Source organism: Stenotrophomonas sp. Steno-Z1, assembly GCF_056393175.1.
In genome coordinates this window covers 56,507-283,093 of the sequence record NZ_JBWJPB010000003.1, presented here as the reverse complement: position 1 = coordinate 283,093, position 226,587 = coordinate 56,507, and the positions used below count along the sequence as shown (strand labels likewise).

The window sequence follows — 226,587 nt, the reverse complement described above, 5'->3', positions numbered from 1 at the left end:
CCCTTGCCTTCCAGGTGGCCGGCCATGCCCAGCAATGCGCCGATGGTGACCACGCCGGTACCGCCGACGCCGGTGATCAGGATGTTCCAGGGCTGCTCGAGCGTGCTGCGGAAGGTCGGCGCCGGCAGGTTGTCCAGCAGCGCGGTCTTCGCACTGCGCTCGCCCTTGCGCGGCTTGCCGCCGTGCACGGTCACAAAGCTGGGGCAGAAGCCGGTGGTGCAGCTGAAATCCTTATTGCAGTTGGACTGGTCGATGTCGCGCTTGCGCCCGAACTCGGTTTCCTTCGGCAGCACCGACACGCAGAAGCTCTTCTGCCCGCAGTCGCCGCAGCCTTCGCAGACCAGCGAGTTGACCACCACCCGCTTGGGCGGATCGACCAGCTTGCCGCGCTTGCGGCGGCGCCGCTTCTCGGTGGCACAGGTCTGTTCGTAGATCAGGATGCTGGTGCCCTTCACCTCGCGCAGCTGCTTCTGCACCGCGTCCAGCTCGGCACGGTCATGGAACTCCACCCCCTCCGGGAACAGCTCGCGCTTGTTCCACTTGCCGATCTCATCGCTCACCAGCACGATCGTCTGCACGCCCTCGGCGCGCATCTGGTGGGCGATCTGCGGCACGCTCAGGGTGCCGTCCACCGGCTGCCCGCCGGTCATCGCCACCGCGTCGTTGTAGAGGATCTTGTAGGTGATGTTGACCCCGGCGGCGATCGCCTGGCGGATCGCCAGCGAACCACTGTGGAAGTAGGTGCCATCGCCGAGGTTCTGGAATACGTGCTCGGTCTCGGTGAAGGCGGCCTGCCCGGCCCAGGTGACACCTTCGCCCCCCATGTGGGTGAAGGTGTCGGTGCTGCGGTCCATCCAGGTGACCATGTAATGGCACCCGATCCCGCCCAGCGCGCGCGAGCCTTCCGGCACGCGGGTGGAGGTGTTGTGCGGGCAGCCGGAGCAGTAATGCGGCACGCGCGGGAAACTGGCGCGCGGCAGGGCCAGCTCGGCTTCCTTCTCATCCATCCAGCGCAGGCGCTGTTCGATGGATTCATTGCTGACGCCGCTGGCGTGAAGCAGGCGCTGGATGCGGCGGCCGATCACCCCGGCGATGGTGGCCGGGGTGAGTTCGTTGGTGGAGGGCAGGATCCACGTGCCCGCCTCGTCGTACTTGCCGACGATCGACGGACGCGGGCCGGCACTGGCTGGCCAGTTGTAGAACTGCTCCTTCATCTGGCGCTCGATGAAGGCGCGCTTCTCCTCGACCACCACGATGTCTTCCAGGCCCTGGGCGAAGCGCGCGATGCCCACCGGCTCCAGCGGCCAGGTCATGCCGACCTTGTACACGCGGATGCCGATGTCGGCGCAGGCCTGCTCGTCCAGGCCCAGGTATTCCAGCGCCTGCAGCACGTCCAGGTAGCTCTTGCCGGTGGTGACGATGCCCAGCCGCGCGCGCGGCGAATCCATCACCACCCGGTCGATGCCGTTGGCGCGCGCGAATGCCTGCGCGGCCTTGACCGCGTAGCGGTGCAGGCGCATCTCCTGGTCCAGCGGCGGGTCCGGCCAGCGGATGTTGAGGCCGCCGGCCGGCATCTCGAAGTCCTCCGGCAGCACGATCTTCCGCGCGAACGGGTCGACCTGCACCGAGGCCGAGGACTCCACGGTCTCGGCAATGGTCTTGAAGCCGATCCAGCGCCCGGTGTACCGGCTCATCGCCCAGCCGAGCAGGCCCATGTCCAGGATGTCCTGCACGCCGGCCGGGTTCAGCACCGGCATCATCGCGCTGACGAACTCGTCTTCGCTGCCGTGTGGCAGGGTCGAGCTGCGGCAGGCGTGGTCGTCGGCGGCCAGCGCCAGCACGCCGCCGTGCACCGAGGTGCCCGCGGCATTGGCATGCTTGAACACGTCGCCGCAGCGGTCCACGCCGGGGCCCTTGCCGTACCACATGCCGTACACGCCCTGGACCTTCGCACCCGGGAACAGGTTGGTCTGCTGGGTGCCCCAGACCATGGTCGCGCCCAGGTCCTCGTTGAGGCCGGGGGTGAACTTCACCCGCGCCGCCTCCAGGTGCTGGCGCGCCCGCCACAGCTCCAGGTCGAAGCCACCCAGCGGGCTGCCACGGTAGCCACTGATGAAGCCGGCGGTGTCCAGCCCGGCGGCCTCGTCGCGCAGCCGCTGCATCAACGGCAGCCGCACCAGCGCCTGCACCCCGCTCAGGTAGATGCGGCCATCGGTACGGGTGTACTTGTGGTCCAGCGTGTAGCTGGCGTCCAGGCCGCCGGCATCGGGCCGGTTGGCGGAGGAGGGCGAGGTGAGTTCGGCGGTACTGGTCATGGCTGGCCCGGGAAGTCGGCTGGCACGGCCGCAGCGAACACGACCGGAAAGGCGCGGATTGTAACAGTGGTGCCGAAATGGCCCCGGGCACTCGCGCCCGGGCGCACGCTGGGGTTAGGATCGGACCGGGAGGTTGTTGTGACAACCCGGGGGAGTTTGCATGGCAGTGGCAAGACACAGGCTGGCCGGCGTGATGCTGGCGGCTGGATTGATGGTGGGGCAGGTGGACATGGGAATGGCGGCGCAACCGCTGCCGGCACTGCAGGAGTTCTACTTCGACCAGGACGCGGCCGCCGTGCCGGTGGTGGTGGTGCCCGGCAACGGCGCCGACCTGGTGGAACAACTGATGAAGCAACGCGAGCGCGGCCGCAAGGCGCTCGATGCCACCGTGCAGCTGGCCGGCGTGGCGATCGCCCAGGGCCGCCCGGAGCTGGGCCGCAGCCTGTACGAGGAAGCCCTCGGCAGTGCCGCGGCCACCACGGCCACCGGGCGCACGGTGCGCTGGAATTACGGCTGGGACCTGTTCCGGCTGGGTGAGGTCGAGCCGGCGCTGGCGCAATGGAACAGCGCCCAGGCCGGGATGCGCGGCAATGCCGCCTGGGTGCCGCCCACCTACGCACTGGCGCTGTGGACGCTCGGCCGCAAGGACGAGGCGGTGCGCTGGTATGCCGCCGCGGTACGCACCGAGCCGCAGCAGTGGAGCGACAGCAGCCACTACGCCGCGCTGCTGCCGAGCTGGCGCGACAGCGAGCGCGCCACCCTGGCCGAGGTGCAGCAGGCCTGGGCGGCGCAGCCGCCGGCTTGGCCCTGATCCGCGGGCGGGCCGTCCAGTGCGGCGCCCACGTGGCGGGTTGCCTCGCGCGGTGGGCACCGGCGTCGACCAAGGTCGCCGCCGGCGCCGCGTGCGCCTGGGCTAGGCCGGTCTGATGGCGGTGGATGCCTTCGCGCTGATCCTGGCCATGCTCGGCCTGGGCATGCTGTTCGCGCGCCTGCGCGCGCTGCCCGACAACAGTGCCGAGGTCCTCAACCGCGTGGTCCTGTACGTGTGCCTGCCCGCGGCGGTGCTCACCTATGTGCCGCGCCTGCAGCTGGACCTGGGCCTGGTCGGGCTGATGGCCACGCCCTGGCTGTTGATGCTGGCCAGTTGGGCGCTGGTAACGCTGGCCACGCGCAGTCTCGGTTTCGCCCGTGACGTTCACGCGGTCCTGTTGATCTGCGTCGCCCTGGCCAACTCCAGCTTCATCGGCTACCCGATGGTGCGCGCGCTGCTTGGCGACGCGGCCCTGCCGTACGCGGTGGTCTACGACCAGTTCGGCACGTTCGTGCTGCTGTCCACCTTCGGCCTGTACGTGATCGCCCGGTACAGCGGTGATCGGCCCCCGTCCGCGCGCCAGGTGCTGGCCCGCATCGCGCGCTTCCCGCCGGTCTGGGCGCTGCTGTTCGCGCTGGTGCTGATGCCGGCCCAGCCGCCGCAGTGGATCGGCACGGCGCTCAGGCAACTGGCCGATGCCATGCTGCCGCTGGTGATGCTGGCGGTGGGCCTGTCGATCCGGCTGCGGCTGTCGCGCGCCGAACTGACCCCGCTGGGCGTCGGCCTGCTGCTCAAGCTGCTGGTCATGCCGGCGCTGGCGTTGCCGCTGGCCTGGCTGTTCGGGCTGAAGGGCACGCTGCTGCAGGTCAATGTGCTCGAATCGGCGATGCCGACCATGATCACCGCCGCCGCGCTGGCGATCTCGCACCAGTTGGCGCCGCGGCTGGCCGCGGCGATGGTGGGCTATGGCATCGTGCTTTCGCTGGTGACGCTGCCAGCGTGGGCGTGGGTGCTGCGGCACCTTGGATAGGCACCGGTAGAGCCGACCGTTGGTCGGCTGCTCTATCCAGGGCCACCGACACCGCACAAGAACCGGTAGAGCCGACCGTTGGTCGGCCGCTCTACCCAGGGCCACCGACACCGCACAAGAACCGGTAGAGCCGACCGTTGGTCGGCTGCTCTACCCAGGGCCACCGACACCGCACAAGAACCGGCAGAGCCGACCGTTGGTCGGCTGCTCTACCCAAGGCCACCGACACCGCACAAGAAACGGTAGAGCCGACCGTTGGTCGGCTGCTCTATCCAGGGCCACCGACACCGCACAAGAACCGGTAGAGCCGACCGTTGGTCGGCTGCTCTATCCAGGGCCACCGACACCGCCGACCCACGAAGCAGCCGACCAACGGTCGGCTCTACGCGCCGGCGATCGGCGTTACTCGTCGGCGCTGACCGTGCGCCCACGGGCCCAGTCGCGCAGCGCGTTGACCTGCTCGGCCATCAGCACGGACAACGGCCGGCTGCTGCGGATCTCGGTCATCAGCAGCTCGGTATCCAGCACCCGCGTCTCGGCGTGCGCCGCGTACAGCCCGGCCACCACCGCCTGTTCGATCTCCGCGCCGGAGAAGCCCTCGCTGGCCGCGGCCAGCGCCGGCAGCGCGAAGTCGTCGGCATTGAGCTGGCGCCGGCCCAGGTGTAGGCGCAGCAGTTCCACCCGGGTATTGGCGTCGGGCAGGTCGATGAAGAAGATCTCGTCGAAACGGCCTTTGCGCAGCAGCTCGGCCGGCAGTTCGTGCACCTGGTTGGCGGTGGCCACGATGAACACCGTGCCCTTGCGCTCGGCCAGCCAGGTCAGCAGGTGGCCCAGCACGCGCCGTGACACCCCGCCGTCCTCGCCCCCGCTGGCCAGGCCCTTCTCGATCTCGTCGATCCACAGCACGCACGGGGCCAGCTGCTCGGCCGACGCCAGGGCCTCGCGCAGGTTCTTCTCGGTCTCGCCGTGGTACTTGTCATACAGGCTGCCGAAGTCCAGCCGCAGCAGCGGCACCCCGAACCCGGCCGCGGTGGCCTTGGCCAGCATCGATTTGCCGCAGCCCTGCACGCCCAGCAGCAGCATGCCCTTGGGCGGGTCCAGCCCGGCCGGGCCCTGGCCGCCGAGGAAGATCGGCCGGCGCTGGTTGACCCAGCGCTTGAGGCGGTTGGCTCCGGCCACGTCGGCAAAGCGGGTGGTGTCGTACTCGTAATGCAGGTGGCCGGCGCGGTTGAGCAGCTCGAACTTGAGCCGGGCCAGCTGCGGCAGGTCGTCCTGGCTGAGCGCGCCATCGGCGAAGATCAGCTGGCGGCCGATCCGCCGTGCGTCGACCATGCTCAGGCCGCGCAGGTTGTGCAGGATCTTCTGGACCGCTTCGTTGTCCACCTCGACCCGGCGCCCGCCGTTCTCGCGCGCGTAGGCCTCGGCCTCCTCGCGCAGCATCTTCAGCAGCGCGTTGAGGTCGGGCAGGCGCGGGTTGAAGCGGGTGGCCAGCGCCTCCAGCTCGGCCGGCAGTTCCACCTTGGCCCCGATCAGCACCAGCACGTGGGCCTGGCAGTGGCGGCGCTGGATCAGGTCGCGCAGCGCGCGCTGGTGGCTGGCATAGCCAAGGTAAGGGTGGAAATCGAGCAGCAGGTAGATCCCGCGCTGCTCGGCCTGGCGGATCATCTGCAGCGCCGCGCTGGCATCGGGCGGGCCGACCGCGTCATCCTCGCGGTCCATGTCGATGCGGCGCAGGCCTTCGGTGATCGACCAGCGGTGCAGGGCGCGCCAGACATGCATCAGGGTCTGCCGGAACAGCTCCACGATGCGACCCTCGTCCTGGGTCTCGATGATGATCAGCGGGGTATTGGCGCGAATCAGCGCACTCAGGTCCTGTAACTCGCTCATGCCGGCTTGCAATCCTTTGGATCGCGCACGATAGCAAAGCGACGGCCCGCACAGGGGTTCAGCCGCGCGACTATCTCCGTCACGGACGGCGGTGTACGCTGCGATGACGTTCCCCGGAAGCGAGGCTGGCATGAAGACGATCCTGGTAGCCGGTTCCAAGGGTGGGGTGGGCAAGACCACCGTCGCCACCCACCTGGCGGCGCATGCCGCATTGGACGGCAAACGGACCGTACTGGCCGACGCCGATCCGCAGGGCTCCAGCACCCGCTGGGCGCAGCGCCGCTCGATGCTGGAAAGCGCCGTGCTGCCGATCGACGTGTACCGCAAGAAAGCCTGGGAGAAGCTGATTCCCGATGGTACCGACGAGGTCATCATCGACGCGCCCGCAGGCGCATTGGCCGACGATCTGGGCCACTTCCTCGATGTTGCCGATGCCGTGGTGGTGCCCGTGCTGCCGTCGGCGCTGGATATCGAAGCCATCGTCGGCTTCCTCAACAGCCTGTCCAAGGTGCCCCGCGTGCACCGCCGCGCGCTGCCGGTCGGGCTGGTGCTCAACCGCACCAAGCCCTGGACCCAGACCTCCCAGCAGGCCATCCAGATGCTGGCCGAATGGCCCTATGACGTTGTCGCCCAACTGCGCGACAGCCAGAGTTACGTGGTGATGGTCGGGCTGGGACGCAGCCTGTTCGATTACCGCTCCGCGCAGGTGCGCGAGCACCAGAGTGACTGGGAGCCACTGTTGAAGTGGCTGAAGAAAGCCTGATCCAGAAGAGAGCCTTTATGCGAGAACTGATCCTGCTGCGCCATGCCCACGCCGAAGCCGCCGGTACCGGCCAGGCTGACCTTGACCGCCCGCTGTCCCCGATCGGCCTGGCCGAAGCGGAAGCGGCCGGCCGCTGGCTGAAGGAGAACAACCTGCTGCCCGACTGCGTGCTGTGTTCGCCGTCGCGGCGGACCCGCGAAACCCTGGAGGCCGTGCTGGGCATCACCGGCTTCGTCGAAAAGCGCCTGGAAGATGGCGTCTACGACGCCACCCCGGGCACCTTGATGGGCCTGATCGAGGCCCGGAGCGATGTCGACCGGCTGCTGGTGGTCGGGCACAACCCGGGCCTGGAACAGCTGGTGGCGCTGCTGAGCGAAGGCACCAGCAGCGACTACCGGGGCATGCCGCCCGGTGGCATCGCCGTGCTGGCCTTTGACCGCGAGGCCAGCATCGAACCCGGCGTGGCCAGCCTGACCGCCTTCTGGTGGCCGTAGCCCATGACGGTAGTGCGCGCGCTGCTGGGCGGCCTGCTGGCGCTGGCGTCCTACGCGGCCTGCGCTGAACCGCCGGTCCCGGCCCCGGCTGGGGTCCCGCGCCAGGTGCTGGAGTTCGATACCGCGCGTTCGCGCTTCGGTTTCGAGATCCGCACCCGGCTCGGGCAACGCATCGAAGGGGTGTTCCCGCGTTTCGAGGGACGCATCGAGGTGCTGTCCGATGGCCGCCACCAGGTCCACCTGCGGATGTTCACCCGCTACGTCGAGATCCCCGGCAAGAACCGCTACACCGGCTGGATGCGCGGGGAGGAATTCTTCGATTCGGCCCGCTACCCGGTGGTCGAGTTCGACTCGGTTCCCTATCTGCCCGAGGTGGTGGACAAGGGCGGCGGGGTCCAGGGCCGGTTGATCCTGCGCGGCGTCAGCCACCCCGAGACCCTGCGGGTGGAGCCGGCGGAGTGCCCCCGGGCCGGGTATGATTGCGATGTCGTCAGCCGCGGTACCGTGCAGCGTGGCCGGTATGGAATGGACAGCTGGCAACTAGCATTGAGTGATCGAGTGACCTTTGTACTGCGAGCGCGTCTGAGCGAGGCGCCCAAACCGTGACCCCATTGATGCGTGTGGTGATGCTGGCAACGCTGTTGCTGGTCGGCGGCTGTGCGTCGCTGTCCAATGCACAGCGCGACCGTGCCGCCGGCATCGCCGTGCAGGCACGCTCGAGCGTGGTCGACTGCACCCAGCCGGACCGCTGCGCCCTGGACTCGCCGCTGCGCGCGCTCGGCGGCAAGGCCTTCTCCGAATCGACCGAGGCCGCCCCGCGCCACTACGCCACCATCATCGATGAGGGCGAGGTGTCGCTGGTCGCCCGGCTCAACCTGATCCGCAGCGCCACCCGCAGCATCGACCTGCAGACCTACATCTTCGACAAGGACGACAGCGCCCGGCTGGTGCTGGACGAACTGCTCGCCGCCGCCCGGCGCGGGGTCAAGGTGCGCGTGCTGATCGACCAGCTCTCGGCCATCTCCGACCTGCAGATCCTCGGCGCGCTGGCCAGCAGCCACCAGAACTTCGAGCTGCGCGTATACAACCCGACCTTCGGCAAGGCGCGGCTGAACTATTTCGATTACGCCGGCAGCGTGCTCTGCTGCTTCCGCCGCTTCAACCAGCGCATGCACAACAAGCTGCTGGTGATCGACGACGCGCTGGGCGTGGTCGGCGGGCGCAACTACCAGGACGACTATTACGACTGGGACAGCGAGTACAACTTCCGCGACCGCGACGTGCTGGTGGCTGGCCCGGAAGTGCGCGAGATGACCACCAACTTCGACGCGTTCTGGCGTGCCCCGCGCAGCGTCCCGGCCGAACGCCTCAACGATGTCGGCCGCACCCTGCTGGACCAGGGCGCCCCGCAGATGCCCGCCACCGCCTACCGCCATCCCGAACGGGTGGAGCGGGTCAGCGCGGAGGCCAGCGATCCGGCCTACATCACCCGCGCCTTCGTCGACACCGCCTTGCCGGTGGCCTCGGTGCGCTACGTGGCCGACCTGCCGCGCAAGCATCGGCGCGAGCGCGCCAGCCAGCCGGCCAATGGCCAGCACGTGACCGAGCCGCAGCTGGATGCGCTGATCGCCAGTGCGCAGAGCGAAGTGTTGCTGCAGACCCCGTATCTGGTGCTGTCCAAGCCGGCGCGAAAGCTGTTCGGCGACCTGCGCAAGCGCGAACAGGCGCCGCGCATCGTGGTGTCCACCAACAGCCTGGCGGCCACCGACAACCCGATCGTCTACGCGCTGTCCTACAAGTACAAGCGCCGCAACATGCGCGAGCTTGGCTTCAACCTGTACGAGTTCAAGCCGTTCCCGCTGGATGCGCCGGTCGACTATCGCAACCTGCTGCCGGCGCCGCTCGGCGACGCACCGCCCCCGGACGGCAAGCGCAACAGCCTGATCGGCGGGAGCGCGGCCGGCAGCAATGCACGCGGCAGCGCCAGTGGCGGCAGCCGTCGCAGTGCCGATGCCGGCGCCGCGATGCGGCCGGCCAGTGTCGATACCGATACCGATACCGCCGCCGACCCGCCCCGGCGCCAGCCCACGCCGGGCCCGGCCGCACGCCGCCGCACCGATGGCAGCGTGGTCGAACGGCGCGTGCTGCGTGCCGAAACCCGGCCCTCGTTCCTGGGCACCAAGGCCGTCAACAAGCCGCTGCCGGTCACCCGCACCGGCGCGCGCATGGGCCTGCACGCCAAGTCGATGGTGGTCGATCGGCGTATCGGCGTGATCGGCACGCACAACTTCGACCCGCGCAGCGAGAACTACAACACCGAAGGCGCGGTGATCATCGACGACCCGGTCTTCGCCGAGGCGCTGGCCCAGAGCATCCTGCGCGACATCCACCCGCAGAACTCCTGGACGGTGGCCCCGCGCACCAAGCCGCCGGTGCTGTCGGGCCTGAACTACAGCGTCGGCAAGGCCTCCGAGGCTTTGCCGGTGCTGGATTTCTGGCCGTGGCGCTACGCCACCGATTACGAGTTCCGGCCCGGGCCGAACTGCCCCGAGCCGTTGCGTCGCCAGGACAAGGACTTCCACACCTGCTACGTCTCGGTCGGTGACTTCCCCGAGGTCAACGTCGGCCCGAAGTGGCTGCTGGTGCGCATGCTCACCGCCTTCGGCGCCGGCCTGGTGCCGATCCTGTAATTCCTTTCGTCGCACGGAGACGCCGCATGGCCCAGGTATTCCGCGAAGCGGTGTCGATCGAGGCACTCAACGCACTCAGCCGCACCACCCTGATCGACCATCTGGGCATCGTCTTCACCGCGGCCGGCGAGGACTGGGTCAGCGCCACCATGCCGGTCGACGAACGCACCCGCCAGCCCTACGGCATCCTGCATGGCGGCGCCTCGGTGGTGCTGGCCGAAACCCTCGGCAGCAGTGCCGGCAACCTGTGCGTGGACACCACCCGGCAGGTCTGCGTGGGCCTGGAAATCAACGCCAACCACATCCGCGCGGTGCGCGGCGGCGTGGTCACCGGCACGGCGCGTGCCATCCACGTGGGCCGCAGCACCCACGTCTGGGACATCCGCATCGAAGATGAGGGTGGCCGCCTGGTGTGCACCTCGCGGCTGACCCTGGCGGTCGTGCCGGCGGTCGCCCCGGCCTGAGCGCACTACGCCGCGGATGCTGTGTTGCGCCGGTCGGCACAGTGCGCCGGCGCACAGTCGGCTGACGCGCTGTGCCAAGGACGGGCAGTGGCTTGACCCCCTGCGGTGGCTGGCCCGCCCGCGCCATCGATTTGTCCGGTTCGCGCTGGCAGACCCCGCGGCGCTCCGGTATCGTTCGCGGATGAATTCCCCCACCCCGGCCTCACGTGGCGGCGTGGCGCGTGTGTGCCGTTATCTGTACCGCGTACCGCTGCTGCTGGTCCACCTGTTGCTGTTCCTGCCGATGCTGCTGATCGCCATGCTCCCGCCATGGGGACGCATGCGCGTGGGCACGCGCCTGTTCGAGCATGCCGCGGTCAACGCATGGTCCGGCGGGCTGATGTGGATCTTCGGCTTCCGCCTGCAGCGGATCGGCACGCCGCTGCCGGGTGCCGTGCTGTTCGTGGCCAATCACGTCAGCTGGGTGGACATCTCGGTGCTGCACAGCCAGCGCATGATGGGCTTCGTCGCCAAGCGCGAAATCGCCGGCTGGCCCGTGGTGGGCTGGTTGGCCGCGCGCGGCCAGACCATCTTCCACCAGCGTGGCAGCACCGAATCGCTCGGTGGGGTGATGCAGGAAATGGTCGTGCGCCTGCGCGAGGGCAAGGCCGTGGGCGTGTTCCCGGAAGGACGCACCCGCGGCGGCCACGACGTCGGCCCGTTCCATGCGCGCATCTTCCAGGCCGCCGTCGAAGCCCAGGTCCCGGTGCAGCCGGTGGCGCTGCGCTACGGCTGGCGCGGTGACGCCCAGACCATCGTCGCCTTTGGTCCGAGGGAGAGTTTCTTCGCCAACTTCCTGCGCCTGCTGGGAGAACCGGCGCGTCGCGCCGAGGTGCATTTCCTGGCGCCGATCGGGACCCATGACCTGGAAGGCCGTCGCCGCATCGCCGAAACCTCGCGCGCGCGCATCCTGGCGGCGATGTCCGCCGAATAGTGCATGGCGGCCCTTCACGCGCCGGCGTCGCCATCGGGAGCAGTCTGCCGCCCATGTTGACCGCTGCCGACTATCAACCCCCGCGTTGGCTGCGCAATCCGCACCTGCAGTCGATGCTCAGCTCCAGCCGCATGCGCATGCAGCGTGGGCTGATGCTGCTTGCCGCCACCGGCGCGGTCACCGAGGAACTGATCCTGGACGGTGGCCAGGGCGTGCGCCTGCAGGGCTGGCACAGCCACGTGGAAGGCCGCGAGCCGATTGGCATGGCGCTGCTGCTGCATGGCTGGGAAGGCAGTGCCGAGTCCAGCTACATGCGCATGACCGCCGCGCGCATGCTTGAGGAAGGCTTCGACGTGGTGCGGCTGAATTTCCGCGACCACGGCAATACCCATCACCTCAATCCCGGCATCTTCCATTCCAATCGCATCGACGAAGTGGTGCACGCCGCCAGCGATATCGCCCTGCGCTGGCCGCAACTGCCGCTGGTGGCGGCCGGTTACTCGCTGGGCGGCAACTTCGTGCTGCGTCTGGCATTGCGGGCGCCCTCGGCCGGGGTGCCGCTGCGCCGGGTCGCGTCGGTGTGCCCGGTGCTCGATCCGGCCATCACGATGGAGAGCATCGAGAACGGTCCGGCGATGTACGACTGGTACTTCCGCCGCAAGTGGGCCGGCTCGCTGCGCCGCAAGCGCGACCTGTTCCCCGAGCTGAGCGACTGGGACGACCGCGTGCTCAAGCTGGACATCCGCGCGCTGACCGCCTGGCTGGTCGAACACCACACCGACTTCGGCTCGCTGCAGGCGTACTTCGACGGCTATTCCATCGCCGGCGACCGCCTGGCCGAGCTGGCCGTGCCGGCGGACATCCTGATGGCCAAGGACGACCCGGTGATTCCCTTCGCGACCTTCAACGGCTGGGGGCTGCCGGCCCACGCCCACCTGGAGATCGCCCCGTGGGGCGGCCATTGCGGCTTCCTGGAAAACTGGCGCGGCGACGGTTTCTCCGAGCGCTGGGTGGCCCAGCGGCTGCGCATCGAAGCCCTGCGCTGAGCCGGCCCGACGGCGGCCCGCCGGGCGCGGCGCGGCGCACGGGTGATCGCCGTAGGCGTGTTCTACAATCGGGGTTTGACCCCACGCTGGACCGTCATGCAAGACAAGATTCTCCAAGCCCTGCGCCGCAACGCGGCCGACGACGCCGCGCAGCTGGCCCGCGAGTGGATCCAGGCCGAGCCGGAGCAGCCGCAGGCGCACCGCTGGCTGGCCCTCTCGCTGCAGCAGCAGGGCCAGTTCGATGCGGCCCTGGACAGCCTCCAGCAGGCGCTGGCACTGGCCCCGGAAAACCCGGACCTGCACCTGCAGCATGCCGGCCTGCTGCTGGCCCTGCGCCAGTTCGACGCCGCCGACTCGGCGCTGGACCGCACCGCCACGCTGAACCCCAACGCGCTGGCCGCTTACCTGATGCAGGCGCACATGGCGCTGGCCCGCAACGACGTGGACGAGGCCGAGCGGGTCACCCGCACCGCCAGCCGGGTCGAGCCGGACCACCCCGAGCTGGCCGCCCTCACCGGCATGATCGCGCTGCGCCGTGGCGAGGGCGACCGTGCGGTGGCGCTGTTGTCGGCGGCCGCACAGGCGCTGCCCAACGACGCGCGCGTGCTGTACGCACTGGGCTTTGCCTACCTGGGCAAGGAGATGCTGGCCTTCGCCGAGCAGGCGTTCCGCCGCGTGCTCGACCTCAATCCGGCGCTCACCTCGCTGTTCGGCCTGCTGGTCCAGTTGCAGGTGCGCCAGGGCAACATCGACGGCGCGGCGGCGACCATGCGCCAGATCCTGGCCTCTGCCGAGGGGGACACCCCGGCGATGCGCCGCCTGGCCGGCGAGCTGGAATTGCAGTCCGGGCAGCCGTTGCAGGCCCTGGAACACCTGCTGCCGCTGCTGGAGCAGAGCCCCGCCGACCGCCAGACCCTGCAGCTGCTGCTGATGGCCTGGCAGCGCCTGGGCCGCGAGCAGCAGGCCCGCGACACCCTCGATGCGGTGCTGGAGACCCACCCGCAGCTGCACGACCTGTGGCTGGCGCGCCTGTCCATCGAAACGGTGGGCAGTGCCGACGCGGTGGCGGTGGCCGAGCGTTGGCTGCAGGCCATGCCCGCGCACCTGCCGGCGATGGAAACCCGCATGCGCCTGCACGACATGGCCGGCGAGAACGACGCCGCCGAAGCCGTGGCACGCCGCATCGTGGCGATCGAGCCGGGCCGCGCCAGTGGCGAGACCCGCATTGTCGATGCCCTGCTGGCGCGTGATCCCGCCGCGGCGGTGGCGCATGTGCAGGCCATCCATGACGCCGCGCATGATGACGCCAAGGGCACCCTGCGTGCGTGGCTGGGCTCGGTGCAGCACGAAGCCGGCCAGCACGCCGACGCGCTGCGCAGCTGGGTCGGCCTGCACGTGGCCGAGGCCGGCCAGCGCCTGCCGCTGCCGCCGCAGGCCAAGGCACCGCTGACCTGGCCGGACCTGGGCAGCATCAGCGAGGCCAATACCGCCCGCCCGATGTTCGTCTGGGGCGCTCCCGGCTCCGGCGTGGAACGGGTGATCGCCGCGATCGCGGCGGCCAGCCCGGTGCTGCGTGGCGACCGCTTCGGCCCCAATCCGCCCGACGATGCGTTCCAGAGCTACCACACCCTGCAGGACCTCTCGACCGGCAAGCTCAGCCCCGAACGGCTGGTGGAGCAGTGGCGCGAGCAGTTGCCGGCGCGTGGCCTGGCCGACGCCAACCTGATCGACTGGCTGCTGTGGTGGGACAACGCGCTGCTGTGGGCGCTGCGCCCGCAGTTGCCCGAAGGGCGCCTGCTGGTGGTGCTGCGCGATCCGCGCGACATGCTGCTGCACTGGCTGGCCAACGGCGCGCCGGCCCCGCTGGCGGTCACCTCCATCGACGAGGCCGCCGAATGGCTGGCACGCTCGCTGGCCCAGGTGGCCACGCTGCACGAACAGGATCTGTACCCGCACGCGCTGGTGCGCATCGATGACATCGGCAACGACCCGGCAGTGATGGCCGCGCACCTCGGCCACCTGTTCGGCACGCGCTTCCCGCCGGCGCCCTCGCTGGGGCCGCCACGCATGCCCAGCGGGGAATGGCGCCAGTATCGCGAGCTGATGGCACCGGCGTTCGCGCTGCTGACCCCCGTCGCCGTCCGTCTTGGCTATCCCGAACAGTAAGGACCCCCCATGCGCCTGAGCAGCACCAGCATCCACGCCGGCCAGCCGATCGCGGCCGAGTTCGCCGCCGGCGACGCCAACGGCTTCGCCGCCAACCGCAACCCGCAGCTGGCCTGGAGCGAGGTGCCCGAGGGCACCCGTTCGTTCGCCCTGCTGTGCGTCGATCCGGACGTGCCGACCGTGCCGGACACGGTCGGTCGCCACGATTGCAGCGTACCGCGCGACCAGCCGCGCGCTGATTTCGTCCACTGGGCGATGGCCGATATCCCGGCCAGCGTCCATGCCATCGCCGCGGGCAGCTGCAGCGATGGCTTCACGGTCAAGGGCAAAACCGCACCGGCCGGACCGGCGGGCGCGCGCCAGGGCCTGAACGACTTCACCGGCTGGTTCGCCGGCAATCCGGACATGGCCGGCCAGTACCTCGGCTATGACGGCCCGTACCCGCCGTTCAACGACGAACGCGTGCACCGCTATTTCTTCCGCGTGTTCGCCCTCGACGTGGCGCAGCTGGACCTGCCCACGCCGTTCACCGCGGCCGACGTGCACCGTGCGATGCACGGCCACGTACTGGCCGAAGCGACGCTGCACGGCACCTACACGCTGAACCCGGCGCTGGCCTGATCGGCGATCCGGCAGATGCCGGTGCAGGCCGGTCTGCCGGCACTACCCGGTCATGAAGAAGGGCGGCCCATGGGCCGCCCTTCGTCGTCTGCGGCGCGTGCGTGCCGCCCCGGCCGCGGACCGGCCAGCGGCCGGTACTCCGCGGTTACTTCTGTTCCGACTCGACCACCATGTCCAGCACGTACGCCAGCGACGAGCCATCGGCCGGCGGGTTGGCGATCGTGTAGCGCTTCACGCGCACCACGTTGCGCACGCCATCTTCGTGGGTGTAGCCCTCGATCGTGCCGTAGAAATTCTCGAACGCGCCCGGCGTGCCCTGCTTGAGGCCCTTGTCGTCGAATTTCACTTCGCGGGTCTGCAGGCACTGCATGTTCGGGATCATCGGGTGCGAGCACGGCTTGGTCTGCGCGGCCACCTCCAGGAATACCGTCTCGCCTTCACCGCCGTAGCGGGTTTCGGCGGTGGGCTCGGGGGTGAACACCAGCACGTCGCCGGTGGCGGTGCGCAGGGTCAGCTGGCCCTGGCCGGCCAGTTCGGCCTTGAGCGCGCCCTCCAGCCGCGAGCCCACGGCCTGGTCCAGCGCCATCAGCGCCTTGTCGGTGCAGGCCATCATGGTCGAGGCCATCGGCGTGACGGTCAGCGTGCCATCGGCCAGCGTGTAGCCGCCGCCCATGCGGTTGCAGGTGTTGCCCACCGACAGGCGGCCGTCCTTGAAGTCCAGCGTGACCGGCTTGTCGGCGCGCGCGAACAGCGCATCCACGCGCTTGCCGCTGGCATCGGTGGCGCTGTCCAGCAGCCAGTGGTTGCCCTGCAGGCGCTGCATGTCCAGCTTCTCCACGGCCTTGGCGTCGGCGGCGGCGGTCGGGGCCGGCGCCAGGTCATCGCCACCGGTACCGGCGGGGGCCGGGGTGGACGGGTTGCTGCAGGCGGCCATCAGGGCCAGCGGCAGGATCAGCATCAGGGTGCGGGTGCGTTTCATGGACATCTCCTTGGGAACCCGTGGAAAAACGGGGTGCAACGTGAAACGGGGTTGGCGCGCGCCGGTCGCGTTCAGTTGCCAGCAGGCAACCACAGCAGCAGGGCCGCACCGAGCGCGATGCGATAGAACGCAAACGCGGTGAACCGGTGCGACTTGATGTAGCCCAGCAGCCACTTCACTACGACGAACCCGGTGATGACCGCGGCAACGAAGGCCACGCCCACGTCGGTCCAGTTCTCGCTGGCCAGCTTGCCGTCCTTGGCCAGTTCCAGGAACGCATAGGCGCTGGCGGCGAACATGGTCGGGATGCCGACCAGGAACACGAACTCGGTGGCCGCCGCGCGCCGGCTCAGGCCGAACAGCATCGCGATGAAGATCGCCGCCGCCGAGCGCGAGGTGCCGGGGAACACGCCCGCCACCACCTGCGCCAGGCCGACCAGGATCGCCACCTTCCAGGTCACTTCCTCGCGGTCGGGCAGGCGCGCGCTGTAGGTCTCCACCAGGATCATCCAGAGGCCGCCGATGATCAGCGCCCACGCCACCGGCGTGACCGTCTCTGGCAGTTCCCAGCCGGCCAGGCGCACCGGCAGGCCGACGACCGCGGTGACCAGGAAGGCGGTGCCCAGCTTCATCACGTAGTCGCGGTTGGCGCGCTCGTGCAGGCCGGTGGCCAATGACCACAGGCGCTGGCGGAACACCAGGGTGATGGCCAGGATCGCGCCGGCCTGGATCACGATGTTGAAGAAGTCCGAGCGCGCGCCCAGCCAGTGCTGGGCGATCAGCAGGTGGCCGGTGCTGGAGATCGGCAGGAATTCGGTGAGGCCTTCGAGGATGCCCAGCAGGAGGGCGGAGAGCAGGTCGGACATCGGCGGTTGGGGCTCGGAATGGGTGAAATCGGCGTAGAGCATAAAACATCAAACGCCGCACCAAATGTGTGCGTGGTGCGGCCGTTGCACCATCGTGGTGCGCACCGTTCAGGCCCCAGTGCAGTGCACGTGCAGTGAAATCAACGACTTGTGAAGCCTCAAAAGTTGGCACGGCGATTGCTCTATCTATTCCACGCAATCATCCATCCGAGGGTTTCACCGATGTCCGTGGAAAACGTTGAGAAGCTGATCAAGGACAACCAGATCGAGTTCATCGACCTGCGTTTCGTCGACATGCGCGGTATCGAACAGCACGTCACCTTCCCGGTGAGCATCGTCGAGCCGTCCCTGTTCGAAGAAGGCAAGATGTTCGATGGCAGCTCCATCGCCGGTTGGAAGGGCATCAACGAATCGGACATGGTCCTGCTCCCGGACCCGGCCAGCGCCTACATCGACCCGTTCTACGCCGACCCGACCCTGGTCATCAGCTGCGACATCCTCGACCCGGCCACCATGCAGCCGTACGGCCGCTGCCCGCGCGGCATCGCCAAGCGCGCCGAGGCCTACCTGAAGTCCTCCGGCATCGCCGAACAGGCCTTCTTCGGTCCGGAGCCGGAGTTCTTCATCTTCGACTCGGTCCGCTTCGCCAACGACATGGGCAACACCTTCTTCAAGATCGATTCCGAAGAAGCGGCCTGGAGCACCGGCGACAAGTTCGACGGCGCCAACAGCGGCTATCGCCCGGCCGTGAAGGGCGGCTACTTCCCGGTCCCGCCGACCGACTCGCTGCACGACCTGCGCGCTGAAATGTGCAAGACCCTGGAACAGGTCGGCATCGAAGTGGAAGTGCAGCACCACGAAGTGGCCACCGCCGGCCAGTGCGAGATCGGCACCAAGTTCAGCACCCTAGTGCAGAAGGCCGACGAACTGCTGCGCATGAAGCACGTCATCAAGAACGTCGCCCACCGCAACGGCAAGACCGCCACCTTCATGCCCAAGCCGATCGTCGGCGACAACGGCAGCGGCATGCACGTGCACCAGTCGCTGTCCAAGGGCGGCACCAACCTGTTCTCCGGCGACGGCTACGGTGGCCTGAGCCAGCTGGCGCTGTGGTACATCGGCGGCATCTTCAAGCACGCCAAGGCCATCAACGCCTTCGCCAACTCCGGCACCAACAGCTACAAGCGCCTGGTCCCGGGCTTTGAAGCCCCGGTCATGCTGGCCTACTCGGCCCGCAACCGCTCGGCCTCGTGCCGCATTCCGTGGGTGTCCAACCCGAAGGCACGCCGCATCGAAATGCGCTTCCCCGATCCGATCCAGTCCGGCTACCTCACCTTCACCGTGCTGATGATGGCCGGCCTGGACGGCATCAAGAACCAGATCGATCCGGGCGCGCCGAGCGACAAGGACCTGTACGACCTGCCGCCGGAAGAAGAGAAGCTGATCCCGCAGGTCTGCTCCTCGCTGGACCAGGCCCTGGAAGCGCTGGACAAGGACCGCGAGTTCCTCAAGGCCGGTGGCGTGATGAGCGACGACTTCATCGATGGCTACATCGCGCTGAAGATGCAGGAAGTGACCCGCTTCCGCGCCGCCACCCACCCGCTCGAGTACCAGATGTACTACGCCAACTGAGCAACAGGCGACGATGACGAAGGACCTCCCTCCCACCTTCGTCATCGTCGCCGCTTTGTCGGCTGGGGAGCCGGCAAGGCAACCATGCGTAGAGCGGACCGTTGGTCCGCTGCGTGGAAAAAAAAGCGGACCGTTGGTCCGCTGCATGTGTAGAGCGGACCGTTGGTCCGCTGCACCACCAGGGGCAAGAGAGACCGGACGCGTGCCATGGGCCCATCCTCCCTCCCGCGTCACCAATGCCACCGCCCCCGGGCCGGCGGCATTGGCGAGGCCCATGCAACGTTCGGCGCACCAGTGGGCGGCCATGTGCAAGTGGCCGCCCGCTGACCTGACACCGGCCAGCAAGCGATCGCCGGTTCCATCCACCATCGGGACATGCGCATGAAATTGATCTCCGCCATCATCCGACCGTTCAAGCTCGACGAGGTCCGCGAGGCCCTCTCCGATGCGGGCGTGTCGGGCATCACCGTGACCGAAGTGAAAGGCTTCGGCCGCCAGAAGGGCCACACCGAGTTGTATCGCGGCGCGGAGTACGTCGTGGATTTCCTGCCGAAGATCAAGATCGAAACCGTGGTCACCGACGACCGCCTGGACGCGGTGGTCGAAGCGATCCAGAACGCGGCCGGCACCGGCAAGATCGGTGACGGCAAGATCTTCGTGACCGCGGTCGAACAGGTCGTTCGCATCCGCACCGGCGAAATCGGCGCTGACGCGCTCTAACCCCACTCGGAGCCCACAATGAAGACCTCTTTGTTCACCGGGTGGCAAGCCCGGTTCCATGCCGTGTGCCTGATGATGCTGATCAGCGCGCTGGCCGTTGGCGCGTTCTCCGGCAGCGCGCACGCCCAGGCCCAGGTCACCCCGGCGCCATCGGAAACCGTCGCCGTCGAGCCGCTGCCCGCCGCGACCCCGGCACCGGCAGCGGCCGTTGAAGCCGCCGCGGCCGCACCCACCTTCGACCACGGCGACGTGGCCTGGATGCTCACCTCCACCCTGCTGGTGCTGCTGATGGTGGTACCGGGCCTGGCCCTGTTCTACGGCGGCCTGGTGCGCTCCAAGAACGTGCTGTCCATCCTCAGCCAGATCCTGGTGGTGTTCTCGCTGATCCTGATCCTGTGGGTGGCCTACGGCTACAGCGCGGTGTTCAGCGAAGGCAACGCCTTCTTCGGTTCATTCACCGAGTTCGCCTTCCTCAAGGGCTTCAGCCCGGATTCGGTCGGCAACACGCCGATCAAGGGCCTGCCCGACTACCTGTTCGTCGCCTTCCAGTCCACCTTCGCCGGCATCACCACCGCGCTGATCGTCGGTGCGTTCGCCGAGCGCATCAAGTTCAAGGCGGTCCTGCTGTTCTCGGCGCTGTGGTTCACCCTGAGCTACATCCCGATGGCCCACATCGTGTGGGGCGGCGGCTACCTGGGTGAGATGGGCGCGATCGATTTCGCCGGTGGCACCGTCGTGCACATCAACGCGGGCGTGGCCGGTCTGGTCGGCGCGTACTTCGTCGGCAAGCGGATTGGTTATGGCCAGACCGCGCTGAAGCCGCACAACGTGCCGTTCACCTACATCGGCGCGATGCTGCTGTGGGTGGGCTGGTTCGGCTTCAACGCCGGCTCGGCCGCCGCCGCCGACACCGTCGCCTCGCTGGCCTTCATCAACACCATCCTCGCCACTGCCGCCGCGGTGCTGGGCTGGACCCTGGTCGAAGCGGTCAGCAAGGGCAAGCCCTCGGCCCTGGGCGCGGCATCCGGCGCCGTCGCCGGCCTGGTCGGCATCACCCCGGCCTGCGGCACCGTCGGCCCGCTCGGCGCGATCGTGATCGGCCTGGTGGCCGGCGTGGTCTGCGTGTGGGGCGTGACCGGCCTCAAGCGCCTGCTGCGCGTGGACGACACCGCCGACGTGTTCGGCGTGCATGGCATCGGCGGCATCGTCGGCGCGCTGCTCACCGGTGTGTTCAGCGCACAGTCGCTGGGCGGCACCAAGGCCGACCTGGACATCGGCCACCAGGTCTGGGTGCAGCTGGTCAGCGTCGGCTTCACCATCGTCTGGTGCGCCGTGGTCACCGCGGTGATCCTGCTGGTGGTGCGCATGGTGTTCGGCCTGCGCGTCACCGAAGAAGCGGAACGCACCGGCCTGGATGTCACCTCGCATGGCGAATCGGCCTACGAGGCCTGATCGCCGCCACCGCTTGGTGCCGGGCGTTGCCCGGCACCGACAGAAACAAGAAACGAGAGAGAGAGACGTTGTACTTTCGCCGGCGGCCTTCGGGTCGCCGGTTTTTTTTTGTTTGGGCGCATCGCCAACAGTCGCCACGTATGGTGTGGCGCCACGGCTGTTGCGCGCCGCCCTCGACGGAGTCGACGCCCGGCAACCTCGCGCCGAATCGCGCACAATGCGCGCATGCGCCAGATCCGACCCCTGCTGTCACTGTTCGCCTGCCTGCTGCTCGCCGCCTGCGCCAGCACCGGCATCCGCAGCCCGCTTGCCACCTGGGTGGCATCGCCCAATCACAACGCGCGTGGCCCGGTCATCATCGTGCTGCACCACACCGACCAGCACTCGGTGCAACAGAGCCTGGACACCCTGCGCAGCGCCAACAGCGGCGGCAAGGTCAGTTCGCATTACCTCGTCGGTGCCGACGGCCATCTCTACCAGCTCGTGGGGGATGACCGCCGCGCGTGGCACGCCGGCCCCGGCCGTTGGGGCGCGATCACCGATCTGAACTCGGCGTCCATCGGCATCGAGATCGACAACGACGGCGACACCCCGTTCGCGCCCGCGCAGATCGACGCGTTGATCCGCCTGCTCGACGACCTGTGCACGCGCCTGCGCATCCCGCGCACGCAGGTGATCGGCCATGCCGACCTCGCCCCTGCGCGCAAACAGGACCCGAGCCGCTTCTTCCCGTGGCAGCAACTGGCCCAGGCCGGTTTCGGCGTATGGCCACGTGACAGCGACGGCCCGGTCCCGCCCGGTTTCGACCCGTGGCTGGCGCTGCAGGCGTTCGGCTATCCGCTGGACGATCGCGATGCCGCCGTCGGCGCGTTCCATCGCCGCTTCCGCAGCCGCGATGACCTGCCCGCCACGCTGGATGCCGACGACGCCCGCATCCTGCACTCGCTACTGCAGCAGTCGCCTTGACCCCAGGCCGCCCCGTAGAGCCGACCGTTGGTCGGCTGCACGTCGCATCGACCCATCGCGCGGTTCCCGCGCCAGCCGACCAACGGTCGGCTCTACCATCTCAGGACCCTCGCTCATGACGACCACGCGCATCTCCGATGCCTGCAAGCGCCCCGCGCTGCTCATCCTGTGGCTGGCCCTGCTCACCAGCTGCGCCGTCGCCCCGCAGCGCCCCAGCGTGCCCGCCAGCCCCTACCTCAAGGCCGACTGGAAGGCCCTGCCGGCCGTCTCCGATGCCGACCTGCAGGCGGGTTTCGCGGCGTGGCGCAGCAGTTGCCCGCGCCTGAAGACCGATGCCACGTGGGCGTCCACCTGTGCTGCGGCCAACCACCTCGACGGCACGCCCGCGGCCATCCGCCAGTTCCTGCAGGAACGCCTGGACGTCTACGCCCTGCGCGCGGCCGGCAACCGCGCCGACGGCCTGATCACCGGCTACTACGAGCCCATCTATCCCGGCAGCCTCGTCCGTACCGCCAAGGCGACGGTGCCGGTGTACGGCGTGCCCACGGACATGGTCAGCGTGCAGCTCGACAGCCTCTACCCCGAACTCAAAGGCAAGCGCCTGCGCGGTCGCGTCGAGGGGCGCGTACTCACGCCCTATGACGATGCCGCCACGATTGCCACCCATGGCGCCAAGGCGCCGGTGCTGGCCTGGCTCACCCACCCGATGGACCTGCAGTTCCTGCAGATCCAGGGTTCGGGCCGTATCGTCCTCCCGGATGGCCGCCACCTGCGCATCGCCTACGCCGACCAGAATGGCCACCCCTACCGGCCGATCGGGCGCTGGCTGGTGGAGCAGGGCGAGCTGAAGAAGGAGGACGTCACCATGGACGCGATCCGCGCCTGGGCGGTTGCCCATCCGGCACGCGTGCCCGAGCTGCTCGCGAGCAACCCCAGCTACGTGTTCTTTACCAAGGGCCCGGACGGCGACGACGGCCCGCGCGGCTCCTTGAACGTGCCGCTCACCGCCGGCTACAGCGTCGCGGTGGACCGCACCGTGGTGCCGCTGGGCAGCCTGCTGTGGCTGTCCACCACCCGCCCGGACGGCACCCCGGTGGTACGCCCGGTGGCCGCGCAGGACACCGGCGGCGCGATCGCCGGCGAAGTGCGCGCCGACCTGTTCTGGGGCACCGGCGACGCCGCCGGTAAGCTGGCCGGGGACATGAAGCAGAAGGGCAGCATCTGGATGCTGTGGCCGAAGGGCGCGGCGTTGCCGAAGGCACCCTAAGCGCTACCCGCCCTCGTGCGGTGGGCGCGTGCGCCGCAGCGTGGCCATGCCGGCGCTGGCGACGGCCCCGGCGTGAGGCCCGCTTCACGCTGCGGTCCTATGCTCGCCGCTGGCATTCCTTCCGGATGCCCTTGGCAAGGTAACCCGGTCCCATGAGCGCACACCCCGAGCTTTTCGACGTCATCATCGTGGGCGGCAGCTACGCTGGCATGTCGGCCGCGCTGCAACTGCTCCGCGCGCGCCGCAGCGTCCTGGTCATCGACGCCGGCACGCCGCGCAATCGCAACGCGTTGGCCGCCCATGGCTTCCTCGGGCGCGAAGGCATGGCGCCGTCGGATATCGCCGCGCAGTCGCGTGCCGAACTGATGCGCTATCCCACCCTGGCCTGGCTCACCGGTCGCGCGGTCCGTGCAGAGCGCGTGGACGGCGGCAAGCGCTTCCAGGTCCAGTGCGAGGCGGGCCAGGGCTTTTCGGCGCGCCGGCTCATCCTGGCCTACGGCGTCACCGACGCACTGCCCGCCATCGACGGCCTCGCCGAGCGCTGGGGCAGGAGCGTGCTGCACTGCCCGTACTGCCATGGCTATGAACTTCAGGAAGGCCGCATCGGCGTGGTCGGCTGCTCCGACGATGGCGGTGCGGGGCAAGCGTTGCTGCTATGCGACTGGGGCAATGTCACCCTGTTCTGCCGCGATGCCGCGCGGATCGATCCGGCGCAGAAGGCGCGGCTGGATGCCTGCGGGGTGATCATCGAAACAACGCCGTTGCTGCGCGTGGACGACACCGCCACTGCCGTGCTTGCCGATGGTCGCCGTATCGTCACCGATGCGTTGTTCGTCGCCCCCGTCTCGCGCCTGTCCTGCGACCTGGCCGAGCAACTGGGCTGCGGGCTGCAGGACGCCGGCTGCATCACCGCCGATTCGGCCAAGCAGACCACCGTGGAGGGCGTGTTCGCCTGCGGCGATGCGGCCCGCATGGCCGGCAACATCGCGCTGTCGGTCGGCGAGGGCGCGCTGGCCGGCGTGGCCGTGCATCATTCGCTGGTGGGCCTGCTGGACTGAGCGAGTAGCGTCGCCCCACGGCGGCTGGCGCGGGTCTGCGCCGCCCGCGTTATTCCTTCACCACCGGTGCGGACCTGTAGAGCGCCGCGATGTCGGGAATGAAACCTTCCGGGCTGGCACCCACCAGGTTGGTCAGCACAATCACCGCCAGGCGCTCCTTCGGGTAGACGATGAACGCAGCGCGCCCCCCACCGATGCCAGCCACCTGCGGGTCTTCCGGCGACGCGCCGAGCACGGGCCACCCGGCCGCCCAGCGCCCGTCGGCCCCGCTGTTGAGCTTTTCCGGTGTCCACATGGCCTGGACACTGGCGGGAGTGATCAGGCGGCCATCGGTGAGTGCGATGATCCAGTCCGCCAGTTGTCCTGCCGTGGTCTGGATCCCTCCACCCGTACGCAGCCCCGGGGGCAGATCGTCGATCCAATGGGCCAGGCGATCATCGTCCCCCTCCACCAGTGGCCGGCGTCGTGAGTAGCTGTAGATGGTCGCCGCGTTGGGAACCAGGTCGTAGCTGTCGCCGAACACCGATGTGCGCATGCCGGCCACCTTGAACTGGTGTTCGGCGACGTACTGCGGGTAAGGCATGCTGGCCTGTCGGGTGATGAGCCTGGCCAACAGCGCGTAGTTGGTCTGGTTGTAGGCGAACGTGTCGCCGGTGGGCGCATCCATCGGCAGCGCCGCTACCGCGGCCCACGCCTGCTGCTCGGTTCCGCCGCCGATCAGGCCCTGCCGGTCGACGATGTTGGGAAGCCCCGAGGTATGGGCCAGCAGCTGACGCACGCGGATGCCACGCCACGTGTCGGGAAGGCCGTCGAGGTAGCGGGAGATGGGCGCATCCAGCGCCACCTGTCCGGCCTCGGCGAGCTGCATCAGCGCGACGCCGGTGAACGATTTGGTGGCGGAATTGATCGGGAACAGCGTGGCCGCGGTCACCGGAATGCGGTTCTCCACGTTGGCCAGGCCATAGTGCTCCAACAGCACGACGTGGCCGTCCTTGACGACGGCGATCTGCAGGCCGGGGATGCGCGCCTCCTTCATCGTCCGCTGTATCGATTGCCGGGCCATCGCGTTGGATGTCTCCCACGTGCTGGCTGCGGTGCAAAGCAGTGGCGTCGACAGCACTATGGCGGTGAACAGGGCACGCAGGCATTGCTGTGCTGACAAGGTGACGCTCCTTGGGTCATGTTGCGAAGGATGGATCGGCATGCATCTGCGCCGATGACACGCTCAGTGCGGTGGCAGGTCGACCTGCAGGGCGGCCAGGGCTTCGCTGGCGCTCCTGCTCGTCGGATCCAGCCGCAACGCGGTCTGGTAGTGCTGGCGGGCATCCGCGCGTCGCCCGGAGGCGCGGTAGGCCTCGCCGAGGCTGCCATGCGCAACCAGCAACAGCACCTTGCCCTCCCGGGCGACCAGCACGGTGCCGTTGAAGCCGCGGCGGTCGGCATAGCTGTCGACCAGGTCGCGCAGCTGCCCGGCGGTGTCGGGGCCCTTGGCCCCGGCCAGGAAACTGCACAGCAACACTGCAACACCGCACACACATGCAACAAGGCGCATACGTCGGGCTACGAAGCGGAGTCGGATGCTGTTGTAACCTTGACTACATTTGTAGTCAAGCGGCGCGCTGCGGGCCGCGTCGAGGACGATCCATCGGCCGGGGACGGGTTGAAAAAGCCAGCGGCTTGCTTGATAAGCATGCTGGGGACGGACGCATGTGCAGACGTCCGATCCGCCTTCAACCGGAATTCTTCCATGCAACCGACAGATGCGTACCTAGAACTTGTCAACGCCCTGGAGGCGCTGCGCTCGGCCTCCGTCGCAGACCTCGTCGCGCGCGTGGACCAGCCACACACCACGCGATCCCTGGTGATCGGTGGTGAGCCCGTCGAACTGGAGACCGTGCTGACCTGGGCGGATCCGGCAAGGACGGCCATACTGGCCACGGCCCACCTGCGCGGCCCCGGTACGTGGCACCACCAGCACATGCAGGAGAGCATCCGCATCGCCATTACCCCCGCTCCGCGATATTTCAGGCACTGGGCAGAATCGGTCCTTGGCGAGGGCGTGGCGATGATGGAGTTGAAAGGGGAATGGGTTGTCCGCCAGGTCGAAATCTATGGCCCGCACCGAATCTGGTGCGACGAGAGCGGCCAGAGCGATGACCGATTCATGCTGGCCGACCAACCGATTTCAGTCCTCGAGCTGGACGCCGTCGATGAGATCAGTGCAGGCGAGTTCGAGGACGCATGGAACTCGGCCAGGGAATCGTCCGGAACGCGTTGATTGCCATGGGCGACGTGGATTGGCTCGCTCGCGCGCAATGTCGCTGGCGGTGCGCGGATCCAGGTCGGGTGGAGGCCGAATCAACCCGCCCACGTCATCCTGATCGGGCCCAGCCCGGGTCGTTTTGCACTACATTGGTGCAATGACCCCGACGCTCCCGCCTCCCGCCCTCGACGTCCTCGGCACTCCGGTCGCCTGGGCCGACGCCGCCGGGCGCGTGGTCGGCTGCAACCCCGCTTTTGCCCGTTGGCTGGGCGTCAGCGTGCGCCGTCTGCTTGGCCAGCCGCTCGCGTCGCTGGAAGTGCAGGGCGAGGCGCTGGCGCACTTCCTGGCCCGCGACGAGCGCGACACCCTGCGCTTGCACCGTCTCGCACTGGCCCTGCCGGGCGACGCCCCGCGCTTTGCCGAAGGCTGGCTGAGCCGCTGGGACGCGGGCGGCTGGTTGCTGGAAGCGCACCCGGTCGATGAATTCCCCGGGCTCGACCCGACCCAGGCCCTGCCCAGCGCACTGAGCGCCGCGCTCAAGGGCCTGGCCCACGAGCTGCGCAACCCGCTGGCCGGGTTGAAGGGCGCGGCCCAGTTGCTGGCCAGGCGCAACGCGCAGCGCGCCGCCGATGAGCGCGACCCCGCCGAGCGCGAGCTGATCGAGCTGATCGGCTCGGAAATCGAGCGCCTCAACGGCCTGCTCGAACAACTGCTGTCGCCGGCACCGGCCGCGCCGCATGCGCCGCTCAACATCCACGCCTCGCTGGAGCGCGTGCTGCGCCTGGCCGAGAGCGAAGGTGGCTGGGCGGTGCGCCTGCAGCGCGACTACGACCCCAGCATTCCCGAGTTCCACGGCGACGCCGACCGCCTCACCCAGGCGGTGTGGAACCTGGTGCGCAATGCGATCCAGGCGGGTGCGGGCAGCGTGACGCTGCGGACCCGCGTCGAACACGGCGTGCGCATCGGCGACCAGCTGCACCCGTTGGCGCTGCGCCTGGAGATTGCCGACGACGGCCGCGGCGTGCCCGAGCAGTTGGCCGAGCACCTGTTCCTGCCGCTGGTCAGCGGCCGTGCCGAAGGCACCGGGCTGGGCCTGGCACTGGCCCAGCAGGTCGCGCGCGAACACCGTGGCACGCTCACCTACCGCTCGCGTCCGGGGCATACCGTATTCACCGTGCTGGTGCCGATCGGGCACGGCACGCCCACCGAGGAGGCCGCCCATGGCGGATGACACCGACCGCGCCGCCCAGCGCGTCTGGGTGGTGGACGACGACCGCGCCGTGCGCTTCGTGCTGTGCACCGCCTTGCGCGATGCCGGCTACCGGGTCGAGGGCTTCGACGGCGCCGCCTCGGCGCTGGCCATGCTCGATACCCAGCCGCCGCCGGACCTGCTGTTCACCGACGTGCGCATGCCCGGCGACGATGGCCTGGTGTTGCTGGACAAGCTCAAGGCCGCGCACCCGCACCTGCCGGTGATCGTGATGTCGGCCTACACCGACGTGGCAAGCACTGCGGGCGCGTTCCGCGGCGGTGCGCAGGAATTCCTGTCCAAGCCGTTCGACCTCGATGACGCGGTCGCGCTGGCGCAGCGCGTGCTGCCCGAGCCGGATGCCCTGGCGTCCGCGCCCCTGCCCACCGCTGCCGCACCCGGCGCCGACCAGCGCCCGCAGCTGGTCGGCGATACCCCGGCCATGCGCGCGCTGTTCCGCGCCATCGGTCGCCTGGCGCAGGCGCCGCTGTCGGTGCTGATCAACGGCGAAACCGGCACCGGCAAGGAACTGGTCGCGCACGCGCTGCACCATGAGTCGCCGCGCGTGCAGGGGCCGTTCGTGGCGCTCAACACCGCCGCCATTCCCGCCGAGCTGCTGGAAAGCGAACTGTTCGGCCACGAGGCCGGTGCGTTCACCGGCGCGCAGCGTCGCCATGTCGGCCGCTTCGAGCAGGCCAACGGCGGCACGCTGTTCCTCGATGAAATCGGCGACATGCCGCTGCCCTTGCAGACGCGCCTGCTGCGCGTGCTGGCCGAAGGCGAGTTCTTCCGCGTCGGCGGGCGCGAACTGATCCGCGTCGACGTGCGGGTGATTGCCGCCACCCACCAGGACCTGGAGTCGCTGGTCGCGCAGGGCCGCTTCCGCGCCGACCTGCTGCACCGCCTGGACGTGGTGCGGCTGCGCCTGCCGCCATTGCGCGAGCGCCGCGACGACATCGCCCAGCTCGCCGATACCTTCCTGGCGGCCGCCGCGCGCAAGCTCGACACCTCCCCCAAGCGGCTCACTGCCGCCGCCCTGCAGGCCATGCGCGAACACGACTGGCCCGGCAACGTGCGCGAGCTGGAAAACGTGTGCTGGCGAATGGCCGCGCTGGCCGCGTCGGACACCATCGGCGTGGCCGACGTGGACAGCGCGCTGCACCGCGGCGGTGGTGCGCGCAGCACGTGCGCTGGCGGCGACCCGGGCCAGTGGGAAACCCTGCTTTCCACCTGGGCGCGGCAGCGCCTGGCCGAGGGCGCCGAAGGCCTGCATGCGCAGGTGCGCGAACGGGTCGACCAGGCCCTGCTCGAAGCGGCCCTGCAGATCACCCACGGGCGTCGTGCCGAGGCGGCCGCCCGCCTGGGCATGGGCCGCAACACACTGACCCGCAAGCTCGGCGCCGGTCGCCGTCGCGGCGGATGAACCCCCTGTCCACACCGCGTGTGCGCGGTGTCCGCGCTGCTTTCATGGTGCGTGGACGCGCACGCCGCTAGTTTGCAACCAAGGAGTTTTCCATGCGCAGTTCCCGTATCGCCCTCGTTGCCCTGGCCACGCTCGGTCTCGCCGCCTGTGGCAGCACGCCGCCGACGCGTCCGACCGCTCCGCCGGCCGTGCCGCTGGTGAGCACCGCGCGCATGGCCGAAGCCAACCTGGCCCCGGCGTCGGCCAGCCTGGTCAGCGGCCGGTTGGCGCTGGTGCCCGATGCGCAGGGCGTGCACATCACCGGCATGATCGGTGGCCTGCAGCCACTGCAGGTGGCCGCCTTCCACGTGCACGAGCGCGGTGACTGCAGCGCCGTGGATGCCAGCAGCGCGGGCGCGCATTTCAATCCGACCCTGCAGCCGCATGGTCGCAACAACGGCGGCATCCACCACGCCGGCGACATGGACAACCTGCGCGCCGATGCGCAGGGCCGGGTCAACGTGGATGTGCGCCTGCCAGCGGTTACCCTGGGCGGCGGCGCAGCCACCGATATCGCAGGACGTGCACTGGTCGTGCACGCCAATGCCGACGATTACCGCAGCCAGCCGGCCGGCAATGCCGGCGCCCGAATCGCCTGCGGCGTCATCCGGGTCATGCGCTGAACGCGCACCCCACCGACGTCGCTTCTTCCATCGCTACCCGCAAGGAGATCCACATGCGTCTTATCCACACCTCGCTGTTCGTCGCCATCGCCGCGCTCGGCCTGACCGCCTGCAACAAGCCGGCCGACACCACCCCGGAGGCCACCCCGGCCGCCGAAGCCACCGCCGCGCAGCCGACCGCCGAAGCCACCACCGATGCCCCGCCGGCCATGACCAGCGAAGCGCACGCCAACCACGGCGCCGTCGCCGAACTGGCCCCGACCAAGGACAGCACCGCCAAGGGCAACGTGACCTTCAGCGTGGTCGACGGCAAGGTCCACGTGAAGGGGCAGGTCAGCGGCCTGAAGCCGAACTCCGAGCATGGCTTCCACATCCACGAGAAGGGCGACTGCAGCGCGCCGGACGGCGCCAGCGCCGGCGGCCACTTCAACCCGTCCAAGGAAGACCACGGCAATGTCAGCGCCACCCCGCACCACGGCGGTGACATTCCCAACATCAAGGCCGACGCCCAGGGTAATGCCGTGGTCGATGCCGACGTGTCCAGCAACGTCAACATCGGCAAGGGCGACGATTTCGACATCATCGGTCGCGGCCTGATCGTCCACGCCGACGCGGACGACTACAAGACCCAGCCGACCGGCAACGCTGGCGCCCGCCTGGCCTGCGCGGTGATCAACGCCGCGCCGTAAACCGACGCAGCGCATGAAGAAAAACGCCGGCGCAAGCCGGCGTTTTTTTTGTGCGGGTGGAGCCGCGCCATGCGTGGCTGCGACGGCCGCCCATCCCCTCCGCGGGGCGCCGGCCAACGGCCGGCAGCACGTCATTTCGTCAACAACGCGCGCGCATCCTGCCCGGCTTCGCAATGCACGAACAGCACCGGCAACCCGTGCGCTTCCAGCACCGCGGCCATCTGCCGCTGACGCATCAGGTACTGCTCGTAGATGCCCTGCAGGCGATCGCAATCGCCGGTGCCGTGGTTGTAGAACGCACACCAGCCGGCCGGATCGAACAGCGCCATACGCACTTCGCCATCGGCGTATCGAAGCAGCGGCTCCGGCGTGCTGTCCAGCCACTGCGCATCCTGCGGCGCCATCAGCGCCGTCTCGATCAGCGGCCACAGCGCGGCCAGGCCCTGGTTGTCGTACTGCATGGACATCATCGCGGCGAGGTCGTTCACCGTGAAGTAGCGCGCATGCTCGATCTGCGCGCCGAAGGCGGTCTGCGCCTGCAGCGCGGTGTCGGGCTGGGCCATGCCCTGGGCCAGCAGCACGTCTTCCAGCGCCTCGGCCACGGCCCGGGTCTGGGCCACCTCGGTGCCGGTCAACAGGAACGGCACCACGCGCAGGCCACCGCCGGTGAGGGCGGCATCGGCCTGGAACGGCAACGGCACGTCGCCGTCGGCACCCGCGCCAAAGGCCAGCATGCGTGGGCCCTGGTTGCGGCCCGGGGCGCGCATCTGCAGTTCTTCCAGGCGGCGGTGCACCGGCCAGCCGGGCCGCAGCACTTCAGCAGGATCGAAATGCGCGCCGGCGAACACGAAGTCCAGCCCGCTCACGCCGGGGACCAGTTTGGCCAGGTCGCGGCCCACGCGTTCGGCCAGTTCGCCAGCCTGTTCGGAGGACAGCGCGGCATGGCGCGGCGCGTCGCCGCCGGCCAGTTCCAATGCCAGTACGCCTAGGGCATTCATGCCGGGGTCGGGTTTGCTCATGGTTTCACGGTTGGCCCATCACAGGGCGGCAGCTACACTTGCCCCCATTATGCCTGCTCCTTCGTGCAGGCCATGTTGCAGACACCCCTCCCATGCCAGGTATCTCCATGCCCAACGCCCGTCCCGTCGCCATCCTCGGTGGCGTCCGCATCCCGTTCTGCCGCCAGAACACGGCCTATTCGGATGTCGGCAACCTCGGCATGTCGGTACGCACGCTGGGTGCGCTGGTCGAGCGCTTCGGCCTGCACGGCCAGCAGCTCGGCGAAGTGGCGATGGGCGCGGTGATCAAGCATTCCAGCGACTGGAACCTCGGCCGCGAGGCCACGCTGTCCTCGGGCCTGTCCCCGCTCACCCCGGGCATCACCATGCAGCGTGCCTGCGGCACCTCGCTGGACACGATCATCGCGGTGGCCAACAAGATCGCGCTGGGCCAGATCGAATCGGGCATCGGTGGCGGTTCGGACACCACCTCCGACGTGCCGATCGTGTACGGCAAGAAGCTGCGCGCGCGCCTGCTGGCGGCCAATCGCGCCAAGTCCACCGGCGACAAGCTCAAGGCGCTCACCCGCGGTTTCAAGCTCAGCGAGCTCAAGCCGGAGTTCCCCGGCGTGGCCGAGCCGCGCACCGGCAAGAGCATGGGCGACCACTGCGAGGACATGGCCAAGGAATGGAACATCTCGCGCGACTCGCAGGACGAGTGGGCGGTGTCTTCGCACAAGAAGCTGGCCGCCGCCTATGAGCGCGGTTTCTTCAACGACCTGATCGCACCGTTCCGTGGGGTGGAGCGCGACAACATCCTGCGCGCGGACACCTCGCTGGAAAAGCTGGCCACGCTCAAGCCGGCCTTCGACAAGGTCTCCGGCCGCGGCACGCTGACCGCCGCCAACTCCACCCCGCTCACCGATGGCGCCTCGGCGGTGCTGCTGGCCAGCGAGGAATGGGCGCGTGCGCACGGCCACGAGCCGCTGGCCTACCTGCGCGATTCGGAGGTGGCCGCGGTCGATTTCGTGCATGGCGAGGGCCTGCTGATGGCCCCCACCATCGCCGTGCCGGAGATGCTCAAGCGCAACGGCCTGACCCTCCAGGACTTCGACATCTACGAGATCCACGAAGCCTTCGCCGCCCAGGTGCTGTGCACCCTGCGCGCGTGGGAAAGCGAAGATTACTGCCGCAACCGTCTTGGCCTCGACGCCCCGCTGGGCCGCATCGATCCGGCCAGGATCAACCCGCTGGGCTCCTCGCTGGCCACCGGTCATCCGTTTGCCGCCACCGGCGCGCGGGTGATCGCCACGGCCGCCAAGCAGCTGGCCGAACGTGGCGGTGGCCGCGCGCTGGTGTCCATCTGCACCGCCGGCGGCATGGGCGTGGTGGCGATCGTCGAACGTTGAACACCCGGCGCGCAATACGCGCCTCCCCATGGAAAGGCGCCAAGGAGCAGGATGGAAAGGCGCCAAGGAGCAGGGAATGCACACACGCCACACGCCGTACCGCGGCCTGATTGTCCTGGCCGCACTGTCGCTGGCCGCACCGGCCAGCGCGTTGACCTTCATGAAACAGGCCTTCGAGTGCCCGATCGGCGGCGAGCGCTTCGAGCAGACCACGCCGAGCTCGGGCACCTCGTTCGGCAGTGAGTTCGATGCCCGCCCCTTCGGACCGATCTCCTCGCCGTGGCGGCTGCCGCAATGCCCCGGCAACGGCATGATCATCTACGATCCGGACCTGGATGCGGCCAGCGTGCGCAAGCTCACCCCGTTCGTGCTCGGCAAGCAGTACCAGCAGTGGCGCACCACCGAGACGCCTTACTTCCTGGTCGCGCAGATGATGCAGTTCCTTGATGCACCGGTGGCCAACCAGGCCTGGGTGATGCTGCAGGCCAGCTGGGAGGCATCCCCGGCCCAGTACCCGCGCTATGCCGGCCGCGCGCTGGCGCTGTACGAGCAGACCTGCCCGGATGCCGCGCCCGGCCCTGGCCCATGGCAGTTCTGTCAGATGATCCGCGGCGAACTGGAACGACGTCTGGGGCGCATGGACGCCGCGCGTGTGCGTTTCCAGCGCCTGGGGCCGCAATTGCGCGCCCAGCCGCTGGACGAGGCCGATGAGCAGCAGATGCGCTTGGACGTGGTCGCCGAGCAGCTGCGCCTGATCGAGGCGGGCAACCGCCGCCCTGCGCGCCTTCCCGACAAGGACCGCTGAGCCGGCGGCGCGACGGCGCCGCGCGCACGAAAAAGGCCGCCTCTGGCGGCCTTTATCGTGGTCCGATGCGGGCCCGGCTGAGCGCGCCGGGATCGCTCCATTTCGCTGTCCTGGCCACGCTGGGCAACCTCGCCTCGGAGGCGCGAGCGCCGAAAGCGGCGTAGCGACGCAACGGACGTGACCCACCACGAGGGGCGCACGGCGGCGCCCCCGTGTCGGCGCGCCTTACGGCAGGCGCGGGTTGCCGAATGCGTCGCGCTCGTCGCCCACGCGGTCGTGCACCACCAGCGGTGCCGGTTCACTCATCAACGACTGTTCCTCCACGGTGGCGCGTTCGGGAATCACCGCATCCAGCGGTGCCGCCAGCGGCGCACTCGCGCGCGCCAGCGCGATGCTGTCATCGCCACGCTGCTGGCGCAGCGCGTTGGCGAAGCACTGCGAGGCCAACGCCGGTTCACCACGATCAAGGAACACCTGCCCCAGCGCTTCCCACGCGGCCGGCCCGGCGCCTGCGGCGATCGCGCGGTGCAGGTAGTCCTCGGCCTGGGTGTGCTGGCGCTGGCGCGCAGCGACGCGGCCCAGCGCCAGCAGCAGCGCCGGGCTGGCCGGTTGGTTGCCCAGCCAGCGCTGCAGGTTGGCCTGGCGGGTGGCCAGCTTGTCCACCGGCATCTGCCCGTACAACGTCACCAGCGATTCGTCCCAGCGCGTGTCCAGCGCCTGTTCCAGGTTGAGCAGCGCCGGCTCGTCCCACTCCAGCGCCACCGCACGCAGCGCGTAGGCCGAGACCACGTCCGGATCGCTGCGCAGTGCCTTCGGCGTGGCTTCCCATTGCGCGGCCAGCGCGTTCACGTCGCCCGCTTCCAGCAGCGACTGCGCGGCCAGGCGGGTTTCCAGTTCGGCCACGGCCTCGTCCGGCAGCACCTTCTGCTTGCGCAGCGCGCCCAACTGGCCGTAGGCCTCGTGCGCACGTTCGGCACGTGCCAGTGCTTCGGTGCGCAGCCACAGGCCGCGCGGCGGCAGCGGCTGGATGGTCGCGGTATCCAGCAGGTTGATCGCGTCCACCGGGCGCTCCTGCTGCAGCAGGCGCTCGGCCTGCAGCAGCGCGTGCAGGGTGGCATCCTCGCCCGCCAGGCGCTGCAGGTACTGGTTGACCGCAGCCTGGTCATCGCGCGCTTCGGCGCTGCGCACGGCGGTCACCATCGCCACCGCGCTCACTTCCTTGTCTTCGGCGGCGGTCGCCAGCAGCTTCTCGGCGCGCTGCCACTGGCCCTGTTCGTGCGCCTGGATGCCTTCGATCAGGCGGGCGCGGCCCTGCTTGCGGCGGTAGCGGCCCCAGGCCCGGAACGGCGAGGCCAGCAGGCTCCACAGCAGCCACAGCACCAGCAGGCCCACCAGCACCATCAATGCCACCTGCGGCACGGTGGAACGGTAGTCGTTGCCGCCGTAGCGGTAGATCACTTCGCCAAACTGGCGCAGTTGCTCGGTGCCCAGGAATTGCGAGGCGATCACGCCCAGGGCCACGGCCAGCAACAGCACTACTAGGGATTGGAAGGGCTTCATCGATCATCTCCATCGCGCATCGAGCGCAGTTGCTGCAGGGTGCTGCCCAGTTCGGGCAGCGCGGGCTGCAGCACGCGCATGCGCAGTTGCTGCAGTTCAGCACGACGCTCGCGCAGGGCGGGTGAATCCGGCCACAGCCGCGGCAGCCACAGGGCGACGCGGTCCACCGCATGGGTGAACCCGGGCTGGTCGCCGCGTTCCACCGCCGCGCGCGCCAGGGTCAGTTCCAGCTGCAGTGCGTCCCAGCCGGTCACCCGTTCGGCGTCGGTCAGCGGGCCCTGCGTGTGGGTGGGGGTAATGGTCACGAACGGCGCCAGCACCTGGTGCCACCACGGCGTGGCCGCCTCCGCGCCGGGCACCGCGTCCACCTGCTGCGGCAGCCGCTCCAGCGCCTTGGAGAACGTGGCCAGCTGTGCGGCGGTGCTGACCCGCACGCCGGGGCCGAGTGCATCCACCGCGTTGCGCTCCTGCATCAACGCCTGGCGCACATTGAGGTAGTCGTTGCCCGGGACGTCGGCCAGGGTGCTGGCGGCCAGTGCATACAGGCGCTTGGCGCCCTCCACGTCATCGGCATAGGCCAGGCGCTGGGCGGCCTGGCCCAGCAGCAGTTCGGTTTCTTCCAGCTGCAATGCCTGCGCGCCATGCCGGGTGCTGTCGGCGAGCTTGGCCAGGTTGTCTTCCAGCAGCGCGCTGCGCTGGCTCAGGCCCAGCATTTCGTCGCGCAGCACGCGGTTGGTGGCGGCGGCATCCTGCACGCGCTGCGAGGTCGAGCGCTGGTCGCGGCGCAGCGCCTCCACGCTGTCCACCAACCCCTGCAGCTGCAGCCCGGTATCGGCCTGGCGCTGCAGCTCGCGGGCCTGCTCGGCCTGCCAGCGGGTCCAGCCCCAGGCCACGCCCGCGCCGATCACCAGCAGCACCGCAAGCGGGGCGATCCAGCGCACGGAGGGGGAGGGGGACGGGGGCGAAACGGGGTCGTTCATGCGGGCGGCATCCTTATCGATCGCGCCGGGGCATCCACAAGCTGGCGAGCGATGTGGTGCACAGCATCGCCCGCCGCCCGCGCGGCCTGCAAGGCCGACTGCGTCGCCTGTTCAGGAAGTTGCGGTAGTGATGATCGCAGCGTGTGCGGCCTGCGCCAGCTGGCGTGGTAGGGGCCCCTCGGCCAGCCGTACCCGTGCGAAGCCGGCGGCCCGGGCCTGCTCGGCCAGGCGTGCGCTGGCGGCCACCACCACCGCCTCCCGCAGCGGCGCCTGCAGGTCCTGCGGCAACGCGACCAGCAGCAGCGCCAACGCCTCGCCACTGCTCAGGGCCAGCACCCACGGCGGCGCGCTGTGCCGCAGCCGTTGCAGGGTGCGCGCCGGCAGTGCCAGCGGCACGCGCTGGTATACGTCGGCGCGATGCAGGTGCGCGCCGCGCTCGACCAGCGTGGTCGCGATGATCCCGCGCCCGCCCGGGGCGGTGACCAGCCCGGCCTCCAGGCCGCGCAGGTCGGCCAGTGCCGGCAGGGCCAGCAGGCCTTCGCTGTCCATCCGTGCGGGGGCCTGTACCTCCTCGGCCCCGTGCATGCGCAGCGCTGCGGCGGTACCGGCGCCCACCGCCAGCCAGGTGCCCGGATGGGCGCCCGCCAGCGGCTGCAGGCGCGCGGCCGCGTGGACCGCCGCCGGGCTGCTGAACACCACCCGCTGCGCGGCCAGCGCACGGCTCAGCTGCGCGCGGGTGGCCGCATCGGCGCGCACCTGCAGTGCCCACGGCGACAACGCCAGCACGCGCGCACCGGCGGCCTGCGCGGCGCGCCGCAACGGCGCGTGCTGGCCGCGCGGGCGCAGTGAAATCAGGGTCCACTCCGGCACATGTGCATCACTGTTCATTGCGGGCATTATGCGAGCCCTTTGCCGTTGTGTTGTCGTGTCGATGTCCACTCCTCTTTCCCTGCCCGCCCAACTGGCCGAACTGCAGCACGTCCTGGACCGGATGCCGCCGGTGGCGGCGATGCAGATCCAGGTCGTCTCCTATGCCGATGGCATGCTGGACCTGCGCGCGCCGCTGGCGGCCAATGTCAACGACAAGGGCAATGCGTTCGGCGGCAGCCTGGCCTCGGCCCTGACCCTGTCCGGCTGGGCGCTGGTGACCTTGCGCCTGCGCCTGGCCGGATTCGATGCCGATGTCTACGTGGCCGACAGCCACGTGCGCTACCTCGCCCCGGTCTACGCGGACCTGCACGCCCAGGCCCAGGCCGCCGACGAGGCCGACTGGGAAGGCTTCCTGGCCACGTTCGCCCAGCGCGGCAAGGCCCGCATCGGCGTGCTCGCCCGCCAGCCGGGCACCGACGGCAAGCCCGCTGCGGAACTGGCCGGCCGTTTCGTTGCCTTCCCAAGGCGGTAGGATGGGCGCCTTGCCGATGGGGGAATTCGCATGCGCCGTACGCTTCAGATCCTGCTGCTGACCACCTTGATGCTGGCCAGCGTGGCGGCGCTTGCCGCCGGGCTGAGCCGCAAGCAGCGCAACCTGCTCGAGGAAGCCCAGAACGCCTACGGCGCCACCATCCGCTGGGGCAGTGCCGAGGATGCCATCGGCTACCTGGACCCGGACTACCGCAAGGCGCACCCGCTGACCGAGCTGGAGCTGCGCCGTTACAGCCAGATCCGGGTTTCCTCCTACCGCGAGCGCAGCACCGGTGCCATGCCCGACGGCAGCGTGGAGCGCCGGGTCGAGATCGGGGTGATCAACGTCAACACCCAGGCCGAGCGCCTGGTGCTGGTGCGGGAAGTGTGGCGCTGGGACGCCGAGGGCAAGCGCTGGTGGCAGGCCAGCGGCCTGCCGGACCTGTGGCCGGAATCCTGAATCCGGGCGCCGGCCGGGGCTGGACGCCGATTCGCCCGCATGTGCGACAATCGGCCCCCGCTTATCGACCCGTGATCTGAGTGAATTACGAAGAGTTGCTGGCCTTTGCCGGCCGAAACCCGATGTTGTCGATGGCCCTGGTCGGCCTGACCGTGGCCATCATCGTCACCGAAGTCCGCCGTCTGTTCCGCGGCTTCAAGTCGCTCAAGCCGGCCGAACTGACCCACCTCATGAATGCCGGTGGCGCGATCGTGGTGGACCTGTCCTCCAGCAGCGATTTCGAAAAGGGCCATATCGCCGGCAGCCGCAACGTGCAGCCGACCGCGTTCGGCCCGGAGCACAAGCTGGTGGCCAACGCCAAGCAGAGCCCGGTGGTGCTGGTATGCCGTACCGGCAATGCGTCCGAAACCGCCGCCAAGGCGTTGAAGAAGGCCGGTTTCGAGCAGGTCCACGTGCTCGACGGCGGCATTCCCGCCTGGCAGCAGGCCGAGCTGCCGCTGGTCAAGGGCCGCAACTGATTTGACCTGGATCGCGCCGCACGCCTTGTGCGCGGCGCCACACGCCCCCATCGCAGGGCATGTAACAATCCGCCTTATTGCACTTAATTTCTGGAGCTACAGGAAATGTCCGAAGAGAACACCAACGGCGCCGTCGCGCCGGCCGACGCCGTCACCGGCCCCGCGTTCACCGTCGAGAAGATCTACGTCAAGGACGTTTCCTTCGAGTCGCCCAACGCGCCGGCCGTGTTCAACGACGCCGTCCAGCCGGAACTGCAGCTCAACCTCAACCAGCGCGTGCAGCGCCTGGGCGAGAACGCCTTTGAAGTCGTGCTGGCCGTCACCCTGACCTGCAAGGCCGGCGAGAAGACCGCCTACGTTGCCGAAGTGCAGCAGGCCGGCGTGTTCGGCCTGGTCGGCCTGGACCCGCAGTCGATCGACGTGCTGCTCGGCACCCAGTGCCCGAACATCCTGTTCCCGTACGTGCGTTCGCTGGTCAGCGAGCTGATCCAGGCCGGCGGCTTCCCGCCGTTCTTCCTGCAGCCGATCAACTTCGAAGGCCTGTACGCCGAAACCCTGCGTCAGCGCCAGGAGCAGGGTGAAACCTCGCTGGCCGACTCCGAGCCGGCCGGCAACGCCTGATCGGCGCTGCGTTCGTTTCGATGAGCACCCACGCAGAAAAGATCGCGGTCCTCGGCGCCGGTTCCTGGGGCACGGCGCTGGCCAGTCTGCTTGCCCGGCACGGTCATTCGACCGTGCTGTGGGGGCGTGACGCGGCCATGGTCGAGGCCATCGAACAGCGCCACGAGAACACCCGTTACCTGCCCGGCATTCCCTTGCCGGACACGCTGCGCGCCACCACCGACCTGGCCGCCGCGGTCCGCGACGCCACCTGGATCCTGGTGGTGGTGCCGTCGCACGCCTTCGGTGAAACCGTGCGCGCGCTGGCGCCGCTGCGTCCCGCCGATGCCGGCGTGGCCTGGGCGACCAAGGGCTTCGAGCCCGGTTCGGGGCGGTTCCTGCACGAAGTGGCGCGCGAGGTCCTCGGACCGGACGTACCGCTGGCGGTGGTGACCGGTCCGTCGTTCGCCAAGGAAGTCACCCAGGGCCTGCCCACCGCCATCACCGTCCACGGTGATGCGCCGGAGTTCGCCCAGCAGGTGGCCGATGCGATGCATGGCCCGGCCTTCCGCGCCTACACCGGCGATGACATGGTGGGCGCCGAACTCGGCGGTGCGATGAAGAACGTGCTGGCCGTGGCCACCGGCGTTGCCGATGGCATGCAGCTCGGCCTCAACGCGCGTGCCGGCCTGATCACCCGTGGCCTCAACGAGATGCTGCGGCTGGCCGCGGCGATCGGGGCCAAGCCGGAAACCCTCATGGGCCTGGCCGGGCTTGGCGACCTGGTGCTCACCTGCACCGGCGACCTGTCGCGCAACCGTCGCCTCGGCCTGGCGCTGGGGCGTGGCCAGACCCTGCAGGACGCGGTGCGTGAGATCGGCCAGGTGGTGGAGTCGGTGCAGACCGCCGACGAAGTCATGCGCCAGGCGCGTCGCCACGGCATCGACCTGCCCATCTCCGATCGGGTGCGCGCCGTGCTGCACGGCGAGCAGACGCCGGAAGAAGGCCTGCGTGCGTTGTTGGCACGCGAACAGAAACCGGAATACCCGGACACGCTGTTCAAGTGATCCACGAAAAACCCCGGCCATCGCCGGGGTTTTTTTGTAGCCGCAAACACTGCCCAAAACACGGCCCCCGAAACGAACACACCCGGCACGAGGCCGGGTGTGTTCGTGGCTTACCGACGAGGTAGCAACTAGGGGTGCCGACCGGTGGTCGGCGGCCATGCGCGTGGAAGACGCGCCGGCCTTGCATAAGTGAAGCCCGGCCAGGCCGGGCTTCATGACGCGCGGGAGAGAGGTCACGCGCCATCCAACAACGTACCGCGGTGTGGCGGTCTTACCAGGTGAAGCGCGGGCCGACGAAGTATTCCTTGTCGCCACCCTTGGCCAGCTTCACTTCGCCGGCCAGGCCCCAGTTCTGGTTGAGCTTGGCCTGGGCGCCGACGCGGCCGTAGAACTCGCCGTCCGGGTTGATGCCGTGCTTCTTGCTGTAGTCCTCGTAACCGGCCATCACGTAGCCTTCGAAGTTCGGGGTGAACGCGCTGCGCACGCCGACTTCGGTCGAGTAGCCGTTGAAGTCCAGGCCGCGCTTCGGATCGAACTTCTGGTAAGCCACGCGGGCGACCAGGTCGGTGGTCGGGGCGATGCCGTAGTTGTAGCCCACACCCACCTTCCACTGGTCCACATCATTGCTGCCGCGCTTGGTTTCCTGCGCGTTGTAGTCACCGAAGACATGGAAGTTCGGCGCCACCGCGACCGAGCCCTTCACGGCCCAACCATCCGCGTCGCCACCCTTGGCATCGGTGTTCACGTAGCCGCCTTCAACATAGTTGTACGACAGACCGTCGGTTGCCGAAGCAGCGAACGGGAGTGCAGCGAGCAGACCCAGGGCAAGCAAAGAAGTCTTCATATCGGGACACACCTTTAATTATTTTGGTTTCGTCGGCCGCCCCCCGGGGGAGGGGAGAGAGGGGCGGTCGACAGGTGTTAATTATTCATTTGCCGTCCCAATCGCTCCTGAATATTGAACTGACCGGTACATGAATGAAGCGCGGGTTCAGGGAACTACGGGGTGACATGTAGCCACGTCCCCATAGTTCCTGCCGATTGCACAAACTATGGGAACAAATCCGCGCTCGGATGAGGGGCCGCTGCACACTGTTCTTTTGCTCACCCTGCTTGGCAGGGGTGAGTGGCGAAGCCCGATGGCCACGCACCGAGCGTACTCCATCTCTGATCCGATGGTCGATTCACTGGAGCTACCTGAAAAAAGACGCGCTCAACTGTTTCAAGCGCGATCTATGACGCTCATTTGCCCATTTCAGCAATGCTGACCGCATACTGCATCTATAGAGCCCGCAGAAGCCCGCCGGTTGCGCCGCAACCGGATCAACGAAAGAGCACATTTCTGCTCGATCAAGAGCTCAGCTAGAGCCGCTGATGTTAGAGCTGGCTGAATTATAGTCCTCTTTCGCTTGAGCTTTACCTCTTGATCAGGATGCCGCGATGGGCCCTTTCGAGTCTTGGACTATCTTTCAGCAAATGAGCCTATTTGCGGGCATCGTTATCTTCTATTGTGTCGCCTTGACGGCTTTTTCTGTTTGGGTTGCTCACCGTCAAAACCGCAGATACGAGGCAGAGCGCCTCCGAAGGCAGCGACGAAAGCGCCGAAGAAAGGCGCAGCCATGAAACTTAGGGCCCTGGGGTCCATTCTCGTGCTATAGAACTCCCTTAGCCGAGTTTGAACCGAAACTGCTTGTCTACGCGCAGCGTCTTGCTGTCCTCGCCAGCCGATCAATAGATGCCAGAGCTTAGAACAGCGCAAGCGCAAGTCGGCTTCTGTCCACCCCCAGTGGGGGCTCTTGGAGTGAAGCGCCGTAACCATCGGAGGAATGGACTGCTATCGCAACGTACTCGGCGTGGTGGCTGCCCCGAAATTCTCGCACTCTGCGCGGTACCATGATTCACCGGAAATGGAGTTACGGCTGAGATGGCTATTGTGCAGGATATACGAAACAAGCTATTGGCAGGGCCGACCACCAGGCAGTTCGATCTCAAGGTATGGTTGAGTAGAGGTACCCAAGATGACTGTACTCTTGATGACCTCGAAGTCGTCACCATTGGTTTGACTATTCATCAATCTCTTGGGGCGCTCCGAGAGAAGCTTGCATTCATTACCCGAAAGGACCTTTCCCCCGGGCTCAGGACACACGCTTTTGTCGCGCTTTGCAATCGCGAGTGTCTTCTCGCGCATGTGATCGCTCTAGAAAGTGCGATTGAGTTGACTGCTGGCACAGGCCTGTCGACCGATCAGATTGCCACTCAGAAGATGGAGCTGCCAGGCGGATCCTACACAGCGGATGAGGTCTGCGAAGTCGCGGTCGACGTGACTGAAGCACTGCTCCGGATGTGCCCCACATTGAACGCCGAGTCACTTCAGCCAATAGCAGATCTGCCGTGGAATTACGTTGCGCGCGACTTCAAGATAGCCAACGCCTACGTTTGTGTCGAAGACCTCTGGTTAGACGTCATCTGGAATGACACTCGACAGCTGAGATCGCAACCCACATACGCCTTTGGCCCGACCGATGTGGAGAGGGAGGCGTCGAAAGTTGTTGCTGATCACCGCCACTTCATGACGACCACTCAAGCTCACAACTTCAACTATCTCTCGCTCAAAGACCTGATCGCTTCAGGGAACATCGCTCTACCGAGCACTCGCCAGCTGGAGGGCAGCGTTGGCCCTGACGGTCGCGTCCAGCTGGATTTTTCTCCGGGAGGATCAGAAACAGCCGCGCACTTCACAGCCGTACGATCGATGGTGCCTAAGTACTATCAGAAGATCGTTGTGGAGCAGGCACCGCAAGGTTTGAAGTTGAACGTAGATCGCATTCTGGAGGCCTATCTTCTATTGGGAACACTGGCAGAGTCCATTGCTCGACCTGCGAAGCAGCAGCTGCAGAAGGAAAGGAGCGAAAGTGTGTTCTGTGCCGATTGGGCCGCCATGGCTCCGCCTGTGTCCAGAGTTGACCTTGTCCTTGCGTTACAGGAGGGCCTTGCGATATCGGGCGATGAAGCAGATGAACTCATTGAGTTCCTGACCTATCGGCGCCCCAAGGGTAATTCGTCCGACTCACAATCAGGAGGCCTCTGGGCTGCGCCGTTGGTCAAAATCGATAGCAACAGTGTTGCCATCTGCTACCACACTCTGATCCATCCGAACTTCCGGTGGCTTATGGACGTTTGGCTTAGGAACATCGGCTTCCCACTGGATGTGCGGGGAACTGCGTTCGAAGAATTTGCTAGGTCATCCATCAACGCGAAGATCGAGGCATCCGTGCTCGCGGAGGTGTCCGCCATCTGCAGCTCTTCTTTCGAATTCTCGCCGCCTCATGGTCGAAAAGAGGAAGTCGATCTGCTTATTGTGGTTGGCAACACACTTCTTATTGGGGAGGCCAAGTGTTTTCTGCAGCCGGTCTCACCGGTGGATCGGCGCAATCATCGAGAAAAGGTACTGGACGCGGTAGCGCAGGTAGCCCGGAAAGCTGATGCTGCCCGCTCAGCGCCGGACGAGCTGAGGCGAAGAGCAAAAGAGCTGGGCGTTATTATTCCGGCCAGCGCCGACATTTTGCCTGTGGTCGTGTTGAACCACGCTATCGGGGCCGGGGAGACCATCGATGGCGTACCCGTTGTGGACCTGCGCATCTTGGAGATGTTCTTTGAAGGATCCATGATGTGGATGGCTGATATTTCACCAACTGGGGCAATTGAGTCGAGCATGTCGGAAAGATTCTATAGCTCATCGGCAGATGCTTCCGCCAAACTCGGTCCATACCTGAAAGAACCACCACAGGTCCGTCATCTCAAAGAAGCAGTCAGGCCGCGCTCGACTGACATGTTGCTGCCGTTGGCGCCACATGACGTCGCTACCCGCCTCCACCTTCAGATTGACGCGGATCTCCTGTCGAGCGCTGCCGAACGGGGCGTGCACGGAGCTACTCGCGAAGTTGATGGCCAATGACTCCACCGGCTGTCCCAGGCGAAACCTATGCCCTCCGAGATTCGCATTCGACCAAGATCCGCAGCGGGCTGCAGCGGTCCCCACCGAGCCTTTGGGAATGGTCAGTACAGATCCGGCGGATCCTGGCCGGGGCCCCCTTGGGTGAGCTGGATTCGCTCACGGCCTGCACATCTGAAGGGAGTACACCCTCACCCATGCCGGATCAAAAAGTACCGCTTGTTTTACAGGCGGCGCCCGCTTCTGGCCGTAGGGCGCTATCGACCTAGAAAGCCCGCCTGGCGGCCTAATCAATCCAAGCCGTTGAAGCTGCAGCGCAGATCGCCATTTTTGGCTCGTGCAATGGTCAATGAACTATGCAAATCCTTTCGTTTGATCCTGGCAGGCCCGAAACTTGGTCCGAACACTTGCGCTCGAAGTTGATCGTTTCGCGCCAGTGGTCTGAGCCTTGGTTCAATGAACGTCCCGGAAGGGCCGGCACCTACGACCGGCTACACGAGTTTTTGACCCCTGAGCTACGACGCTACGCTCTGCGTGGGTGGCACTGCACGCGATTGCTTGACACTGAGGTTCACAAAATCCTTAACGAAGGGCTTCAAGTGCTGTCTGAAGACCTTCTATTAAAACGAATCGACGCTGCGCATGCAGCGGATGAGTTGACAAATGAGGTGGCAACTCGATTGCGAGCCGGCAACGTTGCGGGTCAACGGAATCGTAAGGGACAACTCTGGTTCGGATTCTCGAGTGACTTGCCAGACGAGTCGGCGATTAGTCCTCTTCTGCGAAACTGGGGCGGAGAAGCCATGTACTGGGCGCATGCGAATGACGGGAAAATTGCGCCCGTGTTGCAGAACCTGGGACGGCCCACGGTTATCGATGCTTGGGTGCCAATATCCGGTTTGCGCGCAGTCCAAAGGCTTGTGGATTTGGTTTGCCAAGTGGATCTTCAGACCGCGAGATTGCTTGAGCATCCTGAGATCGGGAACTATGAGGATTATTCGACAGAACCTGTTCCGGCGGAGAACATCATTGCGATCACCCAGTATCCAGGAACAGACTTTGAGCGTCGTACCCGTTGCCTAGCATGGAGAGAGGCGTTGAAGTAGGTGGCAGCCAACGAGCTAGGTGCTAGAAGGAACTGCCGCATCTGCATTGCCCCCAATATCCGTTTCTTGCCGAAAGATGACATCCATCCACATCGAATCCAACGTTGTTACAAAGCGAGTTACTTGGACCCGCGGCGCCAATTCGGAGGCCACAATAACTACAGGTCTCCTTAATCAGCTGATCCGCAGGTGCCGCAAGAAATGAAGTCCAGGCGTATCCTGTGTCCTCCAAAGGGCATCTTGAAGCGGTCACGCCGAGCCCCCGCCGGTGGTAATAGGACAAGCCCACATCAATCCACACGTCCAATTATGCGTATGCCCGAGAGACAGGAGCCATGCTGATGTCTACGATCAATGAGCCTTGGGATATGACGATTGCGCTGCGAGATCTATCGGTCGGTCTGGCAGAACACGTGCACGCCGCCACCGTCCCAACACAGCGTGAGTTGAACGAGTGGCTGCACTACATTAACCGAGCGGCTCCGGTGTATTGGGCACTTGAAAGAGCCTGCGAAGAGATTGTTGAGGATGGCGTTACGGAGTACCGAATTCAGGCGCTAAAGCAAGCCCTGACCTATGCCCAAGGACAGGTTGAGTACTGGCATAGGAAGGATCGATGGTAAATTAAATCGACCTTATTCTTGGGTGCGCAATGTGGTCCTAAAGAGCGTGCTGGGCTGGTGATAGGGGTGCTGCGGCGACTGGTTCTCGCTCACGCTCCGCTCAGCAACGATACTCTGATGAAGGAATGCCCGGTTACCTGAAAACGCGCCAAGCTTCAATTCCGACGGCCATCCCTGCTGCTTTCAAATAAGGGGTGCTCTGGGCCGCATTGCGCCGGGTGCTTCCAGCCCTAAGCAGACGCCTTTAGCGCCAAAGGGCACAAAGTGCGCTTCAACCAGTATCTTGATTGTCGACTCTATACCCGCTGGAGAGCGCAACACAGCTCGCGAGCTATATCAGGACGTGGGGCTTCGTGCCCAAGTATTCGCTCCCGCACCGGAAGTCCGCTATCGGCGCGTTGAAAGCCAAGCCGAATTCTTGACGTTGCTCCCCGAGCTGGCGGCGGCGGCATTGGCTACTGGAGACATTCCTGTGCTCCACATCGAGTGCCATGGGAACGATGACGGCCTAGCATTCTCGGACGGCTCATTCGTCGCTTGGATCGATCTGAAGGGACCGCTGACTACTCTAAACATTGCGACGGCAATGAACTTGCTCGTGGTTGTTGCTGCGTGCGATGGAAGTGCACTCACATCGACGCTCGGATTGGTCGATCGCGCACCTGTTCACGGTCTCATCGGGCCGACGCGCGCGGTCACGCCGGAGGAATTGATGCGTGCGTATCTTGAGCTCTATGGGACGCTCATACGTACTCGATCAGCGCGGGAGGCAGTAGAAGCGATGCTTCGTGCCACGCCTGATACCTTCGTCTATCGCGCAGCGCAATGGCTGTTTCAGCATGTGTGGGATCACTATCAGGCAACATATGAAACGCCAGAGGCTCGTCTGGAGCGCGGCATAAAAATGGCGGCCAATCCCCCCACCGACTACGTCGGTCCACCTCTCCAGCCAGAAATATTTGCCCAGGCCTTGGCGGAACGCAATCGGGAATTCTTCGACGCCTTTCGCCGGAAGTTCTTTCTATGCGATCTATTCCCTGAGCATGAGATGCGCTTCCCTGTTCGATACGACGCTGTTTGAGGACGGCTTTTGGCCGGATTCGGACACTCCATGGCCGCTCATCAGTTGGGCGGGTTCCCCTGGACATCATTCCCTCGAACTAGGTCACAGGGACGGAGGGCACGATCCCTGCGGCTTTTCTGATCTGGGCACCAACCGCCCTTAGGCCACGTTGCAGAGCCGCATTGAGGTCGGCGGGCCCGGTCGAGGCATGACGATCCGAGATCTGGGGCAGCTTCTGCGCCCACAGAACTGAGATTGCTTCGGCGGCAGGATGAGCAGCGACCGTGGCGCGGAACCGTATCCAGGCGCCTTGAAGTAGCCCAGATGGTCGGCAAGTTCTGCTTCAACACAGGCATGGGCGCCGGCAATGGTCTCCCAATGACGCCCGGGTTATGGCGACGGCCTATGCCAAAGGCGACATCGCGCTCCCGGCCAAGGTCCAGCCTTTGGTGGGCGGGGTGGCATTGCTTGGCGAGCCGTTCGAGGGGAGGGCAGACAGCTTCGACCCGGCGGATTTTCTGGACGCGGGCCGGCTGCAGGAGTCTTGGCTCAACGTCTGGGTCGGTAAGAAGGTGGCCGGCTCTTGGCGGCGGGCCTCAAGCATGCACAGGCAGTTGTGCATGACCTAGGGGCAGTGCCGTAGGTGTCAAAACACCGAGCAGTCTTAGTTTTGCAGATCGAACTAGTTTTCCCGCTAGTCACAGGCTCCTGCTCACGATGACTCGCTAGATGCAGTTACGGTTTTGCCTGGATATGCGGGATCAGCAAGTTGGCTGAGGAATCGCCAACGGATCGGCTGGCAGCAGATCTACCAGTGATCTTGCACTCGCAGAGATCAGAAGGTCGCAGTTCTCTGACATCTCTTCTTTCACCCCGTGCGCGAGGGTGAAGAGGTGGAGTTGAGCACCCTCTCGTCTGGCAAATTTCATAGCAGGTACAAAGTCGCTGTCCGCCGTGACCATGGCAATCACGTCGACGTGCTTCTTCAAGGTCAAGGCAGCGATATCCATGCCAATTCGCATGTCCACGCCCTTCTGGCGGATCACCGGTTTCAGGTCTACTGGGCGAACCTGGAGCGTGTTGGTGTCAGCGTCGAACCTTGCTGAGGAGCGCTTCAACTTCTTGAACTGAGCGCTCCAGCCATCGTGGGTGCACTCTCCTTTGCGGAGAGCGAAATGCGGAAGCTTCGCCACTTCTTTCAGAAGTGCTGCATTCTCGTTGAACACGTCGGTGCTGCCGTACTCGATGGACTCACCCGTGAGTGGATGGTCAACTGACCTTCCTAAGGGAGCGGCATCGTAGTAGTAGATGCGGTGAAGCTCAAAGCCTGACACCGCCTCATGCTTACGAATCGAGGCTACCAAGCGCTCAATGTTTGAGGGAGTCACATCGCCAAGATCTCGCTTGATCTTGCGCTTCACGAATCCAGCATCCAAGAGCAGCGCGTACCTCTTACCCACCGCATCCCCTTCCTTTGGGCAAAAAAAAGCCGGTTGCAGGTGGAGGTCGAGCCCCTCTTATATGTCACCTGCAAACGGCCGTGTTTTCTTTGGATGGAGCCTTAGGCTCTTCCGTGGGCGAATTATTCCTATCCAAATCAGGCTCCGCAAGTCTGCACGCCAGAGCGCCACGAACAGGATATCCACAGCCTTGTCCACAGAATTAGTCAACATCTTGTGGTTGCGGTGGGTGACCGCCTACATATTGTGGTCTAAGTGCCTGAGACACCATCCAATGCTATTCATCTTTCATTCAGCATCCGTTAGGAAGTGAATTGGGAAATATCTATCTATGGCAAGCACTTACAGATGTCGGCCTACGATTCAATGCCCGTAGCTCTCAAAATCTCGCGCGCCAACGAGACAGATCGTACGTGACGCCACTCATGGTGCGATAGGTGTGGCTCTTTCCTCGTCGCAGCCAGCGATGACCAAATGAAGTGGTGCTGTCAGCCGGTGCGTAAGCCTCAACAACCGGAGCGGCTATGCGATCACCGGGAGGTCATTTGCTGCTTCGGCTTATGGGCAGTGAAAGCGCGGCCCAGAGCGTTGGAGCGCGCCTTAGCGCGCGACGCGACGCTGCCCATGACCAGGCGTTCAATTGGCTGGGGCCCACAAGCCTTGGGATGTATGCACAGAGATGTCCCGGCGTCTCCCGATGCTGCAATTGGCCCTGGCTGATGAACTCAAGCCCGACACCTAGGGGCCATCCCCAGAAGTTGCAATTCCAGCAGTTCAGGCTCAAGCTCCGCGCGAGATCGAACTCCAAAGGAACGTATGTCTATGGAAGGACTGCCCACCAGCCCATGGCCTAGCCACCTGCCACATCAGTGTCCGCCTTCAGATGCCATACCGCCAGACGGTGAGGTCTTTCGACTCGTCGAAGCGATTCCCGCCACGGCCGAAGACATGAAGTGCGCGATGGAGCAAGGCACTTTCCCTCGAAAGGACTCATGCCTGCGAGCAGCGTTGTCGTGTTCGCGCACTCCTGATTACTTGGAGGACCTTCGAGCGTCTGTTCCGCGGTTGAAAGCTCACCTAATCGCAGTTGCGACGCTAGATCACACCCATGGGCTGATTAAGCAGACGGGAGCTGCGGGACATCATTCTCTGTGGCTCTTTGCGGGAATCCTTCCTACCGCACATCAGCTATTTGGGGCTCACCCATGAAGCACAAATGGGCACTCGGACAAGGTTCTCTAGCCCCGAGCATTCGATTCGAGGTTGTCTCCGTACTTGCAGAGTACGAAGGCCCTCAAATTCTCCTGTCGAAAATTAATGGGCAAGAGTCCCTGGGAGTGGCGGCCGACGAAGACGATGCCGCAGTCAGATGGCTGTTTTCGCCCGTATCGACGGTAGAGTTGCTGGCGCTGGCCGGAGGCCACTGCTCAACTTACTCGGCGATGGTGAAGGACGGGATCTCAGTCCTAGACCTGGATGACAGCTTTGCGGTGAAAGGTGCTTGGGAGCTAACGCTAGACCAGCTCTCTGCAGACATCCTCCCGGATCCTGGGAGCAAATTGCCCAGAGGCGCGAGAGCGTTGCTGTCCGAAATGTACCCTCCAGTAGCTTCGTCTAGGCTTACCTTGGGTAGAGCAAGTAGTCACGAGCCTCTCAGCTTTAGGGTGATGTCCGGCGTTCTGAGCACATTCCAGCGGCTATGGACCACTCTGGCTCAATCTATCGAAGGTGACTCAGTCACCAATCGAGGACGCTGGAGCAGTACGTTGGAGGAGCGCGCAACCCTGCATTTTTCAAGGGCGGTGCCTGGCTCTTTACGGATTGACATGCAAGCTGGCGACCAATCGCTGCATGAAAACGTGTCTGAGCTATTCTCCTTCATGCTCAACGCGTCCGATACCCCTGAAGTACAGGATGTGTCGAATCTGCTCCACGCCGTAGGGCCACGCGCCAATGCTCGTTTGATTGAGCTCCTGAAGCTCGTGCAGAAGTCAGGTATCGAGCTGCTGAATGAGAGCCAATCTGGTGGCGCTTACCTGAGTCCGTCGATAGCAAATCGCGTATTGCAGGCGGGTAGGTTTGAGGAGACTAGGACGTCGGTGATGGAGGCCGCTTCCGGGTTCTTCTTAGCCTTCAGTGAATCGGATGCGGAGTTCGAGTTCTATGATGAGGTGCGCGACGCGGTTCTGGAAGGATCAGTGGATGCTCGAGTCATTAGCGCTCGCGATGCCGTGACGGTTGGCCAAGGCGGATCTTATGCAATCGTAGTTGAGAAAGTTACTCGCCAGCTCTCTGCATCAAGACACGAGGTTAAGTTCATCCTTCGCGAAATCATTGACTCAACTACATTGAGCTGAATTTCTAAGGGATAGGGTAGGCGTGGCCCCAACCGCCCGTTACGCCGCTCCTCAGGGCGCATTGACGCAGGAGGCGTTGAGATCATTGGTGGTCGTTTGCCTGCCAACTCCCCCAGTTCTCCTCTCGGTCGACGCCTGCAGCGCTCCGATCCTCTTGCCGACCCAACCGCAGGAGGCGGATGCTTGGGGCGCTTTGAGCGTTCCAGGCAGCATTAGTCGGCTCGCCCTAAGAACTGCGCAAGCGAGTAAAGGGGCTTGTGGCAAGCCCAGGATCCGAATTTCTATGACGCCAATGGAATTGGAGGTCTCTGCAGCACGCCCTCTCAAGCTAGTTCGCTTGTCCCCATAGTTTGTGCATCTGTTACGAATGGACTGACTATGGGCCAATCCCTTTATGATTCAATGAGATGCGCCTCGTCGAAGCAAGCTATGGGAACATTTCTCTCATAGTTGCAGCGCTTTTCAGTCGACAGGGCTGCAACTTTGGCGCGAATTGGTGTCGAAACTATGGGGACGTGGCTATGTAGCCGCGGCCATGCGCGTACCGACTCCTGCACCGACGAGGCGACTTCCGAACACGGATCTTGAGCGCGACGCCGGGTTTCGACGTGGTCTTGCGTCGGCGTTGGGCCCCCGCAAACCGTACATGTCAGTCGCGTCATCTCACGCTTCCTGCGCCAGTCTGAAGCTGACGGTCAACAGGAAGCATTCGAGGACTGACCTGCCTCCAGCCGGCGCTGGCTGTTTAGTCCGTGCCCTCGTTCCAGGGTTGCCGACGCATGTCGAACGACGGTGCCGATTGCGGTCGGAGCCTGATTCCTCCACTCGTTTTTGAGCGAGGTTCGAAAGGATTTCGACGAGGGAGTGAGAAGAACAAGCAGCGTATTTTTGAAACTGGAAAACACGTGTTTTCTTGAAGCGCTCATGAGGGAAGTCCTGCCCTACACCTCGACGCGGTACCGTCCTGATCCCGCGCATGCAGTGGGCAATACAAGCTGGCGCCGCTCAAGGCATCGCCACTGTCCGTTCCTGGTCGGAAGCAGGCATCACGCTGGAAAGGCGAGCGCAACATCATTGGCGCAGGAGCGCCGATCCAGGCCCGTACCTGTATCACGCCCGTCCATGCACTGGACCGCGGCTGCATGATTCGCCCTGCCGGATGAGGGACAGAAGCGCGTAAGCCCATGCCCAGACGCGGGACCGTCCAGCGTCGTTCGACCTCGCCGGGAATGCATCAACGCCTGTGGAAAAGCCGCGAGCGCCTGCTCTACACTGGCCCGCCGTCCGTCCTCCTCGCGTCCTTGCCCCATTGAATGGGGGCGCGGCAGCGAAGGCGACCGTGACCGCGATCTACCCGCGTTTTCCAGCGATATCCGCAAAGCCGATTCATCCAACGGGGATAAGCGATATGAGTCTGAAGTCGATTGCGGCGGCACTGTCGCTCACCACCATGTGCGCGGTGTCCGCCCATGCAGAAAACGCTGCGCCGCTCGCCTTCGCGGATCGCCTGGCGCAAGCGCGGTCGTCGCTGACCGTCCGGCCGGAGGGCTTCTCGGGTCCGGGCGCTGCGATCCTCGCGGACGCGGTCAACGCCAGCCGGTACGTGCTCATCGGCGAGAGCCATTTCTCGCGGGAGATCCCGGCCTTCACCACCAACGTCTGTCGCTTGATGGCGCCCGGCGGCCTGACCGCCATGGCCGTGGAGACCGGGCCGGAGGCCGCGGTGGCGGTCAATGCACGGCTGAGAGCGCCGGACCGGGAACAGCAGATTGCGGACTTCCTCACCACTCATCCGGACGTCATGGCGTTTCTCAACAGCCGCGCCGAAGGCCAGACGGCGGCCGATTGCGCCGCCGTCGCCGGGCCTGACTTCAGGTTGTGGGGACTGGATCAGGAGTTCCTGGGCGTCAGTGGCTATCTGTTCGAACAGATGCTGGCCGCCAATCCAGGGCCGCTCGCCCGCGCCCAGATCGAGGCGTTGGCCAGACAGGAAAGAACGGCCGTGCAGGCCGCGCTCGCCTCCGGTTCGCCCATGGACCTGTTCCTGTTGACGGCCACCGATGCGACGCTGGACGCCGCGGGGACGGCCATCGACAAGGACGGTGGCGAGCGGGCAAAAGCGCTGTTTGCGGCCTTGCGCGAAACACGCGCCATCTACCAGGCCTCGCAATCTGGCCGTGGCGATCCGAACGGACGCCGGGCGCGGCTGATGAAGCGAACGCTGGCGGCCCATCTCGCCGAGGCGCCGCAGGCGCGCGTGCTGATGAAGTTCGGTGCCTATCACCTCTACAAGGGCTACAACCCCCTCGGCCAGCGCGACGTGGGTAACTTTGTCGCTGAACATGCCGACGGCGAGGGCGTGCAGGCCGTGAACATGATCGTGGTCGGCGCGAAAGGCGTGGAGGCCGGGTACAACGGGGTCAGTCGCCCGATGAAGGTGTACGACTTCGACGCGACCACGGGCAAGGGCAGCGACTGGCGCAAGGATGTGATGTCGGCACGTCCCGCGGACACGGCGCCGGGCGACTGGATCCTGGTGGATCTGCGCCGTTTGCGCAGCAAGGATATGGACGCCCTCACCCCCGAATGGCGCGAGCTCATCCGCGGCTACGACTTCGCCATCGTGGCGCCGACACTGTCGCCGTCCACCAAGCTTGGGGCGGACGCCGCCCCCTAGCGGATCTCCGCGGTCAGCCTCGGCGACCGCGATTGGACGTGGGTAAACTTCATCCGCCAACACGGCATCTCAAAAGGACGCGAGCATGCGAGTACGGATTGCGGCCCTGGCCATCCTGATGGTGGCCGGCTGCGCCACGAGCCCCCGCACGCCCCCGCCGCCGCCGATCACGCGCGTGGGGTTCGACAGCGGCGTGCACGCCGACCGGGTGTCGGCGTGTGCGTTGGATGCCCTGGGCGGCGACTACCGCATGCGCCGCACTGCGCCTTGGCTGTACCAGATCTTCCGACCGCAGACCCCGGGGGGTGGTGACATGGGCTGGTACATCTTCAATGACGGCAATGGCGGCAGCAAGATTCGTTACCCGGACAGCTTCCAGGGCAGCGAGGAAGAAGCGCAGGTGCGCCAGTGCGCGGGCATGGCACCGAACGCGGCGTCATGACGCAGAGTGGTGCACAGGTGAGCGCCCTGCCAGCAGCAGCGCGATCGATGCGGCGCGCACGCCCCTGAATGAAAAAAGCCACCGCCGAGGACATCCTGGTCCTCGGCGATGGCGCCCCTACGCGTGTTGCTGTGGCCTCAGCGCTCGGCGGGCGGCTGGCTCTGAGCAGCCGGCGCCTGCGCCGCCGGTTCGGCCTGGCGTGCGTTCAACTGCTGCTGCAGGTTGTCGCGCATTTCAGTGAAGGCGCGACCCGCCGGGGTCTCGGCCAGCCCGGCCAGCGCGTTGCGCATGCCGTCGGCGTTGCCTTCGCGCGCGGCATTGAACAGCGAAGAGAGCACGCTGTTGCCTTCCTTCTCGGCCTGCGGCGCCTTGGTCTGCTCACGTGCCTGGTCCAGCGCGGCATGGGTCTTGGGACCCACCACGCCATCGGCGCTCAGGCCCTTGTCGCGCTGGAACGCCTTGACCGCTTCTTCGGTGTGCGCGCCGAACTTGCTGTCCACGTCCAGCGGCTTGCCGTTGCGGTCGGTGTAGCCGAGCTTATTGAGCGATTCCTGCAGGGCATGCACGCTGCTGCCGCGGCTGTCTTCGCGCAGGGTCGGGTGCGACTGCGCGGTCGACTCGGCCTTGCCCGGTGCAGCGTTCGCCGCAGGCGCGCGTTCGCCCGCAGTGGCGCGGGCGCCGCCGTCCTTGATCAGGTCGCGGCCATTGGCCAGCGGATCGGTGGCGAACAGCTCTACGCCGCGCGCGTGCTTGCGGTCCAGGTAGCCCTGCAGCGGGATCATCTCCACGCCTTCGCCACTGCGCGACTGGCTCACCTTGAGCTGGCCGTCGGTGGGATCACGCACCACCATGGTGATGTGGTCGATACCGTTGAAGCGGCCCCGGTCCCAGCCCTTGGCGCCGTTGTCCTCGCCGATGATCATGCCCTCGCGCAGCGAGTTGGCGGTGATCTCCTTGCCGGACATCAGGGTGCCCGAACGCTCGGAGGCTTTCTGGATGATCCCGGCCGCATGGTCGAAGCCCGGGCTGAACTGGTCGGCCTTGGTGAACACATCGCGACCGGCCTTTTCGTTGATCTCGGCCATGCTCTGGTTGGCCAGGCGCACCACCCAGCCGGAGCAGTCCACTGCACCGGACTCGGGCTTCTTGTCGCCGAAACCGTACTTGACGTGGTCGAACTGCTTGGTCAGTTCGTAGGCACGGTTGAGCTCGATGCCTTCACCACCGGTGGCCGGTGCGGCCGGCTGCGCGGGCGCGACGGGCTCGGCCGCAGCCTTGGCCGGTGCAGCGGTGGCCGCAACAGCGGCGGTGCCCGCCACGGCAGCAGCGCCTGCAGCCACGGCGGCTGCCGCCGGTGCCTGCGCCGGAGCGGCCTGCGCATGGCCGGGCGCCTGCGAACGCAGCGCCTGCAGGGTGTCACGACCGGCCACGCCGTCCACGGTCAGACCGTGGTCACGCTGGAAGTTCTCCACTGCGTGGCGGGTGTTGTCGCCGTAGGACCCGTCGGTGCCCAGCGCCTTGCCGTTGCGGTCGGTGTAGCCGAGCGCGTTGAGCTGCTGCTGCAGCTGCTCGACCGGTGCACCGCGTTCGTTCGGCGAGAGCATGCCGTCGGCCATCGGATCACGCGCGGCGCGCGAGGGCGCAGCGGCGGTGTGGCTGAGCGTGCCGCTCGGCAGGCCGCGCGTGGCCTCGTCGGCATACCCCTGGTAGCGATCCATGTGGTCGCCCATCTTGGCGTAGGCGCTCTGCAGCGAGATGCTGCCATCGCCGTACAGCGCCGGGTTGCCGGAGATCACTTTGCTGCTCAGCACGCTGTCCACGCGCGCATTGGGGTTGTCGCGCAGCTTGGACAGGAAGCTGACCGCATCGGTCGAGCCCAGGTTGTGCATGGCGTAGACATTGGCGTCCACGTCCTTGCCGCCGTACTGCGAGGCGCGCTCGATGTTCTCGCGGGTGAACTCGGCCAGCATGCCCGCCTGCAGCTTGGTGTTCTCGCGCAGCTTGGGCGAGTTGGTCTGCTCCTTGGTCATGTCGGCGGCATTGGCCACGCCGTACTTCTCGCCGTACTTCTGCACCATGTCGTGCCAGGTGCCATTGAGGAACTGGCCATAGCCATGCGCCGAGGAAATGGCCTTGGTGCCGTCGTACTGCGTGACCGTGTTGAGCTCCGGCTTGGAGGTGGAGATCGGCCGCGCATTCGGATTGAAGCCCGACTCGAAGCCGGCGATCTTCACCATCACGTCCACGTCGATCCCGGCCGTCTTGGCCGCCGCTTCCAGTTCCTGCCGGTGCGCTGCCCAGCGTTCGTCCCGATTTGACATAGTAAGTTTCCTTTTAGTGATTCAGCTGAACATCGAAATGAGGCGTTACGGCGCCCCGGGGTAGACCTGCTGCTTGGGGTCGAAGGCAATCACCGACGTCGCCGCCGCTGCACCATCCCCCTGGCGGGTCGCCTTGATGGGATAGAAACCATCGACCGGCGTGCCGGTCGGGTCGATCTGGATCTGCACGACTTCGCTCGGCGAGTCTTCGCTGCTCTGCGCGATGCGCGAGACATCGCGGAACACACCGGCGACCGGTACCAGCAACGCGTACTGGGTGACGGTCACGCCCTGCCAGGTACCGCCGGCGGTGCCCAGCCAGCCATGCCGATCCGGGCCGACCTGCACCAGCTGCGCGTCGCGGCAGCCGCAGTCGCCGGCCTGGCCCTGGTCGATGGCCGCGGTGGCGGCCAGCGGCGTCCACTTGCCATCGGCGGTGACGGTGGCGGCGAACGCGCCGCGCAGCCCCGGATCCACCAGCGAGTAGGTGTCCGCGTTGGGATCGCTGTAGGTCTGGAAGTACACCTGGGTACCGGAGGCGGCGGCCACGACCTTGGGCGTGTCCGGCTTCATGCAGTAGTCCAGCGTGTCGTTGGCGCCTTCGAAGCTGTGCGACCAGCAGCCGGTGGCGGCGTTGAAGGCCTTTTCGCCGTACGCCTTGCGCAGCATCCCATCGACCACGGCCTGCAGCTGCTCGGCGCTGAGCGCGACCGGTGCGGCGGCGGTGGGCGTGGCCGCGGCGGCAGTAGCCGGTGCGGTGGCCGCCGCCGCGGGCGCGGTCGACGGTTCGCCTGCGGGCGCCTGCGCCTTGCAGGCGGTCAGGCCGGCCACCAGGCAAACGCCCAGCCACAGGGCGTGGCGCGCGGGAAGGGCGCGGGTGGAACGCGCAACGGAAATCACAGCCGGCTGTTCAAGGGCGGTATGCATGGTGTCGTCTCAGGGAAAATCGGCCGCGGCCGATGAGGAAAAGAAGCGCCCCGCGTCGTGCCTGCCTGCCACGGCCGGTCCGCGCACGATGGGCGCGCAGGACAACGGAAACGACAAAACGGCGCCGTCATGATTGACGTTCGCTGGGCGGTGCTGGCCGGGGACGGCCAGACGATCGAAAAGGGTGAGTGCGGAGTGAAGAAATGTCTTCCGCGGACCGACCCGGGTAGTGTCCGTATGCATCGCGATCTCCATGCGTGCCACGCGGCAGCGCAAGCGCTGCCACGTATTGGCCGATCCGGACCACATCCTTGGGTCCGCTACCGGGAGATCGGCCGGTAGGTGTTATGGCCGGGATCGTAACGGTACTCGGTCGCGTTGTCACCCCCCGCCGTCTTCACGCGCAGGGCCGGCAGGTCCGAGCCGTCGACCGGCACCAGCTCCAACGGCGCTGCTGCGGCGGCCGGGACGGTGCCGAGGTAGGTCCACTTGCGCTCCTTGGTGCCCTGCAGTTCGTGCGGGTTGAACACCAGCATCTCGAACGCGGGGCTGGCGGCATCGCTGGTGCCCGCACGGGTGGGCAGTGCCAGCAACACGCGCCCGGATGCAGTGGTGAAGGTCTGCGGCTTGCGTGCCGTGTCGATCGCGTTGCCCTGCTCGGCCTGGCCGAACTCGCCGATGTACGGCTCGCTGCCCTGCAGCGTCCAGGCGTTGTTGCCATCGGCCACGTAGGTGGCATGGGCGAGGGTCACCTTGGCGGCGGGATCGATGCGGCCACTCTGGCGGTCGGCGCCGTACCGAGTGGGGGTGAACCAGGCAAAGCCGGTGTAGTAGCGCTTGCCATCGGCCTGGAATTCCAGGCCATGCCAATAATGGATCTTGCTTCCGTTTTCCACGTTGTAACTCAATGCGCCACCGCCGTCGATATCGCTGATCGCGGTCAACACGCTTTCCGCGCTGGGAGCGGGTGCGGTAGCGGCCTGCGTTGCGGGCTGCTCCGTGGCAGCGGTGGGGGCAGGTGCCGCGGCAGGTGCAGGCGCTGTCGGCGTGGCGGCGGCCGGTGCCGACTCAGTGCCTGCGCCGCAGCCGGCAAGGACCAGCGCAGTGGCCACGGACAGAAGGGAAAGACGAATGCGGCTTGGCATGAACGCACCTTCATGGATGGAAAGCCGGAGTCTAGCGGAGGCGCTTTGAATGCGCTTTGACGTGGCTTCACCTGAGGACGCCCCCGGTGGGGGCCTATAAGACCGCCCGCTGTCGGGAGGGCTTGACGATATTCCTATGGCCTAAACGTGATCGCAGGGGGCGCTCTGGCCAAGAGGGCAGTTGAAGATAGGCGGTTGCCTGGACAGTGGGGGAAGTTGGAATGACGAAAGTTCACTTTGTGATTATTAGCGTGGAAATTTGAGGCGGTGATTTCTGGTGGGGCTCACGACACCGCGCCGGCTGCCAGCGCGGCAGACGAGTGTTTCGGCAGGGGGGCGCTTGGGGACGGTCCTGCCTGCAGGCGGCAGCACATTGCACTGCCATGATCGCTTCGGCCAGGTCACCTGCAAGGTGCAGACCGTGGGCTGGCACCGCGGTTTACTATGATCCGGTGAATAACGTAAAGGTTGTGATGGGAGTCAATGGGGTTGTTACCGCATTCCAGGTACCAGGTCGGATTCACTGCCTACCCAAGCGCTTCTCTTTGGTTCTCTGGTAGTCAAAAATCCTGCGAGGTGATTTGACATGAGGCCGCAGCGCGCACGGGCGAGGCTGGACAATGAGAAGGTTAATCCTGGGAGAAACAGAAGGTTGGTGCTGCCTCTGTTTCGGCGAAAGCATGACTACGGTAATTTCGACCTCGGCGAACTGATGCCGGGGCTCGAGGCGTTCGGGATAACAACGGTCAAGCGTTTAAGGTTGTCTGATGAAGAAACACAGACGATCCATTCTTGATGAGGAGCGGACGAAAGTGTCGCGTGTCGAGACGCTGCATGTATTGCGTCAGTTCGACCGTAGAGGGATCGACGCCCGTTCCAATACCTCATGGTATGCAATCGTCGGCTTGGTAAGGTAGGCGATGGAGAGGGAGTTTGGCTGTGAGGCGATGCTGCCTTTTCACGTAGATGGCGGATCCAATGAGCCACTGGCAGGTGTGCCTGACGCGTAGTCCGGTTGCTTCACGGCGCCTCTATCGATGTCGCAGGTCTCTCCTGAGTTCGCCCGTCCTCGCCGTTTGGATGGCTGCAACGCATGGGTGAGGCAAGGTCTTCCACACGGCGCATGCAACCTCGCCCTTGGGCGCGGGAATACCAACGCAAGCAGAGGAGCGTCATCAATGGGACTGTCGCGTGTTCTGGTGAGCAGTGTGCTCCTGGCCCTGCTGCCGGGGTGCAGCGAAGATTCTGTCGGCGTGAGCTATCCGTTGGGCAGGAATGGAGCGCAATGCCGCTTCTACAAGGGGTTTGATCGCCATCCTCCCGCGGTAGTGGTGGATGGGCTGCGCGCGCGCGGATTGGATAGTCGCAGGCTCATTGGCAGGACGGTCTGTGGTGATGTGGTTGGCTGGCAACTTCTCCCCCTGGGGGCGGACATCAACACTATTCCACCTCCCGATGTTTACAAGGACGTCTGGTTGGAAGGTGATGGCTCCGTGGTGGTCAGTCCTGACGACTTCGCCGGGGACGCGGTGCGCAATAAGGGGGCAAACCGGTAAGTGAGAGGTCGACGATGCTGGTTGCCACCGTGGGGGCCTGTTCCGAATGGGTACGCCATGCTCGCGGCGGTGGAAGGCGCGCCAGGCGCTCAGCCGCCACATGCTCCCGCGCGGAGCGCGGCACGTGACCCTGGCGAGGCGTGTTGATCCACGTGGACGTGGATGCCTGGCACACCCTCCGCCACGCGATGCGGCCTAGTTCCGTCCCATCGACAGGAACACATCCAGCGGGACATCCGACCAACCGCCGGCCTGCAGTGGTTCCATCGGTTCCAGCTGCGGCAGTGCCTTCAGCGGGGTGAGCTGTTGAAGGCCCTTGATGCGCTCCACGCGCGTGCGCCGCCTGATCACGCTTTCAGTGAATCCAACCGCGTAACCGTCATGGTCCACGACCACGCGGTTCTTGAGCCACCCCAGGTGCCTGCCGTTGAAGCCATAGAGGGACTGTCCATCCACGTAGGCCACCGGCTGCCCATCCCACAGGTAGACGGTCATCTGCTGGTCGGTGTCCAGGTAGGCAACGGCGTACCCACGGATGTCGTAGAGCGACAGCTGCAGGGCGTGGCCGATGGAAGGCATCAGCAGCAGGGTGGCGCACACCCAGGCAAGGGGTTTTCTCGGAAACATGGCGGCCTCGGCTAGCGTTGCGGGTCGGCTGCACCGGTCGGCGTGGGCTGAGCCGTCGCGGACGGCGGCGCCGCGGTGGTCGTGTCGCGCAGACGTTGGCGAAGGCGATCGTTGCTGGCCTGGAATGTCTGCACCAGCGTGTCGCAGGCCTGTCTGGATGCGCCGCACTTGATCGACATCCCCATCTCGACCCCGCCATCGCGCTGGACCAGGGTGCGCTTGACCATCGAGGGGTGCATTGCGTTGCCCGGTGCGGTGATCGACCACAGCACGTGCCCCTGGTGATCCTGGAGCGCGAACCAGTCGTTCTCCAGTCGCTCGCTGACATGGGGGGACGCGCGCAGCGCGACGAGCGCGGCCTCCGGGGACGCGTAGGGAATCGCGTCGCCCTCGCCGTCCATGGGTCCGGCGTGCGCACCTGCGCCCACGCTGGCGAACCACACTGCCAGCGCGATCGTCCCGTTCTTCCAGCGCATCCTGCTCTCTCCCTTGGGCGCCAGGCCCTGACCGGCATGGTATTGCCCCGTCCACCCGGTCGCCAGCGCTGGCCGCGGTCGCCTCCTTGCGCGCACCTGCCTAACGCTGTTAGATTCGCGCCCCTAACATCGTTAGGCAAGGGCCAGCAGGTGCGTCAGCCGATCGGGCGGGAAAACATCGTCGAGGCGGCCTTCCGGATCCTGGATGAGGCGGGGCTGGAAGGGGTGACCCTGCGCAAGGTGGCCTGTTCGCTGGGCATCCGTGCGCCCTCGCTGTACTGGCATTTCAAGAGCAAGCAGGCGCTGATCGACGCCATGGCCGACGCGATGATCTGCGACGTCGCCCGTGCGATCCCGGCCGGCCAGCCGTGGCGGCAGACGCTGCTGCAGATCGCCCGTGAATTCCGGCTGGCGTTCAAGGCCCGGCGTGACGGTGCGCGCGTCTACGCCGGTACGTTCCTGGCCACCGAGAACGTGTTGCGGGTAGGCGAGGCGAGCATGGCCGCGCTGGCCGGCGCCGGCGCCCCGATCCGCTTCGCCGCGACCGCCTCGATGGACTTGGTGTACTACACGATGGGCTTTGTGATCGAAGAACAATCGTGGCCGGGCGACGGCAGCATGGAGGCGCTCGGTGAAACGTTCATGGCCCTGGCCGAGGAGCGTTTCCCGAACTGCTGGCAGGCCCGTGATGTCTGGAGCGAGGTCGACTTCGACACGCGCTTCGAGCAGGGGCTGGGCCTGATGCTCGATGGCATCGAACGGCGTCTGGCCGCCACCCCCTGATGTTCCCCTCCCGTTACCGCTGCTCCGACACGGAAGCCCCACCGATGCGTGACCGACTCCTCCGCTGTTCTTCCCTGATCCTGATCGCCGCGCTGTTGTCGGCCTGTGGCGGCAAAGACGAGGCGGCCTCGGCCGAGGCCGCCAGCGCAAGCGCGGCGTTGCCGGTCTCGCTGGCCACCGCGCAGTTGCAGCCGATGGCGCGCACGGTGCTGGTGTCCGGGCCGGTCACCGCCTATGAGGAAATGCAGCTCGGCGTGGAGATCACCGGCCAGCGCGTGACCGCGTTGCCGGTGGACGTGGGCCAGTGGGTGAAGCAGGGCCAGGTGCTGCTGCAGTTGGACCACCGCACCCTGGACAGCGAGCTGGCCCAGGCCGACGCGTCGCTGCGCCAGGCGCAGGCCTCGCAGGAGCTGGCGCGGATGAACTACGAACGCAGCGCCAAGCTGGAGGCCCAGCGACTGATCAGCGCCAGCAGCCTGGACGAACTGCGCGCAGCGCGCATCAATGCGGAAGCGCAGACCTCCACCGCCCGTGCGGCACGTGACGCGGCGAAGCTGCGCCGCGATTTTGCCGACCTGCGCGCGCCGGCCGATGGCCTGATCTCCAAGCGGCTGGTGCAGCCGGGCCAGGTGGTGTCGGCCGGCACCGAGCTGCTGCGCCTGATCCGCGACGGCCGCCTGGAATGGCGCGCGGAGTTGCCGGAGAACCAGTTGGCCGACGTGGCCGTGGGCAACACCGTCGAACTGCCCTACGCCGGCCAGGTGGTCAGCGGACGTATCCGTGCGGTCACCCCCGGGGTGGATGCGCAGACCCGGACCGGCACGATCTACGCCGACCTGCCCACGCCCGACCCGCTCAAGCCGGGCATGTACGTGGAAGGCCGCATCGTCACCGGCGACGGCCAGGCGCTGACCATCCCCACGGCGGCGATCGTGCAGCGCGATGGCCACAGTTATGTGTTCAGCGTCAACGACAAGCAGCAGGCCGCCCGCCACCGCGTGCGTACCGGCCAGGCCGTCAACGGCCAGACCGCGATCCTGGAAGGACTCAAGGCCGGCGACAAGGTGGTGGTGGACGGCGCCGGCTTCCTCGGTGAGGGCGACCGCGTGCGCGTGGTGGCCGCGACCAGGGCTGCCGCGCGATGAACATCTCCGCCTGGGCGATCAAACGCCCGCTGCCTGCGCTGCTGATCTTCTTCGTGCTGTGCGTGGCCGGTCTGTGGGGCTTCCATCAGCTGCCGGTGGCGCGCTTCCCGGACATTGCCTTCCCGATGACCACGGTCACGGTGACCCAGCCCGGCGCGTCGCCGAGCCAGCTCGAAGCCGAGGTCACCCGCAAGGTCGAGGACTCGGTGGCCACGGTCAACAACGTCAAGCGCGTGATCTCCTCGGTCAGCGAGGGCGTGAGCACCACCACCATCGAGTTCCAGCTGGAGGCCGACCTGGCCACCGCGCTGGACGACACCCGCGATGCGGTCACCCGCATCCGCACCGACCTGCCGCAGGACATCCAGGAGCCGGTGATCTCCAAGGTGGATATCGGCGGCTCGCTGATGACCTACGCGCTGGTCGCCCCGCACATGACGCCCGACGAAGCCAGCTGGTTCGTCGACCGCGACATCGCGCGCGCCATGTACGGCGTGCCCGGCGTGGCCCGGGTCACCCGGGTGGGGGGCGTGCAACGCCAGGTCCGCGTGGACCTGGACCCCAACGCGCTGATCGCCATGGGCATCACCGCCGGGGACGTGTCCCAGCAGCTGGCGCGGATCCAGGTCGAGCGTGCCGGTGGCAAGGCCGAGATCGAGGGCGCGCAGCAGACCATCCGCACGCTGGGCACGGTGGGCGATGCCCAATCGTTGCGCGACTACTCCATCGCCCTGCCGGACGGGCGCGCGGTGCGGTTGTCCACCCTGGCCACGGTCACCGATGCCGCCGCCGACCCGACCGAAGCGGCGTTGCTGGACGGCGGCGACGTGGTGGCGTTCTCGATGTCGCGCACGCGTGGTTCCAGCGAGGTCAAGGTGGAAGCCGGCGTGCACGCCGCGCTGGACACGATCAAGGCCGAACATCCGGGTATCGAGTTCCGCCTGGTCACTACCGCCATCGACGAAACCCACCGCTCCTACGACTCGTCGATGACGATGCTGTACGAGGGCGCGCTGCTGGCCTTGCTGGTGGTGTGGCTGTTCCTGCGCGACTGGCGCGCGACCTGGGTGGCGGCGCTGGCCTTGCCGTTGTCGATCATCCCCACCTTCGCGGTGATGTACTTCTTCGGCTTCACGCTGAACATGATCACCCTGCTGGCGCTGTCGGTGGTGGTCGGCATCCTGGTCGACGATGCGATCGTGGAGATCGAGAACATCGTGCGCCACCTGCGCATGGGCAAGCCGCCGCTGGAGGCCGCGCGCGAGGCGGCCGGCGAGATCGGCAACGCGGTGATCGCCACCTCGCTGACCCTGGCGGCGGTGTTCGTGCCGGTCGCCTTCATGCCCGGCATCGCCGGCAAGTTCTTCCGCGAGTTCGGCTGGACCGCGGCCACCGCGGTGCTGTTCTCGCTGCTGGTGGCACGCCTGCTCACGCCGATGATGGCCGCCTACCTGCTCAAGCCGCATGGCGAGGAGAAGCCCGATTCGAGGCTGATGGTCTGGTACCTGGGCTGGGTGGACGCCGCGCTGCGCCACCGCGGGCGCACGCTGTGGCTGGCCACCGGGTTGTTCGTGGCCTCGCTGGCGCTGGTGCCGTTCATCCCGGCCACCTTCATCCCGCAATCCGACCTGGGCCGCAGCAACCTCAGCCTGGAACTGCCGCCAGGCACCCGGCTGCAGGAGACGGTGGGCGTGGCCGAGCAGGCGCGCGCGCTGCTCAAGGACATGCCCGAACTGAAGCAGGTGTACACCGCCGTGGGCAGCGTGCTGGACCTGGGCGACCCCAGTGCCACCGGTGTGGGCGAGGCACGCAAAGCCACGCTGGTACTGGACTGGGGCACCGCCAACACGCGTGAACGCGACCAGCGCGCGCTGGAGCGCGAGGCCCGGCAGAAGCTGGCCAACTTGCCCGGCGTGCGCGTGAGCTATGTCAGCTCCGAGCCCGGCAACCTGCTGCAGCTGGTGCTGTCCGGCGACGATCCGCAACGCCTGCAGGACGCCTCCACGGCGCTGGAGCGCGACCTGCGCGGCATCCAGGGCCTGGGCAGCGTGACGTCGACCGCCTCGCTGCTGCGCCCGGAAGTGCAGATCGTGCCCAACGCCGCACGCGCGGCCGACATGGGCGTGGCCACCGCGGACATCGCCGAGGCGGCGCGCATCGCCACCGCCGGCGACTACGAGCAGCGCCTGGCCAAGCTCAACCTGCCCGATCGCCAGGTGCCGATCCGGGTTGGCTTCGCCGAGGCTACGCTGGCCAACCCGGCACTGATCGGCCAGTTGCGCGTGCCCGGCCGCAACGGTCCGGTGCCGCTGGCCGCGGTGGCCGATATCCAGCAGGGCAGCGGGCCCTCGCAGATCTCGCGCTACCAGCGCCAGCGCAACGTCACGCTCACCGCCGAGCTCAACGGCCGCCCGCTCGGCGATGTGATGACCGAAGTGCAGGCATTGCCCAGCGTCAAACAGCTGCCACCCGGGGTGACCTTCCTCAACACCGGGGATGCCGAAGTGTTCGTCGAGCTGTTCATCGGCTTCCTGTTGGCGATGGCCGCCGGCCTGATCTGCATCTACATGGTGCTGTTGCTGCTGTTCAACCACGCGCTGATGCCGGTGACCATCCTCGCGGCGGTGCCGTTGTGTGCCGGCGGTGCGTTCGGTGCGCTGCTGATCACCCAGAACATGCTCTCGCTGCCGGCGCTGATCGGCCTGTTGATGCTGATCGGCATCGCCACCAAGAACTCCATTCTGTTGGTGGATTACGCGGTGATGGCCGAGGACGAGCACGGCATGAGCCAGCACGACGCGCTAATCGATGCGTGCCGCAAGCGCGCCCAGCCGATCATCATGACCACCCTGGCGATGGGCGCGGGCATGATGCCGATCGCGCTGGGCTTCGCCGGCGATTCCAGCTTCCGCGCGCCGATGGCGATCGCGGTGATCGGTGGCCTGATCACCTCCACGCTGCTGAGCCTGATCGTGATCCCGGCGGCGTTCACCGTGATGGATGACCTGGGCAACTGGCTGTCGCGCAAGTTCCACCGGCGCCCGTCGCACCCGGTGGCTGGCGGCGCGGAGTAAGCGCGCACGCCAGCCACAAGGCAGCCCTGGGCCAGGCATGAAATCCCGTGGCAGGCACAGGGCGCCTGCCACGACCACCCCGATACACTCGGCACACGTCCCGCGAAGCGCCGCCATGCTCGACCATAGCGTCGTCCTGATGTGCCGGTGTGCCCTGTCGACCGCGTGTTCCAGCGCGTCGGCGGCAGAGGAAACCCTGCTCGGCGTCGCGCCGCCGGCTGGCGATGCGGTGGCGGTCGCGCAGCTGGCCAGCCACGTCAGACGCAGCACCACGTGCGCGTAATGCAAGCGCAATGTCATGGGGAAGTCACCGGCGCTGCCAATACTCCGCCGGTCGCCCACTACCCCCACCGACCCGATGCGCGCCTCTGGCCATTGCCCTCGAATCTCGCTGCTCGCCCTGTTGCTTTCTTCCGCCGTGCAGACCATGGCGGCCGAGCCCGCGCCCGCCGATGAGGCCCGCACGCTCGACCAGGTGCAGGTCATCGGCCAGGCCACCAGCTACGCCAAGACCACCGTCAGCCAGGAAACCCTCAACCGCCAGCAGATCCTGAGCAGCGTCAACACTGCGCTCAACGAGCTGCCGGGCGTGGTGGTCAGCGAAGCCGATGCCACCGGCTCGTCGGTGTGGGGCACGCAGATCAGCATGCGCGGCTTCGTCACCAACCGCGACACGCAGCAGATCGGTACCACCATCGATGGCCTGCCCAACGGTGGCTCGGGCTATGGCGGCGGCTCGCTGGCCAACCGCTACATCGACACGCTCGACCTGGAGACCATCGAAGTCAGCCAGGGCACCGCCGACATCTCCTCGCGCTCCAACGAGGCCCTGGGCGGCACGCTCAACTTCCTCACCAGCGATCCGCTGGCCGAGCAGCGCCTGCGCATGGTGGTGGGCGGCGGCGACAACGATGCACGCAAGTACTACGTGCGCTACGACACCGGCCTGCTCGGAGGTCACACCCGCGCCTGGGTCAGTGCGTCGTCTTCGCGCGTCAACGACTGGATCGACGGCAGCGGCCATGTCAGCAACGACCACATCGCGGCCCGGTTCGTCACCGAGCTGGAGCGCTGGACCCTCAGCGGCTACGCCTCCTACAACGATGCCGACGAGCCCGAGTACACCAGCGTCACCCCGGCCGCGTTCGCCACCCACCCGGACCGCGATGGCCTGACCGGCACGCTCACCGGTATTCCCTACCTGGACCAGAACTACCGGTCCGGATCGCGCGCGCTGCGCGAGAACACCTTCGGCTACCTGCGCGGTGCGTTCGACGGCGGCAATGGCGTCAAGGCCACGTTGACCGGCTACGCGCACAGGATGGAAGGCCGCGGCGACTGGTTGCCGCCGTACCTGGTGCAGGCCCGCAACGATGGCGTTGGCCAGCCGGAATCGGAATACCTCGGTGGCGGCACGGTGTATGGCGGCAGCGCGCTGGGCCAGTTCTACTTCGTCAACCCCGATGGAAGCGCCGCGCAGATGCGCGCCGGCTGCGTACCGCGCGCCGGTTTCAGCGCGGAATACGACCCCAACTGTTACGCCGCTGGCGTGCAGGGCGTGCAGTCCTACCGCCACTCGCACTACGACAACGACCGCGCCGGTGCCACCGCCGACGTGGAGTGGAAGCAGACCCTGGGCAGCGTGGACAACACCGTGCGTGGCGGCGTGTGGGTGGAGCAGTACGATCGCAGCGTGCGCCGCGACTGGCACCGCCTGCTCAATGTCGGCACCGACATCGGTTTTGATCACCAGCCGTACTGGGTGCAGTTCGAAGACCGCTACAAGACCAGCGAGCAGATGTACTACGTGGAAGACGTGGCCCGTGTCGGCCCGTTCAGTGCGCGCGTGGGCGTCAAGCAGTTCTTCGTCGACCAGAAGCGCAACCGGGTGATCGGCAACGCCGAGAACGTGCGGTCGGACTCCAGGTCCGATCCGCTGCTCTCCGCCGGTGGCACCTGGACCCTCCCCGTGGAAGGGCTGGAGCTGTTCGGTGGCTACTCGCAGAACTTCGCGGCGATCCCCTCCGGCGTGCTCGGCGAAACCGATGCGCAGCGCTTCGCCCGGGTCGAGCCGGAAACCGCCGACAACATCGAGCTTGGCCTGCGCGTGAGCCGTTGGCCCTTGACCGGTTCGTTGACCCTGTACACCATCAGGTTCGACAACCGCATCGTCTACCTGCCGGCGCGGTTGGCCGATGGCATCGACTACCTGGACGAGACCGATGGCGTCTACGAGAACTTTGGTGGCGTGGAAAGCACCGGCCTGGAAGCCGCGCTCGGCTATGGCTGGGACAGTGGTTGGCGGGTCAATGGGGCCTACACCTATAACCGGTCCAAATACCTGGGCAGCGGCAACCTGGCGCGCGACACCGAACTGGGCATCGTCGATGGTGCGCAGGTGATCGGCCAACCCAAGCACGTGCTGGTGGTCTCGGCCGACTGGCAGGGCGAGCGCTGGAATGCCGGCATCTCCGGTCGCTACCTCGGCGAGCGTTACCTGGATGCCTCCAACATCAACAAGCTGCCGTCGGCCACCGTGTTCAACGCCAACATCGGGTTCGACCTGCAGGGCCTGTCGCCGAAGCTGAAGGGCGTGGGTGCCAGCCTGGTGGTGAGCAACCTCACCGACCGCCGCTACCTGGCCGGCGTGGATGGCAGCGATTCCGCCTTCATCGGTGCCCCGCGCACGGTCGGCGTCTCGGTCCGGGTCGACCTGTGACCCGACGCGACACCCCCGCGCCGGACATCGGTCGCCGCCGCCTGCTGCAGGGCGGCGTCGGCGCCGGGTTGGCGGCCCTGTTGCCCAGCATCGCCCGTGCGGCGGCGATCGCCCCGCATGCGCGCAGCGGCAGCCTGGAGGATGTGCAGCACATCGTGGTGTTCATGCAGGAGAACCGTTCGTTCGACCATTACTTCGGCACCCTTCCGGGGGTGCGCGGGTTCGGCGATCGTTTTGTCATCCCGGCCGCGCCGCTGGCCGCGGGCCAGCCGCCGCGCACTGTTTGGCTGCAGCCCAATGCGGCCGGTACGCGGGCCATCGCACCGTTTCCGCTGGATACCGCCGCGCAGTTCGGGGTGATGCGCGTGGAAGGTACCCCGCACACCTGGCCCGACGCACAGCGTGCATGGGACCACGGGCGCATGGCGCAGTGGCCGGCGGCCAAGCAGGACCATGCGATGGGCTACTTCCAGCGCGCCGACATGCCGTTCCAGTTCGCGCTGGCCGAGGCGTTCACCGTGTGCGATGCCTACCACTGCGCAATGCAGGCCGGCACCAATCCGAATCGCCTGTTCCTGTGGACCGGCCACAACGATCCGCATGCACGCGGCGGTGGCCCGGCCGTGGCCAACTCGCATGACAACTTCCCCGAGCTGGGCGGCAACCCGCAGGCCTACACGTGGACCACCTACGTGGAGCACCTGCAGAACGCAGGCGTGGACTGGCGCATCTACCAGGACATGGCCGACAACTTCACCGACAACCCGCTGGCCGGCTTCGAGACGTTCCGCCAGGCCTGGCGCGGCGCGCCCGGCCACGATGCGGCCCTGCGCGAACGCGGGGTCAGCACGCGCGGGTTGGCCCAGCTGCGCGAAGACGTGCTGAAGGGGCAGCTGCCGCAGGTCAGTTTCATCATCGCCGATGCCGCCGGCAGCGAACATCCCGGCCCCTCCAGCCCCGCCCAGGGCGCGGCGTACACCGCGCGCGTGCTGGATGCGCTCACCGCCGATCCCCAGGTGTGGGGCCGTACCGCGCTGCTGCTGATGTTCGATGAGAACGATGGTTTCTTCGACCACATGCCGCCGCCCGCACCGCCGTCGCCCGATCCCAGCGTGGCCGGTGGCTGGGCAGGCGCGTCGTCGGTCTCGACCGAGGGCGAGTATCACCGGCATCCGTCACCGGGCAACGAGAAGGCCGATCCGCTCGACCTGCGTGGCCGCCCCTATGGCCTCGGCCCGCGCGTGCCGCTGTATGTCATCTCGCCGTGGAGCCGCGGTGGCTGGGTCGATTCGCAGGTCTACGACCATACCTCGGTGATCCGGCTGATCGAGCGCCGCTTCGGCGTGGCTGCACCGGCGCTGTCGCCGTGGCGTCGCGCGGTCTGCGGCGACCTGACCGGCGCATTCGATTTTTCGCGTGGCGACGTGCGGCCCTTCGTCGCGTCGCTGCCGGCCACCGCTGCCACCGCCGCGCGTGCGGCCGCGTTGCCGGGCCGTACCGTGCCGGTCGTGCCCGAGGGCCTCGCGCCGGCGCGGCAGGCGCCCGGGGTGCGCCCGGCGCGCGCGCTGCCGTATCGGCCGCAGGCGAGCATCGTGCTGGCTGACGACCACGTGCGGCTGGACCTGGCCTGCGATGGCGCGGCGGCGGTGCTGCATGTCTACGACCGTCTGCATCTGGGCGCGATCCCGCGCCGCTACACGCTTGCCCCGGGCCTGCCGCAGCAGGCGCGCTGGGCCATCGATGACGCACGCGGCTACGACCTGTGGCTGCTCGGCCCGAACGGTTTCCATCGGCACTATCGCGGCCAGCCAGGCACCCAGGCACCGCTGCAGTCCCGCATCGACCGCGACGCTGGCCGCCTGCGCCTGTGGCTGCACAACCCCGGCGCGATGCCGCTGGCGGTCACCGTGCGCGCCGGTGCCTACGTCGAGGCCGCGCCGCACCGGCAGCTGCGGATCGACCCGGGCGCCACCGTCGACATCGCCTGGGATGTCACGCCCAGCGGCGGCTGGTACGACCTGCACGTCGAGCAGCCGGGTGCGTCCCAGCGTCTGGCCGGGCGGGTGGAAGATGGCCAGCCGGGCAGCACCGATCCGGCGATGGGCGCCGAGCCGATGCGCTGGCTGGCCGACTGAGCAAGGCGGGCAGGCGCGCCCGAAAGGCCGGCCTCAGCCGTGGTGGCTACCGGCGGGCATCGTCTGGCCCGCGCCTGCCGCCGTCCACGCCCGCAGCCCCATCACCGCCAGCCCGACGAACACCAGGTACAGCCCGGCGGTGACGTCCAGCGACTTGACCAGGTACATGCCCACGTAGATCACGTCGACGATGATCCACAACCACCACGTGGCGATGTGCCGGCGTGCCTGCCACCACTGCGCCACCAGGCTCAGCGCGGCCAGCATCGCATCCAGCCACGGGAGCGCGGCGTCGGTCCAGGTATGCATCGCCGCGCCGAGCACGAGCCCGAACGCGATGCCGATGGCCAGGTCACGCAGCAGCGTGCGCCGTGCCAGTGGTGCGATCACGATCGCACCGTCCTCCTGCGCGTGCCGGTGCCAGCTGAGCCAGCCGTACACCAGGAAGCCGCCGAACACGACCTGCAGCAGGGTGTCCGAGTACAACCGGGCCTCGGCGAACACGCCCCCGTACAGGGCCACCGCCACCAGCCCGACCGGCCACGCCAGCATGCGCCGGCGTGCCATCAGCCACACGCCCAGCAGGCTGGCCATGACCGCCGACCATTCCAGGATCGCCGCGGCGTTCATAGCCCGAACGTGACCGACAGCCGTGCCTGGCGCGGCGCACCGGCGAACAGGTAATAGTCACCGGCGCTGCTGCCGGTATCCCGCCAGTAGAAGCGGTCGAACACGTTGTCCACCGACAGGTTCCAGGTGACCGGATGCTCGCCCAGCGCGTGCTTGAAGCGCAGGCCGAGGTCGACCACGTGGTAGGCCGGCGCGCGCACGCTGCCGTCCACCGTGGCCGCGTTCGCCGACGCGTAGCGCCAGCCGCCGGTGACCGCCAGACCGGAGGCGAAGGGCAGCGCGTAGTCGGCATGCACGCTGGCGCGCAGCTTGGGTACGTTGACCAGCTGGTGGCCCTCATACAGCGCGGTGCCGGTGCTGCGCGCGCGCGCCTGCAGCGCGCTGACGCTGGCAGTGAGAACCAGGCCCTTGGCGAGCCGGCCATTGGCGGTCAGCTCCAGGCCGGTGTGGGTCTGCTGGCCTTCGGCGACGAAGGTATAGCCGGCGTCGCTGGCATCGGGCCTGGCGTACTGGAACGGCTGCGAGGTGCGGAACACGGCCGCGCCCAGGGTGAGTGCGTCGGCCGCGGCGTACTTGACGCCGACTTCGGTCTGGCGCGACAGCACCGGGGCCAGGAACGCGCCATCGTTGGAGGTCCAGAACGGGGCTTCCTGGCCGAGCGAAATGCCGCGCACGTAGCTGGCGTACACATTCACCTCGTCGGTGGCGTTCCAGATCAGCGCGGTCTGCGGCAGGAAGCGCGACAGCCGGCTGCGGCGTTCCGGCGCGCCTCGCTTGTCGAAGGCGCGCTCGTCCAGGCGCACGAAGCGGCCACCGGCCAGCCATTGCCAGTCCTCGCCGAACTGCATGCGGTCCATGGCGAACAGCGCGGTCTGCGCGCTGTCCAGGCGCCGCACCGACGGGCCCGGCTGCAGCGGCGACGGCGCGAACACCGGCACCTGCGCATCGCCGATGTTGGCGGTGCCGACGTACTCGTTGACGTTGCGGCGCTTGTCGATGGTGCGCTCGAAACGATCGGCGCCGATGCTGAGGTCGTGGCCCACGCGCCCGGTGTCGATGCGCCCGCGCAGTTCGGCGCGTGCTTCCAGGTTGCGGCGGGTGTCGTCGGGGCTGCGGTAGTCGTAGACGTCGTAGTCGCCATCGGGCGCGAAGTAGTTGCCCGGCACGCTGCCATCGGCGCATTGCGCGGCGTAGTAGCAGCCATAGGCGAAGGCCACGTTGTCATCGATCACCGACCGGCTGTAGCCGGCCGACACCCGCGACTGCCACTGCGCATTGAACTGGTAGGTGTGCAGTGCGGTGATGTTGGTGCTGTCGATGCCTACCGGCCGCTGCCAGGGCTGGTAGCCCAGCATGTGCTCGCGGTCCACGCCGCGCGGCAAGGTGCGGGCGCCGAGCAGCTGGTAGCCGGAGGCCGAGCGCTGCGCGCTGGTCTGGTAGTTGGCATCCACCTCGAGCTTGCTGCGGTCGCTGATCAGCCAGTCGGTGGCCAGCGAGTAGAAATTGCGACGGCCCTCGGCGTGCTCGATATACGATTCGCTGCCATCCCACGCCGCATTCACGCGCACGCCGACGCGCGGGGTCAGCCAATGGCCGGCATCCAGCGCCGCGTAGCGCGAGCCTTCCGAGTCGGTGCCCAGGGTGACCGTGCGCACCTCGGCCGGACGCTTGCCCACGTAGTTGATGATGCCGCCGGGCGCCATCACGCCGGCGGCAAGGCCGGCCTCGCCCTTGAGAATCTCCACCTGCTGGATGTTCTCCAACGCCAGGCGCTGCTCGCCGGTGGTGCTCAGGCCGTTGAAGCGGTAGCCGGTGCCGGTATCCAGCGGGAAGCCGCGGATCGCGATGTTCTGGTAGTAGCCCACCGGCGCGTAGCTGTCGCCCAGCGAAGCATCGTTGCTGGCCAGTTCGGACAGCGTGCGCACCTGGCGGCTGTCCAGCAGCATGCGGTCCAGCACCGTCAGCGACGCCGGCGTGTCCTTCCAGTCGCCGCTGCCGAAGCTGCTGGTCTGGACGGTATCGGCCACCGGTTGCCGGGCCTGCACGCGCACGGCGGCAAGGTCGGTCGGGGAGCGTTCGGCGGCGTCGGGGGCGGCATCGCGGGCGTGCAGCGGCAGGGCGGCACACAGGGCGACGGTCAGCAGGGCAGGGCGGTAGCAGCGGTTCATTCGATTCGTCATCAGCCAGAAGAGACGAAGCGACGGCGCGCACGCACCGACCCATCCGGTCGTTGCGCCCACTGCACAAAGCTCCCTACGCCGGTATCAACCGGATCAGGTTCCAAGGGACTCTCTCAGCCTGGCTTCGCCAGGCACCCCCGCTTCAAGGGCTATTTCACCACAAACGCCGCGGCGCTGCCCGCCGGCGTTCAGGCGGCCGCATGCAGCGCCGCGAGCAGGGCCTGCCCGTCGTGGCCCTGGAACCAGGCCGCATGGCCGAGCAGGAAGGTGTGGTAGGCCACGTCCGCGTTGGCCGGCGACCCGGTGACGCCCTCGAAGTACTCCACTTCGGACAGGGCAAAATCCAGGTGCACGATCGGCAGCAGGTCGGCCAGCAGGTGCACGCGCGCGGCCGACAGGGGCAGCACCTCGCGATAGCCGGCCAGCAGGGCCAGCGCGATCCCCGGCCGCGCGGCCGGGGCCGGCCGGTCGATCTCCAGCCAGGCAATGGCATTGCGCTCGATCGCGGTGGCCAGGTCGAACAGGGCACTGGTGGGCGAGGCCAGCCCGAAGTCGAGCACGCTCGCCACGGCCATCGTCTCGCCGTCGGCGCGCCACAGCAGGTTGGAGACGTGCCAGTCGTTGTGCGCCCACAGGCGCGGTTCGGCCTGCAGGCGGCCGGCCAGGCCGGCATGCCAGGGCAGCACCGCGCGCTGCAGGTCCGCGCGCCAATCGCGCCGGCCGAGATACGCTGCCAGGCCGGGACGCTGGTCGAGGTCGTGGGCGATCATGGCCAGCGGGTCGCGGGCACGGATCAGGTCGTCGCGCGCGACGAGAAGGTGGGTGCCGCGTTGGGGCGCGTGATAATCGGCGGCCGCCTGGTGCAGGCGTGCGAGCATGCGGCCGGCCTCGTGGGCCTGGGCGATCGCGGTCAACGGCGTCCACGACGGCGCATCGCGGTATACATCCTCGCCCCGGCCCAGGGTATGCACTTCGTAGGTCCAGCCGTCGTGCGCCAGCGCGGTGCTGCCGTCGGCCGCGCGCAGCACCTGCACCACCGGCAGGCCCGCTGCACCGAGGTGGGCGATGAAGCGGTGTTCCTCGCCCAGCGTCGCCGCGCTGCGCACGCTGCCGTGGTGGCGCTTGACGAACACCTGCCCCGCGCCGGTGTCCACCAGGGCGGCCGCCGACAGCGGTCGCGGGCTGTGCCAGCGCAGGCGCGCCTGGCCGTGCCACTGCGGGTACTGCCCGGCCAGCCAACCGATCTCGGCCTCGTCGAGCGCCGGCCAGTCGGCGTCCACGGCATCGTTGTTGAGGCCCTGGACGAGGTGGGGAGCGTTGTTCATCGGGACGTGCGACGGGGGCGGTGCTGCTGCCGGGCGCCTAGGGTAGCGCGATACCGCCGGGGCCCGGAACGCAGAACGGGCGGGTCATCGACCCGCCCGCTGCTGCTACGGCTGTGTGGACACCGCTGGCGGTATTACCAGCCGCGGCCGTGTCGGCGATCCCAGTCGCGGTGGCCGCGGTCATGGCGACGGTCGCGGTCGTAGCCATAGCGACGGTCATACCGGTTGTCATGGCGATCGCGGGTGGTCAGGTTGCCGATCGCGCCGCCGGCGACGGCACCGCCCACGGTGGCGGTCGGGTCGCCGTTGGAAATCAGGTGGCCGGCCACGCCGCCCACCACCGCGCCCACCACGGTGCGCTTGTCCTTGCGGGACATGGCGCTGGCGTCGCTGATGGTGGCCAGGCCGGCGGTCAGGGCCAGGGCCATGGCCAGTCCACGAAGGCTGAGTGCGGAAATGTTGAGCATGTTCGGTTCTCCTGTCAGGTGCTTGCCACGGTCGGGAGGTGTGGCGACTGCCTGCCCACCGGCCTTGGCTACCACGCTGGGGGCCGGACATTGCCGGAACATTGCCCCGGTGGACCGCTCAGCGTGCGTATTCATCTAGCGGCAGGACGCATGAAGCGGCGCTGAAAAAAGCCTGACCTGCGCATGAATCCGGCGCTGGTACATGCGCTGACGGGCGTCAGATGTCGCCGTCGCGCAGGTAGTCGAACAACTCGGCATCGCCCTTCAGCCCAAGCTTCAGCATCGCATCGCCCTTCTGGCGGCTGATCGTGCTCACGCTCTTGTGCAGCTGCAGGGCGATCTCCTTCACCGTCTGCCCACTGCCAAGCAGGCGCAGCACTTCCACTTCGCGCGGTGACAGCGGCTTGGTGCCCACGTCACCCACGTTATGAGTGCCAATGGCATTGATGCGTTCCTTCAGGGTGCGGCTCACATACGGCACGCCGCGCTGCACGGTCTGGATGGCCAGGGGCAGCTCTTCCATCGAGGAGGTCTTGTCGACCAGGCCCAGCACGCCGGTGGAGACCACCATGCGCAGGATCGCCAGGTTGTTGGAGACGCTCAGCATCAGGACCGGCAGGTCCGGGAAACGCCGCCGGATCATGCCGATCATGGTGAACCCGTCGGCCTGCTGGCTGCCGGGCATCGAGTAGTCGGTCACCAGTACGTCGCACGGGTGCTGGGCGAGCGCGGCGAACAGTTCGTCGGCGCTGCTGGCTTCGGCCACCACCGTGCCGACCCCGCTGGATTCGATCACGGCCTTGGTGCCGATACGGACCACCGGATGATCGTCGGCGATGATGATGCGCAAGGTCATGGATTAGTATGGTCGCCGAGGCGGACGCCGCATGGGTCGTGCCGTGGTGGAAACATCATTCTACGGAGATCAGACCGCATGCGTACCCCGGTTGTCCGCTGGCTGGTTCTGCTGATCCTTGCATTCATGCCGATGTGGGCGATGGGCGCCGATGTGCCCGCGACCACCGCGTCGCTTTCGCCCCGCCAAAGTGAATGGCTTGGACGGCACCCTACCATCATCCTGGGCATTTACGACAGCGGTTGGCCGCCCTTTGAATCCATCCAGAACGGCCGTCCCCAAGGCCTGGGCTACGACTACCTGAGCCTGCTGGCGACGCGGTTGGGGCTGCGCGTGGAGGTCCGCACCTACCCCAGCTGGACCGCCGTGCTCGACGCGGCCTGTCGGGGCGAGGTGGACGTGGTGATGAACGTCACCCTGACCGCCGACCGTACCCGCTGCATGGTCTACACCCAGCCCTACATCGAGGCACCGTTGGCGGTGGTCGGGCGCCCGGACGACACCCGCACCTCGACCGACCCGGACCTGCAGGGCCTGCGCGTGGTGACCGAGGGGGAGTTCGTCACCAGCGACCAGGTGCGCGCGCGGTTTCCGCGGGCGGTGCGGATCAACGCCGCCGATACCCTGGCAGCGCTGGGCATGGTCGGCCGCGACGAGGCCGATGTGTATATCGGCAATGCCTACGTGGCCAGTACGTTGATCGGTGCCAAGGCGCTGCAGCGGGTCTCCCTGCTGCGGCCCAGCGACCTGCCGCAGGAGCGCCTGCACTTCGGCGTGACCAACGCGAGCCAGCCGCTGGCCGAGGCCCTGGACGGCGCACTGGCCCGGCTCACCCGCGCCGAGCGTGAGGCGATCGCCGATCGCTGGCTGCAGCCGTTGCAGTGGTCGCGCAGGTCGCAGTTGATCCTGGGCAACGCGGAAAAGCGCGTGCTGGCGCAACCGCTTCGCCTCGGCTTCGCGCCACATGCCGCCCCGCTGGCGTTCATCGATGCCGATGGCCAGCCCAGCGGCGTGGCCGGCGACTACCTGCGCCAGTTGAGCCTGGCCGGAGCGCACCTGACGCGGGTGCCCGCACACGACTGGTTCGAGGTGCGCGAGCAGCTGCGCAAGGGCGAGGTCGACGCGATCATGGGCATCCCCAACGACTCCACGTACCTGGGGCCGGGCTGGGTGTTCAGCCAGCCCTTCATCACCGTCCCCAACGTGATCGTGGTCGGCAGCCAGAGCCCGCCGGTACTGAGCCTGGCCGACCTCAATGGGCACAGCATCCTGGTCTCCGATCCCGATCGCCTGCGCGGTTTCATCCTGCAGCACGCGCCCAACGCACGCATCGTGCCGGCGCGCAGCGGCGAGCAGGCGCTGGCACGGCTCGCGCGCGGCGATGCCGACGCCTACGTCGGCAACCTGGCCACGGCCGATCGCATCGTGCGCGAGTCCTACCCCACGCAGTTGCACGTGACCGCGCCCGCCGGCCTCAACGATCGGCTGTCGCTGGCCGTCAAGCGCGAGTACGCCCCGCTGGCGACCACCTTCGACCGCGTGCTGGTCAATCTCGGCACGCGCGAGCACGAAGCCATCCGCGGCGACTGGCTCTCCGCCGAATACCGCAGCGGGCTGGACTGGCGCTCGATCGCGCGGTGGGCCGTGCCGCTGGCGCTGGTGCTGCTGACCGCCTTCCTGGTGCACGGCTGGGGCTATTGGCGGCTGCGCAATGAAGTGTCGATGCGACGACGGTTGGAGCAGCGCCTCGCCGAGGTCACCGACAACCTGCCGGCCACGGTCTACCAGGCGCGCCGCGATGCAAGCGGGCAGTTCTCCTTCCCCTACATCGCCGGCGACATGGAGGCGCTGTTCGGCCTCAGCGCGGCCGAGGCGATGGCCGATGGGGGGCAGGTGATGGAGCGGGTCGAGGCCCAGGACCGCGCGCGCGTGCGCGCGGCACTGGACCAGGCCGCACGCGACTTCGACGTGCTCGACATGGAGTTCCGCACCCGTCCGCACGGCAGCACGCGCTGGGTGCGGTCGCGCGCCACGCCCTATGCGGCCGAGGAGGGCCAGATGCTGTGGAGCGGCTACTGGGTGGATGTCACCGAAGCGCGTGCCCAGGCGGACGCCCTGGTCGCGGCCAAGGCGGCCGCCGAGCAGGCCGCGCAGGCCAAGTCCGCGTTCCTGGCCACGATGAGCCATGAGATCCGCACGCCCATGAGTGGCGTGCTGGGCATGGTCGAGGTGCTGGCGCATACGCCGCTGGACGACGAGCAGCGGCGCATCATCGCGGTGATCGAAGATTCCGCGCAGATGCTGCGGCACATCCTCGATGACATCCTGGACTACTCGCGCATCGACGCCGGCGCGCTGCAGCTGGAACTGCAGCCACTGGCGCTGCGCAGCCTGCTCGACAACGTACAGCAGCTGCTGGCGCCGCAGGCGGCGGCCAAGGGCCTGCAGCTGCAGTTGCAGGTCGACGCGGAGGTGGCGCCGTGGCACCTGGGTGACGGCCTGCGCCTGCGCCAGATCGTGTTCAACCTGCTCAGCAATGCAATCAAGTTCACCGCGCACGGCAGGGTCTCCATCGCGCTGGCGCTGGAACAGGACGACGAGGGCGCGCAACGGCTGCGCCTGAGCGTGGCCGACACCGGCATCGGCATTTCCCCGGAACAACGCGAGCGCCTGTTCATGCCGTTCGCCCAGGCCGATGTGGCCACCTCGCGCCAGTACGGCGGCACTGGCCTGGGCTTGAGCATCTGCCAGCGCCTGGTGGCGCTGATGGGCGGTGCCCTGGACCTGCACAGCGTCCCCGGCGAAGGCACCGAGGTGGTGGTGCGGCTGGTGTTGCCGGTGGTGCCGGCGATGGAGCCCGGGGAGGCGGCGCTGACCGGCGGCGATGGCGTGCCGGCGTTGCCGGAGGCGCTGCAGCGACGTCGCGTGCTGGTGGTGGAGGACCATCCCACCAACCAGGCGCTGATGCGCTGGCGGCTGCAGCAGTTGGGACTGGCCTACGCGCTGGCCGCCGATGGCCAGGAGGCGTTGGAACTGCTCAAGCAGGGAACGTACGACCTGGTCATCACCGATTGCCGCATGCCGGTGCTCGATGGCTACGCGATGACCAAGCGCCTGCGCGAGGACGAGCGCGCGCAGGGGCGGCCGCGCATGCCGGTGATCGCGCTGTCGGCCAGTGCGCTCGCCGAAGACCTGCAGCGCTGCCGCGAGGCCGGCATGGATGACCTGCTGGCCAAACCGGTGGCGCTGGCCACGTTGCGCCAGGCGCTGCTGCGCTGGTTGGATGCCGACGCGGCAGCGCACGACCCGCGCCACGCGGCCGATGCCGCCGTCGCCACGCCTGCGGCCGGGGCGCCAAGCCGCAGCGCGATCGTGCAACGCTTCGGGTCCGAGCATGTCGCCAACGTCATGATCGACAGCATGCGCAGTGCCACCGAGGACGACCTGCGCCACAGCCAGAGCGCCCTGGACGCCGACGACAGCCATGCCGCGGCGGAGGCGCTGCACCGCATGGCGGGGGGGCTGGGCGCGCTCGGGGCCGGCACGCTGGCCGTGCAGGCACGCACGTTGATGGAGCGGGTCGAACGCGAGGGCGTGCCTGCGTGCCGCGACGCCATCGAGGGCTTCGAGCAGGCGCTGCGCGCCTACCTGGCATCGTTGCAGGCCGGCTGAGCAGGCGGGCCGCGGCTCAGCGTGCCTGCTGCAGGTACTCGATCACCTGCCGCCGCCGTTCCGGATCGGCGGTGGCATTGCGCATGCGCGAGCCGGGCACCACGCTGTCGGGCGAGCGCAGGAAGGCGTCCAGCGTCTGTGCATCCCAGGTGATCTGCGCCTGGCGCATCGCCGGCGAATACGGGTAGTCGGCGAGGCTGCCGGCGCGGCGCCCGATCACGCCGTGCAGGTTCGGGCCGAAGCGGTGCACGCCACCGGCGTGGCTTGTGTGGCAGCCGGCACAGATCGCGAACGCGCGCTGCAGCTGCTGCTCATGCCGTTGCGCCGGCGTCTGCGGCGTACGTGCGCACGCCGCCAGCCAGAGGCAGGCCGACACCAGGCAAATCAGGCGCAACGACATGGGCATTCCGGTAGCGGCGGTACAGGCGCAGATGATAGCCAGCCGCGCCGGCCTGCCGCCGGGATCGGCCTGCGACCATTGGCCGCAGGCGCGTGTTTCACATGCCCGTGTAGTTGGGGCCGCCACCGCCCTGCGGGGTTACCCAGACGATGTTCTGGGTGGGATCCTTGATGTCGCAGGTCTTGCAGTGCACGCAGTTCTGCGCGTTGATCTGCAGCTGCTCGCTGCCCTGGGCACCGACGAATTCGTAGACCCCGGCCGGGCAGTAGCGCGCTTCGGGGCCGGCGTATTCGGCCAGGTTGATCCGCACCGGCACGCTGGCATCCTTGAGCGTGAGGTGGCTGGGCTGGTCCTCGGCGTGGTTGGTGCTGCTCAGGAACACCGAGCTGAGCCGGTCGAAGGTGAGCACGCCATCGGGCTTGGGATAGACGATCCTGGCGTGCTTGTCCGCCGGCTCCAGGCAGGCATGGTCCGGCGTGCTGTGGCGCAGGGTCCACGGCGGGTTGCGGATGCCCAGCTTGGGCAGCAGCCACTGCTCGATGCCGGTCATCAGCGTGGCCACGGTCTGGCCCTTCTTGAACCACTGCTTGAAATTCCTGGACTGCTTGAGTTCGTCATGCAGCCAGCTCGCCTCGAACGCGGCCGGGTAGGCGCTCAGCTCGTCGTGCTGACGATCGGCGGCGAGCGCATCGAACGCGGCATCGGCGGCCAGCATGCCGGTCTTGATCGCCGCGTGGCTGCCCTTGATGCGGCTGACGTTGAGGAAGCCGGCTTCGCAGCCGACCAGCGCGCCACCGGGGAACACGGTCTTGGGCAACGACATCAGGCCGCCGGCGGTGATCGCGCGGGCGCCGTAGCCGATGCGCTTGCCGCCTTCCAGGTGCTTGCGGATGGACGGATGGGTCTTGAAGCGCTGGAACTCTTCGAACGGGCTCAGCCACGGATTCTTGTAATCCAGGCCGACCACATAGCCGATCGACACCTTGCCGCCGTCGGCGTGGTACAGGAACGCGCCGCCGTAGGTGGCGTTGTCCAGCGGCCAGCCGGCGGCATGCACCACCAGGCCGGGCTCGTGCTTGGCCGGGTCGATCTGCCACAGCTCCTTGATGCCGATGCCGTAGGCCTGCGGGTCCTTGCCGGCATCGAGCTGGTAGCGCGCGATCAACTGGCGGCCGAGGTGCCCGCGCGAGCCTTCGGCGAAGATCGTGTACTTGGCATGCAGTTCCATGCCGCGTTCGAAATTCGGGCCGGGCTGGCCATTCTTCTCGATGCCCATGTCGCCGGTAGCCACGCCCATCACCGCGCCGTCGGCGCTATAGAGGACTTCGGCGGCGGGGAAGCCGGGGAAGATCGAGACTTCCAGCGCTTCGGCCTGCTGGGCCAGCCAGCGGGTGACCTCGCCGAGGCTGACGATGTAGTTGCCGTCGTTGTGGAAGCACTCCGGCAGCAGCGCATGCGGGGTGCCGCGCGCGCCGGTCTCGCTGAGGAACAGGAACTCGTCGCGGGTGACCTTCTGCTTCAGCGGTGCGCCGCGTTCGGCCCAGTCCGGGAACAGCTCGGTCAGCGCGCGCGGGTCCATAATCGCGCCGGACAGGATGTGCGCGCCGGGTTCGGAACCCTTCTCCAGGATGCACACGGACAGCTCGCGGCCGGCCTCGATCGCGCGCTGGCGCAGACGGATGGCGGTTGCCAGGCCGGCGGGGCCGGCACCGACGATCACCACGTCGAACTCCATGGCTTCACGCGGGGGCAGGGCGGGGGTCTCTTCGCTCATGGGGATGCGTAACTCTTGGGTAGTGCCGTCGGTCGAAGCCGATGGCGGTTGCCTGGGAATCGCGCGCGCGGCAGACGGCGCAACTACTGGATCAGGTATGCAGGGTAGCCGGACGCGGCGTTTCCGCCTAGATCGCCGACGTTGACGTCACGTGAGTGCATGCTTCACGCGCGGCGATGGTGCGGCGCAGCAATGCAGATGCGCGCGTGACCCGAGCGCGGGTAGCGCCACGCCATGCGTGGCTGCTGCGGCTTTTGGCGTTGCTGGTGTCTGCCAGCCACGCATGGCGTGGCGCTACCTGTGCGGGCCGGCGGCATCTGCGGTCGCGTCGCCACCTCGACCGTGCTGCGGCGTGCCTTGGCCGGACACGGTGCAGCGCCCACAATGGCGGCCTGTTTGATCGCCTTCACGCCCGGGTAGCCATGTCACTGAATCCGTACGACCTGTTTGATGTCCGCTCCCTGCTCACCGATGAGGAGCGTGCCGTGCAGGACACGGTGGCGCGCTTCACCGACGCACGCGTGCTGCCGATCATCGGCGATGCGTTCGACCAGGGCCGCTTTCCGGACGAGTTGATCCCGGAAATCGCCGCCCTCGGTCTGCTCGGCTCCAGCCTGCCCGAGCAGTACGGCGGTGGCGGGCTCAACGCGGTCAGCTACGGCCTGATCTGCCAGGAGCTGGAACGCGGCGATTCGGGCCTGCGCAGTTTCGTGTCGGTGCAGAGCTCGCTGTGCATGTACCCGATCTTCGCCTACGGCAGCGAGGAGCAGCGCACGCGCTGGCTGCCGGACATGGCTGCCGGCAAGGTGATCGGCTGCTTCGGCCTGACCGAAGCGCATGGTGGCTCGGACCCGGCGGCAATGAAGACCCGCGCGGTGCGCGACGGCGGCGACTGGGTGGTCAACGGCAGCAAGATGTGGATCACCAGCGGCCCGGTGGCCGACATCGCCATCGTCTGGGCGCACACCGAGGACGGCATCCAGGGGTTCGTGCTGGAAAAAGGCATGCCCGGCTTCACCACCCAGGAAATCAAGCACAAGATGAGCCTGCGGGCATCGCTGACCGGCGCGCTGTTCTTCGACAACGTGCGCGTGCCCGAGCGCAACCGCCTGCCCAACGTGCAGGGCCTGAAGGGGCCGCTGGGCTGCTTGAACCAGGCCCGCTATGGCATCAGTTGGGGCCCGATCGGTGCGGCGGTGGCCTGCCTGGACGAAGCGTTGAACTACACCAAGGAACGGGTGCTGTTCGGTCGCCCGGTGGCGGCCACGCAGAGCGCGCAGATCAAGCTGGCCGACATGGCGCGGCGGATCACCACCGCGCAGTTGCTGGCGCTGCAGCTGGGCCGGTTGAAGGATGCCGGGCAGTTGCAGCCGCAGCAGGTCAGCTTGGCCAAGTGGAACAACTGCCGCATGGCCATCGACATCGCGCGCGAATGCCGCGACCTGCTCGGTGGCGCCGGCATCACCACCGAGCACATGGCGATCCGGCACGCCTTGAACCTGGAATCGGTGATCACCTATGAAGGCACCGAGACCGTGCACCAGCTGGTGATCGGGCGCGAGCTGACCGGGATCAACGCGTTTTGAAGGCCTCCTGAGCATCGGCCAGGGGCTACGCACTCCGGCAGGTACCGACCGCGGGTCGGTACGCGTGCTCAGGCCCCGCCGGCGAAACCGTTCTGGCGCCATGCCTCGTACATCACCACGGCCACCGTGTTGGACAGGTTGAGGCTGCGGTTGTCCGGCTGCATCGGCAGGCGCAGGCGTCGGCCGTCGGGCAAGGCGTCGAGCAGGTCCTGGGGCAGGCCGCGGGTTTCCGGGCCGAACAGGAAGGCATCGCCGTCGTCGAACTGCTGGGTGTCGTAACGCACGCTACCGCGGGTACTGAGGGCGAACAGACGCTTGGGTGCGATGGCCTGCAGGGCGGTGTCCAGGTCGGGATGCACCTGCAGTCGAGCGTATTCGTGATAGTCGAGGCCGGCGCGCTTGAGCTGCTTGTCGCTCAGGTCGAAACCGAGCGGCTCGATCAAATGCAGCCGCGCGCCGGTGTTGGCGCAGAGGCGGATCACATTGCCGGTGTTCGGCGGGATTTCGGGTTGGAACAGGATGACGTGGAACGTGGGCGCGGTCATCGCCGCAGTTTACGCGGCTGCTGCGCGTTACCGCAGCAACCGGTTACGGGCGGACCAGCACCTGGGCAGCGGTGTCGAGCGCCAGGGCCTGCAGGTCGGCAGCCGACGGACGCACCTGCAGGGCCGGCAGGTTGACGATCACGTCGCGGGCGACGGCGGTGGCGGCGGCGGTCAGGGTGGCCACGTAATCGCGGTGGGTCACCTGCTCGGCGGCCAGGGCCTGGTACTGCTCGGCGGTCGGGCGCACTTCGACGGCGGCCAGCGTGGTGACGCGGCGGCTGCCGGCCAGTTCGGCGCGGTAGTCGGCGATCAGGCCGGCAGTCGGCCGGACTTCGACCAGGGCCAGGGTCGGGATGGCGCTGCTGCGCTCGACTTCGGCCTGGGCGATCTGGTCGGCCGAGGGGCGAACCTGCACGGTGTCCAAGGTGACGATGGAGGCGGCCTGCACGTTCGAAGCAAACGCGGTGCCGGCGGCGAGGGCAATGGCAATGGCGAGGGTCTTGGTGTTCATGGCGGGGCCTGTTTAGTGTTGGTGGGCAGTGGTGTGGTAGTAAGGTAGTACACCGATTCTGGGCTTGCAAGAACAATTTGCTTTTTCTTTCTTTTGTTCAGCGTCCAGTCAGTTTCATTCTGTTCGCGAACGTGCCCCGGCCAATACCAAGCAGGTGCCGTGCCAACTTTAATGCGTTGATTTGAAAGGATTTTCCATGGATGGGGCGGTGTCCGCTGTCCGGACACGTGTCCGCGCAGACCGTCAGGGTGTCCGGGTGCTGGTCTTCTGGCGGGCTTGGGGCGGCCCATCACAAAGGGCCGGACGTTGGAAGTTCCCCGATCCAGGCAGTGACTGTTGGCGGATGCCGCAGGCCCTCGCCACGCGATAGCATCGGCCTTCACTTTCATGACCAAGGAACCGGAATGACCGTTCATCTTCGACCGCGTGCCGCGCTGCTGGCTGTAGCGCTTTCCGCCGCCCTGGGCAGCGTGGTGCCGTCCCCGGTGCTGGCCAAGCCCGCCACGCCGGCCAAGGTCGACATTCCGTTCGAGCAGTTCACCCTTCCCAACGGGCTGCGCGTGGTCGTGCATACCGATCGCAAGGCGCCGATCGTGGCGGTCAACGTCTGGTACCACGTCGGCAGCAAGGACGAGCCCGCTGGCCGCACCGGGTTCGCGCACCTGTTCGAACACCTGATGTTCCAGGGCAGCGAAAACCACAACGGCGAGTATTTCGAGCCCTTCAAGCAGGTCGGCGTGACCGGCCAGAACGGCACCACCAATACCGACCGCACCAACTACTTCGAGAACGTGCCGACCACCGCGCTGGACATGGCGCTGTGGATGGAGTCCGACCGCATGGGCCACCTGGTCGGCGCGATCGACCAGGCCGCGCTCGACGAGCAGCGCGGCGTGGTCCAGAACGAAAAGCGCCAGGGCGAGAACCAGCCCTATGGCCAGGTGTGGGACAAGCTGACCCGCGCGATGTACCCGGAAGGCCACCCGTACCACCACGGCGTGATCGGCTCGATGAACGATCTCAACGCCGCCTCGCTGGAGGACGTCAAGACCTGGTTCCGCACCTGGTATGGCCCCAACAACGCGGTGCTGGTGCTGGCCGGCGACATCGACGTGGCCACCGCCAAGGAGAAGGTCGCCCGCTACTTCGGCGACATCCCGGCCGGCCCGAGCATGGCCCAGCCCAAGGTGGACGTGGCCAAGCGTGAGAAGAGCACGCGTGAAGTGATGACCGACAAGGTGCCGCAGGCGCGCATCTACCGCGCCTGGAACGTGGCCGAGGTCGGCACCACCGACATCGACCAGCTGCAGCTGTTCGCCCAGGTCCTCGGCGGCGCCAAGTCCTCGCGCCTGGACCAGCGCCTGCTGCACCAGGACAAGCTGGTGGACAACATCAGCGCCGGCGCCTACAGCTCGCAGCTGGGCTCCAACTTCGTGGTGATGGCCACGGTGAAGCAGGGCGTGGACCCGGCCAAGGTCGAGGCGATCATCGATGAAGAGATCAAGCGCCTGGCCAAGGACGGCCCGACCGCCGACGAACTGAGCCGTGGCAAGACCGCCTTCCGCGCCGGCTTCATCCGCGGCATCGAGCGCATCGGCGGTTTCGGCGGCAAGGCCGACGCGCTGGCCGAGTGCACCGTGTTCGAAGGCGACCCGGGCTGCTTCCGCAAATCGCTGGCCACCATCGATGCGGCCAGCGCCGCCGACGTGCGTGCGGTGGGGGCCAAGTGGCTGGGCGTGGGCGACCACACCATCGTGGTCGAGCCGGGCGCCCGCGTGGCGCTGCCCGAGCTGCCGTCGGCCTCGCCCAAGCCGTTCACCGTGCCGGCCGTGGACGCCAGGTACACCACCCTGCCCAGCCAGGTGGATCGCAGCACCGGGGTGCCGCAGACCAAGAGCTTCCCCGAACTGAAGTTCCCGCAGCTGCACCGCGCGACGCTGAAGAACGGCACCAAGGTGATCCTGGCCGAGCGCCACGACATCCCGGTGGTGCAGTTCAGCTATGAGTTCCCGGGCGGCTTCACCGCCGACCAGGGCCGCAAGCAGGGCACCGCCAACTTCACCATGGACCTGATGGGCGAGGGCGCCGGCAAGCTCGGCGCGCTGCCGTTCGCCAATGCCGCCGACGCGCTCGGCGCCACCCTGGGCGCCTCGGCCTCGCTGGACAGTGCCAGCGTCTACCTGTCCGCCTTGAAGGAAAACCTGGCGCCGTCGCTGGCCCTGTATGCCGACATGCTGCGCCAGCCGCGCTTCGACCAGGCCGAGATTGACCGGGTCAAGGCGACCTGGATCGCCGGCATCCAGCAGGAAAAGGTCAACCCCAGCGCCGCGGCGATGCGGGTCATGCCGACCCTGCTGTACGGCGCCGGCCATCCGTATGCCATTCCGTTCACCGGCAGCGGCAACGAAGCGGATATCCAGTCGCTCACCCGCGAGGACCTGGTGGCCTTCCACCGCGATGCGCTGCGCCCCGAACAGGGCACCCTGATCGTGGTCGGCGACACCACCCTGAAGGACATCGTGCCGCTGCTGGAGCGCCAGTTCGGTGACTGGAAGGGCCAGGGCACCGCACCGCAGGTCAAGGCCCCGGTCGACGTGGCCCGCCCGACCCACACCCGCGTGTACCTGATCGACCAGCCGGGTGCGGTGCAGGCCAACCTGTTCGCCAGCCAGGTGGTGCCCTCGGCGATGGACCCGGGCAGCACCCGCTTCGATATCGCCAACGGCGTGCTCGGCGGCGACTTCACCTCGCGCCTGAACATGAACCTGCGTGAGCAGAAGCACTGGTCCTACGGTGCCGGCAGCAGTGCCAGCAACACCCTGGGCCAGCGCCCGTGGGGCGCCCGCGCGCCGGTGCAGATCGACAAGACCGCCGAGTCGATGCAGGAAATGCAGAAGGAGATCAGCGAGTTCGCCAGCGGGGCCAAGCCGGCGACCGCGGCCGAAGTGGCGCGCATCCGCAACATCCAGACGCTGAGCCTGCCCGGCGCCTATGAAACCGCCAGCGCCGTGCTGGGCACCATCAGCGGCATCGTGCGTTACCAGCGCCCGGACGACTACGTGTTCAAGCGCAAGGCCGAGATCGAGGCGATGACCCCGGAGCAGGTGCAGCAGGCCGCGGCCACGCTGGACCCGAAGACCCTTACCTGGGTGGTGGTGGGTGACCTGAAGCAGACCGAGAAGGAAGTCCGCGCGCTGAACCTGGGCGAGGTCCACGTGATCGACGCCGATGGCAAGCCGGTGGCGCCGTCCCCCGCCGCCCGGTAAGGCCCGCTGCTGGCCGGCGCCACCCGATCCCGGGAGGGTGCCGGCCGCAGCCCCGCATCGGCGCCGAGCCGTCGATGGAACGGTGCCGGGCACACTGCCCGGCACCCATCACCCGCGATTCAGCTGTTGTCCGCACACTCCCCCTCTGTTACCCAGCCAGGTCCAACGCATGCGCCTTCTCCTGCTTTCCCTGCTTACCCTCAGCGCCACTGCCTGCACCTGGGTGCCGATCGAACCGACCGGCAAGACCGTACGCGTGTTGCCCGCCGGCCAGGTGCCGAGCGGCTGCCAGACCAAGGGCGAGGTGGTGGTGACGGTCAAGAGCAAGGTCGCCTTCTACAACCGCAACCCCCTGCGCGTGCAGGAAGAGCTGGAAACCCTGGCGCGCAACGAAGCGCCCAGCGCCGGGGCCAATGCCGTCCAGGCCGCAGGCCAGCCGGCCGATGGCAGCCAGCGTTTCCTGGCCTTCCAGTGCCCGCCGCGCTGAACCCTTCAGGCGCCCGGACCGACCATACGCCCGAGCGTGAATTCGTAAAGGTGCGGTGAAGGCAGCGCCGGCTTACAATAGCGCCCCCTTTGCCTGAGCCTTGGCGCTAACTGATGCTCTTCAAGAATGTCTCTATCGCCGGCCTGGCGCACATCGACGCGCCGCACACGCTGACGTCCAAGGAAATCAACGAACGTCTGCAGCCGACGCTGGATCGTCTGGGCATCCGTACCGACGTGCTCGGCGATATCGCCGGCATCCATGCCCGCCGCCTGTGGGATGCGGACATGCTCGCCTCCGACGCCGCCACCCTGGCCGGGCGCAAGGCACTGGAAGACGCCGGCATCGGCGCCGACAAGATCGGCCTGCTGGTCAATACCTCGGTCAGCCGCGACTACCTGGAACCGTCCACCGCCAGTATCGTCTCGGGCAACCTGGGCGTGGGCGATGAGTGCATGACCTTCGACGTCGCCAATGCCTGCCTGGCCTTCATCAACGGCATGGACATCGCCGCGCGCATGCTCGAGCGCGGTGAGATCGACTACGCGCTGATCGTCGATGGCGAAACCGCCAACCTGGTCTACGAGAAGACCCTCGAGCGCATGGCCCTGCCGGGCGTGACCGCCGATGACTTCCGCAACGAGATGGCCGCGCTGACCCTGGGTTGCGGTGCCGCCGCCATGGTCATGGCGCGGACCGAACTGGTGCCCGACGCGCCGCGTTACCGCGGTGGCGTGACCCGTTCGGCCACCGAGTGGAACCAGCTGTGCCGGGGCAACCTGGACCGCATGGTCACCGATACCCGCATGCTGCTGATCGAAGGCATCAAGCTGGCCCAGAAGACCTTCGTCGCCGCGCGCGAAGCGCTGGGCTGGGCGGTGGACGAGCTGGACCAGTTCGTCATCCACCAGGTCAGCCAGCCGCACACCGCCGCGTTCATCAAGAACTTCGGCATCGACCCGAAGAAGGTCATGACCATCTTCGGCGAGCACGGCAACATCGGCCCGGCCTCGGTGCCGATCGTGCTGAGCAAGCTCAAGGAGTTGGGCCGCCTGAAGAAGGGCGATCGCATCGCGCTGCTCGGCATCGGCTCGGGCCTGAACTGCTCGATGGCTGAAGTGGTCTGGTAAGCAGACCAGTACGTTGAATCCAAGGGCCGGTACTACCGGCCCTTTTTACAGGTGCGATTGCATGCCCCAGCTTCCCGGTTACCCCGCTCATCCGCACCGCTTCGAGGTGCGCCCCGGCCTGTCGATGAACTATCTGGACGAAGGCCCGCGCGATGGCGAGGTGGTGGTGATGGTCCACGGCAACCCGTCGTGGAGCTATTACTGGCGCACGCTGGTGGCCGGGCTGTCGGACAAATACCGCTGCATCGTGCCCGACCACATCGGCATGGGCCTGTCGGACAAGCCCGATGACGCGCACTACGACTACACGCTGCAGTCCCGCGTGGACGACCTGGACGCGCTGCTCGCGCACCTGGGCATCACCGGCCCGGTGACCCTGGCCGTGCACGACTGGGGCGGCATGATCGGCTTTGGCTGGGCGCTGTCGCACCACGCGCAGGTCAAGCGCCTGGTGGTGCTCAATACGGCGGCGTTCCCGATGCCGGCCGCCAAGAAAATGCCGTGGCAGATCGCGCTGGGCCGTCACTGGAAGATCGGCGAGTGGATCATCCGCACCTTCAACGCCTTCTCCGCCGGTGCCTCGTGGCTGGGCGTGGAACGGAAGATGCCGGCCGATGTGCGCCGCGCTTACGTGTCGCCGTACAACAGCTACGCCAACCGCATCAGCACCATCCGCTTCATGCAGGACATCCCGCTGTCGCCGGCCGACAAGGCGTGGTCGCTGCTGGAGCGTTCGGGCCAGACGCTGGCCACCTACGCCGACCGCCCGGCCTTCATTGGCTGGGGCCTGCGCGACTTCGTGTTCGACCATCACTTCCTGGCCGGCTTCCAGGCCGCGCTGCCGCAGGCCGAGGTGCATGCCTTCGAGGATGCCGGGCACTACGTGCTGGAAGACAAGCACGAGGTGCTGGTGCCGAAGATCCGCGCGTTTTTGGACGCAAACCCGATTTGACCGGGGTGACGACCAACGGTCGTCACCTACCCAGCAACCGGTGGGTAGGACGTTGGGTCGGATCGAAGCCGGTCACAGGGCACTGACATTTGATCGGGTCGGGACCCCCACCCGTAGAGCCGACCGTTGGTCGGCTGCCCTTCGCGCCGGGCCATCAACCCCCGGACGCGCACTTTCACGCCGCGATCGGCGCCTGCGGGGCTGGCGAATTGCCGTTGTCATCGGGATGGTCGTCGTCATTGCCCGCCTCGTCCCGCCAGCCCCAATCGGCCAGGGTGAGCGCCGGCATGCCGTGCGCCACGCGCGCCTTGTCGCACTGCGGGCTGGCCTTGCCGTATTCCCACGATGCATCCACCTCGCGGCACACGCTGGGCCGGTTGGGATGGATGCTGCAGCGCGAATACACTCCGATCTCGGCATCCAGCGCCACGCAGTAGACCGGCTTGGACAGGGTGCCGCGCATGCACAGGCGGTGCGGGTCCAGCACCTGGGTCAGTTCGTGCGGCACGCCGCCGGGGGTGACCTCGTCCGATTCCATCCAGTGGAACGCCACACGGTACTGGGTGCAGCAGGCGCCGCAGGTGAGGCAGGGATGGGACATGGGGGACCGGCCTTGGGCGGCAATCGAGCAGGAGGGAAGGCCGCGAATTTTCCATGCCGTGGCCGCCCGCGCAAGATTTTTCTGCAGCGGCGACAATGAACGGATGAACGCCGCCACCAACATTGCCGCGCGCCTGCCCGAGCTGGCCCGTGAGCGCCCCGACCAGATCGCCATCCGCTGCCCCGGAAAGCCCGGTGCGGGCGGCATGGCCGCCTATGACGTGACCCTGGATTACCGCACCCTCAACGCGCGCAGCGACGCCATGGCCGCCGGCCTGGCTGCCCACGGCATCGGCCGCGGGGTGCGCGCGGTGGTGATGGTGCGGCCCTCGCCGGAGTTCTTCCTGCTGATGTTCGCGCTGTTCAAGAACGGCGCGGTGCCGGTGCTGGTCGACCCCGGCATCGACAAGCGCGCACTCAAACAGTGCCTGGACGAGGCGCAGCCGCAGGCCTTCATCGGCATCGGCCTGGCCCACGTGGCGCGGCTGGTGCTGCGCTGGTGCCCGGGGGTAAAGACCCTGGTCACGGTGGGCCGGCGCTGGGGCTGGGGCGGCACCACGCTGGCCCGGGTCGAGGCCGAGGGCGCGCGCACGCCGCAGCCGATGGCCGCCACCGATGGCGAGGACGTCGCCGCGATCCTGTTCACCAGCGGCTCCACCGGCGTGCCCAAGGGAGTGGTCTACCGCCACCGCCACTTCGTGGGCCAGGTCGAGCTGCTGCGTGCGGCCTTCGGCATGGAACCCGGTGGCGTGGACCTGCCCACCTTCCCGCCGTTCGCGCTGTTCGACCCGGCGCTGGGGCTGACCTCGGTGATCCCGGACATGGACCCCACGCGCCCGGCCAAGGCCGATCCGCGCAAGCTGCACGATGCGATCGCCCGCTTCGGCATCACCCAGCTGTTCGGCTCGCCGGCGCTGATGCGGGTGCTGGCCGACCATGGCCAGCCGCTGGCCGGCGTGCGCCGGGTGACCTCGGCCGGTGCGCCGGTGCCGCCGGACGTGGTCGCCCGGATCCGCCGCCTGTTGCCGGCCGATGCTGAGTTCTGGACGCCCTACGGGGCCACCGAGTGCCTGCCGGTGGCGGTGATCGAGGGCCGCGAGCTGGAGAGCACCCGCCAGGCCACCGAGGCCGGCGCCGGGACCTGCGTGGGCCGCGTGGTGGCGCCCAACCAGGTGCGCATCATCGCCATCGATGACGCGCCGCTGGCCGACTGGTCGCAGGTGCGCGAACTGGCCACCGGCGAGGTCGGGGAAATCACCGTGGCCGGCCCGACCGCCACCGACAGCTACTTCAACCGCCCACAGGCCACCGCCGCGGCCAAGGTCCACGAGGTGCTGGCCGACGGCAGCACGCGCGTGGTGCACCGCATGGGCGATGTGGGCTACTTCGACGCGCAGGGCCGGTTGTGGTTCTGCGGGCGCAAGACCCAGCGCCTGCAAACGGCGCATGGGCCGATGTACACCGAGCAGGTGGAGCCCGTGTTCAATGCGCTCGAGGGCATCGCCCGCACCGCGCTGGTGGGTGTCGGCGCGGCCGGCCAGCAGCGACCGGTGCTGTGCGTGGAGCTGCAGCCCGGCTGCAGCGATACCCCGGCACTGCGCGAACGCCTGCGCCGCGAAGCCGACACCCACCCGCACACCTCCCGCATCATGCAGTTCCTGATGCATCCCTCCTTCCCGGTGGATATCCGCCACAACGCCAAGATCGGCCGCGAAAAGCTGGCCGTCTGGGCCGCAACCCAAGTGGACACGCGCGCATGAAGATCCTGGTGACTGGCGGTGGTGGCTTCCTCGGGCAGGCGTTGTGCCGTGGGCTGGTGCAGCGTGGCCACCAGGTGCTCAGCTTCAACCGCGGCGACTACCCGCCTCTGGCCGCGCTCGGCGTGGGCCAGATCCGTGGCGACCTGGCCGACGCCGATGCCGTGCGCCACGCGGTGGCCGGTGTCGATGCGGTGTTCCACAACGGGGCCAAGGCCGGTGCGTGGGGCAGCTACGAGAGCTATCACCAGGCCAACGTGGTCGGCACCGACAACGTCATCGCCGCCTGCCGCGCGCATGGCGTAGGCAGGCTGGTCTACACCTCCACGCCCAGCGTGACCCATCGCGCCACCCATCCGGTGGAAGGCCTCGGCGCGGACGAGGTGCCGTATGGCGAAAACTTCCAGGCCCCGTATGCGGCCACCAAGACCATCGCCGAGCAGCGCGTGCTGGCCGCCAACGACGCCCGCCTCGCCACCGTGGCGCTGCGCCCGCGGTTGATCTGGGGGCCGGGCGACCAGCAACTGGTCCCGCGCCTGGCCGAACGCGCGCGTGCCGGCCGGCTGCGCTTCGTCGGCGACGGCAGCAACCTGGTCGACACCACCTACATCGACAACGCCGCGCTGGCGCATTTCCTGGCCTTCGAGCACCTCGCCCCGGGCGCGGCATGCGCGGGCAAGGCGTACTTCATCTCCAACGGCGAACCGCTGCCGATGCGCGAGCTGCTCAACAAGCTGCTGGCCGCGGTGGGCGCACCGGCGGTGCACCGGTCGATCAGCTTCAAGACCGCCTACCGCGTCGGTGCGGTGGCCGAGCGCCTCTGGCCGCTGCTGCGCCTGCGTGGCGAGCCGCCGATGACCCGCTTCCTCGCCGAACAGCTGTGCACCCCGCACTGGTACAGCATGGAGCCGGCGCGTCGGGACTTCGGCTACGTGCCGCAGGTCAGCATTGACGAAGGCCTCACGAGGCTGAAGTCTTCATCGCATGCACAGGATGCCGTCACTTCCTGAACACCGGCTTCTGGCCACCATGGCAGCACGCCAATCCGGCACGCATTACGCGAGGATCGACATGCTGCATTACGCCGTTATCTTTTTCGTCATCGCCATCATCGCGGCGGTGCTTGGTTTCTCCGGCATCGCCGGTGCCGCCAGCAACATCGCCTGGATCCTGTTCGTGGTCTTCCTGATCCTGGCGGTGGTGTCGATGTTCCGCAAGCGAGGTTAGTCTGCCGGGCAACCCGCGCTACCTCTCTCCAGCGCGGGTTGCCCAGGCAGTGCCTTGCGACGGCCTGGCGTGCGAAAGCGCGTCGGGCCGTCGTCGTATCAGGCCATGATCGAGCTGCGCAATGCGCGTTCGCGCGCATGCCGCTGCAGGGCCAGTTCCAGCAGCCGGGTGATCAGCGCGGTGTAGCTCAGGCCGCTGGCGGCCCACAACTTGGGGTACATGCTGATCCGGGTGAAGCCGGGCAGGGTGTTGATCTCGTTGATCACCACCTCACCGTCGCGGCCGAGGAACACATCCACCCGCGCCAGCCCGGCGCAGTCCAGCGCCTGGTAGGCCCGCACGGCGATGTCGCGGATGCGCTGCTGGTCGGCGTCGCTGATGGCCGCCGGCACCACCACGTCGGCGCCGGTCTCGCTGATGTACTTGGTGGCGTAGGAATAGAACGCGTCGTGCACCACCACCTCGCCGCACACGCTGGCTTCGGGGTGCTCGTTGCCGAGGACGGCGCATTCGATCTCGCGTCCCTCGATCGCCGTTTCCACCAGCGCCTTGTGGTCGTAGGACAGTGCCAGCGCGAGGGCCTCGTGGAATTCCCGCGCGTCGTGCACCTTGCTCACGCCCACCGACGAGCCCTGGTTGGCCGGTTTGACGAACAGCGGCGAGCCCAGTTGCGCCACCAGCGCGGCGTAGTCGGCGTCGGCCGCGCTGGCCCGGTTGAAGCAGGCGAACGGCGCCACGGCCAGGCCGGCGTCGCGCAGCAGGCGCTTGGCCACGTCCTTGTCCATCGCCACCGCCGAGCCGAGCACGCTGGAGCCGACGAAGGGCAGGTTGGCCATGCGCAGCAGGCCCTGCAGGGAACCGTCCTCACCCAGCGTGCCGTGCACGATCGGGAACACCACGTCGATCTGTTCCAGTGCCGTGGCCGGGTCGGTGGGCACCAGTTGCTGGTGCTCCAGCCCGGGGCGCACGGCCAAGGCGTTGCCCGAGGGGTTCAGCGCGATCCGGGCCGGATCCTCGGCGTGCAGCAGGAACGCCTGCGGGTCGCTGACATGCCATTGGCCCTGCTTGTCGATGCCGATCAGGGTCACGTCGAAGCGTGTCGTGTCCAAGGCGTCCACGATGTTCTTCGCCGACTGCAGCGAAACCTCATGCTCGGCCGAACGGCCACCGAAGATGATGCCTACCCGGGTCTTGCCCATGCTGTTGCCGCTCCTGCGCCTGATGTGGGCCGCATAGCATGAACCGGTCAGCGGCCGGCGGCGCAACCGGCCTTCATGATCGCGTCAGCCTCGACGCGCGCTCTGGGTCCGCCGCTGCCATGGGCCGAGTAGAATGCAGCGATGGCCCGTTCCCTCCTCAGTTCCCTCAAGCCGCTGGCCGGCAATGCGCTGCAACTGGCGCTCAACCGCGCGCTGGCACTGGACCCGGACACCCGCGCCGCGCTGGGCGCGCTGGATGGCCGCCACATCGCCCTGACCCTGGAATCGCCCGCGCTGGCGATGCGGATCGGGGTGGACGGCGAGCGGCTGACCGTGGGCCCGGTCGACCCGCAGCAGGAGCCGGACCTGGCCGTACGCAGCACGCTGGGCGGGGTACTGGCGCAGTTGCCGTTCCTGGCCAACGCCCGCCGCGGCGGCGATGCGCCGGCCGGGCGGGTCAAGGTCTCCGGCGATGCCGAGCTGGCCCGGCGCCTGCAGCAGTTGGCCACCCGTTTCGATCCGGACTGGCAGCAGCCGTTCGTGCGCGTGTTCGGCGAGGTGCTGGGGGTGCAGGTCGCCAACAGCCTGCGCTCGGCCCTGCAGCATGCGCGCCGCGGCGCGTCCGACCTGGCGCACAGCGCCGCCGAATATGTCACCGAGGAGTCGCGCGACGTGGTACCGCGAGCAGAACTGGAAGCCTTCCACGACGACGTGGACGTGATGCGCGACGATGTGGAACGCATCGCCGCGCGCGTGCAGCGCCTGCGCCAGGTGCGCGCATGAAGGCGATGTTCCGCGCCACCCGCATCGGCCGCGTGATCCTGCGCTACCGCCTGGACGACCTGCTGCAGGGCACCCCGCTCGAGCGCTGGCTGCGCCTGGCCAAGCCGTTCGTGCCACGCGCCTCGGCCGATATCGCCGCGCAGTCGCGCGGCGCCCGGCTGCGTCTGGCGCTGCAGGACCTCGGCCCGATCTTCGTCAAGTTCGGGCAGATCCTGTCCACCCGCCGCGACCTGATCCCGGCCGACGTGGCCAATGAACTCACCCTGCTGCAGGACCGGGTCAAGCCGTTCGACGGCGCGACCGCCCAGCGCATCGTCGAGCAGGCGCTCGGCCGCCCGGTCAGCGAGGCGTTCGCCAGCTTCGACCTGCAGCCGCTGGCCTCGGCCTCGATCGCCCAGGTGCATGCGGCCACGCTGGCCGACGGCCGCCAGGTAGTGGTCAAGGTGCTGCGCCCGGACATCGAACGGCAGATCGACGCCGACATCGCGCTGCTCACCTCGGCCGCCGCGCTGGTCGAGCGCGCCCATCCGCGCGCCGACAAGATCCGCCCGCGCGAAGTGGTGGCCGAGGTCGAGAACACCCTCGCCGCCGAGCTGGACCTGCAGCGCGAAGGCGCCAATGCCAGCGTACTGCGCCGCAACTGGGTCGATTCTGACGATCTGTATGTGCCGGAAGTGATCTGGAGCCACACCGCCGAACGCGCGCTGACCCTGGAGCGGGTGTGGGGCATTCCGTCCGACGACATCGCTGCGCTGGACAAGGCCGGCATCGATCGCAAGGCGCTGGCCGCCAAGGGCGTGCGGGTGTTCTACACCCAGGTGTTCCGCGACAACTTCTTCCACGCCGATGCGCACGCCGGCAACATCTGGGTCGATATCGATCCGGCGCGCCGCGACAACCCGCGCTTCATCGCGCTGGACTTCGGCATCATGGGCCAGCTCTCGCAGGAAGATCAGTACTACCTGGCCGAGAATTTCATGGCCATCTTCAACAAGGACTACCGGCGCATGGCCGAGCTCCATGTCGAGGCCGGCTGGATGCCCAACAACGTGCGCATCGACGAGCTGGAAGCGGCGGCGCGTTCGGTGTGCGAGCCCTACTTCACCCGGCCGCTGTCGCAGATTTCGCTGGCCGAAGTGCTGATCAAGCTGTTCCGCGTGGCCCAGCGCTACGAGCTGACCCTGCAGCCGCAGCTGATCCTGCTGCAGAAGACCCTGCTCAACATCGAAGGCGTGGGCCGCCAGCTCGATCCGGAACTGGACATCTGGGCGGTGGCGCGGCCGGTGCTCGAGCGCATCCTGCGCGAGCGCTACAGCCCGCGCCGGGTGCTGAAGGAGCTGCGCAAGCGGCTGCCGGAAATCATGACCCACACCCCGGACATGCCGCGCCTGGTGCACGCCTGGCTGAAGCAGCAGGTGGATGGCGGGCACGAGCTGTCGATGCGCTCGCAGGACCTGGTCGCGCTCAATACCAACCTGCAGAAACTGCAGAAGCGCGCGGTGGCGGCGATCGCCGGCGTCGGCCTGCTGATTGTCGCGGCGGTGCTGTACGGCATGCAGCCGGGCGGCTGGTATTTCGGTGATGCGCCGGTGTGGAGCTGGGTGAGCGGCGTGGCCGGCCTGTTCTCGCTGGCCAGCGCCTGGTGGCGCCGCTGACCGGCGCGACTGCCACGGCGCCAGACGGCGCCGCGGCGGTATCGGTTTACCAGTGGTAGCCCAGGCCGAGGTGTGAGGTGAGGCTGGTGAAGCGGTCCACGCGGGTCTTGTGCCAGGTCTTTCCGAGCCCGACGTTCAGCATCAGGTGCTCGCCCAGCGGCTGGTTGCGGCGCAGGAACACGCGGGTGGACTCGTGCTCGCGCACCAGCAGCGGGTCCAGTTCGGCCGAGTAGGCCGAGGTACCGGTACCCACCCACAGTTGGCTGGAGCCCTTGCCCTGTACATCCTTCAGGCGCAATGACAGCGTGCTGCCGTCCCCGCCGGGACCATGCGAGAGATGGTGCTTGCTGTAGCGGTAGGAGGCGGTCACCCGCGGGAAGTAGTACGCCGCACCCACCGACCATGCCGACACGTACGCACTGCCGTGGTACTCGGCGTATTTGCCGCCGGCGCTGAGTACGGTGTTGGGAATGACCTTCAGATGCAGTTCCTGGGCGATTTCGCGGTTGACGAACACCGGGTTGTCATCGGAGTACATCACCGAGGTGCGGGTGGAGAAGGCATCGCTCCAGGTGTGGTGCAGCGAGCCGGACAGGCGCGTGCCGCCGTAGCGGGCCCCGCCGTAATCGCGCTCGCCATGGGCCAGGCCAACGTGCCAGCTGCTGGTGCCGGCGCGTCCGGTCGCCTCCACCCCAGACACATCGCGCTTGCCGTAGCCCTCGCGGTAGTCGGTATGGTCGAACTGCACGGACGCGGTTTCCACGGCGGCATAGGCGCTGGACGCAGCCGCCAGCATCAGCGCACACGACAGCGCGCCTCGGGTGATTGAACGCATTGAATTACTCCAGGGGTGGGTGGCATTGCAACTGCTGCACCAGGCGATAGCGCCCGGCAGGCAGGTTTTTCTCGACGGTGATGCGCGGGCCGAGTTCGGTGCCGGGGGCGATCACGCGCCCCGGCAGGATGATCACGGCCACGCCCAGCGCGGCGCCGGCGCCGATCCAGGCGCCCAGCTTGCTCAGACCGGTGTCACGCAGTTCACCGTGGCGCATCACGCTTACGGTGGTGGCGTCCAGGCGGTGGTTGCTGGTGCGGACCAGGGCGCCCAGATAGGCGCCATCGTCCACGCGGCTGTCCGCCACGAAGCACTGCGGCCCGACGCTGACGTCCTGGCCCAGCACGGCGTTCTTGATCTCGGTGGCAAAGCCGATGCGGGAGCGGTCGCCGATCACGCACGGCCCGCGGATCAGGGCGTTGTTGCCGATCAGGCAGTCGCGGCCGATCCGCACCGGCCCCTCCAGGGTTGCCCCATCGCAGACCCGGCTGCCGGCGCCCACCTGCACCGCACCGCGCAAGGTAGCCTGGGGCGAAATGTCCGCGGCGGGGTCGATGCGGGGCGTCATCGTGGCCATCGCCGCGGCCTGCGCCTGCAGTTCACTCCACCACATGGGCATGCCGGGTAGGTTTGTCACGGTCGGGTTCACGGCCGGTCAGCAGGCCCTTGAAGCCGTGCACCAGCCAGATGGCGTAGGCCAGCACGACGTACAGGATGGAGAACGCCGCAGCCGGCACCAGCCAGGCGTTGCGGTGGTGGATGGCGCTGATGCCGCCGAGCACGGTGGTGATCGCGATCCACATCCAGGGCAGCAGCGCCAGCACCACCCCTGTCACGCCATGCTGCTGTACCGCGCCGAGCCACGTGCCCAGCGACGCGAGCAGGCCGACCGCGGCCAGCAGCACCATGGGCAGAATGCTGAAAATGCCGAAGCGGGTGAGCAGCAGGCGCCGATGCAGGCGCATGCACACCGCGTAGCCGACGATCCATCGTCGCCACCGCCGCCATTCTTCGGTGAGCGTGTTGCACTCCTGCGGGTAGACGAAGCAGCGATTGCACTGGCGCAGTCGGTAACCCCTGGCCACCAGCGACCAGGACATGTCCAGGTCTTCGACCTTGGTGCGGTCGGAGAAGCCGACCGCGCGCAGCACCTCGGTGCGGAACATGCCGCACGACCCGGAAATGATGAAGGGTGCGCCGCCCAGCAACTGCTGGAAGCTACGCTTGATCACGATCATCGGCAGCTTCAGGCTTGCCCGTACATGCGGCAGGAAGCCCGCCCCGCGCAGGCAGGACGAGGGAATGCCCCCGACGGCGTCGGCACCGCCGTGGATCTCGGCCAGCATGTAGCCCAGGCCGTCGCTGCCAGCATCGATGCGGGTGTCGGCATCTGTCAGGAAGACTTCGGCGGTGTTCACGTACTGCAGCCCATGCATGAGCGCGCCACCCTTGCCGGTATTGGCCTGGTGCACCGCCACCAGGCGCCCGTCCCACCGGTCCTGCATCCGCTCCAGCACCTCGGCGGTGTCATCGGTGGAGCCGTCGTTGATGCAGATGACCCGTGCCACGTACGGATTTCGCAGCAGGTCGGTCAGGGATCGCTCCAGGCAGGGCCCTTCGTTGAAGGCCGGCACCAGCACATCCACGCAGCCGCGTGCCGCACTCGGACGTCGCCGCAGGCGATGCAGCAGGTGGCCGACGATGCACGCGCACATGGCCAGGAACAGCAGCGTCTTCATCACAGCACCATCCGGTAGGGAATGAATCCCTCGCTGGGCCCGATGCCGATCTGCTGACCACGGAACTGCGCGTGGCAACGCACGTGGCCCTCCTGCATGTAGAAGCGGTCGCGCTGGCTGGCATGGATGCGCAGCGCCTGGATCTTCAGGTCCAGCTGTTCGGAGATGTCCTCGAATACCTGCGGCAGGAACTCCGGCAGCGTACTGGGCGTCTCGTAGCACAGGATCTGGGGCACGCTGCGGCAGGCCACGATCGAGGCCTCGTACACGGCACGGTGATCCTGGTGGCGGTCATCGCGCGACATCGTGTAGACCCGATCCGGGCGCAGCCGGGCACAGACACCTTCCAGCCGTGCAACGAGTTCGTTGCGTGCGTCTGGGAAGCGTGTGTCGGGGAAGTCCATCTGCAGCACGCCGGCCACGCCGAGGTGGCACAGCGCGGACGCGGATTCGCGGGTCCGGTCCATGCCGTCGCGCAGCCCTTTGTCGCCGGTGCTGAGGGTCAGTGCATGGACGCGGGCGCCATGATGGGCAAGCTTGGCCAAGCTGCCGCCACACCCCAGTTCGATGTCATCGGGATGCGCCCCGATAGCGAGTATGTCCAGTGCCATTCCGATGCCGTTAACGGCCAGGATGCCGTTGAAGGGCGCGGAATATGACAGTGTCGTCGACGCATTCCTCTGCAACAATTACGAAAATTGCCGCGCAGTGGCGTGGAATGCAGTCAATCCCATGCAGACGGTATGATGCAGTTCAGGGAACGTCGAGCCCTGCCTACTGCGGTTGTACCCCGCTGCGATGACGCGGCAGAATGCGTCACTGCGGCCCTTGCCGGAGTTGTCAATGTCGCTGCAATCGCTTAAGGAATCGCTGGCCCGCTTCGGCGCCGACAACGACGCCACCCACCCCGAGCGCGCCCAGCGCATGCTCAACATCACCCCGGACACCGGCGAGTTGCTCGGTGTGCTGGTGCGCGCCACCGGCGCGCGGCGGGTGCTGGAGATCGGCACCTCCAACGGCTATTCCACGCTGTGGCTGGCCGAAGCATGCGCTGCCATCGGCGGGCAGGTCACCACGCTGGAGTACGCCGCCGACAAGATCGCCCTGGCGAGGGACACCTTCGCGCGCAGCGGCCTGGCTGCGCAGATCGAGCTGGTCCACATCGATGCCGGTGCGTGGCTGCGCGCTGCGGCCGAGGCCAGTATCGACCTGCTGTTCCTGGATTCCGAACGCAGCCAGTACCTGGGCTGGTGGCCGGACCTGCGTCGCGTGCTGCGTCCCGGTGGCCTGCTGGTGGTCGACAACGCTGTTTCGCATGCCGACCAGATGGCTGCCTTCGAGGCGCAGGTGCGCGGCGATCCGCAATTCCATTGTGTGCGGGTGCCGATCGGCAACGGCGAACTGATCGCGGTGCGCGACGTCGCCTGAATCGCGCTTGATGGCGCTGCCTGCGGCGGGCGGGGATAATCGGTCGGTGAACGACATCGATACCGACACCGCAACCCTTCCCGCGCCCGCCGTGGCCCCCCTGCAGTTGCTGCACGTGGACGACCGCCTGGCCGTGGTCAACAAGCCCGCCGGGCTGATGGTCCATGACAGCAAGCTGGCGCGTGGCGAAGACGACTTCCTCGCCGATCGCCTGCGCGACCAGCTCGGCAAGCCGATCTTCCTGGTACACCGGCTCGACCGCGCCACCAGCGGCTGCCTGCTGCTGGCCTTCGATCGCGACAGCGCCAGCGTGCTGGGCAAGGCGCTGATGGGCGGCGACGTGACCAAGGACTACCTGGCGATCTGCCGTGGCTGGCCGGCCGAAGAAATCTTCACCGTCGACCATGACCTCGATGGCGGCCCCGGCAAGCCGGTGAAGAAGCAGGCCATCACCCATTTCCAGCGCGTGGCCGTGGGCGAGATCGCCGTCCCGGTGGGCGAGTTCGAAACCTCGCGCTACGCGCTGCTGCGCTGCCAGCCGCAGACCGGCCGCTTCCGCCAGATCCGCCGCCACCTCAAGCACCTGTCCCACCACCTCATCGGCGACACCAGCCACGGCGATGGCCGCCACAACCGCAGTTTCCGCATGCAGGGCATCCACCGCATGCTGCTGCACGCCGAGCGGCTGCGCTTTCCGCACCCGGACGGCACCACGATGGACGTCAGCGCGCCGGTGGACGGCGAGTTCCGCAAGGCGATGGATCTGTTCGGCTGGGACGTGGTGTGACCGCGCCGACCCCGTAGAGCCGACCGTTGGTCGGCTGAAAAGCTGCGCGGCCCGCCGAGAGTGCTCTTACCTGCGCGGTTCGGGCACGTCGACCACCGGCGGGTTCCCGTTGTTGGCCGGGAGCGACCGTTCATTCACGATCGCCTTCATGTCCTTTTCCAGATCAGCCAACAGCGGGTCCATCCGTTGGCGGATGGCCACCATGACGTTCTGCATCAGCACCGGGGTCTTGTCGAGCAGGCTCTGCCCGGCCGCACTCTCGTAGAACTCGGCCATTGCCAGCACGTCTTCCTTGCTGAAGCTCTTCTTGTAGAGGTCCACATACATCGGCCGCAGCTCCTGCCACGACAGCGCCTTGCGGATGGTGGCGTTGGTGCGTTGCTCCATCCGCTTGAGCTGCTCGATCTGGCCGGCATCCAGCGGTCGGCGCTGGGCAATCTGTTCGAACTGCTGGCGCTGCATCGCTTCCAGCTGCGGCAGCATGCCGTCCAGCAGGCTCTGCGCACGCGAGGCGGCCAACAACCGGTTGACGTCGGCATCGGAGGGCGGCGTGGCCAGTGCGGGCGCGGCGGCGGCCAGGCCGAGGGCGAGGATCAGGCCGAGCCGGGCCAGGGGACGAATCGAAAGCATGTGCGGGGCATCCTGCGTTGCATGGAAGCATGAGGATACCCGCGAAGACGTCATCGGACCGCATATGACGGACGTTATCGGCGTCATCGGGGATCTTGCGCTCACCCTCGACAGCGGTCCTGCCTTTACAATGCCGCCCATGGCTCTCGGACCCGTCACCATCAGCGCACACCTGTCCATTCCCGATGCGGAACTGGTCGAACGCTTCGTGCGCGCCAGCGGTGCCGGCGGCCAGAACGTGAACAAGGTGTCCACCGCCGTGGAGCTGCGGTTCGACGTGGCCGGCTCGCCGTCGCTGCCCGAGCCGCTGCGCTCGCGCCTGCTGGCCCGGCGCGACCGGCGCATGACCGGCGACGGCGTGCTGGTGATCGACGCCCAGCGGTTCCGCACCCAGGACCGCAACCGCGACGACGCCCGCGAGCGCCTGGCCGCCTTCATCCAGGAAAGTCTCAGCGTGCCCAAGCCGCGCGTGGCCACGCGGCCATCGTATGGGGCGAAGATGCGTCGCCTGGACGAGAAAAAGGGCCGCGCGCAGATCAAGCGCGGACGCACCACACGCAATTGGGAGTGATTGCTTGAACAACCGAAGTCCGCTGCTGCCGGCCGTGCCGCCCAACATGCCGCAGGTCAAACCCAACCGTTTCCTGCGCTGGCTGGCCCGCTGCACCCTGCGCCTGGGCGGCTGGAAGGTGGTGGGCACCTTCCCGGACGTGCCCAAACTGGTGTTCATCGTTGCCCCGCATTCGTCCAACTGGGACGGGTTCTGGGGCATGGCGGCCAAGATCGCGCTGGGCATGCAGGTCAAGGTGCTGGGCAAGGCCTCGCTGTTCTGGTGGCCGCTGTCGCCGTTGCTGCGCGCGCTGGGGGTGATCCCGCTGGACCGCAGTTCGCCGCAGGGCACCGTGGAACAGGCGGTCAGCCTGATCCGCAATTCCGAGCGCATGTGGTATGCCATCACCCCCGAGGGTACCCGCAAGGCGGTCACCCACTGGAAGGCCGGCTTCCTGAAGATCGCGCGGATGGCCGACGTGCCGGTGCTGGCGGCGTACTTCCACTACCCGGAGAAAACCATCGGGATCGGCCCGCTGTTCCACTCCAGTGGCGATGATGCCGCCGACATGGCCGCCATCCGCGCCTACTACCGGCCGTGGCAGGGCAAGAACCGCGGCACCGTGTGAGCCGGGCCAGGCCCCGCCCGCGCTGGCGCCGGGGCCCGCACAGCCATGCGCCACGTCCGGCACATGCCGCCTGCGGGCAATCGGAGTAGGGTGATCGGCTGCGGTTTTCCGCAGCCGCATCCCATTCCAAGGAGCCTGTTTCATGTCGCGTACCGTAGTTTTGGCCGCTGCCATCAGCCTGGCGCTGGCGGCCTGTTCCGGCAAGGAGTCCACCCCCGTGTCCGACACCCAGACCCCCGCCGCGCAGCAGCCGGCCGATGCCTCCACCAACCCCCTGTTGAGCGCCAGCACGCTGCCGTTCCAGGCACCGCCGTTCGACAAGATCAAGGACAGTGACTACCTGCCGGCCTTCAATGAAGGCATGAAGCAGCACCTGGCCGAAGTCCGCAAGATCGCCGACAACCCCGAGCCGGCCACCTTCGACAACACCATCGAAGCGCTCGAGCGCAGCGGCGAGACCCTGACCCGCGTGTCGCGCATCTTCTTCGGCCTGGTACAGGCCGATACCAACGATGCGCGCCAGAAGATCCAGGAAGAGGTCGCGCCGAAGCTGGCCGACCACCAGGACGAGATCAACCTCGATCCGAAGCTGTTTGCCCGCATCAAGAGTGTGTACGACCAGCGCCAGTCGCTGGGCCTGGACCCGGTGCAGCTGCGCCTGGTCGAGCGTGACTACCAGGAATTCGTGCGCGCCGGCGCGCAGCTCAACGATGCCGACAAGGCCGCGCTGCGCAAGCTCAACGTGGAAGAAACCACGCTGGCCACCCAGTTCCACACCCGCCTGGTCGCTGCCACGGCCGCCGGTGCGGTGGTGGTCGACGACAAGGCCAAGCTGGCCGGCCTGGACGAGGATGCGATCAACACCGCCGCCGCCGACGCCAAGGACCGCAAGCTGGACGGCAAGTACGTGCTGCCGCTGCAGAACACCACCCAGCAGCCGGTGCTGGCTTCGCTGAGCGACCGCGACCAGCGCGCCGCGGTGCTCAAGGCGTCGGAAACCCGCGCCGAGAAGGGCGATGCCAACGACACCCGGCAGACCGTGCAGCGCCTGGCCCAGCTGCGTGCGCAGAAGGCCAAGCTGCTTGGCTTCGACAACTACGCCGCCTACAGCCTGGCCGACCAGATGGCCAAGACCCCGGCCGCCGCGCTCAAGCTGCTGACCGACACCGTGCCGGCGGCCACTGCGAAGGCGCGTGGCGAGATCGGCGAAATGCAGAAGGTGATCGACGCACAGAAGGGCGGTTTCAAGCTCGCCGCGTCCGACTGGGACTTCTACGCCGAGCAGGTGCGCAAGGCGCAGTACGACCTGGACGAGTCGCAGATCAAGCCGTACTTCGAGATGGACAACGTGCTGCAGAACGGCGTCTTCTACGCCGCCACCCAGCTGTACGGCATCACGTTCAAGCCGCGCACCGACATCCCGACCTACCACCCGGACATGAAGGTCTACGAAGTGTTCGACAAGGACGGCACCTCGCTGGCGCTGTTCTACACCGACTACTTCAAGCGTGACAGCAAGTCCGGTGGCGCCTGGATGGACGTGTTCGTCGAGCAGGACGGCCTGACCGGTGCCAAGCCGGTGGTCTACAACGTGTGCAACTTCACCAAGCCCGCCGCCGGCCAGCCCGCGCTGCTCAGCTTCGATGACGTGACCACGATGTTCCATGAGTTCGGCCACGCGCTGCACGGCATGTTCTCCAAGGTGAAGTACCCGTCGATCGCGGGCACGAGCACCTCGCGCGATTTCGTGGAGTTCCCGTCGCAGTTCAACGAGCATTGGGCGCTGGACCCGAAGGTCTTCGCCAACTACGCCAAGAACTACAAGACCGGCGAACCGATGCCGCAGGCACTGGTCGACAAGATCCTCAAGGCACGCACTTTCAACCAGGGGTATGCGACCACCGAGTACCTGTCGGCGGCGCTGCTGGACCTGGCCTGGCACACCCAGCCGGCCGATGCGCGGCTGCAGGACGTGGCGCCGTTTGAGGCGGCTGCGTTGAAGAAGTTCAAGGTGGACCTGGCGCAGGTGCCGCCGCGTTACCGCACCACGTACTTCGACCACATCTGGGGCGGCGGCTATTCGGCCGGTTACTACGCCTACTTCTGGGCCGAAGTGCTCGACCATGATGCCTTCGAGTGGTTCAAGGAACATGGCGGCCTGACGCCGGAGAACGGTCAGGTGTTCCGCGACAAGATCCTCTCGCGCGGCAACAGCGTGGAGCTGGCGGATCTGTACCGCGAGTTCCGCGGCAAGGATCCGTCGGTGGAACCGCTGCTGGTCAATCGCGGGCTGAAGTAACCGCGCGAACCTTGGGGGGCCGACCGCGAGTCGGAGCCTCCACCGGTGCACGCTGAAAACGAAAACGGCAGGGGAAACCCTGCCGTTTTTTTTGGGGTGGCGGCTTCGCCGGGGTCTTCTGCGAGCTCGAGGGCCCCGTAGCGGCCGGTAGGCCCCTGGTGCAAATGTCCCCCGGCCGCAGAGCGGCCTCCTCCTTTATTTTGCCCAGGAGCCTACCGGCCGCTACGGGGCTCGGCTTGCGGGAAGGTGGAAGCCAGGCTCCTGGCGCTGGTCGGTGGATCGGGCGCTGGGGCACTCATCGCCTTGGAGGCGAAATAAAGGGGGAGGGGCGGCGGCAGGCTGAGAACGAAAACAGGAGGGGAAATCCTGCCGTTTTCTTTGGGGTGGCGGTTCCGCTGGGGCCTTGCGCGAGCTCGAGGGCCCCGTAGCGGCCGGTAGGCTCCTGGTGCAAATGTCCCCCGGCCGCGGGGCGGCCTCCTCCTTTATTTTGCCCAGGAGCCTACCGGCCGCTACGGGGCTCGGCTGCGGTAAGCAGGTAGAAGCCAGGTGGGTCGGTGGGTTTGGTGCTGGGCCTTTATGCCGTTGGAGGCGAGATAAAGGGGGAGGGGGCGGCGGCAGGCTGAGAACGGAGGGGAAACCCCGCCGTTTTCTTTGGGGTGGCGGTTCCGCTGGGGCCTTGCGCGAGCGCGAGGGCCCCGTAGCGGTCGGTAGGCCCCTGGTGCAAATGTCCCCCGGCCGCGGGGCGGCCTCCTCCTTTATTTTGCCCAGGAGCCTACCGGCCGCTACGGGGCTCGGCTGCGGTAAGCAGGTAAAAGCCAGGCGGGTCGGTGGGTTTGGTGCTGGGCCCCCATGCCCTTGGAGGCGAAATAAAGGGGGAGGCCGCTCCGCGGCCGGAGGACATTCGCCGGAAAGGGCATGGGGGCCCAGCGCCGAACCCACCGACTCCCGCTTGAGGCGAAATAGAAGAGGGGAGCGGCCGCAGGCGGACACCGGAGGCATCGCCGGAAGGGTAGTGGGCCCAGCGCCAAACCCACCGACCGCCGCGCGCAGACACGCTCCGCGGCGGCAGCGTCCCTCACGTCCCCACGTGCACGCCTTCCACGATCTCGCTGCACCCAAGATGGTCCAGCGCGATCTCCAGTGCATGCATGTAACTCTGCGCGCAGTACCCATGCGCGACCCCGATACGCTGGCCCACATCCGCCGGCAGGCATGCCTCCGGGGCACGGGTATCGTCGTCGTGCACTTCCACGTAGACGTTGTGCAGATGCGGCAGCAACCGCTGCAGGCGCACGCTGTCCACGCAGGCGCCCGGGTCCAGCAGCGTTACCTCGCCGCGACTGTGGTCGGCCACGCGCAGCGCGTCCAGCAGTTCCTGCTCCGAGCCGCAGGCGCGGATTGCCAGCGTGGTGCCGGCGTCGATCGCGCGATGCACCAGCGCCTTCAGCAGGAGAGGCGGCAGCGGCGCGGCGGTACGGATCAGCGCGCCGCTGGCTTCCGGCCCGCGGATGATGAAGATCGACATGGCTCAGGCCCCCTCCGGCACGGCCTGCAGGCGACGCGCGGCGATCGCCAGCGACAGCCGGCAGGCATCGGCGCGGCCGCTGCTGCACACCACCCGCGCCGTCGGCCCGTGTTGCGGGTGCAGGTGCGCGTCCAGCGCGTCGTCATCGTTGCTGGCCATCTCGATGTACGGCGCCGGCAGCGCCTCCAGCGCGCTGCGCAGTGCCTGGCCGTAACGCGCCCACTGCGGTGCGTCGACCGCGGCGGTGGCGATCAGCACCAGCGCCGGCCGGCTGCGCTGGGCGCGCTGCAGGCAGCGCAGCAGGGCCGGCAGCGAGTCGCAGTCGCGACAGGCCAGGCGGTGCCCGGCAACCCGGGCCGGCAGCGGGGCGGCATCCGGCGCCGCGCCAGGCGGCGTGTGCCGGATCATCAGGATGGTCATGGAACACCTCGAACAAGCGCCCTGCGGCGCGGTGACGCCACGATGCGACCGCGGCCCGTAAAACCGCCATGCCGGCGCCTGCCGTGGCGCGTAAACATCGCGTAGCTTCTGTCTGCGCCGCCGGGAACTCGGCCTGCGCCGCCCGGTCACACCGTCACCCCTTGAGAGAGCCCCGCCATGGACCGTCCCGCCGCCACCGCCGCCCCCAACCGGATGCTGCACTGGCTGAAGAAGGAAGCCCTCCCGGTGGCGGTGATGCTGGGCCTGCTCCTGGCCGCGCGTGATTCGCTGGCCAACCACTACCAGGTGCCCAGCGGTTCGATGCAGCACACCGTGATGCCGGGCGACCGGGTGGTGGTGGACATGCGCGCCTATGGCCTGCGCCTGCCGTTCACCTCGGTGCAACTGCTGCACACCGGCCAGCCGCAGCGCGGCGACGTGGCGGTGTTCGATTCACCGGTGGACGGCATCCGCCTGATCAAGCGCATCGCCGCCGTGGGCGGTGACCGGGTGGAGCTGCACCAGGGCCACCTGAGCATCAACGGCCAGCCCCTGGCAGAAGCCGGCGCTGGCGAGATCGAGGACTTTGGCCAGCACCTGGCCCGGCTCGACCTCGGCCAGGGCGGCGGCCCGGACATCAGCGGCCTCACCGTGCCGGCCGGCGAAGTGCTGATGCTCGGCGATCATCGCGGCAACAGCGCCGATGGGCGTTTCTTCGGCCTGGTCCATGCCAGTTCGCTGTACGGCAAGGCGTCGCACGTCTACTACCGGCGCGGCGAGGGCCTGACCTGGCAGGCGCTGTAACCCCGGGCCGGATCTGAATCGATATCCACGGCGTCTCGATTCAGACATTGGAGGTTATGGATCGACTTGTCGGCGCTGCCTATCCTGAGCGCTGACTCTTCGCTCCGGCCCGTCCACGCGGGCCTTACCGGCATGAATGGCGACACCGCAGCGGGCCCCGCCCGCAGCTCCGCACCCCCCACGGCTGCGGGGGCCACAGACCACATCCAGCAGGGCACCCCGGCATTCCGGCGCACGGCGGCGGCGCTGTTCCTGGCCGGCTTCTCCACCTTCGGCCTGCTCTACACGGTGCAGCCGCTGCTGCCCGAGTTCAGCCGCCACTTCGGCGTATCGGCCGCCAACAGCGCGCTGACCCTGTCGCTGAGCACCGGCCTGCTGGCGGTCTCGATGCTGATCGCCGGGCTGATCTCCGACCGCATCGGCCGGCGCGGGGTGATGGTCGCTGCGCTGCTGGCCTCCAGCGTCTTGTCGGTGGCCACCGCGCTGGTCGACGACTGGTCCACCCTGCTGGTGCTGCGCACCCTGCTGGGCATCGCGCTGAGCGGGGTGCCGGCGGTGGGCATGACCTACCTGGCCGAAGAGATGGACAGCCGCGCGCTGGGCCTGGCGATGGGCCTGTACATCGGCGGCAACGCGATCGGGGGCATGAGTGGCCGCCTCATCGCCGGCATCGTGGCCGACCACTGGGGCTGGCGCTGGGGTATTGGCGTGGTCTCGGTGATCGCGCTGCTGAGCACCGTGCTGCTGTGGTTCCAGCTGCCGCCCTCACGCCACTTCCAGAGCCGCTGCGGCGGCCTGCGCGAACTGCCCGCACGCTGGCGCAGCCTGTTCGCCGACCCCGGCCTGCCCTGGTTGTTTGCCACCGCCTTCGTGCTGATGGGCGTGTTCGTCACGCTGTACAACTACCTCGGCTACCACCTGCTGGCCCCGCCCTATGGCCTGAGCCAGACCGTGGTCGGGTTGATCTTCAGCGTGTACCTGGTCGGCACCTTCAGTTCGGCGTGGATGGGGCAGCAGGCCAACCGGCACGGCCGCAGCCGCGTGCTGGCGATCTGCTACGGGCTGATCGCGCTGGGCATCGTGCTGCTGGCGCTACCGTGGCTGGGCTGCATGGCGGCGGGCATCGCGCTGGTCACCTTTGGTTTCTTCGGCGGCCATTCGGTGGCCAGCAGCTGGGTCGGCAGCCGCGCCGGCAGCATGCGCGCCGAAGCGTCGGCGTTGTACCTGTTCGCCTACTACCTGGGCTCCAGCGTGGCCGGGGTGATCGGTGGGGTGTTCTACACGCACTGGGACTGGCTGGGCGTATGCGGCTTCGTCGGCGTGCTGACCGTGGCCGGCGCCGGCATTGCCTGGCGGCTGCGGCGACGCGTGCAACCGGCCGCCGCCGCGGCGCTCGCGCTCAGCCGCTGACGCCCTGCAGCAGCCGGGTGAAGTGCCCGATCAGGGGCGACGCCGCGCCGCGCCGGCAGGCCACGTGCACTTCCGAACTGGCGGCGCGGTCGCTGAGTGCGACGAAGCGCGCCCCATCGACCTGGATATGGCTGCACGAAGCCGGCAGCACGGTGACGCCCAGGCCCGAGGCGGCGAGGCTGATCAGCGTCGAAGCTTCGCCCGCCTCCTGCACGATGCGCGGGGTGAAGCCCGCGCTGCGGCACAGCGCGATGAAATGATCGTGGATGCCTGCGCCCACCTCGCGCAGGAAGCCCACGAACGGCTCATGCGCGAACTGCCGCAGCGCCAGCGGCGCATCGGCGGGCAGGCCCCGCACCAGGGGGTGCTGGTCGTGCACCACCAGCGCCAGCGGATCACTGAACAATTTGCGTGACACCAGCGGCGCCGGGAGCGCACGTTTGCGGATCAGGCCGACGTCCAGCTCGCCGGCCATCAGCGCATCGATCTGCTGCAGGGTGTTCATCTCGCGCAGCTTCAACTGCACGTGCGGGAACTGCTGCCGGTAGGCAAAGATCGCGCGTGGAATCTGCGTGGACAGCGGCGTGGCCCGGGTCAGCCCGATGCGCAGTTCGCCGGTTTCGCCGCGCTGCGCGCGCTGGGTCAGGTCGACTGCGGTATCCACCCGCGCCAGCACCTCGCGCGCCTGCTCCTGCAGCACGCGCCCGGCATCGGTGAGTTCCACCCGGCGGTTGGCGCGCACGAACAGGCGCGCGCCGAGCAGGGTTTCCAGCTGGCGGATCTGTTGGCTGAGCGGGGGCTGGGACATGCCCAGGCGTTCGGCGGCGCGGCCGAAGTGCAGGGTATCGGCGACGGCCAGGAAGTAACGCAGGTGGCGTAGTTCGATCGACATGGAAGATGCCCGGGTCAGCGCTCGGAATGCCCGCTTTCATCATAGCTGCGCGGACTGAACAGGTCCGGTTGGATCAGCTCGATGAAGGCGCGCGCCTGCGGTGACAGGAACCGGCCGCGGCGCACGATCACCCCGTAGCTGCGCTCGGGGAACCACGCACTCATCGAGCGTGTCACCAGCTTCTCGCGGTCGCCATCGTTGAGGCACAGCGCCGGCACGATCGAGATGCCCATGCCCATGGCCACGTACTGCTTGATCACCTCCCAGCCGCCCACTTCCAGCGCCACGGTGTAGGGCAAGCGGTGCCGCTGGAACACCTGGTCGACCAGCCGGTAGGTGATCTGGCGCTTGGGTGGCAGTACCAGCGGATGCTGCGAGATCGCCTCCAGGCTGAGCTCGCCGCGCGCCAGCGGATGCCCCGGCGGCGCGATCAGGACCTGCTCGAAGCGATAGGCGGGCGCGTAGCTGAGGTCGGCCGGTACGTCGGTCATCGAGCCCACGGCCAGGTCGGCCGCGTCGCTGCGCAGCAGGTCGGTGCCATCGGCGCTGATCGCGTTGTGCAGGGTCAGGCGCACGTCCGGGTGGCGCTGGCGGAAGCGCTCCACGATGCGCGGCAGCAGGTACAGGATGGTCGAGCTGTTGGCGGCGATGTTGAGCTCGCCGGCGTCCAGCCCCTTCACCTTGTCGCGGAAGCTGGCTTCCAGCCCGTCCAGGTTCTCCACCAGCGGCTGGGCCATCTCGAACAGCAGCTGGCCCTCGCGGCTGGGCACCAGCCGGCGCCCGCTGCGCTCGAACAGGCTCACCCCCAGCTCGCGTTCCAGCGCCTGCAACTGCTGGCTGATGGCCGGCTGGCTGACGAAAAGCGCCTCAGCTGCCCGTGAGACTGAGCCCAGGCGGACCGTCTGACAGAACGCCCGAAGCGGCTTGAGCCGGTCGGATTTGTAGGAAAACCGGGGGCTTGGCGGGCGCGGTGTGGGCATGGCGTTACGAGTATAAGCACACCTTATGGTGAGCATTGCGATAACTGTTTTGTCAAATACGGTACGGCAGCGCACGGTGGGGCCCTACCGCACTGCAGGAACCCGCCATGTCCGCCGTCGCCGCTTTCGCCACTGCCCAGCCCACCCCCGCCGATGCCCCGGCCACGCCCGGCATCGCCCTCACCACCCAGCTCGCCGGCCAGTCCGCGCTGCTGCCGGCGGGGGTATTGGCGCTGCTGGTGTCGCTGCACCGTGCGGTGGAGCCGGAGCGCCAGCGCCGGCTGCAGGCCCGGGTGGCGCGCCAGGCGTTCTTCGACGGCGGCGGCCTGCCGGACTTCCGCGCCGACACCGCCGAGGTCCGGGACGGCGACTGGCGCGTGGCCCCGCTGCCGGACGCACTGCAGGATCGCCGCGTGGAGATCACCGGCCCGACCGACCCGAAGATGGTCATCAACGCGCTGAACTCCGGGGCCAAGGTGTTCATGGCCGACTTCGAGGATTCCACCGCCCCGGCCTGGCGCAACCTGCTGGCCGGCCAGCAGGCGCTGATCGGCGCGGTGCGTGGCGATCTGACCCACACCGGGCCATCCGTCGATGGGAAGCCGGGCAAGCAATACACCCTGCGCCCGTTCAACGAACAGGCAGTGCTGATCGTGCGCCCGCGCGGCTGGCACCTGGATGAAAAGCACGTGCGCATCGATGGCCAGCCGATCGCCGGCGGCCTGTTCGACGCGGCGGTGTTCGCCTTCCACAACGCGCGCACCCTGATGTGCAAGCAGCGTGGCCCGTACTTCTACCTGCCCAAGCTGCAGAGCATGGAAGAGGCGGCGCTGTGGGAGACCGCGCTGTCGCACATCGAGGGCATGCTCGGCCTGCCGCATGGGCAGATCAAGGTCACGGTGCTGATCGAAACGCTGCCGGCGGTGTTCGAGATGGACGAGATCCTGCATGCGCTGCGCGACCGCATCGTCGGCCTGAACTGCGGGCGCTGGGATTACATTTTTTCCTACATCAAGACCTTCCGCCGCCACGCCGACAAGGTGCTGCCCGAGCGTGGCCAGGTGACCATGACCCAGCCGTTCCTGAAGGCCTATTCGGAACTGCTGATCCGCACCTGCCATCGCCGCGGTGCGCACGCGATGGGGGGCATGGCCGCGCAGATCCCGATCAACCACGATGCCGCCGCCAACGAGCAGGCGATGGCGCGGGTGCGCGCGGACAAGCTGCGCGAAGTGACCGCCGGCCATGACGGCACCTGGGTGGCGCATCCGGCGTTGATCCCGGTGGCCCAGGCGATCTTCGACGCGCACATGCCCGGGCCAAACCAGCACGGCGTGCTGCGCAACGACGTGCAGGTGGGCCGCGACGATCTGATCGCCGCGCCCACCGGCACCATCACCCGCGGCGGTTTCGAGGGCAATGTCGAGGTCTGCGTGCGCTACCTGGCCGCCTGGCTGGACGGCAACGGCTGCGTGCCCATCCACCACCTGATGGAGGACGCGGCCACCGCCGAGATCAGCCGCAGCCAGCTGTGGCAGTGGCTGCACACCCCTGGCCAGCACCTGGACGACGGCACCGCCATCGACCTGGCCCTGCTCGACGCCACCCTGGCGCAGTTGCCGGCGCGCCTGGGCGACCGCGCCGCGCTGCCCGGCGGCGGCCGCATCGACGAGGCCATCGCGCTGCTGGGCGAGCTGAGCCGCCGCGACGCACTCACCGACTTCCTGACCCTGCCCGCTTACGACCGCCTCGACTGACCTGTACTGCCCGCCTTCCGCACCGCTTCATCCATTCACCGTCTTCCCCCCTTGGAGAAACGCCATGAGCACGCTGCCGACCGCCGAACAGATCCAGCACGAATGGAACACCGACCCGCGTTGGGCGGGCATCCAGCGCAACTACACTGCCGCCGACGTGGTGCGCCTGCGCGGCACCGTGCACGTGGAGCATTCGCTGGCCCGGCTGGGTGCGCAGAAGCTGTGGACCTACCTGCAGGAAAAGGACTTCGTCAACGCGCTCGGCGCGCTGACCGGCAACCAGGCCATGCAGCAGGTGAAGGCGGGCTTGAACGCCATCTACCTGTCCGGCTGGCAGGTGGCCGCCGACGCCAACCTGGCCGGCCAGATGTATCCGGACCAGTCGCTGTACCCGGCCGACTCGGTGCCGGCGGTGGTCAAGCGGATCAACAACACCCTGCTGCGCGCCGACCAGCTGCACCATGCCGAAGGCAAGGATGAGATCGACTTCCTGCAGCCGATCGTGGCCGATGCCGAGGCCGGTTTCGGGGGCGTGCTCAATGCCTTCGAGCTGATGAAGGCGATGATCGAGGCCGGCGCCGCCGGCGTGCACTTCGAGGACCAGCTGGCCTCGGTGAAGAAGTGCGGGCACATGGGCGGCAAGGTGCTGGTGCCCACCCGCGAGGCCATCGAGAAGCTCAACGCCGCGCGCCTGGCGGCCGATGTGATGGGCGTGCCGACCCTGCTGGTGGCGCGCACCGACGCCGAGGCCGCCGACCTGCTGACCAGCGACGTGGATGGCAACGACCAGCCGTTCACCACCGGCGAGCGCACCGTGGAAGGCTTCTACAAGACCCGCAACGGCCTGGACCAGGCGATCAGCCGCGGCCTGGCCTATGCGCCCTATGCCGACCTGATCTGGTGCGAGACCGGCAAGCCGGACCTGGAGTTCGCCCGCAAGTTCGCCGAGGCGATCCACGCCCGGTTCCCGGGCAAGCTGCTGGCCTACAACTGCTCGCCCAGCTTCAACTGGAAGAAGAACCTGGACGACGCCACCATCGCCAGCTTCCAGAAGGAAATCGCCAAATACGGGTACAAGTTCCAGTTCATCACCCTGGCCGGCTTCCACGCCCTGAACTACTCCATGTTCAACCTGGCCCACGGCTACGCGCGCCGCCAGATGAGCGCCTTCGTGGAGCTGCAGGAGGCCGAGTTCGCCGCGGCCGACCGGGGCTTCACCGCGGTCAAGCACCAGCGCGAGGTCGGCACCGGCTACTTCGACGCGGTCACCCAGGCCATCCAGCAGGGCCAGTCCTCGACCACGGCCCTGAGCGGGTCGACCGAGGAGGAGCAGTTCAACGCCGAACGCGCGGCCTGACGACCCCCAAGGGCGGCCAGGGAAGGCCGGGGCGACGGGCGGTCGGGGGACCGCCCGTCGCTGCATGGGGCCGCTCGGCGGCCGGTCCGTCCCGTCGGCCGGGTGGCCGCTGGCGGACCCGGGCTGCGTATGAAAGGGGGATGTGCCGCGGCCGCCCGAAAATGGGGCGCCCGGGCACTGAAATGGGATGAGGCGCACACTTTTTAGGGGTGCTATTCTCCTCCGCTCACCGGGGGAACGCTGGGAAGCGGGTGCACGGGATGACCGGCAAGGTTGCGGCGATTGTGTGCGAACAGGAACCAGGCATCGCCCAGACTGCGATGGCTGAGATCGTGCATGCCGTATTGAGCAGCAGCGAGTTCGCGCTGTTCGCCCAGTTCGGCCGGCAGCAGCACCTGGCCAAGGGTGACCAGCTGTTCCACCGCGGTCAAGCCGGCGACACGATGTACGTGGTCGTCAGCGGCGGCATCGAGCTCGATTTTGGCGAAGACCTGCTGGTCAAGTCGCTGGGGCCCAATGAATTCTTCGGCGAGCTCGGCCTGCTGATCGGCGACCACCCGCGCAGCGCGGAGGCGCGCGCGATCACCGACAGCGTCGTGCTGGAACTGGGCAACGCCGACTTCCAGCGCCTGGTCGACCACGATCCGGGGCTGATCGCCTATTTCCTGCGCCGCACGATCATGCGCGTGGTGAGCAACGAACAGGTCCTGATCCGCCAGCTGCGCCGGCGCAACCACGACCTGGAGACCGCGCTCGACAACCTGTACATCACCACCCACCAGCTCACCCACACCCGCGAGCTGGTGCGGACCGACGAGCTGACCGGCCTGCACAACCGGCGCGGCCTGGCCCTGTACCTGCAGGACTGCCGCACCCAGCCCGAAGGCCCGCCGCAGGGGCTGCTGCTGATCGACTGCGACCACTTCAAGAAGGTCAACGACGAGCACGGCCACCAGGCCGGCGACCGCGTGCTGCAGAGCATGGCCAACATCCTGCGTTCGGTCGCGACCGAGACCGACCTGGCCTGCCGGCTCGGCGGTGACGAGTTCTGCCTGCTGCTGCGCACGGCCACCGCCGACAGCCTGCAGCATGCCGCCGAATTCATCCTCAGCGCCGTGCACGGCCTGATGGACCGCGCCCACGGCGTGCCCCACGTCTGCCCGGTCAGCATCGGCGTGCGCCTGCTCGAGCCCCACACCGACTGGAGCGAGTGGTACGCTCGCGCCGACAACGCGCTGTACCAGGCCAAGCGCCTGGGCGGCAACCGGCTGCACTGGTCGCGTGCCGCGACCGCCACACCCTGAGCGGGGGAAGATCGGCATGTACGGCGACATCGGAACGTCGACCCAGGCCCCACAGATGCGGGCGTTGTTGTTCACCGATCTGTGCGATTCGTTGATCCTGGTCGAACGCATCGGTGATACGGCTGCGGCCGAGCTGTTCCAGCAGCACGATCGACTGGTGTTGACGCTGCAGCAGCAATGGAACGGGCACCAGATCGACCGCTCCGATGGCCTGTTCCTGCTGTTCGAACGCGCGATCGACGCGCTGGGTTTCGCACTGGATTACCAGCGCGGGCTGAAGCGGCTGGGCGAGGAGCGCGGCATCGTGCTGCGCGCCCGCGCCGGCCTGCACGTGGGTGAAGTGCTGACCTGGGAGAACAGCCCCGAAGCGATCAGGGTGGGTGCCAAGTCGCTGGAGGTCGAGGGCCTGGCCAAGCCGATGGCCGCCCGGCTGATGGCCCTGGCCCGGCCGGGCCAGATCCTGATGTCGGCGGTGGCCGAATCGCTGACCCATCGCGCCAGCGGAGAGCTCGGCGACCGCGCCACGCGCCTGCTGTGGAAATCGCATGGCCGCTGGCGCTTCAAGGGCGTGCCCACCCGCCAGGAAGTGTTCGAGGTGGGCGAGGTCGGCTTCGCCCCACTGCGCATGCCGAGCGGCAACGCCAAGGCCCGGCGCGATATCCCGCTGTGGCGGCAACCGGCGGCCCTGGTCGCCGAGCTGGCGGTGATGGCGATGCTGATGGCCGGCGGCTGGATGCTGTTGCGGCCGGCGCCGGCGATCGCCTTCGCCGAGCGCGACTGGGTGGTCATCGGCGACCTGCGCAACCTCACCGACAACCCCATCCTGGACGACACGCTCGACCAGGCCTTCCGGATCAGCCTGGAACAGTCCCGGCACGTCAACGTGGTCAGCCAGGACCGCATCGAACGCACCCTGCAGATGATGCGCAAGGGCGTGGGCGGTGGCGCGCTGGACCGCAGCAATGCCGCCGTGGTCGCGCTCCGCACCGGCGCCAACCTGGTGCTGATGCCGGCGGTGACCGATGTGGGCGGACGGGTGCGGTTCTCGGTGGAGGTGATGGACCCGCGCACCCAGCACACGCTGGCGGTGAGCACGTCCTTCGCCGACCGGGGCGCCGTGCTGGCGGCGGTGGACAAGGTCTCGCTGGAGCTGCGCGACGAGCTGGGCGAAGAGGCCGCCATGATCCAGCGCGATGCCATGCCGCTGCCGGAGGTCACCACCGCCAATATGGATGCACTGCGCGCCTTCGCGCTGGGCCAGAAGCGCTACCTCAAGGGCGACTACCGCGCCGCGCTGGGCTTCTACCAGCAGGCCACGGAGATCGACGGCGACTTCGCGCTGGCGTGGCTGGGGCAGGCGCGCTGCCATTTCGCGCAGGTCGACTTCGGCTCGGCCGCCGACGCGCTGCGGCGCGCCCAGGCACTCACCGCGCACCTGCCCACGCGCGAGGCGATGTACGTCAAGAACTGGACGCTGCAGGTGTTCGACCCGGACCGTGCCGGCGACGGCTGGCTGCGCATGTCCGAGTTGTATCCGGACTACGTGCCGGCCGCGAACAACGCGGCGATGAACCTGTACAACGAAAACCGCTTCCTCGACGCGCTGCCACTGGCCAAGCGCGTGGCCGAAAGCACCGTGGACCTGCACAGCATCGGCCTGGACCAGTACGGACGCATCCTGCTCGCGCTGGGCCGTTACGACGACGCCGACGCGGCCCTGGGCAAAGCGGTATCGATCGGCTGGAACGGGGCGCTGATGCGGCAGGCCAGCGTGGCCGCCGCCCGCCGCGATTTCAGCCGCGCCGGCACATTGCTCGACGCGCTGGATGCGGCCAACTACCACGGCGACCTGGTCAAGACCACCGTCGCCCTGGACCGTGGCGACGTGGCCGGCGCGCTCCGGCATGCCGAGCGTGGCCTGGCCGGCAGTCGCGACAAGCCCGGTGCCGACCAGCTCAACTACCACGTGCCGCTGGCCGTGGCCTACATGCAGTCCGGCCAGCGCCAACGCGCGCTGGCGCTCACCCATGACGCGGTCACGCGTGCCTTCGCCGGCATCGACAGCGCGCCGAGCGTGGATGCGATCGATCGGGTGGTGTCGGCGCTGGCTGCCGGCATCGTGGCCAGGCGGCTGGGCGATGGCAGCCTGGCCAAGACACTGCCGGAGCGGATCGCCGCACTGAAGAACCTCCCCAAGAGCCGGGTGGTGGACGAGTTCAGCGCGGTGTTGCAGGCCGAGCAGCAGCGCGTCCAGGGCAAGCCGCGCGAAGCGCTGCAGACGCTGGCGCCGTTCATCAGTCCCGAATCGCGCGTGCAGACGCGCGTGGCGGCCATGCATGCCGCGCGGGACGCCGGCATGGAGAAGATCGCGGCCCAGCATGCCGGCTGGCTGCAGCAGCGCGCCGGCATGGCCTACGCAGAAATCGAGTGCAGCTTCTGCCTGCAGGCGCTCAACATCCTGGATGTGCGCGCGGTCACCGGCCAGCGCCCCACGGGTGCGGGGCCGACGCGGGTGTCGGCCCCGTAGCGCCTGCCCTCAGCGCAGCGTGCGCGGCGCGCCCTTGCCGTGCTCCAGCATCGGCACGTTGTAGCCGGTACCGGAGGTGAGCATGGCGAAGATTTCCTTCTGCGCCTTGGCGATGCTGTCCTTGTCGGCCAGCCTGATGTTGCTGCAGCACTGCTTGACGAAGTCGTGCAGGGCCGCGTCGCTTTCCGGCACGTGGCCGGTATCCAGGATGGCCTGCGCGGTGTCGGTGACGAACCGCTCGCGGAAGGCATCGTCGGTGGACAGCAGCTCGACAAGGCGTTTGGCGGAGGCAGCTTCAAGCTTCAGGGTGGGCATGGCGGGGCTCTCTGTGGATGGACGCAATGAGCTGGTGTCGGCCCGGGCGCAGGGTTCTTGAGGGTCCGGGCGATAACGGGGTCAAGTTGTCGGCATCCGGAACGATATCCTTTCTTGTGCTCATAGACGCGGTGGAGGGGTTGTGCGCCTGAGGCGATGTGCAATGTTGCTGCTTGAGCCGCGGGAAACGGTGGCATTCCAGTTCGAAGCGCTGCTGGACGGCGGCGACGGCCGCGTGCGGTCGCTCGGCTGGGTGGCGCTGGCCCCGCACCTGGAGCAGCCCGTGGCGCTGTCCGCGCAGGCGCAGGCCTGGCTCGGCACGCTCAGCCCGAGCGCCTGGACCGAGCTGGCCGCCGACGCCGCCGAGATGCCGATGGCGCAGGCGCTGCTGGCGGCCGGCCTGTTGATCGCCGAGGACGGGCAGGGCGTCGCGGCCGCGCGCGATGCGCGCCTGCGCGGGGTGCACTGGCATCCGCTGGCTGCCGTGATGCATGCGTTCTCGCGCTGGGACGGCGTGGATGCCGTGTACAACATGCAGGCCTCGGAGACCGAGACCGCCGAGCAGATGCGCCAGACCCTGGGCGAGCCGCCTCGCGAAGCACCGCAGCTGGCCGGCGCCGGCCCCCGCCTGGCGCTGCCGGACGTGGACGGCAACGCGTTCGACCAGCTGCTCGCGCGCCGCGTCACCTGCCGCAACTTCGATCCCGACCGGCCCTTGCCGCTGGCGGTGTTCGCCCAGCTGCTGCAACGCACCTTCGGCAGCCGCTGCCGTTTCCAGGTCGGGCAGGACTTGGTGTTCCTCAAGAAAAGCGTGCCCTCCGGCGGTGGCCTGCATCCGATCGAGGCCTACCTGGTGGTCCAGAACGTGGCCGGGCTCGCGCCGGGGCTGTACCACTATCGCGGCGACTCCCATGAGCTGGAGCGCGTGGCCACCGAGGTCACGGTGGATCGCGCGTTCGTCATGGAGATGGTGGGCCAGCAGCACTGGTTCGCCGACGCCCACGTCCTGGTCGTGCTGGCCCCGCGGTTCGAGCGCACGTTCTGGAAGTACCGACAGCATGCCAAGAGCTATCGCGTGGTGGCGATGGAGGCGGGGCACCTGTCGCAGACGCTCTACCTGGCCGCCACCGATGCCGGGCTGGGCGCGTTCATCACGGGTGCGATCAATGAAAAGCACATCGAGCGCGCGTTGCAGCTCGACACCATCGCCGAGGGGGTGCTGGCGGTCTGCGGCTTCGGCTGGCGCGCTGCGCAGATGACCACGACCGAGCTGGATCCCGCCGGGATGATCTGGCACCCGGCGGCGGTGTAACCGGCGTTGCGATGGGGGCGGGGCTCAGGCCCCGTCCGCCTCGAAGTCCACCAGCACGGCGCCATCGCCCACCTGGTCGCCGGCCTTGACCCGGTACCCCTGCACCACGCCATCGGCCGGGGCCTGCAGGGTGTGCTCCATCTTCATCGCTTCCAGCACCAGCAGCGGCGCGCCGCGCTTGACGGCGGTGCCCGGCGCCACCGAGGTGGCGACGATGCGGCCGGGCATCGGCGCGAGCAGGCTGCCGGCGTCGGCCACGGCCTGGTCCGCTTCGCTGACCGGATCGTGCAGCGTGAAACGTTGCGCGCCTTCGCTGCCGAACAGATACAGCGCATCGCCCTCACGCACCACGCGGGCGCGGTGCAGCGCATCGCCACTCTGCATGCGCAGCGCATCGCCGTCGAGGCCGCCGTGGGCGACCACGCGGGCATCGCCGACGGTCACCAACCATGCCCCGTCCTGCTGCTGCACCGTCACCGGCTGCTGGGTGCCGCGGTGCTCCAGCGTCAGCGTGCGCGGTGCACGCGCGCCCAGCCGCCAGCCGTCCTGCTGCTGCCAGGGCGAGTGCGGGTCGCGTGCGTCGACGCGGGCTGCATCCTGGCTGCCGATGGCGGCCATGGCGGCCATCGCCCACAGGGCAGGATCGCTGTCGTCCGCGTTCGGCGCGAGCGCGGCCTGCTCGCGCTCGATCAGCGCGGTATCCAGGTTGGCGGTGGCGAACGACTCGGTCATCACCAGTCGGCGCAGGAACGCGGCATTGGTGGTCACGCCGACCACTTCGCACTCGGCCAGGGCCTGCTGCATGCGGCGCAGCGCGGCATCGCGGTCCACGTCCCAGACGATCAGCTTGGCGATCATCGGGTCGTAGAACGGGGTGATCGCATCGCCCTGCTCCACGCCGGCGTCCACGCGCACATGCGCGCTGCCCGACGGCAGGCGCAGGTGCTGCAGCGTGCCGGTGGACGGCAGGAAGCCGCGGTCGGCGTCTTCGGCGTACAGGCGCGCTTCCAGCGCATGGCCGCGGATCTGCAACTGGTCCTGCTGAAGCGGCAGCGGTTCACCGCTGGCCACGCGCAGCTGCCATTCGACCAGGTCGGTGCCGGTGATGCACTCGGTGACCGGGTGTTCGACCTGCAGGCGGGTGTTCATTTCCATGAAGAAGAAATCGCCGTTCGGCGCGGCGATGAACTCCACCGTGCCCGCACCAACGTAATCGACCGCGCGCGCCGCATCCACGGCAGCCTTGCCCATCGCGGCGCGGCGCTCGGCGGTCATGCCTGGCGCCGGGGCTTCTTCCAGCACTTTCTGGTGGCGGCGCTGCACCGAGCAGTCGCGCTCGAACAGGTACACCACGTTGCCGTGGCTGTCGCCGAACACCTGGATCTCGATGTGGCGCGGGCGCTCGACGTACTTTTCCACCAGCACGTGGGCATTGGCGAAGGCCGACTGCGCTTCGCGCTGGCAACTGGCCAGCGCGTCGATGAAGTCGGCACCGGCGTCCACGCGGCGCATGCCCTTGCCACCGCCACCGGCGCTGGCCTTGATCAGGACCGGGTAGCCGATCGCATCGGCCTGGGCGCGCAGGAACTCCGGCGCCTGCTCGTCGCCGTGGTAGCCGGGCGTGAGTGGCACGCCGGCCTGCTGCATCAGTGCCTTGGCCGCGCTCTTGTCGCCCATCGCGCGGATCGCCGCGGCGGAGGGGCCGATGAACACGATGCCGGCCTCGGCGCAGGCCTGGGCGAAGCCGGCGTTCTCGGACAGGAAGCCGTAGCCGGGGTGGATCGCCTGCGCGCCGGTGCGGCGGGCCGCGTCCAGGATGGCGTCGGCGCGCAGGTAGCTGTCGCGTGCCGGCGCCGGGCCGATCGCGATGGCCTCGTCGGCCAGGCGCACGTGGCGCGCGTTGCGGTCGGCGTCGGAATACACCGCCACGGTGGCGATGCCCAGGCGCTGGCAGGTGGCGATGACACGGCAGGCGATTTCGCCGCGGTTGGCAATCAGGATCTTGGTGAACATGGAGGTCTCGTGGCGCGGGCCAATGGCGGAGCAGGGGGCGGCACCTCGCGGTGCCGCGCGTGCCTTACATGCGGAACACACCGAACCCGGTTTTCTTCGCCGGCGCGTTGAGGCTGGCCGACAAGGCCAGGGCCAGCACGCGGCGCGTGTCGGCCGGGTCGATCACCCCGTCATCCCACAGGCGCGCGCTGGCGTAGTAGGGATGGCCCTGGGTTTCGAACTGGTCGCGGATCGGCGACTTGAAGCCGTCCTCTTCCTCCGCCGACCACTGCCCGCCCTTGGCCTCGATGCCGTCGCGCTTCACCGTGGCCAGCACGCTGGCGGCCTGTTCGCCGCCCATCACGCCGATACGCGCGTTCGGCCACATCCACAGGAAGTTGGGCGAATAGGCGCGGCCGCACATGCCGTAGTTGCCGGCGCCGAAGGAGCCACCGATTACCACGGTGAACTTGGGCACCTTGGCGCAGGCCACGGCCATCACCAGCTTCGCGCCGTCCTTGGCGATGCCGCCGTGTTCGTACTTGCGGCCGACCATGAAGCCGGTGATGTTCTGCAGGAACACCAGCGGGATGCCGCGCTGGGTGCACAGTTCAATGAAGTGCGCGCCCTTGAGCGCGGACTCGGAGAACAGGATGCCGTTGTTGGCGATGATGCCCACCGGATAACCGTGCAGGTGGGCGAAGCCGGTGACCAGGGTGGCGCCATAGCGCGGCTTGAACTCGTCGAAACGCGAGTCGTCGACGATGCGCATGATCACTTCGCGTACGTCGTAGGGCTTGCGGGTGTCGGCGGGGATCACGCCGTACAGCTCACTGGCCGGGTAGCGCGGCTCGACTGGCGCCTGCACGGCCAGCGCGGGCTCGGGCTTGCGCCAGTTGAGCTGGGCGATGATCGCGCGGACCCGCGCCAGCGCCTGCAGGTCGTTGTCGGCCATGTGGTCGGCAACGCCGGAAATGCGCGTGTGCACGTCGGCACCACCGAGTTCTTCGGCGCTGACCACTTCACCGGTGGCCGCCTTCACCAGCGGCGGGCCGCCGAGGAAGATGGTGCCCTGCTCGCGCACGATCACCGTTTCATCGCTCATCGCCGGCACGTAGGCGCCGCCGGCGGTGCAGCTGCCCATCACGCAGGCGATCTGCGGGATGCCCTGCGCGGACAGGTTGGCCTGGTTGTAGAAGATCCGGCCGAAATGATCGCGGTCCGGGAAGACTTCGTCCTGCAGCGGCAGGAACGCGCCGCCCGAGTCGACCAGGTAGATGCACGGCAGGCGGTTCTGCTCGGCCACTTCCTGCGCACGCAGGTGCTTCTTCACCGTCATCGGGTAGTAGGTACCGCCCTTGACGGTGGCATCGTTGGCCACGATCACGCATTCCACGCCGGAGACCCGGCCGATGCCGGCCACCACGCCGGCACTGGGAATGGGATCGCCATACATGCCGTGCGCGGCCAGCGGCGCGATCTCCAGGAAGGCGCTGCCCGGGTCGAGCAGGGCATCGATGCGGTCGCGCACCAGCAGCTTGCCGCGTGCGGTGTGCTTGGCGCGGGCCGCCTCGCTGCCACCCAGCGCGGTCTGCGCCAGGGTGCTGCGCAGGTCATCGACCACCGCCTGCAGCGCAGCGCGGTTGGCTTCGAAAAGATCGCTGCCCGGTTGCAGCTGGGTGCTCAATACGCTCATGGCCGTCCCTTACTTGGTGCGCTGGAAGAGTTCGCGGCCGATCAGCATGCGGCGGATCTCCGAGGTACCCGCGCCGATCTCATACAGCTTGGCATCGCGCCACAGACGCCCGGTGGGGTAGTCGTTGATGTAGCCGTTGCCGCCCAGCACCTGGATCGCCTGGCCGGTCAGCCAGGTGGCCTTCTCGGCCGAGTACAGGATCGCACCGGCGGCATCCTGGCGGGTGGTGCGGCCATGGTCGCAGGCGCGCGCCACCGCATACACATACGCGCGGCACGCGTTGAGGCCCACGTACATGTCGGCCAGCTTGGCCTGCATCAGCTGGAAGGTGCCGATGGCCTGGCCGAATTGCTTGCGTTCGTGCACGTAGGGCATCACCACGTCCATGGCCGCGGCCATCAGCCCCAGCGGACCGCCGGACAGCACCACGCGTTCGAAGTCCAGCCCGGACATCAGCACGTTGACGCCACCGCCGACCGCGCCCAGCACGTTCTCTTCGGGCACCTCGCAGTCCTCGAACACCAGCTCGCAGGTGTTGGAGCCGCGCATGCCCAGCTTGTCCAGCTTCTGCGCGGTGGAGAAGCCCTTCATGCCCTTCTCGACCAGGAACGCGGTGATGCCCTTGGCGCCCGCGTCCAGGTCGGTCTTGGCGTAGACCACCAGCACGTCCGCGTCGGGGCCGTTGGTGATCCACATCTTGTTGCCGTTGAGCACGTAGCGGTCGCCGCGCTTGTCCGCCCGCAGCTTCATCGAGACCACGTCCGAGCCGGCGCCGGGTTCGCTCATCGCCAGCGCGCCGACCTTCTCGCCGCTGCACAGGCCGGGCAGGAAGCGCTGCTTCTGGTCTTCGGTGCCGTTCTTGCGCAGCTGGTTCACGCACAGGTTGGAGTGCGCGCCGTAGGACAGGCCGATGCCGCCGGAGGCGCGCGAGATTTCTTCCATCGCCACCACGTGGGCCAGGTAGCCCATGCCGCTGCCGCCGTACGCTTCCTCCACGGTCAGGCCGAGCAGGCCCTGCTCGCCGAGCTTGCGCCACAGTGCATTCGGGAACAGGTTCTCCTCATCGGCCTGGGCGGCCAACGGGGCGATCTGCGCGGAGGCAAAATGGGCCACGCTCTCGCGGAGCAGGTCGATTTCCTCGCCGAGGTGGAAGTTCATGGTGGGGACGTGCATGGGGCGGCTCCGCGACAGCTGGAAGGGACGCGCCGGTTGGGGTGGACGGTCAGGGCCGTCCCACGGGCGATTTGGCCCAGCGTAGCGGGGTTCGCAGAAGAAGTGAACACAAATTCAAAAATTGAACATAGAATCAACAAATGGCCTACAAACGCTCCGCACTGATGGAAGAACGCCTCGCCGGCGCCCGCGAACGGATCCTGCTGGCGACCCGCGCGCTGGTGGCCGCCGGCGGCTACCGCAACGCCCCGGTGACCGCCGTGGCGGCCGAGGCGGGGGTCTCCACCGGGCTGATCTACCGCCACTTCCCGTCCAAGGCCGAGTTGTTCGTGGAGGTGCTCACCGCCGCGGTGGAGCACGAGCTGCGCATCTTCGAGGCGATCGCCGCCGAGCCGCTGCCGGCGCCCGAGCGCCTGCGCCGGGCGATCACCGCCTTCGTCCGGCGCGCGCTGGCCGGCCCCGGCCTGGCCTACGCCTTCATCGCCGAGCCGGTCGACCCGGAAGTGGAAGCCGAGCGCATCCGCTGCCGCCGGCTGTTCGGCGAGGTGTTCCGGCGGATCGTCGCCGACGGCATCGAGGCCGGCACCTTCCCGCCGCAGGACACCCACGTGGCGGCGGCCTGCATCGTCGGTGCCTTCACCGAGGCGCTGGTCGGCCCGACCGCCCCCAGCCGCGACGCGCACGGCGACGAAGACCAGCTGGTGGAGTCGATCTGCGTTTTCTGCCTGCGGGCCGCCGGCGCCTGAGCGCCGCTCATGCTGCAATGCGATAGAACGCGGCGGCTTGCAGAGGCCCGCTGACGCTGGTCATACTCGGACGACAAGCCGTGGTCCAACGACTACCAGCCAGGGGTATAGAGAGTGCGGAATTACGACCTCGAGTTCCTGAAACGCTTCTCCATGGTCATCGCGCTGCTGATGGCCATCACGCTCGGCCTGATCCTGTTCGCTGCCTACCTGCACACCAGCATTCCCCCGGAAGTCTCCCCGTTGGCCGCCAAGCGCACTGAACAGCGCATCGCCCCGGCGGGCGCGGTGTATGCCGGTGGCACCGGTGCCGCCGCCCAGGCGGCTGCCAAGGCCGCCGCGCTGGCCAAGGCCGCCTCGCAGGTGGCCTATGGCGGCACCACCGACGGCAAGGTCATCTTCGACAACCTCTGCACCGCCTGCCACACCAACGGCGTGGGCAATGCGCCGACGTTGGACCACGGCCATTGGGACGCGCGCATCGCCCAGGGCAAGGACACCCTCTACAAGCATGCCGTGGAGGGCTACACCGGGCCGGATGGCGGGATCATGCCGCCCAAGGGCGGCAACCCCGCGCTCACCGAGGCGCAGATCCACGCCACCGTCGACTGGATGCTCGCCAACCTAAAGTAGATCCACGCCATGCGTGGATGCTCTTCGTTCCGGCGTCATGAGCCTCCGGACGGGCTTCTTCGGCCTGGGTTGAACGCCAGGCGGTTCGGTAGCGCCGCGGTCGCCGGGCTTCGGCTGGCGTTGCCGCGCTGCGCGCGGTATCCACGCATGGCGTGGATCTACGGTGGAACGTCGCGGGTCATTGGCGGGGCCGTATTGACGCGGATCAATCGTAGATCCACGCCATGCGTGGATGCTCTCCGTTCCGGCGCCATGGACCCGGACGGTCTTCTTCGGCCGGGATTGAACGCCGGGCGGTTCGGTGGTGCCGCGGTCGCCGGGCGTCGGCTAGCATTGCCGCGCTGCGCGCGGTATCCACGCATGGCGTGGATCTACGGGATTTTTTACGTCGCGGGTCATTGGCGGGGCCGTATTGAAGAGGATCAATCGTAGATCCACGCCATGCGTGGATGCTCTCCGTTCCGACGCCATGAACCCGGACGGTCTTCTTCGGCCTGGGTTGAACGCCGGGCGGGTTGATTGCGCCGTGGTCACGCGGCTTCGGCGGGCGTTGCCGCGCTGCGCGCGGTATCCACGCATGGCGTGGATCTACGGGATTTTTTACGTCGCGGGTCATTGCTGGGGCGGTGTGCACACGGATCCGATCATGGATCCACGCCATGCGTGGATGCTCTCCGTTCCGGCGCCATGAACCCGGACGGTCTTCTTCGGCTTGGGGTGAACGTCGGACGGTGTGGTTGCGCCGTGGTCGCCCAGGCTTCGGCGGGCGTTGCCGCGCTGCGCGCGGTATCCACGCATGGCGTGGATCTACGGGGTTTTTTACGTCGCGGGTCATTGCTGGGTCGTGTCCGCGCGTGGCGTGGATCTCCGTGCCTACCGGCCGTTGCCTTGGCATTGCTACCATCTGCAGCGGTCGCTGGCCGCGCCATCGCCGGTCATCTTTCGCCTGCAGGCTTGCCGTACTTTCCCGGAGTCGTCCCACCCATGCGTCGTATCCCCCTCGTGTTCGCCCTCGCGCTGGCGCTGTCCGGCGCGGTCCACGCCCAGGCGGCTGCGCCTGCGTCGGCGCAGCCGCAGCCGCAGCCGCGTACCGCTCCCCCGGCGACCACCGCCGGCACGGCCAGCATCACCCTGGCCGCGCCGCCCGCCGACTGGCGCACCCTGGACGGTCAGCACGTGCGTATCGCCGCGCCGCTGACCCTGGCCGGCACCGATGGGCTGGACCGCTTCGGCGAACTCACCGTGGCCTTCGACGGCCGCCTCTGGCAGCCCAGCGAAGTGGCCGCCCCGCGCAGCGCCGGGCATTCGCAGATCGCCGCCGACAACGCACATCGCCGCCTGCTGCTCGATGACGGCAGCGACGCGCGCGACCCCGGCCCGGTGGCCTACCTGCCCGCCGGCGCCACCCTGCGCACCGGCATGGTCCTGCGCAATGTCGAGGGCATCGTGCGGGTGGATGCCAAGGGCACTCCGCGCCTGCAGGTGACCCGGCCCTTGGTGCTGCCCACGCTGGACCGCCCGGCCGTACCGGTCGTGCCCGGCAAGCTGCACGTGGCGGCCTTCAACCTGGAAAACTTCTTCAACGGCGACGGCCAGGGCGGCGGCTTCCCGACCCTGCGCGGCGCCCGCACCCTGGCCGAACACCAGGCGCAGATGGCCAAGCTGGTGACCACCATCAACGCCCTGGGCGCCGACGTGGCCGCGCTGATGGAACTGGAGAACGACGGCTACGGCCCGCAGTCGGCGATCGCCCAGCTGGTCGACGCGCTCAACACCGCCCGCGGGGCCGGCGCCGACTGGCGCTTCATCGATGCCGGCAAGGGCCCGGGCGAGAACCCGATCCGGGTGGGCATCCTCTACCGCGCCTCGCGGGTCACCCCGGTCGGCGCACCGGCCACCCTCGAGCAGGGCCCCTTCGGCCCGCACAGCCGCGTCCCCCTGGCCCAGGCCTTCCGCGCCGGCAAGGGCGCGCCGTTCGTGGTCGTGGCCAACCACTTCAAGTCCAAGGGATGTTCAGAGGCCACCGGCGCCGACGCCGACCAGAAGGACGACCAGGCCTGCTGGAACGCTACCCGCGTCGAATCGGCCAGGCTGCTGGACCAGTGGCTGCGCACCGACCCGACCGGCATCGGCAGCAGCGACGCGGTGCTGCTGGGCGACTTCAACGCCTATGCGATGGAAGACCCGATCCGCACCCTGCACGACGCCGGCTGGCGCGATGCCTTCGCCGTGGCCAAGGTCGAGCGCCCCTACAGCTATGTCTACAACGGCATGAGCGGCCGCCTCGACCACGCCCTGCTCAGCCCGGGCATGGCCGCGCGCCTGCGCGGTGCTGCCGAGTGGCACACCAATGCCGACGAAGCCGACGACCTGGGCTACCGCGACCGCAACGAACCGGGCCCGTGGCGCAGTTCTGACCACGACCCGCTGCTGCTGGGGTTCGACCGCTGACAGGCTGGCGAGCGGTGCGGCGTTGAATGGCCTGTGCGGTACGGCATGCCTGGCCGCGAGACCATCGTAGCGCCACGCCATGCGTGGCTGCTCTACCCCCGCCGCAATCGCAGTCCGCCGAAGGCAGGATCAGGCCGGCCAGTGCAGGAGCCGCCCTGATCCTGCCCTGCTGGAGAAGTAGGCGCGGCATCCCAACCGCTCAGCCCGCCGTCCCCCACGCAATCAACCCGATCGCCACCACCGCCAGCCCCAGGCCCACCCGGTTCCACACGCTGGTGCGCTCGCCGAAGGCGAACACGCCCACCAGCGCGCCGAGCACCACCACGCCGATGTTCATGCCGGCAAACACCACCGCCGGGCTCTCCGGCAGGTGTTGGTGCGCCCGCACGTAGAAGAGGATGTTGCCGAAGTTGAGCAGGCCCAGCAGCGCGCCGGCACCGAGGTTGCGCCAGTGCAGGCGCGCGGTGCCGCTGGCGTGCCGCCATAGCTGCACGCCCAGCATCAGTACGAATGCCAGCGCGAAGCTCGCCGTCAGCGCCGCCATCGACGGCGTGCCCGACAGCGCCACCTGCTTGAGCATGATGTCCACCGCCGCATAGCCCACCCACACGCCCAGCAGCCAGGGCCACGCGCGCTGACCATCAGGCGCCGCCGCCGCGCCGCGTGGGCGTACGGTGATGCCCACGATCGCCAGCAGGCCCAGCCCCAGCCCGGCCAGCTTCCAGCCGTTGGCGGTTTCGCCGAATACCAGGAACGCGGCCAGCAGCGAGAGCAGCAGTGACAGGCGCTGGGCCACGTCGCTGCGCACGATGCCGGCACGGGTCACCGCCCGCGCCATCACCAGGAAGATCGCCGGCAGTGTCACCGCCAGGCCCAGCAGGGCCAGCCATGGCGCATGCGGGGCGTGCAGCGAGGCCAGCGACGGGCGCAGCAGCACCAGGCTGAGCACGCTGGCCAGCAGGTAGTTCCAGGTCACCACCTGGGCCATGTCCAGGCGCTGGCGCGGTGCCAGCTTCAGCAGCACCGACACCAGCACACTGCAGCACACGCTGAAAACCAGATAGAGCATGACGGACCAGGCAAGCGCGGCGGTGCAGCCCGCAGGGAGCGGTATTATGACGCCATGCACAATCCTCCCTTTCCCCAAGAAAGCGCTGCGCTGACGCTGGACGGCCCGGTCGGGCCGCTGGACGTGGCGGTCGACCTGCCCACGGGCGACGCGCCGGTCCAGCCCATCGTCGCGGTGGTCTGCCACCCCCTGTCCACCGAGGGCGGCACCATGCACAACAAGGTGGTGACCATGGTCGCCACCAGCCTGCGCGCGCTGGGCATCACCACGGTGCGCTTCAACTTCCGCAGCGTGGGCACCTCGGCCGGCAGCTTCGACCACGGCAATGGCGAACAGCACGACCTGGCCGCCGTGGTGGCCTGGGTCCGTGCCCAGCGCCCGGGCCAGCAGCTGTGGCTGGCCGGTTTCAGCTTCGGTGCCTTCGTCTCGCTCAAGGCGGCCGCCGCCCTGCAGCCGGATGCGCAGATCTCGATCGCCCCGCCGGCCGGGCGCTGGGACTTCGACGGCATCCAGCCGCCGGCCCAGTGGCTGGTCGTCCAGGGCGAAGAAGACGAAATCGTCGACCCGCAGGCGGTCTACCACTGGCTCGACGGCCTGGACGCGCCGCACGCGCTGGTGCGCATGCCCGACACCAGCCATTTCTTCCACCGCAAGCTGATCGACCTGCGCGGCGCGCTCACCCACGGCGTCAAGCACTGGCTGCCCGGCGCGGACACCGGCACGGCATGAGCGATTCGGTGATGACCCCGTCGCAGCGCTACGCCGATGGCGTGGCCCGGGGCGAATGGCAGAACGACCCGGCCCAGCACGCCGCCCTGGCCGAGCTGGACCGGATCCACCTGGCGCTGGTCGACAGTGCCCAAGAGGGCTGGCTGGACCGCCTGTCGGCATTCTGGAAGAAGCCCGATCCGGTCAAGGGCCTGTATTTCTGGGGTGGGGTGGGGCGCGGCAAGACCTTCCTGGTCGACCTGTTCTTCGACGGCCTGCCGATCGAGCAGAAGTACCGCACCCATTTCCACCGGTTCATGCGCGGCATCCACGAGCGCCTGCGCGAGCACCAGGGCCAGAGCGACCCGCTGGCGAAGATCGCCCAGGAGTGGCGCAGCAAACTGCGCGTGCTGGTGCTGGACGAGTTCTTCGTCACCGACATCGGCGATGCCATGTTGCTGGCGCGCCTGCTCGAGCGGCTGTTCGCCGAGGGCGTCACCCTGGTGACCACCTCCAATACCGCCGTGGAGAACCTGTACCTCAACGGCCTGCAGCGCGACAGCTTCCTGCCGGCCATCGGCCTGCTGCAGACCTACTGCGTGGAGCTGTACGCCGAGGGCACCGAGGACTACCGGATGCGCGCGCTGACCCGCTCGCCGGTCTACCAGGCCCCACGCGATGCGGGCAGCGATGCCTGGCTGGGCACGCGCTGGGCCGAGTTGAGCGGTGGCCAGCCGGCCAAGGCGGGCAACATCGAGATCGAGGGCCGCAAGATTCCGGTGCGGGCGCGCGGCAAGAGCATCGCCTGGTTCGACTTCACGGCGCTGTGCGAGGGCCCGCGCGGCCCGTCGGACTACATCGAGATCGCGCACGAGTTCAACACCGTGCTGCTCGGCGACATCCCGCACTTCGACAGGCTCAACGAAGATGCCGCGCGCCGCTTCGTCAACCTGATCGACGAGCTCTACGACCGCCACGTCAACCTGGTCTGCACCGCCACCGATGCGCCGGTGACGCTGTACTCGGGCACCCGCCTGCAGGGGGCGTTCGAACGCACCGCCTCGCGCCTGATCGAGATGCAGAGCGCCGAGTACCTGGGCACGCCGCACCGGGCGTAGATCCACGCCCGGACAGGCCGTGCACTGTCGATGCGTGGATGCGTTCCTACGAAGGGGGCAGCACCAGCGCATCCGCGCGCGGCTGTTCGTGCGCGATCGGCGCCGCGGCGGCCTCGTCGCGGTCGATCACCATCATCGCCAGCGGCTTGCCCTGGTAGCGCACCTCCAACGATTGCTGGATCGCATCCAGCGCCAGCACCTGGGTGCACAGCGACTGGGCCTGCGCCTCCAGGGCCTGCCCTCGCGCGTCCATGCGGCGCTCCAGGTCGGCCTCCATCTTCTCGGCGCGGGCCTCTATCCGGTCCGAGCCGCCGGTCAGCATCGTCCACAGCACGCCGCGGGCGAGCGCGCCGGACAAGCGCTCGGCCGCGTCCTGCACATGCCGGTCGAAGCCCGCCTCAAACACCGCCTGCTCCCAGATCCCGCGTCCCAGGGTGCGAGCCACGTAGGCGTGTGCATCGCGCCGCAGTCGCTCCACCCGTCGCTGCGTGCCGCCGCTGCCGGTCATGATCTCCACCGTGGCGCCCAGCGTATCGAAGGCGATGTCCGTGGCCTCGCCGGCGACCCCGGCCACCGCGGGCACCAACTGGCGCGTGCCCCACTCGAGCTGGCGCAGGCGCTGGGCATCCGCGTCGCTGACGGGGATGGGCTGGCGGTCGATGTTCAGCTCGCCATCGTGGAAGAAGATCTCCGCCGGCACCTGGTCGCGGTTGCGCAGCCAGATCCCGCCGCTGTCCACCAGCACGTTGTACGGCGTGCTCACCCCGCACTGGCGGGAGGAGAGCTGCGGCGCCTTGCTCTCGCCCGCAGCGGCGGTGCTGGCCGCGGCGAGGCCCAACAGCAGACATCCGGTCAGGGGCAGGCGCATGGTCGCGTTCATTCAAAGGAGGCAACCGGAGCGTGGCACCCCGTGGGTCCCCCGGCGCGGGTCGGAAGTCACCCTGACCGGCGGCCATTCGTTAGGGCTGTGTGAGCGGCGTCGTTCTGTTTTCGAGCAGGACAATCCGGCCATTTGCCCTTGACTGCGCACTCGCTTTCGACGGGGCCGGACCGTTCGTCGGACACCTTTCCGGCCCGGTCCTTGCGCCCCAAGGGATTGGCCAATTTCACTACATTTGGCGTTGACGGCACCTGGTACCCCCACTATCTTGTGGCCGTCGGTACCAGCGACCACAAGTCGCCGGGCGTATCGCCTTCACGCCGATGGCCTGAAGACCTACTGACAACCGCACGAAAGTACAGCGTGCGGTGCCGGTCGCACCACTCCCGGGGGAGAGGACCTGTAACGCACGGAAACCGCCACGCAGGCCTGCCTGCGCAGTCGCGGCCCATGCGACACCACAGGGCCACTCTGGGAACCCCGTGCACCGGTCCGGCGCCTGCAAGCCAGGTGACGCTGTACGACCCCAAATCACGCCAAGAGGAAAACGCCGTGAGCACCGAAACCAGCGCAGCCACCGAGCAGGAAAGCGAGTTCCTTCTGACCTCGCCGCCCACGGCCAACGCCATGAGCGTCACCAAGCGCAACGGCACTACCGAACTGGTGGACCTGAACAAGATCGTGCGCGCGGTGCAGCGTTCGGCTGAAGGCCTGCACGCCGTCGATCCGATGCGCGTGGCCACCCGCACCATCTCCGGCCTGTACAACGGCGCCACCACCCAGGAGCTGGACGAGCTGTCCATCCGCACCGCCGCCCTGCTGATCGGTGAAGAACCCGAGTACGGCCGCCTGGCCGCGCGCCTGCTGGCCAACTTCATCGCCAAGGAAGTGTCCGGCCAGGAAATCTACGCCTTCTCGCAGTCGGTCGGCCGTGGCCATGAAGTAGGCCTGATCAACGACCGCCTGCTGAACTTCGTGCAGACCAACGCACGCAAGCTCAACGACGCGATCGACATCGGGCTGGACCTGAACTTCGATTACTTCGGCCTGCGTACCCTGTACGACCGCTACCTGCTGCGCCATCCGCACACCCGCAAGGTGATCGAGACCCCGCAGCAGTTCTTCCTGCGCATCGCCAGCGCGCTGAGCGAAGACGTGCCGGAAACCCTGGCCCTGTACAAGCGCATGGGCAGCCTGGACTACCTGCCGTCCAGCCCGACCCTGTTCAACTCCGGCACCACCCACGAGCAGCTGTCCTCGTGCTTCCTGCTGGACTCCCCGCAGGACTCGCTGGAGTCGATCTACGCCAAGTACGGCGATATCGCCCAGCTCTCCAAGTTCAGCGGCGGCATCGGCGTCAGCTACACCCGCGTGCGTTCGCGCGGCTCGCTGATCAAGTCGACCAACGGCCATTCCAACGGCATCGTGCCGTGGCTGAAGACCATGGATTCGTCCGTGGCCGCGGTCAACCAGGGGGGCAAGCGCAAGGGCGCGGCCTGCGTGTACCTGGAAACCTGGCACGCCGACATCGAGGACTTCCTCGAACTGCGTGACAACACCGGCGACGAGTCGCGCCGTGCGCACAACCTGAACCTGGCCAACTGGATCCCGGACCTGTTCATGCAGCGCGTCGAGTCGGACCAGGAATGGTCGCTGTTCGATCCGCGCGTGGTGCCCGAGTTCACCGACCTGTTCGGCGAAGCCTTCGAGCAGGCCTACCTGCAGGCCGAAGCCCAGGGCAAGGCCCAGCGCACCATCTCCGCGCGCAAGCTGTACTCGCGGATGATGCGCACGCTGGCCGAGACCGGCAACGGCTGGATGACCTTCAAGGACAAGTGCAACCGCGCCAGCAACCAGACCCTGCGTCCGGGCAACGTGATCCACCTGTCCAACCTGTGCACCGAAATCCTGGAAATCACCTCGGCCGAAGAGACCGCGGTGTGCAACCTGGGCTCGATCAACCTGGGCAACCATTTCGATGCCCACGGCGAGTTCGATTTCGACAAGCTGGCCGACACCGTGCGCCTGGCCGTGCGCCAGCTCGACCGCGTGATCGACCTGAACTTCTACCCGATCGAAACCGCGCGCCGTGGCAACCTGCGCTGGCGTCCGGTCGGCCTGGGCTGCATGGGCCTGCAGGACGTGTTCTTCCGCAAGCGCCTGGCCTTCGACAGTGCAGAAGCCCGCGCGCTGTCGAAGAAGATCGCCGAAGCGATCTACTTCCACGCGCTGGAAACCTCGGTCGAGCTGGCCCAGGAACGCGGCAAGCACCCGTCCTTCGCCGACACCCGCGCGGCCAGCGGCGAGCTGCAGTTCGACGCCTGGAACGTGGTGCCCGAAGACACCGCGCGTTGGGATGCCCTGCGTGAGCGCATCAAGGAACATGGCCTGCGCAACTCGCTGCTGATCGCCATCGCCCCGACCGCGACGATCGCCTCGATCGCCGGTTGCTACGAGTGCGTCGAGCCGCAGGTGTCCAACCTGTTCAAGCGCGAGACCCTGTCCGGCGACTTCCTGCAGGTCAACCGTTACCTGGTGAACGAGCTGAAGAAGCTCGGCCACTGGACGCCGGAAATGCGCGATGCGATCAAGCTGGCCGAAGGTTCCATCCAGGGCATCGCCCAGATCCCGGAAACCCTGCGCCAGGTCTACCGCACCGCCTGGGAACTGCCGATGCGCTCGCTGATCGACATGGCCGCCGACCGCGGCGCGTTCATCGACCAGTCCGCCTCGCTCAACCTGTTCATGGAAAGCCCGAACATCGGCGCGATGTCCTCCATGTACATGTACGCCTGGAAGCAGGGCATCAAGACCACCTACTACCTGCGTTCGCGCCCGGCGACCAAGATCGCCAAGACGACCGTCAGCAGCTACACCCCGGTGGAAGCCGTCGCCTGCTCGCTGGAAAACCCGGAAAGCTGCGAGGCGTGCCAGTAAGAAGGCGTGCCGGCCCAACCGGCCGGCATTCCAACGGGTAGGTACCTACCGCTGGTGGGTACAAGAGAATTGACACCGCCGGGCCATGCCCGGCCGCTTCACCCCAGACACCGCTGTCACCGCAGGGCGCTTGCAGGGCCCACGGTGCCGGAAGCCCGCCGCGCACCCGCGCGGGTCTTTCGACGCGTCCCCGATCGGGGCGCCGCCACTGAACCAAGGAATTCCCATGGCCGACAAGCCCACCCAGATGTTGCTCGATCCAGGTTTCGAACTGACGTTGCGCCCGATGCGCTACCCGCAGTTCTATGACATGTATCGCAACGCGATCAAGAACACCTGGACCGTGGAAGAGATCAACTTCCAGATCGACATCAGCGACCTGCACGGCAAGATGTCGCCGGGCGAGCGCCACCTGATCCACCGCCTGGTCGCGTTCTTCGCCACCGGCGATTCGATCGTGTCCAACAACCTGGTGCTGAACCTGTACCAGCACTTGAACGCGCCGGAAGCGCGCATGTACCTGTCGCGCCAGCTGTACGAAGAAGCGCTGCACGTGCAGTTCTACCTGACCCTGCTCGACAACTACCTGCCCGATCCGGACGAGCGCGCCAAGGCGTTCGACGCGGTGGAGAACATCGACTCGATCAAGAAGAAGGCCGACTTCTGCTTCAAGTGGATCGACTCGATCCAGAACCTCAAGCGCATCGAAACGCGCGACGAGCGCCGCCAGTTCCTGCTCAACCAGATCTGCTTCGCCGCGTGCATCGAAGGTCTGTTCTTCTTCGCCGCCTTCGCCTACGTGTACTACTTCCGTTCGCGTGGCCTGCTCAACGGGCTGGCCTCGGGCACCAACTGGGTGTTCCGCGACGAGAGCGCGCACATGGAGTTCGCCTTCGAGTGCGTGGACGTGATCCGCGAGGAAGAGCCGGACCTGTTCGACGATGCGATGAAGCAGCAGGTGTATGACATGCTGGCCGAGGCGATCGAATGCGAAGTGCAGTTCGCCGAGGACGTGCTGTCCGGCGGCGTGGCCGGCATTTCCACCCGCGACATGCGCCAGTACCTGCAGCACTGCGCCGACAACCATTTCCACCGCCTCGGCATGGAAAAGAAGTACAACGTGCGCAACCCGTTGAGCTTCATGGAACTGCAGGACGTGCAGGAGCTGACCAACTTCTTCGAGCGCCGCTCCTCGGCCTACCAGGTCGGCGTGAAGGGCGAAGTCTCGTTCGACATGTCGTTCTGAGTCCAGCGCCATACGCGTCAACGAAAACCCCGGCCCAGTGCCGGGGTTTTCCGTTTCAGAGCGGTGGTACCCGGACGCAAACCCCGGTGGCGCCGAGCCACGCTCGGCCGCTCTTCCCCCCCATTTGTGTGCCACCCGCCAACCTGCTCTCCCATCCGCGCGTACGCAAACTGTCCGGAGAAGGTTGGGCCCTCCCATTGCAGGACCGTCATGCGCCATGGATGGCGCATGCGGGCCGACAGGGAGGTACGTGCGGCGTGTCCTGCAATGGGGGCCCAACCTTCGCCACGCGACAGCAGACAAAACGACATCCACGCGACACATCCACCCCCTGCCGTATCATCCGCGCCGACTCCCCCCACATCGGCCACCGCCATGTCCCCGACCCCCGACACCGTCCCGCCCACTGAAATCAGCATGGCCGAGATCGTCTTCCCCAACCACACCAACCATCTCGGCACCCTGTTCGGTGGCCAGGCCCTGGCGTGGATGGACAAGGCCGCCTTCCTCGCCGCCGCCCGCTACTCGCGGCGCACCGTGGTCACCGCGCGCTCGGACCAGGTCGACTTCAAGCTGCCCATCCGCATCGGCCAGATGGTCGAGACCATCGGCCGCATCGTCGAGGTCGGCCGCAGCTCGATGAAGGTGGAAGTGGAACTGATCGCCGAAGACCTGCACACCGGCGAGCGCAAGCTCTGCACCCGTGGCCATTTCGTCATGATCGCCCTGGACCCCGAGGGCCACCCCATCGCCGTGCCGCCGCTGCCCGACGCCATCCCCGGCCCGTAAGCCGATTGGGTTCGCCGCCGCGCGCCCCCACCTCAGCCCCATGTCCAGCCCACTCGCCGACTTCATCGACCGTGCCCAGCGCCTGTTCGTCCTCACCGGCGCCGGCTGCAGCACCGATTCGGGCATCCCCGATTACCGCGATGCCGACGGCCAGTGGAAGCGCACCCCGCCGGTGACCTACCAGGCCTTCATGGGCGAGCTGGCCACGCGCCAGCGCTACTGGGCGCGCAGCCTGCTCGGCTGGCCGCGCGTCGGCCAGGCCAGGCCCAACGGCACCCACGCCGCCCTGGCCGCATTGGAAGCGCGCGGCCAGCTCGAGGTGCTGCTCACCCAGAACGTGGACCGCCTGCACCAGCGGGCCGGCAGCCGTGCGGTCATCGACCTGCACGGCCGCCTGGACCAGGTGCGCTGCATGGGCTGCGAGGCGCGCATCGCGCGCGAAGATGTCCAGCACCTGCTGCTGGCCTGCAACCCCGGCTGGGACCAGCTCGACGCGGCCCAGGCCCCGGACGGCGATGCCGACCTGGACGAGGTGGATTTCAGCCGCTTCCAGGTGCCGGCATGCCCGCAGTGTGGCGGCATCCTCAAGCCGGATGTCGTCTTCTTCGGCGAAAATGTCCCCCGCGACCGGGTCGCCACCGTCCAGGCCCATCTGGCGCAGGCCGATGCCGTGCTGGTGGTCGGATCCTCGCTGATGGTCTATTCCGGCTTCCGCTTCGTCCAGGCCGCCGCCAGTGCCGGGCTGCCGGTGGCCGCGCTCAACCTCGGCCGGACCCGCGCCGATGACCTGCTCAGCCTCAAGGTCGAGCAATCCTGCGCGTCGGCCCTGGCCTTCCTGCTGCCCAGCGCTGCCAACGCCTGAGGCGCGCGCAACGGGCCGGGCGTGTACCGCCGCGAAACTGTGATCCACCGGCACGGTTGCCTGATCGGCACGGCAGGAGTGCAATAGCGTCCGGTTTTCCGCATTCGCCAGAGTCCCCCACTTGAGCCAGCTTTTCTCCCCCGTGTCCTTTGGCCCGCTGTCGCTGGCCAACCGCATCGTCATCGCACCGATGTGCCAGTACTCCTCCACCGATGGCCTGGCCAACGACTGGCACCAGATCCACCTGGGCCAGCTGTCCCAGTCCGGCGCCGGCCTGCTGATCCTCGAAGCCACCGCCGTGCTGCCCGAAGGCCGCATCAGCTGGGCCGACCTGGGCCTGTGGGACGATGCCACCGAAGCCGCGCTCAAGCACGTGATCGAGGCGGTCAAGCGCTGGTCGCCGATGCCGATCGGCGTGCAGCTTGCCCATGCCGGCCGCAAGGCCTCCTCGGCCCGGCCGTGGGACGGCGGCGGTGCATTGCCCGCGACCGACCCGCGCGCCTGGACCACCCATGCGCCCTCGGCCATTCCCTTCAGCCCGACCGACCCGGCCCCGCAGGCGCTGGACCTGGCCGGCATCGATGCGGTGGTGGAGGCCTTCGTCGCCGCGGCCCAGCGCGCCGAGCGCATCGGCCTGGACCTGATCGAGCTGCACGCCGCGCACGGCTACCTGCTGCACCAGTTCCTGTCGCCGCTGAGCAACCAGCGCGACGACGAATACGGCGGCTCGCTGCAGAACCGCATGCGCCTGCTGGTGCGCGTGTTCGACGCGGTGCGCGAGGCGGTCTCCGATCGCATCGCCGTCGGCGTGCGCATCTCGGCCAGCGACTGGGTGGCCGGCGGCTGGGACATCGAGCAGACCACCACCCTGGCGCATGTGCTGGACGGCCGTGGCTGCCAGTTCCTGCATGTGTCCAGCGGCGGCAACGATCCGCGCCAGCAGATCCCGCTGTCGCCGGGTTACCAGGTGCCGTTCGCGCAGGCGATCAAGGCGCAGAAGCTGCGCATGCCGGTCATCGCGGTCGGCCTGATCACCGACCCGGCGCAGGCCGAATCGATCCTGCGCCACGGCCATGCCGATGCCATCGCACTGGCCCGCGGCATCCTCTACGACCCGCGCTGGCCGTGGCATGCCGCCGCCGCACTCGGCGATTCGCTGGAACCGGCGCCGCAATACCTGCGCTGCGAACCACGGGAGGCGCGCGGCGTGTTCATCGCCCCGCCACGCTGACCGGGCCTGCAGGCGATGGCCGCCCGCCATCGCCTGCACCGGCACACCTCAGCCCACGTCCACCCGCCACTCGGGCGGCAGCCCATCGACGATGTGCTGCATCAACGCGCGCACCTTCGGGGTGAGGTCGCGGCGGTCGCTCACGCACAGGTACAGCCGCATCGGCTCGGGCAACGCCTGTGCATCGCCGGCCTCGTTGCCGTCGAACAGTGCCTGCAACTCCCCGCGCGCCAGGTACGGTGCCGCGACGAAGGCCGCCAGCCGGGTGATGCCACCGCCGGCCAGGGCCATCGCGGCCAAGGCATCGATGTCGTCGCTGACCAGCGCCGGGCTCACCTCCGCGTCGAAGCGCAGCCCGTCGCGCACGAAGCCCCAGCGCAGGTGGCGGCCATCCTTGGGATGCCGGAACAACAGGCAACGATGCTCGCGCAGCGCTTCGGGCGTGCGCGGTACGCCGGTCCGCGCCAGGTAGGACGGCGCCGCGCAGAACACGAACGGCACCTGCGCGATCGGCCGCGCGACCAGCCCTTCTTCCAGCTGCGGTTCAATGCGGATGCTCACATCCACGTCCTCGCGTGCGTGGTCCACCGCACGGTCGGCCAGCAGCAGCTCGATCGCCAGGCGCGGGTAACGCGCCTTCAGCGAGGGCAGCAGCGGGGCCAGCTTGTGCCGGCCGAAGGAGGTGCTGCAGGCGATGCGCAGGCGGCCTTCGGGCGTGGCGTCCAGGTCGGTCACCGCGGCCTGCGCACGCTGCAGGTCGCGCTCGATGTAGCGCACCTGCGCCAGGTACAGCGCGCCGCGCTCGGTCAGCGCCAACTGGCGGGTGGTGCGGTTGAACAGGCGCACGCCCAGGTGGGCCTCGAGCCGGGCGATGTTCTGCCCCACCGCCGCCGCGCTGATGCCCAGGGTGCGGGCCGCCGCGGCCAGGCTGCCGGCGTCGGCGGTGCGGATAAAGCTGCGGATTGACTGGAGAATATTCATGGTGACCGCCATTCTCGCCTGTGATTGCAAAGTTTGTCTTTATAAAGAGCCAAGAGCGCTGCATCTACCGGCCACCCGGACCGGCTCCTATGGTGGTGCTCCCCGCCCATCCGCGCTGACCGCCTGCCTCCGCCGCGAGTGCACGCCGCGCCCGGAGGGGCCGCCTTTGCCGGAGATGGACCATGGACCCAGCGCTCGCCCCCCTCGATACCGACCCCCAGGAAACCCAGGAATGGCGTGAAGCGCTGCAGGCGGTCACCGACGTGGCCGGGCGCCCGCGCGCGCACTACCTGATCGACCAGCTCAGCGACCTCGACGTGGCCCGGCATGGCGACCTGCATGCGCGCGCCTGGACCGCCTACGTCAACAGCATCCCGGTCGAGCGCCAGCCGGCCTACCCGGGCGACCTGGCGATCGAGCGCCGGCTCAACGCGATGATCCGCTGGAACGCGATGGTGATGGTGCTGCGCGCCGGCAAGCACTCCAACGTGGGCGGCCACATCGCCACCTACCAGTCGGCCGCGGTGCTGTACGACGTCGGCTTCGATCACTTCTTCCGTGGCCGCACCGATACCTTCGACGGCGACATGATCTACATCCAAGGCCACTCCGCCCCGGGTATCTATGGCCGCGCGTTCGTCGAAGGCCGCATCACCCCCGAGCGCATGGACAACTTCCGCCGCGAGTCCGACCGCGATGGATTGTCTTCCTACCCGCACCCGCGGCTGATGCCGGACTTCTGGCAGTTCCCCACCGTGTCGATGGGCCTGGGCCCGCTCACCGCGGCCTACCAGGCGCGCTACATGCGCTACCTGGAATACCGCGGCCTGAAGGAGCACCAGGGTCGCAAGGTCTGGGCGTTCCTCGGCGATGGCGAAATGGACCAGCCCGAATCGCTGGCGGCCATCTCGGTGGCCGGGCGCGAGCGCCTGGACAACCTGGTCTTCGTGGTCAACTGCAACCTGCAGCGGCTGGACGGCCCGGTGCGCGGCAATGCCAAGGTCATCCAGGAACTGGAAGGCACCTTCCGCGCCGCTGGCTGGAACGTCATCAAGGTGATCTGGGGCGGCGGCTGGGACGCGCTGCTGGCCAAGGACCACAGCGGCCTGCTGCGCCAGCGCATGATGGAATGCGTGGACGGCGACTACCAGACCTTCAAGTCGCAGAGTGGCGCCTACGTGCGCGAGCATTTCTTCGGCAAGTATCCGCCGCTGCTGGACCTGGTCGCGGACAAGAGCGACGACGACATCTGGGCGTTGGCCCGTGGCGGTCACGATCCGCAGAAGGTGTATGCCGCCTACGCCCAGGCCGTGGCTGGCAACGGCCGCCCGAGCGTGATCCTGGCCAAGACCGTCAAGGGCTTCGGCATGGGCGAGGCCGGGGAAGGGCAGAACATCAACCACCAGCTCAAGAAGATGAGCCTGGACGCGGTGCGCGCCTTCCGCGACCGCTTCGACCTGCCGGTCAGCGACGACCAGCTCGAGGACATGCCGTACCTGCGCCCTGTGCCGGGCAGCGTGGAGGAACGCTACTTCGCCCAGCGCCGCCAGGCGCAGGGCGGCCAGCTGCCCGCGCGCCTGACCCACGTCGATCCGCTGCCGGTGCCGCCGCTGTCGGCCTTCGCCACCCAGCTGCAGGGCAGCGGTGAGCGCGGCCAGTCCACCACCATGGGCTTCGTGCGCATCCTCGGCACGCTGCTCAAGGACCCGGCGCTGGGCAAGCTGGTCATCCCGATCGTGCCCGATGAATCGCGCACCTTCGGCATGGAAGGCCTGTTCCGCCAGATCGGCATCCACTCCTACCTCGGCCAGCTCTACACGCCGCAGGACGCCGGCCAGCTGAGCTATTACAAGGAAGCCAAGGACGGCCAGATCCTGCAGGAAGGCATCAACGAATCCGGCGCGATCTGCTCGTGGATCGCCGCCGGCACCGCCTACAGCAACCACGGCCTGGCCACGATTCCGTTCTACATTTTCTACTCGATGTTCGGCCTGCAGCGCGTGGGCGACCTGGCCTGGGCCGCCGCCGATGCGCGCACGCGCGGCTTCCTGCTGGGGGCCACCTCCGGGCGCACCACGCTGATGGGCGAGGGCCTGCAGCACGACGACGGCCACAGCCACGTGCTGTCCTCGGTGATCCCCAGCTGCGTATCGTTTGACCCCACCTACAACTTCGAGCTGGCGGTGATCATCCAGGACGGGCTGCGCCGCATGTACGTGGACCAGGAAGACATCTACTACTACATCACCGTGCTCAACGAGAACTACCCGCACCCGGCGATGCCCGACGGTGCCGAGGAAGGCATCCTCAAGGGCATGTACCTGCTGCACCCGGCCGCCGCCGACAGCGACCCGGCACTGCGCGTGCAGCTGATGGGCAGCGGCGCGATCCTGCGCGAGGTGGAAGCCGCCGCCACGCTGCTGCAGCAGGACTTCGGCATCGCCAGCGATGTGTGGAGCGCCACCAGCCTGACCGAGCTGCGCCGCGATGGCCTGGCCATCGAGCGCTGGAACCTGCTGCACCCGCTGCAGCAGCCGCGCGTGCCCTACGTGCAGCAGTGCCTGGCCGCGCACGCCGGCCCGCTGGTGGTGGCCACCGACTACATGAAGATCGTCGCCGACCAGATCCGCCCGTTCGTCGACGGCCGCCGCTTCACCGCGCTGGGTACCGATGGGTTTGGCCGCTCGGATACGCGTGAGTCGCTGCGTACGTTCTTCGAGGTGGACCGGCACTTCATCGTGCTGGCCGCGTTGAAGGCACTGGCCGATGACGGGCGGATCGAGCGCGGCCAGTTGCAGGTGGCGATCGAGACGTACGGGATCGATGTGGAGAAGGTGGACCCGGCGGCGGTGTAGGCACGGATGCATTCGCGCCATTGATAGCGCGACTCCGGTCTCTGCCGCACGGCAGGAACGCTGGCATGCTGGATGCCTCGTATCCAGCTGACAGCAGGGAGGCCGTGATGAAGTGCGATCGACAGCCGGGCACGGCCGTCGTCCTGTTCCTCGCGGTGCTGCTGTGCTGCGGGCTGCTGCCGTCGGCGGCCGTCGCCCGCACCGAGCCGGTTCCGGGCAGCCTGCATGCCCGGCTGGTGGCACTGGATGCCGCCCCGGCACAGCCCGCGGCCGAGCGCCTGGCGGCAATGCGCAGGGCGTATGCGCAGGCCGCACCGGTGGCGATGCAGTCCGGTGATTGCGTGGCATTGCCGGATGCGCGGTTGCAGGACCTGTTCCAGTCCACCGCCCTGATCGCCTTCTACGCGCGTGAACCGGCCACCTTGCTGCGCCTGCAGTGCCTGTACGAGGCGCTGGTCGCGCGCGGTCTCGCCGTGGATGACCACCACCGCAGCATGCGCGGTTCGCTGATCGCGCTGCAGCGGTTCGATGAGGCCAATGCGCTGAACAGCCGCCTGCAGACGCCGCCCACCGCCTTGCCGACGATTGGCGGCAAGACGCTGGCGGGCCGGCCGTTGCTGCGGCTGGAGGACATCGGCCAGGTCCAGCGCACGGTGCTGGCCGAGGATGGCCTGCAGGTGGTGGCGATGGTGCACCCGCACTGCGGCTTCTCGCGGCGCGCGCTGCAGGCGATCACCTCGCAGCCTGACTACGCCTGGCTACGCGCGCGCCTACAACTGGTGGTGCCGATCAGCCAGGCCTGGCCCGGCCAGGAAATGCTGGACTGGAACCGCGCGCATCCGGACCTGCCCATGCAGCCGATGGTGAGCGATCCGTCGTGGCACGCGCTGGACACTGGCCAGTCACCGGTGTTCCACCTGCTCCGCGATGGCGAGGTGGTCGCGACCGTGGCCGGCTGGCCGCCAGAGGGCGCCGACCTGCGCGTCATCCGTGCGGCACTGGACGCGCAAACACGCTGAGTCCGCGTGCTTGGTTGCATCTGAGAGCATCGTCCGCGCCGCGGCGGTGCTCGCTTACACTCGAACGATGCGCCCCGATTCCATCCTCACCCTCTCATGCCCGGACCGTACCGGGATCGTCTATCGCGTCTCCGGCCTGCTGTTCGAGCTCGGCTGCAACATCCTCGATGCCCAGCAGTTCGGCGATGAGGAGAGCGGCCGTTTCTTCCTGCGCGTGCACTTCGATCGGGCTGCCAGCCAGGCGCTGGCAGATATCGAAGCGCGGATGGGGACGCTGGCGGCGGAGTTCCAGATGGACTGGCAATTGCACGACGCGCGCCGCCGTGCGCGTCTGCTGGTCCTGGTGAGCAAGCAGGGGCATTGCCTGAACGACCTGCTGTTCCGCGCGCACAGCCGCCAGCTGCAGGTCGAGATCGCCGCAGTGGCCTCCAACCATGACGACTTCGCGGCGCTGGCAGGTTCCTACAGCGTGCCGTTCCATCACCTGCCGGTCAACGCCGACAACCGTGACACGCAGGAGCAGCAGATCATCGACCTGGTCGAGCGCGAGCGCATCGACCTGGTGGTGCTGGCGCGCTACATGCAGATCCTGTCGCCGCGCCTGTGCAAGGCATTGGCGGGCAAGGCGATCAACATCCACCACAGCTTCCTGCCCAGCTTCAAGGGTGCGCAGCCGTACCACCAGGCGCACGCGCGCGGGGTCAAGATCATCGGCGCCACCGCGCATTACGTCACCGAAGACCTGGACGAAGGCCCGATCATCGAGCAGGACGTGGCGCGCGTGGACCACGCCATGACGCCGCGCGACCTGGTGCGGCTGGGTAGCGACACCGAATCGCAGGTGCTGGCGCGCGCGGTACGTCGGCATGTGGAGCACCGCATCCTGCGCAACGGCCATCGCACGGTGGTATTTCGCTGAAACGGGATGCGGCGCCGGTTGCCTGATGCTGCCTGCACCTTGATCCCGTAGGTACCGACCGTTGGTCGGTACGCTCTTCCGACCGCTGATCGGCACGCTCTTCCGACCGCCGATCGGTGCGCCGTTCCCACCGTTGGTCGCAACGCCGTTCCGCCCGCAGATCGGCACGCCGTTCCGACCCGTACCCGGAGGTCGCCGGTCAAACGACCGCGATCTTCGCCTTCGCCAGCGCCTCGCGCACCATGCCGTCGTTGGCCTCGGTCACCGGCCGGGTCAGGTCCCACAGGAACTTGACCCGGAACCCGGCTTTCACGGCGTCCTGTGCGCTCCACAGCACGCAGTAGTCGCGCGCCAGGCCGCACACATGCACCTCGCGGATGCCGCGTTCGTGCAGCCAGCCGGCCAGGCCGGTGGCCGGGCGGGTGCCGGCCGGGCCATGGTTCTCGCGGAACGCGCTGTAGGAGTCCACCTGCTGGCGGGTGCCCTTGCGCAGGATCAGGTCGGCCACGGTCCAGTCCACGCCCGCGTGCAACGCCGCGCCGGCGCTGCCCTGCACGCAGTGGTCGGGCCACAGCGTCTGCGGCTGCGCATGCAGCAGGATCGCTTCAAACGGGAGATGTCCCGGATGCTGGCTGGCAAAGGACGCGTGGTCGGCCGGGTGCCAGTCCTGGGTCGCCACGACCGTGCGGTAGCGGCGCTGGGCCAGCAGGGCGGCGATCGGCGCCACCAGCGCATCGCCCTGCTCGCAGGCCAGCGCGCCACCGGGCATGAAGTCCGGCTGCAGGTCGATCACCAGCAGGGCGACATCGGCGGGTAGGGCGGCGGTCATGGCAGGTCCAACACAACGGAAGCGGGGCAACCAGCGTGGCGGCCCCGCGTGCGAACGTCAATCGCCCGTGGGGGCTCCGTTGTCCTGTCCGTAATACAGCAGGCCGATCTTGATGCGCTCGCGGCCGGTCTCGCGGCGGTGCCGGTTGGCATCGCGCAGCGAATACACGCAACCGCAGTACTCCTGCTGGTAGAACTGCTCGCGCTTGCTGATCTCCACCATGCGCGCGGCACCACCGCCCTTGCGCCAGTTGTAGTCCCAGTACTGGATGCCCGGGTACTGCGCGGCGGCGCGATGGCCGCAGTCGTTGATCTGGTTCATGTCTTTCCAGCGCGAGATGCCCAGCGAACTGCTGATCACCGGAAAGCCATGTTCGTGTGCATACAGCGCGGTGCGCACGAAACGCATGTCGAAGCACATCGTGCAGCGGATGCCACGCTCGGGCTCGGCTTCCATGCCGCGGGCGCGGGCGAACCAGTTGTCTGTGTCGTAGTCGGCGTCCACGAACGGCACGCCGTGCTTCTCGGCGAAGCGGATGTTCTCCTGCTTGCGCAGCTCATACTCGCGCGCCGGATGGATGTTGGGGTTGTAGAAGAAGATGGTGTAGTCGATGCCGGAGGCGGTGATCGCCTCCATCACTTCGCCCGAGCACGGCGCGCAGCACGAATGCAGCAGCAGCCGGGTGTGGCCGTCGGGCAGGGCCAGGGTGGGGCGGTCGAGCGGGGTAACGGTGGGCGTGGTCATGCGGCTCTCGTCGACCGCACCGCCGGCAACGGCGGCGGTGCGGTCCTTGGGGTCATCTACAGACGGTGGATCAGGCGGCGTTGGCGTCGGCGTTTTCCGCGCGCAGTTCGCGGGCGGCGGCCACCAGCGCTTCCAGCGCGGCCCGGGTTTCCTTCCAGCCGCGGGTCTTCAGGCCGCAGTCGGGGTTGACCCAGATCTGCTCTGGCCGCAGGACCTCGGCGGCCTTGCGCAGCAGCGCCAGCATCTCTTCCTTGTCCGGCACGCGCGGGGAGTGGATGTCGTACACGCCCGGGCCGATCTCGTTGGGGTACTGGAAGCGCACGAACGCATCCAGCAGCTCCATCCGCGAGCGCGAGGTCTCGATGGAGATCACGTCCGCATCCATTGCCGCCACCGAGTGGATGATGTCGTTGAATTCGGAATAGCACATGTGGGTGTGGATCTGGGTGGCATCGCGCACGCCGCTGGCACTGATCCGGAACGCTTCCACCGCCCAGTCCAGGTACTCACGCCACTGTGCGCGGCGCAGCGGCAGGCCTTCGCGGATCGCCGGCTCGTCGATCTGGATCACGCCGATGCCGGCCGCCTCCAGGTCCAGTACCTCGTCACGCAGCGCCAGCGCGATCTGCCTGCAGGTGTCCGCGCGCGACTGGTCATCGCGCACGAACGACCACTGCAGCACCGTCACCGGGCCGGTCAGCATGCCTTTCATCGGGCGGTCGGTCAGCGACTGCGCGTACTGCGACCAGCGCACCGTCATCGGCCGTGGGCGGGTCACATCGCCGAAGATCACCGGCGGCTTCACGCAGCGCGAGCCGTAGCTCTGCACCCAGCCATTCCGGGTGAAGGCAAAGCCATCGAGTTGTTCGCCGAAGTATTCGACCATGTCGTTGCGCTCGAACTCGCCGTGCACCAGCACGTCCAGCCCGATCTGCTCCTGCACCCGCACGCAGTGTTCGGTCTGGGTGGCCAGGAAGGCATCGTAGTCGGCGTCGGAGAGTTTGCCGGACTTGTTGCGGGCACGTGCCTCGCGCACGTCCAGGGTCTGCGGGAACGAGCCGATCGTGGTGGTCGGGAAGCGTGGCAGCTTCAGTGCGCCGGCCTGGGCCAGGTGCCGCTGCGGGTAGGGGCTGTGGCGCTGCGCATCGGCAGCGGTCAGGCCGGCCAGGCGCGCGGCCACGGCGGGCTTGTGCACGCGCGGCGACTGCCGGCGCGATTCGATGCGCGCGCGCGACGCGGCCAGCCCGGCCTCGGCGTGCGGTCGGGCGTCCAGCGCATCGGCCAGCAGGCGCAGTTCCTGCAGCTTCTGGGTCGAGAACGCCAGCCAGCCGCGCAGCTCGTCATCCAGCCTGGTTTCCAGCGCCAGGTCCACCGGGCTGTGCAGCAGCGAACACGACGGTGCCAGCCACAGCCGGTCGCCGAGGTGGCCGTGCGCGTAACGGGCCAGTACCAGCGCGTTGTCGAGGTGGGTGCGCCAGATGTTGCGGCCGTTGACCAGGCCGGCCGACAGCACGCGGTCGGGCGGCAGCACGCTGAGCACGGCGTCCAACTGCTCCGGTGCGCGCACCAGGTCCACGTGCAGGCCGTCCACCGGCAAGGCGGCGGCCAGGCCGAGGTTGTCCTCCAGCGCGCCGAAGTAGGTGGCCAGCAGTACCTTGGGGCGTGGCACGCCGGACAGCACCGCATAGGCGTGTTCGAACGCGGCGCGCGCGCTGTCGTCCAGGTCCTGCACCAGCACCGGCTCGTCCAGCTGCACCCACTGCGCACCGGCGGCCTTCAGCCCGGCCAGCAATTCGGCATATACCGGCAGCAGCGCGTCCAGCAGGTCCAGCGCCGGGCTGCCGTCCACGGTCTTGGACAACAGCAGGAAGCTCACCGGGCCCAGCAGCACCGGTCGCGTCTCGATGCCCAGCGCCTTGGCTTCACGGTACTCGGCCAGCGGCTTGTCGCCGCGCAGGGCGAAGCCCTGGCCGGCCTGCAGTTCGGGCACCAGGTAGTGGTAGTTGGTATCGAACCACTTGGTCATTTCCAGCGCGTGCAGGTCGTAGCCGTCGCGCTGCACGCCGCGGGCCAGCGCGAAGTAGCCCGCCAACGGGTCGGCATCGGCCAGGGCGCGGTAGCGGGCCGGGATCGCGTCGACCAGGAAGGCGGTGTCGAGCACCTGGTCGTAGAAGCTGAAGTCGTTGCTCGGCGGCACATCGACGCCGGCCTCGCGCTGCAGGGTCCAGTGGCGTGCACGCAGGCCACGGGCGGTGTCCTGCAGCGACGCGGCGCTGCTTTCGCCGGCCCAGAACGCTTCCAGCGCGCGCTTGAGTTCGCGCTTGGCGCCGATGCGGGGAAACCCCAGGTTGGTAACAGTGGTCATGGAACGTGTCCTCATTGCAGTAGCGGCATTGAGGAACGAAGGAACCGCGTGCCGGCCACGCCATGGCTGCCGTGTCCGTCCCGCCAGCGACCTTCGCCCCCGCGGGCGAACCGGATGTCGTGGAGCGGACGCACGGGGGCAGCGCCACGCGGGCGGCATGGCGGCAGGCCCCGGCAACCTCCCCGCGGACGTTCCAGGTCGAATCGGGGGACGGTCGTGTCCCCCGGCCGGGGCCGGTATTCGGGCTGATGGACACGGGCGCGGGCGCCCACCTAGTACCTGCGGCTTCCCAGGCGGTGAGGCCCAGTGCTGTTGGCAGGATTCGTTTCCATTCACCGCTGCGGGGCAGCTCCGGAATGGGCGCGCGAGGCGCCTTCACCGGATTCCCGTTTAAACCCATCCCTTCATCTGCATGAAGAGATAGATACCTTCGGCCCGCACAAGGTAGGCCGAAGGCGGGCGGTGGTCAAGGGGGTTACGGCCGATGAATGACGCCGCTTACAAGCGCGCCGCGTCCGCCCGGCTGCGGATGTCGGCAAAGGTGTCGTCCTGCAGCAGCCGCCCGTTCTCCCAGACGGTCAGCATGGCGTCCTCGTAGCCCAGCGGCAGCGCGACCGCGGCCAGCGACTCGGCCTCGGCCGGGATCGGCACCGTGCGGAACTGGCCGTACTCGCGATGCCGCAGCAGGCGCATGCGACCGCGCTTGCTCTGCTTGCCACTGTCGGTAACCGGGTCCTTGTAGACGTCGATCCAGTTTCCGTCCACCCGGGCGGCCGAACATTTCAGCGCGAACTTCTGGGTGTCGCGGTCCAGCCGCTGCAGCAGCGCGCCGCCCATGCCGAAGGCGACGTTGTCGGCGGCGTAGCCAGCCGCGGTGATGCAGGCCAGGATGTCGCCGATGCTGGTCGGGTTGACGCCGTCGCCCTGGATCACGCGCACGTGGTTGAGCACCTTGTAGCCCTTGCCGTTGACCGCGTGGCCGAAGGCGTCGTCCAGCAGTTGCAGGCACTGCAGCACCACCGTCACCGGGTCGCCCGAGTCCGGGCGGATCACCACGGTGGCACCCGAGTCGATCACCTGCTGGCGCAGCGTGGTGCCCCAGTGCTGGGTGATCGCGTGGTAGATGTCATAGCTGTCCGACACCACCGCCACCACTGCACCGGGCGTGGCAAAGCGCGCAAGCATGTTGCGGTAGGCCTCCACCTCGTTGTCGCGGCCCCAGCTGGTGATCGTGCTGTGCTCGGCGGCCGGGATCGAATGGCCGGCCACCGGCTCATGGTAGAAGGCGCGGGCGAACAGCAGCGCCGAGACGGTATCGGTACCAAGGAAATTGACCAGGTGCGCGGCGCCGCCGATGGCGGCCGACTCCAGGCTCGACACGCCACGGCTGCCGAAGTCATGCAGCTTGAACGGCAACTGGCCTTCCGGGTCGTCGCTGGTGCGCTCCAGGAAGCGGCGGATGGTCTGCTTGGCGTGCCAGCTGGTGGTCGCTACCGTCACCGGGTACCAGATCCGCAGCAGCAGCGTTTCGAGGTACGACGGTACCCAGAATGCCTGCGGGTCGGTCGATTCGATCGTCATCAGCGCGTTGTGCACGGGCACCACGGTGCCTTCGGGCACGGCGCGGATGCGTACCGGCAGCAGGCCGCCATGCGCATCGACGATGTACCGCCAGCCGGCCTCGTTGAAGGGCTCGCCATGGGCGGCGAAGAGATCGCGCGCCGCATCGATGTCGGCATGGGTGATCGGCTTGGCCAGGTAATCCTTCAGCATGGCCTGCAGGCCGAAGAACAGCGTGCGGTCGTAGAGGCCGCCGCGCGATTCCACGTAGAAGAACGTGGCATCGGTACCCGGTGGATACTGCAGCCAGTGGCTGGCCTTGTAGCTGTCGGTATTGAGGAGAAGATTATCGAGGTACTGCATGACGGGAAGCTCCTTCGCGTCGGGTGACGCCGGCGGTCTATCCGCCGGCGGAACAGGCAGGGATCAGCCCCGGCCCAGGAAAAACTCCAGGATGTGGAGATGGTCTTCGAACAGCTTGGGCCCCATGTCCAGCGCCTCGCTGACCGGGATCCAGCGCGCCTTGTCGGCATCGTCGCCGCCGCGTACCGCCGGCAGTTCGCCAGCCGGGAAATCGAAATGGAAGGCGTGAGTGATGGTGCGGCCGCGCTGGCTGCGTTCGGGGTGGTCGAACACATGCTGGCCCTTGAGCGACCCCTTGAGTACCGGCGCCGGTATCTTCAGCCGGGTCTCCTCGCGCAGTTCGCGCAGGCAGCTGTCCAGCAGGCCCTGCTGCTGGCCGACAAACCCGCCCGGCAGCGCCCACAGCCCCTTGCCGGGCTCGGCACGGCGACGCACCAGCAGCACGTGGCCCGAATGCACCACCACGGCATCGGTGGTGACGAAGGTGGGCGCGTATGGCGCGTCCTTCCAGGCCGCTTTGTACTGCTCGATGAACTGGTACTCGGCCACCAGCTGGGCATAGGCCGGCCCGCTCTTGCGGAACGCTTCGAGCATGGCGTACACCGGTGCGGGCACGTTGCCGCGCAGCATCAGCAGCGCGCCATGGAAATCCACGCTGCCGGCCTCGAACAGGTAACGGCGCAGCTCGGTGGCCGACAAGGTTTCGGTGTGCTGTACATCGACCAGCGGCCACTGCGGGAACTCGCGCAGGTAATAGCTGGAATCATCCTTGTCCATCCCGACCAGGCCGATCCTGGCATCGCCCCCGTGACCATCGGCGCGGACAGCGTCGGCCACCGTGCGTTGCACACCGGCGATCCACTGGGCTTCGTTGTACAGATGGTCCTTGAGCGGACGGATCAGCAGACGCTCGCCGGCACCTTCCAGCGCGGCCTGGATCATCACGGCACGTTCGGCCACGGTCCAGGGATTACGGAGGCTGCGGGGGGTGTCGGCAGAGCCGACCAGAAAGATCAGCTTCTTGGCCCGGCTCAGTGCGAGGCGGGCAACGGCGGCATGGCCGTTATGGAAGGGCTCGAAACGCCCGATGAAAACCAGATAGTCGTATTCCATGAGAATCCCCCATGTCGTTGTGTATGCCGCGGGTCTGTCCCTTGGCTGATGCCAATGCTACTCCTCTGCCAAACGGCGTCAACGTCGGCGGCGTCATGCGGGCCGGGTGTTCAGCCGAGGATCTGCAGCACCTGCGCGATGCGCTGCTGCACGGGGCCGGTCAGGACATGGAACGCTACGCCCTGCGCCGATAGCGCCTGCACGTAGGCGTCGTGCTGCGCCTGGCGGAAGGCTGCGTCGCGGCGGGTGCCATCCTGCACGAACGCGAAATCCGGTGCGCACAGGAACAGATGGGCGTAGCGACGTTGCGCCAACGCGTGCAGCGCCGGCTCGACGCGGCCGAACATCACCTCGCAGTACAGCTGCGTGGTCAGCGGCGTGGTGTCGCACACCAGCCAGCGGTTGGCCGTGGTCGACAGCGTTTCCTCGCGCGCCACCTGCACGCGTGCAATGTAGAGCAAGTCGTCATAGGTCAGCGCGCCGCCGCGCGCCTCCCAATGTTCGCGGCCGAACTCAGCGGCCCAGGTCGTCTGCAACCGGGTGGCCAGCGCGGCCGCCAACGTGGTCTTGCCGCTGGATTCGCCGCCGAGCAGGCCGATGCGCCCGACGAAATCGGCGTACACGCGGGGGTGCAGGAAGGCGTGCAGTGCATGTGGATCGCGCCGGAGCGCGGTGCCCGATACCGGTATCCTGCTGCGCGTGGGGTCCAGGCACACGTGCGCGACCGGCCACTGCACACCGGCCTGTGCACTGAAATGCTGCTGCAGGGCAGCGGCGAAACCCTCGCCGTAGTCTTCGCTGGTGAAGACCGCATCCACCCGACGCTCCCACAGCGCGGTGCATACCCAGGCCACGAACGTGCGCTGCGCCGTGTCGTCATCGCCGTTGTCCGGCAGCGGCCGTACCGGCACGCCGCGCTGCGCACAGAGCGCGGCCAGGCGCGCAGGGTGCAGTACCAGCCGCGTAACCTGCGGGTACAGCGCCTGCAGCCACGCGTCGCGTCGCGATGCATCGCAGCCGGGCAGCTCGGGCTGGCTCCAGCTCAGCAGCAACACCGTCTCGCACTGCGCCAGCGCGTGGTCGATCAACGCCTGGTGGCCCCGGTGCAGCGGGCTGAACTTGCCCACCACCAGGCCGGTGGCGAAGCGCTCAGCCATGCGTGGGCTCCGCCGCCACCGCGCCGGCAGCCGCGGCGCGCATCAGACGCCGCCAATGCCGCAGCGAGACCAGCGCGTTGATCCAGAACAGCACGTACAGCACGGCCGTCAGGTGCAGGCCGCGGCTGGCATACAGCGGGATGGCGATGCTGTTGACCAGCAGCCAGAACCACCACGCGTCCAGCTTGCGGCGCATCATCAACAGCTGCGCCACCACGCTCAGCACCAGGACGGCCGAATCCAGGAACGGCGCGTAGGCATCGGTCCAGGTGTGGAGCAGCAGGCCGTAGCCGACGCTGGCCAGCACTGCGGCCGGCAGCATCCAGCCCAGCGTGCGCACCTGCACGCGGGTGATCGGCAGCGCGTGCCCGTGGTCGCCGCGCAGCCATTGCCACCAGCCGATCACGCTGGTCAACACGAACACGCCCTGCAGCACCACGTCGGCGTACAGCCGGGCGTCGTGGAAGACCAGCGCGAACAGGGTGCAGCCGATGATGCCGGTCCACCAGGTATGCACGCTGTTGCGCCCAGCCAGCAGGATCGAGGCCGCCACGGTGAGGTTGGCGGTGATTTCCAGGGCGCTGGTCATGCCAGCGCGCCGGGCAGGTGGTGTGCAGGGTGGAGCGACGGCATGGGGGCGTCTTGGAAACCGGGGCCGCCAAGTTTACGTGGGACGAGCCACTGCATCCGCCGCGCCGCTGGCTGCGTATCTGCCCACGAACCCCACGTGGAGCCACGCATGCGCCGCCCCCCTCTGCCCCCGTTGCTGTTGCTGCTGCTGTGCCCGGTCCTGCCCGCTGCCGCCCAGCAGGTGCAGCGCCAGGAAGGCCGGGCCTTCGCGCCGGCCGATGGCCGCCTGCTGTACCGCGAGACGCACTGGTTGCAGGGCCCGCCCACGGCGCGCGCGCGGCTGGTGCTGTACCGCTGCGCCGATGGCCGGCCCTTCGCGCGCAAGTGGATGACCCCGCGGGGCAGCGCGCAGACGCCGGATTTCGCCTTCGAGGACGCGCGCAGCGGCTACCAGGAAGGCCTGCAGGGCAACGCCGCCACGCGCACCGTGTATGTGCGTGAAGACGCCCGCGCCGACCGGGTCAGCCGCACCATCGCGATTCCGCCGGACGCGGTGGTCGATGCCGGGTTCGACGCAGCCGTGCTTGGCCACTGGGACGCCCTGCAGGCCGGGCGCCCGGTGGCGTTCCAGTTCCTGCTGCCCAGCCGCCAGCGGCTGGTGCCGCTGAAGCTGCAGCGCGGCAGCGCGGTGACGTGGCAGGGCCAACCAGCCGAGCAGCTGCAGATGCGCCTGGATGCATGGTTCGGTTTCGCGGTGCCGGCGGTGAACCTGGTCTACGCACGCAACAACCCGCGCCTGCTGCAGTTCAGCGGCACCGGCAATGTGCGTGATGAACGCGGCCGCTACCCGCAGGTGCGGGTTGAATTCCCCGATGCGCCGGTCGCGGCGAGCGCCGCCGAACTGGCTGCGGCGCGGCAACAGCAGCTGGTGGCGGCATGCACCGGCTGAGGGCCCCCTTGCGCAGGCCCCGCGCAGCGACGACGATGCGGGCAGTCCCCCCGCCGACATTGAGCCTGCGATGCCTGAGCTGGACACTGCCGAATCCGGCGCCGCGCGGCGCCTCGACGAGCTGCTCGGCCGGGTCGCCGCTGGCGATCGCCAGGCGTTCGAGTCGGTCTACCAGCTGGCGTCGGGGCGCCTGTTCGCGATCTGCCTGCACGTACTGCGCGACCGCAGCGATGCCGAAGAGGTGCTGCAGGACGTCTTTACCCGCGTCTGGCACAAGGCTGCGCAGTTCGATCGTGCCAAGGCGGGGGCCATGACCTGGTTGTCGATGATGGCGCGCAACCGCGCGATCGATCGCCTGCGCGCGGCGCCACCGCGTCCGCTGGACGACCTGTCGGTAGCCGATGAAATCCCCGATTTCGCCCCGCAACCGGCGCAGGTGGCCGAACAGGCCTCCGATCGACAGCGCCTGGACGGCTGCCTGGACACGCTGGAGCCCCGCCGGCGCTCGCTGATCCAGCTGGCGTTCCTGGAGGGCGCCAGCTATGAGGAACTGGCGCGCCGGATCGGCTCGCCGCTGGGTTCGGTGAAGAGCTGGATCCGCCGCGGCCTGGGCCAACTGCGGGTGTGCCTGGAGCAATGAACCTCCGCGACCGCCACGATCTGCCTGACGACGGCCGGCCGCCCAGTGCCGACATCCTGGCCGGCGAGTACGTGTTGGGCGTGCTCGATGCGGGCCAGCGGGCGGACGTTGAGCGTCGCATCGCCAGCGATCCCGGTTTTGCCCGGCTGGTGACGCAGTGGGAACACCGCCTGGCCCCGATGCTGGACGCGATGGGCAGCGAAGCCGTCCCGGCGCATCTGTGGCCACGTATCCGCACCTCGCTGGGCTGGTCGTCGGTATCGACCCACGCACCGCGCGCGTGGCAGCGCACCGGCTTCTGGCAGGGCATGACCGCGCTGGCTGCGGTGGTGGCGCTGGTGGCGGTGTTCAGCCGCCGCGAGCTGGAGCCGGTGGCGCCGGCGCCGGTGACCACGCCGGTGGCGGTCACACCGACCGCGTCGCCGACGCCGGCCGAACCGGAGCAGGCGACCCGACCGGTCACCCCGTTGCTGCACGACGATGGCAGCCCCGGCTGGCTCGCGTCGGTGGACAAGTCGCAAGGCAAGGTCCTGATGGTGCCGGTGCCGACGGCGGCCGACGCGGCTGGACGCGCGCCCGAGCTGTGGTTGATTCCGGCTGGTGGCGCGCCGCGTTCGCTGGGCCTGGTGTCGATCAACCGCGCCCATACCGTGACGGTGCCCGACGCACTGCGTGATGCGCTGGTGAACGGGTCTGTGCTCGCGGTCACGCTGGAACCGGCCGGCGGCGCACCGCAGGGTGTCCCGACCGGGCCGATTGTTGCCAAGGGCGACATCGCGACGCTGTAAAGCACGTTTTATTTCCGGATTCGTGCATCCGGATGGCCCTGATTCCCGTATCTCCTGACAAGAACGCCAGGAGATGCGCGAAATGTCGGCCGGACCCGCCACTGCTGCAGCACGCAAGCCCCGTCGTGGCCCTTGGGCCACCGTGCGGCGCTGGTTCGATACCAGTGCCGACACGCCGGTGGCTGCCGATGCGGCCACGCGCGTGGACTGGCTGCGCGCCATCCCCTTCGCCGCGATGCACCTGGCCTGCTTCGCCGTGATCTGGGTGGGGGTGTCGTGGGTCGCGGTGGGCGTGGCCGTGGCGCTGTACGCAGTGCGCATGTTTGCGATCACCGCCTTCTACCACCGCTACTTCTCGCACCGCACCTTCCGGACCTCGCGCGCGGTGCAGTTCGTCTTCGCGCTGATCGGCGCGTCCAGCGTGCAGCGCGGGCCATTGTGGTGGGCCGCGCACCATCGCAATCACCATCGCCACACCGATACCGCCGCCGATCCGCATTCGCCCGGCGTGCATGGCTTCTGGTGGAGCCACATGGGCTGGTTCCTCACCACCGAGGGCTTCCGCACCGACTGGGACCGCATCCCGGACCTGGCCAGGTACCCCGAGCTGCGCTGGCTGGACCGCTTCGACACGCTGGTGCCGATCGCGCTGGCCGCCGCGCTGTTCGGCCTGGGCGCACTGCTCGAACGCATCGCTCCGTCCTGGGGCACCAGCGGCGGGCAGATGCTGGTGTGGGGCTTCTTCATCTCCACCGTGGTGTTGTTCCACGCCACGGTCACCATCAATTCGCTGGCGCACCGCTTCGGCCGCCAGCGCTTCGCCACCGGCGATGACAGCCGCAACAACCTGTGGCTGGCGCTGCTCACCTTCGGCGAAGGCTGGCACAACAACCACCACTTTTTCCCGGGCACCGCGCGCCAGGGCTTTTACTGGTGGGAAGTGGACCTCACCTGGTACGGCCTGCGCCTGATGGCGGCGCTGCGCCTGGTGAGCGACCTCAAACCGGTGCCGGCCTGGGTGCTGGCCAAGGCGGAGCACTGACATGCGTATCGCCGTGATCGGATCGGGCATCGCCGGCCTGGCCAGCGCCTGGTGGCTGGGCCAGCAGCACGAAGTGACCCTGTTCGAGGCCAATGACTACCTCGGCGGCCACACCCACACCCACCAGGTGCACGTGGATGGCGCCAGCCACGCGGTGGACACCGGCTTCATCGTGTTCAACCCGCTGCACTACCCGCTGCTCACCGCGCTGTTCGACGAACTCAACGTCGCCTCGCAGCCGACCACCATGAGTTTCTCGGTGCACAGCGAGCGCAGCGGGCGCGAGTACAACGCAACCTCGCTCGATGGCCTGTTCTGCCAGCGTCGCAACCTGGTCTCGCCACGCTTCTGGGGCATGCTGGCCGACCTGCGCCGCTTTTACCGCGAGGCCCCGGCGCTGCTGCAGGGCGACGATGAAGGCCCTTCACTGGGCGACTACCTTGCCGCCGGCAAGTATGGCCGCACCTTCATCGATGAGCACCTGTTGCCGATGGCCTCGGCGCTGTGGTCCTCCCCTACCGCCAGCCTGACCGCGTTCCCGGCGCGCTACCTGGTGCAGTTCATGGCCAACCACCAGATGCTGCAGGTGAGCGGCCGCGCGCCGTGGCGGGTGGTGCAGGGGGGCTCGGCACGCTACGTGGAGGCCATGCGCCGGCGCTGGCAGGTGCGTGAGCGGCTGGACTGCCGGGTGTTCGGCGTCGAGCGCCACGAACACGGCGTGCGCGTGCACAGCGCCGCCGGCCTGGAAGGCTTCGACCAGATGGTGCTGGCCTGCCACAGCGACCAGGCCCTGGCGCTGTTGTCCGATGCCGACCCGGCCGAGCGCAGCGTGCTCGGCGCCATCCGCTACCAGCCCAACGAGGTGGTGCTGCACACCGATGCGCGCCTGCTGCCACGCAACCGCAAGGCCTGGGCGGCCTGGAACGCGCACGTGCCGGCCGCGCCGATGGCACCCTGCACGGTGAGCTATCTGATGAACCAGCTGCAGGGCATCGACACGCCCACGCCGCTGGTGGTCACCTTGAACCGCACCGACGCGATCGATCCGGACAGGGTTCTGCGCCGCCTGCAGTACGCCCACCCCGTGCATGACCACGCGATGGTGCGCGCGCAACAACGCTGGGCCGAGATCCAGGGCCGTCGCCGCACCTGGTTCGCCGGTGCGTACTGGGGCTGGGGTTTCCACGAAGACGGCATCCGCAGCGCGCGACGCGTAGTGGATGCGTTGCAGGCACTGGATGCCGACGCGTACTGGCCGCTGGCACAGGCGCAGCCGGCATGAGTGCCAGCGCGCTCTACCGCGGCCGCATGCGCCACCGCCGGCATGCCCCCCACCCGCACGCGTTCGGCTATCCGGTGGCGCAGCTGCTGCTCGACCTGGACGAGCTGGACACGGTGTTCCGGCGGCGTTGGCTGTGGTCGGTGGGGCGCCGCAACCTGGCCGAGTTCCGCCGCAGCGACTACCTCGGCGACCCCGCCCAGCCGCTCGCCGACGCGGTGCGCGCGCGCATCACCGACGCGCTGGGCCGCGCGCCGCAGGGCCCGATCCGCCTGCTCACCCACCTGCGCTATGCCGGCCATGCTTTCAACCCGGTCAGCTTCTACTACTGCTATGCGGCCGATGGCAGCACCCTGGACTGCATCGTCGCCGAGATCACCAACACGCCCTGGAAGGAACGCCACGCCTACGTGCTGCCGGTGGCCGCGGCCGATGCCAACGGCCGCGCGCTGGCGTGGGAGTTCGACAAGCAGTTCCACGTCTCCCCGTTCATGCCGATGGACTGCCGCTACCGCTGGCGCTTCACCGCGCCCGGGCAGGACCTGCACGTGCACATGCAGGTCTGGCGCGGCGGCGAGCGCCAGTTCGACGCCGACCTGATGCTGCAACGCCATCCCATCACCGCGCGCGGGCTGGCCGGCGTGCTGCTGCGCTTTCCGCTGATGACCCTGCAGGTGGTAGCCGCCATCCATTGGCAGGCACTGCGCCTGTGGCTCAAGCGCAACCCCGTCCACGACCACCCTTCGCTTGCTGGAAAACGCCCATGAACGACATGACCCGGCCGGTTGCCGTGCCCCTGCCCAGTGCGCTGGAGCGCTTCCTGCGCGCGCGCCTGCTTGCCCAGCTTGCGCCGCTGCACGGTGGCTGCCTGCAGTTGCGCGATGCCGGCGGTGACGTGCTGCTGGGCGATCCTGCCGCCGCACTGAAGGTGACGGTGTGGGTGGACGACCCGGCCTTCTACCGCGCCGTGGCCGCCCAGGGCAGCGTCGGTGCCGGCGAGTCCTACATCCGCGGCGAGTGGCGCTGCAGCGACCTGGTCGCGCTGGTGCAGCTGCTGGTGCGCAACCGCGACCTGCTAGACGGCATGGAGCGTGGCGTGGCGCGTGTCGGTGGGTGGCTGCTGAAGGGCTGGAACCGGCTGCGCCGCAACACCCGCGAGGGCAGTCGCCGCAACATCGCCGCGCACTACGACCTGGGCAATCCGTTCTTCTCGTTGTTCCTGTCCAGCGACCTGATGTATTCCTCGGCGTTGTATGCCGCGCCCACCGACCCGCTGGAGGTCGCTTCGCGGCGCAAGCTGGCGCGCATCTGCGAGGAATTGCAGCTCACTGCCGACGACCACGTGGTCGAGATCGGTACCGGCTGGGGCGGCTTCGCGTTGTATGCCGCCGGCGAGATCGGCTGCCGCGTCACCACCACCACCATCTCGGTGGAGCAGTACACGTTGGCCAAACAGCGGGTCGACGCGGCCGGCCTGCAGGACAAAGTAACCCTGCTGCTGAAGGACTACCGCGACCTGGAGGGCCAATACGACAAGCTGGTCTCCATCGAGATGATCGAGGCGATCGGCGCGCAGTACCTCGACACTTACTTCGACACGCTCACCCGCCTGCTCAAGCCGGATGGCCTGGCGCTGCTGCAGGCGATCACCATCGAAGACCAGCGCTACGAACAGGCGCGGCGCAGCGTGGACTACATCAAGCGCTTCGTGTTCCCCGGCAGCTTCATTCCCTCGATCAACGCGATCATCGCCGCCAAGACCCGCAGCAGCGACCTGCAGCTGATCGGCCAGCACGACTTCGGCACTTCCTACGCGCTCACCCTGCGCGCCTGGCGGCAGCGCTTCCTGGCGCAGCTGCCGGCGGTGCGCGCACAGGGCTTCGACGAGCGCTTCATCCGCATGTGGGAGTTCTACCTGGCGTACTGCGAAGGCGGCTTCCTGGAGCGCTCGATCGGGGTCTCGCACCTGCTGATGGCGCGGCCGGACTATCGGCCGTCCCTGCTGCAGCAGGCCACCTGAGATGCTGCGCTTCTGGGCCAACGTCATCGGCAACCAGGGGGTCTGGCTGTGCGCGGTGATCGGGGCCGGGCACGGCCTGCGCTGGCCGGCGCTGCTGGCAGCCGCGGTGTACGTGGGCAGCCAGCTGGCGCTGTCGCCGCAGCCGGGCGTGGAGCTCCGCCTGCTCGGCGTGGCGCTGCTGTGCGGGCTGCTGGTCGATGGGGTGGCCGCCGGCTCGGGCTGGGTGCAGTACGCCGCCGGCAACGACCCGGCCTGGCTGGCACCGGTGTGGATCCTGGCGCTGTGGGCCGCGTTCGCGATGACCCTCACGGTGTCCTTCGCGGTATTGCAGCGGCACCTGCGCATCGCCGCCCTGGTCGGGCTGCTGCTGGCACCACTGGCGTACCTGTCGGCCGCGCGTGGCTGGTCGTCGGTGAGCTTCACCGAACCGCGTTGGCAGGGCGTGGCCCTGCTCGGTATCGGCTGGTCGATGGCGTTGCCGCTGCTCGCGGCCTGCGCCCGTCACTGGCAGCGCACGCCGCTGCACCCCCTTGCGGATCGATCGGGAGAACACGCATGAAGTTGTTGTGGTGGGTGTGGCTGTATGCCGCGGTGATCATGACCTGGGGGTGGTGGTGGCAGCGCCGCCACCAGAACATCGGCGTGGTCGACGTGCTCTGGGCCAAGGGCGTGGGCGCCTCGGCGCTGCTGCTGGCCCTGCTCGGCGACGGTGCCGCCGCGCCGCGCACAGCCCTGGCCGTGCTGGGTGGGCTGTGGGGATCGCGGCTGGCCCTGCACCTGTGGCACCGCGTGCGCAGCGAACCGGAAGACGGGCGCTACCAGCACCTGCGCGCGCACTGGAACGGGCACCAGGGCAAGATTTTCGGCTTCTTCCAGTTCCAGGCGCTGCTGATCGTGCTGTTCGCCCTGCCGTTCGTGGCGGTCGCGCACAACCCGCAGCGCGACGGGATCGGCTGGATCGTCGGCGCGGTGGCGGTATGGCTGCTCAGCGTCGGCGGTGAAGCCGTCGCCGACCGCCAGCTGGCGCGTTTCCGTGCCGATCCGGCCAACAAGGGCAAGACCTGCCGCGCCGGCCTGTGGCGCTACTCGCGGCATCCCAACTACTTCTTCGAATGGCTGCACTGGTTCACCTACGTGCTGCTGGCGGTGCAGTCGCCGCTGTGGTGGCTGGCCTGGTCCGGCCCGCTGGTGATGTACGTGTTCCTGCGCTGGGTGAGCGGCATTCCGTTCACCGAGGCACAGGCGCTGCGCACCCGTGGCGAGGACTACCGCGATTACCAGCGCACCACGCCGATGTTGTTCCCCTGGTTTCCCACCCGTACCCCGCATTCCCCCAAGGAGCCGTCCCCGTGAACGCCGCCAGTGACTCCCTGCCCGCGCCCGACTACGCCGCGGGCCTGACCGGCCTGGCCGAGCGCGGGGTCCTCCCCGACGCGCTGCTTCGCCTGGGCATCCGCCGCCAATGCGAACAGCGCCTGCGCGAGGAGATGGCCGGTGGCCAGCAGGCGCAGTCGCAACGCTTCGCCGAGCGTATCGCCGGGCTGTCGCGCAGCGCGGTGGCCCTGCATGTGGATGCCGCCAACCGCCAGCACTACGAGGTGCCGGCGCGCTTCTTCGAGCTGTGCCTGGGCAAGCGCCTGAAGTACAGCAGCTGCTACTACCCCACCGGCAGCGAGAGCCTGGACCAGGCAGAAGACGCGATGCTGGCGCTGTACGGGCAACGTGCGGAACTGGCCGATGGCCAGTACATCCTGGAACTCGGCTGTGGCTGGGGCTCGCTCACCCTGTGGATGGCCGAGCGCTACCCGAACGCGCGCATCACCGCCGTATCCAACTCCAACAGCCAGCGCGAGCACATCCTGGCGCAGTGCCGCCTGCGCGGCCTGGACAACGTCAATGTGCTCACCCGCGACGTCAACCACCTGGTGCTCGATGCCGGCACGTTCGACCGCTGCGTGTCGATCGAGATGTTCGAGCACATGCGCAACTACCAGCAGCTGCTGCAGCGCATCCACGGCTGGCTGCGCCCGGAAGGCAAGCTGTTCGTGCATATCTTCGTGCACCGCACGCTGATGTACCCGTTCGAGACCGAGGGCGAGGACAACTGGATGGGTCGCCACTTCTTCACCGGTGGCCTGATGCCTGCCGCCGACACCCTGCTGTGCTTCCAGCAGCACCTGCAGCTGCAGCAGCGCTGGCTGCTGGACGGCACCCACTACGAGCGCACCGCCAACCACTGGCTGGCCAACCAGGACCGGCACCACGATGCGGTGCTGGAGATCATGGGCCAGTGCTACGGCGCCCCGTCGGCGGCGCTGTGGGCGCAACGCTGGCGCATGTTCTGGATGGCCTGCGCCGAGCTGTTCGGCTACCAGAACGGCCAGCAATGGCAGGTGGCCCACTACCTGTTCGCCCGCCCGTGATCGCACCCCCCGCCATGAGGATCCTGCCATGTCCGTCCGCGCCATCGTTCCACTGCTGCTGGCCAGCCTGATGCTGGGCTGCGGCAGCAATTCCCGTCCGATTCCCCCGGTCGCCGAGGTCGACGTGCCGCGCTTCATGGGCGACTGGTACGTGATCGCCCACATCCCCAGCCGACCCGAGCGCGAGGCGTTCGATGCGGTGGAGTCCTACGCGCTGCGCCCGGACGGTCGCATCCAGACCACCTTCCGCTACCGCAAGGGCAGCTTCGAGGCGCCGGTCAAGACCATGCATCCGGTCGGCACCGTCAAGCCGGGCACGAACGGGGCCGAGTGGGGCATGCAGTTCATCTGGCCGATCAAGGCCGAGTACGTGATCGTGTACCTGGATGCGGACTACCAGCAGACCATCGTCGGGCGCAGCAAGCGCGACTATGTGTGGCTGATGTCGCGCACGCCGAAGATGTCCGACGCGGACTACAACAAGGCCACCGCCCGTATCGCCGCGCTCGGCTATGACCTGTCCAAGCTGCGGCGCGTGCCGCAGTCCGGCGGGGTGAAGCAGCCGTAACTGCGGCGCGGTTCTCAGGCCCTGAGAAGCCGGTCGGCGATACTGTCCCCCTGGCCCCGCCTGTACATCCCGTCACCGTGCGGGCACACGCGGGCGCCACACTGCAGCAGCACGGAGGCGCCGAAGGCCCACGGACGGGGGCATGCGCGGGCAGGGCGCGCGGTGGGTGGACAGAGGGCGCGACGTGGCGGACAAGTACTGCGATCTGGTCATGAAGGGCGGCATCACCAGCGGCATCGTGTATCCCAACGCGGTGCTGTCGCTGGCCCGCCAGTACCGCTTCAAAAGCATCGGCGGCACCTCGGCCGGGGCGATCGCCGCGGCGGTCGCGGCGGCGGCGGCACTGGGCGACCGCCGCCGCTACAGTGGCCAGCCGGTCGCCGGCCAGGTCGGCTTCCCGGGGCTGGCGGCGGTGTCGGCGCAGCTGTCCACGCGTGGGTTCATCTACAGCCTGTTCCAGCCGGCGTATGGTGCGCGCACGGCCTACCGGCTGCTGGTCATGCTCACCGGCAAGGCGGGCCTCTCGCGCAAGCTGGCCTGCCTGCTCGCGGCCGTGTTCGCGATCGCGCCCCTGGAACTGCTGGGCACGCTGCTCGGGCTGCTCGGCATCGGTTGGCTGGCCGGTGGGATCGACGGCGTGTGGGCCACGCTGCTGCCGTCGCTGCTGTGCGCCTACGGTGCCGGCGTGCTGGCGGCCGCGCTGCGGGTGGCACGGGTAGCACGGCGCAACCTGTTGGGGCTGTGCAATGGCAGCACCCAGGCCGACGCTTCGGTGCCGGCCCTGACCGACTGGCTGCACGAGCGCCTGCAGATGCTCTCGGGCAAGCCGCTGGATGAACCGCTCACCTTCGGCGACCTGCACCAGGCGCCGCGCTACGCCGGCGAGCCGGCCGGTCCGCACGCGATCACCCTGCAGATGATCACCACCTGCATTTCGCATACCGAGCCGCGCACGCTGCCCTTCAGTGGCGCCCAGTTCTGGTTCCTGCGCGAAGAATTCGCCCAGCTGTTCCCGGCCAGCGTGGTGGCGTGGCTGGTGGCCCGTGCCGGTGCCGCCGTGCATGTCGATGGCCGCGACTATTACCGCCTGGTCGATGGCGACCAGTTGCCGGTGCTGGTCGCCACGCGCATGAGCCTGAGCTTCCCGATGTTGATCAGCGCCGTGCCGCTGCACGAGCCGGCACGCCGTGAACGTCGCTGCGAGCCGCAGGCCGACGCTGCCTCCGCGCCGCACAATCCGCATGTCGCCGAGAGCATGGAAGGCTTGACCAGCGGTGGGCAGGCCTGTGGCTCGGCCATCACCGCCTTCCGCGTGTGCTGGTTCTCCGATGGCGGCATCAGCAGCAATTTCCCGATCCACCTGTTCGATGCCGCGCTGCCGCGCTGGCCGACGTTCGGCATCAACCTGGTCTACCCGCGGCATGCCGATGCGGTCAGCGTGCTGGCCAGCGACGCGCAGGACGAGCACGCGCAGATCGACCATGCCGTGTTCCTGCCCACCGAGAACCGCCAGGGCTGGCAGCGCAGTTACCATGCCATCGCCCGGCCGCTGGCCGCCGCGGAGATGTCCGGGTTCCTGTTCTCCATCGTCACCACCATGCAGAACTGGCGCGACGTGCTGCAGGCGCGCGCACCGGGCTATCGCGACCGCATCGTGCACGTCTCGCTGCAGGGCGACGAGGGCGGCATGAACCTGGACATGCCGCAGGAGGTGCTGGGCCGCATTGCCGCCAAGGGCAGCGTGGCCGGCGAGCGCTTCTGCAGCTTCTCCTTCCACAACCATTACTGGATCCGCTGGCGCAACCTGGCCTCGGCGTACCAGCGCTACACGCTGGAAATCGCGCGTACCGATGATCCGGCCCAGCGCGTGGCGGCCTGGACCGATGCCTACCAGAGCGTGGCAACCGGCGAACCGCCCCCGCCGTCCTATCGGCTGGGCTCGGAGGACAAGCGGCGCGAATCGCAGCGGTTGTGGCGGCACATGGTCGAGCAGGGCCAGCACTGGGAAGACCTCGGCCCCGACCTCACCGACGGCGCGCCGCGCCCGCTTCCGCAGATGAAGGTCACGCCGATGTATTGAGCCGGGACAGGGCGCTTCCCGATCCGGTGAAACCGACCGGTGGCCGCCAGCGCCGGTAGAGCCGACCGTTGGTCGGCTGCTCTTCGCACCGGGGGGCGACCCTTCCCGGCCTCGGATGGAAGTCGACCAACGGTCGACTCTACGGCGGGTTGAACCTGTCCGGCGCCGGTAGAGCCGACCGTTGGTCGGCTGCTCTTCGCCCCGGGGGGCGAACCTCTCGGGCGTCGGATGGAAGTCGACCAACGGTCGACTCTACCCGCGGCCGGGCAGCTGCGCGAAGGCGCGCTGCATGCAATCTTCGCGCGGGCACACCCGGCAGCCGGCACGACCGGTTTATGCTCCCCGGCCCCCGCGCTTACCAGGATGGAACCGCATGACCCCACGCATGGCACTGCTGCAGACACTCGAACACCTCGACGCGCTCGACCCCGATCATCTGCCCGTGGTTCCACTGGATGCATATTTCACTGGCAATGACCAGGAAGCGTCGATAGCGCCGAACCAATGGGAGTTCGGGCGCCCGCCCATCGGCGAACTGTACGCACGCTTCCAGGCCATCGCCGCGCGCCCGGACGTACAGGGCGTGTATGTCGGTCTGCACCAGGACTGGGGCATGGCGCTGGAAGACGACACCGAGTGGCCCGCAGCGGAAAATATCCACATCCTCACCTGCGCCGACGAGCCCACCGTGCTGACATGGCTGGACGGCCTGGAATCTGACGGTGCCAGCACCGGCTGGCCATATGGCCAGCATGCCGCAGCACCCGTACCGGCCGAGGGGTTCCAGGTCTTCTCGGTGTTTTGGGATTAGGGCGTCAACGCCGAGGGCGCCGACCCGGTAGAGCCGACCGTTGGTCGGCTGCTCTTCGCACCGGTGGTCGAACCTTCCCGGCGTCGGATGGAAGTCGACCAACGGTCGACTCTACGGCGGGTTGAACCTTTCCGGCGCCGGTAGAGCCGACCGTTGGTCGGCTGCTCTTCGCACCGGTGGTCGAACCTCTCCGGCGTCGGATGGAAGTCGACCAACGGTCGACTCTACGGCGGGTCGAACCTTCCCGGCGCCGGTAGAGCCGACCGTTGGTCGGCTGCTCTTCGCACCGGTGGTCGAACCTTCCCGGCGTCGGATGGAAGTCGACCAACGATCGACTCTACGCAGGGTCGAACCCTTCCAGCGCCGGTAGAGCCGACCGTTGGTCGGCTGCTCTTCGCACCGGGGGTCGAACCTCTCGGGCGTCGGATGGAAGTCGACCAACGGTCGACTCTACGGCGGGTCGAATCTTCCCGGCGTCGGTAGAGCCGACCGTTGGTCGGCTGCTCTTCGCACCGGGGGTCGACCCTTTCCGGCGTCGGATGGAAGTCGACCAACGGTCGACTCTACCCGCGGCCGGGTAGCTGCGCGAAGGCGCGTTGCATGCAATCTTCGCGCGGGCACACCCGGCAGCCTGGACCGATCGATACCGAGTTGCCCGGGCTCTGGATATCCAGCCCGCGCGAGTAGATCAGGCGCTCGGCATGCTGCAGGTCGCAGCCCAGCGCGACCGCGAAGGTCTTGCGCGGCTGCCCATGCCCGATCGGGCCACTGCTCACCTGCCGCGCCAGCCAGAAGTGGCGGCGCCCATCGGGCATGCGCGCGGTCTGGGTCAGCACCCGGCCGGGCTGGTTGAAGGCCTCGTACACGATCCATAGCGGGCACGAGCCGCCCACCTGCGAGAAATGGAAGTCGGTCGCCGAGTGGCGCTTGGACACATTGCCGGCGCGGTCCACGCGGATGAAGAAAAACGGCAGCCCGGGCGCACTGCGCCGCGCCAGCGTGCTCAAGCGATGGCAGACCGCCTCGAAGCCCACGCCGAAGCGGTGCGCCAGCGCATCGATGTCGTAGCTGCTGTGCTCGGCGGCGCGCAGGAACTGCGCATACGGCATCACCAGCGCACCGGCGAAGTAGTTGGACATGCCGATCCGCGCCTGCGCGATCTGCTCGGCGTCACGGAACCCGGCACGTGCGATCACCGCATCGATCTGCGCCGCATACCCCAGCAGGGCCAGCTCGGCGGCCATCTGGAACGCCTGCTGGCCCGGCTCCAGGTAATCGGGCAGCCACAGCGTGCGGCTTCCCCCGTCGTACACCCGCTTCTCGCGCCCGGCCTGCAACGGCCCCACCTCCACCAGCACGCCGTGGCGGTCGGCCAACAGCTGGCGCAGGCGCGGTGCCACATGCCCGGCCACCAGCCCCCATTCGCCGAACAGCTGCTCGGCCAGGTCGTCCAGCTCGGGGATGTGGTTGTGCATGCGGTTGAAGAAGTCGCGCACCTGGTCGCCGGCCGGCAGCGTCTGCCCGGCGTGCACGTCGCCCAGCTGGAACTCCAGCGCGGCCGCATGTTCGCGCAGCACCAGGTGGCGGCGGTGCAGGTCGAGCAGGGCACGGCTCACCTGCGGCAGGTTGCCGGCCATCGCGCGCAGCTCGGTGCTGCTCACATCGTCCAGGCCCAGGTCGCGCAGCGTCTCGCCCAGCGCCTCCTGCAACGCCCCGGGCTCATCCCCCTCGAACAACCCGGAAACGTCGCCCAACACGTCGCGCAGCTTCTGCTGCACCGCCGGGGTCAGCGGGCGCTTGTTGCGCTCGATCTGGTTCAGGTAGCTGGCCGACAGCCCCAGCGCCCGGGCCAGATCGACCTGGCTGTAGCCACGCTGCTCGCGCAGCTTGAGCAGGCGCAGGCCGAGCTGGCGATGGGGAGGCTGGCTATTCACAGAATTCACAAGAATCGTAGCGGGCATTGGCCAGATTAAGCGCATACAGGCCGGAAATCGAGGGCGGCACTGTGAATAATGCCAACAACTTTCGACCCCTCGGGATTGTCCATGACTGTTGCAGCGCCCCGTATCCGCATGTTGATCGATGGCCAGTTCATCGAATCGGCCAGCTCGCACTGGCAGAACGTGGTCAACCCGGCCACCCAGGACGTCCTGGCCCAGGTTCCGTTCGCCACCCCCAGCGAAGTCGACGCCGCCGTCGCCTCGGCCAAGGAAGCGTTCAAGACCTGGCGCAAGACCCCGATCGGCACCCGTGCGCGCATCTTCCTGAAGTACCAGCAGCTGATCCGCGAGAACATGAGCGAGCTGGCCCACATCCTGTCCGCCGAGCAGGGCAAGACCGTGCCCGATGCCGAGGGCGATGTGTTCCGCGGCCTGGAAGTGGTCGAGCACGCCGCCGCCATCGGCAACCTGCAGTTGGGTGAGCTGGCCAACAACGTGGCCAACGGCGTGGACACCTACACCCTGCTGCAGCCGCTGGGCGTGTGCGCGGGCATCACCCCGTTCAACTTCCCGGCGATGATCCCGCTGTGGATGTTCCCGATGGCCATCGCCACCGGCAACACCTTCATCCTCAAGCCGTCCGAACAGGACCCGATGGTCACCATGCGCCTGGTCGAGCTTGCCCTGGAAGCGGGCATCCCCAAGGGCGTGCTGAACGTCGTCCACGGCGGCGAAGACGTGGTCAACGCGATCTGTGATCACCCGGACATCAAGGCCGTGTCGTTCGTCGGCTCCACCCGCGTCGGCACCCACGTGTACAACCGTGCCTCGCTGGCCGGCAAGCGCGTGCAGTGCATGATGGGCGCCAAGAACCACGCCGTGGTGCTGCCGGACGCCAACAAGGAGCAGAGCCTCAACGCGATGGTGGGCGCCGCCTTCGGTGCCGCCGGCCAGCGTTGCATGGCGGCCTCCACCCTGGTGCTGGTGGGCGAAGCGCGGGAGTGGGTGCAGGACCTGGTCGCCAAGGCCAAGACCCTTAAAGTCAGCGCCGGCAGCGTGGCCGGTACCGATGTCGGGCCGGTCATCTCCTGTGCCGCGCGTGAGCGTGTCGAAGGCCTGATCGCCTCGGGCGTGGAGCAGGGCGCCAAGCTCGTGCTCGACGGCCGCAACCCGCAGGTAGACGGTTTCGAGAAGGGCAACTTCGTCGGCCCGACCATCTTCGCCGGCGTCAAGCCGGGCATGCGCGTGTACGACGAGGAAATCTTCGGCCCGGTGCTGGTGATCCTGGAAGCGGAGACGCTGGAAGACGCCATCGAACTGATCAACGCCAACCCGAACGGCAACGGCACCGCGCTGTTCACCCAGTCCGGTGCGGCGGCGCGCAAGTTCCAGGAAGACATCGACGTCGGCCAGGTCGGCATCAACGTGCCGATCCCGGTGCCGGTGCCGCTGTTCTCGTTCACCGGCTCGCGCGCCTCCAAGCTCGGCGACCTGGGCCCGTACGGCAAGCAGGTGGTGATGTTCTACACCCAGACCAAGACGATCACCTCGCGCTGGTTCGACGACGAGACGCTGGGTCATGGCGTCAACACCACCATCAGCCTGAAATAAGCAACAACGGAGTTCGACCATGAGCCACTCGATGACGACGGAACTCGACGAAGCGCAGCAGGCCTATAGAGAGGCAGCGCGTGACTTCGCCCAGGCCGAACTGGCGCCGCACGCCGCGCGATGGGATGCGGAGGGCATCTTTCCGCGCGAGGCGATCGCCAAGGCAGGGGAACTCGGGTTCTGTGGGTTGTACATGGACCCCGAGGTCGGTGGCAGCGGCTTGAGCCGTCTGGACGCCGCCGTCGTCATCGAGGAGCTCGCCAACGTGGACCCGTCCACCGCGGCCTACATCAGCATCCACAACATGGCGTCGTGGATGGTGGCCAAGTGGGGCCAGGAGAGCCTGCGTGCCGAATGGGGTGCGGACCTCTCGTCCGGCAGCAAGCTGGCCTCGTACTGCCTGACCGAACCGGGTGCCGGCTCGGACGCGGCCTCGCTGAAGACCAGCGCGGTGCGCGACGGCGACCACTACGTCCTCAACGGTTCCAAGGCCTTCATCTCCGGCGCCGGTGCCACCGAACTGCTGGTGGTGATGGCGCGCACCGGCGGCGCCGGTGCGGGCGGCATCAGCGCGATCGCGGTGCCGGCCGACCTGCCGGGCATCAGCTACGGCCGCAAGGAAGAGAAGATGGGCTGGAACAGCCAGCCGACCCGCGGCATCACCTTCGAAAACGTGCGCGTGCCGGTCAGCCATCTGCTCGGCGAGGAAGGCAGCGGTTTCAAGCTGGCCATGAAGGGCCTGGATGGTGGCCGCATCAACATCGCCGCCTGCTCGCTGGGCGCGGCCCAAGGCGCCGTCGACGCCGCCCGCCGCTACATGGGCGAGCGCCGCCAGTTCGGCAAGGCGCTGTCGGAGTTCCAGGCGCTGCAGTTCAAGCTGGCCGACATGGCCACCCAGCTGGTCGCCGCACGGCAGATGGTGCACACCGCCGCGCGCAAGCTCGATGCCGGTGCCGGCGATGCCAACGTGTGGTGCGCGATGGCCAAGCGCTTCGCCACCGATGCCGGTTTCAACATCTGCAACGACGCACTGCAGATCCACGGCGGCTACGGTTACATCCGCGAATATCCGATTGAACGGCTGCTGCGCGACTCGCGCGTGCACCAGATCCTGGAGGGCACCAACGAGATCATGCGTGTGATCGTGGCCCGCCACCTGCTCAATACCGACGAGGAACTGCGATGATGGATTGGCGCACGCATGATCACACCGGCCTGAAGGTCGAGGCCGATGGCCACGTCGCTGTGGTCACCCTGGACAACCCCCCCGCGCACACCTGGACCGTGCACAGCCTGTCGGCGCTGCGCGACCTGGTCGGCGCGCTCAATGCCGACGCCGGCATCTATGCGCTGGTGATCACCGGTGGCGGCGAGAAGTTCTTCTCCGCCGGCGCGGATCTCAAGCAGTTCGCCTCCGGCGACAAGGCGGCCGCCCGCGAAGCCGCGCGCCGCTTCGGCGAAGCCTTCGAGGCGCTGTCCGGCTTCCGTGGCGTGTCCATCGCCGCGATCAACGGCTACGCGATGGGCGGTGGCCTGGAATGCGCGCTGGCCTGCGACCTGCGCATCATCGAAGAACACGCCCAGGTCGCACTGCCGGAGGCCACCGTCGGCCTGCTGCCGTGCGCCGGTGGCACCCAGAACCTGCCGCGCCTGGTCGGCGAAGGCTGGGCCAAGCGCATGATCCTGCTCGGCGAGCGCATCGACGCGGATACCGCGCTGCGCATCGGCCTGGTCGAAGAGAAGGTCGGCAAGAGCGAAGCCAAGGCGCTGGCGCTGGCCTGGGCGCACAAGGCCGGCAAGCAGAGCCCGACCAGCATCGCCGCCTGCAAGACCCTGGTCCAGGCTACCCGCAGCGGCACCCACGCCTCGGCGCTGGTGGCCGAGCGTGAGGCCTTCGTGGATCTGTTCGACCGTGCCGACCAGGCCGAGGGCGTCAACGCCTTCCTGGAAAAGCGCGCCCCGCAGTGGAAGAACGCATGAGTACCGCCGTCGCCAGCGACGAGGCGCCGGTAGTGTTCGAAGAGCGGGTCGCCGCCAATGGCACGCGTATCGGCATCGCCACGCTCAACGCCCCGCGCACCCTCAACGGGTTCTCGCTGCCGATGGCGCACCTGCTGCGCGAGCGGCTGGAAGCCTGGGCCGACGATGAGGGCATCGCGCTGGTGGTGCTGCAGGGCGCGGGCGAGAAAGCGTTCTGCGCTGGCGGCGACCTGCACAGCCTGTACCGCAGCATGGTCGACTACCGCGCGAGCGGCAGCACCGACATCCGCGACAACGCCTACGCCGCCGAGTTCTTCGATGTGGAATACCGCGTCGACTACGCCATCCACACCTACCCCAAGCCGATCCTGTGCTGGGGCCACGGCATCGTCATGGGCGGCGGCATCGGGCTGATGTCCGGCGCCAGCCACCGCGTGGTCAGCGAGCGCTCCAAGCTGGCCTTCCCGGAGATCACCGTCGGCCTGTTCCCGGACGTGGGCGGCAGCTGGCTGCTGCCGCGCGTGCCCGGCCACGGCGGCCTGTTCCTGGCCCTGACCGGTGCACCGCTCAACCCGGGCGATGCGATCTACGCCGGCCTGGCCGACATCCACATCGCCGAGGCGCAGCGCGAGACCGTGTTCAACGCGTTGGCAGGCGTGCACTGGAGCAACGAGGCCAGGCGCAACCACGAACAACTGACCGCGCTGCTCCAGCAGCACGCCAGCGACGCGGCCACCGGCCCGCTGTTGCGTAATGCCGCCACGATCGATGCGCTGTGCGAGGGCGACGACGTCGGCGCCATCGTCGAGGAGATTCTTGCCCTGGAGACGGACGATGCCTGGCTGAGCACCGCCAAAGCGACGCTTGCCGCCGGTGCACCCGGCTCGGCGCGGCTGGCATTCGAGCTGCAGCGTCTGGCCGAGGGCGCCTCGCTGGCCGAGGTCTACCGCATCGAGTACATCGCCGCGCTGCATGCGGCCGCCCATGGCGACTTCGCCGAAGGCATCCGCGCGCTGCTGATCGACAAGGACCGCAACCCGCAGTGGCAGCCGCGCACGTTGGCTGACGCCACCGCCGAATGGGCCCGCACCTTCTTCGTATCCCCCTGGTCCGACGCAGCGCATCCGCTGGTCGACCTCGGTGCCACCGTCCCTGAAAGGAGCCACGCATGAGCCGTATTGCATTCATCGGGTTGGGCAACATGGGGGGCCCGATGGCCGCCAACCTGGCCAAGGCCGGCCACGCCGTGCGCGTGTTCGACCTGGTGCCCGCCGCCGTGCAGGCTGCCGTCGATGCCGGCGCCAGCGCCGCGCATTCCGCGCTGGACACCCTGACCGACGCCGAGATCGTGATCTCGATGCTGCCGGCCAGCCGCCACGTCGAAGGCGTGTACCTGGGGGATGACGGCCTGCTCGGCGACATCCCCGGGGGCGCGCTGGTCATCGACTGCAGCACGATCGCCCCGGCCACCGCGCGCAAGGTCGCCGAAGCGGCCGCCGCGCGTGGCCTGCAGATGCTCGACGCGCCGGTCTCCGGTGGTACGGCAGGGGCCCAGGCCGGCACGCTCACCTTCATTGTCGGCGGTGAAGCCGAGGCGCTCGAACGCGCCCGCCCGATCCTGCAGGCGATGGGCAAGAACATCTTCCACGTCGGCGCCAGCGGTGCCGGCCAGGTCGCCAAGCTGTGCAACAACATGGCGCTCGGCGTGATCATGGCCGTCACCGGCGAATCGATCGCACTCGGCGTCGCGCATGGGCTGGACCCGAAGGTGCTCTCGCAGATGATGGCGGTCAGCACCGGCCGCAGCTGGGCCACCGAAGTGTGCAACCCGTGGCCGGGCGTGCTGGAGAACGCACCCGCGTCGCGCGGCTACAGCGGTGGGTTCGGCAGCGACCTCATGCTCAAGGACATGGGCCTGGCGGTGGAAGCGGCGATGAGCGTCGGCGCGTCGATCCCGCTGGGCGAACTGGCCCGCAACCTGTATTCGATGAACCACCAGGCGGGCCGCGGCAAGCTGGATTTCTCCAGCGTCGTGCAGCTGATCGCAAACGAGAAATAGCCGGTCGTGCCGGCCGCTGGCCGGCAATCGTATGGACCCCGACACCTCCGGGGAATGCCCGTGGCATCGACCCTCGGTAGGCACCCGGCACCAGATGCATCCCGTGGCCTTGCCCGGGATCCACCGCGGTGGGATGGGCGGTTGCCAGGCTATCCAGCCAGGCAGCCGCCCATTTTTTTACCCGTGCGGTTGGTGCCGTCCGTGATCCGGTAGGGCACCTGCGGCATCAGGCAACGGTCAGCGTCACGTCGATGTTGCCGCGGGTCGCATTGGAGTACGGGCACACGATGTGCGCCTTCTGCACCAGTTCTTCCACCTGCTCGCGCGGCAGGCCCGGGACCGAGATCTCAAGCGCCACTTCGATGCCGAAGCCGGTCGGGATCTGGCCGATGCCGACCTTGCCGGTGATCGCCGTTTCGGCCGGCAGCGCAACCTTGGCCTGGCCGGCCACGAACTTCAGCGCGCCCAGGAAGCAGGCCGAGTAGCCGGCGGCGAACAGCTGCTCCGGGTTGGTGCCCGGGCCGCCCGCGCCGCCCAGCTCGCGCGGGGTGGACAGCTGCACGTCCAGCACGTTGTCGGAGGAGGTGGCGTGGCCTTCACGGCCGCCGGTAGCGGTGGCGGTGGCGGTGTACAGAACCTTTTCGATGGACATGGGAATCTCCTGTGGCGTGAACGGGGGTGGGCCAGATGGCAGGTGTACTTTGACCGCTCCAGGGGTACGTTGGGTTACATTTCGTCTATCAAACTTGATCGAGCGTCCAAATGGTCGACCGCCTGCAATCCCTGCTCAGTCGTTTTGCAGTCACTGCCGAAGTCTTCCACGCCGGCCCGCTGTGCGGCATCAACGACCTGGCCGCCGACGGCGAGCGCGGCCAGCTCCATCTCATCCGCGAGGGGCAGGTCCGCGTCGAGCATGCCGATGGCAAGGTGCTGCAGATCGACCAGCCCAGCGTACTGCTCTACCCGCGCCCGCTTGCCCACCGCTTCGTCACCGATCCCCGGCGCGGCGCCGATTTCGCCTGCGCGCACCTGCAGTTCGAAGGTGCCGGCACCCATCCGGTGGCTGCGGCGTTGCCGCCGGTCATCTGCCTGCCACTGGACCAGCTCCATGGCGGCCAGCCCATCCTGTCGGTGTTGTTCGAGGAAGCCTTCGCCCAGCGCTGCGGCCGCCAGGCACTGCTCGACCGCTTGTTCGAGGTGGTGCTGATCCAGATCCTGCGCGCGCTGATGGAAAGCGGCCAACTGCGTGTCGGCCTGCTCGCCGGCATGGCCCATCCGCGCCTGCGCCACGCGCTGGTGGCCATGCATGAATCGCCGGCCGGGGAGTGGACGCTGGAGTCGCTCGCGCAGCGCGCCGGCATGTCGCGCAGCGCCTTCGCCGACAGCTTCCGCGACACCATCGGCAGCACGCCCGGCCACTATCTGCAGGGCTGGCGCACGCGCCTGGTGCAGCAGGCGCTGCGCAAGGGCCTGCCGCTCAAGCGCATCGCCATCGACGTCGGCTACGGCAGCGAGGCGGCGTTGTCGCGCGCCTTCAAGGTGCAGACCGGGCAGTCGCCGCGGCAGTGGAAGCAGGCCATGGCGGCATCCCCACGTAGCGAGGCCGTATGATCGGTCGCACCGGCGACCTGCCACCTGCATCGAGGCGTGTCATGGAACGCAACCTGCGCGCGAACATCATCCTCAGTACCAGCCGCGCGCTGCTCGGGGAGGTGTTCCCCGAACTCGTCGCCGTCGCCTGCCAGCTCCACGGGGCGGCCGGTTTCGAACTGGTGTTCTTCATCGATGCAGCTGCGGTGGAGGACTGGGTCGAGGACATCTCCTGCATCGAGACCGAGGTGATGGCCGACTTTCCCGCAACCGTGTCCATATCGCATCGCATCGTGGCATCGGCACGCGCCGAGGTACCCGCCGACGGCTTCCTGATCTTCCTGCGCAAGCCGCGCCTCTAGGAGCACGGGGTACGCCTCAGATCGCCCACTCCCGGTCGGTGGTGAACATGATCGTCAGCCAGCGGTCCGGGGATTCCTCGCCCAGCGCCTCGCCGATCTCATCGCGCAGCCGGTCCCATTCCAGCAGCGCACGCGGCGGATCATCGGCGCGCACCACGAAGAACAGTTCGATCTGCTCGCCCCGGCCCACCTTGGCCACGTAGCTGCGGTATTCGAGGAAGCCGTGCCGGGCCACGATGTCGCGTGCCACCGCATCCACGTGCGCCTGCAGGTCCACCGGGGTGATCAGCAGGATGTCCGACAGCGCCTGCCGCACCGTGCCCAGCGGGGCCACCATCACGAACAGGCACACCACCAGCAGGATCGCCGGATCGATGTAGGGCACCAGCCATGCCCAGCGCGTATCGCCCAGCAGCCAGCCGCTGACGAAGGCGACCAGGTAGGCGGCCGACATGCTGGCCGAGACCACCCAGTTCTTGCCGTCCAGCGCGATGAATTCCGAGCCGATGCTGCGGTTGACCCGGCGGATGAACACCGCCAGCCCGATCTCGGCAATGATCGACAGCACCGCGAACAGGATCGCCGGCCCCAGCGCGATCTCGCGCCCGCCGGCCATCAGCGCATCCACCGCGTTGACCGCCGCGTACAGCGCCGCGCCGATCATCAGCGTGCCGCTGACCCCCAACACGATCGGTTCCAGGTGCCAGAAGCCCATGGTGAAGCGCTGGTTCAAGCGCGACTGCAGGGTGTCCACGTGGGTGGAAAGGCTGATGAGCCGTACCACCAGCAGCGACAGCCAGGTCATCACCACGTCGATCAGCCCGTAGATGCCGTCGAAGATGATCAACGAGGAGTTGGCCAGGAAGCCGAACACCACCGCGGCGGCAGCCATCGCCAGCGAGGCGCCGATCGACAGGCGCAATACGCCTTGTTCGGTGGTGGGGTCGAACGGTCGAGCGCGGGGCGGGGTCATCGGACATCGGGCAGTGCAGGGAGGTGCATTCTCCCCCGGCGCGCCCCTCGCGCGGGTGCCGCGCGACGGCCTGGGCCCCACCCCGCGCCCCGACCCCTCGGGCAGCGTTCATTCCGAGGGGGTAAACTATTGATTGCGCTGGCAATGCCAGCAGTATCCGACGCTCCGTCCCGATGACCCAGCCTGCCACAGCCGCCGCCGCGCGTTACGCCGCCTCCCTGCGCCTGTCCGTCGCCCCGATGATGGACTGGACGGACCGCCATTGCCGGTACTTCCACCGGCTGCTGGCCCCGGGCGCGCGGCTGTACACCGAGATGGTGCACGCCAACGCAGTGATCCATGGCGACCGCGAACGCCTGCTCGGCTTCGACGGCAGCGAGCACCCGCTGGCCCTGCAGTTGGGGGGCAGCGAGCCTGCCCTGCTGGCGCAGGCCGCGCGGATCGCGCAGGACTGGGGCTACGACGAGGTCAACCTCAACTGCGGCTGCCCCTCCGACCGGGTCCAGGCCGGGCGCTTCGGTGCCTGCCTGATGCGCGAGCCGGCCCTGGTCGCCGCGTGCGTGGCGGCCATGGTGGCGGCGGTGGACATCCCGGTCACGGTGAAGTGCCGGCTGGGCGTGGATGAAGACAACGACTACGAAACCTTCGTCAACTTCGTTGATCAGTCCGCCAACGCGGGCAGCGCCATGTTCATCGTGCACGCCCGCAACGCGTGGCTGAAGGGGTTGTCGCCCAAGGAAAACCGCGAAGTGCCGCCGCTGCGCTACGACTGGGCGCACCGTCTCAAGGCCGACCGCCCGCAGCTGCAGATCGTGCTCAACGGCGGCCTGGCCACGGTCGAGGCGGCACAGGCCCAGTTACCGGCGCTGGATGGAGTGATGCTCGGCCGCGCGGCCTATCACGACCCCTACGTACTGCATCAGCTGGAGGCCGCCCAGACCGGCATGGCCGTACAGCCGCGCGAGGCGCTGCTGCGGGCGATGCGTCCCTACATCGACGCCCAGCTGGACCGCGGCCTGGCGCTCAAGCACATCACCCGCCACCTGCTGGGCCTGTTCCACGGGCAGCCAGGCGGGCGGGCCTTCCGCCAGGTGCTCAGCGAGGGCGCCCATCGCCTCGGCGCGGGCTGGGAGCTCATCGAGCAGGCGCTGGCGGTCACCCGCGCGCAGGCCGAGCGCGTCGCTGCGTGAGCCGTATCACCTTGTCAGCTTGACAAGCGCCACGCTTTAGCCGCCAATGTTCACTTAGATGAACGGCATGACCGTGCGACCTGAAAAGTTCAGACCGGATTCACTGCGTAAAACCAAGAATTCGCTAAGGATTCGTAAAACGCCGGCCCAGGTTGGCGCGATCGGATTTACAACTTTTGAACGTTTTGCCGCGCTCCGCTAGGATCAGACCGATGTTCTCCGTGACCCGCCACCGCCGCCTTGCCGTCCTCGCCTTCCTGGCGACGGGCGCCGCTGCCTCCCTCGGCAGTGCCTCGGCGCAGGAGCCCAACCCGGATCCGGCGCGTGGTGAGATGGTCCGGGCCGCCCGCGGTGCCCCGCCGGAGCGCTCGCTGTCCGACGCGGTCCGCCGCGTGCAGCGCACCACCGGTGGGCACATCCTGGGGGCCGAGCGGGTGCCGTACGACGGTCGCGACATCAATCGGGTCAAGTACATGGACGATCGGGGCCGGGTCCGCTACATGGACGACCCCGCGCCGGCGCGTTCACAGCCCCGCGCACCGCGATCGGATATGTCTTCACTACGCGGCGATAACCCCTGAACAGGGATAGTTGTCCGTCATCAACTGTATTCCACTGGCCCCCGGCCATACCCAGGACACTAGGGAGAGTTCATGCGTATCCTTCTGGTCGAAGACGAAGCCCCGCTGCGGGAAACCCTGGCAGCCCGGCTCAAGCGCGAAGGCTTTGCGGTCGACGCTGCCCAGGACGGTGAGGAAGGTCTCTACATGGGCCGCGAAGTCCCGTTCGACGTCGGCATCATCGATCTGGGCCTGCCCAAGATGTCGGGCATGGAACTGATCAAGGCGCTGCGCGACGAGGGCAAGAAATTCCCCGTGCTCATCCTCACCGCCCGCTCGAGCTGGCAGGACAAGGTCGAAGGGCTCAAGCAGGGCGCCGACGATTACCTGGTCAAGCCGTTCCACGTCGAGGAACTGCTGGCACGCGTCAACGCGCTGCTGCGCCGTGCCGCCGGCTGGAGCAAGCCCACGCTTGAGTGCGGCCCGGTTGCACTGGATCTGGCCGCGCAGACGGTCAGCGTCAGCGGCAGCAACGTGGACCTCACCAGCTACGAGTACAAGGTGCTCGAATACCTGATGATGCATGCCGGTGAACTGGTCTCCAAGGCCGATCTCACCGAACACATCTACCAGCAGGATTTCGATCGCGACTCCAACGTGCTGGAAGTGTTCATCGGCCGCCTGCGCAAGAAGCTCGATGCCGACGGCGAACTGAAGCCGATCGAGACCGTGCGTGGCCGCGGTTACCGTTTCGCGATTCCGCGCAACGAAGGCTGAGCACGTAGCCGGACGAAGGGATGATGTCAGGCCGTCTGTGGTTCTTTAAACGCTGGCGGCCGCGCTCCCTGCAGGCGCGCCAGCTGCTGGCGGCCTCGGTGAGTCTGGTCGCGTTCCTGGCCATCGCCGGTTACGCGCTGGATGCGGCGTTCGCCGACACCGCGCGCGCCAACCTGCGCGAGCGCCTGAAGAATTACGCCACCGCGTATGCGGCGGGGATCGACTTCACCCGCGACCGGTCGTTATACATCCGCGAGCAACCGCCGGACCCGCGCTTTGACGTGCCCGGCAGCGGCCTGTACCTGCAGGTGGTGATGCCCGACGGCAAGGGCAACTCGATGTCGGCCGAAGGGCCGATGCTGCCCACCGTGGGCGGGGGCCTGCTGGCACCGCGCCAGGAAGTGTTCGAAGGCCCGCTGCCGATGATCCAGATCGACGGCAGCCAGGGCTCGGTGTACCGCTATGGCCTGGGCCTGGTCTGGGATGCCGACGCCGACCCCGCCACTGAATTCCCGTACACCATCTACGTGATGGAAGACTCGCGCGCGCTGGGCGCGCAGCTGCGCGTGTTCCGCGGGCGGGTCTGGTTCTGGATGGGCGGTGCCGGCCTGATCCTGCTGATGCTGCAGACCGTGATCCTGCAGTGGAGCCTGCGCCCGATGCGGCGGGTGATCACCGAGCTGACCAAGGTCCAGCGCGGCGAGACCGAACGCATGAGCGAGCGCCACCCGCGCGAGCTGGAACCGCTGACCGACAGCATCAATGCCTTCATCGAGAGCGAGCGCGAAAACCTCGAGCGCCAGCGCAACACCCTGGCCGATCTGGCGCACAGCCTGAAAACACCGCTGGCGGTGCTGCGCACCCAGCTGGACAGTGGCGCCCAGGACCAGGACCTGCGGCAGGAGTTCGACGTGCAGCTGCGGCGCATGAACAACCTGGTGTCCTACCAGTTGGCGCGTGCGGCCTCGTCCGGGCACAAGCTGTTCTCCGCACCGCTGCCGATCGAGTCCAATGCCGAGGAAATCGTGCGCGGTCTGGAGAAGGTGTACGCCGGCAAGGGCGTGCTGTGCGAGTTCGATATCGATGAAGCCGCGCGCTTCCACGGTGAGCCGGGCGACCTGCAGGAACTGCTCGGCAACCTGCTGGAGAACGCGTTCAAGTGGGCCCACCGCCGCGTGCTGCTCACCGCCACGCCGTTGCCCGCCCCTGGCGCGCGCCGGGCCGGGCTGGTGCTGTCGGTGGATGACGATGGCCCGGGTATCGCCCCGGAGGACATCGCCAAGGTGCTGCAGCGTGGCGTGCGCGGCGACGAGCGCGTGCAGGGCCATGGCATCGGCCTGTCGATCGTGCAGGACCTGATCAAGGACTACCGCGGCGAGCTGCAGGTCAAGCGGTCGCCGGAACTGGGCGGGGCGCGTTTTGAAGTGAAGCTGCCGCCGGGGCCGTGAGCGGCGGCGGTCGCCCGCATTGCATCGACCAAGGGTCGATGCCTACCGCGGCGTGGTGATGTGCGGGGCGGTTGCCGATGGTTGGTTGTCGGCCGACAGGCCCGGCGGCTCACCGTAGAGCCGGCGCAGGTGCGCGGCCACCGTCGGCATGGCCTGCTCCAGCACGTCCGGCGCAGAGAAGTGGTATTCGGTCACCACCGCAAAGAACTCTTCCGGCGCCTCGGCGGCGTACGGATCGATCAGCGTGTCCCGGCCGGCATCGACCTGCGCGCAGAAGGCGTCGTAGGCGGCCTGGAAATCGCTCGCCCACTGCCGCTGCCAGTCGCGCGGCAGCGGCGGCGTGCCGTCGATCGCGCCGTCCAGCACGTCGATCTTGTGCGCCATTTCATGCACGGCCACGCAGTAGCCGGCATGCGGGTCGGCGATGTCGGCCTGGATGTCGGCCCACGACAGGATCAGCGGGCCGCTGTCCCAGGATTCGCCGATCAGCTCGTCATCCCATTCGTGCAGCACGCCGGCCGCATCGACGTGGCTGCGCTGCACCCGGAACGCGTCCGGATAGACGATCAGCTGCGACCAGCCACGCAGGCCGACGTCACCCAGCTCCAGCAGCGGCAGGCAGCACAGCGCGGCCAGCAGCACGCCGTCGCGCTCGTCCAGCTGCAGGTCGCCGACCGGGCTGATGGTTTTCTCGTGCAGGAAGCGCGCGCTCAGTGCGCGCAGGCGCTCGCGACGTGGTGCATCCAATCCGTGCAGCCAGGGCGCGCGCTGGCAGCATTGCTGCCACATCGCCAGATCGATCTCGCGCGGCCTGCGCCGCAGCCAACCCCACATGCGTTCGATCAGCGGAACATGCCCGGCAGGAAGCTGTGCCACTTGGGCGCGCGCAGGCGCGGCAGCACGTCGTCATCGCCGCCACCGCCGGTGCTGGTGCCGTTGCTCGCGCTCGGCTTGACCGCCGGCGCGCGGGCGGCCGGTGCGGCGGCCGGTGCGGTGCGTTCGGTTTCCGTCGGCGAATACACGCAGCCGCCCCGCCCCGGGCTGGTCAGCGCATCGGAAGCATGCGCGGCCAAGGGGGCCATCAGCAGGATCAGGCAATGGGCGAACGGGCGCATCGTCGACATCCAGAAGGCGGGTCAGTCTTCGATTCTAGCCCGATTCAGCGCCGGGATTGGAACCCCGCCGGGCAGGCAAGCGCCGCGGCTTTCCCGCATAATTTTCTGGATTACCTGATGGAAGCGACCGTGGACGACCGCCAACTGCTGGCCAAACTGGGCGCCGGGCGCCTGTCCGGCGATGCGCTGGCCCAGGAAATGGGCGTCACGCGCGCCGCAATTTGGAAGCGGATTCAAGGACTTAGGGCTGCCGGCGTGGAAGTGGAGGGGCGTGCGGGCGAGGGCTACGGCTTGACCCGTCCGCTGGACCTGCTGACGCCGGAGCGCATCCGCGCCGGGCTCCCGGCGAGCGCGGCCAGCCTGCTCGGCGACCTGCAGGTGGCCTGGACGGTGGATTCGACCAACGCCGAATTGCTGCGGTGCAGCGCGCCCGAGCGAGGGGTGCGCGTCCTGCTGGCCGAGCGCCAGACCGGTGGCCGCGGCCGGCGTGGCCGCACCTGGGCCTCGCCCCTGGCCGCCCACGTGTATCTCTCGGTGCTGCGGTGGTTCTCCGGTGGCCTGGTCCGGCTGAGTGGCCTGAGCCTGGTGGCTGGCATCGCGGTGGCCGAGGCCCTGCATGACCTGGGGTATGTCCAGGCCCGGTTGAAATGGCCCAACGACCTGATGGTCGATGGCCGCAAGCTGGTGGGCCTGTTGGCCGAGGGCGGCGGCGAGTACGCCGGCCCGGCGCGCGCGGTGATCGGCATCGGCATCAACGTGCACATGCCCGCCGCCCATGCCGAGCAGATCACCCAGCCGTGGATCGACCTGGATACCCTGGCCGGCGCCCCGGTGGACCGCAACACCGTGGTGGCCGCGGTACTGGCACGGCTGCTGCCGGCGCTGGAGGCCTTCGACGCCGACGGCCTGGCACCGTTCCTGCCGCGCTATGCCGAACTGGACCTGTTGCGCGGCAAGACCGTTCGCGTGGAGCAGGGGGGACACTGGCGCGAGGGCACCGCGCTGGGCCTGGCCGACGATGGCGCGCTGCGCGTGCGCATCGATGGTGTCGAACAGCATGTGCATGCGGGCGAAGTCAGCGTGAGGGCGCAATGAGCGACTGGTTGTTCGACCTGGGCAATTCGCGGTTCAAGTTCGCCCCGCTGCAGGGCGTGCAGGCAGGTGCCGTGCAGGCCTGGCCGCACGGCGCCGAAACCATGCCCGCCGAGCAGCTGCAGGCGCTGCCCAGTGGTGATGTCGCCTACGTGGCCAGCGTCGCCGCGCCCACCCTGACCCGCAGCATGCTGGCGATCCTGCAGGGCCGTTTCCGCAGCGTGCGCGTGGCCCATACCGAGGCGCGCTACGCCGGTGTGCGCGTGGCCTATGCCGACCCGGGCAAGTTCGGCGTGGACCGTTTCCTGGCGCTGCTGGCGGCGGCCGAGCGCGCCGAAAGCGTGGTGGTGGCGGGCGTGGGCACCGCGCTGACCATCGACCTGCTGGACGCCGACGGCCTGCACCACGGCGGCCGCATCGCCGCCTCGCCCACCACCATGCGCGAAGCGCTGCATGCGCGCGCGGTGCAGTTGCCGGCCAGTGGCGGGGACTACAGCGAATTCGCCAACGACACCGCCGATGCGCTGGCCTCCGGCTGCGATGGCGCTGCGGTGGCGCTGATCGAGCGCAGCGTTGCACAGGCCGCGCAACGCCTCGGTGGCACGCCGACGTTGCTGCTGCATGGCGGCGGCGCACCCGCGCTGCTGCCGCTGCTGGGGCACGCGCACTTCCAGCCGTCGCTGGTGCTCGATGGTCTGGCACGCTGGGCCGTGCACCAGCCTGCGGACGCAGGGTAGGATCCCCGCATGCTGACCCGTGCCCTGATCGTCGTGCTGGCCATCCTCAACCTGGGGGTGGCGTTGTGGTGGATGTTGCGTGGCGAACCGGTGCCGGCGCCGCCTGCGCCGAGTACCGGCGTGGCCCAGCTGCAGCTGTTGCCGGGCACCGCCACGCCGGCACCCGCCGCCGCGGCCACGCCAACCCAGGCCCTGGATGACGTGACCCCGGCGCCGGCAGCGCCCAGCGCGGCCACCCGCGTCGCACCCGAGCCGACGCCGGCCGCTACGGCGGCGGCACCCGAAGCGGTCGCCCCGGCGCCGCCTCCCGCTGCGGCAACGCCCGCACCAGCGCCGGCCGCAGCGGTGGCAGCAGCCCCCGCCCCACCAGCGGCGCCCGCGCAATGCCTGAGCCTGGGGCCGTTCGCCGACCGTGCCGCCGCGCAGGCGGCGCAGGGCAAGGCCGGACCGCTGCTGCGCGGTGTGCGCCTGCGCGAAGTCGCCGATGCCGGCGCCACCCGCTACCGGGTGATCCTGCCGCCCGCAGCCAGCCGGGAAGACGCGCAGGCCACGGTCAAGCGGATCGTCGCGGCCGGCCTGAGCGATTACTACATCATCGGCCAGGGCGAGGAGGCCAATGCCATCGCCCTGGGCCAGTACCGCAACCGTGAAGGCGCCGACCGCCGCCTGGCCGCGCTCAGCGCCGCCGGCTTCAACGCCCGCCTGATCGCCAGCGGCGGCGATGGCAGTGCGCAGTGGTGGCTGGATGCGACCCTGGCCGAGCAGGCCGACCCCGCCGCCGCCCGCCAGCGCAGCGGCGCGGCGCAGCAGCGCTCGCTGGACTGCGCACGGGTGCGTTAGAATCGCCGCGCGCCATGCCGCTTTAGCTCAGTTGGTAGAGCAACTGTCTTGTAAACAGTAGGTCATCCGTTCGATTCGGATAAGCGGCACCACTCTCCGCTCCGCTGGCATCCACGGATGTCCCCGGTGCAGATCGACGTCATTCATCCGTGTCGTGCTCTTTGCGCGGGGTGTTCACGGGTATACCTGCTTCTCGCCATCGGCATGCACCACGACGACGCGCTTGCCATCAAAGGGGAGGTGCACTTCCGCCTGCCAGGTATCATCCAAAGGAATGACCGATTTCGCCATCGGCTCGCAGGGGGACCCCACTGCGCAGCGACGGATGCTGATGCGGAGCGTGTCGCCCACACGTTCAAAGTCGACGCCTCCGGCGTAATGGCGACTTTCAGGGCGAACCTTGTAGCGGACGGAAATTTCGGTATCCGACCGCTTTTCCACACTCACCGGCTCGACCATCGCCTGTGAGTAGGTGGGATCCATCCTTGCGCCCGTGCATGCAGCCAGGGCAGAAGACAAGAGCAACAACAGCGGCAACGCTGTGCTTTCGTACGGCTTGTGCGACTTGGAAGGCATGCTGGAACTCCGGTTTTCCGCACCATCTCCATGTCCAACCTAACATGCGGACCGGCAGCGGAGCATGGACCACGACCCACCATTCTACGAACGCCGGTGGGGCGGCACGGACAAACATGGCCGCGGGCGCAGACGCATCGTGCAAGCGCCGACGACCCGTGGCCGGACGGTCCACGCGTCAGATTCATCCGTGCGCAACGACGCCTTACTGCGTCTCGGCAAACCGATACGACAACAGCGACTTCACCAGGAAGGTCACCTGCGTGGCAGAGCGCGCGTCCACGCGCATCACCGGCAGGCGGAAGCCGGCATCGAACAGCGCCTGGCGTACATCGGGGATCAACAATTCGGGGTATTCGTCGGTACGGGTGATTCCCACCGCGAGGCTCGCCTCCGGGGCGATCCGCGAAAACTCCTGCAGCAGCTCCACCGTGGAGGCGATCGGCTCGGGGTGGCGCGCGCTGACCAGTACGATCACGCCGAGCGCACCCTCGCAGACCATCGGCCACATGAAGTCCAGGTAGCGCTGGCCGGGAACGCCATAGACATGCAGCAGTTCGCCGTCATCCAGCTCGATCGAGCTGTAATCCAGCGCCACCGTGGTTTCGACCTTGTCACCGTAGGCATCCTCGCTCAACGGCATTTCGGTGCTGACCGGCTCCACGTCGGAGATCGCACGCACGGCCGTGGTCTTGCCTGCGCCCATGCCACCGACGAAGACCAGCTTGTTGGCGGGCAGGCTCATGATGCCGCTCCTTGGAACAGGCTGAGGCCGAAGCGCCGCGCCACCCACGAGAAGAAGCGCGAATCGTGGGTATCGCCACGGCGTTGGGAAGGCGTCACGGGGGCATCCTGGTTCAAGGCGAGGCCGCTGGCCAGCGCGGCGGAGAACAGGCTCTGCGCGGCGTCCTGCGGGATCCGGCAGGCGGTGGCCAGCGCGGTGGCGCGCCAGGGCCGCGCATGCAGGCGGGCGATGGCCAGCAGCCAGTGGCCGGGCACGTCATCGGCGCTCAGGTCGGGCCACTGGCGCAGCTGCAGCGAGGCCTGCGCGGCCGGCGCGGGCATCAGTTCGGGGCGATGGTGGGCAATGCAGAAGAACAGGGCTTCGAACGAGTGCCGCTGCGGCAGGCGGTAGGCGTACTGGTGCTGGAAGGTCTCGACGTCGATCGGGGTCAGCGACCAGGTCGCATCGTCCAGTTGCGCGGCCACCTCGGCCAGCGTGGTGCTGGCGGGCAGGGCAATGCTGCGCGTGGCCGGGTCGACCAGCAGCGTCATCGCCCCCCGCTGCAGCAGGTGCATGCCCGCTGGCTGCGCATCGTGGCGGGCCAGCTGCATCAGCAGCGGCGTGCCCTGCACGACGTCGGCCGCGTCCGGCGTGGCCAGCAGCAGCGTGGAGAGCTGTTCGTTGAGGTCGCGCACGGTGGCGCCGTGCGGCAGTTCGCCGCGTGCGATGGCGCCGAAGCGCCGCGCGACCAGCAACGTCGGCACGCCCAGCGCATGCGCCTGGTGCAGTGCAGCGGCGCTGGCCGGATGGTCCAGCCCGATCACCAGCAGGTCCACGGCCTGCCCGGACCACGGCTGCAGGGCCACGTCCATGCGCTCGGCCAGCAGCAGCGAACTGGCCAGCTTGAGCCGGGTCTGGTGCAGCAGGTCGAGGCCTGTCGCGGCGATCTGGAAGGAGCGGATGGGGGTTTTCATGGGGGCGTGCCACAAGGCGGCCGCTCGGCGCGAGCCGGGCGGGACATGGTGCGATCAGCTGAAGTCCAGGGTCTTCTCGAAGGCCTTCAGTTCATGCCGCGACATCGCCAGGTTGGCCTTGCTGCGGTCCATCACCACGTACAGGAACAGCAGCGGGTTGCTTTCCAGCGGGCGGATCAGGTGGTACTGCGTGCTCAGCGTGATCAGCAGGTCTTCCAGCGTGTCCGACAGGCCCAGCTGCTCGGCGACGCGGCGCTTGGCGCGGACCACTTCGGTATTGCCGGCTGCCGCCAGCTCCAGGTTGATGTTGCCGCCGCCGACCATGGCCAGGGCCATGCCGCTGTCACCGTCGACCAGGGCGGCACCGACGAAACCCGCCAGCGAATTGAGCTTTTCCAGATTGAGATTGGGCACGTAAATCCTTTTGCTTCAGGCAGTGGGAGGGCAGGCCAGGGGCCTGCCGGAAGGGCGCAACGAAAGGGAAGGCGGATCAGCCTGCGCGCGGGCGCAGCACGGGCTCGAGGCGGGTGGCGCACTCGCGCGCATGGAACAGCAGCACGGCCATGTTGAGCTCGTGGCCGGCCACGGCGGTGAGGGTGAGCGGCTTGTCGCTCTGGATGCGGATCAGCACCACGTTGCCCTGCTTGGTGCAGATGGTGGCGTAGTCGGCCTCGCTGAGCGACAGCTCGCGCGAGACGGTTTCGCCGAGGGTAAGGAACGAATTGGCCATCGCGGCCAGGCGGCGTCCATCCACGTCCAGCGCCGAACTCTCGGCGACGGCGCGGCCATCGGCGGTGGAAAGCATCAGCAGCTTGAGGCCGCGCTCGCGTTCGCGCGCCTGGCCGAACACGGCGTCGATGCCGTCGATGTCATGCAACTGGCGGGCCGGCTGGCTCTCGCCGCTGGCACTGCGGACGATCTGGTGAATGGCACTGCGCTGCACGTACTGCCCCCTGGCACACAACGAAAAACGACCAACCCGTTTGGATTAGTCAATCAGTACTGCGTCGAAGTGTGAAATGTAGCACGGAAATTTTGCCTTCACGGACAACGCAAGATGAACCGCCGCGTGTCTTGCGTATGCGTCAAATGCTTGACGGGCAAGGGGTTTCGCTCCGCGTCGAGATCGGACGCGGGCGGGCAGGGAATGCCGCGTGCAGTCAATCGCGCTGCCTGCTGCACCGCCGCGAGTGGGCCTGCACGGGGCTGGCTAGACTGTGGCTCTTTTTCGTCATTGCAGGAGGCACCCCATGGCCACGTATCCCCCCGTATCCCTGATCGGCGTTCCCACCGACATCGGGGCCGGCCATCGCGGCGCGGGCCTGGGCCCGGATGCGCTGCGCATCGCCGGGCTGTCCGACGCGTTGGTTGCCCGTGGCGTGGACGTGCGCGACCTGGGCAACCTGGACGGCCCGCGCAACCCGTGGACCGCACCGGTGCAGGGCTATCGCCACCTGGACGAAGTGGTGGCGTGGAATCGCGCGCTGATGGACGCCACCTACGCCGAGCTGCAGGCCGGGCGCATGCCGATCATGCTCGGCGGCGACCACTGCCTGGGCATCGGCTCGATCACCGCGGTGGCGCGCTGGTGCCGCGAGCAGGGCAAGACCCTGCGCGTGCTGTGGCTGGATGCGCACTCGGACTTCAACACCAGCGAGGTGACCCCGTCGGGGAACGTGCATGGCATGCCGGTGGCCTGCCTGTGCGGGCTGGGCCCGGATGCGCTGACCCGGCTCGGCGGCGACGCGCCGGCGATCCGCCCGCAGCAGGTGCACCAGATCGGCATCCGCTCGGTGGACCAGGAAGAGAAGCGCCTGATCAAGCAGCACCAGGTGGATGTGTATGACATGCGCTACATCGACGAGGCGGGCATGAAGCGCACCATGGAAGCGGCGCTGGCGGGTATCGATGCCAACACCCACCTGCATGTCAGCTTCGATGTCGATTTCCTCGACCCCAGCATCGCGCCGGGCGTGGGCACCACCGTGCCGGGCGGGGTCAATTACCGTGAGGCGCAGCTGGTGATGGAGATGATCGCCGACACCGGCCGCATGGGCTCGCTGGACATCGTGGAACTCAACCCGCTGCTGGACAACCGCAACAGCACCGCGGTGCTGGCAGTGGACCTGGTGGAGAGTCTGTTCGGCAAGTCCACCCTGATGCGCGACTGAGCATGGCGCCGGGTTACCGGGGCTTTCCTGCGGGTGGCTGAACGCCGCCGTGGTGCGTTCACATTCGCTGCACGCGCCAGCCGCCAGATTGCATCCACGCGGCGGCGGTGCTGGAAACAGCCACGACGTCACCGCGATCAGGAAGAAGGGCCGCGGCGCGCAGGGCGCGCTGGCGGGCCCATCTGACAGGTGGGACCGGATTGCCGGTGTCGACGTAGATCAAACAGGAGAACCCCATGAAGCGTGTTATTGCACTGATGCTGTTGTCGATGTTCTCGGTGGCCATGCTGTCCGGCTGCAACACCGTTGCCGGTGCTGGCAAGGACGTGCAGAAGGCTGGCGAGAAGGTCGAAGACGCCGCCAAGACCAACTGATCCACGCGATCAGGTGGCGACGGAAAAGGCCGGGATCTCCCGGCCTTTTTCGTTTGCGTGGCCGGGGGCGGCGCATGGCCTTCATTCAAGCAGGTGAGCGTCCGTTTCATGCGCGCTTGACCGCCACCGAACGTCCGCCGCGGCACTCTGTACGTGCGGCGAAGGTGCCGTTGCAACCAAGGATGCCAACCCATGAACAAAGACATCATTTCCGGCAAGTGGACGCAGCTCAAGGGCAAGGCCCAGGCCAAGTGGGGCGACCTTACCGACGACGATTTCAAGGTGGCCGAAGGCAATGCCGAATACCTGGCGGGCCGCCTGCAGGAGCGCTACGGCTGGGCGCGCGACCGCGCCGAATCGGAAGTCAAGGACTTCGAGAAGGCCATGCACAAGGATTATCCGGACTTCCATTGATGCGGGCCGGCGCCGCGTAAGCGCGGCCGCTTCATCGGGCGTATGAAACACACGAGGGGCCGCGCAAGCGGCCCTTCGTGTGTCTGCGCGACCGCTTCAGCGCCAGCGGCTGTCCTGCGGCGGGTCCGGTACGTACTGCGACGGGAATGCGCGCGGGGTGGCATCGCGCGGCGTCGGCCCGGGCAGGATGCCGCGCGCACGCAGGTTCTGCGCGCTGTCGTAGCGCACCTCGACCTGCTGGGCGGGGGCCACGCTGGCACGCTCGAAGGCGGTGTCGCGCACGCGCGAGGTTTCGCGCGCGCCGTGGCCGGTGCCCAGGCGCTGGGCCGGCGCCGGTGCGGCCGGCGCGGCGGCGGACGTGGCCTGGACGCTGTCGGCCATGGCCGACTCGGCCGCGGCCGGCGCCTGGACGCGACCACGCGGTACGGTGGTCATGCGCCGCTCGACGGCCGGGGACAGGTCGCGCGGGATCGCGCCGGCCTCACGGAACACCGCGATCCCGATCACCCCGATGTTGTCCGGCCGGCCGGTGCGGCCGGCGTAGCTGCGCCCGGGCGAGGTGAACACGAACTGCGCCACCTCCTCGTCGGACTTGCGCCAGCCGCTGATGTCGGCGGTCTGCCAGGGGTTGAGCACGTAGCCGGTCTGGCCGGGCGCGGCCACCTCGCCGGTGATCGCGTTCAGGCCGTCCACCGAGACCACGACCAGCACGCGCTCGGCACTGCGGTTGCGCAGCCGCACGCTGTAGCGGTGGCCCTTCTCGCCGGCAATCCAGCGCTGGGCACCGTCGCGGTACTGCGCCAGCGCGCCGTCTCCGTCGCGGTCGATCACGGTGAGGTAGACCGGGCCGCTCGGCTGGGGTGGCAGCGGGGCCGGGCGGAAGCCGCACAGGGCCAGCACGGCGAACAAGGGCAGGATCAGGCGTTTCATGGCAGCGCTCCGCGATGGGGTGATCCGTTCAACGGCCCGGGGGGTGCAACGGGGTTGCGCCGGGGCAGGTAAACTGGGGCGGTTCACCTGTCCGTAATGATCCCCCACATGACCACCCGCGTTCTTACCGGCATCACCCCCTCCGGCACGCCCCACCTGGGCAACTACGTTGGCGCCATCCGTCCGGCCATCGCGGCCAGCCAGGCGGCAGGCATCGAGAGCTTCTTCTTCCTGGCCGACCTGCACAGCCTGATCAAGGCGCAGGAGCCGGCGCGGACCCAGCGCTCGACCCTGGAGATCGCCGCCAGCTGGCTGGCGTGCGGCCTGGACCCGGACAAGGTGTGGTTCTACCGGCAGAGCGACATCCCCGAAACCACCGAGCTGATGTGGTTCCTGACCGCCATCGCCAGCAAGGGCATCCTCAACCGTGCCCACGCCTACAAGGCGGCGGTGGACAAGAACCGCGAGGAGCAGCTGGACGAAGACGCCGGGATCAGCGCCGGGCTGTTCATGTATCCGGTGCTGATGGCCGCCGACATCCTGATCTTCAAGGCCAACCGCGTGCCGGTGGGCCGCGACCAGATCCAGCACATCGAGATGGCGCGCGATTTCGCCCAGCGCTTCAACCATGTCTACGGCAAGGAGTACTTCCCGCTGCCGGAGGTGGTGATCGACGAACAGGTGGCCACCCTGGCCGGCCTGGACGGCCGCAAGATGAGCAAGAGCTACCAGAACACCATTCCGCTGTTCGCCCCGCGTGCGGAGCTGAAGAAGCTGGTGTTCTCCATCCTGACCGATTCGCGCGCACCGGGCGAGCCGAAGAGCACCGAGGGCTCGGCGCTGTTCCAGATGTACCAGGCCTTTGCCAGTGCCGAGCAGACCGCCGCGTTCGCGCAGGCGTTTGCCGACGGCATCAGCTGGGGCGACGCCAAGCAGCAGCTGTTCGAGCGCATCGATGCCGAACTGACCCCGCTGCGCGAGCGTTATGACGCGCTGATGGCCGAGCCGGAGAAGATCGAGGCGCTGTTGCGCCGCCGCGGCCAGCAGTTGCGCGAGCAGTATGCGGTGCCGCTGTTGAAGGAGCTGCGCCATGCGGTGGGCCTGCGCGACCTGTCCAGTGCCGGTGACATCGCCGGCGATGCCGCCACCGAGGCGCGCGCGGCGCCGCCGCTGTTCAAGCAGTACCGCGAGGCCGATGGCCGCTTCTACTTCAAGCTGCTGGCCGGCGATGGCACGCTGCTGATCCAGAGCGAAGGCTTCGATTCGCCGCGCGATGCGGGGCAGTTGATCGGCGTGCTCAAGCAGACCGCGCACGGCGACGGGCTGCAGAGTGAGCTGTTCAAGATCGAGGCCGAGGTGGACGTGGTGCTGGCGGCGCTGCAGGAACTGCGCGCCTAGGGCCGGCCCGTGGCCGGCGTTGCCTGAAGCATGGCGTTGCGTGACGCCGGCCAACGGCCGGCATTGGCGTGGCCCGGCGCGGTCGGCGAGGCCGCATGGCATGATGCGGGCATCCTGAAGGGGAGACTGCGATGGCCTGGTTGTCGTTGTTGTTGTTCCTGCCCTGGTTCGTGCTGCTCGGTGCGCTGTACTGGCTGTTCCCGCGGCAGCCGCGCGATGCGGCCCGGCGCTGGTTCGATGGCGTTGCGCTGCTGCTGGCCTTCGTGCTGAGCATCGTGGCGATGCTGTGGGGCCACCACATCGGCGTGGTGCAGGCCGATGCCGGGCCGATCTGGCGCCAGGTGCTGGCGGTGCTGTACGCCTACGGCGCGTTCCTGGCCGTGCTGGTCGCCGCGATCCTGCTGCGCGGGGCGTGGCTGGCCCAGCGTGCGACCAAAGCCGCATCGAAGCCGATGCGCGGATCGTCCTAAACTGGGGCGTACTTCGCCAGGGATGAACCGATGTTCGTCGACCCCAGCATCCACACCATCGACACCGCGTTCCAGCGCGAGGATTTCGACGCGGCCTACCTGGTAGTGGAAAACGGCCGGGCCGCGTTCATCGATTGCGGCACCGGCCTGGCCGTGCCGGCCATGCTGGCAGCGCTGACCCGTGCGGGCCTGTCGCCCGATGCAGTCGACTGGCTGATCCTCACCCATGTGCACCTGGACCACGCCGGTGGCGCCGGATTGTTGATGCAGCAGTTGCCGGACGCACGCCTGCTGGTGCACCCGCGCGGCGCGCCGCACATGGTCGACCCCGCGCGGCTGATCGCCGGGGCCACCGAGGTGTATGGCGAAGCCGAGATCGCGCGCAGCTACGGGCCGGTATTGCCGGTGGCGGCCGAGCGCGTCGTGATCGCCGAGGATGGCCACCGCGTCGACCTGGCCGGGCGCAGCCTGCTGTGCCTGCATACCCCGGGGCACGCCCGCCACCACCTGTGCGTGTGGGACGAACGCAGCCGTGCCTGGTTCACCGGCGATACCTTCGGGCTGTCCTACCGCGAGCTGGACAGTGCGCGTGGTGCCTTCATCGTGCCCACCTCCTCGCCGGTGCAGTTCGAGCCGGATGCGCTGAAGCAGTCCATCGCACGCATGCTGGCCCATGCGCCGCAGGCGATGTTTCTCACCCATTACGGCCGGGTGGGTGATGTCGCCAAGCTGGCCGCGGACCTGGTCGAACAGATCGATGCGATGGTGGAGATCGGGCGGCAGTGCGATGCGCGTCCGGACCGGCACCGCTGCCTGGTGGCTGCGCTCACCGCGCTGTACCTGGAGCGCGCACAGGCACATGGCTGTCCGCTGGATGATGCCGCGGTGACCCAGGTGCTGGCGATGGATATCGAACTCAATGCCCAGGGCCTGGCGTGCTGGCTGGACCGCGACCGCCGCTAGCGCGGCCGTGCATGCAGTACGCGGTCATGCAGGTGTCACGTTACACTCGCAGGCCCCTGCTTTCCGTCCTGGTGTCTGCCGTGAATCCGATGCGCATGCTGCTGCTGTCGTCCTGCCTGTTCGTGGGCGGCCTGGCCCACGCGGCCAATGACCTGCCCGGCGGCGGCATCGACCCGCAGGCGCTGTCGCGACATGTGCGCATCCTGGCCTCGGACGAATTCGAGGGCCGTGCCCCGGCCACCGCAGGCGAGGAACGTACCGTGCAGTACCTCATCGAAGAGTTCAAGACCTACGGCCTGCAGCCCGGTGGCGTGGATGGCAGCTGGGTGCAGCCGGTGCCGATGGTGCGTGCCCAGGTCGATGGCCCGGTACGCGCGCAGCTGCGCCAGAAGGGCAAGGCACGCGCGCTGGTCAACGGCGAGGACGTGACCCTGCAGAGCCTGCGCCCGCAGCAGGCGGTGGACATCCGCAATGCACCGCTGGTGTTCGTCGGCTATGGCATCGACGCCCCCGAGCGCCACTGGAATGACTACAAGGACGTGGACCTGCACGGCAAGATCGCCGTGGTGCTGATCAACGATGCCGACTTCGAGGCCGACCAGCCCGGTGCCTTCGATGGCAAGGCGGTCACCTATTACGGCCGCTGGACCTACAAGTTCGAGGAAGCCGCGCGGCGTGGCGCGCAGGGCGTGCTGATCGTGCACGAGACCGCGCCGGCCGCCTACGGCTGGGCGACGGTGAAGAGCTCGGGCACCTCGCCGCTGTTCGACATCGAACGCACCCCCGAGCAGGCGCTGGCCCAGCACGTGCCGGTGCGCGGCTGGCTGCAGCGCAGCGTGGCCGAGCAGCTGTTCCGCGATGCCGGCCTGGATTTCGACGCCGAGAAGCGCAAGGCGATGACCCCGGCATTCACCCCGGTGGCGCTGGGCGACGCGCAGCTGTCGGTCGCCTTCAAGCTCAAGCGCGAGCAGGTGGTCACCCGCAACGTGGTGGCCAAGCTGCCCGGCGGCGCGCATGCCGACGAAGCGGTGATCTTCTCCGCGCACTGGGATGCGTTCGGGATCGGCCAGCCCGATGCCAAGGGCGACCGCATCCGCCGCGGCGCGATCGACAACGCCACCGGCGTGGCCACCGTGCTGGAACTGGGCCGGGTGTTCGCCGCCGGCCCGCAACCGCAACGCACCCTGTACTTCGTGGCGCTGACCGCCGAGGAGAAGGGGCTGCTGGGCGCCAGCTACTACGCCGCCCATCCGCTGGCGCCGCTGGACAAGACCGCGGCGGTGATCAACATCGAGATGTTCAGCCCGGACGGCCCCACCCGCGACATCGCCTCCTGGGGCAAGGGCCGGGTATCGCTGGAAGGTGACCTGGAGCGCGTGGCCAAGGCCCGGGGCCGCAGCTACTCGCCCGACCCGAACCTGGAGGCCGGCTTCTTCTACCGCGCCGACCACTTCGCCTTCGCCCGCCTGGGCGTGCCGGCGATCACCATCGGGCCGGGGCTGGACATGCGCGAGGGCGGGCTGGAGAAGGGGCGTGAGCTGCGCGAGGCCTACTTCGCCGCGTGCTACCACCAGGCCTGCGATGCCTGGACGCCGAGCTGGGATGCCAGCGGCCATGCCGCCGACACCCTGCTGGTCTACGACCTGGGCGCGGAACTGGCCAACAGCCGGCGCTGGCCCACGTGGGAAGAGGGTTCGGAGTTCCGCGCCGAACGCCAGAAGACCGAATCCGGGCGCCGCTGAGCCTGCTCAGCGCCGGCGCGGGCCGCGCCGTGGCAGCGGGTTGGCGGCCCGCGGCGGCCGGTTACCGCGCACCACTACCCAGGCGATCACCAGCGCGGTGATCGCGAGGACGAGGTTCACGCACTGCTGCACGGTGAAGGTCGCCGGCGACAGCTCGTACCAGATCCAGTGCATTCGCCCGCGCATGCTGTGCCGCATGACCCCGCGATACAGCGCCAGTGCGTTGTCCAGCAGCAGCCAGAGGGCCACGCAGTGCAGCGCCACGAAGGCAGGCACATGCGCGTAGCTGCGACGCCGGGAGCGCCATGCGTGCAGCAGCGCCAGCACGGCAAGCAATGCGCCGCCCACCATGCCCAGGCCGAGCGTTCGTTTCAGCGGCGCCAGCCACGGGCGCAGCGCCTGGTTGCGTTGGCCCAGCCGCTGGCAGGCCAGCACGTGGGCCTGCATCGCCGCCGCGGTGGGCGGCGCGGCCACGCGGCTGGGCTGGCGATCGGGGACCGGCTGCCCGGCACGACATTCGCGTGCGGACCCCATGGCCGGCACGGCCACGCCCAGCATCAACACCATCATCAGGATCCATCCCCGCACCGGCTGCTTCCTCGTGCTGCATCGTCCCGTGGCGCAACGCCGCAGGATCTGCTGCAAGGGTAGGTGATACAGACGCTGCGACGGAACTGCGGGCCGCGTGTGCGGCCCGCATCATGGCCGTGTTTACGGATGGGTACGGGTACCGTCCAGCCAGTTCGGGCCCTTGTTCTTCAGGAAGAACACGTAGACCAGCAGCGACACCGCGATCACCGCGGTGACGTAGATCGCGAACGAGTTGACGTGCCCGGTCTTCAGCGCGGCCTGGTACAGCAGCGGCGCGGTGCCACCGAACAGCGAGTTGGCCACCGCGTAGCCGAAGCCCACGCCCAGCGCGCGCACGTGGGTGGGGAACAGCTCGGCCTTCACCACGGCGTTGATCGAAGTGTAACCGGTGAGGATGACAAAACCGATGGCCAGCACCACGAAGGCCATCAGCGGATCGTGCTGGTTGGGCAGGGCCGTGACCAGGTAGTAGCTGTAGAGCACGCCACCGACGCCGAAGAACACCAGCAGGCTCTTGCGCCCGACGATATCCGACAGCCAGCCGCCGATCGGCTGCAGCACCATCAGGAAGGTCAGCACGCCCAGGTTGAGCAGGGTGCCGGTCATCACGTCATCGCCGGCGAAGGCGCTCTGGATCATCTTCGGCCCGTTGACCGAATAGGTGTAGAAGGCCACGGTGCCGCCGGCGGTGATCAGGAAGCACAGCAGCAGCGGCCGCCACTGGTGCACGAACAGCTCGTACATGGACCCGGACGCCTTGGCGCGTCCTTCCTTGGCTGCCTCGATGGAGTCCTCGCCCAGCGACTCGTCCATGGTGCGGCGCAGCCAGAACACCACGATGGCCGCGATGCCGCCGATGCCGAAGGCGATGCGCCAGCCCCACTCGGAAATCTGCGGCTTGTCCCAGAAGCTGAGCATGCCCAGCAGGGTCAGCTGGGCCAGCACGTGGCCGCCGACCAGGGTGACGTAGTGGAACGAGGACAGGAACCCTCGCCGGCCCGGGATGGCCGCCTCGGACATGTAGGTGGCGCTGGTGCCGTACTCGCCGCCGGTGGCGAAGCCCTGCAGCAGGCGCGCGAACAGCAGGATCACCGCCGCCCAGATGCCGATCTGCGAGGCGGTTGGGGTGATGGCGATGAGGAACGAACAGCCGGCCATCACCGTCACCGACACGGTCAGCGCCAGGCGCCGGCCGTAGCGGTCGGCGAAGCGGCCGAAGTACCACGCCCCGATCGGGCGCATCAGGAAGGTGGCGGCGAAGATCGCCCAGACATACATGGTGGAGTTCTTGTCGGCGGCCGAGAAGAACTGCGATTCGAAGTAGACCGCGAACACCGAGTAGACGTAGACGTCATACCACTCGACCAGGTTGCCGGCCGAGCCTTTGAGGGTGTTGGAGATCGAGCGCCGCAGCGCGGCACGCTCGGGATGGGCGGCGGCGGAAGGGGGGGAAGTGCTCATGCTGGGAGGGTGTCCTCACGGGAGTCGTTGCGGGTGGGGAAGGTGCCCGGGGGCGCCCTGACGCCGGGTACCCTCCTGGCACCACGGCGCATGGCCCAGAGGGTAACCATTTCCCGGCGCAGAAAACGTGAGCGGAAACAGCGTGCCGCCCGTCGAGGTGATCCCGACACCATCGTGGCCTAGAATCGCGGTTCCCCCGGATGGTGGTGTGCCATGTCTTCGCCCGAACCCTCAGCGGCTGCTCCCCGGAGCGGCCTTGTCGTACTGGCCCTGTTGCTGGTGTACGTGGTCTGGGGGTCCACCTACCTGGGTATCCGGCTGGCGCTGGAAGGCGGCGCGCTACCGTTGACGATGGTGTCCGGCGCGCGTTTCATCATCGCCGGCACGCTGATGTATGCGGTGCTGCGCTGGCGCGGGATGGCCGTGCCGACCCGACGCCAGTGGCGCAACCTGGCGATCATGGGCCTGACCATGCTGGTGCTGGGCAACGGCATGGTGGTGCTGGCCGAGCGCACGGTGTCCTCAGGGCTGGCCGCCACGGCGGTGGCCTCGGTGCCGCTGTGGATGGCGCTGTTTGGCGCGCTGCGCGGCCAGCACGCCAGCCGCGGTGAATGGCTGGGCATTGCGATCGGCTTTCTCGGCGTGGTCTGGCTCAACGCCGGCAGCAGCCTGACGGCCTCGCCACAGGGGCTGATCCTGCTGCTGGTGGCGCCGATCGGCTGGGCATTCGGCTCGGTGTGGGCGCGTGGGCTGGACCTGCCCAATCCCTTCATGACCGCGGCGGGGCAGATGCTGTGCGGCGGGGTCATGCTGGTGGCGCTGGGACTGGCGACCGGCGAGCGGCCGACCACCTGGCCGAGCATGGACGGGCTGCTGGCGGTGGCCTACCTGTGCGTGTTCGGCTCGATCGTGGCGTTCACCGCCTACGTGTGGCTGCTGCACAACGTGCGCCCGGCGCTGGCGGCGAGCTATGCCTATGTGAACCCGGTGATCGCAGTGATCCTGGGCGCGATCATCGGCCACGAACACTTCGGTGGGCATGACCTGCTGGCGATGGCGGTGATCCTGGCCGGCGTGGTGGTGCTGACCCTGGCACGGACCCGGACACGCGCGAAATGAGCACGCTGCCGAACCACAGCCTGCAGGAGCAGCGCCGCGGCTTTGCGATCACCGCCTTCACCTTCACCCTGTGGGGGCTGGTGCCGGTGTACTGGCACCTGCTCAAGGCGGTACCGTCGCAGCAGATCATCGCGCACCGGATCATCTGGAGCACGGTGCTGGTGGTGGCCTGGTTGCTGTTGAGCGCCGGCACGGGCTGGTGGAAGCAGATCGCGGCGCAGAAGCGCGCGCTGCCGACGCTGGCACTGAGCAGTCTGGCGATCGCGTTCAACTGGGGCCTGTACATCTGGGCGATCAACGCCGGGCATGTGATCGAGACGAGCCTGGGCTATTTCATCAATCCGCTGGTGAGCGTGCTGCTGGGCGTGGTGGTGCTGAAAGAGCGCCTGCGCGGGCTGCAGTGGCTGGCGGTGGGCTGCGCGGCCGTGGGGGTGGCGTGGCTGACGATCGATGCGGGGACGCCGCCATGGATCGCGCTGGGGCTGGCCTGTTCGTTCGGGTTGTACGGGTTGTTGCGCAAGCTGATTTCAGTGGACCCGGTGGCGGGGCTTGGGGTGGAGAGTCTGTATCTGTTCCTGCCGGCGATCGGGTTTGCGCTCTGGAGCGAGAACGGGCACGGCGGTGGGTTCTTCGGGGGGTGGGGCTGGAAGAACGATGCGCTGCTGATCCTGGGCGGTGCGGTGACGGCGCTGCCGTTGATCGGGTTTGCCTACGGGGTGAAGCGGATTCCGCTGTCGCTGGTGGGCATTCTCCAGTACATCGCGCCGAGCCTGGGGTTGTTGCTGGGGGTGTTCTTCTTCCGCGAGCCGTTTGATACGGCCAAGGCGGTGGGTTTCGCCGCGATCTGGACCGGGCTGCTGCTGTTCATTGGTGACAGTGTGTGGCGGTCGCGGCGGAGGTGAGGGGTGGTTTCTTTTAGAAGCTGAAGAGCTGAAGAGCTGAAGAGCTTGAGAGCGCGAAGCCTTGGTTGGCGCGCGCATCTGGATGGGCGGGGGTGTGTGGGTTCGCGGGACACGCCGCAAGTCCCGCTCCGCGGCCCGGTCCAGCCGCTGGCGGCTGGCCGTTCAGTCGCATGCGAGGCAGTGCCTCGCAAGCAATGCGCCTTCACCCATGTAGGCTCGCGTACGCCATTCATGGCGTACGACGGTCCCGCGAACCCACACACCCCCGCCCTGGACAGTTGGCTGGTGGCCTTGGCAACGCAACGCAACGCGAAGCGATGTCTGGTGAATGGTTTGTTGCATGGATGTGTGGCGGATTGTCGTTCGTTGCGTGCCGATGAATTGTCCAGGGGCGGGTACGGGTGGGGGTGCGGGACCGTCGTGCGCCATGGATGGCGCACGTCGAGCCCCCATGGATGGGTTCACGGCGTGTCCCGCACCCCCGCCCGTACCCGCCCGACCCGTACAGGCACGCACTCGCGGCTGTCGATCTGCCCTTGCTCCAGCGTCTGCTTGATGCATAAGAAAAGAGGGCGCCCGACGGCGCCGTATTTCTCTTATGGGTGACAGTGCGTGGCGGTCGCGGAGCGAGTGGGAGTGCTTTTTCTGGAAGCTGAAGAGCTGAAGAGCTGAAGAGCTGAAGAGCTGAAGAGCAAGAAGAATGACGACCACGCGAACCTGCGCACCCCCCCCGTACCCGCCCGGCCCGTACAGGCACGCACTCGCGGCTGTCGATCTGCCTGATGCATAAAAAAAGACGGCGCCCGAGGGCGCCGTCTTCCTTCCACTCTACGGCTTGGAGAGAGTAAGCCGTGGATCAGAACAGGTGGATCAGGCGGGCCTGATCAGAAACGCTGCTGGTACTTCATGTACATGTAACGGCCGATGTCGAAGCCACCGTAATAGGTGAAGCTGCTGTTCGGCTGGCTGTACATGATCGGACCCTGGTGGTCGAACACATTGTTGATACCCATCGACACCGTGCCGTTCCACGGCAGGATGTAGCGCATCTGGATATCGTGGAAGGTGTTCGAACCCACCTTGTTGATGCCCTGGTTACCGGTGTACGGCGAGCTGAAGCCCGGGTTGCTGCATTCGGTCGCATAGGCGCAGTTTTCCTGCATGCTCGAGTAGTAGCGTGCCGTCCAGCCCAGGCCCAAGTTGCCGTACTGCCAATCCAGGTTCAGATTGGAACGCACGCGGAAGTTGCCTTCCCAGCCGGCGTACTGGCGCACCGGCGTGGTCTCGGCGTTGTCGTTCTTGCGCTCCAGGTAATCCACGTAGGTGGTGTTCCAGGACACGGAGAACTTGCCGATCGCCAGCTCCGGCAGACGGTAACGCACCGCGATGTCGTAGCCCGCGGTTTCCTGGTAGCCGGCGTTGAGCAGCGTGCGGTCCAGCGCGCTGACCTGGCCGATCGTCTTGCCCGACCTGGAACGGGTGAAGCGGTTGCATGCCGCATCCACGCCCTGCACATAGCACTGGTTGAGCATGTCCGTGGCCGATTCGCCCACGATCACGTCGTTGATGCGGATCTTCCACCAGTCCAGGCTCAGGTCCAGGCCCGACACGAACTCCGGGCTGTATACCAGGCCCACCGTCCAGGTCTTGGCGGTTTCCGGCTTCAGTGCCTCGTTCGAGCCGGAGGTGAAGTCGGTGCCACCCTGCTGGCCCGGCACCGTCGCCGGATTGCCATCGGCCGCCAGCTGGCGGAAGTTGGCCGGCACGCCGCCGGCGCGGCAACGTGCCTGCACCTGCGCGTTGTTGGCCGCCGCACCGAAGGTGGTGTCGCACGGATCGGTGTACGAATCACGCGTCGTGACCGTACCGCCGTAGAGGTTTTCCACCGTCGGGGCGCGGAAGCCGGTGCCGTAGGTGGCGCGCACCAGCAGGCTGTCGATCGGCTTCCACTTCAGGCCGAACTTGGTGTTGGTGGTCGAACCGAAGTTGTTGTAGTCCGAGTAACGACCGGCCACATCCAGCGACAGCTCGCGGGCGAAGGCCATGTCCGCCAGCAGCGGCACCTGCAGTTCCAGGTAGGCTTCGTTGAGCGCGTAGTCGCCACGCGTCGGCTGGCCGCTCGTGCCGGCGATCTGGCCGTTGCGCACCATCAGGTCCGGGTCGTAGCTGGCTTCTTCGCTGCGGTGCTCGACGCCCATCGCGCCCATGATGTCACCGGCCGACAGACTGAACAGCGAGCCGGAGATGTTCGCGCTGGCCACCTTGGTGGTGCTCTGCATCTTGTCGGTGAAACGGGTGAACAGGTAGTCCTGCACGTCCTGGTTGCCCAGTGCGCCCGGGCCGGTGTAGCCCATCGGGGCCAGCGGATTCCACGGCGTGCAGCCGGCGATCACGTTGCCGACGCTGCCGCAATGCGCGACGCCCTGGCCATCGATGAACGACGGACCGACGGACTGGTTCACGTTCGGCTGGTACATGCTGCCCGTGCCGATGCGCTCGCCTTCGTTGCGGTTGTACATGTAGCTGACGTTCCAGTCCCAGTACCGCGAACCGGTCTCGAAGCTGCCTTCCACGCCCACGCTGGCGCGCTTGGTGGTCAGGTTGTTCTCGGTGCCGCGCGGCAGTTCTTCGGTGCGGTGCGCAAAGGCAACGTCACGGCCGAACGGATTGAACGCGCTGTCCTTGGACAGCAGCGCACGCCCGCCGGTGCTCTGGTACGGGTAACCGGCCAGCTGCTTGGTCGACTCGCGCTCGGTGTACAGCGCGTCGGCCACCAGGCGCAGGTTGTCGTTGATCGAGAAACCACCGTTGGCGAACACCGACTTGCGCTGCAGGCCGGTGAGCAGGCTCATGTTGGTCTTGGTGTTGGCATCGTTGGCCTTGTCGGCCGGCACGAAGTTGCCCAGCACGGTCGGGTCGCCGCCCGGACCCACGCTGAGGTTCTTGCCATCGACAGTGGCGTAGCCCCACGGGGTGACGCCGCTCAGGCCGTCGGTCGGGTGGCGCGGGCCGTTCGGGTAGGCGGTGAATTCACGTGCGCCGCCCAGGATCGGATCTTCGTCGGAGTATTCGCCGCCGACGGTGACCCAGCCACGGTCGAAGGTCTTGCCGAAGGTCGCGCTATAGCTGGTCTTCTGGCCGTCGCCTTCGCTGTACTGGCCGACGTAGGCGTTGACTTCCGCGCCGTCGAAATTCTTGCGGGTGATGATGTTGACCACGCCGGCGATGGCGTCCGAGCCGTACAGCGCCGAGGCGCCGTCGGTCAGCACTTCCACGCGGTCCACGATCGAGGACGGGATGGAGGCCAGGTCGGAGTAGCCGGCGGCGGACACGCCCATGCGGCGGCCATCAATCAGCACCAGGCTGCGTTCCGGGCCCAGGTTGCGCAGGCTGACGTACATGCCACCGAAGTCGCGGCCGGACTCCAGCGAGTTGGCGCGGCTCATGCTCGGCGCGCCGGCCGCGGTGACGTCCTGCAGGATGTCGGCGACGTTGACGTAGCCCTTCTTTTCGATCTCGGCGCGGTTCAGCGCGACGACCGGCTGGGCGCTCTCGACGCTGGCCTGGCGGATGCGCGAGCCGGTGATTTCAATGCGATCCAGATTGGTGGTGCCGTCATTGGCGGTCTGGGCGAAGGCAGGGGCACTGCAGCTGGCGACAAGCGCGATGGCAATCGCGTTGCGCAGCGGGTGGGTCTTCAAATACATCCGTGCGATTTCTCTTTCTCGGTAAAAACAAGCGCCCTTGCGGGCGGCGTGGGGACAACATCACGACGCGGGGGGCGGGAGTCTAATGACTTTTCAAAATTTTTACTTTCATCTGAAAGCATAAAAACCGCTAAAAATGAACGCTCGCTGACAAATTCGCGGGTCGGCGAACAATCTTTTTTCAATGCGCTGCAGTACGTGCGATGCACACCGCGCCGATGCAGGCAGAGGCACCGATAACGGCGATGGTCCCGTCAACTTGAGTGCACGCGTATGTGCATCGACGGGAAGCGTTCAGTGTGTGCCGACGGTGTGCGAAGAAATCTCTTCTCCCTTCCGCGTGGCCGCATGAAGTGCGCTGTGACTTTCCGTCAGAAGATCCCGCTCTGCCGCCTACGCACCGCAAGCCGAGCCTCGTAGCAGCCGGTAGGCTCCTGGGCAAAATAAAGGAGGAGGCCGCTTGCGGCCGGGGGACATTTGCACCAGGGGCCTACCGGCTGCTACGGGGCCCTAACACTCGCGACAGACTAGAGCGAAGACACCATCGCCAGGACTACCCACGCGCGCGTACAGCCGCAAGCCATCTGCTACGTCCCGTGAAACGAGACGCTCCCTCCGCTGAGAAAGAAAAAAACCGCACCCTTGCGGATGCGGTTCGTGGTCTGCTATTTCGTGCGCGCCCCTGCGCGCGCACGCTCTTAATCAGTACACCGCCACGCCTCAGGTCTCGCGCAACGCCGTGGTGATCGGCAGGCGCGCCGCACGCAGTGCCGGGAACAGACCACCGACCAGCCCAATCCCCAGCGCCCACTTCAGCCCCGTCCACAACAGCTGCGGCGAAACCCGGAACTGGAACACCACCTGGCTGAAGTTGTTGCCCAGCGTGGACACCGTGTAGTTGTTGAACACCAGCCAGGCCAGCAGGCCGCCGAGCACGCCACCGAGCAGCGCCAGCAACATGGTCTCCAGCATCACCGCGGTAACCACCGGCAGGCCGCGGAAACCGATGGCCCGCATCGTGGCGATCTCGCGCGCCCGCGTGGCCACCGCGGCATACATGGTATTGAGTGCCCCGAACACCGCGCCAATGGCCATGATCCCGCCGATCACCGTGCCCAGCACGCTGATCAGCTTGCTCATCCCACCCGACTGCTTGCTGTAGTAGTTGCGCGTCGTGTCCACGTCCAGCTTCAGCCGCGGGTCCGCCTCCATCGCCGCCTTGAACTGCTTGAACCCGTCGGCGCCCGCGGTGCGCACGTTGACCGACTGGTAGGCGCTGCGGTTGTAGGTGGTGGACAGGGTCTGGGTGTCGGCCCACAGCTCGGACTCGTGCACGTCGTTGGACGCGAACACGCCCACCACCGTCCAGTCCTGTTTGCCGAGCGCCAGTGTCTTGCCCACCTCCAGGCCCTCGAACTGGGCCTTGGCCCCCTTGCCGACCACGATCTCGCGCAGGCCCGGCGTGAAGCGGCGGCCCTCGACCATGCGTACCTGGCGACGCACCGCCCAGGCTTGCTCGCCGACGCCGCGGAACTGCACGTTGGTATCGGTATGGTCGCTGCGCGACGGCAGGCTGATCACCTGCGACAGTTCGGCCGACACCAGCGGCTTGCCGTCCTCGCCCCGCGCGATGCCCGGCAGGCTCTGGATCAGCGGCAGCTGGTCACGCATGATCACCGAGTTGGTTTCGGCCTGCGAGCCACCACGCAGCACGATCGCGACGTCATCGCTGCCGCTGCGTTCCAGGGTGGCCTTGAAGCCATCGCCCATCGCCAGCATCGCCACCAGCACGCCGACCACGCCGGCAATGCCGACCACGATCACCGAGGATGCGCCCCAGCGCTGCGGCAGGCTGGCGATGCCGATCCTGGCCGCCTCCAGCGACAGTCGCCCGCTGCGGGTGAACAGCAGCCAGCCCGCCACGGCCACCGCCAGCCCCAGGACCGCCGACCACGGCAGCACGATCCATACCACCAGCGCGACCAGCAGCCCCAGCACGGTCAGTATGTTCCACATCCATTGCTTGTTCATGCGGGTCTCCTCAGCGTCCGGCCAATGCATCGACGATCTTCAACCGCTGCGCGCGCAGGGCCGGCAGCAGCCCCACCACGATCCCGATCACCACCATCAGCCCCATTGCCATCGCCCAGGTCTGCGCCGGCACGCCGGGCAGGTTGATGATCCCGTTGCTGCTGGCGCTGACCACCGGCATCACCACCGATGCCAGGCCCATGCCGAGCAGCCCCCCGAGCACGATCAGCAGCACCGATTCGACCATGACCAGCACCAGCACGGTGCCATCCTTGAAGCCCAGCGTCTTGAGGATCGCCAGTTCCGGGATGCGCTCGCGTACCGCCTGGGCCATGGTGTTGCCGGTCAGTAGCACCAGGGTGAAGAACACCGCGGCCATGATGCCGGTGACGATCAGGCCGATATCGGCGAACTGCTTGGCAAACGCCTGCGAGAAGGCTGCTTCGGTCTGCGACTTGGTTTCGCGGTCGGAGTTCAGCGACAGCGCATCGATCGCCTGGGCCACGCGCGAGGCATGCGCCGGGTCGTCCAGTTGCACGGTGTAGAAGCTCACCTGGTTCTTGATGTAGTCGTTGGACTCGTCGAAGTAGCTCCAGTGCAGCAGCAGCTGGCCCTCCGCCGCGGCGTTCTTGCGGTCCCTGGCCCGGTAGATCCCCACCAGTTGCAGCGGCCAGTCGTTGCTGCCCTGGCGCGGGAAGATGGTGGCCTGCATCGGGATGGTGTCGCCGATCTTCCAGCCGAAGCGCTTGGCCAGCGACTCCCCCACCAGCGCGCCGGTGCGCGTGTTCTTGAATGCCTCGGCCTGGGCGGGTGGCAGCTCCAGCTCCGGGTACAGGTCCATGTAGTTGTCCGAGACCGAGAAGCTCGGGAAGAAATTCTTCTGGTCCTGGTAGATGCCGCCGAACCACATCGCGTAGTTCACCTGGCGTACGCCGGGCGTGGCTTCGATATCGCGCAGCAGGCGCAACGGCAGGCTCTGGGTGATCGACAGCTTGGAGGACACCACCAGCCGCTTGGCGCCCTCGATGGTGTCGCCGCCGGAGTTGAACGCCACCCGCACCGAGTCCAGCATGCCGAACAGCAGGAAGGCGGCCACTACCGAGAGCAGCGTCAGCAACGTGCGTGTCTTGCTGCGGAACAACTGCGCCCAGATCAGCGAGAAATACTTCATCGCGGCAGCCTCCGTCAGTGGGCCGCTGGCGCGGTGGCCAGTTCGCCCTTGTCCAGGTGCACGGTATGGGTGGCGTACTCGGCCGCCTTGGGATCATGGGTGACCATGATGATGGTCTTGCCGTGCTCGCGGTTGAGCTGCTGCAGCAGGCCCAAGATTTCCTCGGCGGACTGCCGGTCCAGGTCGCCGGTGGGTTCGTCGCAGATCAGGAAGGTCGGGTCGGAGACGATCGCGCGGGCGATGGCCACGCGCTGCTGCTGGCCACCGGACAATTCATTCGGGCGGTGGCTGCGGCGGTCGGCCAGGCCCACCAGGGTCAGCGCGATCTCGGCATTGCGCTTGCGCTGGGCAGCGCCCAGGTGGGTGAGCAGCAGGGGCAGCTCGACGTTCTTCTGCGCGGTCAGCATCGGCATCAGGTTGTAGAACTGGAACACGAAGCCGACGTGGTGGCTGCGCCACGTCGACAGCTGCCCGCCGCTCATGCGGTCGATGCGCTCGCCTTCGATCTCGATTTCGCCGGCGCTGGGGGTGTCCAGCCCGCCGATCAGGTTGAGCAGGGTGGTCTTGCCCGAGCCGGATGGCCCCATCAGGGCGACGAAATCGCCGCGCTGGATGTCCAGGTCGATGCCGTGCAGCACCTGCACCTTCTCGGGGCCGCGCTGGTAGGTCTTGGTGATGTTGCGGAGCGAAACCAGGGTCGACATGAGCGGTTCTCCGTGGATCAAGGCGGATCGAAAACGCAACGGCATGCAGCGGCACGCGCCTGCATGCGACGAGGGGGCCCGTGGCCGGGCAGGGCGCAGTGGCGGACAGCAGCCTGCCTGCGCGCCGGCACGGCACGGGTAGCGCACTTGCATGGCATCGCCGCGCCCTTCCGGCGCGGCGCGCTATTGCTGCTGTTTTTCCACGACCTTGCTGCCGTCGTGCAGGTCCGCCGGCGGGTCCAGTACCACCACCTCGCCGGCGCTCAGCCCCTGGTTGACCTGGCGATCGGTGTTGAGCGTGGCGCCGGCAACGACCGCGCGTTGTTCGACGTGGCTGTCGTCCCCGACCACGAAGGCGACCGTCTTCTGGTCACGCTCCACGATCGCCGCGGCAGGTACGCGCACGCCCTTGGGCGCGGCCGCCCGGGCCGGTTGCGCGGCTTCCAGGAAGCTCACCCGCACGCCCATCTCCGGCACGATCCGCGGGTCTTTCACTTTCAGTGCCACGCGCACCTTGACCGTGGCCTTGCCGCGGTCGGCGGTGGGGATGATGGCGATCACCTCGGCCGGGATCTTCCAGTCAGGGTAGGCGTTGAGGGTGGCTTCCACCGGCATCTTCGGCTGCACGCGGCCGATGAACGACTCGCCCACGTCCACCTCGATCTCCAGCGATTCCATGTCCACGATGGTGCCGATGCCGGTGCGGGTGAAGCCGCCGCCGGCCGACAGCGGCGACACGATCTCGCCCGGCTGCGCGGCCTTGGCGGTGACCACGCCGGAGAACGGGGCGCGCACGGTGTTGTTGTCCACGCCGAGGTCGGCGATGGCCAGTGCGTCGTTGGCCACCTTGGTGTTGCGTTCGGCCGTGCGCAGCTGTGCACGCAGGCTGTCACGCTGGGAAATGGCCAGGTCGTACTGCGACCGCGAGACCAGCTGCTGGCCCACCAGCGTCTGCAGGCGGCCGGCCTCGGCATTGGCCTGGGCCACCTGCGCCTGCAGTCCGGCCAGCTGGCTGCGCGCGGCCTCCAGCTGCGACGCCGACAGGCTGCGCTGGGCATTGGCATCGATCGGGTCGAGCGTGGCCATCACCTGGCCTTCTTCCACCCGCATGCCTTCTTCGATCATCACCTCGCGGACCTTGCCGGTGATCTTGGCCGAGACGGTGGCCATGCGCCGCGCCACGACATAGCCGCTGGCATCCAGGACCGAGCTGCTGGCGCCGCCCTGCTGGATGGCCACCACCGGCGCGGTGGTCACCTCGATGGCGCGTTGCCGGCCGAACACGAACCAGCCGATGCCGGCGAGCAGCAGCACGATGAGGATCGCCAGCCCGATCCAGCGCCCACGGCGGGGCGAGGACGGCGGCGGCGTGGCCGCCTTGCGGTCGATGCGAAGTTCCTTGAGCAGTTCAGCGGATGTGTTCATCGTGAGTCTGGACGGGGAATCGGGCCGAGTGTGACCGCAACGGTGCTGGCGGGGCAAACCGGCATTGGGCCGGGTGGTGCACAGCATGCCTGCCGCCCGGGCGGCCCGGCAGTGACAGCTGTCACCTGCTTGCGCTGACGCCGGCCACTGGGACCGGGGCCGGCAGGGCGCCAGTCTGTGCCCATCCCGTCACGGAGCGCGCCCCGATGTCCGATCCCTCCCTTCTTCCCCTGGCCAGCCTGCAGGACGTGCAGGTGCGCTACGGTGCCGTGGCCGCGCTGCAGGGCGTGAGCATCGCGCTGCAGCGCGGCGAGGTGCTGGCCCTGCTCGGCCGCAACGGCGCGGGCAAGAGCACCGCGATATCGGTGTTGCTGGGTCTGCGCGCGGTGGATGCCGGTCGGGCCGAGCTGCTCGGTGGCGACCCGCAGCAGCGGGCCAGCCGGCGCGGCATCGGCGTGATGCTGCAGAGCACCGCGTTGCCGCCGGTGCTGCAGGTGGGCGAGCTGATCGACCTGGCCCGTGCGTGCTACGACGACCCGCGCCCGCTGCAGGAGTGCCTGGCCCTGGCCGGGCTGACCGACCTGGCCACGCGCCGCTACGGCCGCTTGTCCGGCGGCCAGCAGCGCCGGGTGCAGTTCGCCATCGCGCTGTGCGGGCGGCCGCAGCTGCTGTTCCTGGACGAGCCCACCACCGGCCTGGATATCCAGGCGCGGCAGGGGATGTGGCAGGCGATCCGGCAGCTGGCCGGCGAGGGCTGCGGGGTGCTGCTCACCACCCACTATCTGGAAGAAGCCGAAGCGCTGGCCCAGCGGGTGGTGGTGATCGAGCACGGTCGCGTGCTCGCCGACGGCCCGCTGGCGCAGTTCCGCCAGCAGTTGGCGCCGCGCCGGATCCGCTGCCGCAGCGAGCTGGATGCGGCGCTTGTCAGGACCTGGCCGGGCGTGCGCGAGGTGCAGCGCGATGGGCTGCGCCTGCAGCTGCTGGCCGAACCGGCCGAGCCGGTGGTCGCCCGCCTGCTCGCCGAAGACCCGGACCTGCAGGAACTGGAAGTGCATGGCGGCGGCCTGGCCGACGCCTTCGTCGAACTGACCCGGGACGCCGCATGAACACCTTGACCCCTCCAGCGATCTCCGCGATCCACCCGCGCGCGTCGCGCCTGCGCATCTACCGTGCCGAAGCGCTGTGCGAACTGCGCCGCGCCTGGCGCACGCCGGCCTTCATGCTGCCCTCGCTGCTGTTCCCGGTGCTGTTCTATTCGCTGTTCGGCCTGTTGCTGGGCCGCGGCCACGCCGCGCAGTACCTGCTCGCCACCTACTGCGTGTTCGGCGCGATGGCACCGGCGTTGTTCGGCTTCGGCGTGCAGTTGGCGCTGGACCGCGAGGGCGGGCTGCTCACGTTGAAACGTGCATTGCCGATGCCGCCGATGGCACCGCTGCTGGCACGGCTGCTGATGGCGGTACTGTTCGCGCTGCTGGTGGCCACGGTGCTGATCGGCGTGGCGGCGCTGGCCGGGGTGGCGCTGTCGCCGCGGATGCTGGTGCACCTGCTCGCCGTGGCCGCCTTCGCCGCGCTGCCGCTCGGTGCGATCGGCCTGTGGATCGGCAGCCACGTCAGCGCCAGTGCGGCGCCGGCGGTGGTCAACCTGGTCTACCTGCCGCTGGCGTTGCTGTCCGGGCTGTGGCTGCCGTTGTCCGGGTTGCCCCCGGTCTTCGGTACGCTGGCCCCGCTGTGGCCGACCTGGCACCTGGCCCAGTTGGCCCTGCCGGCGGTCGGCATGCCCGCGCAGGGCAGCGCGGCGGTGCATGTCGCGGTGTTGCTGGCGGTCACGGCCGCGGCGTTGGGGCTGGCCCGGCGCCGGCTGCGCCGGGTCGGGTGAGCGGCGGAGGAAACTGGCATGATCGCGCCTGACCGCCCCGCCCTGGAACCGCCCGTGTCATCGCGCTGGATCGCCTCGCTGCTGCGCCCTGCACCGGATTCGTCCGTGGCCGACAACCTGCGCCGTGGCAAGCCGGCCTGGGCCGACGCGGTGCACCTGCTGTGGACCGGCTGGGTGTTCTTCACCCCGATCTTCAGCACCGGCTACACGCTGCGCTGGCTGTGGCTGACCCTGCTGACCTACCCGCTGTTCCTGGCGTTGTACGTCCGCCTGCTGCTGGCGCCGCGCCACCATGGGCCGCGCTATGCGATGGCGATGCTGGCGATGGGCCTGGTCCTGCTGCCGTGGTACCCGTCGGGCATCAGCTACTTCATCTTCGGCTGCGTGATGTTGCGGGTGTGCCGCAACACCTCGATGTGGCGGCACATGCTGCAGCTGCTGGCGGTCAATGGCCTGTTCGTCGGCATCGCGCTCTGGGTGGGCTACCAGTGGCAACTGGTGGTGTGGATCCCATCGATGGCGCTGATCATCGGCATCATCGTCAACGTCGAGCGCCTCAACAAGGACCGCGATGCGGCGTTGCAGCTGTCGCAGGAGGAAGTGCGGCGGCTGGCCGCCACTGCCGAACGCGAGCGCATCGGCCGCGACCTGCACGACCTGTTGGGGCATACCCTGTCCCTGATCACCCTGAAGCTGGAGCTCTCGCGCAAGCTGGCCGAGCGTGATCCGCTGGGCTCGCGCCGCGAAGTGGCCGAGGCCGAGACCATCGCGCGGCAGGCCCTGGCCGAAGTGCGCAGTGCGGTCACCGGCATCCGCGCCAGCGATCTGGCCGCCGAGCTGGCCTCGGCGCGGTTGCTGCTGGAGTACCAGCACGTGCACCTGCACTACGCACCGCCGCCGCCGATGCCGGCCGATATCGAACGCGCGCTGTCGCTGGTGCTGCGCGAGGCGGTCACCAACGTCGCGCGCCACGCCCAGGCGCGGCAGGCATGGGTCAGCTTCGAACAGGACGGACGCAGCCTGTTGATGCAGATCCGCGACGACGGCCGCGGCGGTGTCCACGTCGATGGCAACGGCCTGAGCGGCATGCGCGAACGCGTCAGCGCGCTGCGTGGCACGCTGGCCCTGCAGTCGGCGAAGGGCGAGGGCACCTGCCTCACGGTGCGGGTCACCCTGCCGGCGGCGACCGCGCCCGTACTGCCGGTACTTGCCGCCGATGCCGTCCCGGGCGGAGCCGCGCCATGATCCGCATCGTATTGGCCGAAGACCAGGCGATGGTGCGCGGCGCGTTGTCGGCGCTGCTGGGGCTGGAGCCGGACATCGAGGTGCTGGGCAGCGCGGCCGATGGCGAAACCGCGTGGCGCATGCTGCAGCAGCTGCAGCCGGACATCCTGGTCACCGACATTGAAATGCCCGGGCTGTCCGGCCTGGAGCTGGCCCAGCGCATCGCGCGCCAGCAGCTGCCGATCAAGGTCGTGATCGTGACCACGTTCGCGCGCTCGGGCTTCCTGCGCCGCGCGCTGGACGCCGGCGTGTGCGGCTACCTGCTCAAGGACGCCCCGGCCGAACGCCTGGCCGATGCCTTGCGCCAGGTGCAGCATGGCGGCCGTGCGATCGACCCGCAGCTGGCGCTGGATGCCTGGTCGCAGGCCGACCCGCTCAACGACCGCGAACGCCAGGTGCTGCGCCTGTCCGGCGACGGCCGCTCGGCCAGCGAGATTGCCGCCCAGCTCGGGTTGTCGCATGGCACGGTTCGCAACTACCTGTCCGAATGCATCGGCAAGCTGGGCGTGGCCAACCGGATCGAGGCGTATCGGCTGGCGCGGCAGAAAGGCTGGTTGTAGGCCGGTATCCTGTGCGCTCCATGGACCGGATGCGCCGCCGATGAAACACCACTTCGCCGACCTGCTCGACCGCGCCGAGGGCGTGTGGACCATCACCCCGAACGCACAGCGTTGGGCATGCCATAGCGAGGACGTGGCCGACGTGCCCGACGACGCCACCCGGCTGACGCTGACCCGTCGCGACCGCCACTGGACCCGCGTGCTGCAGCTCACGCAGTTGCGCGAGCTGACCCTGCACGAGCCCGACGCGGCACAGTTGCATGCGCTGGCGCAGTTGCCGCAGCTCACGGCGCTGCGGATCAGCCACGCCCGGCCGACGACGCTGGCGATGCTGGAGGGCATGACCGGGCTGCGCGAGCTGGTGCTGGAGTACGTCTCCGGCGTGGCCGACCTGTCGCCGCTGGGCCGCCTGCCCGCCCTGCAGGCGCTGCACCTGGAGAACCTGCGCCGGGTGAGCGACTTCGCCGGGCTGGGCGGTTCGCGCACGTTGCGCGACCTGGCCATCGTCGGCACCCTGGATTGGGACCAGCCAGTGCAGGACCTCGGCTTCCTGGCCACGTTGCCCGCCCTGGAGCGGTTGCGCTTGACCTGGTTCCGCGCGCCGAAGACGTTTCCCGCGCTGGGCGCGCTGCAGGGGTTGGCGCAGCTGCGGACGCTGGAGCTGGGCATGAACGCGCTGCCGCTGGAAGACTTCGCCTGGATCGAGGCCAACCTCCCGCACGTGGAGGGCGCGCTGCGGCCGGCCGCGGTGCCGACCGATGGCAACAACCGCGAGCTTCCCGCCCGCGATCCACGCGCCGCGCTGCCGTTGGCCGCGTTCTACCAGTTGCCCGACGTGTTCGTGGGCCACCAGGGCAAGCGCTACGAGAGCGCACAGTACGACGCCCTGCTGCTGGGCAAGGGCGAACGCATGGCGACCGGCAAGCCGGACACCGTGCGGGCCCGCTCCGAGCAGCACCGGCAGCGCTACCGCGCGCTGGTCGACGGCTTCCTCGCCGCCCGGTAGTACCGAGCGTTGGCCGGCGCTACCGGGTGGGGTCGTCGCGGGTGTTCCCCGGGCCCTTCGCCATCGCCTGGAATACCCCGTCGCGGCGCACCCACAGGTGGAACAGCGCGGCGGACAAGTGCACCACCACCGTGGCGAACAACACATAGGCCAGCAGGCTGTGCGCGCTTCGCAGTGCCGCGTACAGCGCCGGATCATGCGGCACGATCGGCGGCAGGTTGAAGCCGGACCACATCACGATCGGGTAACCGCCAGCGGACAGCATCGACCAGCCCACCAGCGGCATCGCCAGCATCGCCCCATACAACACCCAGTGCGAGGCATGCGCGGCAGCGGCCTGCCAGGCCGGCAGGTCGGCCGGCAGCGGCGGCGGGCGATGCCGCAGGCGGTTGTACAGGCGCACGATCACCAGCAGCAGGATCGCGATGCCCAGCGGGCGGTGCAGGTCCACGAGCATCGGTCGCCAGTGCAGGGCGGCCACCATGCCCACGCCGACGAACAGCATGGTCAGGATCATCGCCGCCATCAGCCAGTGCAGCACCCGCGCGGTAAGGTTGAAGTGGCCGGCATCACGCTTCATTTCGCACCTTCCTTGCCGGTGGCGGCGGCGCCGGTGCCGTTGGCGATCTCGCGCTCGCGACGGTTGAACGACTGCGAATACACCGCCGAACGTGCGGCCAGAATGGGGTCGCCGGAGCCGGCGATGCCGCTGGGCAGGATCAACGGGTCATAGTTGAGGTCGCGGCAGGCGCCGTCGGCCTGCGGCTGCATGGCGGCCAGGCTGAGCGTGCCCACCTTGACCTGGCGACGCTGCATCGGCCACACCTGCGAGGGATCATCGACCGGGTCGCCCTCTTCGGCGATGGTCACCCACATGTCCCAGCGCACCGGGCCCTGCGCCAGCCGCTGCTGGAACTCGTCGGCCAGGTAGTCCAGCCCGGCCTGTGCGCGCTGGTCGGCGGTCATCTCCACGAATTCGGCCTGTGGCCGCATGCTCCAGCGCACGTCGTGGCTGCGGCCATCGGCGGCGGTGAAGCGGAAGCTGTTGACCCCGTTATAGGCGGTATTGGCCCAGCTGTTGGACCACGGCGCGGTCTTGGCCCACTGCTGGAAGGCGCGCGCGCTGGGGTACTTTTCCAGCACCGCGGCCATCTTCGCCGGGTCCGGCTTGCCGGTAGCCGGGTCGGGGATGCCGGCGCGGGTCTGTTCGAGGAAGGCCTCGGCCGTGGGCACCGCGAAGAACGGGAAGCTGTTCATCGCCGTGCGCCATTCCTGGCCATCGTCGCTCACCAGCTGCAGCGCCATGCTGCGCACCCGTGCGTTGGCGTCAGGCCCATGCGGGTCGCCGCCACCGATCGACAACCGGCCCAGCACCGGCACCTGGCGCTGGGCGAACACGCGCGCCGAACTCAGCGCCACGCCCTCCGGCGTGCCCTGGAAACTGCCACTGACGCACACGCCCTTGGTGTGCGCGCGGCGGAACCCGGGGTGCGGTGGGCCGGTGGCCTCGATGCTGTCGGTGAAGGCCTGCGCGGTGACGCGGTCGCGACCGATCCAGCCGGCCAGCCAGGCGAAGGCCAGCACCAGCAGGCCGGCGATGAGCGCGATCAGCGCGATCCACAGCAGCGGCGACGGCGGCCGCGGGGCGCCCGGCTCCTGGCCGGCGCGGGTGTAACCGAAGAGCGACATGTCCGGAATCCTGCCTTCACGATGCGTGTGGGTGGGCGACAGGACGCATGGTGTCAGAACGGCGCCGGCACCGATATTCACATTTTCGACAACTGTTCAATACGCAGATCCCCGCCGGAGCGGGGATCTGTCGGCAACCGCGTGGTGCGCGCAGGCTCAGCCGGCGTATCGCGCCTTCAGCATCGCCCACGCCGAGCGCAGCGCCAGGGCTTCGCCACCGGCCGGACGGCCCGGGCGTTCGCCATCGTTCCAGGCATACACGTCCAGGTGCGCCCAGGCCTGGCCGTCGGCGATGAAACGCTCCAGGTACAGCGCCGCGGTGACCGAGCCGGCCATGCGCGAACCGGCATTGGCCAGGTCGGCGATGTTGCTGTGCAGGTAGCGCAGGTACGGGCGCCACAACGGCATGCGCCAGACCGGGTCGCGGGTCTGCTCGCCGGCCTGCAGCCACTGCTGGGCCAGGGTGTCGTCGTTGCTGAACAGCGCCGGCAGGTCCGGGCCGAGCGCGATGCGGGCCGCGCCGGTGAGCGTGGCGAAGTCGAGCACGATCTCCGGCTTCTGTTCGCTGGCGTAGGTCAGCGCATCAGCCAGGATCACCCGGCCCTCGGCGTCGGTGTTGTCGATCTCGATGCTGAGGCCCTTGCGGGTGGCGATCACTTCGCCGGGGCGGAACGCATCGGGACCGATCGCGTTTTCCACCGCCGCGATCAACAGCGTCAGCTGCACCGGCAGCTGCTGGGCCATGACCAGCCCGGCCAGGGCCAGCGCGTGCGCGGCGCCGCCCATGTCCTTCTTCATGTTGCGCATGCCGTCGCCCGGCTTGATGTCCAGCCCGCCGGTGTCGAAGCACACGCCCTTGCCGACCAGCGCCACGTGCGGCTGGCCGACCGTGCCCCAGCGCAGCGCGATCAGCCGCGGCGCGCGGTGCGAGGCGCGGCCCACTGCATGGATGGACGGGAAGTTCTGCTCCAGCAGCGCATCGCCGGTGATCACCTCGATCTGCGCGCCGTGTGCGGCGGCCAGTTCGCGCGCCGCGTCTTCCAGCTGCTGCGGGCCCATGTCTTCGGTGGGCGTGTTGACCCAGTCGCGCACGCGCAGGCTGGCGGTCACCACGTCGCGCACTTCGGCCGACGGCGTGGCCAGCAGCTGCGCCGGCGCACGGTTGGGGGTGCGGTAGCGGGCAAAACGGTAGCTGCCCAGGCCCCAGCCGAGGTGCAGCAGGGTTTCGATCTCCACCGGCAGGGCATCGGCCAGCTGCCACACGCTGCCCTCGGGCAGTGCGAACGGTGCATGCGCGTAGGCATAGGCATCACCGGCATCGCCCACCCCGACGATCGCGCCGGCCAGGCCGTGCTCGCCGGGCAACAGCACCACGCTGCCGCCGCTGCCATTGAAGTGCTGCGCGTCGATCCAGGCGCCCAGCGCGGCGCTCTGCCGCGCGCGCCACGTGGCGAACTGCTCGCGGTTCATCACGTGCAGCGGCAGTGCCTTGGAGGAGTCGGTGGTGAAACCGGTGATCTGGGTCATGCGGGGTCGTGCTCCGTTCGCGGCCGGCTCAGGGACGCCCGGCGGATGCGTTGGCATCCAGCCAGTCGGCCAGCCCGGTCAGGGTGTCGAACTGCAGGTCGGGCTGCAGCGAAGGATGGTGCCAGGCGTGCGCCTCGCGGTTGATCCAGCAGCCGCGCAGACCGGCCTGCATCGCCCCGACCACGTCCATCTCGGCGTGGTCGCCCACGTGCAGCACGTGGCTGGGGGCTACGCCCAGGCGCTCGCAGGCGGCGTGGAAGATGCTCGCCGCGGGCTTGGCCGCGCCATGCTCGCGCGAGCCCAGCTGGAAGCTGAAATGGTGGGCCAGGCCGATCCGCTGCAGGTCGGCATTGCCGTTGCTGAGCGCGGCCACCGGCACCTTGGCCGCGATACGCGCCAGCGCGTCGAGTGCGTCCGGGTAGAACTCCACCTGGTTGCGCGCGGCGTAGAAGGCCTCGTAGGCCGGCTCCACCAAGGCCAGGTCGGCGCCGCTGTTTTCCAGCGCCTCGTGCAGGGTCAGCCGGCGCAGCGCGCTCAGATCGTGGTGCAGCTGCGGGTTGGCATGGAAGGAGCGCTCGCGCAGTTCCCGCATCGCCGCCACCGGGTACATCGCGGCGGTGGCGGGGCTGTGCTGCAGCATCCAGTCGTACAATACCTGGTCGATCCGCGCGCCGATGGGGGCGAACGGCCACAGGGTGTCGTCGAGATCGAGGGTGATGGCTTGGATGGGGAAATTCACCCCGCCATTCTACGCCTGCCCGCGCGGGCTTTCATGGCGCGCGCCGGCAGCGCAGTGCAGTGCCTTCAGCGCAGGTCGTAGGAACAGTCGATGGATGTCTGGCCATCGTCCTGCCGCACGCTCAGGTCATGCCGGCCCACCTCCCGGGTGTAGTCGCCGGCAGCGTTGCGCGGGGTCCCGGCGAGGGCGGCGATCTGCTCGATACCGGCCGTGGTGAAGTACGCGGTGTAGCTGTCGATACCGTCCTCGCCGTTGGCGCCGTCGTACAGGTGCAGGCGGTTCACCGGCTGGCCCAGCACCAGCAGCGGCGTGGTCAACGCATACTCGCCATCGGACAATGGGCCGTACGCCTGCAGCTCGGTTGCCTTGAGCGCCTTCGCCAGGGCGGCAAACTGCGCAGGGGTCAGGTGGCGCTTGCAGGTGACCGCCTCGACCAGTTGACGGCTGGCCACCTCGGCGCTGGGCTGGGGAGCGGCCAACGCCGGCGCGGCGAGGGTGACGAGGCCGGCAAGGGCGAGGCAACGGGCTGCGAAGGAAGACATCAGGGCCGGGATCCATCCGAGAAAGGGCCCGTATTCTGGCAGCATCGGCGCTTGCGCGGCCAGCCATGACCCTGGCCCGGCCTGCTCATTCCAGCAGGCGTGCCCAGCCCTGCATCCCGTCCAGCCGGGCCAGCACCAGTTTGATGCAGACCAGCAGCGGCACCGCCAGCAGCAGGCCTACCATGCCCCACAGCCAGCCGAACACCAGCAGCGACAGGATCAGGATCAGCGGCGAGATCGCCATGCGCCGGCCCAGCACGATCGGCGTCACCACCTGGCCCTCCACCGTGTGCAGGGCCAGGTAGCAGGCTGCCGGCAACAACGCCTTGAGCGGGTCGCTGAACTCGACGAAGCCCATCAGCAGCATCAGCGCAACGCCGATCAGCGGGCCCACGTAAGGCGCGAAGTTCAACAGTGCGGCCACCGTGCCCCATAGCAGCGCTTCCTGCAGGCTGATCCCGAGCAGCAGCAACACCCCGGAAAACACCAGTCCGACCAGCGCGTTGATCACCGTGATGGTGAGGACATAGCGCGACACCTCGCGCTCGATCGAGCGCAGGATATCGGTGGTGAAGCGCTGCTGCTGGCGGCTGGGGAACAGCGCGATCGCATGCTTCTGCAGGCTCTGCCCGTAGATCATGAAGAACAGCGTCAGCAGCACCACCGCCAGCACCGAAGCGGCCAGCCGCGGCGCACGGGTGAGCACCTTGTAGGGGTCGTCCAGCTGGGTGCGCACGATCTGCACGCGACGGCTGCCTTCGCCGCCAGCCACCCGTGCGAAGTTCTCCGCGGCCTGGTTGGCCTGCTGCACCGGCTTGGTCAGGTCCTGCACCTGGCGCGCCACCTTGCGCAGCTGCTGCGGCGCTTCCTGCGCCCACTCCATGGCCGGGCCGACCAGCTGCACGCCCAGCGCCGTGGCCGCGCTCAGGCCGGCGCCGATCACCAGCACCGCACCGAGGAAGCGCGGAATCCACAGCTTGCCGAGCAACCGCAGGATCGGGTTGCCGACCAGCGCGAAGAACATCGCCAGCAGGATCGGCAGGATCACTTCCTGCGCCGCCCAGAGGGTGAACGCGACGGCCAGCGTGGCCAGCACCACCAGTGACATCGGTGCCCGGGGACGCGGCGGCGGCGGAGCGGCGACAACGTCGTCGGGTGTTGCGGCAGGTACGCTCATGCGGGCGCCGGGCAGGGAAGGAGCGCCATTATTGGGCAAGCCGGGTGCGGGTGGCGTGTTGTGAACGTGCACGAAAAGCGAGGCCCCGGCGCGGCATGCGACGGGGCCGGGCCGGGTCAGCGTTCGGAAAGATCGGTCGCCGCTTCGGCCGGCTGCGGCTGGCGCGGGGCGGCCGGGTCCACGCGGGTTTCCGGTGCCACGCGCGGTTTCGGCGCGGCCGCGCGGGGCAGGTCGTCGGTGGCCTCGTCCACCTTGTCGGCGGCCTGCTCGGCGGTATCGGCCGCCTCGCTGGCCTGCATCGAGGCGAACGCGGCCTGCGTACTGGCCAGCAGGTTGGACACCGAACCGATCATCTGCAGCCAGCGTGCGCCCTGCACCTTGGTCCCCAGACCGGTCGGCTCCAGCTTGCCGGCCAGGAAGCCGCCGGCCAGGCCCACGGTAATGATGCGCAGCGGCGTCCAGCCGGCACGCCAGGCGGTGCTGAGGGTGAACCAGCTGCTGCGGGTCTTTTCCACCCGCACCGCCACCACCAGTTCCGCACGTTGCACGCGTTGCCGCAAGGCTTCAAAGTTCATCGCTTGGCCCCCGTCGTGTCGACGTCGGCATCGGGATCGTCCTCGCTCGGTTCGTCATACAGGCCCAGCCGCGACAACTGGCGGCGGGTGGCATGCATGCCGGTATGGCGGAAGAAGAACGACACCCGCCACATTGCATACCCGGTCACCAGCAGGCTGAGGATCGAGGTGATCAGCAGCGAGTGGAACCAGGACATTCCCCAGCGCTGCATCAGCGCGATCAGCGTGCCGGCAAGCAGCAGCCACGCCGAGGCGCCGAACACGATCGCCACCCCGCTCCACGCCAACGCACGCCCGAAGGCGCTGCGCGCGAGGGCGAAGTCGGCCGAGGCCAACCGTCGCAGCGAGCGCAGCGTGTGCTTGGCCGACTCGACGGTATCGCGGCCGGCCGCGCCAACCTGGCGGATGCTCTCGTCCAGGTGGGGCGCTTTTTCACCGCTGTCCGGTGGCGGGGATTCCGCGCCACCGGTAGCGGTCGACTGGGCTTGATCGCTCACGCCGACTTACTTGTCGCCGCCGCTGCGGGCCAGCTTGGCGATGATCCAGCCGGCAGCGAAGGCCACGCCGAACGAGGCCAGCGGACGCTCGCGGATGAGTTCGGCGGCGCTGTCGACCAGGTCCTTGCCCTTGTCCATCAGTGCATCCACCTGTTCCTTGGCGGCGGCGCCACCAAACTCGGCCGCGGCCAGGCCGGACAGCGCGGTATCGGACAGCTCGGCCTTGACGTTGGCCTTGCCGATGCGCAGTTCGTCGCCGGCAGCGCCGGTGGCGCCCTTGATCGCACCGCCGGCGGCGCTGGCCGCGGACTTCAGGTGCGAACCGGCTTCGCCCAGGTGTTCCTTCAGGTTCTCGGTATTGGTGGGGCTCATCGTGACTCTCCGTTTTGTGCGATGGGGAAGGTGACCGTGGCGGTGCCGCGGTAACGAACACAAGGTAATAGCATCGGCCGGGTGTAGGGGGTGTTAGCTCACGTGAGATGCGCGCGAAGACCGCCTGACCCGTTCAGCGCATCACCAGCACGCCCGGCGTATTGCCGCGCATGATCCGCAGCACCAGCTGCGGTGGGCGCTGCTGGAAGTTGGCGCGCCAGCTGGCCAGGTCGGCGAACTCGCCCACGCTGGCTTCCATGATCACGTCGCCGGCGGCCAATCCCGACGTCGCCGCGCGGCTGCCACGCTTGACCTCGCTCACCTGCACGCCGCTGATGCCGGCCTGGCGCAGCGATTCGGGCAGGTCGATGAAGGTGGCGCCGGTCAGGCGCGGGTCCAGCGCATCGCCGCTTACCGCGCGCGCCTGTTCCTTCAGCGTGGCCTTGAGCTGCAGCGGCTTGCCGTCGCGGCGGATGTCCAGGCTGAGCACGCTGCCCACCGGCTGCAGGCCCTCGATGTTGTGCAGTGCCTGCGCGCTGTCCACGCGCTGGCCGTTGGCCGACACCACCACGTCGCCCGGGCGCAGCCCGGCGGCCGCGGCACCGGAACCGGCCAGCACCCGCGTCACCAGCGCGCCGCGTGCCTCGCTCAGGCCCAGGCCCTGCGCGATCTGCTGGGTCAGGTTCTGCGCTTCCACGCCGAGCGTGCCGCGCACCACCACGCCATGCTTGACCAGCTGGTCGACCACGTCGCGCGCCAGGTTGGAGGGGATGGCCAGGCCCAGGCCGATGTTGCCGGCCATGCTGCCCTGCGGGTTGAAGCTGGCGGTGTTGATGCCCACCAGCTGGCCCTGCAGGTTGACCAGCGCGCCGCCCGAGTTGCCCGGGTTGATCGAGGCGTCGGTCTGGATGAAGTTCTGGTAGCCGAGCCCGCGGATGCCGCTGCGGCCCACGGCCGAGACGATGCCCGACGTCACCGTCTGGCTGAAGCCGAACGGGTTGCCGATGGCCACCACGAAGTCGCCCACGCGCAGCTGGTCGCTGTTGCCCAGCGGCAACGCGGTGAGCTTGTCGGCCGGGATGCGGATCAGCGCGATGTCGGTATCGCGGTCCGAGCCGATGAACTCGGCCTTGACCGTGCGCCCGTCGGCCAGCGTCACCTGCACGTCGTCGGCGTTGTCGATCACGTGGTGGTTGGTCAGCACAAGGCCGGCGCTGGCATCGATGATGACACCCGAGCCGAGCGACTCGTTGATGCGTTCCTGCGGCACTTCCGGGAACAGCCGGCGGAAGAACGGGTCGTTGAAGTACGGGTTGCGCACCCGCACCACCTGCTTGGTGTTCACGCTGACCACCGCCGGCATCGCCCGGTCCAGCATCGGTGCCAGCGAAGGCACCGCCTGCCCGGCCACCGAAGCGGGCAGCGCGGCAGTGGCCGGGATGGCCAGCGACACCGGCGCCGCTTCGGCGCGGTTGTCCAGGTGCACGTTGATGGCCGAGGCCACGAAGCCACCGAAGGCGGCGGCAAGCGCGAGCGTGAGCAGGGTCGGGAGCGGTCGCATGGTCCGGCGGTTCCGTAACGAAGAGGGAGAGGCACGCATACGGTAAAGCAAGCTGAATGAGTGTGTCCGCCCGCGCCTAAACCGCGAATGAAATCCGGTCCGCTGCGGGATCGCGGGCGCCCTTCCCGGCGGCGTTGACAGCGCCCCGGGTCGGGGTAAGCTGGCCGGGCATCGGCCACAAGATGTTGCGTTGCCGATCGGGACTGCCCCAAGGAGTTGGGTCTGCTGGCTGGGGCAAGCACATCGCGCCACCATGTTCGGGCAGCCCCGGTTGCCCGATGGAGCCTGCATCGATGAGCACGCCACCGCTGGTCGTGATCCGCCACGCGCCCCGCGCCGACCGCGTCCCGCCGCAGCCGGCCTCGCTGCACACCCGGCACCGCCATTACCGGCTCAAGACCCGGCAGGGCGAGCCGCTCGATGCCGATAGCGACGCCGCCTGCCTGCGCGCCGCCGGCACACAAGCCGACCACCCGCACCATCCACTACACCGCGGCCTGCACCGTCGACGACGCGATGGTCGGCATCCTGCCGAAGGCCAAGGGTCGCCGCGGCGCGCGGATCGGCACCGTCAACATGATCCACCCGGACGCGGGCGAATTCATCCGGAGCAGGCGCAGGGACGGCCGATTGCTACGCGAGCCGAGCCCGGCGTCATCCCGCAACGTGATGCTGGGCTGCCGCAAGCGCAGGGAAAACGTGGTCGTGTTTTCCTGCGAACTGCCGGCCTACCGGCACCGGCTCAACCCGCAGGCGATGCCGTTCGCCGCCCCGGCCCCGGCCCGGCTGTCGGCCTGCTTCGTCGCCGCCGACGATACGTCACCCATGGCCCATGTCGACATCCAGGTCGCCGCGCATCACCGGGTGGACAGCGCGATTCCGAAGACGGCCAACGTCCTCATCGACTGACCGTTCGAGCAGTTCAAGGACATCTACCGCGACGCCCACACGCAGAGGTCGAAGGGCTGCACCACCGTCGGTTTCAAGCTCGCCGCGTTCCAGGGCGTACGGGTCGCGGAGGCAATTCCGGCGCACACCCCCCTGCCGTTTCGAGCGCGAAGACGGCGCAGTTGTGGAGATAAAGGGCAACGAACAGATCGAGTACGACGGCCAATTGCACACCGCCGCCACTCTGTTCGAGATCCTCAAGGAGGGCTGCTGCGGTCTGTTCTGTTACAGGTACGGAAGCTGTTTTGAAGGGGTTTGGTGCAGATGCCCGGTTCGCCGGGCGCGCGCATCGCCGGCCCGCCAAGCACAGATGCGGCTCATGGCGTGCGACAAGACCGTTCCACGAAGGACCGCGCCGGTATAGCATCGCCAGCGATTTGACTAACCAGGCCCCTTAGGAGGCAATCATGAGCAACGGTAATGGTGTGACCGCGACCCTGTCGCAGGGCGTCGACGAAGTGAAGGAAGTGGCCGGCAAAGTGGGCGAGACCATCGCCACCACCGCTGAAGATGCAGTTGCCTCGGTGAAGAAGACCGTCAAGCGCGCGCGCAAGGCTGCCACCACCCAGGTCGCCAAGGTCAAGAAGGCCGTGCAGAAGGCCGAGAAGACCGTCGCCAAGAAGGCTGACAAGGCCGCCAAGTCGGTCGGCAAGACCCTGGCTGCGACCAAGAAGAAGCTGGAAGCGGCCAAGAGCAACGCCAAGGCCGAAGCCGCCTCGCTGAAGAAGCAGGTCGCCAAGAAGAAGGTTGCCGCTGAAAAGGCCGTGACCAAGACCACCAAGGCTGCCAAGAAGGTTGCCGGCAAGAAGGTCGCCAGCGCCAAGAAGGCCGTGACCAAGAAGACCGCGACCGCCAAGAAGGTCGTCGGCAAGAAGGTCGCCGTGGCCAAGAAGGCCGTCGCCAAGAAGACCGCGACCGCCAAGAAGGTTGCCGGCAAGAAGACTGCCGTAGCCAAGAAGACGGTCGGCAAGAAGGTCGCCGTGGCCAAGAAGGCCGTCGCCAAGAAGTCGGCCGTGGCCAAGAAGGCCGTCGGCAAGAAGACCGCCGCCGCCAAGAAGGTCGTCGGCAAGAAGACCGTCGCTGCAAAGAAGGTCGTCGGCAAGAAGGTCGCCACCGCCAAGAAGGGCGTGACCAAGAAGACCGCGGCTGCCAAGAAGGTCGTCGGCAAGAAGACCGCCGTCGCCCGCAAGACCGTCGGCAAGAAGGTCGCCGTGGCCAAGAAGGCTGTGGCCAAGAAGACCGCGACCGCCAAGAAGGCCGTGGCCAAGAAGTCCGTGGCCCGCAAGGCTGCACCGGCCAAGCGTGCCAGCGCCGCCAAGACCGTGGCCCGCAAGGCTCCGGCCAAGCGCGCCCGCAAGTAAGTCGGTAAGCACGGCGCCTGCCTCCGGGCAGGCGTCGTGACGCGGTCGCAGACGGATACACCCGCGCACGCGCGCGAGGGACCGCGCCATGGCGGTCAGGACCGACCAGAAGATCACCGCCTTCTCCGCACTTTCGCCCGCCGGGTAGACCCGCCAGGCCGCTGCCAGCGCAGCATCGTCGCCTACCACCCGCCGCCGCCGCGGCCACCGACACCATCGTGCAGATGCACGAGCGCACCGGGCGCCCCGACGCGTTGGTCGGTACTACCTGCACGATCGACGCCCGCTGGTGGAGCACGCCGGCTGCGTGACCAGCAACGACATCGTGCTCCCATCCCCGCAACCTGCGCTGCGCCGCCCATTCCGGCCGATCGTCGCGCTGACCCGGGCCATGAGGGGCGTCAGCCGCTTTCGCGCGACCGCCCGCCGGGCCATGACTTGCGTCCCATGCGGACCGCGGATGCCGCGTGGAATAGTGTCCTGCAACCCAGGCCAACAGGATGGCTGCCATGGATCATCTTCGTCCCGCCCATCGGCCGTGGTTGGCCGCGTTGCTGGTCGTGCTTGGCCTGTTTGGCAGCCAGCAGCTGGCGGCATCGCCTCGCCCGGTGGTGGTGGATCCAAGTGTCGAGCTGGCCGCGGTGGCGAATCGCCTTGCCGGCTTCGAGGAATTTTCAGCGCCCGGCATTGCCGACTATGACGCTGCGGTGGAGACCCACTTCCGGCGTTATCAGGATCATCCAGCGGTGCAGCTGCTGCGGGCGTTGCGCCAG

Annotated in this window: 202 protein-coding genes, 1 tRNA gene and 2 riboswitches (2 of these 205 only partly in view); of the genes, 124 read left to right on the top strand and 79 right to left on the bottom strand. The window is 68.1% G+C overall.

Features of this window, described 5'->3' with window-relative positions; genetic code table 11:
• Window positions 1-2,315: the 5' portion of an indolepyruvate ferredoxin oxidoreductase family protein gene (locus AC06FD_RS11975; RefSeq protein WP_259207831.1), read on the bottom strand. 1,402 nt of this gene lie to the left of the window's left edge; 2,315 of the gene's 3,717 nt are visible here — the first part of the coding sequence; it begins with the start codon at window positions 2,313-2,315; the stop codon falls past the left edge of the window.
• A gap of 160 nt (window positions 2,316-2,475) precedes the next feature.
• On the opposite strand from AC06FD_RS11975, the gene AC06FD_RS11970 reads away from it, so the two are divergent.
• Together AC06FD_RS11970 and AC06FD_RS11965 are read left to right on the top strand one after the other, a co-directional pair.
• Window positions 2,476-3,126: a tetratricopeptide repeat protein gene (locus AC06FD_RS11970; RefSeq protein WP_259207829.1), complete on the top strand. Its 651-nt coding sequence runs from the start codon at window positions 2,476-2,478 to the stop codon at window positions 3,124-3,126.
• Between the two features lie 115 nt (window positions 3,127-3,241).
• Entirely contained in the window at window positions 3,242-4,156 is a 915-nt protein-coding gene (locus AC06FD_RS11965) for an AEC family transporter (RefSeq protein ID WP_478077917.1), read from the top strand.
• A gap of 402 nt (window positions 4,157-4,558) precedes the next feature.
• Here AC06FD_RS11965 and AC06FD_RS11960 read toward each other — a convergent pair whose 3' ends face one another.
• A complete protein-coding gene (locus tag AC06FD_RS11960; protein ID WP_259206921.1) occupies window positions 4,559-6,043 on the bottom strand; it encodes an AAA family ATPase in 1,485 nt (494 codons plus the stop codon).
• Between the two features lie 130 nt (window positions 6,044-6,173).
• Here AC06FD_RS11960 and AC06FD_RS11955 point away from each other — a divergent pair, with 130 nt between their 5' ends.
• From AC06FD_RS11955 to AC06FD_RS11915, 9 genes are all read left to right on the top strand, one after another.
• The gene (locus tag AC06FD_RS11955) at window positions 6,174-6,806 is read left to right on the top strand and encodes a ParA family protein (RefSeq protein ID WP_259206919.1); all 633 of its coding nucleotides are present in this window, start codon (window positions 6,174-6,176) and stop codon (window positions 6,804-6,806) included.
• Between the two features lie 17 nt (window positions 6,807-6,823).
• Window positions 6,824-7,300 (top strand): SixA phosphatase family protein, encoded by a 477-nt coding sequence (locus AC06FD_RS11950; protein WP_259206917.1) that lies wholly within the window; start codon window positions 6,824-6,826, stop codon window positions 7,298-7,300.
• A 3-nt stretch (window positions 7,301-7,303) separates the two neighbouring features.
• Window positions 7,304-7,906, top strand: coding sequence for a YceI family protein (locus AC06FD_RS11945; RefSeq protein ID WP_259206915.1), 603 nt, complete (start codon window positions 7,304-7,306; stop codon window positions 7,904-7,906).
• On the top strand, window positions 7,903-9,990 hold the full coding sequence (locus AC06FD_RS11940; RefSeq protein WP_478077916.1) for a phospholipase D family protein: 2,088 nt from the start codon (window positions 7,903-7,905) through the stop codon (window positions 9,988-9,990). The genes AC06FD_RS11945 and AC06FD_RS11940 overlap by 4 nt, the downstream gene beginning before the upstream one ends.
• Before the next feature lie 26 nt (window positions 9,991-10,016).
• On the top strand, window positions 10,017-10,454 hold the full coding sequence (locus tag AC06FD_RS11935) for a hotdog fold thioesterase (protein WP_259206911.1): 438 nt from the start codon (window positions 10,017-10,019) through the stop codon (window positions 10,452-10,454).
• Window positions 10,455-10,635: 181 nt separating this feature from the next.
• Window positions 10,636-11,427 carry a lysophospholipid acyltransferase family protein gene (locus AC06FD_RS11930; RefSeq protein WP_478077915.1) on the top strand — a complete coding sequence of 264 codons (792 nt, stop codon included), beginning with the start codon at window positions 10,636-10,638 and terminating at the stop codon, window positions 11,425-11,427.
• A gap of 56 nt (window positions 11,428-11,483) precedes the next feature.
• Window positions 11,484-12,473 carry a YheT family hydrolase gene (locus AC06FD_RS11925; protein ID WP_259206946.1) on the top strand — a complete coding sequence of 330 codons (990 nt, stop codon included), beginning with the start codon at window positions 11,484-11,486 and terminating at the stop codon, window positions 12,471-12,473.
• A gap of 96 nt (window positions 12,474-12,569) precedes the next feature.
• Window positions 12,570-14,639 carry a tetratricopeptide repeat protein gene (locus AC06FD_RS11920; protein ID WP_478077914.1) on the top strand — a complete coding sequence of 690 codons (2,070 nt, stop codon included), beginning with the start codon at window positions 12,570-12,572 and terminating at the stop codon, window positions 14,637-14,639.
• Between the two features lie 9 nt (window positions 14,640-14,648).
• Complete coding sequence (locus AC06FD_RS11915) at window positions 14,649-15,260, top strand: YbhB/YbcL family Raf kinase inhibitor-like protein (protein ID WP_478077913.1); 612 nt, start codon at window positions 14,649-14,651, stop codon at window positions 15,258-15,260.
• A gap of 145 nt (window positions 15,261-15,405) precedes the next feature.
• Here the strand turns inward: AC06FD_RS11915 and AC06FD_RS11910 are convergent, their stop codons facing one another.
• The gene (locus AC06FD_RS11910) at window positions 15,406-16,239 is read right to left on the bottom strand and encodes an META and DUF4377 domain-containing protein (RefSeq protein WP_259206903.1); all 834 of its coding nucleotides are present in this window, start codon (window positions 16,237-16,239) and stop codon (window positions 15,406-15,408) included.
• 71 nt (window positions 16,240-16,310) lie between these two features.
• Window positions 16,311-17,105, bottom strand: coding sequence for an undecaprenyl-diphosphate phosphatase (locus AC06FD_RS11905; RefSeq protein ID WP_478077971.1), 795 nt, complete (start codon window positions 17,103-17,105; stop codon window positions 16,311-16,313).
• A 222-nt stretch (window positions 17,106-17,327) separates the two neighbouring features.
• On the opposite strand from AC06FD_RS11905, the gene glnA reads away from it, so the two are divergent.
• The 6 genes from glnA (at window position 17,328) to AC06FD_RS11875 (ending at window position 24,200) form a co-directional block, all read left to right on the top strand.
• Entirely contained in the window at window positions 17,328-18,737 is a 1,410-nt protein-coding gene (gene glnA, locus AC06FD_RS11900; protein ID WP_259206899.1) for a type I glutamate--ammonia ligase, read from the top strand.
• Window positions 18,738-19,118: 381 nt separating this feature from the next.
• Window positions 19,119-19,457 (top strand): P-II family nitrogen regulator, encoded by a 339-nt coding sequence (locus AC06FD_RS11895; protein WP_026070924.1) that lies wholly within the window; start codon window positions 19,119-19,121, stop codon window positions 19,455-19,457.
• 18 nt (window positions 19,458-19,475) lie between these two features.
• On the top strand, window positions 19,476-20,909 hold the full coding sequence (locus AC06FD_RS11890; protein WP_259206894.1) for an ammonium transporter: 1,434 nt from the start codon (window positions 19,476-19,478) through the stop codon (window positions 20,907-20,909).
• Window positions 20,910-21,134: 225 nt separating this feature from the next.
• On the top strand, window positions 21,135-21,875 hold the full coding sequence (locus tag AC06FD_RS11885; RefSeq protein WP_478077912.1) for an N-acetylmuramoyl-L-alanine amidase: 741 nt from the start codon (window positions 21,135-21,137) through the stop codon (window positions 21,873-21,875).
• Window positions 21,876-21,990: 115 nt separating this feature from the next.
• Complete coding sequence (gene mltA, locus AC06FD_RS11880) at window positions 21,991-23,142, top strand: murein transglycosylase A (RefSeq protein ID WP_478077911.1); 1,152 nt, start codon at window positions 21,991-21,993, stop codon at window positions 23,140-23,142.
• A 152-nt stretch (window positions 23,143-23,294) separates the two neighbouring features.
• On the top strand, window positions 23,295-24,200 hold the full coding sequence (locus AC06FD_RS11875) for an NAD(P)/FAD-dependent oxidoreductase (protein WP_478077910.1): 906 nt from the start codon (window positions 23,295-23,297) through the stop codon (window positions 24,198-24,200).
• Window positions 24,201-24,249: 49 nt separating this feature from the next.
• Here the strand turns inward: AC06FD_RS11875 and AC06FD_RS11870 are convergent, their stop codons facing one another.
• Together AC06FD_RS11870 and AC06FD_RS11865 are read right to left on the bottom strand one after the other, a co-directional pair.
• Complete coding sequence (locus tag AC06FD_RS11870; protein ID WP_478077909.1) at window positions 24,250-25,404, bottom strand: serine hydrolase domain-containing protein; 1,155 nt, start codon at window positions 25,402-25,404, stop codon at window positions 24,250-24,252.
• A gap of 21 nt (window positions 25,405-25,425) precedes the next feature.
• Window positions 25,426-25,719, bottom strand: a complete 294-nt coding sequence (locus AC06FD_RS11865) for a tetratricopeptide repeat protein (RefSeq protein ID WP_478077908.1) — start codon at window positions 25,717-25,719, stop codon at window positions 25,426-25,428.
• A 228-nt stretch (window positions 25,720-25,947) separates the two neighbouring features.
• On the opposite strand from AC06FD_RS11865, the gene AC06FD_RS11860 reads away from it, so the two are divergent.
• The 5 genes from AC06FD_RS11860 (at window position 25,948) to AC06FD_RS11840 (ending at window position 30,486) form a co-directional block, all read left to right on the top strand.
• Window positions 25,948-26,478, top strand: a complete 531-nt coding sequence (locus tag AC06FD_RS11860; protein ID WP_478077907.1) for a hypothetical protein — start codon at window positions 25,948-25,950, stop codon at window positions 26,476-26,478.
• 142 nt (window positions 26,479-26,620) lie between these two features.
• On the top strand, window positions 26,621-27,694 hold the full coding sequence (locus AC06FD_RS11855) for a two-component system sensor histidine kinase NtrB (RefSeq protein ID WP_259206886.1): 1,074 nt from the start codon (window positions 26,621-26,623) through the stop codon (window positions 27,692-27,694).
• Window positions 27,684-29,135 (top strand): nitrogen regulation protein NR(I), encoded by a 1,452-nt coding sequence (gene ntrC, locus AC06FD_RS11850; protein ID WP_478077906.1) that lies wholly within the window; start codon window positions 27,684-27,686, stop codon window positions 29,133-29,135. Before AC06FD_RS11855 ends, ntrC begins: the two co-directional genes overlap by 11 nt.
• Window positions 29,136-29,227: 92 nt before the next feature.
• Window positions 29,228-29,797 carry a superoxide dismutase family protein gene (locus AC06FD_RS11845; RefSeq protein ID WP_259206884.1) on the top strand — a complete coding sequence of 190 codons (570 nt, stop codon included), beginning with the start codon at window positions 29,228-29,230 and terminating at the stop codon, window positions 29,795-29,797.
• Between the two features lie 53 nt (window positions 29,798-29,850).
• Complete coding sequence (locus AC06FD_RS11840) at window positions 29,851-30,486, top strand: superoxide dismutase family protein (protein WP_259206883.1); 636 nt, start codon at window positions 29,851-29,853, stop codon at window positions 30,484-30,486.
• A gap of 131 nt (window positions 30,487-30,617) precedes the next feature.
• Here AC06FD_RS11840 and AC06FD_RS11835 read toward each other — a convergent pair whose 3' ends face one another.
• A complete protein-coding gene (locus tag AC06FD_RS11835; protein WP_259206882.1) occupies window positions 30,618-31,505 on the bottom strand; it encodes a hypothetical protein in 888 nt (295 codons plus the stop codon).
• A 92-nt stretch (window positions 31,506-31,597) separates the two neighbouring features.
• Between AC06FD_RS11835 and AC06FD_RS11830 the strand changes: the two genes are divergently transcribed.
• Window positions 31,598-32,893 carry an acetyl-CoA C-acetyltransferase gene (locus tag AC06FD_RS11830; RefSeq protein ID WP_478077905.1) on the top strand — a complete coding sequence of 432 codons (1,296 nt, stop codon included), beginning with the start codon at window positions 31,598-31,600 and terminating at the stop codon, window positions 32,891-32,893.
• Window positions 32,894-32,969: 76 nt separating this feature from the next.
• Complete coding sequence (locus AC06FD_RS11825; protein WP_478077904.1) at window positions 32,970-33,698, top strand: hypothetical protein; 729 nt, start codon at window positions 32,970-32,972, stop codon at window positions 33,696-33,698.
• Between the two features lie 225 nt (window positions 33,699-33,923).
• On the opposite strand, the gene AC06FD_RS11820 is transcribed toward AC06FD_RS11825, so the two are convergent.
• The 3 genes from AC06FD_RS11820 to AC06FD_RS11810 all read right to left on the bottom strand — a co-directional run bounded on the left by AC06FD_RS11820 (window position 33,924) and on the right by AC06FD_RS11810 (window position 37,126).
• The gene (locus tag AC06FD_RS11820; RefSeq protein WP_478047435.1) at window positions 33,924-35,258 is read right to left on the bottom strand and encodes a heme biosynthesis HemY N-terminal domain-containing protein; all 1,335 of its coding nucleotides are present in this window, start codon (window positions 35,256-35,258) and stop codon (window positions 33,924-33,926) included.
• The gene (locus AC06FD_RS11815; protein WP_478077903.1) at window positions 35,255-36,238 is read right to left on the bottom strand and encodes a uroporphyrinogen-III C-methyltransferase; all 984 of its coding nucleotides are present in this window, start codon (window positions 36,236-36,238) and stop codon (window positions 35,255-35,257) included. Before AC06FD_RS11815 ends, AC06FD_RS11820 begins: the two co-directional genes overlap by 4 nt.
• Before the next feature lie 111 nt (window positions 36,239-36,349).
• On the bottom strand, window positions 36,350-37,126 hold the full coding sequence (locus tag AC06FD_RS11810; RefSeq protein WP_478077902.1) for a uroporphyrinogen-III synthase: 777 nt from the start codon (window positions 37,124-37,126) through the stop codon (window positions 36,350-36,352).
• 43 nt (window positions 37,127-37,169) lie between these two features.
• Between AC06FD_RS11810 and AC06FD_RS11805 the strand changes: the two genes are divergently transcribed.
• The 5 genes from AC06FD_RS11805 to AC06FD_RS11785 all read left to right on the top strand — a co-directional run bounded on the left by AC06FD_RS11805 (window position 37,170) and on the right by AC06FD_RS11785 (window position 40,284).
• Window positions 37,170-37,640, top strand: coding sequence for a YiiD C-terminal domain-containing protein (locus AC06FD_RS11805; protein ID WP_478077901.1), 471 nt, complete (start codon window positions 37,170-37,172; stop codon window positions 37,638-37,640).
• 30 nt (window positions 37,641-37,670) lie between these two features.
• Window positions 37,671-38,099 carry a hypothetical protein gene (locus tag AC06FD_RS11800; RefSeq protein WP_259206867.1) on the top strand — a complete coding sequence of 143 codons (429 nt, stop codon included), beginning with the start codon at window positions 37,671-37,673 and terminating at the stop codon, window positions 38,097-38,099.
• Between the two features lie 80 nt (window positions 38,100-38,179).
• Window positions 38,180-38,617, top strand: coding sequence for a rhodanese-like domain-containing protein (locus tag AC06FD_RS11795; protein WP_259206866.1), 438 nt, complete (start codon window positions 38,180-38,182; stop codon window positions 38,615-38,617).
• A gap of 105 nt (window positions 38,618-38,722) precedes the next feature.
• Window positions 38,723-39,238: a protein-export chaperone SecB gene (gene secB, locus AC06FD_RS11790; RefSeq protein WP_259206865.1), complete on the top strand. Its 516-nt coding sequence runs from the start codon at window positions 38,723-38,725 to the stop codon at window positions 39,236-39,238.
• Between the two features lie 20 nt (window positions 39,239-39,258).
• Window positions 39,259-40,284: an NAD(P)H-dependent glycerol-3-phosphate dehydrogenase gene (locus AC06FD_RS11785; RefSeq protein ID WP_478077900.1), complete on the top strand. Its 1,026-nt coding sequence runs from the start codon at window positions 39,259-39,261 to the stop codon at window positions 40,282-40,284.
• A 271-nt stretch (window positions 40,285-40,555) separates the two neighbouring features.
• On the opposite strand, the gene AC06FD_RS11780 is transcribed toward AC06FD_RS11785, so the two are convergent.
• The gene (locus AC06FD_RS11780; protein WP_259206863.1) at window positions 40,556-41,128 is read right to left on the bottom strand and encodes an OmpO family porin; all 573 of its coding nucleotides are present in this window, start codon (window positions 41,126-41,128) and stop codon (window positions 40,556-40,558) included.
• 1,080 nt (window positions 41,129-42,208) lie between these two features.
• Between AC06FD_RS11780 and AC06FD_RS11775 the strand changes: the two genes are divergently transcribed.
• From AC06FD_RS11775 to AC06FD_RS11755, 5 genes are all read left to right on the top strand, one after another.
• The gene (locus AC06FD_RS11775; protein WP_478077899.1) at window positions 42,209-44,239 is read left to right on the top strand and encodes a hypothetical protein; all 2,031 of its coding nucleotides are present in this window, start codon (window positions 42,209-42,211) and stop codon (window positions 44,237-44,239) included.
• A 353-nt stretch (window positions 44,240-44,592) separates the two neighbouring features.
• Window positions 44,593-45,342: a hypothetical protein gene (locus tag AC06FD_RS11770; RefSeq protein WP_478077898.1), complete on the top strand. Its 750-nt coding sequence runs from the start codon at window positions 44,593-44,595 to the stop codon at window positions 45,340-45,342.
• 341 nt (window positions 45,343-45,683) lie between these two features.
• Window positions 45,684-45,965, top strand: coding sequence for a hypothetical protein (locus AC06FD_RS11765; protein WP_478077897.1), 282 nt, complete (start codon window positions 45,684-45,686; stop codon window positions 45,963-45,965).
• Between the two features lie 283 nt (window positions 45,966-46,248).
• Window positions 46,249-47,046, top strand: a complete 798-nt coding sequence (locus AC06FD_RS11760; protein ID WP_478077896.1) for a hypothetical protein — start codon at window positions 46,249-46,251, stop codon at window positions 47,044-47,046.
• 374 nt (window positions 47,047-47,420) lie between these two features.
• A complete protein-coding gene (locus AC06FD_RS11755) occupies window positions 47,421-47,657 on the top strand; it encodes a hypothetical protein (protein ID WP_478077895.1) in 237 nt (78 codons plus the stop codon).
• 132 nt (window positions 47,658-47,789) lie between these two features.
• On the opposite strand, the gene AC06FD_RS11750 is transcribed toward AC06FD_RS11755, so the two are convergent.
• Entirely contained in the window at window positions 47,790-48,449 is a 660-nt protein-coding gene (locus AC06FD_RS11750; RefSeq protein WP_478077894.1) for an NYN domain-containing protein, read from the bottom strand.
• Between the two features lie 1,244 nt (window positions 48,450-49,693).
• Between AC06FD_RS11750 and AC06FD_RS11745 the strand changes: the two genes are divergently transcribed.
• The 3 genes from AC06FD_RS11745 (at window position 49,694) to AC06FD_RS11735 (ending at window position 53,964) form a co-directional block, all read left to right on the top strand.
• Window positions 49,694-50,845 carry a hypothetical protein gene (locus AC06FD_RS11745; protein WP_478077893.1) on the top strand — a complete coding sequence of 384 codons (1,152 nt, stop codon included), beginning with the start codon at window positions 49,694-49,696 and terminating at the stop codon, window positions 50,843-50,845.
• Between the two features lie 1,408 nt (window positions 50,846-52,253).
• A complete protein-coding gene (locus AC06FD_RS11740; protein WP_259206862.1) occupies window positions 52,254-53,522 on the top strand; it encodes a TraB/GumN family protein in 1,269 nt (422 codons plus the stop codon).
• An 85-nt stretch (window positions 53,523-53,607) separates the two neighbouring features.
• Window positions 53,608-53,964, top strand: coding sequence for a hypothetical protein (locus tag AC06FD_RS11735; protein ID WP_478077892.1), 357 nt, complete (start codon window positions 53,608-53,610; stop codon window positions 53,962-53,964).
• 137 nt (window positions 53,965-54,101) lie between these two features.
• Here the strand turns inward: AC06FD_RS11735 and AC06FD_RS11730 are convergent, their stop codons facing one another.
• From AC06FD_RS11730 to AC06FD_RS11720, 3 genes are all read right to left on the bottom strand, one after another.
• Window positions 54,102-56,285, bottom strand: coding sequence for a peptidoglycan-binding domain-containing protein (locus tag AC06FD_RS11730; protein ID WP_478077891.1), 2,184 nt, complete (start codon window positions 56,283-56,285; stop codon window positions 54,102-54,104).
• 45 nt (window positions 56,286-56,330) lie between these two features.
• Complete coding sequence (locus AC06FD_RS11725; RefSeq protein ID WP_478077890.1) at window positions 56,331-57,212, bottom strand: hypothetical protein; 882 nt, start codon at window positions 57,210-57,212, stop codon at window positions 56,331-56,333.
• 320 nt (window positions 57,213-57,532) lie between these two features.
• Window positions 57,533-58,159, bottom strand: a complete 627-nt coding sequence (locus tag AC06FD_RS11720) for a hypothetical protein (protein ID WP_478077889.1) — start codon at window positions 58,157-58,159, stop codon at window positions 57,533-57,535.
• Window positions 58,160-59,535: 1,376 nt separating this feature from the next.
• Between AC06FD_RS11720 and AC06FD_RS11715 the strand changes: the two genes are divergently transcribed.
• Window positions 59,536-59,913: a hypothetical protein gene (locus tag AC06FD_RS11715; RefSeq protein WP_478077888.1), complete on the top strand. Its 378-nt coding sequence runs from the start codon at window positions 59,536-59,538 to the stop codon at window positions 59,911-59,913.
• A gap of 195 nt (window positions 59,914-60,108) precedes the next feature.
• On the opposite strand, the gene AC06FD_RS11710 is transcribed toward AC06FD_RS11715, so the two are convergent.
• Together AC06FD_RS11710 and AC06FD_RS11705 are read right to left on the bottom strand one after the other, a co-directional pair.
• Window positions 60,109-60,540, bottom strand: coding sequence for a 4-fold beta flower protein (locus AC06FD_RS11710; protein ID WP_449335155.1), 432 nt, complete (start codon window positions 60,538-60,540; stop codon window positions 60,109-60,111).
• An 11-nt stretch (window positions 60,541-60,551) separates the two neighbouring features.
• A complete protein-coding gene (locus tag AC06FD_RS11705; RefSeq protein WP_478077887.1) occupies window positions 60,552-61,016 on the bottom strand; it encodes a hypothetical protein in 465 nt (154 codons plus the stop codon).
• A 150-nt stretch (window positions 61,017-61,166) separates the two neighbouring features.
• Between AC06FD_RS11705 and AC06FD_RS11700 the strand changes: the two genes are divergently transcribed.
• From AC06FD_RS11700 to AC06FD_RS11680, 5 genes are all read left to right on the top strand, one after another.
• Window positions 61,167-61,799: a TetR/AcrR family transcriptional regulator C-terminal domain-containing protein gene (locus tag AC06FD_RS11700; RefSeq protein WP_478077886.1), complete on the top strand. Its 633-nt coding sequence runs from the start codon at window positions 61,167-61,169 to the stop codon at window positions 61,797-61,799.
• A 44-nt stretch (window positions 61,800-61,843) separates the two neighbouring features.
• Window positions 61,844-62,944, top strand: coding sequence for an efflux RND transporter periplasmic adaptor subunit (locus tag AC06FD_RS11695; protein WP_478077885.1), 1,101 nt, complete (start codon window positions 61,844-61,846; stop codon window positions 62,942-62,944).
• Window positions 62,941-66,018 (top strand): efflux RND transporter permease subunit, encoded by a 3,078-nt coding sequence (locus tag AC06FD_RS11690; RefSeq protein WP_478077884.1) that lies wholly within the window; start codon window positions 62,941-62,943, stop codon window positions 66,016-66,018. Before AC06FD_RS11695 ends, AC06FD_RS11690 begins: the two co-directional genes overlap by 4 nt.
• Window positions 66,019-66,376: 358 nt before the next feature.
• Window positions 66,377-68,737, top strand: a complete 2,361-nt coding sequence (locus AC06FD_RS11685) for a TonB-dependent receptor (RefSeq protein WP_478077883.1) — start codon at window positions 66,377-66,379, stop codon at window positions 68,735-68,737.
• Window positions 68,734-70,872: a phosphocholine-specific phospholipase C gene (locus tag AC06FD_RS11680; RefSeq protein WP_478077882.1), complete on the top strand. Its 2,139-nt coding sequence runs from the start codon at window positions 68,734-68,736 to the stop codon at window positions 70,870-70,872. The genes AC06FD_RS11685 and AC06FD_RS11680 overlap by 4 nt, the downstream gene beginning before the upstream one ends.
• 33 nt (window positions 70,873-70,905) lie before the next feature.
• Here AC06FD_RS11680 and pnuC (AC06FD_RS11675) read toward each other — a convergent pair whose 3' ends face one another.
• From pnuC (AC06FD_RS11675) to AC06FD_RS11655, 5 genes are all read right to left on the bottom strand, one after another.
• Complete coding sequence (pnuC, locus tag AC06FD_RS11675) at window positions 70,906-71,487, bottom strand: nicotinamide riboside transporter PnuC (protein WP_478077970.1); 582 nt, start codon at window positions 71,485-71,487, stop codon at window positions 70,906-70,908.
• 11 nt (window positions 71,488-71,498) lie between these two features.
• A complete protein-coding gene (locus tag AC06FD_RS11670) occupies window positions 71,499-73,670 on the bottom strand; it encodes a TonB-dependent siderophore receptor (RefSeq protein ID WP_478077881.1) in 2,172 nt (723 codons plus the stop codon).
• Between the two features lie 65 nt (window positions 73,671-73,735).
• A riboswitch (TPP riboswitch) is annotated at window positions 73,736-73,831 on the bottom strand.
• A 39-nt stretch (window positions 73,832-73,870) separates the two neighbouring features.
• On the bottom strand, window positions 73,871-75,007 hold the full coding sequence (locus tag AC06FD_RS11665; RefSeq protein WP_478077879.1) for a phosphotransferase enzyme family protein: 1,137 nt from the start codon (window positions 75,005-75,007) through the stop codon (window positions 73,871-73,873).
• Window positions 75,008-75,141: 134 nt separating this feature from the next.
• Window positions 75,142-75,474 (bottom strand): glycine zipper 2TM domain-containing protein, encoded by a 333-nt coding sequence (locus AC06FD_RS11660; protein WP_478077878.1) that lies wholly within the window; start codon window positions 75,472-75,474, stop codon window positions 75,142-75,144.
• Window positions 75,475-75,691: 217 nt separating this feature from the next.
• Window positions 75,692-76,330, bottom strand: a complete 639-nt coding sequence (locus AC06FD_RS11655; RefSeq protein WP_478077877.1) for a response regulator — start codon at window positions 76,328-76,330, stop codon at window positions 75,692-75,694.
• A gap of 78 nt (window positions 76,331-76,408) precedes the next feature.
• On the opposite strand from AC06FD_RS11655, the gene AC06FD_RS11650 reads away from it, so the two are divergent.
• The gene (locus tag AC06FD_RS11650) at window positions 76,409-80,002 is read left to right on the top strand and encodes an ATP-binding protein (protein ID WP_478077876.1); all 3,594 of its coding nucleotides are present in this window, start codon (window positions 76,409-76,411) and stop codon (window positions 80,000-80,002) included.
• Window positions 80,003-80,018: 16 nt separating this feature from the next.
• Here AC06FD_RS11650 and AC06FD_RS11645 read toward each other — a convergent pair whose 3' ends face one another.
• Together AC06FD_RS11645 and AC06FD_RS11640 are read right to left on the bottom strand one after the other, a co-directional pair.
• A complete protein-coding gene (locus AC06FD_RS11645) occupies window positions 80,019-80,402 on the bottom strand; it encodes a c-type cytochrome (protein ID WP_478077875.1) in 384 nt (127 codons plus the stop codon).
• Between the two features lie 97 nt (window positions 80,403-80,499).
• Window positions 80,500-82,176: an electron transfer flavoprotein-ubiquinone oxidoreductase gene (locus AC06FD_RS11640; RefSeq protein ID WP_259206839.1), complete on the bottom strand. Its 1,677-nt coding sequence runs from the start codon at window positions 82,174-82,176 to the stop codon at window positions 80,500-80,502.
• Between the two features lie 422 nt (window positions 82,177-82,598).
• Between AC06FD_RS11640 and AC06FD_RS11635 the strand changes: the two genes are divergently transcribed.
• Window positions 82,599-83,762 carry an acyl-CoA dehydrogenase family protein gene (locus AC06FD_RS11635; RefSeq protein ID WP_259206838.1) on the top strand — a complete coding sequence of 388 codons (1,164 nt, stop codon included), beginning with the start codon at window positions 82,599-82,601 and terminating at the stop codon, window positions 83,760-83,762.
• A gap of 68 nt (window positions 83,763-83,830) precedes the next feature.
• On the opposite strand, the gene trmL is transcribed toward AC06FD_RS11635, so the two are convergent.
• Both trmL and AC06FD_RS11625 read right to left on the bottom strand, forming a co-directional pair.
• Window positions 83,831-84,307 (bottom strand): tRNA (uridine(34)/cytosine(34)/5-carboxymethylaminomethyluridine(34)-2'-O)-methyltransferase TrmL, encoded by a 477-nt coding sequence (trmL, locus tag AC06FD_RS11630; protein ID WP_259206837.1) that lies wholly within the window; start codon window positions 84,305-84,307, stop codon window positions 83,831-83,833.
• Window positions 84,308-84,350: 43 nt separating this feature from the next.
• Entirely contained in the window at window positions 84,351-84,818 is a 468-nt protein-coding gene (locus AC06FD_RS11625) for an XAC0231 family protein (RefSeq protein WP_259206835.1), read from the bottom strand.
• 404 nt (window positions 84,819-85,222) lie between these two features.
• Here AC06FD_RS11625 and AC06FD_RS11620 point away from each other — a divergent pair, with 404 nt between their 5' ends.
• The 4 genes from AC06FD_RS11620 to AC06FD_RS11605 all read left to right on the top strand — a co-directional run bounded on the left by AC06FD_RS11620 (window position 85,223) and on the right by AC06FD_RS11605 (window position 90,653).
• Window positions 85,223-88,084 (top strand): M16 family metallopeptidase, encoded by a 2,862-nt coding sequence (locus AC06FD_RS11620; protein ID WP_449335148.1) that lies wholly within the window; start codon window positions 85,223-85,225, stop codon window positions 88,082-88,084.
• Window positions 88,085-88,253: 169 nt separating this feature from the next.
• On the top strand, window positions 88,254-88,571 hold the full coding sequence (locus AC06FD_RS11615) for a DUF4156 domain-containing protein (protein WP_259206831.1): 318 nt from the start codon (window positions 88,254-88,256) through the stop codon (window positions 88,569-88,571).
• A gap of 113 nt (window positions 88,572-88,684) precedes the next feature.
• Window positions 88,685-89,701 carry a 3-oxoacyl-ACP synthase III gene (locus tag AC06FD_RS11610; RefSeq protein WP_259206829.1) on the top strand — a complete coding sequence of 339 codons (1,017 nt, stop codon included), beginning with the start codon at window positions 88,685-88,687 and terminating at the stop codon, window positions 89,699-89,701.
• Window positions 89,702-89,762: 61 nt separating this feature from the next.
• Window positions 89,763-90,653, top strand: coding sequence for an alpha/beta fold hydrolase (locus tag AC06FD_RS11605; RefSeq protein ID WP_478077874.1), 891 nt, complete (start codon window positions 89,763-89,765; stop codon window positions 90,651-90,653).
• A gap of 175 nt (window positions 90,654-90,828) precedes the next feature.
• On the opposite strand, the gene AC06FD_RS11600 is transcribed toward AC06FD_RS11605, so the two are convergent.
• On the bottom strand, window positions 90,829-91,254 hold the full coding sequence (locus tag AC06FD_RS11600; protein WP_259206824.1) for a YkgJ family cysteine cluster protein: 426 nt from the start codon (window positions 91,252-91,254) through the stop codon (window positions 90,829-90,831).
• 103 nt (window positions 91,255-91,357) lie between these two features.
• On the opposite strand from AC06FD_RS11600, the gene oleC reads away from it, so the two are divergent.
• The 3 genes from oleC (at window position 91,358) to AC06FD_RS11585 (ending at window position 94,237) form a co-directional block, all read left to right on the top strand.
• A complete protein-coding gene (gene oleC / locus AC06FD_RS11595) occupies window positions 91,358-93,013 on the top strand; it encodes an olefin beta-lactone synthetase (protein ID WP_478077873.1) in 1,656 nt (551 codons plus the stop codon).
• Window positions 93,010-94,020, top strand: coding sequence for a 2-alkyl-3-oxoalkanoate reductase (gene oleD, locus AC06FD_RS11590; RefSeq protein WP_478077872.1), 1,011 nt, complete (start codon window positions 93,010-93,012; stop codon window positions 94,018-94,020). Before oleC ends, oleD begins: the two co-directional genes overlap by 4 nt.
• Before the next feature lie 61 nt (window positions 94,021-94,081).
• Window positions 94,082-94,237 (top strand): DUF1328 domain-containing protein, encoded by a 156-nt coding sequence (locus AC06FD_RS11585; RefSeq protein ID WP_038691201.1) that lies wholly within the window; start codon window positions 94,082-94,084, stop codon window positions 94,235-94,237.
• Window positions 94,238-94,335: 98 nt separating this feature from the next.
• Here the strand turns inward: AC06FD_RS11585 and ddlA are convergent, their stop codons facing one another.
• A complete protein-coding gene (gene ddlA, locus AC06FD_RS11580) occupies window positions 94,336-95,436 on the bottom strand; it encodes a D-alanine--D-alanine ligase (protein WP_478077871.1) in 1,101 nt (366 codons plus the stop codon).
• 141 nt (window positions 95,437-95,577) lie between these two features.
• Between ddlA and AC06FD_RS11575 the strand changes: the two genes are divergently transcribed.
• Both AC06FD_RS11575 and ubiB read left to right on the top strand, forming a co-directional pair.
• Window positions 95,578-96,219 carry a ubiquinone biosynthesis accessory factor UbiJ gene (locus AC06FD_RS11575; protein ID WP_394162797.1) on the top strand — a complete coding sequence of 214 codons (642 nt, stop codon included), beginning with the start codon at window positions 95,578-95,580 and terminating at the stop codon, window positions 96,217-96,219.
• On the top strand, window positions 96,216-97,874 hold the full coding sequence (gene ubiB / locus AC06FD_RS11570) for a ubiquinone biosynthesis regulatory protein kinase UbiB (RefSeq protein ID WP_259206817.1): 1,659 nt from the start codon (window positions 96,216-96,218) through the stop codon (window positions 97,872-97,874). Before AC06FD_RS11575 ends, ubiB begins: the two co-directional genes overlap by 4 nt.
• 46 nt (window positions 97,875-97,920) lie before the next feature.
• Here ubiB and AC06FD_RS11565 read toward each other — a convergent pair whose 3' ends face one another.
• From AC06FD_RS11565 to AC06FD_RS11550, 4 genes are read right to left on the bottom strand one after another with little or no spacing between them, the layout of a single operon-like run.
• Window positions 97,921-98,709 carry a YaiO family outer membrane beta-barrel protein gene (locus AC06FD_RS11565; RefSeq protein ID WP_478077870.1) on the bottom strand — a complete coding sequence of 263 codons (789 nt, stop codon included), beginning with the start codon at window positions 98,707-98,709 and terminating at the stop codon, window positions 97,921-97,923.
• 4 nt (window positions 98,710-98,713) lie between these two features.
• Window positions 98,714-99,322 (bottom strand): LbetaH domain-containing protein, encoded by a 609-nt coding sequence (locus AC06FD_RS11560; RefSeq protein WP_478077869.1) that lies wholly within the window; start codon window positions 99,320-99,322, stop codon window positions 98,714-98,716.
• On the bottom strand, window positions 99,309-100,448 hold the full coding sequence (locus tag AC06FD_RS11555) for a glycosyltransferase family 2 protein (RefSeq protein ID WP_478077868.1): 1,140 nt from the start codon (window positions 100,446-100,448) through the stop codon (window positions 99,309-99,311). The genes AC06FD_RS11560 and AC06FD_RS11555 overlap by 14 nt, the downstream gene beginning before the upstream one ends.
• The gene (locus AC06FD_RS11550) at window positions 100,448-101,059 is read right to left on the bottom strand and encodes a PIG-L deacetylase family protein (protein WP_478077867.1); all 612 of its coding nucleotides are present in this window, start codon (window positions 101,057-101,059) and stop codon (window positions 100,448-100,450) included. The genes AC06FD_RS11555 and AC06FD_RS11550 overlap by 1 nt, the downstream gene beginning before the upstream one ends.
• Window positions 101,060-101,291: 232 nt before the next feature.
• On the opposite strand from AC06FD_RS11550, the gene AC06FD_RS11545 reads away from it, so the two are divergent.
• The gene (locus AC06FD_RS11545; protein WP_478077866.1) at window positions 101,292-101,876 is read left to right on the top strand and encodes an O-methyltransferase; all 585 of its coding nucleotides are present in this window, start codon (window positions 101,292-101,294) and stop codon (window positions 101,874-101,876) included.
• 46 nt (window positions 101,877-101,922) lie between these two features.
• Window positions 101,923-102,663, top strand: coding sequence for a pseudouridine synthase (locus AC06FD_RS11540; RefSeq protein ID WP_478077865.1), 741 nt, complete (start codon window positions 101,923-101,925; stop codon window positions 102,661-102,663).
• A gap of 66 nt (window positions 102,664-102,729) precedes the next feature.
• On the opposite strand, the gene AC06FD_RS11535 is transcribed toward AC06FD_RS11540, so the two are convergent.
• A complete protein-coding gene (locus AC06FD_RS11535) occupies window positions 102,730-103,293 on the bottom strand; it encodes a DUF2059 domain-containing protein (RefSeq protein WP_478077864.1) in 564 nt (187 codons plus the stop codon).
• Window positions 103,294-103,432: 139 nt separating this feature from the next.
• Here AC06FD_RS11535 and arfB point away from each other — a divergent pair, with 139 nt between their 5' ends.
• The 3 genes from arfB (at window position 103,433) to dcp (ending at window position 106,770) form a co-directional block, all read left to right on the top strand.
• Window positions 103,433-103,864, top strand: coding sequence for an alternative ribosome rescue aminoacyl-tRNA hydrolase ArfB (gene arfB / locus AC06FD_RS11530; RefSeq protein ID WP_478077863.1), 432 nt, complete (start codon window positions 103,433-103,435; stop codon window positions 103,862-103,864).
• A 4-nt stretch (window positions 103,865-103,868) separates the two neighbouring features.
• On the top strand, window positions 103,869-104,471 hold the full coding sequence (locus AC06FD_RS11525; RefSeq protein WP_310439806.1) for a lysophospholipid acyltransferase family protein: 603 nt from the start codon (window positions 103,869-103,871) through the stop codon (window positions 104,469-104,471).
• A 142-nt stretch (window positions 104,472-104,613) separates the two neighbouring features.
• Window positions 104,614-106,770 carry a peptidyl-dipeptidase Dcp gene (gene dcp, locus AC06FD_RS11520; RefSeq protein WP_478077862.1) on the top strand — a complete coding sequence of 719 codons (2,157 nt, stop codon included), beginning with the start codon at window positions 104,614-104,616 and terminating at the stop codon, window positions 106,768-106,770.
• A gap of 1,075 nt (window positions 106,771-107,845) precedes the next feature.
• Here dcp and AC06FD_RS11515 read toward each other — a convergent pair.
• Both AC06FD_RS11515 and AC06FD_RS11510 read right to left on the bottom strand, forming a co-directional pair.
• On the bottom strand, window positions 107,846-108,295 hold the full coding sequence (locus AC06FD_RS11515; protein ID WP_259206811.1) for a 3-dehydroquinate dehydratase: 450 nt from the start codon (window positions 108,293-108,295) through the stop codon (window positions 107,846-107,848).
• Window positions 108,296-108,298: 3 nt separating this feature from the next.
• Window positions 108,299-108,715, bottom strand: a complete 417-nt coding sequence (locus AC06FD_RS11510) for a hypothetical protein (RefSeq protein WP_259206810.1) — start codon at window positions 108,713-108,715, stop codon at window positions 108,299-108,301.
• 177 nt (window positions 108,716-108,892) lie between these two features.
• Here AC06FD_RS11510 and lepB point away from each other — a divergent pair, with 177 nt between their 5' ends.
• Both lepB and AC06FD_RS11500 read left to right on the top strand, forming a co-directional pair.
• A complete protein-coding gene (lepB, locus tag AC06FD_RS11505) occupies window positions 108,893-109,519 on the top strand; it encodes a signal peptidase I (RefSeq protein WP_478077861.1) in 627 nt (208 codons plus the stop codon).
• A 132-nt stretch (window positions 109,520-109,651) separates the two neighbouring features.
• On the top strand, window positions 109,652-110,929 hold the full coding sequence (locus tag AC06FD_RS11500; RefSeq protein WP_478077860.1) for an MFS transporter: 1,278 nt from the start codon (window positions 109,652-109,654) through the stop codon (window positions 110,927-110,929).
• Here the strand turns inward: AC06FD_RS11500 and AC06FD_RS11495 are convergent.
• Together AC06FD_RS11495 and AC06FD_RS11490 are read right to left on the bottom strand one after the other, a co-directional pair.
• The gene (locus AC06FD_RS11495) at window positions 110,919-111,821 is read right to left on the bottom strand and encodes a LysR substrate-binding domain-containing protein (RefSeq protein ID WP_394162809.1); all 903 of its coding nucleotides are present in this window, start codon (window positions 111,819-111,821) and stop codon (window positions 110,919-110,921) included. The two genes, AC06FD_RS11500 and AC06FD_RS11495, sit on opposite strands and share 11 nt — an antisense overlap.
• A 14-nt stretch (window positions 111,822-111,835) precedes the next feature.
• Entirely contained in the window at window positions 111,836-112,801 is a 966-nt protein-coding gene (locus AC06FD_RS11490) for a LysR family transcriptional regulator (RefSeq protein WP_259206803.1), read from the bottom strand.
• Window positions 112,802-112,908: 107 nt separating this feature from the next.
• Here AC06FD_RS11490 and aceB point away from each other — a divergent pair, with 107 nt between their 5' ends.
• The 4 genes from aceB to AC06FD_RS11470 all read left to right on the top strand — a co-directional run bounded on the left by aceB (window position 112,909) and on the right by AC06FD_RS11470 (window position 119,746).
• Window positions 112,909-114,558: a malate synthase A gene (aceB, locus tag AC06FD_RS11485; protein WP_478077859.1), complete on the top strand. Its 1,650-nt coding sequence runs from the start codon at window positions 112,909-112,911 to the stop codon at window positions 114,556-114,558.
• Between the two features lie 64 nt (window positions 114,559-114,622).
• Window positions 114,623-115,915, top strand: coding sequence for an isocitrate lyase (aceA, locus tag AC06FD_RS11480; RefSeq protein ID WP_259206801.1), 1,293 nt, complete (start codon window positions 114,623-114,625; stop codon window positions 115,913-115,915).
• Between the two features lie 260 nt (window positions 115,916-116,175).
• Entirely contained in the window at window positions 116,176-117,219 is a 1,044-nt protein-coding gene (locus tag AC06FD_RS11475) for a GGDEF domain-containing protein (protein WP_259206800.1), read from the top strand.
• A 16-nt stretch (window positions 117,220-117,235) separates the two neighbouring features.
• A complete protein-coding gene (locus tag AC06FD_RS11470) occupies window positions 117,236-119,746 on the top strand; it encodes a putative peptide modification system cyclase (protein WP_478077858.1) in 2,511 nt (836 codons plus the stop codon).
• A 9-nt stretch (window positions 119,747-119,755) separates the two neighbouring features.
• On the opposite strand, the gene AC06FD_RS11465 is transcribed toward AC06FD_RS11470, so the two are convergent.
• Window positions 119,756-120,061, bottom strand: a complete 306-nt coding sequence (locus AC06FD_RS11465; RefSeq protein WP_259206798.1) for an NHLP-related RiPP peptide — start codon at window positions 120,059-120,061, stop codon at window positions 119,756-119,758.
• 142 nt (window positions 120,062-120,203) lie between these two features.
• On the opposite strand from AC06FD_RS11465, the gene AC06FD_RS11460 reads away from it, so the two are divergent.
• Window positions 120,204-121,373: a putative peptide maturation dehydrogenase gene (locus tag AC06FD_RS11460; RefSeq protein ID WP_478077857.1), complete on the top strand. Its 1,170-nt coding sequence runs from the start codon at window positions 120,204-120,206 to the stop codon at window positions 121,371-121,373.
• Between the two features lie 24 nt (window positions 121,374-121,397).
• Here the strand turns inward: AC06FD_RS11460 and AC06FD_RS11455 are convergent, their stop codons facing one another.
• The 3 genes from AC06FD_RS11455 to AC06FD_RS11445 all read right to left on the bottom strand — a co-directional run bounded on the left by AC06FD_RS11455 (window position 121,398) and on the right by AC06FD_RS11445 (window position 126,234).
• A complete protein-coding gene (locus tag AC06FD_RS11455) occupies window positions 121,398-123,386 on the bottom strand; it encodes an acetyl/propionyl/methylcrotonyl-CoA carboxylase subunit alpha (protein WP_478077856.1) in 1,989 nt (662 codons plus the stop codon).
• A gap of 64 nt (window positions 123,387-123,450) precedes the next feature.
• Window positions 123,451-125,061: a carboxyl transferase domain-containing protein gene (locus AC06FD_RS11450; RefSeq protein ID WP_394162818.1), complete on the bottom strand. Its 1,611-nt coding sequence runs from the start codon at window positions 125,059-125,061 to the stop codon at window positions 123,451-123,453.
• A gap of 9 nt (window positions 125,062-125,070) precedes the next feature.
• Window positions 125,071-126,234 (bottom strand): isovaleryl-CoA dehydrogenase, encoded by a 1,164-nt coding sequence (locus tag AC06FD_RS11445; RefSeq protein WP_259206792.1) that lies wholly within the window; start codon window positions 126,232-126,234, stop codon window positions 125,071-125,073.
• 140 nt (window positions 126,235-126,374) lie between these two features.
• Between AC06FD_RS11445 and AC06FD_RS11440 the strand changes: the two genes are divergently transcribed.
• From AC06FD_RS11440 to AC06FD_RS11430, 3 genes are all read left to right on the top strand, one after another.
• Entirely contained in the window at window positions 126,375-126,980 is a 606-nt protein-coding gene (locus tag AC06FD_RS11440; RefSeq protein ID WP_259206790.1) for a TetR/AcrR family transcriptional regulator, read from the top strand.
• A gap of 114 nt (window positions 126,981-127,094) precedes the next feature.
• Entirely contained in the window at window positions 127,095-127,613 is a 519-nt protein-coding gene (locus AC06FD_RS11435) for a c-type cytochrome (protein WP_259206787.1), read from the top strand.
• Window positions 127,614-128,597: 984 nt separating this feature from the next.
• Window positions 128,598-130,064, top strand: a complete 1,467-nt coding sequence (locus tag AC06FD_RS11430; protein ID WP_478077855.1) for an ExeM/NucH family extracellular endonuclease — start codon at window positions 128,598-128,600, stop codon at window positions 130,062-130,064.
• Window positions 130,065-130,263: 199 nt separating this feature from the next.
• Here the strand turns inward: AC06FD_RS11430 and AC06FD_RS11425 are convergent, their stop codons facing one another.
• On the bottom strand, window positions 130,264-131,133 hold the full coding sequence (locus AC06FD_RS11425) for an EamA family transporter (RefSeq protein WP_478048535.1): 870 nt from the start codon (window positions 131,131-131,133) through the stop codon (window positions 130,264-130,266).
• A 54-nt stretch (window positions 131,134-131,187) separates the two neighbouring features.
• On the opposite strand from AC06FD_RS11425, the gene AC06FD_RS11420 reads away from it, so the two are divergent.
• On the top strand, window positions 131,188-131,862 hold the full coding sequence (locus AC06FD_RS11420; protein ID WP_478077854.1) for an alpha/beta hydrolase: 675 nt from the start codon (window positions 131,188-131,190) through the stop codon (window positions 131,860-131,862).
• On the top strand, window positions 131,859-132,959 hold the full coding sequence (gene zapE / locus AC06FD_RS11415; RefSeq protein ID WP_478077853.1) for a cell division protein ZapE: 1,101 nt from the start codon (window positions 131,859-131,861) through the stop codon (window positions 132,957-132,959). The genes AC06FD_RS11420 and zapE overlap by 4 nt, the downstream gene beginning before the upstream one ends.
• A gap of 46 nt (window positions 132,960-133,005) precedes the next feature.
• Here zapE and AC06FD_RS11410 read toward each other — a convergent pair whose 3' ends face one another.
• The gene (locus AC06FD_RS11410; RefSeq protein ID WP_478077852.1) at window positions 133,006-133,827 is read right to left on the bottom strand and encodes a DUF2884 family protein; all 822 of its coding nucleotides are present in this window, start codon (window positions 133,825-133,827) and stop codon (window positions 133,006-133,008) included.
• Window positions 133,828-134,391: 564 nt separating this feature from the next.
• Between AC06FD_RS11410 and AC06FD_RS11405 the strand changes: the two genes are divergently transcribed.
• The 5 genes from AC06FD_RS11405 (at window position 134,392) to AC06FD_RS11385 (ending at window position 140,904) form a co-directional block, all read left to right on the top strand.
• Window positions 134,392-136,776 carry a ribonucleoside-diphosphate reductase subunit alpha gene (locus AC06FD_RS11405; protein WP_259206779.1) on the top strand — a complete coding sequence of 795 codons (2,385 nt, stop codon included), beginning with the start codon at window positions 134,392-134,394 and terminating at the stop codon, window positions 136,774-136,776.
• Between the two features lie 226 nt (window positions 136,777-137,002).
• On the top strand, window positions 137,003-138,022 hold the full coding sequence (locus AC06FD_RS11400) for a ribonucleotide-diphosphate reductase subunit beta (protein ID WP_088434780.1): 1,020 nt from the start codon (window positions 137,003-137,005) through the stop codon (window positions 138,020-138,022).
• 375 nt (window positions 138,023-138,397) lie between these two features.
• Complete coding sequence (locus tag AC06FD_RS11395; protein WP_259206778.1) at window positions 138,398-138,811, top strand: acyl-CoA thioesterase; 414 nt, start codon at window positions 138,398-138,400, stop codon at window positions 138,809-138,811.
• Window positions 138,812-138,851: 40 nt separating this feature from the next.
• On the top strand, window positions 138,852-139,673 hold the full coding sequence (locus tag AC06FD_RS11390; RefSeq protein ID WP_478077851.1) for an NAD-dependent protein deacetylase: 822 nt from the start codon (window positions 138,852-138,854) through the stop codon (window positions 139,671-139,673).
• A gap of 121 nt (window positions 139,674-139,794) precedes the next feature.
• A complete protein-coding gene (locus AC06FD_RS11385) occupies window positions 139,795-140,904 on the top strand; it encodes an NADH:flavin oxidoreductase/NADH oxidase (protein WP_259206772.1) in 1,110 nt (369 codons plus the stop codon).
• A 48-nt stretch (window positions 140,905-140,952) separates the two neighbouring features.
• Here the strand turns inward: AC06FD_RS11385 and AC06FD_RS11380 are convergent, their stop codons facing one another.
• On the bottom strand, window positions 140,953-141,885 hold the full coding sequence (locus AC06FD_RS11380) for a LysR family transcriptional regulator (RefSeq protein WP_259206770.1): 933 nt from the start codon (window positions 141,883-141,885) through the stop codon (window positions 140,953-140,955).
• 182 nt (window positions 141,886-142,067) lie between these two features.
• On the opposite strand from AC06FD_RS11380, the gene aceE reads away from it, so the two are divergent.
• The 3 genes from aceE to purU all read left to right on the top strand — a co-directional run bounded on the left by aceE (window position 142,068) and on the right by purU (window position 146,678).
• On the top strand, window positions 142,068-144,740 hold the full coding sequence (gene aceE, locus AC06FD_RS11375) for a pyruvate dehydrogenase (acetyl-transferring), homodimeric type (RefSeq protein WP_478077850.1): 2,673 nt from the start codon (window positions 142,068-142,070) through the stop codon (window positions 144,738-144,740).
• A 107-nt stretch (window positions 144,741-144,847) separates the two neighbouring features.
• Window positions 144,848-145,759 carry a hypothetical protein gene (locus tag AC06FD_RS11370; protein WP_478077849.1) on the top strand — a complete coding sequence of 304 codons (912 nt, stop codon included), beginning with the start codon at window positions 144,848-144,850 and terminating at the stop codon, window positions 145,757-145,759.
• A gap of 67 nt (window positions 145,760-145,826) precedes the next feature.
• Window positions 145,827-146,678 (top strand): formyltetrahydrofolate deformylase, encoded by an 852-nt coding sequence (gene purU / locus AC06FD_RS11365; protein ID WP_478077848.1) that lies wholly within the window; start codon window positions 145,827-145,829, stop codon window positions 146,676-146,678.
• Between the two features lie 199 nt (window positions 146,679-146,877).
• On the opposite strand, the gene pncA is transcribed toward purU, so the two are convergent.
• From pncA to pnuC (AC06FD_RS11330), 7 genes are all read right to left on the bottom strand, one after another.
• Complete coding sequence (pncA, locus tag AC06FD_RS11360; RefSeq protein WP_259206765.1) at window positions 146,878-147,507, bottom strand: bifunctional nicotinamidase/pyrazinamidase; 630 nt, start codon at window positions 147,505-147,507, stop codon at window positions 146,878-146,880.
• Between the two features lie 57 nt (window positions 147,508-147,564).
• On the bottom strand, window positions 147,565-148,251 hold the full coding sequence (locus tag AC06FD_RS11355) for an epoxyqueuosine reductase QueH (protein WP_259206764.1): 687 nt from the start codon (window positions 148,249-148,251) through the stop codon (window positions 147,565-147,567).
• A 70-nt stretch (window positions 148,252-148,321) separates the two neighbouring features.
• The gene (gene metE, locus AC06FD_RS11350) at window positions 148,322-150,616 is read right to left on the bottom strand and encodes a 5-methyltetrahydropteroyltriglutamate--homocysteine S-methyltransferase (RefSeq protein ID WP_478077847.1); all 2,295 of its coding nucleotides are present in this window, start codon (window positions 150,614-150,616) and stop codon (window positions 148,322-148,324) included.
• A gap of 214 nt (window positions 150,617-150,830) precedes the next feature.
• A riboswitch (cobalamin riboswitch) is annotated at window positions 150,831-151,064 on the bottom strand.
• Window positions 151,065-151,114: 50 nt separating this feature from the next.
• Window positions 151,115-152,539, bottom strand: coding sequence for a nicotinate phosphoribosyltransferase (locus AC06FD_RS11345; protein WP_478077846.1), 1,425 nt, complete (start codon window positions 152,537-152,539; stop codon window positions 151,115-151,117).
• Window positions 152,540-152,602: 63 nt separating this feature from the next.
• Entirely contained in the window at window positions 152,603-153,658 is a 1,056-nt protein-coding gene (locus tag AC06FD_RS11340) for a bifunctional nicotinamide-nucleotide adenylyltransferase/Nudix hydroxylase (protein ID WP_478077969.1), read from the bottom strand.
• A gap of 104 nt (window positions 153,659-153,762) precedes the next feature.
• Window positions 153,763-154,809 carry an AAA family ATPase gene (locus AC06FD_RS11335; protein WP_478077845.1) on the bottom strand — a complete coding sequence of 349 codons (1,047 nt, stop codon included), beginning with the start codon at window positions 154,807-154,809 and terminating at the stop codon, window positions 153,763-153,765.
• A complete protein-coding gene (gene pnuC / locus AC06FD_RS11330; protein ID WP_478077844.1) occupies window positions 154,802-155,398 on the bottom strand; it encodes a nicotinamide riboside transporter PnuC in 597 nt (198 codons plus the stop codon). The genes AC06FD_RS11335 and pnuC (AC06FD_RS11330) overlap by 8 nt, the downstream gene beginning before the upstream one ends.
• 150 nt (window positions 155,399-155,548) lie before the next feature.
• On the opposite strand from pnuC (AC06FD_RS11330), the gene AC06FD_RS11325 reads away from it, so the two are divergent.
• The 13 genes from AC06FD_RS11325 (at window position 155,549) to AC06FD_RS11265 (ending at window position 167,979) form a co-directional block, all read left to right on the top strand.
• Entirely contained in the window at window positions 155,549-156,328 is a 780-nt protein-coding gene (locus AC06FD_RS11325; RefSeq protein ID WP_478077843.1) for a hypothetical protein, read from the top strand.
• Between the two features lie 70 nt (window positions 156,329-156,398).
• Window positions 156,399-156,968: a sigma-70 family RNA polymerase sigma factor gene (locus AC06FD_RS11320; protein ID WP_259206758.1), complete on the top strand. Its 570-nt coding sequence runs from the start codon at window positions 156,399-156,401 to the stop codon at window positions 156,966-156,968.
• Complete coding sequence (locus AC06FD_RS11315; RefSeq protein WP_478077842.1) at window positions 156,965-157,756, top strand: anti-sigma factor; 792 nt, start codon at window positions 156,965-156,967, stop codon at window positions 157,754-157,756. The genes AC06FD_RS11320 and AC06FD_RS11315 overlap by 4 nt, the downstream gene beginning before the upstream one ends.
• Before the next feature lie 82 nt (window positions 157,757-157,838).
• Window positions 157,839-158,798: an acyl-CoA desaturase gene (locus AC06FD_RS11310; protein ID WP_478077841.1), complete on the top strand. Its 960-nt coding sequence runs from the start codon at window positions 157,839-157,841 to the stop codon at window positions 158,796-158,798.
• Between the two features lies 1 nt (window position 158,799).
• Entirely contained in the window at window positions 158,800-160,080 is a 1,281-nt protein-coding gene (locus tag AC06FD_RS11305) for an NAD(P)/FAD-dependent oxidoreductase (RefSeq protein WP_478077840.1), read from the top strand.
• Window positions 160,077-160,844, top strand: a complete 768-nt coding sequence (locus AC06FD_RS11300; RefSeq protein WP_259206755.1) for a DUF1365 domain-containing protein — start codon at window positions 160,077-160,079, stop codon at window positions 160,842-160,844. The genes AC06FD_RS11305 and AC06FD_RS11300 overlap by 4 nt, the downstream gene beginning before the upstream one ends.
• A complete protein-coding gene (locus AC06FD_RS11295) occupies window positions 160,841-162,097 on the top strand; it encodes a class I SAM-dependent methyltransferase (RefSeq protein ID WP_394162855.1) in 1,257 nt (418 codons plus the stop codon). The genes AC06FD_RS11300 and AC06FD_RS11295 overlap by 4 nt, the downstream gene beginning before the upstream one ends.
• A gap of 1 nt (window position 162,098) precedes the next feature.
• Entirely contained in the window at window positions 162,099-162,656 is a 558-nt protein-coding gene (locus AC06FD_RS11290; RefSeq protein ID WP_449335980.1) for a DUF2878 domain-containing protein, read from the top strand.
• Window positions 162,653-163,450, top strand: a complete 798-nt coding sequence (locus AC06FD_RS11285; RefSeq protein ID WP_478077839.1) for a DUF1295 domain-containing protein — start codon at window positions 162,653-162,655, stop codon at window positions 163,448-163,450. Before AC06FD_RS11290 ends, AC06FD_RS11285 begins: the two co-directional genes overlap by 4 nt.
• Window positions 163,447-164,520 (top strand): cyclopropane-fatty-acyl-phospholipid synthase family protein, encoded by a 1,074-nt coding sequence (locus tag AC06FD_RS11280; protein WP_259206749.1) that lies wholly within the window; start codon window positions 163,447-163,449, stop codon window positions 164,518-164,520. The genes AC06FD_RS11285 and AC06FD_RS11280 overlap by 4 nt, the downstream gene beginning before the upstream one ends.
• Window positions 164,521-164,548: 28 nt before the next feature.
• On the top strand, window positions 164,549-165,088 hold the full coding sequence (locus AC06FD_RS11275) for a lipocalin family protein (protein ID WP_259206747.1): 540 nt from the start codon (window positions 164,549-164,551) through the stop codon (window positions 165,086-165,088).
• Between the two features lie 142 nt (window positions 165,089-165,230).
• A complete protein-coding gene (locus tag AC06FD_RS11270; protein WP_478077838.1) occupies window positions 165,231-167,168 on the top strand; it encodes an RpoH suppressor in 1,938 nt (645 codons plus the stop codon).
• 373 nt (window positions 167,169-167,541) lie between these two features.
• Entirely contained in the window at window positions 167,542-167,979 is a 438-nt protein-coding gene (locus AC06FD_RS11265) for a hypothetical protein (RefSeq protein WP_478077837.1), read from the top strand.
• 563 nt (window positions 167,980-168,542) lie between these two features.
• Here the strand turns inward: AC06FD_RS11265 and AC06FD_RS11260 are convergent.
• Window positions 168,543-169,913 (bottom strand): helix-turn-helix domain-containing protein, encoded by a 1,371-nt coding sequence (locus tag AC06FD_RS11260; protein WP_259206930.1) that lies wholly within the window; start codon window positions 169,911-169,913, stop codon window positions 168,543-168,545.
• Window positions 169,914-170,024: 111 nt separating this feature from the next.
• On the opposite strand from AC06FD_RS11260, the gene AC06FD_RS11255 reads away from it, so the two are divergent.
• The 5 genes from AC06FD_RS11255 to mmsB are packed head-to-tail and all read left to right on the top strand — an operon-like array spanning window position 170,025 to window position 175,569.
• On the top strand, window positions 170,025-171,530 hold the full coding sequence (locus tag AC06FD_RS11255) for a CoA-acylating methylmalonate-semialdehyde dehydrogenase (RefSeq protein ID WP_478077836.1): 1,506 nt from the start codon (window positions 170,025-170,027) through the stop codon (window positions 171,528-171,530).
• A 31-nt stretch (window positions 171,531-171,561) separates the two neighbouring features.
• Complete coding sequence (locus AC06FD_RS11250; RefSeq protein ID WP_478048551.1) at window positions 171,562-172,716, top strand: acyl-CoA dehydrogenase family protein; 1,155 nt, start codon at window positions 171,562-171,564, stop codon at window positions 172,714-172,716.
• The gene (locus AC06FD_RS11245) at window positions 172,713-173,510 is read left to right on the top strand and encodes an enoyl-CoA hydratase (protein WP_478077835.1); all 798 of its coding nucleotides are present in this window, start codon (window positions 172,713-172,715) and stop codon (window positions 173,508-173,510) included. The genes AC06FD_RS11250 and AC06FD_RS11245 overlap by 4 nt, the downstream gene beginning before the upstream one ends.
• Window positions 173,507-174,682: an enoyl-CoA hydratase/isomerase family protein gene (locus AC06FD_RS11240; protein WP_478077834.1), complete on the top strand. Its 1,176-nt coding sequence runs from the start codon at window positions 173,507-173,509 to the stop codon at window positions 174,680-174,682. The genes AC06FD_RS11245 and AC06FD_RS11240 overlap by 4 nt, the downstream gene beginning before the upstream one ends.
• Window positions 174,679-175,569, top strand: coding sequence for a 3-hydroxyisobutyrate dehydrogenase (mmsB, locus tag AC06FD_RS11235; RefSeq protein WP_259206733.1), 891 nt, complete (start codon window positions 174,679-174,681; stop codon window positions 175,567-175,569). Before AC06FD_RS11240 ends, mmsB begins: the two co-directional genes overlap by 4 nt.
• 226 nt (window positions 175,570-175,795) lie before the next feature.
• On the opposite strand, the gene AC06FD_RS11230 is transcribed toward mmsB, so the two are convergent.
• Window positions 175,796-176,221 carry an organic hydroperoxide resistance protein gene (locus AC06FD_RS11230; protein ID WP_128096132.1) on the bottom strand — a complete coding sequence of 142 codons (426 nt, stop codon included), beginning with the start codon at window positions 176,219-176,221 and terminating at the stop codon, window positions 175,796-175,798.
• A 110-nt stretch (window positions 176,222-176,331) separates the two neighbouring features.
• Here AC06FD_RS11230 and AC06FD_RS11225 point away from each other — a divergent pair, with 110 nt between their 5' ends.
• Both AC06FD_RS11225 and AC06FD_RS11220 read left to right on the top strand, forming a co-directional pair.
• Complete coding sequence (locus tag AC06FD_RS11225; RefSeq protein ID WP_478077833.1) at window positions 176,332-177,180, top strand: AraC family transcriptional regulator; 849 nt, start codon at window positions 176,332-176,334, stop codon at window positions 177,178-177,180.
• Window positions 177,181-177,221: 41 nt separating this feature from the next.
• Entirely contained in the window at window positions 177,222-177,521 is a 300-nt protein-coding gene (locus tag AC06FD_RS11220; RefSeq protein ID WP_478077832.1) for a MafI2 family immunity protein, read from the top strand.
• Between the two features lie 16 nt (window positions 177,522-177,537).
• Here the strand turns inward: AC06FD_RS11220 and AC06FD_RS11215 are convergent, their stop codons facing one another.
• Window positions 177,538-178,494 carry a cation diffusion facilitator family transporter gene (locus AC06FD_RS11215; protein WP_478077831.1) on the bottom strand — a complete coding sequence of 319 codons (957 nt, stop codon included), beginning with the start codon at window positions 178,492-178,494 and terminating at the stop codon, window positions 177,538-177,540.
• A 173-nt stretch (window positions 178,495-178,667) separates the two neighbouring features.
• Here AC06FD_RS11215 and dusA point away from each other — a divergent pair, with 173 nt between their 5' ends.
• The 4 genes from dusA (at window position 178,668) to AC06FD_RS11195 (ending at window position 182,469) form a co-directional block, all read left to right on the top strand.
• Entirely contained in the window at window positions 178,668-179,684 is a 1,017-nt protein-coding gene (gene dusA, locus AC06FD_RS11210; RefSeq protein ID WP_478077830.1) for a tRNA dihydrouridine(20/20a) synthase DusA, read from the top strand.
• Between the two features lie 212 nt (window positions 179,685-179,896).
• Window positions 179,897-180,265 (top strand): hypothetical protein, encoded by a 369-nt coding sequence (locus AC06FD_RS11205; protein ID WP_259206727.1) that lies wholly within the window; start codon window positions 179,897-179,899, stop codon window positions 180,263-180,265.
• Between the two features lie 72 nt (window positions 180,266-180,337).
• A complete protein-coding gene (locus tag AC06FD_RS11200; RefSeq protein WP_038691087.1) occupies window positions 180,338-181,021 on the top strand; it encodes a response regulator transcription factor in 684 nt (227 codons plus the stop codon).
• A gap of 23 nt (window positions 181,022-181,044) precedes the next feature.
• Window positions 181,045-182,469, top strand: coding sequence for an ATP-binding protein (locus tag AC06FD_RS11195; RefSeq protein ID WP_478077829.1), 1,425 nt, complete (start codon window positions 181,045-181,047; stop codon window positions 182,467-182,469).
• Between the two features lie 42 nt (window positions 182,470-182,511).
• Here the strand turns inward: AC06FD_RS11195 and AC06FD_RS11190 are convergent, their stop codons facing one another.
• Entirely contained in the window at window positions 182,512-183,303 is a 792-nt protein-coding gene (locus AC06FD_RS11190) for a M90 family metallopeptidase (RefSeq protein ID WP_478077828.1), read from the bottom strand.
• An 8-nt stretch (window positions 183,304-183,311) separates the two neighbouring features.
• A complete protein-coding gene (locus AC06FD_RS11185) occupies window positions 183,312-183,584 on the bottom strand; it encodes a hypothetical protein (RefSeq protein WP_259206723.1) in 273 nt (90 codons plus the stop codon).
• A 117-nt stretch (window positions 183,585-183,701) separates the two neighbouring features.
• On the opposite strand from AC06FD_RS11185, the gene birA reads away from it, so the two are divergent.
• The 4 genes from birA to AC06FD_RS11165 all read left to right on the top strand — a co-directional run bounded on the left by birA (window position 183,702) and on the right by AC06FD_RS11165 (window position 186,345).
• A complete protein-coding gene (birA, locus tag AC06FD_RS11180) occupies window positions 183,702-184,679 on the top strand; it encodes a bifunctional biotin--[acetyl-CoA-carboxylase] ligase/biotin operon repressor BirA (protein ID WP_478077827.1) in 978 nt (325 codons plus the stop codon).
• Window positions 184,676-185,413, top strand: coding sequence for a type III pantothenate kinase (locus AC06FD_RS11175; RefSeq protein ID WP_259206719.1), 738 nt, complete (start codon window positions 184,676-184,678; stop codon window positions 185,411-185,413). The genes birA and AC06FD_RS11175 overlap by 4 nt, the downstream gene beginning before the upstream one ends.
• Window positions 185,414-185,422: 9 nt before the next feature.
• On the top strand, window positions 185,423-186,253 hold the full coding sequence (locus AC06FD_RS11170) for an SPOR domain-containing protein (RefSeq protein ID WP_478077826.1): 831 nt from the start codon (window positions 185,423-185,425) through the stop codon (window positions 186,251-186,253).
• A 16-nt stretch (window positions 186,254-186,269) separates the two neighbouring features.
• Window positions 186,270-186,345 (top strand) — tRNA-Thr (locus tag AC06FD_RS11165).
• Between the two features lie 82 nt (window positions 186,346-186,427).
• Here the strand turns inward: AC06FD_RS11165 and AC06FD_RS11160 are convergent.
• From AC06FD_RS11160 to AC06FD_RS11140, 5 genes are all read right to left on the bottom strand, one after another.
• Window positions 186,428-186,829 carry a hypothetical protein gene (locus AC06FD_RS11160; protein ID WP_478077825.1) on the bottom strand — a complete coding sequence of 134 codons (402 nt, stop codon included), beginning with the start codon at window positions 186,827-186,829 and terminating at the stop codon, window positions 186,428-186,430.
• A gap of 205 nt (window positions 186,830-187,034) precedes the next feature.
• Window positions 187,035-187,574: a GTP-binding protein gene (locus AC06FD_RS11155; protein WP_259206649.1), complete on the bottom strand. Its 540-nt coding sequence runs from the start codon at window positions 187,572-187,574 to the stop codon at window positions 187,035-187,037.
• Entirely contained in the window at window positions 187,571-188,527 is a 957-nt protein-coding gene (locus tag AC06FD_RS11150; RefSeq protein WP_394162896.1) for a hypothetical protein, read from the bottom strand. Before AC06FD_RS11150 ends, AC06FD_RS11155 begins: the two co-directional genes overlap by 4 nt.
• 54 nt (window positions 188,528-188,581) lie before the next feature.
• Window positions 188,582-188,941, bottom strand: coding sequence for a roadblock/LC7 domain-containing protein (locus tag AC06FD_RS11145; RefSeq protein WP_259206647.1), 360 nt, complete (start codon window positions 188,939-188,941; stop codon window positions 188,582-188,584).
• Window positions 188,942-189,017: 76 nt separating this feature from the next.
• Window positions 189,018-189,470 (bottom strand): roadblock/LC7 domain-containing protein, encoded by a 453-nt coding sequence (locus AC06FD_RS11140; RefSeq protein WP_259206645.1) that lies wholly within the window; start codon window positions 189,468-189,470, stop codon window positions 189,018-189,020.
• Window positions 189,471-189,777: 307 nt separating this feature from the next.
• On the opposite strand from AC06FD_RS11140, the gene rocF reads away from it, so the two are divergent.
• From rocF to AC06FD_RS11125, 3 genes are all read left to right on the top strand, one after another.
• On the top strand, window positions 189,778-190,698 hold the full coding sequence (gene rocF / locus AC06FD_RS11135; protein ID WP_259206642.1) for an arginase: 921 nt from the start codon (window positions 189,778-189,780) through the stop codon (window positions 190,696-190,698).
• A 236-nt stretch (window positions 190,699-190,934) separates the two neighbouring features.
• Window positions 190,935-191,072, top strand: coding sequence for an entericidin A/B family lipoprotein (locus AC06FD_RS11130; protein WP_038691079.1), 138 nt, complete (start codon window positions 190,935-190,937; stop codon window positions 191,070-191,072).
• 192 nt (window positions 191,073-191,264) lie between these two features.
• On the top strand, window positions 191,265-191,486 hold the full coding sequence (locus tag AC06FD_RS11125) for a CsbD family protein (protein WP_256775189.1): 222 nt from the start codon (window positions 191,265-191,267) through the stop codon (window positions 191,484-191,486).
• A 96-nt stretch (window positions 191,487-191,582) separates the two neighbouring features.
• Here AC06FD_RS11125 and AC06FD_RS11120 read toward each other — a convergent pair whose 3' ends face one another.
• Complete coding sequence (locus tag AC06FD_RS11120) at window positions 191,583-192,416, bottom strand: hypothetical protein (protein ID WP_259206637.1); 834 nt, start codon at window positions 192,414-192,416, stop codon at window positions 191,583-191,585.
• A gap of 108 nt (window positions 192,417-192,524) precedes the next feature.
• Here AC06FD_RS11120 and AC06FD_RS11115 point away from each other — a divergent pair, with 108 nt between their 5' ends.
• From AC06FD_RS11115 to AC06FD_RS11100, 4 genes are all read left to right on the top strand, one after another.
• Window positions 192,525-193,814, top strand: a complete 1,290-nt coding sequence (locus tag AC06FD_RS11115) for a tryptophan--tRNA ligase (protein WP_478077824.1) — start codon at window positions 192,525-192,527, stop codon at window positions 193,812-193,814.
• A 131-nt stretch (window positions 193,815-193,945) separates the two neighbouring features.
• On the top strand, window positions 193,946-194,284 hold the full coding sequence (locus AC06FD_RS11110) for a hypothetical protein (RefSeq protein WP_259206635.1): 339 nt from the start codon (window positions 193,946-193,948) through the stop codon (window positions 194,282-194,284).
• Window positions 194,285-194,314: 30 nt separating this feature from the next.
• Window positions 194,315-195,247 carry an MBL fold metallo-hydrolase gene (locus tag AC06FD_RS11105; RefSeq protein WP_259206634.1) on the top strand — a complete coding sequence of 311 codons (933 nt, stop codon included), beginning with the start codon at window positions 194,315-194,317 and terminating at the stop codon, window positions 195,245-195,247.
• Between the two features lie 89 nt (window positions 195,248-195,336).
• A complete protein-coding gene (locus AC06FD_RS11100; RefSeq protein WP_478077968.1) occupies window positions 195,337-196,989 on the top strand; it encodes a M28 family metallopeptidase in 1,653 nt (550 codons plus the stop codon).
• A 6-nt stretch (window positions 196,990-196,995) separates the two neighbouring features.
• On the opposite strand, the gene AC06FD_RS11095 is transcribed toward AC06FD_RS11100, so the two are convergent.
• A complete protein-coding gene (locus AC06FD_RS11095; RefSeq protein WP_478077823.1) occupies window positions 196,996-197,559 on the bottom strand; it encodes a hypothetical protein in 564 nt (187 codons plus the stop codon).
• Between the two features lie 141 nt (window positions 197,560-197,700).
• A complete protein-coding gene (locus AC06FD_RS11090; RefSeq protein ID WP_259206632.1) occupies window positions 197,701-199,041 on the bottom strand; it encodes an MFS transporter in 1,341 nt (446 codons plus the stop codon).
• A 213-nt stretch (window positions 199,042-199,254) separates the two neighbouring features.
• Here AC06FD_RS11090 and yedA point away from each other — a divergent pair, with 213 nt between their 5' ends.
• A complete protein-coding gene (yedA, locus tag AC06FD_RS11085; RefSeq protein ID WP_478077822.1) occupies window positions 199,255-200,160 on the top strand; it encodes a drug/metabolite exporter YedA in 906 nt (301 codons plus the stop codon).
• Entirely contained in the window at window positions 200,157-201,062 is a 906-nt protein-coding gene (rarD, locus tag AC06FD_RS11080; RefSeq protein WP_478077821.1) for an EamA family transporter RarD, read from the top strand. Before yedA ends, rarD begins: the two co-directional genes overlap by 4 nt.
• Before the next feature lie 884 nt (window positions 201,063-201,946).
• On the opposite strand, the gene AC06FD_RS11075 is transcribed toward rarD, so the two are convergent.
• The 5 genes from AC06FD_RS11075 to AC06FD_RS11055 form a co-directional block, all read right to left on the bottom strand.
• Window positions 201,947-204,769, bottom strand: coding sequence for a TonB-dependent receptor plug domain-containing protein (locus tag AC06FD_RS11075; RefSeq protein ID WP_259206627.1), 2,823 nt, complete (start codon window positions 204,767-204,769; stop codon window positions 201,947-201,949).
• Window positions 204,770-205,489: 720 nt separating this feature from the next.
• Complete coding sequence (locus tag AC06FD_RS11070; protein WP_478077820.1) at window positions 205,490-206,800, bottom strand: ABC transporter permease; 1,311 nt, start codon at window positions 206,798-206,800, stop codon at window positions 205,490-205,492.
• 10 nt (window positions 206,801-206,810) lie between these two features.
• Window positions 206,811-207,971 (bottom strand): FtsX-like permease family protein, encoded by a 1,161-nt coding sequence (locus AC06FD_RS11065; protein WP_259206625.1) that lies wholly within the window; start codon window positions 207,969-207,971, stop codon window positions 206,811-206,813.
• A gap of 14 nt (window positions 207,972-207,985) precedes the next feature.
• Window positions 207,986-208,675 (bottom strand): ABC transporter ATP-binding protein, encoded by a 690-nt coding sequence (locus AC06FD_RS11060; RefSeq protein ID WP_259206624.1) that lies wholly within the window; start codon window positions 208,673-208,675, stop codon window positions 207,986-207,988.
• A gap of 183 nt (window positions 208,676-208,858) precedes the next feature.
• Window positions 208,859-210,100, bottom strand: coding sequence for an efflux RND transporter periplasmic adaptor subunit (locus AC06FD_RS11055; RefSeq protein WP_478077819.1), 1,242 nt, complete (start codon window positions 210,098-210,100; stop codon window positions 208,859-208,861).
• Window positions 210,101-210,306: 206 nt separating this feature from the next.
• On the opposite strand from AC06FD_RS11055, the gene AC06FD_RS11050 reads away from it, so the two are divergent.
• Genes AC06FD_RS11050 through AC06FD_RS11030 form a run of 5 tightly spaced genes read left to right on the top strand, consistent with a single transcriptional unit; the run spans window position 210,307 to window position 214,826 of the window.
• Window positions 210,307-211,206 (top strand): ABC transporter ATP-binding protein, encoded by a 900-nt coding sequence (locus tag AC06FD_RS11050; RefSeq protein ID WP_478077818.1) that lies wholly within the window; start codon window positions 210,307-210,309, stop codon window positions 211,204-211,206.
• Window positions 211,203-211,976, top strand: a complete 774-nt coding sequence (locus tag AC06FD_RS11045; protein ID WP_478077817.1) for an ABC transporter permease — start codon at window positions 211,203-211,205, stop codon at window positions 211,974-211,976. Before AC06FD_RS11050 ends, AC06FD_RS11045 begins: the two co-directional genes overlap by 4 nt.
• Window positions 211,977-211,994: 18 nt before the next feature.
• Window positions 211,995-213,221 (top strand): sensor histidine kinase, encoded by a 1,227-nt coding sequence (locus AC06FD_RS11040; RefSeq protein WP_478077816.1) that lies wholly within the window; start codon window positions 211,995-211,997, stop codon window positions 213,219-213,221.
• Window positions 213,218-213,820: a response regulator transcription factor gene (locus AC06FD_RS11035; protein WP_259206619.1), complete on the top strand. Its 603-nt coding sequence runs from the start codon at window positions 213,218-213,220 to the stop codon at window positions 213,818-213,820. The genes AC06FD_RS11040 and AC06FD_RS11035 overlap by 4 nt, the downstream gene beginning before the upstream one ends.
• Window positions 213,821-213,860: 40 nt before the next feature.
• On the top strand, window positions 213,861-214,826 hold the full coding sequence (locus tag AC06FD_RS11030; protein ID WP_478077815.1) for a leucine-rich repeat domain-containing protein: 966 nt from the start codon (window positions 213,861-213,863) through the stop codon (window positions 214,824-214,826).
• 19 nt (window positions 214,827-214,845) lie between these two features.
• Here AC06FD_RS11030 and AC06FD_RS11025 read toward each other — a convergent pair whose 3' ends face one another.
• The 10 genes from AC06FD_RS11025 to AC06FD_RS10980 all read right to left on the bottom strand — a co-directional run bounded on the left by AC06FD_RS11025 (window position 214,846) and on the right by AC06FD_RS10980 (window position 223,505).
• The gene (locus AC06FD_RS11025) at window positions 214,846-215,406 is read right to left on the bottom strand and encodes a cytochrome b (RefSeq protein ID WP_259206617.1); all 561 of its coding nucleotides are present in this window, start codon (window positions 215,404-215,406) and stop codon (window positions 214,846-214,848) included.
• Window positions 215,403-216,515: a catalase family peroxidase gene (locus AC06FD_RS11020; RefSeq protein ID WP_259206616.1), complete on the bottom strand. Its 1,113-nt coding sequence runs from the start codon at window positions 216,513-216,515 to the stop codon at window positions 215,403-215,405. The genes AC06FD_RS11025 and AC06FD_RS11020 overlap by 4 nt, the downstream gene beginning before the upstream one ends.
• Before the next feature lie 156 nt (window positions 216,516-216,671).
• Entirely contained in the window at window positions 216,672-218,042 is a 1,371-nt protein-coding gene (locus tag AC06FD_RS11015) for a leucyl aminopeptidase family protein (RefSeq protein ID WP_478077814.1), read from the bottom strand.
• A 28-nt stretch (window positions 218,043-218,070) separates the two neighbouring features.
• Window positions 218,071-218,781, bottom strand: a complete 711-nt coding sequence (locus AC06FD_RS11010; RefSeq protein WP_259206614.1) for an HAD family hydrolase — start codon at window positions 218,779-218,781, stop codon at window positions 218,071-218,073.
• A 65-nt stretch (window positions 218,782-218,846) separates the two neighbouring features.
• A complete protein-coding gene (locus tag AC06FD_RS11005) occupies window positions 218,847-219,323 on the bottom strand; it encodes a hypothetical protein (protein ID WP_394162932.1) in 477 nt (158 codons plus the stop codon).
• Window positions 219,324-219,408: 85 nt separating this feature from the next.
• Window positions 219,409-220,500 carry an AI-2E family transporter gene (locus tag AC06FD_RS11000; RefSeq protein WP_394162933.1) on the bottom strand — a complete coding sequence of 364 codons (1,092 nt, stop codon included), beginning with the start codon at window positions 220,498-220,500 and terminating at the stop codon, window positions 219,409-219,411.
• 116 nt (window positions 220,501-220,616) lie between these two features.
• Window positions 220,617-221,075 (bottom strand): protein sip-5, encoded by a 459-nt coding sequence (locus AC06FD_RS10995; RefSeq protein ID WP_478077813.1) that lies wholly within the window; start codon window positions 221,073-221,075, stop codon window positions 220,617-220,619.
• Entirely contained in the window at window positions 221,072-221,572 is a 501-nt protein-coding gene (locus tag AC06FD_RS10990) for a phage holin family protein (RefSeq protein ID WP_259206609.1), read from the bottom strand. Before AC06FD_RS10990 ends, AC06FD_RS10995 begins: the two co-directional genes overlap by 4 nt.
• 6 nt (window positions 221,573-221,578) lie before the next feature.
• Window positions 221,579-221,944 carry a hypothetical protein gene (locus AC06FD_RS10985; protein WP_256777031.1) on the bottom strand — a complete coding sequence of 122 codons (366 nt, stop codon included), beginning with the start codon at window positions 221,942-221,944 and terminating at the stop codon, window positions 221,579-221,581.
• A 133-nt stretch (window positions 221,945-222,077) separates the two neighbouring features.
• Window positions 222,078-223,505, bottom strand: coding sequence for a Do family serine endopeptidase (locus tag AC06FD_RS10980; protein ID WP_259206606.1), 1,428 nt, complete (start codon window positions 223,503-223,505; stop codon window positions 222,078-222,080).
• A 420-nt stretch (window positions 223,506-223,925) separates the two neighbouring features.
• Here AC06FD_RS10980 and AC06FD_RS10975 point away from each other — a divergent pair, with 420 nt between their 5' ends.
• From AC06FD_RS10975 to AC06FD_RS10965, 3 genes are all read left to right on the top strand, one after another.
• On the top strand, window positions 223,926-224,414 hold the full coding sequence (locus AC06FD_RS10975; RefSeq protein ID WP_478077812.1) for a hypothetical protein: 489 nt from the start codon (window positions 223,926-223,928) through the stop codon (window positions 224,412-224,414).
• A gap of 446 nt (window positions 224,415-224,860) precedes the next feature.
• Window positions 224,861-225,814 (top strand): histone, encoded by a 954-nt coding sequence (locus tag AC06FD_RS10970; RefSeq protein ID WP_478077811.1) that lies wholly within the window; start codon window positions 224,861-224,863, stop codon window positions 225,812-225,814.
• 509 nt (window positions 225,815-226,323) lie between these two features.
• Window positions 226,324-226,587, top strand: the start of a protein-coding gene (locus tag AC06FD_RS10965; protein ID WP_478077810.1) for a DUF4932 domain-containing protein. The gene runs 1,170 nt beyond the window's last position; 264 of the gene's 1,434 nt are visible here — the first part of the coding sequence; its start codon is at window positions 226,324-226,326; its stop codon lies off the right edge, out of view.

Bases quoted from the DNA above. Each gene is read 5' to 3' on its own strand.
- AC06FD_RS11970 (WP_259207829.1), top strand. From the start codon at position 2,476: ATGGCAGTGGCAAGACACAGGCTGGCCGGCGTGATGCTGGCGGCTGGA.
- AC06FD_RS11965 (WP_478077917.1), top strand. From the start codon at position 3,242: ATGGCGGTGGATGCCTTCGCGCTGATCCTGGCCATGCTCGGCCTGGGC.
- AC06FD_RS11960 (WP_259206921.1), bottom strand. From the start codon at position 6,043: ATGAGCGAGTTACAGGACCTGAGTGCGCTGATTCGCGCCAATACCCCG.
- AC06FD_RS11955 (WP_259206919.1), top strand. From the start codon at position 6,174: ATGAAGACGATCCTGGTAGCCGGTTCCAAGGGTGGGGTGGGCAAGACC.
- AC06FD_RS11950 (WP_259206917.1), top strand. From the start codon at position 6,824: ATGCGAGAACTGATCCTGCTGCGCCATGCCCACGCCGAAGCCGCCGGT.
- AC06FD_RS11945 (WP_259206915.1), top strand. From the start codon at position 7,304: ATGACGGTAGTGCGCGCGCTGCTGGGCGGCCTGCTGGCGCTGGCGTCC.
- AC06FD_RS11935 (WP_259206911.1), top strand. From the start codon at position 10,017: ATGGCCCAGGTATTCCGCGAAGCGGTGTCGATCGAGGCACTCAACGCA.
- AC06FD_RS11930 (WP_478077915.1), top strand. From the start codon at position 10,636: ATGAATTCCCCCACCCCGGCCTCACGTGGCGGCGTGGCGCGTGTGTGC.
- AC06FD_RS11920 (WP_478077914.1), top strand. From the start codon at position 12,570: ATGCAAGACAAGATTCTCCAAGCCCTGCGCCGCAACGCGGCCGACGAC.
- AC06FD_RS11915 (WP_478077913.1), top strand. From the start codon at position 14,649: ATGCGCCTGAGCAGCACCAGCATCCACGCCGGCCAGCCGATCGCGGCC.
- AC06FD_RS11910 (WP_259206903.1), bottom strand. From the start codon at position 16,239: ATGAAACGCACCCGCACCCTGATGCTGATCCTGCCGCTGGCCCTGATG.
- AC06FD_RS11905 (WP_478077971.1), bottom strand. From the start codon at position 17,105: ATGTCCGACCTGCTCTCCGCCCTCCTGCTGGGCATCCTCGAAGGCCTC.
- glnA (WP_259206899.1), top strand. From the start codon at position 17,328: ATGTCCGTGGAAAACGTTGAGAAGCTGATCAAGGACAACCAGATCGAG.
- AC06FD_RS11895 (WP_026070924.1), top strand. From the start codon at position 19,119: ATGAAATTGATCTCCGCCATCATCCGACCGTTCAAGCTCGACGAGGTC.
- AC06FD_RS11890 (WP_259206894.1), top strand. From the start codon at position 19,476: ATGAAGACCTCTTTGTTCACCGGGTGGCAAGCCCGGTTCCATGCCGTG.
- AC06FD_RS11885 (WP_478077912.1), top strand. From the start codon at position 21,135: ATGCGCCAGATCCGACCCCTGCTGTCACTGTTCGCCTGCCTGCTGCTC.
- mltA (WP_478077911.1), top strand. From the start codon at position 21,991: ATGACGACCACGCGCATCTCCGATGCCTGCAAGCGCCCCGCGCTGCTC.
- AC06FD_RS11875 (WP_478077910.1), top strand. From the start codon at position 23,295: ATGAGCGCACACCCCGAGCTTTTCGACGTCATCATCGTGGGCGGCAGC.
- AC06FD_RS11870 (WP_478077909.1), bottom strand. From the start codon at position 25,404: ATGCCGATCCATCCTTCGCAACATGACCCAAGGAGCGTCACCTTGTCA.
- AC06FD_RS11860 (WP_478077907.1), top strand. From the start codon at position 25,948: ATGCAACCGACAGATGCGTACCTAGAACTTGTCAACGCCCTGGAGGCG.
- AC06FD_RS11855 (WP_259206886.1), top strand. From the start codon at position 26,621: ATGACCCCGACGCTCCCGCCTCCCGCCCTCGACGTCCTCGGCACTCCG.
- ntrC (WP_478077906.1), top strand. From the start codon at position 27,684: ATGGCGGATGACACCGACCGCGCCGCCCAGCGCGTCTGGGTGGTGGAC.
- AC06FD_RS11845 (WP_259206884.1), top strand. From the start codon at position 29,228: ATGCGCAGTTCCCGTATCGCCCTCGTTGCCCTGGCCACGCTCGGTCTC.
- AC06FD_RS11840 (WP_259206883.1), top strand. From the start codon at position 29,851: ATGCGTCTTATCCACACCTCGCTGTTCGTCGCCATCGCCGCGCTCGGC.
- AC06FD_RS11835 (WP_259206882.1), bottom strand. From the start codon at position 31,505: ATGAGCAAACCCGACCCCGGCATGAATGCCCTAGGCGTACTGGCATTG.
- AC06FD_RS11830 (WP_478077905.1), top strand. From the start codon at position 31,598: ATGCCAGGTATCTCCATGCCCAACGCCCGTCCCGTCGCCATCCTCGGT.
- AC06FD_RS11825 (WP_478077904.1), top strand. From the start codon at position 32,970: ATGCACACACGCCACACGCCGTACCGCGGCCTGATTGTCCTGGCCGCA.
- AC06FD_RS11820 (WP_478047435.1), bottom strand. From the start codon at position 35,258: ATGAAGCCCTTCCAATCCCTAGTAGTGCTGTTGCTGGCCGTGGCCCTG.
- AC06FD_RS11815 (WP_478077903.1), bottom strand. From the start codon at position 36,238: ATGAACGACCCCGTTTCGCCCCCGTCCCCCTCCCCCTCCGTGCGCTGG.
- AC06FD_RS11810 (WP_478077902.1), bottom strand. From the start codon at position 37,126: ATGAACAGTGATGCACATGTGCCGGAGTGGACCCTGATTTCACTGCGC.
- AC06FD_RS11805 (WP_478077901.1), top strand. From the start codon at position 37,170: ATGTCCACTCCTCTTTCCCTGCCCGCCCAACTGGCCGAACTGCAGCAC.
- AC06FD_RS11800 (WP_259206867.1), top strand. From the start codon at position 37,671: ATGCGCCGTACGCTTCAGATCCTGCTGCTGACCACCTTGATGCTGGCC.
- secB (WP_259206865.1), top strand. From the start codon at position 38,723: ATGTCCGAAGAGAACACCAACGGCGCCGTCGCGCCGGCCGACGCCGTC.
- AC06FD_RS11785 (WP_478077900.1), top strand. From the start codon at position 39,259: ATGAGCACCCACGCAGAAAAGATCGCGGTCCTCGGCGCCGGTTCCTGG.
- AC06FD_RS11780 (WP_259206863.1), bottom strand. From the start codon at position 41,128: ATGAAGACTTCTTTGCTTGCCCTGGGTCTGCTCGCTGCACTCCCGTTC.
- AC06FD_RS11775 (WP_478077899.1), top strand. From the start codon at position 42,209: ATGGCTATTGTGCAGGATATACGAAACAAGCTATTGGCAGGGCCGACC.
- AC06FD_RS11770 (WP_478077898.1), top strand. From the start codon at position 44,593: ATGCAAATCCTTTCGTTTGATCCTGGCAGGCCCGAAACTTGGTCCGAA.
- AC06FD_RS11765 (WP_478077897.1), top strand. From the start codon at position 45,684: ATGTCTACGATCAATGAGCCTTGGGATATGACGATTGCGCTGCGAGAT.
- AC06FD_RS11755 (WP_478077895.1), top strand. From the start codon at position 47,421: ATGGCGACGGCCTATGCCAAAGGCGACATCGCGCTCCCGGCCAAGGTC.
- AC06FD_RS11745 (WP_478077893.1), top strand. From the start codon at position 49,694: ATGAAGCACAAATGGGCACTCGGACAAGGTTCTCTAGCCCCGAGCATT.
- AC06FD_RS11740 (WP_259206862.1), top strand. From the start codon at position 52,254: ATGAGTCTGAAGTCGATTGCGGCGGCACTGTCGCTCACCACCATGTGC.
- AC06FD_RS11735 (WP_478077892.1), top strand. From the start codon at position 53,608: ATGCGAGTACGGATTGCGGCCCTGGCCATCCTGATGGTGGCCGGCTGC.
- AC06FD_RS11730 (WP_478077891.1), bottom strand. From the start codon at position 56,285: ATGTCAAATCGGGACGAACGCTGGGCAGCGCACCGGCAGGAACTGGAA.
- AC06FD_RS11725 (WP_478077890.1), bottom strand. From the start codon at position 57,212: ATGCATACCGCCCTTGAACAGCCGGCTGTGATTTCCGTTGCGCGTTCC.
- AC06FD_RS11715 (WP_478077888.1), top strand. From the start codon at position 59,536: ATGGGACTGTCGCGTGTTCTGGTGAGCAGTGTGCTCCTGGCCCTGCTG.
- AC06FD_RS11710 (WP_449335155.1), bottom strand. From the start codon at position 60,540: ATGTTTCCGAGAAAACCCCTTGCCTGGGTGTGCGCCACCCTGCTGCTG.
- AC06FD_RS11705 (WP_478077887.1), bottom strand. From the start codon at position 61,016: ATGCGCTGGAAGAACGGGACGATCGCGCTGGCAGTGTGGTTCGCCAGC.
- AC06FD_RS11695 (WP_478077885.1), top strand. From the start codon at position 61,844: ATGCGTGACCGACTCCTCCGCTGTTCTTCCCTGATCCTGATCGCCGCG.
- AC06FD_RS11690 (WP_478077884.1), top strand. From the start codon at position 62,941: ATGAACATCTCCGCCTGGGCGATCAAACGCCCGCTGCCTGCGCTGCTG.
- AC06FD_RS11685 (WP_478077883.1), top strand. From the start codon at position 66,377: ATGCGCGCCTCTGGCCATTGCCCTCGAATCTCGCTGCTCGCCCTGTTG.
- AC06FD_RS11670 (WP_478077881.1), bottom strand. From the start codon at position 73,670: ATGAACCGCTGCTACCGCCCTGCCCTGCTGACCGTCGCCCTGTGTGCC.
- AC06FD_RS11665 (WP_478077879.1), bottom strand. From the start codon at position 75,007: ATGAACAACGCTCCCCACCTCGTCCAGGGCCTCAACAACGATGCCGTG.
- AC06FD_RS11660 (WP_478077878.1), bottom strand. From the start codon at position 75,474: ATGCTCAACATTTCCGCACTCAGCCTTCGTGGACTGGCCATGGCCCTG.
- AC06FD_RS11655 (WP_478077877.1), bottom strand. From the start codon at position 76,330: ATGACCTTGCGCATCATCATCGCCGACGATCATCCGGTGGTCCGTATC.
- AC06FD_RS11650 (WP_478077876.1), top strand. From the start codon at position 76,409: ATGCGTACCCCGGTTGTCCGCTGGCTGGTTCTGCTGATCCTTGCATTC.
- AC06FD_RS11645 (WP_478077875.1), bottom strand. From the start codon at position 80,402: ATGTCGTTGCGCCTGATTTGCCTGGTGTCGGCCTGCCTCTGGCTGGCG.
- AC06FD_RS11640 (WP_259206839.1), bottom strand. From the start codon at position 82,176: ATGAGCGAAGAGACCCCCGCCCTGCCCCCGCGTGAAGCCATGGAGTTC.
- AC06FD_RS11635 (WP_259206838.1), top strand. From the start codon at position 82,599: ATGTCACTGAATCCGTACGACCTGTTTGATGTCCGCTCCCTGCTCACC.
- trmL (WP_259206837.1), bottom strand. From the start codon at position 84,307: ATGACCGCGCCCACGTTCCACGTCATCCTGTTCCAACCCGAAATCCCG.
- AC06FD_RS11625 (WP_259206835.1), bottom strand. From the start codon at position 84,818: ATGAACACCAAGACCCTCGCCATTGCCATTGCCCTCGCCGCCGGCACC.
- AC06FD_RS11620 (WP_449335148.1), top strand. From the start codon at position 85,223: ATGACCGTTCATCTTCGACCGCGTGCCGCGCTGCTGGCTGTAGCGCTT.
- AC06FD_RS11615 (WP_259206831.1), top strand. From the start codon at position 88,254: ATGCGCCTTCTCCTGCTTTCCCTGCTTACCCTCAGCGCCACTGCCTGC.
- AC06FD_RS11610 (WP_259206829.1), top strand. From the start codon at position 88,685: ATGCTCTTCAAGAATGTCTCTATCGCCGGCCTGGCGCACATCGACGCG.
- AC06FD_RS11605 (WP_478077874.1), top strand. From the start codon at position 89,763: ATGCCCCAGCTTCCCGGTTACCCCGCTCATCCGCACCGCTTCGAGGTG.
- AC06FD_RS11600 (WP_259206824.1), bottom strand. From the start codon at position 91,254: ATGTCCCATCCCTGCCTCACCTGCGGCGCCTGCTGCACCCAGTACCGT.
- oleC (WP_478077873.1), top strand. From the start codon at position 91,358: ATGAACGCCGCCACCAACATTGCCGCGCGCCTGCCCGAGCTGGCCCGT.
- oleD (WP_478077872.1), top strand. From the start codon at position 93,010: ATGAAGATCCTGGTGACTGGCGGTGGTGGCTTCCTCGGGCAGGCGTTG.
- AC06FD_RS11585 (WP_038691201.1), top strand. From the start codon at position 94,082: ATGCTGCATTACGCCGTTATCTTTTTCGTCATCGCCATCATCGCGGCG.
- ddlA (WP_478077871.1), bottom strand. From the start codon at position 95,436: ATGGGCAAGACCCGGGTAGGCATCATCTTCGGTGGCCGTTCGGCCGAG.
- AC06FD_RS11575 (WP_394162797.1), top strand. From the start codon at position 95,578: ATGGCCCGTTCCCTCCTCAGTTCCCTCAAGCCGCTGGCCGGCAATGCG.
- ubiB (WP_259206817.1), top strand. From the start codon at position 96,216: ATGAAGGCGATGTTCCGCGCCACCCGCATCGGCCGCGTGATCCTGCGC.
- AC06FD_RS11565 (WP_478077870.1), bottom strand. From the start codon at position 98,709: ATGCGTTCAATCACCCGAGGCGCGCTGTCGTGTGCGCTGATGCTGGCG.
- AC06FD_RS11560 (WP_478077869.1), bottom strand. From the start codon at position 99,322: ATGTGGTGGAGTGAACTGCAGGCGCAGGCCGCGGCGATGGCCACGATG.
- AC06FD_RS11555 (WP_478077868.1), bottom strand. From the start codon at position 100,448: ATGAAGACGCTGCTGTTCCTGGCCATGTGCGCGTGCATCGTCGGCCAC.
- AC06FD_RS11550 (WP_478077867.1), bottom strand. From the start codon at position 101,059: ATGGCACTGGACATACTCGCTATCGGGGCGCATCCCGATGACATCGAA.
- AC06FD_RS11545 (WP_478077866.1), top strand. From the start codon at position 101,292: ATGTCGCTGCAATCGCTTAAGGAATCGCTGGCCCGCTTCGGCGCCGAC.
- AC06FD_RS11535 (WP_478077864.1), bottom strand. From the start codon at position 103,293: ATGCTTTCGATTCGTCCCCTGGCCCGGCTCGGCCTGATCCTCGCCCTC.
- arfB (WP_478077863.1), top strand. From the start codon at position 103,433: ATGGCTCTCGGACCCGTCACCATCAGCGCACACCTGTCCATTCCCGAT.
- dcp (WP_478077862.1), top strand. From the start codon at position 104,614: ATGTCGCGTACCGTAGTTTTGGCCGCTGCCATCAGCCTGGCGCTGGCG.
- AC06FD_RS11515 (WP_259206811.1), bottom strand. From the start codon at position 108,295: ATGTCGATCTTCATCATCCGCGGGCCGGAAGCCAGCGGCGCGCTGATC.
- AC06FD_RS11510 (WP_259206810.1), bottom strand. From the start codon at position 108,715: ATGACCATCCTGATGATCCGGCACACGCCGCCTGGCGCGGCGCCGGAT.
- lepB (WP_478077861.1), top strand. From the start codon at position 108,893: ATGGACCGTCCCGCCGCCACCGCCGCCCCCAACCGGATGCTGCACTGG.
- AC06FD_RS11500 (WP_478077860.1), top strand. From the start codon at position 109,652: ATGAATGGCGACACCGCAGCGGGCCCCGCCCGCAGCTCCGCACCCCCC.
- AC06FD_RS11495 (WP_394162809.1), bottom strand. From the start codon at position 111,821: ATGTCGATCGAACTACGCCACCTGCGTTACTTCCTGGCCGTCGCCGAT.
- AC06FD_RS11490 (WP_259206803.1), bottom strand. From the start codon at position 112,801: ATGCCCACACCGCGCCCGCCAAGCCCCCGGTTTTCCTACAAATCCGAC.
- aceB (WP_478077859.1), top strand. From the start codon at position 112,909: ATGTCCGCCGTCGCCGCTTTCGCCACTGCCCAGCCCACCCCCGCCGAT.
- aceA (WP_259206801.1), top strand. From the start codon at position 114,623: ATGAGCACGCTGCCGACCGCCGAACAGATCCAGCACGAATGGAACACC.
- AC06FD_RS11475 (WP_259206800.1), top strand. From the start codon at position 116,176: ATGACCGGCAAGGTTGCGGCGATTGTGTGCGAACAGGAACCAGGCATC.
- AC06FD_RS11470 (WP_478077858.1), top strand. From the start codon at position 117,236: ATGTACGGCGACATCGGAACGTCGACCCAGGCCCCACAGATGCGGGCG.
- AC06FD_RS11465 (WP_259206798.1), bottom strand. From the start codon at position 120,061: ATGCCCACCCTGAAGCTTGAAGCTGCCTCCGCCAAACGCCTTGTCGAG.
- AC06FD_RS11455 (WP_478077856.1), bottom strand. From the start codon at position 123,386: ATGTTCACCAAGATCCTGATTGCCAACCGCGGCGAAATCGCCTGCCGT.
- AC06FD_RS11450 (WP_394162818.1), bottom strand. From the start codon at position 125,061: ATGAGCGTATTGAGCACCCAGCTGCAACCGGGCAGCGATCTTTTCGAA.
- AC06FD_RS11445 (WP_259206792.1), bottom strand. From the start codon at position 126,234: ATGCACGTCCCCACCATGAACTTCCACCTCGGCGAGGAAATCGACCTG.
- AC06FD_RS11440 (WP_259206790.1), top strand. From the start codon at position 126,375: ATGGCCTACAAACGCTCCGCACTGATGGAAGAACGCCTCGCCGGCGCC.
- AC06FD_RS11430 (WP_478077855.1), top strand. From the start codon at position 128,598: ATGCGTCGTATCCCCCTCGTGTTCGCCCTCGCGCTGGCGCTGTCCGGC.
- AC06FD_RS11425 (WP_478048535.1), bottom strand. From the start codon at position 131,133: ATGCTCTATCTGGTTTTCAGCGTGTGCTGCAGTGTGCTGGTGTCGGTG.
- AC06FD_RS11420 (WP_478077854.1), top strand. From the start codon at position 131,188: ATGCACAATCCTCCCTTTCCCCAAGAAAGCGCTGCGCTGACGCTGGAC.
- zapE (WP_478077853.1), top strand. From the start codon at position 131,859: ATGAGCGATTCGGTGATGACCCCGTCGCAGCGCTACGCCGATGGCGTG.
- AC06FD_RS11410 (WP_478077852.1), bottom strand. From the start codon at position 133,827: ATGCGCCTGCCCCTGACCGGATGTCTGCTGTTGGGCCTCGCCGCGGCC.
- AC06FD_RS11400 (WP_088434780.1), top strand. From the start codon at position 137,003: ATGGCCGACAAGCCCACCCAGATGTTGCTCGATCCAGGTTTCGAACTG.
- AC06FD_RS11395 (WP_259206778.1), top strand. From the start codon at position 138,398: ATGTCCCCGACCCCCGACACCGTCCCGCCCACTGAAATCAGCATGGCC.
- AC06FD_RS11390 (WP_478077851.1), top strand. From the start codon at position 138,852: ATGTCCAGCCCACTCGCCGACTTCATCGACCGTGCCCAGCGCCTGTTC.
- AC06FD_RS11380 (WP_259206770.1), bottom strand. From the start codon at position 141,885: ATGAATATTCTCCAGTCAATCCGCAGCTTTATCCGCACCGCCGACGCC.
- aceE (WP_478077850.1), top strand. From the start codon at position 142,068: ATGGACCCAGCGCTCGCCCCCCTCGATACCGACCCCCAGGAAACCCAG.
- AC06FD_RS11370 (WP_478077849.1), top strand. From the start codon at position 144,848: ATGAAGTGCGATCGACAGCCGGGCACGGCCGTCGTCCTGTTCCTCGCG.
- purU (WP_478077848.1), top strand. From the start codon at position 145,827: ATGCGCCCCGATTCCATCCTCACCCTCTCATGCCCGGACCGTACCGGG.
- pncA (WP_259206765.1), bottom strand. From the start codon at position 147,507: ATGACCGCCGCCCTACCCGCCGATGTCGCCCTGCTGGTGATCGACCTG.
- AC06FD_RS11355 (WP_259206764.1), bottom strand. From the start codon at position 148,251: ATGACCACGCCCACCGTTACCCCGCTCGACCGCCCCACCCTGGCCCTG.
- metE (WP_478077847.1), bottom strand. From the start codon at position 150,616: ATGACCACTGTTACCAACCTGGGGTTTCCCCGCATCGGCGCCAAGCGC.
- AC06FD_RS11345 (WP_478077846.1), bottom strand. From the start codon at position 152,539: ATGCAGTACCTCGATAATCTTCTCCTCAATACCGACAGCTACAAGGCC.
- AC06FD_RS11335 (WP_478077845.1), bottom strand. From the start codon at position 154,809: ATGGCTGAGCGCTTCGCCACCGGCCTGGTGGTGGGCAAGTTCAGCCCG.
- pnuC (WP_478077844.1), bottom strand. From the start codon at position 155,398: ATGACCAGCGCCCTGGAAATCACCGCCAACCTCACCGTGGCGGCCTCG.
- AC06FD_RS11325 (WP_478077843.1), top strand. From the start codon at position 155,549: ATGCGCCGCCCCCCTCTGCCCCCGTTGCTGTTGCTGCTGCTGTGCCCG.
- AC06FD_RS11320 (WP_259206758.1), top strand. From the start codon at position 156,399: ATGCCTGAGCTGGACACTGCCGAATCCGGCGCCGCGCGGCGCCTCGAC.
- AC06FD_RS11315 (WP_478077842.1), top strand. From the start codon at position 156,965: ATGAACCTCCGCGACCGCCACGATCTGCCTGACGACGGCCGGCCGCCC.
- AC06FD_RS11310 (WP_478077841.1), top strand. From the start codon at position 157,839: ATGTCGGCCGGACCCGCCACTGCTGCAGCACGCAAGCCCCGTCGTGGC.
- AC06FD_RS11305 (WP_478077840.1), top strand. From the start codon at position 158,800: ATGCGTATCGCCGTGATCGGATCGGGCATCGCCGGCCTGGCCAGCGCC.
- AC06FD_RS11300 (WP_259206755.1), top strand. From the start codon at position 160,077: ATGAGTGCCAGCGCGCTCTACCGCGGCCGCATGCGCCACCGCCGGCAT.
- AC06FD_RS11295 (WP_394162855.1), top strand. From the start codon at position 160,841: ATGAACGACATGACCCGGCCGGTTGCCGTGCCCCTGCCCAGTGCGCTG.
- AC06FD_RS11290 (WP_449335980.1), top strand. From the start codon at position 162,099: ATGCTGCGCTTCTGGGCCAACGTCATCGGCAACCAGGGGGTCTGGCTG.
- AC06FD_RS11285 (WP_478077839.1), top strand. From the start codon at position 162,653: ATGAAGTTGTTGTGGTGGGTGTGGCTGTATGCCGCGGTGATCATGACC.
- AC06FD_RS11275 (WP_259206747.1), top strand. From the start codon at position 164,549: ATGTCCGTCCGCGCCATCGTTCCACTGCTGCTGGCCAGCCTGATGCTG.
- AC06FD_RS11270 (WP_478077838.1), top strand. From the start codon at position 165,231: ATGCGCGGGCAGGGCGCGCGGTGGGTGGACAGAGGGCGCGACGTGGCG.
- AC06FD_RS11265 (WP_478077837.1), top strand. From the start codon at position 167,542: ATGACCCCACGCATGGCACTGCTGCAGACACTCGAACACCTCGACGCG.
- AC06FD_RS11255 (WP_478077836.1), top strand. From the start codon at position 170,025: ATGACTGTTGCAGCGCCCCGTATCCGCATGTTGATCGATGGCCAGTTC.
- AC06FD_RS11250 (WP_478048551.1), top strand. From the start codon at position 171,562: ATGACGACGGAACTCGACGAAGCGCAGCAGGCCTATAGAGAGGCAGCG.
- AC06FD_RS11245 (WP_478077835.1), top strand. From the start codon at position 172,713: ATGATGGATTGGCGCACGCATGATCACACCGGCCTGAAGGTCGAGGCC.
- AC06FD_RS11240 (WP_478077834.1), top strand. From the start codon at position 173,507: ATGAGTACCGCCGTCGCCAGCGACGAGGCGCCGGTAGTGTTCGAAGAG.
- mmsB (WP_259206733.1), top strand. From the start codon at position 174,679: ATGAGCCGTATTGCATTCATCGGGTTGGGCAACATGGGGGGCCCGATG.
- AC06FD_RS11230 (WP_128096132.1), bottom strand. From the start codon at position 176,221: ATGTCCATCGAAAAGGTTCTGTACACCGCCACCGCCACCGCTACCGGC.
- AC06FD_RS11225 (WP_478077833.1), top strand. From the start codon at position 176,332: ATGGTCGACCGCCTGCAATCCCTGCTCAGTCGTTTTGCAGTCACTGCC.
- AC06FD_RS11220 (WP_478077832.1), top strand. From the start codon at position 177,222: ATGGAACGCAACCTGCGCGCGAACATCATCCTCAGTACCAGCCGCGCG.
- AC06FD_RS11215 (WP_478077831.1), bottom strand. From the start codon at position 178,494: ATGACCCCGCCCCGCGCTCGACCGTTCGACCCCACCACCGAACAAGGC.
- dusA (WP_478077830.1), top strand. From the start codon at position 178,668: ATGACCCAGCCTGCCACAGCCGCCGCCGCGCGTTACGCCGCCTCCCTG.
- AC06FD_RS11205 (WP_259206727.1), top strand. From the start codon at position 179,897: ATGTTCTCCGTGACCCGCCACCGCCGCCTTGCCGTCCTCGCCTTCCTG.
- AC06FD_RS11200 (WP_038691087.1), top strand. From the start codon at position 180,338: ATGCGTATCCTTCTGGTCGAAGACGAAGCCCCGCTGCGGGAAACCCTG.
- AC06FD_RS11195 (WP_478077829.1), top strand. From the start codon at position 181,045: ATGTCAGGCCGTCTGTGGTTCTTTAAACGCTGGCGGCCGCGCTCCCTG.
- AC06FD_RS11190 (WP_478077828.1), bottom strand. From the start codon at position 183,303: ATGTGGGGTTGGCTGCGGCGCAGGCCGCGCGAGATCGATCTGGCGATG.
- AC06FD_RS11185 (WP_259206723.1), bottom strand. From the start codon at position 183,584: ATGCGCCCGTTCGCCCATTGCCTGATCCTGCTGATGGCCCCCTTGGCC.
- birA (WP_478077827.1), top strand. From the start codon at position 183,702: ATGGAAGCGACCGTGGACGACCGCCAACTGCTGGCCAAACTGGGCGCC.
- AC06FD_RS11175 (WP_259206719.1), top strand. From the start codon at position 184,676: ATGAGCGACTGGTTGTTCGACCTGGGCAATTCGCGGTTCAAGTTCGCC.
- AC06FD_RS11170 (WP_478077826.1), top strand. From the start codon at position 185,423: ATGCTGACCCGTGCCCTGATCGTCGTGCTGGCCATCCTCAACCTGGGG.
- AC06FD_RS11160 (WP_478077825.1), bottom strand. From the start codon at position 186,829: ATGCCTTCCAAGTCGCACAAGCCGTACGAAAGCACAGCGTTGCCGCTG.
- AC06FD_RS11155 (WP_259206649.1), bottom strand. From the start codon at position 187,574: ATGAGCCTGCCCGCCAACAAGCTGGTCTTCGTCGGTGGCATGGGCGCA.
- AC06FD_RS11150 (WP_394162896.1), bottom strand. From the start codon at position 188,527: ATGAAAACCCCCATCCGCTCCTTCCAGATCGCCGCGACAGGCCTCGAC.
- rocF (WP_259206642.1), top strand. From the start codon at position 189,778: ATGGCCACGTATCCCCCCGTATCCCTGATCGGCGTTCCCACCGACATC.
- AC06FD_RS11130 (WP_038691079.1), top strand. From the start codon at position 190,935: ATGAAGCGTGTTATTGCACTGATGCTGTTGTCGATGTTCTCGGTGGCC.
- AC06FD_RS11125 (WP_256775189.1), top strand. From the start codon at position 191,265: ATGAACAAAGACATCATTTCCGGCAAGTGGACGCAGCTCAAGGGCAAG.
- AC06FD_RS11120 (WP_259206637.1), bottom strand. From the start codon at position 192,416: ATGAAACGCCTGATCCTGCCCTTGTTCGCCGTGCTGGCCCTGTGCGGC.
- AC06FD_RS11115 (WP_478077824.1), top strand. From the start codon at position 192,525: ATGACCACCCGCGTTCTTACCGGCATCACCCCCTCCGGCACGCCCCAC.
- AC06FD_RS11110 (WP_259206635.1), top strand. From the start codon at position 193,946: ATGGCCTGGTTGTCGTTGTTGTTGTTCCTGCCCTGGTTCGTGCTGCTC.
- AC06FD_RS11105 (WP_259206634.1), top strand. From the start codon at position 194,315: ATGTTCGTCGACCCCAGCATCCACACCATCGACACCGCGTTCCAGCGC.
- AC06FD_RS11100 (WP_478077968.1), top strand. From the start codon at position 195,337: ATGCGCATGCTGCTGCTGTCGTCCTGCCTGTTCGTGGGCGGCCTGGCC.
- AC06FD_RS11095 (WP_478077823.1), bottom strand. From the start codon at position 197,559: ATGATGGTGTTGATGCTGGGCGTGGCCGTGCCGGCCATGGGGTCCGCA.
- AC06FD_RS11090 (WP_259206632.1), bottom strand. From the start codon at position 199,041: ATGAGCACTTCCCCCCCTTCCGCCGCCGCCCATCCCGAGCGTGCCGCG.
- yedA (WP_478077822.1), top strand. From the start codon at position 199,255: ATGTCTTCGCCCGAACCCTCAGCGGCTGCTCCCCGGAGCGGCCTTGTC.
- rarD (WP_478077821.1), top strand. From the start codon at position 200,157: ATGAGCACGCTGCCGAACCACAGCCTGCAGGAGCAGCGCCGCGGCTTT.
- AC06FD_RS11075 (WP_259206627.1), bottom strand. From the start codon at position 204,769: ATGTATTTGAAGACCCACCCGCTGCGCAACGCGATTGCCATCGCGCTT.
- AC06FD_RS11070 (WP_478077820.1), bottom strand. From the start codon at position 206,800: ATGAACAAGCAATGGATGTGGAACATACTGACCGTGCTGGGGCTGCTG.
- AC06FD_RS11065 (WP_259206625.1), bottom strand. From the start codon at position 207,971: ATGAAGTATTTCTCGCTGATCTGGGCGCAGTTGTTCCGCAGCAAGACA.
- AC06FD_RS11060 (WP_259206624.1), bottom strand. From the start codon at position 208,675: ATGTCGACCCTGGTTTCGCTCCGCAACATCACCAAGACCTACCAGCGC.
- AC06FD_RS11055 (WP_478077819.1), bottom strand. From the start codon at position 210,100: ATGAACACATCCGCTGAACTGCTCAAGGAACTTCGCATCGACCGCAAG.
- AC06FD_RS11050 (WP_478077818.1), top strand. From the start codon at position 210,307: ATGTCCGATCCCTCCCTTCTTCCCCTGGCCAGCCTGCAGGACGTGCAG.
- AC06FD_RS11045 (WP_478077817.1), top strand. From the start codon at position 211,203: ATGAACACCTTGACCCCTCCAGCGATCTCCGCGATCCACCCGCGCGCG.
- AC06FD_RS11040 (WP_478077816.1), top strand. From the start codon at position 211,995: ATGATCGCGCCTGACCGCCCCGCCCTGGAACCGCCCGTGTCATCGCGC.
- AC06FD_RS11035 (WP_259206619.1), top strand. From the start codon at position 213,218: ATGATCCGCATCGTATTGGCCGAAGACCAGGCGATGGTGCGCGGCGCG.
- AC06FD_RS11030 (WP_478077815.1), top strand. From the start codon at position 213,861: ATGAAACACCACTTCGCCGACCTGCTCGACCGCGCCGAGGGCGTGTGG.
- AC06FD_RS11025 (WP_259206617.1), bottom strand. From the start codon at position 215,406: ATGAAGCGTGATGCCGGCCACTTCAACCTTACCGCGCGGGTGCTGCAC.
- AC06FD_RS11020 (WP_259206616.1), bottom strand. From the start codon at position 216,515: ATGTCGCTCTTCGGTTACACCCGCGCCGGCCAGGAGCCGGGCGCCCCG.
- AC06FD_RS11015 (WP_478077814.1), bottom strand. From the start codon at position 218,042: ATGACCCAGATCACCGGTTTCACCACCGACTCCTCCAAGGCACTGCCG.
- AC06FD_RS11005 (WP_394162932.1), bottom strand. From the start codon at position 219,323: ATGTCTTCCTTCGCAGCCCGTTGCCTCGCCCTTGCCGGCCTCGTCACC.
- AC06FD_RS11000 (WP_394162933.1), bottom strand. From the start codon at position 220,500: ATGAGCGTACCTGCCGCAACACCCGACGACGTTGTCGCCGCTCCGCCG.
- AC06FD_RS10995 (WP_478077813.1), bottom strand. From the start codon at position 221,075: ATGAACTTTGAAGCCTTGCGGCAACGCGTGCAACGTGCGGAACTGGTG.
- AC06FD_RS10985 (WP_256777031.1), bottom strand. From the start codon at position 221,944: ATGAGCCCCACCAATACCGAGAACCTGAAGGAACACCTGGGCGAAGCC.
- AC06FD_RS10980 (WP_259206606.1), bottom strand. From the start codon at position 223,505: ATGCGACCGCTCCCGACCCTGCTCACGCTCGCGCTTGCCGCCGCCTTC.
- AC06FD_RS10975 (WP_478077812.1), top strand. From the start codon at position 223,926: ATGCCGATAGCGACGCCGCCTGCCTGCGCGCCGCCGGCACACAAGCCG.
- AC06FD_RS10970 (WP_478077811.1), top strand. From the start codon at position 224,861: ATGAGCAACGGTAATGGTGTGACCGCGACCCTGTCGCAGGGCGTCGAC.